The sequence below is a fragment of the Streptomyces sp. SCSIO 30461 genome (assembly GCF_037023745.1).
Classification (GTDB): domain Bacteria; phylum Actinomycetota; class Actinomycetes; order Streptomycetales; family Streptomycetaceae; genus Streptomyces.
Genome location: NZ_CP146101.1, coordinates 4,979,812 through 5,208,586, shown reverse-complemented (window position 1 = coordinate 5,208,586; position 228,775 = coordinate 4,979,812). Strand labels below are relative to the sequence as shown.

The window sequence follows — 228,775 nt, the reverse complement described above, 5'->3', positions numbered from 1 at the left end:
CCAGCTGAGCGCTACGCGGCGGCGCGGATCCGCGCCGCCGACCAGGCCACCGCACTCGCTCCCTTCCGCGAGCTGTACGAATTCGACCTGGACCCGTTCCAGATCGAGGCCTGCCAGGCCCTGGAGGCCGGCAAGGGCGTGCTCGTGGCGGCACCCACAGGGTCGGGCAAGACCATCGTCGGCGAGTTCGCCGTGCACCTCGCCCTCACGCAGGGGCGCAAGTGCTTCTACACCACGCCCATCAAGGCGCTGTCCAACCAGAAGTACTCGGACCTGGTCAGGCGGTACGGCCCGGAGAAGGTCGGCCTGCTCACCGGTGACAACAGCGTCAACTCCGAGGCCCCGATCGTTGTCATGACCACCGAGGTCCTGCGCAACATGCTGTACGCGGGCTCCCAGTCGCTGCTCGGTCTCGGCTATGTGGTCATGGATGAGGTGCACTATCTCTCAGACCGCTTCCGCGGCGCCGTCTGGGAGGAAGTGATCATCCACCTTCCGGAATCCGTCACCCTGGTCTCGCTCTCCGCCACCGTGTCCAACGCGGAGGAGTTCGGCGACTGGCTGGACACGGTCCGCGGTGACACCGAAGTGATCGTCTCCGAGTCCCGCCCCGTGCCGCTGTGGCAGCACGTGCTGGCCGGGCGTCGGATGTACGACCTCTTCGAGGAGGAGACCGACCACGGGGGCCGAGGCGCCTCCCGCCGCGAGGTCAACCCCGATCTGGTCCGCCTGGCCCGGATGGAGAACTCACGCACCTACAACCCCCGCGACCGCAGACGCGGGAAGATGGTCCGCGAGGCCGACCGCGAGCGCGAGCGGCGCCAGCGCAGCCGTATCTGGACGCCGTCCCGGCCCGAGGTCATAGAGCGCCTCGACGCCGAGGGCCTGCTGCCGGCCATCACCTTCATCTTCAGCCGAGCAGCCTGCGAGGCCGCCGTCCAGCAGTGCCTGTACGCGGGGTTGAGACTCAACGACGAGGAGGCGCGCCGGAAGGTGCGCGAGCTCGTGGAGGAGCGCACGGCCGCCATCCCCGGCGAGGACCTGCATGTACTCGGCTACTACGAGTGGCTGGAGGGCCTGGAGCGGGGTATAGCGGCCCATCACGCCGGAATGCTCCCGACATTCAAGGAAGTCGTCGAAGAGCTCTTCGTGCGCGGCCTCGTCAAGGCGGTGTTCGCCACCGAGACCCTCGCACTGGGCATCAACATGCCCGCGCGCTCCGTGGTGCTGGAGAAGCTCGTCAAGTGGAACGGCGAGCAGCACGCGGACATCACCCCCGGTGAGTACACCCAGCTGACCGGCCGTGCGGGCAGGCGTGGTATCGACGTCGAGGGCCACGCCGTGGTCCTTTGGCAGCGCGGTATGGACCCGGGTGCCCTCGCCGGCCTCGCGGGCACTCGTACCTATCCGCTGCGCTCCAGCTTCAAGCCCTCGTACAACATGGCCGTGAACCTGGTGCAGCAGTTCGGCCGGCACCGCTCGCGCGAGCTGCTGGAGACCTCCTTCGCTCAGTTCCAGGCGGACAAGTCGGTCGTCGGGATCTCCCGGCAGGTGCAGCGCAACGAGGAGGGGCTCGAAGGCTACCGGGAGGGCATGACCTGCCACCTCGGTGACTTCGAGGAGTACGCGCGGCTTCGCCGGGACCTCAAGGACCGTGAGACCGAACTGGCCAAGCAGGGCGCCGCACAGCGCCGCGCCGCTGCGGCGGGCTCCCTGGAGAAGCTCAAGCCCGGCGACGTCATCCATGTCCCGACGGGCAAGTTCGCCGGTCTCGCGCTGGTCCTGGACCCCGGGCTGCCCGCGGGGCGGTCCAACGGCCACCGAGGCGGGTTCGAATACCACGACGGGCCGCGACCCCTGGTCCTGACCGCCGAGCGGCAGGTCAAGCGGCTCGCCGCGATGGACTTCCCGGTCCCCGTCGAACCACTGGAGCGCATGCGCATCCCCAAGTCCTTCAACCCCAGGTCGCCTCAGTCCCGCCGTGACCTGGCGTCGGCGCTGCGGACCAAGGCCGGGCACATCGTGCCCGACCGGCACCGCAAGTCTCGGTCCACGGCGGCGGACGACCGCGAGATCGCGCGGCTCCGCAAGGACATCCGCTCGCACCCCTGCCACGGCTGCGACGAGCGCGAGGACCATGCGCGCTGGGCTGAGCGCTACCACCGCCTCCAGCGCGACACCCGGCAGCTGGAGCGCCGTATCGAGGGCCGCACCAACACCATCGCCCGCACCTTCGACCGGATCGTCGGCCTGCTCACCGAGATGGACTACCTCCGCGGCGACGAGGTCACCGAGCATGGCAAGCGCCTGGCGCGGCTCTACGGCGAGTTGGACCTGCTGGCCAGTGAGTGTCTGCGCGAACAGGTCTGGGAGGGCCTGACTCCGGCCGAACTGGCGGCATGCGTGTCGGCGCTGGTCTTCGAGGCACGGCAGGCCGATGACGCGGTGGCGCCCAAGCTGCCCGCGGGGAAGGCGAGGACCGCGTTGGGTGAGATGGTGCGGATCTGGGGCCGGCTCGACGCACTCGAGGAAGATTTCAAGATCAGCCAGACCGAAGGCGTCGGTCAGCGCGAGCCGGATCTGGGCTTCGCCTGGGCGGCCTACCAGTGGGCGTCCGGGAAGAGCCTGGATGAGGTGCTGCGCGAGGCGGAGATGCCCGCGGGGGACTTCGTGCGCTGGTGCAAGCAGGTCATCGACGTCCTGGGCCAGATCGCCGCGGCGGCCCCGGGCGAGGGCGCCACGGTGGCCCGTGCCGCCCGCAAGGCGGTGGACGGGCTGCTCCGGGGCGTCGTGGCGTACAGCTCCGTGGGCTAGGACCTCTTGGCGCCCGTACCTCGTGGGCCCGTTCCGCGTGTCGGGACTCGATCCCCGGCCGGGCCACGAGGCCGGGCTCACGCGGAACCACAGGGGCTTCATCTCGCCCGGTGCGACGGCGTCCGGTGCACCCGACCGTACGAGGTGGGGTGCACCGGACGCTCCGCGTCGCGAGGGGCGAGGCCACTCGGGACGAGCAGCCCACGCCCGGGGGGCGAGCGAGGCGAACCCCGGTGGAGACGGTCTAGCGGAAGTCCAGCAACGCCAAGGGCTGAGACGTCGGTTGAGCCGACCCTCCGGCGGGCTCCACCGTCACCCCCATCCCCGTCGCCGCGGCCACCGCGCCGTCCATCAGGACGGTCTCCGCCGCGCCCGTGGACGCCAGGAGCCCCGCGGACCGCATCGTCGTGCCGTCGGCGAACCAGAGTTGGTAGACCTTGCCCGCGTCCGGACGCGGAAGCCCCGTCGCCAGGAACACCGCGCGGTCCCGTTCACGGGACACGGCCACCGTGCCGGTCGCGGTGGCGCTGCCCAGGCTCGCGGACCTGGTGCGCACATCGCGTGCGGTCAGTACGTTCGCCAGGGCCTGCGACTGGAGCCCGGCCTGCTCACGCGCCTGGCGGGTCGAAGCCTCGGCCTGACGGGTAGCTGCCTCTGCCCGGGTCAGGGCGTCCTGTGCCGCACGCTGCTGCCATGTCGCGTATCCACCGAACGTCGCCGCACCCACGAGGCATGCCGCGAGCACGAATCGCGGCAGCCTGCGCCTGTCCGCGGGCCTGACCCGGTGCACGGGCGGCCGGTCACGGTCCCGCTCCCCACCGAGGCGCATACCAGGGATGGTGGGCGGTTCCTGACGAACCGTCGCTATACGCCGAAGTACCTGGGCCTTCATCGCGGTCGGCGGCGGTTCGCTGACGGCGAGACCCAGCCGCCCCGCTGTCGCGCTCAGTTCCCGCACCTCCTGGGTGCACGCCGTGCAGGCAGCCAAGTGCCGCTCGAAATGGACGCGTTCCCGTTCACCGAGGGCGTTCAGCGCGTAGGCGCCGGTGAGTGTGTGCAGTTCGGCGTCCCGTCCCGAGCCGCCGCGTGCCGACGCGGTCATGCGCTCACCCCCAGGCAGTCGCGCAGGCGGATGAGCCCGTCGCGCATCCGGGTCTTCACCGTACCCAGGGGCACCGACAGCAGTTCCGCGACCTCGCGATAGGCGAGTCCGCGGTAGTAGGCGAGGGTCACCGACTGCCGCTGCAGGTCGGTGAGGGTGCGCAGGCAGCGGCGCACCTGCTCGCGCTCGAGCCGGGCCTCGACCTGCTCGACGACATCGTCGAACGCCGGGGTCGCGCCGAGCCGGGCCGCCTTCTGCTCGCGCTCGGTGGCGGCTTGGGCCGACCGCACCCGGTCCACGGCGCGGCGATGCGCGAGGGTGAGCGTCCAGGTCAGTGCCGAGCCTCGGGACGGCTGGTAGCGCGCTGCCGTACGCCACAACTCGACCAGCACCTCCTGCGTCACCTCGTCCGACTGGGCCGGGTCCCGCAGCACACTGCGGACGACCCCCAGGACGGGCCCGCAGACCGCGTCATACACCCGGGCGAAGGCATTCTGGTCGCCCCGGGCCACTCGTACGAGCAGCTCGTCGAGGCCAGGACCAGCCGGCGGTGCCCCGGTGATGCGTACGGCTTCCTTCACGCGCTCGCTCTCCCCTCTCCCTGTCTTCCTCCAGATATACGGAGCGGGAGCGGGATCTGACTGCCCTTCGGCAGGACTTTTTCAGCTGATTCGGCAGCGGGCCTGCGGGGGAGCGGATCAGGCGGCCCTGTCCTGCTCCTGTTCCCGCTCCACCTGCGCGTTCCAATCGCGCTTGATGGCCCGCCATGCCTCGTCCGACTTGCCGAGACGCCAGTAGCCGGAGATCGACAGCCGGGCCGCGGGGATGCCGCGCTCAAGCCGCAGATGGCGGCGCAACTCCCTCACCGCGCCCGCCTCGCCGTGGACGAAGGCGTGCACGTCGCCCTCCGGGAACTCCAGTCCCCGCACCGCGGCGATGAGCGCCCCGCCGACCGCCCCGTCTCCTCGGTGCAGCCAGGTCACCGTCACGCCGTCCGGGGTCGCGATCTTCTGTTCGTCCTCGGGCCCCGACACCTCCACGAACGCGTGGACGACCGCGTCCGCTGGCAGCTGCTCCAACGCGGCGGCGATCGCCGGCAGCGCGCTCTCGTCCCCCGCCAGCAGATGCCAGTCCGCCGCGGTGTCCGGGGCGTACCCGCCGCCCGGTCCCAGCAGCCGGACCGTTTCACCCGGCTGCGCCCGAGCCGCCCACGGGCCTGCCAGGCCCTCGTCCCCGTGCACCACGAAGTCGATCGTCAGCTCCCGGTGTACGGGGTCCCAGGCACGCACCGTGTAGGTGCGGTTGCTCGGCCACTGCTCGCGGGGGAACTCCTCACGGATGCGGGCCATGTCGAAGGGCTCGGGGTAGCTCACTCCGGGCTGCGGGAAGACCACCTTGACGTACGCGTCCGTCGAGCCGTCCGTGCGGAAGTCTGCGAGCCCCTCACCGCCGAGGACCACGCGCACCATGTGCGGAGTGATCCGCTCCGTGCGCACCACCCGCGCCTCGTGGGTCGTCGGTGCCTTGCGGGCGGGTGTGTCTGCCACGGCGGTCTCCTCGGTTCACAGCGCGTCGGTCACAGCTGGATGCTTGGTTAGGTTAACCTAAGTCGCCATCGCGTGCCGTTGACGCCCGCTGAGATTCCCGCATGTCACGCGCCCAGTTCGGTCAGCAGCCGGTGCACCGCCCGCCCCAGGCCCCAGCGCACCGCGAGCTCTTCGAGGCGCTGAGGATCCCGTGCCCGCTTCGGCAGCGCCGGGTCGAAGCCGGGCAGCGGTACGTCACCGGCGACCCGCACCACCTTCGGGGCCACGGCCACATAGGCCCGGGACTCGTCCAACCGCTTGCGCTGCGACGGGGTGAGCTTCGACGCCGGGTCGTCCACGGCCGCCATGATCCCGGCCAGGTCCCCGAAAGCGTCCAGCAGCTTCGCCGCGGTCTTCTCGCCGATACCGGGCACCCCGGGCAGGCCGTCGCTCGGGTCCCCGCGCAGCAGCGCCAGATCGACGTAGCCGGGACCGTCCACGCCGTACTTCTCGCGCAGCACGGCCTCGTCGGTGGTCTGCATCATGCCGACGCCCTTCAGCGGATACAGCACCCGCACCCCGCGCGCGTCGTCGACCAGCTGATACAGATCGCGGTCACCGGTCACGATGTCCACCGGGCCCGACGCCCGCCCCGCCAGGGTGCCGATGACGTCGTCGGCCTCGTATCCGGCGACACCCACCCGGGCGATACCGAAGGCGTCCAGCACCTCTTCGATGATCGGGACCTGCGGGGACAGCGTGTCCGGGACGACCTCCTCGTCCGGACCCGTCTCGGTCTCCACCGCCACCCGGTGCGCCTTGTACGAGGGGATGAGATCGACCCGCCACTGCGGACGCCAGTCGGCGTCCATGCAGGCCACCAGCTCGTCGGGGCGGTGGTCCTGTACCAGCCGGGTGATGAACTCCAGCAGCCCGCGCAGGGCGTTGACGGGTGTGCCGTCGGGGGCACGCACGGATTCGGGCACCCCGAAGTATGCGCGGAAGTAGAGGGAAGCGGTGTCGAGGAGCATCAGGCGTCGCGTCACAGCCCCGATGATGCCGTACCCCGCCGACAGCTCCCGGTCTCGGCACATCGCGCGGTGCCCTGCGGATGCCTCGACCGTGAGCTGCGTCACTGCCGGGTTTGCGGTGGGTGGTCGGGGGCAGCCGAGGTGCCGGAGGGGACCCCGCGGCACATCCCGACCAGGGAGGACGCGGCTCGAAGTCGCCCGCTCCACGGTCCGCCGCCCGGGGCGCAGGCCGTTCCGGGCCTGACGCGAGAGGTGGCATGTGTCCAGGTCGCGAGCCGAGCAGCTGGACGACGCGTCCCGGGTCGCCCCACGCGCCGTATGCGCGCAGCGCGCCGACCAGGTTGCCGTCGGCACCCGGCTCAGGCACCAGCCGGGCCCCGTCCATCAGGCGGAGCCTCAGTAGACCACCCTCCTCCCCCCACCGGTCGGGGCCCCGTCACATACAGTGGCGGGGCCCTCACCGTTGCGCCGGAGGCGGCGGTGCGGTTGGGTGCCTGGATCTGCGTAAGGTTGCCGATTAGGAGGGAGGGACGACGCGATGGCAGACAAGGAGACGATCCGTGTGGGCTCCGCCGTCCGCAGACGGCGCAGGGCCCTCGCGCTCACACTCGCTGCCGTGGCCGAGCGCAGCGGACTGTCGGTGCCCTTTCTCAGCCAGATCGAGAACGAACGGGCCCGGCCCAGCATGCGTTCCCTCGACAGGGTGGCCGTCGCGCTGGAGACGACAGCCGCCGAACTGCTCGCCGTCGCGGACTCCGCGCGTGTGGTGGACGTGGTCAGGGTCGGGGACCCGGACTGCTCCCCGGACATGGGCATACGGTCTCTCGTACGCGGCCACCACCAGCTGCGCGCCGCCGAGTTCACCGGGGAGCAGGAAGGCGACCGGGAGTACCAGCACCGCGGCGACGAGTTGATGTACGTCGCCGACGGGGCCGCCGAGGTCGAGGCCGAAGGGCGGGTGTACCGCCTTGAGAAGGGCGACACCCTCTATCTGTCCGGGGGTGTGCGCCACCGCTGGCGTGCCACCCTGCCGTGTACCCGGCTGCTTGTCGTCGGTGTCGGCGACCGGCTCGGGACCGGCTCATGAGGCGCGTCGTCTCGCTCGTCCCGTCCCTCACCGAGACGGTCGCCGTGAGCGCGCCGGGACTGCTGGTGGGTGCCACCGACTGGTGCAGCCACCCCGCCGAACTCGACGTGGTGCGCATCGGCGGCACCAAGAACCCCGACCTCGTGTCGATCAAGGCGCTTGCCCCGGACCTCGTCATCGCCAACGAGGAGGAGAACCGGGCCCCCGACATTGCGGCCCTGCGGGCCGCAGGACTCGATGTGCTGGTCACTGAAGTGCGCACGCTGCCGCAGGCGTTCACCGAACTGGAACGTGTCCTGCGGGCCTGCGGCGCCGCCCGGCCGTGCTGGCTCGACGAGGCCCGCGCCGCGTGGGCGGCGGTGCCGCCGCCCACGGGCGGTGGGCCCCGGCGGGCCGTCGTGCCGATCTGGCGGCGGCCCTGGATGGTGCTGGGCCGCGACACCTTCGCGGGTGATCTGCTCGCCCGCGTCGGCGTCGAGAACGTCTACGCGGGCCACGTGGACCGGTATCCGCGCATCCCGCTGGACGAGCTCAACTCGGTCGGCGTGGAGCTGGTCGTGCTGCCGGACGAGCCGTACCGCTTCACCGCCGAGGACGGGCCCGAGGCGTTCCCCGGAGTGCGCTCCGCACTGGTGGACGGGCGGATGCTGACGTGGTACGGGCCGTCGCTGGTAGCGGCGCCCGCCGTACTGCGCGCCGCTCTCGCCTGAGAACCGTGCCCCCGCGCACGCGATGGCCCGAACCGGTGACCACCGGCCGTACCGCTCCGGTCACAACCGGCTCGCCACGGCGACGAGCCCCGACATCACACGCACGTCCTCACCCATCTCGGGGTGCCACTGCACCCCCACCGCCCAGCCGCGCCCCGGAAGTTCCACGGCCTCCACCGTGCCGTCGTCCGCGTGGGCCGAGGCGATGAGACCTGTTCCCAGGCGGTCGACGGACTGGTGGTGGTAGGTGGGTACCGAGCTCACCTCGGGGACCAGGTCCGCGTACCGGGTACCCGGGACCGGGGTGACGGGGTGGTGGCTGAAGACACCGGGAGCCTTGGCGTGGCCCTCCATGTGCTGGACCAGCGTCCCGCCCAGCGCGACGTTGAGCAGCTGCATGCCCCGGCAGATCCCGAGCAGCGGTGTGCCCGATTCAAGCGCCGCGTGGATCAGAGCGAGTTCCCAGCCGTCCCGCTCGCGAGCCGGTGGACCGGTCCGCGGGTCGGGAGCGGCGCCGTAGTGGACGGGCTCCACATCAGGGCCGCCCGCCACCACGAGGCCGTCGAGCCGGGCCACCACGCGTGCCGCGCGCTCCGGGACGTCCGGCGGGAGCATCGCGGCGATGCCCCCGGCCGCCTGGACGAGGCGCGGATAGCCGACGGGCAGCAGCGCGGCCGGCAACTGCCATACGCCCCACGAGGCCGTGTCCAGGTAGGTGCTGACGCCGATGAGCGGCTGGGTCACGGTGAGGTTCCTCCTGTCGTCTCGATGATGTCAGTCGCGTTCGAGTTCGGCCTCGGCCGCCGCCAGCGCCGCGAACTCCTCCTCAGGCGCCTTGGCGACCAGACGGTGCCGACTGTAGAAGGCGAAGTACGCGAGTGCGACGACGTACACCGCGAGGGCGATGAACGCCGCGTCCTTGTCCACCAGGAACGTCGCGACCAGCGCGGAGAGCGCGAGCACGAAGGCCACGGAAGAGGTGAGTACACCACCGGGTGTGCGGTACGGCCGCGGCAGGTCAGGCTCCCGGCGCCGCAGCACGATGTGGGACAGCGCCATCAGCGCGTACGAGATGGTCGCGCCGAAGACCGCGATGTTCAGCATCCGGGCGCCGTCCCCGGTCCCGGCGGCCAGGGCGAAGCCGATGGCGCCGGGGATGAGCAGGCCCAGGTACGGGGACTTGCGGCGGCTGGTGAGGGAGAGGAAGCGGGGCAGATAGCCGGCCCGGGAGAGAGCGAAGAGCTGGCGCGATCCGGCGTAGATCAGCGAGAAGAACGACGCGACCAGGCCTGCGAGGCCCGCGTAGTTGACGAAGCGGCTCAGCGCGGTCGGGTCGCCATCCCCTTGCAGTGCCACCACCAGCGGGTTTCCGGCTTCCTGGATGGCCGCCGAGCCCTTGGCCCCGGTCGCGGCGAAGAAGGTGACCAGCGCGAGCAGAGCCAGTATCCCCATGGACAGGGCGAGCGCCCGCGGCATCGAGCGGACCGGGTCCTTCGCCTCCTCGGCGGCCAGCGGTACGCCTTCGACACCGAGGAAGAACCACATGCCGAAGGGGAAAGCCGCCCAGATCCCCAGCAGGCCGAACGGCAGCCAGGAGTTGGAGCCCAGCGCACCCTTGTCCACCGGGATGTCGTCGAGTCCGCTGACGTGGAAGTCGGTGAGTGCGCCGACCGCGAAGATCAGCAGCGCCGCGACCGCGATCGCGGTGACGACGAGGCTGAAGCGCAGGGCCTCGCCCACGCCCCACAGATGGATTCCGATGAAGATCACAAAACAGGCGAGATAGACCGGCCAGCCCGACTCCAGGCCGAAGAGCCCGAGTGACTCGACGTAGTCGCCGATGAAGATGGAGATGGCGGCGGGGGCGAGGACGTATTCGATGAGGATCGCGGTGCCGGTGAGGAATCCGCCCCAGGTGCCGAGTGCGCGGCGGGCGAAGCCGTAGCCGCCGCCCGCTGTCGGCAGGATCGCCGAGAGCTCGGCGAGTGCGAAGACCAGACAGGCGTACATCACTCCCATCAGCACGGTCGCGATGGCGAGGCCGCCGAAACCGCCCTTGGACAGTCCGATGTTCCAGCCGGAGAAATCACCGGAGACGACATAGGCGACCCCGAGGCCGGTCAGCAGCAGCCAGCCCGCGCTGCCGCGCCTGAGGGTCCGTCGTCGGAGGTAGTCGTCGCCGGATGGGGCGGTTTTGTTCCCTGTGGTGTCTTCGAGCGTCATGGCAGAGCTCCCGCGTAGGGACCAATGGAATGACGCCATACCTTTGCGCTCGAATCAAGGTAACGCAAGACCTGCGGGTTACGTTCGGGTTACGGCGCGTCGGCGGCCGTTGGGGGTCACGCCAGGAAGCCGCGGAGCAGAGCCGCGGTGCCCGCGCAGTGCTCGCGCATCACCTCGCGCGCCGTCTCGGCGTCCCCCTCCAGCACCGACTCCACCAGCGCCACGTGCTGCTGCTGGGAGTGCTCCAGGTTGCGCACGAGCAGCGGGATGCAGTCCAGCAGATCGTTCACGGTCGCCCGCACCGCCGCGTACTGCTTGGTCAGCGTGGGTGAGCCGGACAGCTCGGCGAGCGTGAGGTGCAGCAGCGTGTCGCAGCGCCGGTACCCGTCCAGAGTCGCGTCGTGCGTGGCCGCCAGCGCCCTGCGCAGCCGCTCCGCGGCATCAGGGCCGAGCCCGTGGGCCGCGCAGAGTCCCGCCGCTCCCACCTCGAGCACCTCGCGGAAGCGCAGGGTGTCCTCCAGGTCGACCGCGGCGACCCGGCGCCGCAGCTCGTCCTCGTCCGCGGTGTGCCGGCGCTGCCGGATGAACGTGCCCCCGTAGCGCCCCCGGCGGCTCTCGATCAGGCCCTGCTCCTGCAGGACCTTGAGCACCTCGCGGAGCGTCACACGGCTGATGCCCATGCGGTCGGCCAGCTCACGCTCGGCGGGTAGCCGCTCCCCCCCGGGCACCAATCCGAGCCGTACCACCTGGAGGACCTGCTCCAAGGCTTCCTCGAAGCCGTTGCCGCCGCGCACCGGTCGCAGCACGGATGTCAGCCGGTCGGCCGCCTCGTGCGTCTCACTTGTTTCCGCCACCTTGCGGTTCCCCCTTCCCAATCAATGGTCCTCGGCAATACCTTATGGCTTCCGGCTGACCTTAGGAGGCAGATCCCGTGGCAGACCGCACACCCCCGCTGACCGTCGAGGAGCTCAGGGCCCTTGTCGCGAGCGGTGAGATCGACACCGTAGTCCTGGCCTTCCCCGATATGCAGGGGCGCCTCCAGGGCAAGCGGTTCGCCGCGCCGTTCTTCCTCGACGAGGTGCTCGAGCACGGCACCGAAGGCTGCAACTACCTGCTCGCCGTCGACACCGAGATGAACACGGTGGACGGCTATGAGATGTCCTCCTGGGACCGGGGCTACGGCGACTTCGCCATGCACGCCGATCTCGGCACCCTGCGCCGTGTCCCCTGGAACGAGGGCACGGCCATGCTGATCGCCGACCTCGCCTGGAGCGACGCCTCCCCGGTGGTGGCCGCTCCGCGCCAGATCCTGCGCCGCCAACTGGAGCGCCTCGCCGACCTCGGCTACACCGCGCACGTCGGCACCGAGCTGGAATTCATCGTCTTCAAGGACACCTACGAGCAGGCCTGGGACGCCGCCTACCGCGACCTGACGCCGGCCAACCAGTACAACATCGACTACTCGGTCCTCGGCACCGGCCGCATCGAACCCCTGCTGCGCCGCATCCGCAACGAGATGGCCGCAGCCGGCCTGATCGTCGAGTCCGCCAAGGGCGAGTGCAACCCAGGTCAGCACGAGATCGCCTTCCGCTACGACGAGGCCCTGCTCACCTGCGACCAGCACGCGATCTACAAGACCGGCGCCAAGGAGATCGCCGCGCAGGAAGGCGTCTCGCTCACCTTCATGGCGAAGTACAACGAGCGCGAGGGAAATTCCTGCCACATCCATCTGTCCCTCCAGGACGCGGACGGGCGCAATGTGATGGCGGCGGACCCCCACGAGCGCGTGGAACCCGACGCACACGCGGGACACGGTATGTCGAAGGTGATGCGGCACTTCCTGGCCGGTCAACTCGCGGCGCTGCGCGACTTCTCGCTGCTGTACGCCCCGAACATCAACTCGTACAAGCGCTTCCAGCCGGGTTCGTTCGCTCCCACCGCCGTGGCCTGGGGCTATGACAACCGCACCTGCGCCCTGCGGGTCGTCGGGCACGGCCGCTCCACCCGGTTCGAGAACCGGGTCCCTGGCGGTGACGTCAACCCGTACCTCGCCGTGGCCGGACTGGTCGCCGCCGGGATCCACGGCATCGAGAACGAGCTGGAGCTCCCCGAGGTCTGCGCGGGCAATGCCTACGCCGGCGACTACGAGCACGTCCCCACCACCCTCCGCCAGGCCGCCGAGCTCTGGGAGAACAGCCCCATCGCCAAGGCCGCCTTCGGGGGCGAGGTCGTCGCCCACTACCGCAACATGGCCCGGGTCGAGCTCGCGGCCTTCGATGCCGCGGTGACCGACTGGGAGCTCCGCCGCTCCTTCGAACGCATGTGAGGCACCACTTGTCGCAACCGTACGAACTCGATGTGCTGAACCCGGCCACCGAGGAAGTCATCGCCAGTGTCCCCGGCGCCGTCGAACAGGACGTCGACACCGCCGTCGAGCGGGCCGCCGCGGCCCAGCGCGCCTGGGCCGCAGTCGCCCCGGCCGACCGCGCCCGGCTGCTACGCCGTTTCGCCGGTGTCGTGGACGACCACATCGAGGAACTCGCCCGGATCGAGGTCCGCGAGGCCGGACACACCATCGGCAACGCCCGCTGGGAGGCGGGGAACGTCCGCGATCTGCTCGACTACGCCGCCGGGGGAGTGGAGCGGCTCACCGGCCGCCAGATCCCCGTGCCGGGTGGAATCGACCTGACGATCCTGGAACCGCTCGGAGTCGTCGGAGTCATCGCCCCGTGGAACTTCCCGATGCCCATCGCGGCCTGGGGCACGGCCCCCGCGCTCGCTGCGGGCAACGCCGTCATCCTCAAGCCCGCCGAGACCACCCCGCTCACCGCCCTGCGGCTCGCCGAACTCGCCCTGCAGGCGGGGCTTCCCGAGCATCTCTTCCAGGTGCTGCCGGGGCGTGGCGACATCGCGGGCGACGCCCTCGTACGCCACCCGGGCGTCGCGAAGATCGTGTTCACCGGATCGACCCGGATCGGCAAGCAGATCATGTCGCTCTGCGCGGACCGGGTGAAGCGGGTCACCCTCGAACTCGGCGGCAAGAGCCCCAACATCGTCTTCGCGGACGCGGACGTCGAAGCGGCGGCGGTAGCGGCCCCGATGGCCTTCCTCGACAACAGCGGCCAGGACTGCTGCGCCCGGACCCGCATCCTGGTCCAGTCCGCGGTCTACGACCGCTTCATCGAATCGCTCACCCCGGCGATCGAGTCGGTTGTCGTCGGTGACCCGGCCGACGAGCGCACCCAGATGGGGCCGCTGATCTCCAAGGTCCAGCTGGAACGGGTGCGTTCCCACGTCCCGGACGGCCTCCCGGGCATCCGTGGCACCGCCCCGGCGGGCCCCGGCTTCTGGTTCCCCCCGACCGTACTCACCGGGCTCGCACCCGATGCCCCCGCCGCCGTCGAAGAGGTCTTCGGCCCGGTCGCCGTCGTGCTGCCGTTCGAGGACGAGGACGACGCCGTACGGCTCGCCAACGCCACCGACTACGGGCTCTCCGGCTCCATCTGGACCCGCGACATCGGCCGTGCGCTGCGTATGTCCGGCGCTGTCGCCGCGGGCAACCTGTCCGTCAACTCCCACTCCAGCGTCCGCTACTGGACCCCCTTCGGCGGCTACAAGCAGTCCGGCCTCGGCCGTGAACTCGGCCCCGACGCGCTCACCGCTTTCACCGAGACCAAGAACGTCTTCATCAGCACGGAGGCCTGAACCACCATGACCGACACTTCCCAGTGCCGCCGACTCGTCGGCCGCACCGCAGTCATCACCGGCGCCGGCAGTGGCATCGGCCTCGCCACGGCGCGGCGTCTGGCCGCCGAGGGCGCGAACGTCGTCTGCGGCGACATCGACGAGATCGCCGGCAAGGCCGCCGCCGACGAGGTCGGCGGCACATACGCCAAGGTCGACGTCACCGACGCCGAGCAGGTCGAAGCGCTCTTCAAGACCGCTTTCGACACCTACGGCAGCGTGGACATCGCCTTCAACAACGCGGGCATCTCGCCGCCCGACGACGACTCCATCCTGGACACCGGTCTGGACGCCTGGAGGAGGGTCCAGGAAGTCAACCTGACCTCCGTCTTCCTGTGCTGCAAGGCCGCGATCCCCTACATGCAGCGCCAGGGCAGGGGCTCGATCATCAACACCGCCTCGTTCGTGGCCCGGATGGGCGCGGCGACCTCCCAGATCTCGTACACCGCGTCCAAGGGCGGTGTGCTGGCGATGTCCCGCGAGCTGGGTGTGCAGTTCGCCCGCGAGGGCATCCGGGTCAACGCGCTGTGCCCGGGGCCGGTCAACACCCCTCTGCTCCAGGAGCTGTTCGCCAAGGACCCGGAGCGCGCCGCCCGGCGGCTCGTGCACATTCCGGTGGGCCGCTTCGCGGAGGCCGAGGAGATCGCGGCGGCGGTGGCGTTCCTCGCCAGCGACGACTCCTCCTTCGTCAACGCCACGGACTTCCTGGTCGACGGCGGTATCGCGGGCGCGTACGTCACCCCGCAGTAGCGGTCGCTCCCACCCGGTCGGCCGGTCACCGGTCCCGGCGGACCCGACATCCGCCGGGACCGGACGCGTCAGGAGCAGGCTCAGAGGAACGTACGGCCTTCGCCCCGGTAGGTCGGGACGGACGCCACCACCTGCTCGCCCGACACCAGCCGCAGCTCGTCGAACCGCTCGCACAGCTCACCGGCCTTGGCATGGCGGAACCACACTTTGTCGCCTAGCAGCAGGTCGTCGGCGGCGGCGCCCAGCAGGGGGGTCTGCACCTCGCCAGGGCCCTCCATGGGGTCGTACCCGAGGCCTTCCGGCAGATACGGAACGGGGAGCCTGTCCCGGCCCGCCGCACCGGACGCCGGATAGCCGCCGCCGAGCACCGTCACCACGCCCACCCCTGGCCGGCGTACCACCGGCTGGGCGAACAGCGCCGCTGGACGGCCGTTGAAGGACGTGTAGTTGTCGAACAGCCGCGGCACATAGAGCCCGGAGCCGGCCGCGATCTCGGTGACGGCGTCCTCTGCCGCGGTGTGCTGCACACTGCCCGTGCCGCCGCCGTTCACGAACTCCAGGTCCGCCACCTCGGCGCGGACCGCCGCCACCACGGCCGCCCTGCGCCGCGCCAGCTCGCGACGGGCCGCGGACTGCATCACCCGGATCATCCGCGAACGCACCGGGCTGCCCGCCACCGCGTCCCCGACCCCGGCCACATGGCCCTCGTAGGCCATCAGGCCCACCAGGCGGAAGCCGGGGCGTCGCGAGATATCCCGGGCCAGCGCGCCCAGTTGGGCCGGTTCGCGCAGAGGTGAGCGGCGTGCGCCGATCCGCACTCGCCCGCCCAGCAGTCGCAGCGCGGTGTCCAGCTCCAGACAGACCCGGATCTCCTCGCCGCCGCCGTCACGCGAACGGTCGATCAGATCGAGTTGTGCCGGGTCATCCACCATCACGGTGACCTCGGCGGCGAGTTTGGCGTCTCCCGCCAGCTCGGCGAAGCCCGCCCGGTCGGCGGACGGATAGGCGAGCAGCACATCACCGAAGCCCGCACGTGCCAGCCAGATGGACTCGGCCAGAGTGAACGACATGATCCCCGCGAACCCGTCCATCGCGAGGACACGCTCCAACAGGGCGCGGCAGCGAACGGACTTGCTCGCGACCCTGATCGGCTTTCCACTCGCCCTGCGGATCAGGTCCGCCGCGTTCGCGTCGAAGGCGTCGAGATCCACGATGGCGAGCGGGGCGTCGAGATGGGCCGTGGCCCGGTCGTACCGGGCCCTGTCGGCGGCACGGGGCGTCATGGCCCGAGCTTGCCAGAACCGCCGTACCCGAGGGTAGGGGGACGTTCTGCGCAGATGCCGCGGGCCCGCCGACCTGTTCCCTGAGGCCCCGGGCGAGCCCGTAGAGTGACTGTCACACGGTGACGAACGGGCCTGCCTCGGCGATCCGTCGGCGTGCACGGACACTGGAACGGGGGGCGGATGGGCACCGAGGCACCACACACCTCCCGCGCAGCCGAACCTCTCCTTCCCTTGGTGCCCCCGCGCCCTTCCGTACCTCCGCGGCCTCCGATCCCCGCACAGCCGGGGCACGGGACCGGAGCGATGGGACCGGCTGTCGCGCAGGCAGCGGCACACCCGCAGACACCGGCACAGCCGCTGAGACCCGCACAGGTACCGGTACCGGCGAAGCCGCCGGTACAGCCGCAGGCCCCGCCACCTGTACAGCCGCAGGCACCCGCCGCGTCGGAGGGCGCGGCCACGAGCCGCGTCCGGCGGCCGGGTGACCGACGAACCGAGCCGGTTCCGCCGACCCGCGGGCCCGTGCCCGTGCAGGCGCCGCCGACGGGCAGCGGCGGCACGACGCCCGACGCACCGCCGTCCCCACCACGCCCGCCGCTACCGTTGGGGTGGGCTTCCCACACAGCGCCGCCGGCACCGGCGAGCACGCCCGCCGCCGGCCGCACAGCCTGGCCCTCACCCGCCGTACAGCACGGATATCCGGGCTTCCACCCCGAGCAGCCCACCGAGATCACCACCCGGCTGCGCCCCGTGCGCACCCGGCACCCCGCCAGGACCCCGGCGGCCGTCGCCTGCCTCGTCCTCGGGCTCGGGCTGATCGGGGGCGCGGCCGCGGGAAGCTGGCTCGCGGACCGCCCGACCACCGGCGGAGCGTCCGCCACGGTGGCCGCCGACTACGACCGAGTACGCGCGCTCTGGCACAGCACCCCCGTCGACGAGCTCTTCCCGCGCACCCTCGAAGGCCCCGGGGCCGGGCCCGGCAGCGCCGACCGTGTGTGGAAGCGGGTCGGTGTGGCACCTGATGCGGAATGCGCTGCCGCGCTCGATCCGCTGCTGGCCGAGGCGGTCCGTCCGGTCGGCTGCCTGCGCGCGCTGCGCGCCACCTATGCCGATGCCTCCTCCAGCAGCGTTACCACCGTCGGCATGCTCGTCACCCAGGCGGACCGGGAGGTCATGGCAGCGCTGCGGAGCAGGTTCGCGCAGGAGAACCTCGACCAGCGCGCCGACCTGATGCCCCGGGCGTACGCCGTCCCCGGAACCGTCGCCGCGGACTTCGGCGGCAAGCAGCGGGCCAGCTGGACGATCGACGTCCTCGACGACGCCCCGGTCCTCGTCTACGCGGTCTCCGGATTCGCCGACGGCCGTGCGGTGACCGACCCGCGCCCGGCGGGTGAGGCGACCGTCGCGGGTGCCACTTCCGCCGCCGCGCAGGCGGGTCTCGGTCACGAGGCCAGGGGTTTGGCCAAGGGCGTCGAACGCGCTCTGCGGGCCTGTGTGGCCAGGGACTCGGAGAAGTCCGAATGACCGCGCGCTCCCGTGACCGACTGCCCCGGCGGGGTCGGCTCGGGCACCGGCTCACCGGCGGCGTCGCCGCTGCCATCGCGCTCGTCCTGGTGTCCGTCGAGCCCGCTCACGCGGACAGCATCAGGGCCCGCCAGTGGGCAATCGACACGCTGCACTTGGACCAGGCATGGGGGACCACCAAGGGCGATGGCGTCACGGTCGCCGTCCTCGACACCGGGGTCGACGACAGCCACCCCGATCTCACGGGCCAGGTGCTCCCCACCAAGGACCTCGTCGGTTTCGGCGCCGGGCGCGGCGACCGGGCGTGGGCACGGCATGGGACCGCCATGGCCGGGATCATCGCCGGACGGGGCCATGGGCCGGGGCGTGAGGACGGCGTGCTCGGTGTCGCGCCCCAGGCGAAGATCCAGCCGGTCCGGGTGATCCTGGAAGGCACCGACCCGTCCCGAGCCCAGGCGCGCAAGACCCGTACATCCGCGCTCGCGGACGGAATCCGCTGGGCCGCCGACAACGGGGCCGACGTCATCAACCTCTCGCTCGGCGACGACAGCGAGTCCGCGCACCCCGAGCAGGGCGAGGACGCCGCCGTCCAGTACGCGCTCGCCAAGGGCGCCGTGGTCGTCGCTTCGGCCGGGAACAGCGGTGAGAAGGGCGACCACATCTCGTACCCCGCGGCCTACCCCGGGGTCATCGCCGTCACCGCCGTCGACCGCTTCGGCACCCATGCCTCGTTCTCCACGAGCCGCTGGTACGCGACCGTCAGCGCCCCCGGCGTTGACGTGGTCATCGCCGATCCCGACCGTAAGTACTACGAGGGCTGGGGCACCAGCGCGGCAGCCGCCTTCGTCTCCGGAGTGGTCGCGCTCGTCCGGTCCGCCCACCCGGATCTGACCCCGGCCCAGATCAAGCAGCTCCTCGCGGACACCGCCCGGGACGCGCCCGAAGGCGGTCGCGACGACGCCAGGGGATACGGCACGGTCGACCCGGTCGCCGCGCTCAAGGCGGCGCGAAAGGTCACTCCCGGCGAGCTCTCACCGGGCGAATCGACATCCTCGTCCGCGCCCGGTCACCGCAAGCGCTACTTCGGCAGCGGCCCCGCCCCCGCGCAGGACGGCGCCACCCCGGGCGGGATGCTGGTGCCCCTGGCCGGCGGGACCGGTGTGCTGCTGCTCGTCTGCGCGGCCCTGCTGTGGCGGGGCGGCCGCCGCCGCACCTGAGCAGGAGCCTCCCGGCCGGAGAAGAGCCCCGGCCGGGAGGAGCCCCGCCGCAGTTCCGCGTGCACCGAGGCCGGAGTCGGCGAACAGGATGCCCACAGGCCAGGGCCCGCTGCCGACTGTGCCGTGGCGGACCGTGCTGTCAGCGGCCCGCACCGGTGGCATCGCAGCGGCCGAGAGCGCGGACGGGACGCTGGATCACCGCTGAACCGCGGTCCAGCGGACGGGACGCTGGACCGGGACGGGCGCCCCGCCACCGTGGTGGCGCGGTCGCCGTCGTCCTCCGGGCGGCGGTCGACGAGCACCGTGCGATCGGCCCCGGACCCGCCGTCGACCTGGAGCTCGTGCGCGACCCGGCGGTCCGTGCGAACGAGCTGCGGTTGCGGCAGGTGATCCGGAACCTTCTCGCGAATGTCCGCAACCACACGCCGACCGGTACCCTCACCCGCATCACCGCCGAGCGGGTCGGCCCCGCCGTCGAGATCCGGGTGGCCGACAACGGCCCCGGAATCGGTGCCGCGGATCGCCCCCATGTCTTCGACCGCTTCCACCGACCCGGCGGTCCCGCGCCCGCACACGGGACGGATCGGGCCTCGGACTCGCCATCCTCGCCGCGCTGGTGAGCAACCGCGACGGGACGGTGGCCGCCCTGGAGACCCCCGGCGGCGGGGCCACCTTCCTGGTACGTCTGCCCCGGCGACCGGAATCGGACGGCACGAGTGCCACGGCCGCACCGGCAAGGTGGTCTGGAAACGGCACGGAAACGTCGATCTACCGCTACGGCGCCGCCCTGGAGTTCCCATACACCGTCGGCTGCTTCCGCGGCACACCGGTCGAGGCTCCGGAGCACGATCGCACGGAAACGACCATCGGGGCCGGCAGCGCCCGGGACAGGGCGGCTGGGACCAGGGACAGACAACAGGGTCATGGCGGGCGGCAGCGTCCCGGTCAGACGCAGGGCCAGAACCAGGGCCAGGGCAGCCAGGGGCACCACTGACCCGGCTGATCCCGGCCACCGGTCGCCACGTGACGCGCACGGGCGGGCGCCCGTGCGGCGGGCGGTGGCGAAACCGCCCTGCACTAGGCTCATCGTGTGGCGCTCAAGAACATCCCCGACTCCCCGTTTCCCGACGACGACGGCTCCGCCGACCCCGCCCTCACCACGGCGCTCACCGCCTGGGCCGAGGACAGGAACGCCGAGCAGCCGGTCCTCCAGGCACTCAAAGGCGCCCGGTTGCTCGTCCCGGTCGTCGCGCTGCTCGGCGAGGTCGAGGTGGACGAGCAGGGGCTGCGCCACGAGAAGACCAGCGACATGGCCGTACCCACGCTGACCCTGGGGGGCCGCCGGGCGCTGCCCGCCTTCACCTCCGCCGAGTCGCTCGCCCGGTGGGACCCTCAGGCCAGGCCGGTCGCCGTACCACTGCACCAGGCCCTCGCCGCCGCCGTGCACGAGAAGGCGGACACCCTCCTGCTGGACCTCGCGGGGCCCGTCCCGTACCCGCTGACCGGGCGGGCGCTCCTCGCCCTCGCGGAGGGGCGCACCAGCACCGATCCGCTGACCGATCAGGTCGTGCGTGAGGCGGTACGGTCCGTTGTCGCGGCAGAGCCCGGGCTGCTCCGCGCCCACCTGGGCCCAGGAAGCGCCGACGGCACCCTCGCGCTGGTCCCGGCGCCCGATGCCGTGCCCGCCGACGTCGCCCAGCGTGTTGCCGAGGCGCTCGCGGCGGACGAGACCCTGCGGGCCCGCCTCGTACGCGGTCTCGATCTGGCCGTGCTGCCCCCGGAGGCCGTGCCTCCGGGGGAGCCCCTCTACGTACGTCCGTAGAGAGCACCGCATATCGTGGGGCGCATGAGTGACGCGACCCCCAGCAACGAGACGCCGAGCGCTGACGCCGCAGAGGCTCCCGACTTCGACGCCATGGCCCGGGACATCGCGGAGGTGCCCGCGGTCGAAGTGATCGTCACGGTCGCGGTCAACCTGATGAGTGCCGCCGCTGTGAAGCTCGGGCTGACCGAGGACGGCGACAAGCACAAGGACCTGGACGAGGCGCGCAAGCTGGTGCACGCGCTGGCCGGGCTGCTCGACGCCGGTGCCACCGAGATCAGCTCCTTCCACGCGGCCCCGCTGCGTGACGGGCTCAAGTCCCTCCAATTGGCCTTCCGTGAGGCGTCGATCGTCCCGGACGAGCCGGGGCAGGGTCCCGGTGAGAAGTACACCGGCCCGGTCTACGGCTGATCAGCGCGTGCCCGCGGTCCCTTTCGGTTCGCTCCCGCCGCCGGGAGCTGCTAACCTGTTGTAACGACCGGTCGGTCACCCGTGTGTCCGGCCCACAAGTGGAGGCTCCGAACTCCCACCTACCGCCCTCGAAGGGTGGCGGGTCACCGGTCAGGCGGCGCCCATCGTTCCGTACGGACGATGGAAGCCGCCCGAAGCAGCGCCCCGCGGTTCGCCGTGCGGTGTTCCGGTTTTTCTGGAGCCCCGCCTGTGCCCGTCGGGGCATTTTTCATGAGCCGGCGCGGTTGGTTGAAGAGAACAGACGTTGCGTGGCTGTCCGCCAGACCGCCGCGTGGTGCTACCGAGGAGGATCCATCAGCGCCGAGCCCCGCATCAACGACCGGATTCGCGTTCCCGAGGTGCGACTTGTCGGTCCCAGCGGCGAGCAGGTCGGGATTGTCCCGCTTGCCAAGGCCCTGGAGCTTGCCCAGGAGTACGACCTCGACCTGGTCGAGGTCGCGGCGAACGCCCGTCCGCCTGTGTGCAAGCTCATGGACTACGGGAAGTTCAAGTACGAGTCGGCCATGAAGGCCCGTGAGGCGCGCAAGAACCAGGCGCACACGGTCATCAAGGAGATGAAGCTCCGGCCGAAGATCGACCCGCACGACTATGACACCAAGAAGGGTCACGTCGTCCGGTTCCTCAAGCAGGGCGACAAGGTCAAGATCACGATCATGTTCCGTGGTCGCGAGCAGTCCCGGCCGGAGCTCGGCTACCGACTGCTCCAGCGGCTCGCCGAGGACGTCCAGGAGCTCGGTTTCGTCGAGTCGAACCCGAAGCAGGACGGCCGGAACATGATCATGGTTCTCGGTCCGCACAAGAAGAAGACCGAGGCGATGGCCGAAGCCCGCGAGGCGCAGGCCGCCCGCAAGGCGGAGCGCCAGGCCCAGTCCGCCCAGCCGGACTCCGCTGAGGAGCACGTTCAGGCAGTGGACTCCGCTGAGGAGCCCGCCGAGGCCTGATGCCGGGACAGCCGTCCTGGACATCAACCGATACATCTGACGCTTTCGCCTGCCGGTTTTCGGACCGGCGACGAGAGCGCCACTGACGAGGAGACAACGGCGCGATGCCGAAGAACAAGACGCACAGCGGTGCCAAGAAGCGTTTCAAGATCACCGGCTCCGGCAAGGTGCTCCGCGAGCGCGCCGGCAAGCGCCACCTGCTCGAGCACAAGTCGTCCAAGCTGACGCGTCGCCTCACCGGCAACGCCGAGATGGCCCCGGGTGACGCCGCCAAGATCAAGAAGATGCTGGGCATCTGACCTTGATCTCGTGCCCCCGGGCGACGGGGGCCTCCGGCCAGGACCGGGACCCAATCGTTTCCGGGTCGCGTGAGGACAACCGCGACCCCGCTACAAGGAGTTAACAAGTGGCACGCGTCAAGCGGGCAGTCAACGCCCACAAGAAGCGCCGGGCGATCCTCGAGCAGGCCAGCGGCTACCGCGGCCAGCGCTCGCGCCTGTACCGCAAGGCGAAGGAGCAGGTCACCCACTCCCTCGTCTACAACTACAACGACCGCAAGAAGCGCAAGGGCGACTTCCGTCAGCTGTGGATCCAGCGCATCAACGCCGCTGCCCGCGCCAACGGCATCACCTACAACCGCTTCATCCAGGGTCTGAAGGCCGCCAACGTCGAGGTGGACCGCAAGATCCTGGCCGAGCTCGCGGTCAACGACGCCGCCGCGTTCGCCGCGCTCGTCGAGGTCGCCCAGAAGGCCCTCCCGAGCGACGTCAACGCCCCGAGGGCCGCGTCCGCGGCCTGACGGCCACCCTCGCGTCCCAGGACCGTCACGGACCCGCAGGCCACTGGCCTGCGGGTCCGTGTGCGTCGGGGGCCGGGCCCACCGTGCCGGCCCGGACCCCGCCACCCCGCCCCCTGTGCGCCCGAGCGCAACAAGAGAAGTGAGTGTGCAGCCACCCATGGGCACCTTCGAGCTGATCTCCCCGCGATCCCCGCGCGTCGTCGCCGCGAAGCGGCTGGCCAAGCGGAACTTCCGGTCGAAGGAGCGCCGCTTCATCGCCGAAGGGCCGCAGGCCGTACGGGAGGCTGTGGAGCACCGGGCCGATGACGGGCAACCGACCCTGCTCGAACTCTTCACCACCGTCGAAGCCGCCGAGCGGTACGCGGACATCATCGCCGCCGCGCGGGCCGCGGGGGCGCGTATCCACTACGCCGACGACAGCGTGCTGGCCGAGGTGTCGCAGACCGTCACCCCGCAGGGGCTGCTCGGCGTCTGCCGCTTCCTGGACTCGCCGTTCGACCGGATCCTCGCCTCCCGGCCCAGGCTGGTCGCGGTGCTCGCCCATGTACGCGACCCCGGGAACGCCGGCACGGTGCTGCGCTGCGCTGATGCCGCCGGGGCCGACGCGGTCGTGCTCACCGACGCGTCGGTGGACCTCTACAACCCGAAATCGGTGCGGGCATCGGTCGGCTCCCTGTTCCATCTGCCGGTCGCCGTAGGCGTGCCCGTCGAGCGGGCCGTCAGCGGGCTGAAGACCGCCGGGGTCCGAATCCTCGCCGCCGACGGCGCGGGGGAGGACGACCTGGACGACGAGCTCGACGCCGGCACGATGAGCGGCCCCACCGCGTGGATCTTCGGGAACGAGGCATGGGGTCTGCCCGAGGAGACCCGGGCGTTCGCGGACGCCGTCGTGCGGGTCCCCATCCACGGCAAGGCGGAGAGCCTCAACCTGGCGACCGCCGCTGCCGTCTGCCTCTACGCCTCCGCCCGCGCGCAGCGCACCGCCGGGGGCTGCCGGGCGAGCTGAGCCGGCTCCCGCGCGTCCCGGTGCCGGCTGTGCAGCGGACAGGGCTGTCGCTCCGTCACCGACGCCTAGTAGGGTGGCCAACTCGGGGACCCACTGCACCGGTTCGAGAGGTGGGGTACGGGGATGGCTGTCGGCACCAGCAGGCCGTCGAAGTCCGCTGCGAAGTCGGTCGGCGATTCCGCCGGGAGACCGGTCGCGCAGTCGGCCGCCGCGTCGGCGTACAGCGCCACGGGCTGCCTGCTCCCGGGCCTCGGCGACCTTGGCATCGACCCCGACGACCTGCCCGACGGACTGGTCGTCGCCGACGAGAGCGGCCTGGTGATCTGCTTCAACGCCGCGGCGGTACGCATCACGGCCACCCCGCGGTGTGAGGCGATCGGGCAGTCGCTGGAGCGTGTCCTGCCCCTGGAGGACCTCACGGGGCACCGCTGGTGGCCGCTGACCGATCCCTACGGTGGTCTCGCCACCCGTGCCGGCCAGCCGGAACGCAATCTGCTGCTGCCCGGTGGCCGCGAGGTGCTGGTCTCCGCGCGCTACGTCCGTGCGACCCCGACCGGGCCCGTGCGCCGGGTCGTCGTCACGCTGCGAGGCACCGAGGCCCGGCGCCGTACCGAACGCAGCCATGCCGAGCTGATCGCCACCGTCGCCCATGAGCTGCGCTCGCCGCTGACCTCGGTGAAGGGCTTCACCGCCACCCTGCTGGCCAAGTGGGAGCGCTTCACCGACGACCAGAAGCGGCTGATGCTGGAGACCGTCGACGCCGACGCGGACCGCGTCACCCGGCTGATCGCCGAGCTCCTCGACATCTCCCGGATCGACTCGGGACGGCTGGAGGTCCGGCGTCAGCCGGTCGACATCGCCGCCGCCGTGGGCCGTCACATCCAGGCGCACACTGCACGGGGCCAGTCACCCGACCGTTTCTTCGTACGTGTCGAGTGCGGTCTGCCCGCGCTGTGGGCAGACCCCGACAAGATCGACCAGGTGCTCGGCAACCTGCTGGAAAACGCGGTGCGCCACGGAGAGGGAACCGTCACGATCGAGGTGGCGGCAGCGCCTGCACAACCAGCGGACCACGACGAGAAGGGAACGGTTGTCACCGTGAGCGACGAAGGCCCCGGCATCCCCGAGGAATCGATGGGCCGTGTCTTCACCCGTTTCTGGCGCGGGAGCAAACGCGGTGGCACCGGTCTTGGTCTGTACATCGTCAAGGGCATCGTGGAGGCGCACGGCGGGACGATCACCGTCGGCCGCGGCCCACGCGGCGGCGCCGAGTTCCGATTTACGCTGCCCGTGGGCGCCCCGGCGTATCTCGGCTGACCCCTCGGCCGAGTCCCGACCAGCGGACCACGGGCTCTCTCGTATACCTCACCCCGCTAAACTCGACCTTTGGCACCTTTGCGTCCTCGGTCGTCGAGGTCGTGTCTCATGAATAGCGCCGTCCGCCCGCAGGGCGGGACGAGCCAGGCGGGATTTGTCAGATGCGGCCCAGCGGGGGCCCCAGCCACCCCATCGGAAGCACGGGAAGAAATGTCGGCACCCAATAAGTCGTACGACCCAGTAGAGGTCGAGGCACTGAAACCGGAAGAGATCGAGCGCATGCGGGACGAGGCGCTCGCCGCCTTCGCCGCCGCCGGCGACCTCGACGCGCTCCACGAGGCGAAGATCGCGCACACCGGCCCCGCCTCGCCGCTCGCCCTCGCGAACCGCGAGATCGGCGCCCTGCCGCCGCACGCCAAGGCCGACGCCGGAAAGCGTGTGGGCCAGGCCCGCGGCGCCGTGAACAAGGGCCTGGCCGCACGGCAGGCCGAGCTGGAAGCGGAGCGGGACACCCGAGTGCTGGTCGAGGAGGCGGTGGATGTCACGCTGCCCTACGACCGCACCCCCGCAGGCGCCCGGCACCCGCTCACCACGCTCATGGAGCGCATCGAGGACGTCTTCACAGCCATGGGCTACGAGGTCGCCGAAGGCCCCGAGGTCGAGTCCGAATGGCTGAACTTCGACGCGCTGAACATCGCGGCGGACCATCCCGCCCGCGGTGAGCACGACACCTTCTTCGTCCAGGGCGGCGAAGTCTCGGCGGGAGCCGACGCACCGAACCAGGGCGGCCTCGTCCTGCGCACCCACACCTCCCCCGTACAGGTCCGCTCGATGCTGGACCGCGAGCCGCCGCTGTATGTGATCTGCCCCGGCCGCGTCTACCGCACCGACGACCTCGACGCCACGCACACCCCGGTGTTCCATCAGGTCGAGCTGCTGGCCGTGGACGAGGGCCTCACCATGGCCGACCTCAAGGGGACGCTCGACCACATGGTCCAGGCGCTGTTCGGCGAGGGGATGAAGACCCGGCTGCGGCCGAATTTCTTCCCGTTCACCGAGCCGTCCGCCGAGATGGACATGGTCTGCTACGTGTGCCGCGGCGAGTCCGTCGGCAACCCGGACCGCCCCTGCCGCACCTGCTCGAGCGAGGGCTGGATCGAGCTCGGCGGTTGCGGGATGGTCAACCCGAAGGTGCTGGTCGCCTGCGGTGTCGACCCCGAGAAGTACAGCGGGTTCGCCTTCGGGTTCGGTATCGAGCGGATGCTGATGTTCCGCCACAACGTCGAGGACATGCGAGACATGGTCGAGGGTGACGTCCGGTTCACCCGGCCCTTCGGGATGGAGATCTGATGCGGATCCCGCTTTCATGGCTGCGGGAGTACGTCGACCTGCCGGCGACGGAGGCCGGTCGTGACGTACAGGCCAAACTGATTGCCGCCGGGCTCGAGGTCGAGAGCGTCGAGCAGCTCGGCGCCGGGCTCACGGGCCCCCTCGTCGTGGGGCAGGTGGCCACCATCGAGGAGCTGACCGAGTTCAAGAAGCCGATCCGCTTCTGCACGGTCGATGTGGGCGCGGCCGGTGGCACCTCCCAGGCCGAAGGCTCTGGGGGAGGCACGGGTGAGCCGCAGGAGATCATCTGCGGCGCCCGGAACTTCGCCGTCGGCGACAAGGTCGTCGTGGCCCTGCCCGGCGCCGTCCTGCCGGGTGACTTCCGTATCGCCGAGCGCAAGACCTACGGCCGGGTCTCCCGCGGCATGATCTGCTCCAGCGACGAGCTGGGCATGGGCGAGGACAGCACGCACGGCATCATCGTGCTGCCGCCCGAGGTCGAGGTGGGCACCGACGCCACCGAGCTGCTCGAGCTGTACGACGAGGTCCTCGACATCGCCGTCACCCCGGACCGCGGCTACTGCCTGTCGATGCGCGGTGTCGCCCGCGAGGCCGCCATCGCCTACGGGCTGCCGCTGCGCGACCCGGCGCTGCTCGACGTGCCCGCGCCCAACTCGTTCGGCCACGCGGTGCGGATCAGCGACCCGATGGGCTGCGACCGCTTCACCGCGCGCACCGTCGTCGGCATCGACCCCGAGGCCCGCTCCCCGATCTGGATGCAGCGCAGGCTCCAGAAGGCCGGCATGCGCCCCATCTCGCTGGCCGTCGACATCACGAACTACGTGATGCTGGAGCTCGGCCAGCCTCTGCACGCCTACGACCGGGCCCGCCTCCAGGGGCCCATCGGGGTGCGCCGCGCCGAGGCAGGCGAGAAGTTCACCACCCTCGACGGAGTCAAGCGCGTGCTGGACGCCGGGGATCTGGTCATCACCGACGACCGCGGCCCGATCGGCCTCGCCGGTGTGATGGGCGGAGCCAACAGCGAGATCGCCGACTCCGTCACCACCGAGTCCGATTCCGCCGGCTCGAACGGTGACGTGCACGGCACCACCGAAGTCGTCATCGAGGCCGCTCACTTCGACCCGGTGTCGATCGCCCGAACGGCGCGCCGCCACAAGCTGTCGTCCGAGGCGTCCAGGCGCTTCGAGCGCGGCGTCGACCCGCAGGCCGCGGCCGCTGCCGCGCAGCGCACGGTGGACCTGCTGGTGCTCCTCGCGGGCGGCACGGCGGAGGCCGGGGTCACCGAGATCATCGCCCCGTCCGCGCCGCGCACCATCACGATGCCAGCGGACCACCCCGACCGGGTGGCCGGCGTCGCGTACGGCCGGGAGACCGTCGTCCGCCGCCTCCAGGAGGTCGGCTGCGATGTCTACGGGCAGGACGAGCTCGTGGTCACCGTTCCGTCGTGGCGGCCCGACCTGCACGCGCCGAACGACCTCGCCGAAGAGGTCATCCGGCTGGAGGGCTACGAGAACCTCCCGTCCACCCTGCCCACGCCGCCGTCCGGCCGCGGGCTCACCGCGCGCCAGCGGCTTCACCGCCGGGTCGGCCGGGCGCTCGCAGGGGCGGGCTATGTCGAGGCACTGAACTACCCGTTCATCGGCGAGGCTGTGCTGGACCAGCTCGGATTCGAGGCGGACGACCCGCGGCGCACCGCCGTCACCCTGGTCAACCCGATCTCGGACGAGGAACCGGCAATGCGCACCACGCTGCTGCCGGGACTGCTCACCGCGCTGCGCCGCAACGCCGGCCGCGGCACTCATGATCTGGCCCTGTTCGAGACCGGTCTGGTCTTCCGCCCGACGGGCGATGTGCCGACCGCGCTCCCGGAGACGCTGTCCGTGGACCGCCGTCCCACGGACGAGGAGATCGCCCTGTTGAACGCGGCGCTGCCGCGCCAGCCGCGGCGGGTCGCCACCGTGCTCGCCGGTGCCCGAGAGCAGGCCGGCTGGTGGGGCCAGGGCCGCCCGGCCGATTGGGCGGACGCGGTCGAGTCGGCTCGTACGGTGGCCCGTGAGGCCGGTGTCGAGCTCGTGGTCCGTGCCGACCAGCACGCCCCATGGCACCCGGGGCGCTGTGCGGGTCTTTACGCCACGGTCGACGGTGCTGAGACCCTCGTCGGCCACGCCGGTGAGCTGCACCCGCGCGTCATCAAGGCGTTCGGGCTGCCGGAGCGCAGCTGCGCGATGGAGCTGGAGCTCGACCTGATCGAGCGGGCCGGGGAGGGCACGCTTCAGGCGCCGCGCATCTCCACCTTCCCGGTGGCCACGCAGGACGTCGCCCTGGTCGTCCCGTCCGATGTGCCGTCGGACGAGGTCGAGCGGGTGCTGCGGGAAGGCGCGGGCGGACTGCTGGAGTCCATCCGGCTGTTCGACGTGTTCTCCGGTGAGCAGATCGGTGCGGGCCGGAAGTCGCTGGCGTATGCCCTGCGCTTCCGCGCTCCCGACCGTACGCTGACCGTCGACGAGGCATCGGCGGCGCGCGACGCGGCGGTCGCCCTGGCGTCGGAACGCGTCGGCGCGGTGCTCCGCGGCGCCTGACGGTCGCCTCTCCGTCGCGCGATGGGGCGCACCCGGGTCACCCGGGTGCGCCCCATCGAAGAAGCAGTGCTTCCGCGCCGTGCACCGGCTCCGGTTGTGTATGACCCTGCTATGACCGCCCTGTCACGGGAGGTCCCCCCAGGGAGCAGGGGAGGAGACCCGGGGGTGGACGTTCCGAACACCCCTGGGCTCAGTGCCGTTCACGAGTACGGGTAGAAGCCCGAGCCCGTCTTGCGTCCCAGCCGGCCCGCGTCGACCATCCGCTGGAGCAGGGGCGGCGCCGCGTACAGGGGCTCCTTGAACTCCGCGTACATCGAGTCGGCGACCGATGCGACCGTGTCCAGACCGATCAGGTCCGAGAGCTTCAGCGGTCCCATCGGGTGGGCGCAACCCATCTCCATGCCGTTGTCGATGTCCTCGCGGCTCGCGATGCCCGACTCGAACATCCGGATGGCGGACAGCAGATACGGGATCAGGAGCGCGTTCACGACGAAGCCCGAGCGGTCCTGGGCGCGGATGGCGTGCTTGCCCAGCACCTGCTGGACCACGGCCTCGGCGCGCTTGATCGTCTCCTCGGACGTCGTCAGCGCCGGGATCAGCTCCACCAGCTTCTGCACCGGGGCGGGGTTGAAGAAGTGGATGCCGATGACCTGGTCCGGCCGTGAGGTGGCGACGGCCAGCTTCACCAGCGGGATGGAGGAGGTGTTCGAGGCCAGAATCGCGTCCTGACGGGTCACCACCTGGTCGAGCACCTGGAAGATCTCCGTCTTGACCTGCTCGTTCTCCACGACGGCCTCGATGACCAGATCGCGGTCCGCGAACTCGCCGAGATCTGTGGTGAAGCTCAGCCGGGCCAGCGTCGCATCGCGCTCCTCCTCCGTGATCTTTCCGCGCTCGGCGGCCTTGGAGAGGGAGTTGTACAGACGCGTACGGCCGATCTCAAGGGCCTCGCCGGTGGTCTCGGCGACCTTGACCTCGAGTCCGCTGCGGGCGCACACCTCGGCGATACCGGCGCCCATCTGGCCGCAGCCCACCACTCCGACGCGGGTTACGTCGGCCATAGTCTCGGTCACTTCGTGCCTTTCGCAGGTTTCGTGAACTTTCGCGTGGTAGGTCCTCCGTTTGGTTCCGGTGCCCACCTCGGTTCCACGACGTTACTCCGGGGGTGCGTGTACCAGGGGGGCCGGGGCGGCATGCTGTGCGGAACAAGTAGTGCGATGAGTGACTACTCGGCACAGAGAGGTGCATAGAGGCGCTTATGGGACAGATCACCAGAAGAGGATTCGTCGCGGCGGCCGGTGCGGTGACCGCGCTGTCCGTGGCCGGAGAGGCCCCCGTCGGGGCTGCTCCGTCCGTCCCCGTCGACGTGGCGGCGCCGGCCCGCCAAGGGGCCGCCGCCACTCGGGAGTTCCGCGGGATGTGGCTTGCCACCGTAGCGTGCCGAGACTGGCCGTCCGCCCCAGGGCTCAGCGCCGCCAGGCAGCGTGCCGAGCTGCTGCGCTATCTGGACGCGGCGGTCGCCCGGAAGCTGAACGCCGTGGTCTTCCAGGTCCGGCCCGCCGCCGACGCGCTGTGGCCCTCGCGGTACGAGCCCTGGTCGCAGTGGCTCACCGGGGTCCAGGGGCGGGACCCGGGCTGGGACCCGCTGGGCACCGCGGTCAAGGAGGCCCATGCTCGGGGCCTTGAGTTGCACGCCTGGTTCAACCCGTACCGGGTGGCCAACCACGGCGATCCGTCGAAGCTGACCCCCAGCCATCCCGCGCGACGCAACCCCGGCTGGGTGGTCGCCTACGGCGGCAAGCTGTACTACAATCCCGGCCTCCCCCAGGTCAGGAAGTTCGTCCAGGACGCGATGCTCGACGCCGTGGCGCGTTATCCCGTCGACGCCGTCCACTGGGACGACTATTTCTATCCGTACCCCGTGGCGGGGCAGCAGTTCGCCGACGCTGCGGCCTACCGGCGCTACGGGGCCGGCTTCGCCAGTCGCGCCGCTTGGCGGCGCGACAACATCAACCGCCTGGTACGGGAGACGGCCGCAAGGATCAAGGCGGTGCGGCCGGGAGTGCGCTTCGGTATCAGCCCCTTCGGGGTCTGGCGCAACGCCGCTACCGACCCGCTCGGCTCGAACACCTCGGCGGGTGTGCAGACCTTCGACGACCTGTACGCGGACACCCGTACCTGGGTGCGTCAGGGGTGGATCGACTACATCGTGCCGCAGCTCTACTGGCACATCGGCATGGCCGCCGCGGACTACGCGCGACTCGTGCCGTGGTGGGACGCCCTGGTCAAGGGCACCGGTGTGGATCTCTACATCGGCGAGGCGCTCTACAAGGCGGGCGATCCGGCGCAGCCGGCGGCCTGGGGTGACCGGCGGGAGCTGTCACGCCACCTCACGCTCGCCGACCGGTACGCGAATGTGCGCGGCCACTGCTTCTTCTCGGCGAAGGAAGTGGTGACGGACCGGATCGGTGCGATGGCCACCGTGGTGGCGGATCACTATCCGACCCGGGTCCGGTCACCGCGATGAGCTGCTGATCAGCCCTTCTCGTGGTGGCGTACGACGGTGTCGGGGCCGGGGGACATCAGGCACTCATGGCCGTCGTCCTCGAAGCGGACGCGGTACGGGGGAGTGCCGCGATCGCCCAGGACCTCCATGACTTCGGCGAGCCGGTCGTGCTGGCCGACGACCCGGCCGTGCACGAGCAGCTTGTCGCCCACACTCGCTTCCATCGGGCGTGACCTCCTTGATGGGCGTCGCGATCCGTATCTCGAGTTTACGTCCGGGAGCGTGACGCGCATCACGCCGGAGCGGCGGTGCCGCCGGACGCCGCCGCTCACCGGAGCCGATGCGGGGGAGTTGCGCGTGCGTGACCGGTGAGGGCGCGGCAAGGTCCCCGGTGAACTTCACTAACGGTCAGTTACCTCTCTTGACCTGGGACGCTCGCGGCCTCACGATCCCGCCATGAGTGTTCGGGTCACCCTCGTCACAGCCGCGCGCAGCTGCTCGCGGCTGGCCGAGCGGTTCGACGACGACCGGCCGCTGGACGAGTCCGGCTGGTACGAGGTCCGGCTCGCCGCGCGGCACCTCGAGCCGCTCGGTGCCGCCGAGCTGCGGTACTGCTCGCCGACGGCCCGGAGCAGGGGGACGGCCGACGCGCTCGGCTACGCCACCCTCGCGCAGCCCGCGTTGAGCGACTGCGACATGGGGCGCTGGCGCGGCTACACGTTGACCGAGGTGGCGGCACGGGAGCCCGACGCCGTCGACGTCTGGCTCGCCGATCCGCGTGCCGCCCCGCACGGGGGAGAACCGCTGCTCGGCTTCATCGGCCGGGTAGGGGGCTGGCTGGACAGCCGGCCCGTGGACGACGGCGGCTCGGTGCTGGCCGTCGCCGAACCAGCCGTCGTACGGGCCGCTCTGGTCTACGCGCTGAAGGCCCCGCCGTCGATGTACTGGAACGTCGATGTGCGCCCACTGTCCACCGTCGTCCTGACCGGCAGGTCGGGCCGTTGGAACCTACGCCTGGAGACTGGCGGCTGAGCAGGACCGGGGTGCCCGCTCTCCGGCGATCATCACCACGCTGCCGGGCGCGCCGGACTCCCTCATGCGGGTCAGCAGATGTCGCACGGCCCAGCCCACCGCTCCCGTGGTGAGGCCGAGGCCGCCCTCGCTGCCGTACGCCGCTCCAGTCCGCAGCCACCGCAGACCGTCCTCCGCGGCCTCCTCGCCGACCGGGATCACCAGGTCCAACAGCTCGGGACGGAATGCCGGCTCGGTGCGGGGCCTGCCGAGCCCGGGGATGGCGGAAGGCAGCCCGGTCGTGTAGTCGGCGCATCCGCTTGCCCAGGCTGGGAAGTACGCCGAGTGCTCCGCGTCAACCCCCGCCACCCTCGGCCGGCTGCCGTTCCCTTCGAGGGCGCTGGCGTAGCGTCCGAGCGTCGCCGTGGTCGTGCCCGTGCCCAGGCCCGCGACCAGCCACGCCGGGTCGGCCGCACCCATGTCGGCCAGCTGGCCGAACAGCTCACGGGCCAGGTCCGGCACGGGGCAGCGGGCGATCGCGCGCTCCGAGTCCGAGAAGTGGTCGAGGAAGTGCCCGCCGAGGCGTGCCGCCAGCCCATGTGCTTCCTCCTGGAGGTCGGCGGGCACCGTGGCGATGCGCCAGCGACCGCCATGGCGCTCCACCGACTCACGTACGGCCGGGGGCGTCTTGGCGGGCACCAGGGCGACGAACGGCACGCCGACCCGGCGTGCGCAGTACGCGCCCGCGACCGCGGCGGGCCCGCCCGTCCCCATCACCACGGTCATGCCTTCCCGTACGGAGCCCTCCAGGACCGCCTCGCAGAGCAGCGCGCGCACCAACCGGTGCTTGAGGGTGCCCGACGGGTGGGCGGACTCGTCCTTGACGTAGAGCTCACCGAACTCTCCGGGCGGCTCGGCCGTTCCGTTTGCCCGGAGCAGCGGCGTGGGGCGCGCGTCCGCGCACAGCTCACGTACCGCCTCCGCCGCCCATCCGCTCTCCGCTCGCGCCATGCGCTCATGATCCCCGCTTGCATCCGCAGCCGCCGGTCGGCTGGTCCACACGGCTCTCGACTGTCGTCTTCGCCCCTTCGCCCCGCCCCCTTGTTCAACCTATCGACTATCGATAGTTTCTCATTGTTATTCGATTGACGGTGAGGGAGAGGCCATGGGGAATCCGACCGTGCTCGCGCTGCGCCTCGTGTTGCCGGCGCTGCTCGCCGGCTCGCTGCTCGTGCAGACCGTGATGGCGCCGATGCCGGCCTCAGGCAGGGAGGGGCTCGACCCGGATGTCGCGTATCTGCGCACACCCGCGCTCACGATCACGGTCCTGGGCCTGATGCCGGCTCAGGTGGTCCTGGTCTGCGTGTGGCGCCTGGTGACGATGGTGCGGCGCGGAACGGTGTTCTCCGGTGGCGCCTTCCGCTACGTGGACGTGATGATCGGCGCGATCACCGCCGCCGCACTCCTGGCCTTCGCGCTCGGGGTCGTGCTGGCCCCCGGTGAGGCGGTCCCGTCCGGCGTCGTCCTGCTCATGTGCGGGGCAGGGCTGGCGGTCCTCGGGGTCGCGCTCATCGTGCTCGTCCTGCAGACGCTGCTCGCCCAGGCCGTCGCGCGCGACGTCGATGCGGCACGGATGCGCACCGAGCCGGACGGGGTGATCTGATGCCGATCGCAGTCGACATCGACGTGATGCTGGCCAGGCGGAAGATGTCCGTGGGTGAGCTCGCGCAACGCGTCGGCATCACCCCCGCGAATCTGGCCGTACTCAAGAACGGGCGGGCCAAGGCCGTCCGCTTCGCGACCCTTGCCGCGCTCTGTGAGGCGCTGGAGTGCCAGCCCGGGGATCTGCTGCGCTGGGAGGCGGACGGCGCCGCAGGTGCCGCGGACGCGGCGGGCGCAGGGGAGCCCGAGGGTGCCCGGACCGGCTGACAGGGCTTGCGGGCAAGGTGTCCGCACCCACCGCTCCCGCGCGGACCCTCCCCGCTCCGGATCCTGTCGCGGACGCGGCGCTCTGCCCGGCGGTGACCCCGGGCAGAGCGCCGAGTCCCTTCGTCAGCTCACCCGAACTGGCCGGGCTGGTAGTCGCCCGCCGGCATGGTGAGCATGACATTCGCACGGTTGAAGGCGTTGATGACGGCGATCACGCCCACCAGTGCGCCGAGCTGCTCGTCGTCGTAGTGCTTGGCGGCATTGGCCCAGACCTCGTCCGGGACGCCTCCGGCCGCGTCGGCGATGCGGGTGGCCTCCTCGGTGAGCTCCAGTGCCGCCCGCTCCGCCTCGGTGAACACCGTGGCCTCCCGCCAGGCGGCGACCAGGTTGAGACGCTCCGCGGACTCTCCGGCGTGCACCGCGTCCTTGAAGTGCATGTCGGTGCAGAAGCCGCAGCCGTTGATCTGGCTGGCGCGGAGCTTCACCAACTCCTGCGTCGGGGTGGGCAGGGACGACTCACCGAGCGCCCGGCCCGCGGCGACGATGTGCTTCATGGCCTTGCTCAGGACCGGGTTGGTGAAGGGGTCCAGGCGTGCTTCCATCATCGTGCTCCTTATGCGGTGTCCGGCGCTTACACATCACTGACGGATCGTCCCGGCGGGTTGTGACACGGCTTCCTGTGATGCGCGTCACGCGGGCCGGGTGTCTCGCGTCGCCGATGGAAGGCCGGGCCGGGCGTCGTCGGGAGCTTGTCCGGACCGATGGCGACCTTGTGTGAGAAGCCGAAGGCGATGCGGCGTGGACTGCTTGGTGACGGCCCGGTCGATGGTGCGTCACGCCGGTTCGACGGGGAGCCGCAGCTCACACGTCGCGGTGCTGAAGTCGTCCGCGCGCTCGAGGACCGCGACGACAGTGGGGCTCGGTCGCAGCTGCCAGGGATTGGCGGGGAACCACTCGGTCGCGGTCGCCGCCCAGGTTGTCTGCAGAGCCCGGGGGCGCGGTCCGCTGGTACGGAAGCCGCCCACATTCCGGCTGGTACCTCGATGGCGTCGAGACCGTCCGGCGCAGGTGTGTCCCGACTGAGGACGACGCCGTGCAGGTGTTCGCCACCGTCCTCGCCGAGCCGGTGTCCATCCCGTGGGTGGGGCGGACCTCAGCTCCTGACGGCCGCCGCGATCTGCCGGGCGGCCTGAGCGGGCGTGATGTGCGTGGTGTCGATGACCTCGGCCTCGTCGTGCAACCATGTGCGGGCCGCCTCGGCGTAGGGCTCAAGGTGTTCGAGGCGGAACGGGGAGTCGGGGCCGATGACGGTGTCGCCCGCGATGCGCCCGCGGAGGGTGTCCTGGTCGGCATGCAGGACGAAGTGTCGAACCGGAATCGCATGCCGGGCGAGACCCGTGCTGATCTCGCGCCAGTACTCCTCGACCAAGACGGTCATTGGCATGACCAGAGTGCCACCGGTGTAGTCGAGCACGCGGCGAGCGGTCTCGACCACGAGCGGCCGCCACGGCGGCCAGTGCTGGAAGTTTCCCGTCCAGGGCAACCCCGGCGTGATGTCCATGAGCGTCTCGCCGACCTTCTCGGCATCGAACACTCGTGAATCCGGGATCAGCTGCTGTACAAGTCCACTGGTCGTCGTCTTGCCTGCGCCGTGGGTGCCGTTGAGCCATACGATCATGTGATCCAACGCTAGCGCGTGCGGGTTGCTGGAACGGGTGCGGTGGAAACCGGAGCGGCTTCGGTGATTCCCGGCGTCAGCGATCAAGGCCAAGTGTCACCGTCCCGCAGAGCCGCACATGCAGCGTCACCGAAATCAAGATCCGTTGAGGGGTGAGCTCGTCCGTCGGTCGAAAGGATCGGTCGCATCCGTACCCCCGCCGTCGCAACCGTTCGCCGTTGCATAGATCTGCATTGTTGCGTATAGTCATGCCATCGAGTGCGAGGAGCCGAAGGTGGTACGTACAGCAGTCGCGGGAGCGAGCGGATACGCGGGCGGAGAGCTGCTCCGGCTGCTGCTCACCCATCCCGCTGTCGAGATCGGCGCGCTCACCGGTCACTCCAACGCAGGGCAGAAGCTGGGCACCGTGCAGCCGCATCTGCTGCCGCTGGCCGATCGCGTCCTCGAACCCACCACGGCCGAGGTCCTCGCCGGACATGATGTCGTCTTTCTGGCACTGCCGCATGGCCAGTCCGCAGCCGTTGCCGAACAGCTGGGCGACGATGTGCTCGTCATCGACATGGGCGCCGACTTCCGGCTCAGGGAGGCGGCGGAATGGGAGCGATTCTACGGCTCGCCCCATGCCGGGACCTGGCCGTACGGCCTCCCCGAACTGCCGGGTGCCCGCGCCGCGCTGGAGGGGGCCAAGCGCATCGCGGTGCCCGGCTGCTACCCGACGGCCGTCTCGCTCGCCCTCTTCCCCGCGTATGCGGCCGGACTGGCCGAGCCCGAGGCCGTGATCACCGCGGCGAGCGGCACCTCGGGCGCCGGGAAGGCGCTCAAGCCGCACCTGCTGGGCTCCGAGGTGATGGGCTCGATGAGCCCGTACGGGGTCGGCGGGGGGCACCGCCACACACCCGAGATGATCCAGAACCTCAGCGCGGCCGCCGGTGAAACGGTCACCGTGTCGTTCACCCCGACGCTCGCGCCCATGCCCCGCGGCATCCTGGCCACATGCAGTGCCAAGGCCAGGCCGGGCACCACGGCTGAGGCGCTGCGCGCCGTCTACGAGAAGGCTTTCGCGGAAGAGCCGTTCGTCCGGCTTCTCCCGGAGGGGCAGTGGCCCGCCACGGCGTCCGTCCACGGTTCCAACGCTGTTCAGATCCAGGTCGCCCACGACCCCGCGGCCGGGCGCATCATCGCGATCAGCGCCATCGACAACCTCACCAAGGGCACGGCGGGCGGCGCCGTCCAGAGCATGAACATCGCCCTTGGACTCGACCAGAGCACAGGCCTTTCCACGATCGGAGTCGCGCCATGACGGTGACGGCAGCAAAGGGATTCACCGCCGCGGGCATCGCCGCCGGAATCAAGGAGAACGGCAACCCCGACCTCGCCCTCGTGGTCAACAACGGACCGCGCCGCGCCGCCGCCGGAGTCTTCACCTCCAACCGGGTCAAGGCCGCTCCCGTGCTGTGGTCCGAGCAGGTACTCAAGGGCGGCGAGGTCTCCGCCGTAGTGCTCAACTCGGGCGGCGCCAACGCCTGCACGGGCCCCAAGGGCTTCCAGGACACCCACGCCACCGCCGAGAAGGCCGCCGACGTACTCGAAGGCCACAGCGCAGGCGAGGTCGCCGTCGCCTCCACCGGGCTGATCGGTGTCCTGCTGCCGATGGACAAGCTGCTCCCCGGCATCGAGAAGGCTGCGGCCGAGCTGAGCCCGCACGGCGGCGAGAAGGCCGCCATCGCCATCAAGACCACCGACACCGTGCACAAGACCGCGGTGTACGAGGGCGACGGCTGGACCGTCGGGGGCATGGCCAAGGGCGCCGGAATGCTCGCGCCCGGCCTTGCCACGATGCTCGTCGTCCTCACCACGGACGCCGACCTCGGCAGCGAGGTACTGGACCGCGCACTGCGCGACGCCACCCGCGTCACCTTCGACCGGGTCGACTCCGACGGCTGTATGTCCACCAACGACACCGTGCTGCTGCTGGCTTCCGGCGCTTCCGGTGCCGCCCCCGGGTACGAGGACTTCGCCGCCGGCGTCCGTACCGTCTGCGACGACCTCGCCCGCCGGCTCATCGGTGACGCCGAGGGCGCGTCCAAGGACATCCGCATCGAGGTGGTCAACGCCGCGAGTGAGGACGACGCCGTCGAGGTGGGGCGCTCGATCGCCCGCAACAACCTCCTCAAGTGCGCCATCCACGGTGAGGACCCCAACTGGGGCCGGGTGCTGTCCGCGATCGGCACCACCAGGGCCGCGTTCGAACCCGACCGGCTGAATGTCGCCATCAACGGTGTCTGGGTGTGCAAGGGCGGCTCCGTCGGAGAGGACCGCGAGCTGGTCGACATGCGCTACCGCGAGGTGCGGATCACCGCGGACCTGGCGGCCGGCAGTGAGTCGGCCGTCATCTGGGCCAACGACCTCACCGCCGACTACGTACACGAGAACAGCGCCTACTCATCCTGAGGACCAGGGACAAGGGACCGATGAGCACTCGCAAGCACACCGCACTTCCCAAGGCGCAGACCTTGATCGAGGCGCTGCCCTGGCTCACCCGGCACCACGGCAGGACCGTCGTCATCAAGTTCGGCGGGAACGCCATGGTCGACGACGACCTCAAGGCGGCTTTCGCCCAGGACGTCGTCTTCCTGCGGCACGCCGGGATCAAGCCCGTCGTGGTGCACGGCGGCGGGCCGCAGATCAGTGCCCAGCTCGACCGGCACGGCCTGGTCAGCGAGTTCAAGGCCGGGCTGCGGGTCACCACGTCCGAGGCGATGGACGTCGTACGTATGGTGCTCGCCGGCCAGGTCCAGCGCGAGTTGGTCGGGCTGCTCAACCAGCACGGTCCGCTCGCCGTCGGCCTCACCGGCGAGGACGCCCACACCATCACCGCCACCAAGCACCTCCCGACCATCGACGGTGAGCTCGTTGACATCGGCCGGGTCGGCGAGATCACCGCGATCGACACCGGGGCGATCGAGGCGCTGCTGGAGGACGGCCGTATCCCGGTGATCTCCTCCATCGCCCGGTCCGCCGACGACGCCCATGTCTACAACGTCAACGCGGACACCGCCGCGGCGGCCCTTGCCGCCGCGCTCGGAGCGGAGACCCTGATGGTGCTCACCGATGTCGAGGGGCTCTACGAGGACTGGCCCGACAGCGACGAGGTGATCAGCCGCCTCACCGCGAGCGAGCTGGAGAAGCTGCTGCCCGAGCTGTCCAGCGGCATGGTGCCGAAGATGCAGGGCTGCCTGCATGCCGTACGGAACGGTGTCACCACCGCCCGGGTCATCGACGGCCGGGTACCGCACTCCATCCTGCTGGAGATCTTCACGGACGAGGGCATCGGCACGATGGTCGTGCCCGACGGAACCGGACGCGACGCACCCGACCCGTCCGGGGGGACAGCCGCATGACCGACGCCGATCTCCAGCCCCAGCGGGCAGAGCAAGCCCCGCACGGTCTGACGCAGCGCTGGCGGGGCGCCATGATGGACAACTACGGCACTCCGCAGCTCGCTCTGGTGCGCGGCGAGGGCGCGAAGGTCTGGGACGCCGACGGCACCGAGTACCTCGACTTCGTCGGTGGTATCGCGGTGAACGTGCTGGGACACGCCCACCCCGCCATCGTCGCGGCCGTCTCGCACCAGATCGCCTCGCTCGGCCATGTCTCCAACCTCTACGCGGCCGAACCGCCCATCGCCCTCGCCGAACGGCTGCTCCGGCTCTTCGGCCGTCCCGGACGCGTCCTGTTCTGCAACTCGGGGGCCGAGGCCAACGAGGGCGCGTTCAAAATCGGCAGGCTCACCGGACGCATCCATATGGTCGCCACCGAGGGCGGCTTCCACGGCCGCACCATGGGCGCCCTCGCGCTCACCGGGCAGCCGGGCAAGCAGCAGCCGTTCCTCCCGCTGCCCGGCGATGTGACCCACGTGCCCTACGGCGACACCGAAGCGCTGCGCGCGGCGGTCACCACCGACACCGCTCTGGTGATCATCGAGCCGCTCCAGGGCGAGAACGGCGTCGTCGTCCCGCCCGGCGACTACCTCAAGGACGCCCGCGAGATCACCCGGGCCACCGGCACACTGCTGGTCCTGGACGAAGTGCAGACCGGTATCGGGCGCACCGGCCACTGGTTCGCCCACCAGGCACACGGCATCGAGCCGGACATCGTCACCCTCGCCAAGGGCCTGGGCGGCGGGCTGCCGCTCGGCGCCGTCGTCGCCTTCGGTGAGGCCGCCGACCTGTTCAAGCCCGGTCAGCACGGCACCACCTTCGGCGGCAATCCGGTCGCCTGCGCCGCCGGGCTCGCCGTGCTCAGCACCCTGGACGGCACGCTTGACGAGGTCAAGCGGACCGGGGAGCGCCTCAGGAACGGAATCGAGTCGCTGGGCCACCCTGCGGTCTCCCGCGTCCGCGGTGCCGGACTGCTGCTGGGTATCGTGCTCAACGAGCCGCTCGCGACCCAGGTGCAGCGAGCGGCTCAGGACGCCGGCCTGCTGGTCAACGCGCCCGCCCCCGACGTCGTCAGGATCATGCCGCCGCTGATCATCGGTGACACGGAGGTGGACGCCTTCCTCCAAGCGCTCCCCGGCATCCTCGACACAGTACGGCACGGGGACGGACGATCCGGGGAATGAGACGACGATGACCGAGGCGCAGCACACCGAGAACTGGGAGTCCCCCCAGGCGGAGCCCGGGAGCGGGCCGTCCGTGCCGCAGACCCGCACGGCCCGCCACCGCCGGATCGTGGACATCCTCAACCGGCAGCCGGTGCGCTCGCAGAGCCAGTTGGCGAAGGTCCTCGCCGACGACGGACTCAGCGTCACCCAGGCCACCCTCTCCAGGGACCTGGACGAACTCGGCGCGGTGAAGATCCGCAACACCGGGGGCGAGCTGATCTACGCGGTGCCCAGCGAGGGCGGATTCCGCACCCCGCAGGCACCGCTCGGCGAGTCCGCCAAGGAGGAGCGGATGCGCCGTCTCTCCGGGGAACTGCTGATCTCGGCGGAGGCGTCGGCGAACCTGGTGGTGCTGCGTACCCCGCCGGGCGCGGCCCAGTTCCTGGCATCGGCCATCGACCAGGCCGAACTGCACGCCATTCTGGGCACGATCGCAGGCGACGACACCCTGCTGCTCATCTCCCGAGATCCGGCCGGCGGACAGGCACTCGCCGAGCATCTGTTGAGGCTGGCGCAGAAGGAGCGCTGAGCCGGTTCGTTCGGTCATCGGCGATCGCGTCGATCACCTCGCGAAGTCCGCCCCCGTCGCGCTGCGCTTGAGCGACGGACACCGACTCGACCCGCAGCCGCTCGGTGACGCACTCGCCCGCATCGGCTCTCTCATCGGGGACCACAGCACCGACCTCTGGGCCGACCCCGCCTCGCAGCGGTGTCGCGTTCGACTCGGCCATCGGCATCAGCCGGTCGGCCTCACCCACCACCTGGGCGTGGCCGACCCGGGCCGCCATGGGTGACTGGACGGCGCCTCGGCAGCCACGTCCCGCCGCCGATGGGGAGGACACGAGCGCACAGCAGCCGCGCCGGAGCCGGTTCGGCAGTGGTCAGGCGGCCTTGCCGTCCGGGCGGAGCGGAGCGGTCGCCAGATGGCGGGTGAATCCGCTGGTCTGCCAGATGGTGCCGTCGGCGGTGACGGCGAAACCCTCGGTGTCCGGGAGTCCCTCCAGCCAGTCGCGAGCGCGGTCGCCCATGGCGTACGCGGCCGTCGCCCGGGCGTCGGCCTGGGTGAGCCCGGGGCACACCACGGTCAGGGAGGCCAGAGCCGACTCGGGGCGTTTGCCGGTGTGCGGGTCCACGATATGGCAGCCGCGTTCGGCCGGGCCCGAGGTGGCCACGGCGAGGGTGCGGTGGGCCTCGACCACCGCGACCAGGCCACCGGGGCCCAGCGGATCGGAGATCCCGACCCGCCAGGGACCGCCATGGAGTTGGACGTCGCCGCCACCGTTCAGGCAGACGGCCGCGGCCCCGGCCGACACGAGCATCCGCACGGCGCGCTCCACCGCCCAGCCCTTGACGAGGCCGGTCGGATCGAGCCCCTCGCCGCCGTAGCGCGCGGTGAAGTAGCCTTCGCTGAGCAACTCCTCGGCGACGCAGTGCCGCAGTACCTCGGCGACCTCCTCGGCACAGTCCTCCAGCGCGAGCTCACCCCGGGCGAGCCTGCTGACCTGGCTCCCCGCGCGGTAGGTCGAGAAGACCTCGTCCACCAGGTGCAGGCCCTCCACCGCCGCGGCCAGTCCGGCCCGTACCCGCTCCTCGTCAGCCGCGCCGAAGGTGCGCACATCGAATGAGAACACCGTGCCCATCGCGTGCTCGACATGCCGCAGCCGCCCCTGGCCGCCCGCCGCGGTCACAGGCCTGCCTTGTCGAGCGCGCTCTGCAGCGATGTGATGTAGCCCTGGCTGGTGTAGGTGGCGCCTGAGACGGTGTCGATCCGAGCGCTCTGGGCGGCGACGGCGGCCTTGTTGAGTTGCGGGATGGCGTCGGCGGCGATTTTGCGGCTGTTGGCGTCGCTGTCGGGCGTCTTGACTGCTTCGACGGCGGTGATCCCGCCGCCGCTCATGGTCAGTTCGACCTGTACGGGGCCGTATTGGGTCTGTGCCTCCTCACCGAGCACCGTCTGCCCGCCCGCGGGCTGGACTCCGTTTCCCGCGGGCGTCGAAGCTCCTGGTGCGGGGGTGCCGCCGGCTTGCGACGACGCGCCCGCCAGCGGCTGGCCGGGCTGCTTCATGGCGAGCAGCAGCACCACCGCCGATGTGGTGCCGGCGACGGCGATCATGATCCGGCGCAGGGGATGCTTCCTCTTCACGGAGGACCTCACATCTCGAAGGACTCGTGATGGATACGGCGGGCCGGTACGCCCGCCGCACGCAGTGCGGAATAGGACTCCTCGGCGAGCCCAGGCGGTCCGCAGAGGTAGACGTCGTGCTCATCGATGTCCGGGAGGACCTGCTGGAGCCGCTCGGTGGTGATCTCGGGCCGCTCCCCGTCGGGGCCGTTGACGGCGTACATCAGCTTCGCGCCCCGTACCTGTGCGATCTCCCGCAGCTCGCTCCAAAGCGCCAGGTCCTCGGTGCTTCCGGCCCGGTAGAGCAGGGTGAGATCGCCGGGGTTTCCGGGCAGGGTCTCGAACAGGGCCCGCAGCGGGGTGATTCCGGCGCCGCCGGCGATCAGCAGTACCTTGTTCCGGCTGCGTCGTCCCGCGGTCATCGCGCCGTAGGGCCCCTCTGCCCACACCCTCGTCCCGGGCTCCAGCTCCGAGAGGGCCGTGCTGTGGTTGCCGGCCGCCTTCACGGTGATACGCAGCAGGTCCGGGCGCGGCGGAGCGGAGAGCGAGTACGGGTTGGCGCTCCAGCGCAGGCCCTTGGTGAGGAACCGCCAGCGGAAGAAGTGACCCGCCTCCGCACCGAGCCGGTGCAGCCGCCGCCCGGTGATCAGCACGGACACCACCCCGGGTGCCTCCTCCACGACCGCTTCCACCTCCATGCGGTGCCAGAGGTTGAGGCGGACCGGGGCGAGCACCCGGTACCAGAGCAGCAGCGCCCCGACAGCGCCGTACATCACGTACCAGACGGTGCGGGCGGTCGAGCCGGCCACGAACTCGGCTCCCGTGGCCAGCTGGTGCCAGAACGTCAGGTACACCGCGGCGTAGGTGAGCAGGTGCAGGTAGTACCAGGCCTCGTAGCTGATCCGGCGGCGCACCATCCCGGCCGAGACGAAGCCGATCAGCAGGAACAGCCCGGTGCCGACGGCTGCCTTGATCATCTCGGGGAAGTCGACCACGACGGTGACGGTCTGCTCGACGAATCCGGTACGGGCCTGGACCGCGTAACCCCAGACGGTCAGCACGACATGGGCGACGATCAGACTGATCGCGTACCGTCCGCTCATCGCGTGCCAGCGGGTGGCCCGGTCGGAGCCCACCTGCCGCTCCAGTGCGGGGACACGGGCCATTTGGAGCACCACGAGCGCGATCATGTAGCCGCCGAGCAGCCCGGTGATCCGGCCTCCTCCGATCAGCCACTGGGCTGTGTCCATCCGGACGACCGCGGTGTTGTCCCACCACAGCCACAGCACGGCCAGCGCTCCCGCCCACGCCAGCCCCAGCAGCACCGCTGCCGGATTCCGGCGCGGCTGGATCGCGCGCATGGTCTGGCGTCTGGCCGCCCGACCGCTCTGAATCATTGTCGCCACGGCTGCTCCTCGGCTGCTCCGCTTCGCTCACGTGAATACGGAGCGGGGCGTCGGGCGGTTCAACGGTGGCAGAGGTATGCGGCGGAGCCCGCCGACCGGTCCGCGCGGAGGCTGCGAGCAGGACGTCAGCCGGTGCGGGCCGGGAGGGGGAGCGGCAGTGCGGGCAGCCCGTCGAGGCTGACGCCGACATGCGGTTTCTGCTCGCAGTACGCCGCGAACTCCTCATCCGTCTTGCGCGCCAAGTGCTCCGCGTGCTGGGTGCGCTCTTCGCGGTAGTCCATGAACGGGACGGCGAAACCGCAGGCATCGCCGATCCGCCGCGCACGGACCAGGACGACCGCACGGGCACCGGCGCCATCGGCCTCCCCGAAGTACGGGATCAGCGCGGACCACCGCGGGTCGTCACGGAACACCGCCTCCCCGTCGCCGTGCACCCGCAGGACCTTCGGCGGCCCGCTGAAGGCGCACCACATCAGCGTGATGCGGCCGTTCTCGCGGAGGTGCGCGATGGTCTCGGCGCCGCTGCCGCCGAAGTCCAGGTAGGCCAGGGTCAGTTCGTCGAGCACGACCAGGGTGCCCTTGCGGCCCTTGGGGGAGACATTGATATGCCCGTCACTCGCGAGCGGCGCGGTGGCGGTGAAGAACACCGGCTGCTCTTCGATGAACGTGCGGATGCGGCCTTCTATGCGTTCATACGTTTGTCCCATGTGCTGAAGTATCGGCCCACCGGTCGCCTGCACTGAGATATCGGCCCACCGGCCGTCCGGAGCGCCCCCTTTACCGGGACTCCTGCAGGAAGCCCCGGCGTTCACGCCGGGGCGCGGGCCGGCCTGCGGTCCAAGTCGGCGCGGCATTCCTGATTCGCTCCTTCGGGTGGCACGGTCCGAGGACGATCTCGGGTTCGCCGGGCGTGCGCGGCCTCCCCAGGGGTCGGCGACCCTCTACGCGGGCCGCTGACGGCAACGCTCCGGGCCGGGTGATCGCGACCTCGCGCACCACGCGGTCGAGTCCGCTCCAGGCACGGACGTCGGCCGTGTCCAGTGCCGGCCGGACCGGGACTCCCGCCATCAGTCGCTCCACAGCCGCCCGGGCCGGATGCCTGCCGCCCGTCCCCTGCCCGTGTCCGTCGCGCCACGCCCTCCGTTGTCCACAGCGCGGGGCATAGGCAAGGCGCGAGGTCCGCGGCTGCGCATTTCCGCGGTACCCGCCCATTCCGTTTCCTGCCCATCCACATTGACAAAACATACGGAGCTCTGCATAGTTATACCCATCACGTCATGCACCGTAAGGAGAAACCCGTGACCGAGCGCGTCGTACTCGCCTATTCGGGCGGTCTGGACACCTCCGTCGCCATCGGCTGGATCGCCGAGGAGACGGGCGCCGAGGTCATCGCCGTCGCCGTGGATGTCGGCCAGGGCGGCGAGGACCTGGATGTCATCCGCAAGCGCGCGCTCGCCTGCGGTGCCGTCGAGGCCGAGGTCGCGGACGCCAGGGACGAGTTCGCCGATGAGTACTGCCTCCCGGCGATCAAGGCCAACGCCCTCTACATGGACCGCTACCCGCTGGTCTCCGCCCTCTCCCGGCCGACCATCGTCAAGCACCTCGTCGCCGCTGCCCGGAAGCACGGGGCCTCGATCGTGGCCCACGGCTGCACCGGAAAGGGCAACGACCAGGTGCGTTTCGAGGCCGGCATCGCCTCCCTCGCACCCGACCTGAAGTGCATCGCCCCGGTCCGCGACTACGCCATGACCCGGGACAAGGCGATCGCCTTCTGCGAGGAGAAGCAGCTCCCGATCGCCACCACCAAGAAGTCGCCGTACTCCATCGACCAGAACGTGTTCGGGCGCGCCGTCGAGACCGGCTTCCTGGAGGACATCTGGAACGCGCCGATCGAGGACATCTACGAGTACACTTCCAACCCCGCGGCCCCGCGTGAGCCCGACGAGGTGATCGTCTCCTTCAAGGAGGGCGTCCCGGTCGCCATCGACGGCAAGCCCGTCACCGTCCTGCAGGCCATCCAGCAGCTCAACGAGCGCGCCGGAGCCCAGGGCATCGGCCGGATCGACATGGTCGAGGACCGCCTCGTCGGCATCAAGTCCCGCGAGGTCTACGAGGCCCCGGGCGCGATCGCGCTGATCACCGCCCACCAGGAGCTGGAGAGCGTCACGGTCGAGCGGGAGCTCGCCCGCTACAAGCGGCAGGTCGAGCAGCGCTGGGGTGAGCTCGTCTACGACGGCCTGTGGTTCTCGCCGCTCAAGCGGGCCCTGGACGGCTTCATCAACGAGGCCAACCAGCACGTCACCGGCGACATCCGGATGACCCTGCACGGCGGTCGCGCCGTGGTCACCGGCCGGAGGTCGGACGAGTCGCTGTACGACTTCAACCTCGCCACCTACGACTCGGGCGACACCTTCGACCAGTCCAAGGCGCAGGGCTTCATCGACATCTTCGGGCTGTCGTCGAAGATCGCCGCGAAGCGCGACCTCGCCTGATTCCCTACGTGTACCGCCGCCGCCTCCCCGCCGGTCAGTGGCTGGGAGGCGGTGGCATATCCGGAGCCCGGCACGGGTTCGGCAAGTCTTTGAGGAGCAATAGCTGTGAGCAGCAACAACGGTGACGTCCGGCTCTGGGGCGGCCGGTTCGCCGACGGTCCGTCCGAGGCACTGGCACTGCTGTCCGCGTCGGTCCACTTCGACTGGCGGCTCGCGCCGTACGACATCGCCGGTTCCCGTGCCCATGCGCGCGTCCTGTGCAAGGCGGGCCTGCTCACCACCGACGAACTGGAGCGGATGCTCGACGGGCTCGACCGGCTCGAAGCCGATGTGGCATCGGGGGAGTTCACCGGCACCGTCGCCGACGAGGACGTCCACACCGCACTGGAGCGCGGTCTGCTGGAGAGGCTCGGCCCGGACCTCGGCGGCAAACTGAGGGCCGGGAGGTCCCGCAACGACCAGGTCGCCACGCTCTTCCGGATGTATCTGCGTGACCACGCCCGGATCATCGGCGGACTGCTCGCCGACCTGCAGGACGCACTGATCGGGCTCGCGGAGGCCCACCCCGATGTCGCCATGCCCGGCCGCACCCACCTGCAGCACGCCCAGCCGGTGCTTTTCGCCCACCATGTACTGGCCCATGTCCAGGGGCTCTCCCGGGACGCCGAGCGGCTGCGGCAGTGGGACGATCGCACCGCGGTCTCCCCGTACGGCTCCGGAGCGCTCGCCGGATCCTCCCTCGGGCTCGACCCCGAGGCGGTCGCCCAGGAGCTCGGGTTCGAACACGGCTCGGCCGCCAACTCGATCGACGGCACGGCATCGCGCGACTTCGTCGCCGAGTTCGCCTTCATCGCCGCCATGATCGGCGTCAACCTGTCCCGGATCGCCGAGGAGATCATCATCTGGAACACGAAGGAGTTCTCTTTCGTGACCCTCCACGACGCCTTCTCCACCGGTTCGTCGATCATGCCGCAGAAGAAGAACCCGGACATCGCCGAGCTGGCCCGGGGCAAGTCCGGCCGTCTCATCGGCAATCTGACCGGGCTGCTCGCCACTCTCAAGGCCCTCCCGCTCGCGTACAACCGCGACCTCCAGGAGGACAAGGAGCCCGTCTTCGACTCGTGCGACCAGCTCGAAGTACTCCTCCCCGCCTTCACCGGGATGATGGCGACACTGACCGTCAACCGGGAGCGGATGGAGGAGCTGGCCCCCGCAGGGTTCTCGCTCGCCACCGACATCGCCGAGTGGCTGGTCAGGCAGGGCGTGCCGTTCCGGGTCGCGCACGAGGTCGCCGGCGGGTGCGTCAAGGAGTGCGAGGCACGCGGGATCGAGCTCGACCAGCTCACCGATGAGCAGTTCGCCGGGATCTCCCCGCACCTGACGCCCGAGGTCCGCACGGTGTTGAACGTCCCGGGCGCGCTCGCGTCGCGCAGTGGGCGCGGCGGCACCGCCCCGTCGGCGGTCGCCGCGCAGCTCGCCGAGGTCAAGGGGGACCTGGCCGTTCAGCAGGCCTGGGCCGCGGCCAAGCGGTAGCGAGCCTCGCCTCGCATGCGACGAGCCCGCATCGGGTGACGTGTTCCGGCCGCTTGCGGGGCCCTGCCGGAGGGCCCTGTCGGAGAGCGGTCGGACGCGAGATATCTTGATGTCGAGCAATGTTGCAGACGTGGAGACGTGGAGCGGAGCGCACGGTGACTGACTCGACCATCATCTATACGCACACTGACGAGGCACCGGCCCTCGCGACGTATTCGTTCCTGCCGGTGATCCAGGCGTACGCCCAGGCCGCCGGGGTCACTGTGGAGACTCGTGACATCTCCCTGGCCGGACGGATCATCGCGGCGTTCCCGGAGCACCTCGAAGAGGGGCAGCGGATCGGCGACGCCCTCGCCGAGCTCGGCGAGCTGGCCAAGACGCCCAGCGCGAACATCATCAAGCTGCCGAACATCTCGGCATCGATCCCACAGCTGAAGGCCGCTGTCGCGGAGCTCCAGGAGCAGGGCTACGCGCTGCCGGACTACCCGGACGACCCGAAGTCGGACGAGGAGCGCGACATCCGCGCCCGTTACGACAAGATCAAGGGCAGCGCCGTGAACCCGGTCCTGCGCGAGGGCAACTCGGACCGCCGCGCACCCGCTTCGGTCAAGAACTACGCCAAGGCCCACCCGCACCGCATGGGCGCCTGGACCCCGGAGTCCAAGACCAACGTCGCCACCATGGGCGTGGACGACTTCCGGTCCACCGAGAAGTCCGTGGTCGTCTCCGAGGCCGGCTCGCTGCGTATCGAGCTCAAGGGCGACGACGGCTCCACCACGGTGCTGCGCGAGTCCGTACCGGTCCAGGCGGGCGAGGTCGTGGACGCCTCCGTGATGCGGGTCGCCGCGCTGCGGGAGTTCCTCACCGCCCAGATCGCGCGCGCCAAGGCCGAGGGTGTGCTCTTCTCCGTGCACCTCAAGGCCACGATGATGAAGGTGTCCGACCCGATCGTCTTCGGCCATGTCGTGCGCGCGTTCTTCCCGAAGACCTTCGCGAAGTACGGTGAGGTGTTCGCCACCGCGGGCCTCTCCCCGAACGACGGTCTCGGCGGCATCTTCAAGGGCCTGGACGGTCTGCCGGAGGGCGCCGAGATCAAGGCGTCCTTCGACGCCGAGCTCGCCGAGGGCCCGGAGCTGGCCATGGTCGACTCCGACCGGGGCATCTCCAACCTGCACGTCCCGTCCGACGTGATCGTGGACGCCTCCATGCCGGCCATGATCCGCACCTCCGGCCACATGTGGGGCCCGGACGGCCAGGAGCAGGACACCATCGCCGTCCTCCCGGACAGCAGCTACGCGGGTGTCTACCAGGTGGTCGTCGACGACTGCCGCGCCAACGGCGCCTACGACCCGTCGACCATGGGCTCGGTCCCGAACGTCGGTCTGATGGCGCAGAAGGCCGAGGAGTACGGCAGCCACGACAAGACCTTCGAGATCCCGGTGACCGGCACCGTCCGCCTGGTGGACGAGGCCGGCAACGCCCTCATCGAGCAGGCGGTCTCCGCGGGCGACATCTTCCGCGCCTGCCAGACCAAGGACGCGCCGATCAAGGACTGGGTGAAGCTGGCCGTCACCCGCGCCCGCGCCACCGGCGACCCTGCCGTGTTCTGGCTGGACGAGACTCGTGCGCACGACGCCAACCTGATCGCCAAGGTCAACGAGTACCTGACCGAGCACGACACCGAGGGCCTGGACATCCGGGTGCTGTCCCCGGTCGAGGCGACCAAGCTGTCCGTGGAGCGCATCCGCCGCGGTGAGAACACCATCTCGGTGACCGGGAACGTGCTGCGTGACTACCTCACCGACCTGTTCCCGATCCTGGAGCTGGGCACCAGCGCCAAGATGCTGTCGGTCGTCCCGCTGATGGCGGGCGGCGGCCTCTTCGAGACGGGCGCCGGCGGCTCCGCGCCGAAGCACGTCCAGCAGCTGGTCAAGGAGAACTACCTGCGCTGGGACAGCCTGGGCGAGTTCTTCGCGCTCGTGCCCGCCCTGGAGCAGTACGCGAAGGCCACCGGCAACGCCCGCGCCCAGGTGCTGGCCGACACGCTGGACCGCGCCACCGGCACCTTCCTCAACGAGGACAGGTCGCCGAGCCGCCGCCTCGGTGGCATCGACAACCGCGGCAGCCACTTCTACCTGGCCATGTACTGGGCGCAGGAGCTGGCCAAGCAGACGGACGACGCGGAGCTCGCCAAGGCGTTCGCCCCGCTCGCCCAGACGCTGAGCGAGCAGGAGTCCGCGATCGTCGGCGAGCTGGTCGCCGTCCAGGGCTCCCCGGCCGACATCGGCGGCTACTACCAGCCCGACCCGGCCAAGGCCGCGGCCGTCATGCGTCCGTCGGCGACGTTCAACGAGGCGCTCGCCGCCCTCTGACCTCGTGCGGCCGCGGGGACACCCGCGGCCGCACCCGGACCGCCCCGGCCAGGCTCCGCCCGGCCGGGGCGGTCGCGTCTCTCCGCCGCGGTGCCCCCGCTACAGCTGTCCTGCCGTAGCGCAGCTGACAGATCGTGGGCCGCTGACCTGCTGGGTTGCCATGTCGTCTGAGAACGCCGCGGGTCGGCGTTCTCAAACGACATGGCTTTCACGGAAGCGCGCTGGTGGTGGGCAAGGGCAGCTCAGTCGTCTCGCTCTTCGGGAAGGCTGCCCGCGGCCGTCCGGAGACGGTGCCGGGCCGCCTCCGGACGTTCGGCCTAGTCGGCGGCGAAGATTCCAGGACCGGAATCTGATCAGTCGCGCTTGGGCCAGATCGGGCCCTGGTCGGTCCAGATGACGCCCTTGTTGCGGCACAGGCAGAAGGGGTGGCCGATCGGGTCGGTGTAGACCTGCCAGCCGTAGCCGTTGGGGCCGATGAAGTCCTGCCTCAGCGTCGCGCCGAGGTCGAGGACGCGGCGCTGCTCGGACTCGATCTCGTCCACTTCGAAGTCGAGGTGGAACTGCTTGGGGTGCTCGCTGTCGGGCCACTGCGGAGCGCGATAGTCGGCCACCCGGATGAATGCCAGCTCGATCTCGCCGAACTGGATGCCAGCCCAGTCCTCGGAGCTGCCTTCCTTGATCGGACGGCCCGTCACCTCAGAGTAGAAAGCCGCCAGCTTCATCGTGTCCGGGCAGTCGATAATGAAATCGGTGAGTCGCAGCATCTCGCGATCTTGTCACGAGCTCACATCCGACTTCGAGACAAGCCTCCTCCGAGGTCCGGCTCCCGCGGGCGCGCTGGGCGAGCTGAAGACGACGGCCCGTATTCAGCCGTACCTCGCCGTGTCCATGGTTGAGCCAGATTCGCAGCGGCTTCGGACCGGTCCAGCAGCCGGGTCGTACGCGGTGGGTCGTATAGCCGTCGGGGCGTCGCTCGGGCTTGCCCCCGTAGGGATTCAGCGGCCCGTCCACGTCGATCAGCAGCAGCGGTCTCATATCCGCATGATCCTTTCCAGCCTCCTTTGAGGCATCGAACTATCGCGTGAGACGTTCATGTCTCATTTGGTGTATGCTTGTCTCATGGCCATGGATCGTGAACAGGTGCTGCGCGCTGCCGCCACCGTCCTCGCGCGCAAATCGACCGCGACGATGGACGAGGTCGCACGCGCCGCGGGTATCGGGCGCGCCACCCTGCACCGGCATTTCGCGGGACGGGCGGCCCTGGTCAAGGCGCTCGAAGCGCTGGGCATCCAGGAATTCGAGGCGGCCGTCGACCGGGCCGGGATCGACCGGGGCGACACGGTCGACGGGCTGCGCCGCCTGATCGCCGAGATGGAGCCGGTCGCGGAACTGCTCGCCTTCCTTGTCACCGAGAACGAGCTGTTCGAGGGGAACGAGATCGACGAAGGATGGGCGAGGCTCGACGCGCGAGTGTCCGCGCTCTTCCGGCGAGGCCAGGAGGAGGGTGCCTTCAGGATCGACCTCCCGGCCGCCTGGCTCACGGAGGCGCTCTATGGCCTCATCGGCAGCTGCGCCTGGGCCGCCATGGACGGTCGGGTGGCCAAGAACGACTTTCAATTCATGATCGCCGAGTTGCTGCTCGGCGGAGCACGACGGAGTGTGCAGAAATGACCACCGGTACCGCCCAGCGCACGAGCGGGACGGACAACACCGTATACCGCCCTGGGCGTTGGCTCGCACTGGCGGTCCTGGTGCTGGCCGTGCTGTTGGTCGCCGTCGACGCGACCGTGCTCGGTCTCGCGACGCCCTTCCTCAGTGAGGACCTCCAGCCGTCCGGCACCCAGTTGCTGTGGATCGGCGACGTCTACTCGTTCGTCATCGCCGGACTCCTGGTCTCCATGGGCAGCCTCGGCGACCGAATAGGCCGCAAGAAGCTTCTGCTGACCGGCGCCACCGCATTCGGCGCGATCTCCGTCCTCAACGCGTACGCCGACACCCCCGAGATGATGATCTTCGCCCGGGCGCTGCTCGGTGTCGCCGGTGCGACGCTGATGCCCGCGACCCTCGCCCTGATCCGCAACATCTTCCATGACCCGCGCGAGCGCAGTATCGCCATCGGCATCTGGGGCGCGATGGCATCGGCGGGTGCCGCCGTGGGTCCCGTCGTCGGCGGATTCCTGCTGGAGCACTTCTGGTGGGGATCGGTCTTCCTCATCAACCTCCCCGTGATGGCCGTGCTGGTCCTCGTCGGCATCAAGCTGCTGCCCGAGTCCAGGAACCCGGTCGCCGGGCCCTGGGACCTGGTCAGCGTGGCCCTGTCCCTCATCGGCATCGTGGGTGTCGTGTATGCGATCAAGGAGGCCGCCAGTGAGGGCCTCACCTGGACCGCGGGTGCCGCGCTGCTCATCGGCGCGGGCGCGCTCCACGGCTTCGTCCGCAGGCAGCTCACGCTGCCATCGCCGCTGTTGGACATGCGGTTGTTCCGTCACCGTGGCTTCTCCGCCGCGGTGCTCGCCGACCTGCTGACCATCCTCGGGCTGTCCGGACTGGTGTTCTTCCTGTCCCAGTTCCTTCAGCTGGTCCAGGGCCGGCAGCCACTCGAAGCGGGCCTCGCCGAGCTTCCCGCCGCGATCGGCGCCGTGGTCACCGGTCTGATCGCAGGGCGGTGCGCCAGGCGGTTCTCCGTGCGGTCGGTGGTGGCCGGCGGGCTCGGTGCGGTCGGCCTCGCACTCGGCGTGCTGACCGTGATCGGCCAATCCACCGGCTATCCGGTGCTCGGTGCCGCCCTGCTCGTGGTGGGCGCCGGTGCCGGGTTCTCCTTCACGGTCACGGCTGATGTCATCCTCTCGGCCGTTCCGAAGGAGCAGGCCGGTGCCGCGTCCGCGGTCTCCGAGACGGCGTATGAACTGGGCGCCGCACTCGGTATCGCGCTGCTCGGTTCGATCGTGACGGGCGTCTACCGGGGCTTCGCCGCCCCGGCCGGTGTGCCGTCGGACGCGGTGTCCGCGGCCCATGAATCGCTCGGCGGCGCCGTCGAGGCCGCGGCGCACCTGCCGCAGGAGCAGGGTGCCGCGCTGGTCGGTGCGGCCCAGGAGGCGTTCGTCGAGGGCATGCGGCTCGCGTCCGGTGTGGGCGCGGCGGTTCTGGTGGCCACCGCGGTCGTCGCCTGGTTCCTGCTGCGTGGCCAGAAGCTGGCTGACGGCGTCGAGCACTGACGCCCGGGCCGCCTAGAAGGCTGCTGAAAATCTTGTTGTGGGGGCGGTCCGCCGGTGGCGGGGCCGCCCTCCGTGCTTCACGGTGTGGCCGGGGTCAGGGTCCAGGTGCCGTCGGCGGCCACTTCGAGGCCGAGGTTGACGAGCCGTCGGAGGTTGAGGGCGGCGGCTCGGTTGCGGAGCCAGGTGTCGTTCTTGAGGGTGCCGAGGTAGCGCAGTCTGCGGTTGCCTTTGGTGGTCAGCCAGGCGATGCCGCGTTCGACGGGTGGCCGCCAGCGGCGGTAGGTGTCTTTCCAGGCGGGGTCGGTGGCCTGGGCACGGGCGTCGGCCAGGCGCTGGTGCTGGGGGTGGACTTGCAGGACGCGGCCGGTCTTGGAGGTGGTGCAGCGTTCGCGCAGCGGGCAGCCGGCACACAGCTTCTTGAACTGAGCCTGCCGCAAGCCGGTCTTCCGGGGCTTGCCGAGGGGGACGATGTGCCCGGCAGGGCAGGTGACCTGGCCGTTCTCGGTGTCGATGTGGAAGTCGTCGCTGGTGAAGCCGCCGGGCACGGCCGCGCGAAGCGGGGGTGGTTTGAGGACGGCGTCGTGGCCCTGCTGTTCGAGGTGGTCGCGCAGGTCGGCGGTGCCGTAGGCGGAGTCGCCGAGCACCTCGCACGGCTCGTCCTCGGCGGCGAGGAGGTCCTCGGCGATCTTCGCCTCGTGGTTCTCGGGGCCGCAGCCCGCGGCGAGGGCGACCTCGGTGAATAAGCCGGTCTCCGGCTCGACGGCGACGTGGCCCTTGAAGCCTTCCTGGTGGCGGGTGCGGTTCTTGTGGATGTGCCTGGCCTCGGGATCGACGGTGGACACCACGCGGTCGCGGACGGTCCCCTGGGTGATGCGCCAGCGCCCGTCGCGCCCGTCGGAGCCCTCGGCGGGCTCCACATCCTGGCCCGCGACCAGCGCCAGCAGGCCGACCGCGTTCGCGGCCCGCTCGCCCAGCTCCTGCTCGGGCAGGCGGCCCAACAGGTTGAGCGCGTCCGTGACCAGCGCGTCCACCAACCCGGCGCGGGCCTGCTCGTCGTCCCAGGCGATCTTCGGCTTGCCCGGGTCGGTGTAGTCGTGAGCGGTGCAATGCCCGGCGGCGACGCGGCCGGCGCCGGGGACCTCGCGGATCACCCGGCGGATCGCCGAGATCAGCTGGGTGACCGTGTCCTGGGTGGCCACCGCGTCGTCGAACACCGTGGAGTCCAGCGCGCGGCGCCGCTTCCCGCGCAGGATGCCGGTGGCGGCCACGACCTCCTTGACCCGGGTGAAGATCCGCCCCGGATCCGAGGACCGCTGCAGGCGGCGCCGGAAGTAGGTCAGCAGCGACGGGTCGAACGCCGTGTCGTTCAGCCCCAGTCCGCACGCCGCCTTCCACCGCAGGTCGCACCGCAGCTCCAGCACGGTCTCCACATCCGAGGTCCCGAACAGGCTCTGCAGCACCACCGCCGTCGCCAGCACCTGCGGCGGCAGGCTCGGCCGCCCGTTGGCCGAGGGGTACATGTCCGCGAACATCTCCGGCGGCAGCAGCCGCTCGCGGTGCTCGGCCAGGAACGCGAACACACTCCCTGCCGGGATCAGCTCCCGGCAGGTCTCCCACACATCCGGCCCGACCGTCTCCCCGGCCCATTCCCCCTGCACACACAGCAGTCTGGCCCCGCGGGGCCACCCGCGGGGCCCAAACCCGAGATTTTCAGTGATCTTCTAGGGCGTGTTGCGAAAGTCCCTCCTGACCCGCGACGCCTGGCACGCACGCTCGCTGCGTTGTCGGAGTCATCCACGTACGTCCAGTACGAGGATGATCCTCCGCCTTGCGATCGCACGCATCAGACGCCGCAGGCCCCGCCCTGCGGGCGGACGGAGCCACTTTCGCAACACGCCCTAGGGAACCGCGTCGTATACGTGCCCGCCAGGGCTCTCGGTTCAGGCCGCCTTCGCCTTGGTGGCGTACATGTCCACGTACTCCTGGCCGGACAACTGCATCACCTCGGTCATCACCGAGTCGGTCACCGCCCGCAGCACATAGCGGTCACGGTCCATGCCCTCGTAGCGTGAGAATTCCATCGGTTCGCCGAACCGGATCGTCACCCGGCCGGGGCGCGGAATGCCCTTGCCGCCGGGCTGGAGCTTGTCCGTGCCGATCATCGCGAACGGCACCACCGGCGCACCCGTCATCAGTGTCAGCCGGGCGATGCCGGTACGGCCCCGGTAGAGGCGCCCGTCGGGGGAGCGGGTGCCCTCCGGGTAGATACCGAAGACCCTGCCCTCCTCCAGCACCCGGCGCCCCGTCATCAGAGCCGCGACGCCGCCGTTGGCGCCGTCCCGGTCGACCGGGATCATGCCCACCCCGGTGAAGAACCAGGCCATCAGCCTGCCCTTGAGGCCCTTGCCGGTGACGTACTCGTCCTTGCCGATGAAGTACACCGCCCGGTCGCATACCAGGGGCAGGACCATCGAGTCGATGAACGTCAGATGGTTGCCGGCGAGGATCACGGGACCGTCCGCTGGGATGTGCTGGACGCCTTCCACCCGGGGGCGGAACATCAGGCGCAGGAACGGTCCTAGCACTGCCTTGATGAGCGACAAGCGGGACAACGGGTCCTCCGAAGTCGTGGAGCGGTCTCTGGCAGGACTTGCTTCTCTCTCCCCGGCCTTCGGAGCCGGGAACCGCCGCAGGGGTGCTTTCGGCTCGTGCGCATCCGGCGGGTGCGGCCGACAAAGTCCTTGCAGGTGAGGACGATACTCGCGGGTCAGGGTCCGGCGCACATGGGGTTCACGGACCAGATACACAGTGTTGACCTGAGTTTGGGACGCGTTTGCCCTGGATCTCCCTCGGGTAGCGCCCCGGGACCTAGCGTGGACGGCCACGCACGCGGTTTCCCGATGCCCCGCCGAAGGGGCCCGACGGAGGATCACTCATGGCTCAGGTCGCAGACACGACACCCGGACGCCGGACCTTGCTGGGCGCGGCGGTGGCCGGTACGGCGGCTCTCGGGGCGGTCGGCACGGGCGTGGCCAAGGCCGCCGCCACCCCCGGCGAGGTGCGCCACGGCCGCCGCCTTCCCGTTCCCGCGGTCATCGCCCACCGCGGCGCCAGCGGCTACCGGCCCGAGCACACCCTCGGCTCCTATCAGCTCGCCCTCGACATGGGCGCGCATGTCATCGAGCAGGACCTCGTGCCCACCAAGGACGGCCATCTGGTCTGCCGCCACGAGAACGACATCACCGGCACGACGGACATCGCCACCCGCCCGGAGTTCGCCTCCCGCAGGACCACCAAGTCCATCGACGGCGTCAGCATCACCGGCTGGTTCACCGAGGACCTGACACTCGCCGAGCTCAAGACCCTGCGAGCCGAGGAACGCATCCCGGCCACCCGTCGGGAGAACACCCTCTACGACGGCCGCTGGCAGATCCCCACCTTCGAAGAGGTCCTGCGGTGGGCCGACAAGGAGGGGCGCAGGCGTGGCCACCCGGTGTGGCTGCATGTGGAGACCAAGCACCCCTCGTACTTCCGGGGTGTCGGCCTCGGACTGGAGGAGCGGCTCTCGAAGCTGCTGCGCCGCTACGGGCGCCACCGCGCGGACTCGCCCGTATTCCTCCAGTCCTTCGAGCCCAGCAGCATCCAGCGGCTGGCACGGTCGGTCTCGTCGCCGCGTGTGGTGCTGCTCTCCGGCGCCTCCACCAGGCCGTGGGACTTCGTCCAGTCCGGCGACCCGCGAACAGTCGCGGACCTGGTCAAGCCCGACGGCCTGGAGTGGATCGCCTCGTACGCCCAGGGGATCGGCCCCACGCTCGACCTGATCATCCCCAGGGACGCCGACGGCAGGCTCGGCACGCCGACCACCCTCGTCCGGGACGCGCATGCCAAGGGCCTGATCCTGCACCCGTACACCATGCGGAACGAGAACGCCTTCCTGCCCGCCGACTTCCGGCGCGGCACCGACCCCAACGCCTACGGCGACGCGTTCGGCGCCTTCAAGGTCTACTTCGAGCAGGGCATCGACGGCATATTCACCGACCAGGCGGACACCGGACTGCTGGCACGGGAGGACTTCGTCAGCGGCTGACGCCCTCGCTCATTCGGTCGAGTGAGAAAGGGGCATGACGGAACCCCCCCGACGTCTGAGGACGTCACGCGGGGCATGAGCCCTGATCCCGTCATGTCACCATCCCGGCCGTGCCTGCTGGTGGAGTCGCTGCGGCCGCTAGTCGCCGCGGAGGCCGACGCCGAGGCACAGGACGGGGCCCTGGAGTCGGCGGACCTCGAACAAGACGTGTGGGTACGCCTGCTTGAGCGGCTCGACGCCGGGGGACCGCCCCGGGACGCGGGGGCCTGGGTGCGGGGAGCCGTGCGCGACGCGGCGCGCACGGCCCGCCTGCGAGCCCTGCGGGAGCGGTCCTTCGGCGACGAACAGGTCCCGGAGCCGCTCGGCCGCGAGGACTGCCCCGAGCGGGCGGTACTCGCGGCCGAGCGGCACCGCGCGATCCATGCTGCGGTGGCTCGTACACCCGGACCGTGCCCGCGGCTGCTGACGGCACTGCTGTCCCCGTCGGACCCCACTTACCGGGAAATCGCAGGACAGTTGGGTATCTCACAGGGAAGTCTGGGACCGATGCGTTCCCGTTGCCTGGGATGTCTGCGCAGAATGCTCGCGGCAGAGGTTGCAGCTCCTGGACTCCGGGGAAAGGAGCGGTAGACAACCGGGTGAAGGTGAGCGGAGGCGCGCCACACATGGGCATGAGCGTGAGCATCACAGCGGCGACGGTTCGGGACGCCGAGCACATCCTCAAGCTTCAGTACCTGTGCTATCAGAGCGAGGCGGCACTCTACGGCGACTACGGCATCGAGCCCCTCACCCAGACCCTCGACGACCTCAGGGCCGAATTGGCCCGGAGCCACGCGCTGGTCGCCCGGCTGGGCGACGAGGTGATCGCTTCGGTGCGCGGTGAGGTCGACGAGGCGGGCGTCGCGCGGATCGCCAAGCTCATCGTCCATCCGCGTATGCAGCGCCATGGCCTCGGCGGGCGACTGCTGGGCGCGATCGAGGCGCACTTCGCCGCGGACTCCGCCGCCAAGCGCTTCCAACTCTTCACCGGTCACCGCAGTGACCGCAATCTGTGCCTCTACCGCCGTCATGGCTACGCACCGGTGTCGGAGCTGGCGGCAGGGCCCCGGCTGACCGTGATCACGCTGGAGAAGAGCGTCGGCCGCAGGGAGTACACGACCGGCGCGTGACGCCCGCCGGGCACATGGGACGGTCCAGGTCCCGGCTCAGCGCCGGGACTTGCGCAGCCAGAGCATCCCGGTGACGGGCAGTAGTACCGGGATGAAGAGATAACCCATTCCGTAGTCGGTCCACACCGTGGCATCCGGGAACGCGGCCGGGTCGGCCAGCGTCCACGACCCCACCGTCAGCACGCCCACCAACTCGGCGGCGCAGGAGACCAGTGCTGCTCTGCGGGCCGTCTCACCACCGCGTACCAGGGTGTACGTGATGAACGCGTACACCACGGCGGCCATCGCCGACAGCGAGTAGGCGAGCGGCGCGTGCTCGTACTCGGTGGCGATCTGGTAGGCGGAGCGAGACACGGCACCCACCGACATGACCCCGTAGAGCCACACCACCAGCAGTCCGGGTCCGCTCACCAGCCGGGTCCGCGGCCCCTCGGGCCGCCGCTCCGTGTTGCTGTCCGCGGTGCCGCTGCTCGTGCCCGAACCGGAACTGGTGCTCGCGCCGGAACCGGTGTCTGCAGGGGGGTGCGTGGAGTCCGCCATGCTCAGGCCTTCCAGATGTCGTAGAGCCGCACTTCCAGCACCGCGAGCACCACCGCGCCCGCCGCCACCGTGACCGAGCCCCAGCGGGTCCGCTCGCTCAGCGAGAGGAGACCGGCCGCCGGAACTGCTGCGAAGGCGCCGATCAGATACGCGATGAAGATCACCGAACCCTGATCCGCCCGCTCGCCGCGAGCCAGCTGCACGATGCCCGCCGTCAGTTGCGCCAGCGCCAGGACCGTCACCACGGCCATGCCGATGAAGTGCCAGTCCTTCGTGGGCTGGTTCCGGTACGCGGCGTGGCCGCACCAGGCGGCGAGGGCGAGGGCGGTCGCCGAGAGGGCGACCGTCAGGGCGTCGAGCATGCAGCCGAGAGTATTACGGGCCGCGGAACCGGCAGTGCGCGGCCCCCGGGGCCATGGGGCCCACCGGGCCGGATTCCGTGGTCTTGACCACAGATCACGGGGAGAGCGGTGCTGACCGGATAGATATGTCGCCGGTACTTCCTCTCAGAAAGCCAGGTCAGAGGCCTGGTGTCGAGTGCGGTGCCGTCCTGCACCGTCCGCATTACGAGCAAATCCATTCCGGAATACGGACAGCGGGCTGGAGGTCGGACGCTTGTCTGGTTAACTGGCCCGCATGACCACGACGAGCAGCCGCATCCTTGCGACCGAGGCGAACATGACGCCCGGTGCTCGCTGTATGTGTCGAATGTGCGCCTTCTGAGGGCCCCTGCCTGAGTCTCGCGCCCCGAAGCGAGACCCCCGCCCTGTGCACACATCGCCCACCGGCTGACTGTGCGGTGTCTCCGCGTCCGTCCTTACCGAACCGGCGGACGAAGACGGCACACCACCCATGCCCGGCGCGCCCCGCGCCGGACGCTCGACAGCGACGGAAATCCTGTGATCACCACCAAGGGCCTCACGAAGGTCTACCAGTCGCGAGGCCGCGACGTCACCGCCCTCGACGGAGTCGATCTGCACGTCCGGGAGGGCGAGGTCTTCGGAGTCATCGGCCGCAGCGGCGCCGGAAAGTCCTCCCTCATCCGCTGCGTCAACCTGCTGGAGCGGCCCACATCGGGCACCGTGACCGTCGACGGCACGGACCTCACGGCCCTCGCCGGACGCGGCAACCGCGCGGGCAGGGAACTGCGCCAGGCCCGCAGCCGCATCGGTATGGTCTTCCAGCACTTCAACCTGCTGTCCTCGCGGAGCGTCAAGGACAACATCGAGCTCCCCCTGGAGATCCTCGGCGTCACCGGCGCCGAGCGCTCCCGGCGCGCCCTCGAACTGCTCGACCTCGTCGGACTCTCCGACAAGGACAGGGCATATCCCGGGCAGCTCTCGGGCGGCCAGAAGCAGCGCGTCGGCATCGCCCGTGCGCTGGCGGGGAGCCCGAAGGTGCTGCTCTCCGACGAGGCCACCAGCGCCCTCGACCCGGAGACCACCCGTTCCATCCTCGAGTTGCTGCGCGACCTCAACCGTCAGCTCGGACTCACGGTGCTCCTCATCACCCACGAGATGGACGTGGTGAAGTCCGTCTGCGACTCCGCCGCGCTGATGGAGCGGGGCAGGGTCGTGGAGTCCGGCACGGTCAGCGAGCTGCTCGCCACACCCGGGTCGGAGCTCGCCAGGGAGCTGTTCCCGGTGACCGGTGACGTCACCGGCCCCGACCGCACGGTCGTCGATGTCACCTTCCACGGCGACACCGCCACCCAGCCCGTGATCTCCCAGCTCTCACGCACGTACAACATCGACATCTCGATACTCGGCGCCGCGATGGACACCGTCGGCGGGCGGCAGATCGGCCGAATGCGCATCGAACTGCCCGGCCGCTACGAGGACAACGTCGTGCCGGTCGGCTTCCTGCGCGAACAGGGGCTCCGGATCGAGCATGTCGAGCCGGGCGGCGTCCCGACGCCGCGCCCCGAACCGGTGAGGGAGGCGGCGCTGTGACCTGGCCGGAAATGCAGCCACTGCTGACCCAGGGCACCATCGACACCCTCTACATGGTGCTCTGGTCCACAGTCGTCACCGTCATCGGCGGACTGCCGCTCGGTGTTCTGCTGGTGCTCACGGACAAAGGCGGACTCCTCCAGAACACCGCCGTGAACAAGGTCGTCGGCGTGATCGTGAACATCGGCCGCTCACTGCCGTTCATCATCCTGCTCATCGCGCTGATCCCCGTCACCACCGCAGTGGTCGGCACCTTCATCGGCCCGACGGCCATGATCGTGCCACTCGCCGTCGGCGCCATCCCCTTCTTCGCGCGGCTCGTCGAAACGGCGATCCGCGAGGTCGACCACGGACTGGTCGAAGCGGTCCAGTCCATGGGCGGCTCCATACCGACGATCATCCGCAAGGTGCTGCTTCCGCAGGCCCTGCCCTCGATCGTCGCTGCCGTCACCACCACCGTGATCGTCCTCGTCGGCTACTCGGCGATGGCGGGCGCAGTCGGCGGTGAAGGCCTCGGGTCCAAGGCCGTGACCTACGGCTTCCAGCGATTCGAGACCTCGTTCATGCTCATCACCGTCGCCATCCTGATCGCCATCGTCACGGCCGTTCAGCTCATCGGAGACGGAGCGGTACGGCTGCTGGCCCGCCGAGGTCGCACCGCCTGAGCATCCCACCGCTCCAACCGGCACGCCACAAGCCCGCACTCCTTGTCCGGGCGTCAGTACCGCATCACCCAGAAAGAGGCACTTTTCGTGCGTAACCACCGCAAGTACACCAAGCTCGCTGCCATCGCAGCCGCCACCACCGCGCTGGCCATCGGCCTCACCGCCTGCGGCACCGCTTCCGATCCCGGCGCCACGTCCGGCTCCGGAGACAAGTCCGCGGCGGAGAACGAGCGGCTCGTCGTGGCCGCGTCGCCGACCCCGCACGCGGACATCCTCGAGTACGTCAGGAAGAACCTGGCCGCGAAGGCGGGACTCACCCTTGAGGTAAGGGAGTTCACCGACTACGTGCTGCCGAACAACGCCACGCAGCAGGGTCAGGTCGACGCCAACTTCTTCCAGCACAAGCCGTACCTGGACGACTTCAACAAGAAGAACGGCACCACCATCGTCCCGGTCGTCGACGTGCACCTGGAGCCGCTCGGCCTCTACTCCGGCAAGGCTCGGTCCCTCAAGGACATCAAGGCGGGTCAGACCATCGCCGTGCCCAACGACACCACCAACGAGGGTCGCGCGCTCAAGCTGCTGGCGGACAACGGCCTGATCACCCTCAAGCCGGGCGCCGGCACCGATGCCAAGCTCTCCGATATCGCCGACAAGAAGGGCCTGGAGTTCAAGGAGCTGGAAGCAGCCACGCTGCCCCGTGCCCTGAACGACGTCGACGCCGCCGTCATCAACGGCAACTACGCCATCGAGGCCGATCTCGCGCCTGCCGACGACGCACTCGCACTGGAGAAGCCGGAAGGCAACCCGTACGCCAACTTCCTCGCCGTCAAGAAGGGCAACGAGAAGGACCCGCGGGTGGAGAAGCTGGCGAAACTCCTCAACTCCCCTGAGGTGAAGAAGTACATCGAGGACACGTACAAGGGCTCGGTCATCCCGGCCTTCGGGCCCGCCGCGTAACACCGTACGCCAACCGGCTTCGGCGTAGCGGAACTTGCTGCTCCGTCGAAAGTCGAAGGCCCCGCGAACCCACTGCGGGTTCGCGGGGCCTTCGGTGTGGCCGGGGCGTACGGACCCCGGCCATTCGCATCCGCCAGTCGATGTTGCATGCTGGGCCTTTACGCGTACGGCCTTTACGACGGTCTCGGCATGGAGCTGCGCATGACTACCCCCTTCCCGGACATCTCCATCAGCACGGAGCGGCTGATGCTGCGCGCCCTCGAACCCGCTGACGCCCCGGCTCTGGCCGAGATGATGAACGACGAGCAGGTCGCCGCCTGGACCGCCGTGCCCCAGCCCTACACGGAGGCCGCCGCGAGGGAATGGATCAGCGCGTACGCGCCCACCGAGCGCGCCGCGGGGCGCGGCCTCGATCTGGCCATCACCGAATTCCTCACCCAGCGCCTGGTCGGCGTGATCCAACTGGCCCGTACCGACTGGCGGGTCCGCTCGACCGAGGTCTCGTACATCGTCGCGCCCTGGGCCCGTGGCGAGGGCTACGCCTCCGAAGCCACGCTCGCCACCGCCCACTGGCTCTTCCGCGATCAGGGCTTCGAGCGCCTGGAGCTGCGCACCGCCGCCGACAACACCGCGTCCCAGCAGGTCGCCCAGAGGATCGGCTGCATCAGCGAAGGCGTCCTGCGCGGAGCCTGTATAGCCCGCTCCCGCACCGACGACGGGACCTGGGTCGACCTGCGCACCGACTTCATCATCTGGAGCCTGCTCCCCGAGGACCTCGAAGGCGTCGCCGATCAGGTGAGCGATACCGGATATTCAGCCTTCGCGGACTGGAGCTGAGACCAGGTACGCTCACGGTCTCGACCTGCGCCACCGGCGCGACACGCGGTGAGACCGCGGTGCGGCGAATCGCCTGTGCGGCGACGCGGCGAGAACGGCCAGTACAGCGAGCACAGTGACCTCTGTGAACGCGGTTACCACAGCGAATACCGGGAGACAGACGACGATGGCCGACCGGGTCACGGTGATCGGCTGGGACGGTTCCCCCCTCACCTCGGCTGCCAGGTCCGCACTGTCCGCCGCCACACTCGTCGCCGGAGCCGCCCACCACCTCGCACTGCCCGAGGTGCCTGCGAACGCCGAGCGGATCCGGCTCGGCAGCGTCGACCTCGCCGCGCGCCGGATCGCGGGACACCGCGGCAGCCCCGTCGTCATGGCCGACGGCGATCCCGGGTTCTTCGGCGTGGTACGCGAGCTACGCGCGCCCCACCACGGACTCGAGGTCGAGGTCGTGCCCGCGGTCTCGTCGGTCGCCGCCGCCTTCGCCCGAGCCGGGATGCCCTGGGACGACGCCCAAGTCGTCGTAGCCCAGAGCCGCACGCTGCGGCGGGCCGTCAACGTCTGCCGGGCGCATCCCAAGGTCGCCGTGCTCACCTCTCCCGGCGCCGGGCCGGTCGAGCTGGCCCTGCTGCTGGAAGGCATCCATCGCACCTTCGTGATCTGCGAGGAACTGGGCTCCGAGCGTGAACGGGTCACTGTGCTCACCTCCGACAAGGTCGCCGACCACTCCTGGCGCGACCCGAATGTCGTCATCGTCATCGGCGGCGCAGCGGCGGCTCCGAAGAGCGGCTGGGTGGCCGGTCGCGATCCCGGCTATCCCTCGGCCGCACGCGGCTGGGCACTGGCACCGGCCCCCGGCAAGCCTCCGGCAGGGGAAGGCGAGTCGGTCCAGTTGCGAGCGGCCCAGCTCGCCCGACTCGGCCCACGCCCCGGTGACCTGGTCTGGGACATCGGCTGCGGTAGCGGCGACTTGGCCGTCGACGCGGCGCGCTTCGGCGCCGCGGTGATCGCCGTCGACGCCGATCCGGCCGCGTGCGACCGGACCGCCGCCGCCGCCCGACACCATGGCGTCCAGCTCCAGACCGTGCGGGGTCAGGCGCCGCACGTACTGGAGCGGCTTCCCGAACCGGACGTGGTCCGCATCGGCGGCGGGGGAGTTCCGGTGGTCGGCGCCTGCGTCGATCGCCGTCCCGAACGCATCGTCACCCACGCCTCCACCCGGGACCAGGCCGAGGCCGTCGCAGCCGCCCTCGCGGACGGCGGCTACCGTGTCGAGTGCGTCCTGCTCCAGTCCGTTCAGCTGGATCCCGACGACTGGTCCGAGCGGGAACGCTCCGTCGTCTTCCTGCTCTCGGGCGAACAGGCCCGCCGGGACTGAGACCGGGCGTCGCAGGGAAGGACGACGTGGGCCCCCGATGTCCGAACTCGCCCGGGAGCGCACGCGACGCGATCCCGGCGTACCGCCGACTCGGCCACGGCCACCGTGCGTCGGAGCGATGGCGGACGGGTTCCGCCCCGCGCACCGGGCCGTCCGGCATGCTGCGCGTGCACCGGCCTGATCGAGCCCCCGACCCTTGGCGGCACGCCCCGGCGCGGTAGGCTGGCAGATCGTTGTACCGCGGCAGGTGGGGCATGGATCCCCGCCTCCTGGCTCCTCCCTCCGCCACCGCGGAGGGCCCAGGGGAACCCCCCCCGGCCAAAGTTCGCAGGAGGGGGCCGATTTGGGTCCCGGTGTGGTACGGCGCGACTGGGGGAGGCGCAACGTGGCGCAGTCCACAGGCGACCGTGGCGGATCCTGCTGCCGTGGACGCGAACGGCCAGGACAATGCTGGTGTCTGCGGGCTTTCGTGCCGCGCGGCACACATGCTCGTTCTTGATATGACGGGTGCTTGTGTGCCGCGATCGGGCGCCCCGGGCGAAAGTCTGAAGGAGCACAACCGATGGGCGAGGGGAACGCATGACCGACACCGGCCGGATCCCGGGCGAGGGGCTGCCGGAGAACGCAGGCATGGTGGAGCAGCCGGGCATCCCCGCTCCGGGCGCGTACACCTTCCTGGACCCCTCCGAAGGCGCAGCCGCCACCGAGGAAGACGACCTGCTGTTGATGCCGGGCGCACAGGGCGCCTGGAGCGAGGCACAGACGGCGGCTCCCGTCGGCGGGCACTTCGCCACCGGGGCGCCGGGCGCGCCTGCGGGGCCGCAGCAGGCCCCGACCCCGGTCGCACGGACCGTGGCTCCCGATGCCGCGGCCGCGGCGGTACGGGCGGCGGTACAGCACGCGGCGCCACAGGCCGGCGCGCCTTCCGGGCCGGCGCACCAGACACAGGATCCGGTCGCCGCTCCGGTCACGACCGAGCCGGTGTCGCCCCGGCCCGTGACGTCCGAGCCTCAGGTGCCCGTGGCAGCCGAGCCCGTCATCGCCCCGCAGCCCGCCTCGGCCGAGCAGGTCGTGCCGCAGCAGACGGGGCACCAGCCCGCTGCGGCGACCGCCCCCCCCACACCTCGGCCCGCAGCGCCTCAGCAGGCGGCCGTGGAGCCGAGCGTCGCCGCGGCGGCCGCGGGGCAGCAGGCGCCCGTGGCCCCCGATCCGGTCGCAACCGAGCAGGCCGCTCCTCAGCAAGCCGTTTCCCAGCAGCCGGTTCCCGAGACAGGGGCGCACGAGGCCGGCGGACGTGACTCGGGCTCGCTCGACCTCGGCGGTGTTCGCGTTCCGCCCACGTCGTCCACCCCCACGCCACCGCCCGGACGCCGTCCGTTGCACATGGGCCCACCGGTGCCGGACGCCACCGGTGGTGTGGTGCGCTCGCTCGCGGACCGTGGACCGGCCAATGCCCCGTCAGGGCACACGCCGCCGCACCCCATCGCGGTGCGTCACGCGGGGCCGCCGACCACCGGCCCCGAGTACCTCGATGTCCCCCGCGACGAGCCCATGGACTTCACCGGCGTGCCGCAGTCCGCCGACACGGCACCGCAGGAAGCGACGCCGTGGCCACCCGTCGCCGTGCCGTCGTTCGACGTTCCCGTGGACATGCCGGAAGCACCGCAGGCGTCGGGACCGGCAGAGGTGCTGGAGACGGCGGAACCGCCGCAAGCGTTGGAAACATCCGAAGCGGGAGAAACGGCAGAAACGGCCGTTCCGGGCGCAGCGGAAGTCGCGAATGTGCCCGTCGCCGCAGCTCCCATCGGGACCGCAGCGCATGCCCCGGTCGCCGAGACGGCCGCTGTCGAGACTGCCGCTGTGGAGACCGCCGAGACGGCCGGCGGCGGCGCCGTCGGTCCTGAGGCTGCCGCATCCGAGGTCACGGCGACCGAGCCTGCGGCGCCGCCCACCGCGCCGGAGCACATGGTCCCCGTCGTCCCCGCACCGCGCAACGGCGGTGCGCCTCCTGTCGCCGTGGTACCGGAAGCGCGGCAGGCAACCGAGTCCGTGGCCGCCGAGTCCGTGGCAGCCGAGCCCGCCATGGCGACACCCCAGCAGGTCCCCGAGGCCCTCCCGGAGTCCGCCGCCGAGAGCGCGGTGCACATCCAGACCAGCACGACCAGCACGACCGGCACGAACACAGAGACGAGCGCGAACATCGACACCAGCGCGCACACCGGGGCAAGCACGAACGCGGACAGCGCCGAGGCCGCCCCCGCCCCTGTTGTCGACACGGCCGTAGCCGATACGACCCTCACCGAGGCCACCGTCCCGGCCACCGCCGACACCGCCGATGCGACTCCTGCGTCAGCGGGTGACACTGAGCCCGTCTCCGCCGCCGCACCCGGTTACGGCGACGCCGAGCGCGAAGCGGTCCTGCGGGTGATCCGCGAACGCCGCGACATCCGCAATGGCTTCCGTGGGGATCCCATCCCGCACGAGGTACTGCTGCGGGTGCTCGAAGCCGCGCACACCGCGCCCAGTGTCGGCCACTCCCAGCCCTGGGACTTCGTCGTCATCCGCTCCGCCGAGACCCGGCGCGCCATGCACGAGCTCGCCCAGCGCCAGCGCGAGGCCTACGCGAAGTCGCTGCCCAAGGGCCGGGCGAAGCAGTTCAAGGAACTCAAGATCGAGGCCATCCTCGACACTCCGGTGAACATCGTCGTCACCGCCGATCCGACCCGCGGTGGCCGCCACACCCTCGGTCGGCACACTCAGCCGCAGATGGCCCCGTACTCCTCCGCGCTCGCCGTGGAGAACCTCTGGCTCGCCGCGCGCGCCGAGGGCCTCGGCGTCGGCTGGGTCAGCTTCTTCGACGAGCGCGAGATGGTTCGCGCCCTCGGGCTCCCCGAGCACCTCGAGGTCGTCGCGTACCTCTGTGTGGGATACGTGGACGAGTTCCCCGAGGAACCAGAGCTGATGCAGGCGGGCTGGTCCAAGCGCCGTCCGCTGTCCTGGGTCGTCCACGAGGAGACCTATGGCCGCCGCGCCCTGCCCGGCGAAGAGCCGCACGATCTGCTCCAGGAGACCGTCTCGAACATCCGTCCGCTGGACGCCAAGGCGCTCGGTGAGGCGTGGGAGCGGCAGAAGCGGATGACCAAGCCCTCGGGCGCGCTGGGCATGCTGGAGATCATCTCCGCGCAGCTCGCCGGGTTGTCCCGGATGTGCCCGCCGCCGATCCCCGAGCCCGCGGCGGTCGCCATCTTCGCGGGCGACCACGGAGTGCACGCCCAGGGCGTCACCGCCTGGCCCCAGGAGGTGACCGGCCAGATGGTCGCCAACTTCCTCGGCGGAGGAGCGGTGTGCAATGCCTTCGCCAACCAGGTCGGCGCGGAAGTCTGCGTCATCGACGTCGGCGTGGCCTCCGACCTGCCCGCCACCCCCGGACTGCTGCCGAGGAAGGTCCGTCCTGGTACGGCCGACTTCACGACCGGACCGGCGCTCAGCCGCGAGGATGTCGTCGCCGCGATCGAGGTCGGTATCGAGACGGCCCGCGATCTGGTCGCCGCGGGCAACAAGGCGCTGCTCACGGGTGAGATGGGTATCGCCAACACCACGGCGTCGGCGGCTCTGATCGCCGTCTACACCGGGACCGAACCCGCTGAGGTCACCGGGCGCGGCACCGGTATCAACGACGAGATGCACGCCCGCAAGGTCGATGTCGTCCGGCGGGCCGTTGAGCTCCACCAGCCGGACCCGGCGGACCCGGTCGGAGTCCTCGCGGCGATCGGCGGTCTGGAGCACGCGGCGCTGGTCGGCTTCATCCTCGGTGGTGCCTCGCTGCGTACCCCGGTCATTCTGGACGGTGTCTCGGCGGGCGCCGCGGCGCTGGTCGCCCGGGCGGTCGCGCCCGAGGCGCTCGCCGCGTGCATCGCGGGTCACCGCAGCGCCGAGCCCGGCCATGTGGCGGCCCTCAACAAGCTGGGGCTGAGGCCTCTGGTGGACTTGGACCTCCGGCTCGGTGAGGGCACGGGTGCGTTGCTGGCGCTGCCGTTGGTGCAGAGCGCGGCGCGGGCCATGCACGAGGTGGCGACCTTCGATTCCGCGGGCGTCACGGAGAAGTAGTCCGGCCGGCGGTGCGGCACGGGACCGGTTTCCGGCCCCGTGCCGCACACGGCCGCCCAGGGCACGCGGATCGCCGCCCCCGTAAAGTAATCACCGTCCCCACCAGCCGCTCCACCGTCGCAGCGGCCCGCACCGCTGCACCGAGGAGCCGCACCGCCATGGCCGAGCACGCAGAAGGCACCCCTCAAGCCGAGCACCAGGCCGACCGAGGCGAACACGGCGCGCGTATGGGGCGGGCCGTGAGCACCGGGCAGCCCGCCTACCCCGTGGGGCTCCGGCTGTCCGGGCGCCGAGTCGTCGTCATCGGCGGCGGTCAGGTGGCCCAGCGGCGCCTTCCGGCACTCGTCGCGGCCGGTGCCGACATCACCCTGATCTCCCCGTCCGCCACCCCGTCCGTCGAAGCCATGGCCGATGCGGGCGAGATCAGCTGGACCAAGCGGCGTTACGAGGCCGGGGACCTCGCCGACGCCTGGTACGCGCTCGTCGCCACCAGCGACGCCGTTGCCAACGAGGCCGTGTCGGCCGAGGCCGAGCGCACCAGGACCTGGTGTGTTCGATCCGACGACGCCGAGGCGGCAACCGCCTGGACCCCGGCCACCGGCCGCAGCGAGGGCGTGACCGTCGCCGTGCTGACCGGAACGGACCCCCGGCGCTCCGCCGCCGTACGGGACGCCATCGTGGAAGGCCTGCGGGACGGCTCCCTCGTCGCCCCGCAGCACCGCTCCCGGGCCCCCTTTGTCGCCCTGGTCGGCGGTGGCCCCGGCGACCCGGACCTGATCACGGTCCGCGGACGCAGGCTGCTCGCCGAGGCGGATGTGGTGATCGCAGACCGTCTCGGACCGCGCGATCTGCTGGACGAACTTCCCCCGCACGTCCAGGTGATCGACGCCGCGAAGATCCCGTACGGCCGCTTCATGGCCCAGGAGGCCATCAACAACGCGCTGATCGAGCACGCGAAGGCGGGCAAGTCCGTCGTCCGGCTCAAGGGCGGCGACCCGTTCGTCTTCGGCAGGGGCATGGAGGAGGCCCAGGCCCTGGCGGAGGCAGGCGTCCCGTGCACCGTGGTCCCCGGGATCTCCAGCTCCATCTCCGTTCCGGGCGCCGCGGGCATCCCGGTCACCCATCGGGGTGTCGCGCATGAGTTCACGGTCGTGAGCGGGCATGTCGCGCCCGACGACGAGCGCTCGCTGGTCGACTGGGAGTCGCTCGCCAAGCTACGCGGCACGCTCGTGATCCTCATGGGCGTCGACAAGATCGGCGCGATCGCCGAAGCGCTGATCTCTCACGGCAAGGCCCCAGGGACTCCGCTGGCCCTGATCCAGGAAGGCACCACGGCCGCACAGCGCCGAGTCGACGCCACACTCGCCACCGTCGCCGAAGCCGTCCGTACGCATGACGTCAGGCCGCCGGCCGTCATCGTCGTCGGGGACGTGGTCGGTGTCGGCGCCGGGCACCCCGAGGCGTAGCCAGGCCCCCACCCAATTGCGTAACCATCGGTAACCAATGTCCGTCCGGGCGTTGGCACCATCATCCGGAGAAGGCAGTATCACCCTGTGGCTGAACTCATCACCGTCGAAGACCCGGACGATCCGCGGCTGCGCGACTACACGGGACTGACCGACGTCGAGCTCCGGCGCAGGCGCGAGCCCGCCGAAGGCCTGTTCATCGCCGAGGGCGAGAAGGTCATCCGACGGGCCAAGGACGCCGGTTACGAGATGCGCTCCATGCTGCTCTCGGCCAAGTGGGTGGACGTCATGCGGGATGTCATCGATGAGATCCCGGCGCCCGTGTACGCCGTGACTCCCGAGCTCGCCGAACGTGTCACCGGCTACCACGTCCACCGGGGCGCACTCGCCTCGATGCAGCGCAAGCCGCTGCCAACGGTCGAGGATCTGCTGCAGAGCGCCCGCCGTATCGCGGTCATGGAATCGGTGAACGACCACACGAACACCGGTGCGATCTTCCGTAGTGCCGCCGCACTCGGCATGGATGCCGTGCTGCTCTCGCCCGACTGCGCCGACCCCCTCTACCGGCGTTCGGTGAAGGTCTCCATGGGCGCCGTCTTCTCGGTCCCCTACACCCGGCTCGGCGATTGGCCCAAGGGGCTGGAAACGGTCCGGGAAGCAGGCTTCAAGCTGCTTGCCCTCACCCCTGATGAGAAGGCCTCACGCATCGACGAGGCGGCGCCGCACCGGATGGACAGGGTCGCGCTGATGCTCGGCGCCGAGGGCGACGGTCTGTCCCGGCAGGCCCTGATGGCCGCCGACGAATGGGTGCGCATCCCGATGGCCCACGGTGTGGACTCGCTCAACGTGGGAGCGGCTGCGGCGGTCGCGTTCTACGCGGTCGCGACGGGGTGCCCGGAAAGCTGAGCGGCCCCGCGGGCCCGTTCGCAGTTCAGCCCCGCAGCGCCTGTGCCACGGTGATCCCCAGCGCCACCACGAGCGTCACCACCACGAACACGAAGATCCGCTGCCGCAGCAGGCGGGGGTTGGCGGGCCTGCGGCCCGTCGACGTCGTCCGCACACCCGAGCGCGACGGCGTACGCCCAGCCCCTGTCCCACCTCGGGAAGGAACCGGACGCGAACCACCCGTACGCGAACCACCCGTACGCGACGCGGAAGAACGTGCTCCGCGCTCATGTACGGATGCCGGGCGCCCCTGGCCCTGGAGGTTGCGCCCCTGGCCCTGGGTACTGCTGCGTCCCTGGCCCTGGGTGTTGCGCGCGGTGTACCGGACGGTCGCCTGGCGCCCCGACGACAGTTCCTGCTCGATCCGCTCGCGCTGGGCGGGGGGCCGCAGGGCCGGCAGCCCCTGAGCCTCGCGAGCCGCGATCTCCTTCAGCCGCATCGACAGCTGGAGCGTACTCGGACGGTTCTCGGGGTCCTTCGCCAGGCACGCCCGCAGCAGCGGGGCCAGGGCGTCCGGCACCCCTGCCAGCTGCGGCTCCTCGTGCACGACCCGGTAGAGCATGACCTCGGAACTGCCCTGCCCGAAGGGAGAGTCACCGGTCGCGGCGTACGCGAGCGTCGCGCCCAGCGAGAAGACATCGGTGGCGGGGGTGACCGCCGCGCCCCTGACCTGCTCGGGAGCCAGGAATCCGGGCGAACCCACAGCCGTGCCGACGTGCGTGAGCGTGGACGCCCCGGTCGCCCAGGCGATCCCGAAGTCGATGATCCGCGGACCCTTGGGGGACAGCAGGATGTTCGACGGCTTCAGATCGCGATGCACGACACCGGCCTCGTGGACAGCCACCAGGCCTTCCGACAGCGCCGCCCCGATCGCCGCGGTCTCGGCGGCCGACAGCGTGCCGTCCTCCGCCACCTTGTCGTGCAGCGACGGGCCGGGCACATACTGGGTGGCGAACCACGGGCGATCGGCCTCCAGGTCGGCTGCCACCAGCCGGGCCGTGCAGCCGCCCCGGATACGCCGTGCGGCGGACACCTCACGGGCGAACCGCGACCTGAACTCCTGATCCTCCGCCAGGTCCGGCCGGATCACCTTCAGCGCCACGCGCTGACCGCGGCGATCGGAACCGAGGTAGACGACTCCCATACCGCCGGCGCCGAGCCGCCGATGCAGCCTGAACGAGCCGACGACACGCGGATCCTCGCGCCGGAGCCGCATCAACGCCATGTTCATCCCCGCCGGCTGGTCGTCCGATATCCGTTTGACGTGGCACAGCTTACGTATCCCCGGGCCGGTGTGCTCATAGGCCGCGCCCTCGGGAACCGATCGATCGTCAGTGCCAGGCGGAACAGCTGAAGGGCAGTCAGCGCACCGCCGTGCAGCGGGCTCAGCTGTGCGGTCGATCGCAAGGATGCCTATTGGAAAGGGTGTTGACTCGCCGGAACGGCCCGCGGCGTCAGGTCCGACCGGGGTGGCGCCAGGTTCGCCGCCCTGCGGAACGATGCGCTCCGGTGGGTGCGTGAGTCCCGTGCACTCCGCGGGAGCGGGGCGGGCGTGATCGACGTCACGCGGGGATGGTCCCGTCTGGGCCGGTGGCCCCCCCCGGGGGGCAGCGCCCGCGCCCCCGCAGGTGAGACCCGGGGCGGTGTTCCCCTCAGGGAAGACCCGCAGATCGCGTCCCCCGCCTCCACCCAGGGGAGTACACGGCAGACGCCCGGCTCATCCTCCGGGAGGCCCGTGAATCGGTACGCGGGCATGACGCCCGGGTCCGCCCGCGTCCCTAGTCTTGAGATCGAGCGGCGGATGCAACCACTCGTCCCCCGAGGTCGGACGTCCGCCGCTGCCGACAACGAGAGGAGAGGACCCATGGCGGACACGGCTTCGCGGACCATGATCCGCACACCTGGGCGCAGGGCCTTCGGCGTTCGCCCGGCCGGCCGCCGTCACCCGCTGGTGGCAACGGCGATGGTGCTTCCTCTCGCGACCCTGCTCGTCGTCGTGTTCGGCGGCTGGGAGGCAGTGGTCACACATGCGTCGTCCGTGGGCGTGATGCTGGGGCGCTGAGCGGCGCCCCCGGACTCGGGAGAGCGGCCCGAGTCAGGACATCCCACCCGAAGCCCCGTGGGGACGGGGGTGCGGCGGACGGCACGCGCTGGGCCGGTCAGCTGGGGAGCTGACCGGCCAGCGCCATGCGAGGAGCCTGGTCCTTCGGCCTTCCGGTCTCTCGGTGTCTGCTGGTTCTTCCGCTGCGGGCTCGTTCCCGGTCGTACGGGTCACCGCGTAGTCTCGCCGGATGGACCAGGGCCATGCCCCGCTCGTGCGGGCGCTCTCACTCGCCGCGCGATCGGCGGCGCATCCGTCCGGCCGGGATGTGTCCTGCGGGTCCTGCCGGTCCGGAGGACAGCGTGCCGAGGTGCTTGCTCAGCGCGACGACGCAGTCGTGGTCCGCCACGGCACGGTCGTCGCGAAAGCCCATGCTCCCGGTACCGACTCGGAGGAGCACCGGATTCGGCTCGCCGTCGCGGCGCACCCCGCACTGGACGGGATCCTCCTGGCCCCGGTCCGCGGCCGCCGCCGCGGTGCGGGGGATCGGGTCGACGGGCGGCCCGTCACGATCTGGCCCTATGGCAGCCCCGTGGATCCCGCCGCCCCCGACGCCGCCCCTTGGGAGGATGCCGCCGTCCTCCTCGCCCGTCTGCACCGCGTTGCGGTGGACCGGCTGCCCTGGCCGCTGCCGCCCATGCGCGGGCCGCTGAAGGCCGCGGCGGCCGTCAAGCGCCTTCCGCGCCACCCGGCGGCCCGTCCCGTGCTGGCGGCCTGGCACGGCCTGCCTCCCTGGGCCAGGGCGGAGACACCCGCACCGTACCGCCCGCAGCGTCTCTGCCACGGGGACATGCATCTGGGCCAGCTGGTACGCCACCCCGCCGACCACGGCCCCTGGCTCCTCATCGATGCCGACGACCTCGGGATCGGAGACCCGGCGTGGGACCTCGCACGCCCCGCCGCCTGGTTCGCCGCCGGGCTGCTGCCGCCGGACGACTGGGCCCGCTTCCTGACCGCATACCGTGCGGCGGGCGGTGCCGCCGTATGGCCAGTCCCCGGCGACCCGTGGGCCCAACTCGACGTGCCCGCCCGTGCCCTGACCGTCCAGACCGCCGCGCTCGGTCTGGCCAGGAGCGTCCGGGAAGGCAGGGAACCCGACGAGGTGGAGCTGCTGATGATCGACTCCTGTGCCCGAATCGCTTCCCTCCCGACGGACTTGGACAGCGCCGGCACACCGTAGGGTGAGCGGCAGTCGAGCACACCATCCGACCGGCGAGGAGCTGAGCAGATGATGCAGTGTCCCAAGTGCCATGCGCCCATGCACACGTACAACCGCAACGGCGTCCAGATCGAGCAGTGCAGCGGGTGCCGGGGGATATTCCTCGACTACGGCGAGTTGGAGGCGCTGACCCGTATGGAGTCGCAGTGGGTCCAGCAGGCTCCCCCCGCACCCGGCGGCTATCCCGCGGCGGCGCCCGCTCCCGCCGCCCCGGCGTGGGGTGCTCAGCACCACGGGAACCACGGTGGCGGCCACTACCGGCACAAGAGCTTCGGGCGGATGCTCTTCTCCTCCTGACGTGCCGGTGCCTGGCAGGGGGAACGCCATGAGACCCGACAGGCCGGACAGACGCGACGACGGAGCCCCTGGCCGAATCAACGGCCGGGGGCTCCGGGCTGTGGACGATACTGGGATTGAACCAGTGACCTCTTCCGTGTCAGGGAAGCGCTCTCCCGCTGAGCTAATCGTCCTCGGGGCCACGACCCGAAGGCCGCGGGTGTTGCTGAGTGGACGATACTGGGATTGAACCAGTGACCTCTTCCGTGTCAGGGAAGCGCTCTCCCGCTGAGCTAATCGTCCTCGGGGCCACGACCCGAAGATCGCGGGTGTTGCTGAGTGGACGATACTGGGATTGAACCAGTGACCTCTTCCGTGTCAGGGAAGCGCTCTCCCGCTGAGCTAATCGTCCTTGGAGGTGGAGACGGGATTTGAACCCGTGTAGACGGCTTTGCAGGCCGTTGCCTCGCCTCTCGGCCACTCCACCCCGGAGTGCGGGGGTCGGGAAGATCCCCCTCTTCGAGCGGACGACGAGATTCGAACTCGCGACCCTCACCTTGGCAAGGTGATGCTCTACCAACTGAGCCACGTCCGCTTGTCGTTTCCCGGTCCGCTCTCGCGTCCCGGCGACGTGTTGAACTCTAGCGGATTCCTGGGCCAGTACAAAAACGCGTTTCCGCAGCGTGCTGAGCTGTGGTCACGGCGGGTTCACCGCCGGGTGCCAACGGAAGCGCTGTCCGGACTGCGCCAGGGCATGCCGCGAACCGCACCAGGGTCATCCTGGCCGGTCGCGGCTCCGCCGGTCCGGAGCCGCGACACCTTCCGGACCAGGTCCGGCGCCCGCCCGGAGCAGCGGACCACGTCCCGCCATAGACTCACAGCCGTGCACGACCTCGCTCCCATGGCCCGCTTCGGCACCCTCGTCGCCACCGATCTCAGGGATGTCACCTCCGACCCCGACGCTCTTGAGTCGTCGGGCTTCTGGGCCGTCGCCGCGGACTTCGAAGGCGGCCTCACCTGCGCTCGCTTCGGAGACGTACGCCACGCGCCGGTGCCCGCACCCGAGCCAGGACGCTGGTGCGGCCCCGCCCCTGACGACTGGACCTCGTCCCTCGACCGTGTGACGTACGTCGCCGGTGTGCAACGCATCCGCGAGCACATCGCGACCGGCGAGGTCTATCAGGCGAACCTCTGCCGAGTGCTCTCCGCGCCCTTGCCGGACCCGGGGGCCGCCGACGTCGACGCCCTGACGGCACTGCTCGCACGCGGCAACCCGGCCCCTTACGCAGGAACGATCCGGCTGCCCGCGCACGGGGTGGAGATCGCCACCGCCTCGCCCGAGCTGTATCTGCGCCGCGAGGGTGGGACCGTTGAATCGGGGCCGATCAAGGGGACCGGCCGCACCGCCCTTGACCTGCTGGACAAGGACCACGCGGAGAACGTCATGATCGTCGACCTGGTGCGCAACGACCTCGGCCGGATCTGTGCCACCGGATCGGTCACGGTGCCTGCTCTCTGCGCTGTCGAAGCGCACCCGGGCCTTGTCCATCTCGTCTCGACAGTCCGCGGCGAGCTGGCCGCAGGAGCCGGTTGGCGGGAGTTGCTGGACGCCACGTTCCCGCCCGGATCGGTCACCGGAGCACCCAAGTCCAGCGCATTGCGGATCATCGAGGCGCTGGAGACCGTGCCGCGCGGTCCCTACTGCGGAGGCATCGGCTGGGTGGACGCCGACCATCGAACCGGGCAGCTCGCCGTCGGCATACGCACCTTCTGGATCGACCGGGCCATGGGCGTGCTCCGCTTCGGCACGGGAGCCGGTATCACCTGGGGTTCCGATCCGCAGCGGGAGTGGGACGAAACCGAACTGAAGGCCTCCCGACTGCTCGCTGTAGCGTCGGGACGTCACGCACAGACTGGAAGGACAGCGCCATGAGGATCTGGGTGAACGGCGGACTGAAGGATGCCGGCGCCGCCCTCGTCTCCGTACTCGACCACGGGATGACGGTGGGCGACGGCGTGTTCGAGACCGTCAAGGCGACAGCGGGGCAGCCCTTCGCCCTCACCCAGCACCTCGACCGGCTCACCCGGTCGGCCCGCGGCCTTGGCCTGCCCGATCCGGACCTGGACGAGGTGCGTCATGCCTGCGAGGCCGTGCTGGAGGCCAACCCGATGGCACTGGGCCGACTGCGGATCACCTACACCGGAGGGCTCTCCCCTCTCGGTTCCGACCGCGGTGACACCGGTCCCACCCTCGTCGTCGCACTCGGCGAGTGCGGCCGCCGACCCGACACCACCTCCGTCATCACGGTCCCCTGGGTCCGCAACGAGCGCGGAGCGCTGAGCGGCCTGAAGACCACGTCCTACGCCGAGAACGTCGTCGCCCTCTCCCGCGCCCATGAGCGGGGAGCGTCGGAAGCGCTGTTCGCGAACACGGTGGGACACCTCTGCGAAGGCACCGGGTCCAATGTCTTCGTGGTGGTCGACGGGCGTCTGCACACCCCACCGCTCTCCTCCGGCTGCCTGGCGGGGATCACCCGCGCCCTGACCGTGGAGTGGACCGGGGCTCAGGAAACGCAGCTTCCGCTGGATGTCCTGGAGCGGGCCGATGAGGTCTTCCTGACGTCCACCCTCCGTGATGTGCAGGCCGTCCACCGGATCGACGGACGCGAGCTGTCCGCCACGCCGGGGCCGGTGACGGCCAAGGCCATGCGGGTCTTCGAGGAGAGGGCTGCCGCCGATCCGGATCCCCAGGCGCCCTGATGCCCCGTGCCCGGTCGGAGATCCGGTAAACCCTGCGAAACCTGGTGACTGCGGGCGGCCAGGCAGGTAGAACACCCTTGATGACCACCACCCTGCGGCCGTCCGGGCCGCTCCAGCAGGACGACCGGGGCTCCCGGTCGCGCACCTACGACGTGTGCGTGAACAGCAGACGCGTCGGCAGCGTCGAGCTGGGCACCCACCCCGCGCTCGGGCCGACCGTCGGGGTGCTGCGCTCCCTGGCGATCGACTCCGGCGACCGGCGGCGCGGTCGAGGTACGGTCGCGGCGCTCGCCGCGGAGGAGGTGCTTCGCGACTGGGGCTGCACCCGGGTCAGTACCTCCGTTCCGACGGAGGCAACGGCGGTGGCGCGGCTGGTGGCAGCGCTCGGATACACCGAGGAGAGCCGCCACATGATCAAGGAGCTGACCGGGGCCTCGCTGCCCGAACCGACCGCCGGGGCCGAGGGCCGGCCCATGGGCGAGGCCGAGTTCCTCGACTGGTCGGCAGCGGAGCTGGAGGGCTACACGCAGACCCTGGTCGGCCAGGGGGTTCCGCCCGAGCAGGCTTCGGCACGTGCCGCGGCCGACCAGCGCCGACTGCTCCCCGAAGGGCTCGCCACGCCACGGACCTGGATCAGGACCATGGAGGCCGAGGGTGCCGTGGTGGGGCACTTGTGGGTGGCGGAACGTGAAGTGCGTCCAGGGCGGCAGGGCGCCTACGTGTACGCCGTCGAGGTCGCGGAGCCCTATCGCGGACGAGGCCACGGACGGGCGCTGATGCTCCTCGCGGAGCGGATCGCCCGGTCGGAAGCCGGGGCGGACCTGCTCGGGCTGCGTGTCCGCGCGGGTGCCACCCCGGCGCTGCGCCTCTACGAGTCGCTCGGCTACCGGGTGACTCACATCGAGGTGGGGAAGCAGCTGCTCTAGGTGACTGGTGTTAATCGTGTGAGCTCGCGCTGGGTCTTCGTCCTGTGTCAGGCTGCGGGGTGTTGGTCGCTGGGTGTGGGGAGAGGTTGAGCGATGGCAGTGGGCCGGACTCCGATGCAGCCGGGGTTGCTCTCCTCCACAGTGGGTTTCTGCGAGGGTCGGCTGGCGCCGAACTCGATCTACGCGGTGCTGCACCGCGAGTGCCGGGCGTTGTTCCCCGATGAGATGTTCGCCGATCTGTTCGCCGAGGACGGCCGCAGGTCGGTGCCGCCGATGATCGTGGCGGTCGTGATGGTCCTGCAGCGTCTGGAGGGTTTGTCCGATCGCGAGGCGGTCGAGCGGTTCGCGTTCGATGTGCGCTGGAAGTACGCCGCCGGCGGGCTGGACTTCGACCATCCGGGGTTCGTGCACACCGTGCTGGTCGACATGCGGGCGAGGCTTGCCGCTTCCGCCCGGCCGAACCGGATCTTCGAGCGGACGGTAGAGGTTGCTGCACAGGCCGGACTGGTCGGCCGCAGGAGGGTGCTGGACTCGGCACCGATCTATGACGCGGTGGCCACGCAGGACACCATCACGCTGATCCGTTCGGCCATCCGCGGCCTGCTGCGGGCGGCCGATCACGTGCTGCGGGCCGAGCTGCGGGCGGTGATCTCCAGCGGGGACGCCTACACCAGCACGGACAAGCCGGTCATCGACTGGACGGACGCGGCCGAGCGGGAAGCCCTCATCGATTCGCGGGCCCGTGACGGGTTCGCGCTGCTGACCGTGCTGGACGGCCGGGCCGTGCCCGGGGATGTGGGCCAGGCCGCGCGGTTGCTGGCCACCGTGCTGGGCCAGGACCTGGAGCAGGACGGGGGCGTCTTCAAGATCGCCCGCAAGGTGGCCGCGGACCGGGTCATCTCCACGGTTGATCCCGAGGCCCGGCACGGCCACAAGACCGTCCGCCGGTCCTTCGACGGTTACAAGGGTCATGTGGCCGAGGAACCCGACAGCGAGGTCATCACCGCGACCGAGGTCACGGCGGGCAACGCCGGCGATGCCGAGCCCGCCGCCGACCTGCTCGCCGACGTTCTCCAACCACCTGCCGCCGAGCAGGCAGACCAGGCGCGGGCCGAAGTCTACGGCGACGCCGCTTACGGGACCGGGCCGCTGCTGGCCGAGCTGGACGACGCGGGCGCCCGGGTGATGGTCAAGGTGCAGGCGGCCAACGCGCCCGGTGGGCGGTTCTCCAAGGACGCCTTCACCATCGATCTGGAGGCAGGGCAGGTCACCTGCCCGAACCAGGTGACCGCCGCGATCCGCCCGAAGTCTGATGGCGGTGGGGCGGCCTGCTTCAAGACCGCCTGCGCCGCCTGCCCCCTTGCGGCGCAGTGCACTACCGCCAGGAACGGACGCGTCATCACCATCGGCCCTCACGAAGAACACCTGGCCCGGGGCCGGGCTCGCAGTGCGGACCCCGTCTGGCTGGCCGCCTACCGGGCCACCCGCCCCAAGGTCGAACGCAAGATCGCCCACCTGATGCGGCGGCGACACGGCGGACGCCGCGCCCGGGTGCGGGGCCGGGCCAAGATCGCCGCCGACTTCTCCTTGCTGGCCGCCGCCGTCAACGTCGCGCGGCTCGGCGTGCTCGGAATCATGTCCACAGGCAGTGACAAGTGGGCGGTCGCCGCCGGCTGACCGTCCCGAGGGCGCCCTGGACCATGCAAACGACCCGCACGCGGCCGTGCCAAGCCCTCAACAGCCCCCACGACGGCCACGAACCGCCCACACGCCGCCCGACCACCAGCCAGCAACCACGACCCTGACACCCCCAACGGCGACACCGCACGCCCAGGACGACCCGCTTAACACCAGTCACCTAGGCGTCGCTCTGTTCCGCCAGGATTCGATCGACGACCGCCTCCACACGCTCGCGCAGACCTTCCTGGCTCTTGCCGCCGTCCAGCCTCTCTCCACCCACGAGATACGTCGGGGTGCCGGTGACGCCGATGGCCTTGCCCTCGGCCTGGTCGGCGTCCACGATCAGGATGTGCCGGCCGTCGATCAGGGCGGTGTCGAACTCCTCGGTGTCCAGGCCCAGTTCTCGAGCCACCTCGATGAGCAGCGGCTCACCCTTGCTGTCCAGCTCCTCGACTCGGCCGAGAACGGACTCCACAAACGCCCAGCCCTGGCCCTGGACCGCGGCCTCCTCCGCCGCCTGCGCGGCGGCGAAGGCGTGCTTGTGCTTCTCCAGCGGGAAATGCCGCAGACGCGGCTCAAGCCGGTCGCCGTAGCGCTCCCGGAGCGCGCGGATGTCGGTGAGGGCGGTGCGGCAGTCGGCGCACTGCAGCTCGCACCAGACGTCGAGGACGATCGGCGGTGAGGGGGACTCGCTCATGCGCACAGTCTCCCAGCAGCGCGGGACTCGACCCAACGGGGACTGGGCCTGACCCCGGGCTCGGGCTCAGGGCATCCCGGAGATCTCCCTGACATGCCTCCGGATCATGGCACGCGCCGGGTGCGGAGGTGCAGGATGGGAATGAAAGAAGGGAAAGGGGAGCGCGACATCAGGTGCGCACCGCAGTTTCGTTCGCCTGGAGGACGGGATGCTTGCCGAGACCATTTGCTCCGCGGCTGCCGCGGCCGGGCTGGGCATCGCCGCGGTCACGGCCTATCGCAAGCGGTATCTGACCGCGGCCAGGATCGCCGCGTATGCGTTCGTGCCTCTGGGGCTGGTGCTGACGGGCGCGGTCGGCTGGTTGGCCGGTACGGCGTTCAGCCCCGCGGCCTGGGTGGGCGTCGGCCTCCTCGGTCTGTCGTGGGTGCTGTTCTCGACGACCCGCAGAGCGGAGCGCCGTGCCTTGGGAAAGCAGGCGCGGGAGGACCCGGCGCCGGCAGTGGCGGGGACTGCTGACGGCAGCCAGGCGGGGCAGCTCAAGCCTGGCAAGCGGGGCAAGGCGGGCACGCGGTCCGCGGCAGGTGGCGCGGGCGGGGGTGACGACTTCAGCGATATCGAGGCCATCCTCAAGAAGCACGGCATCTGACCCCGCGGGCCCTCTCGGCGAAATGCCACGGGATCCGGTGAACTCGCAGCACCAAAGGGCGTGTTGCCCGATCATCGCGGCGCGGGCTGCGTCATCATCGCCCCGAGATGCTGGATACCTCCGCGGGGGAGACCCCCGCCGCAACCCCTGCCGAAGAGCCGCGTGGCTGCCTCTTCGCGCTGTCCCAACCGCCGTTGATGATCTTTCTCGCTGTGATCGGAAGTCTTCTGCTGATGGCCGCCGTCCATGACCTGTTCCTACTCTGAGGTGGGTGATCAGGCGGAGCGCGCGAATCGGGTACAGCGACCGGGGGAGCGGGCTGAAGATCAGCCCGCTGCCTCCTTGCGGCGCGCGCGGTACGCGGCGACATGCAGCCGGTTGCCGCAGGTGCGGCTGTCGCAGTAGCGGCGGGATCGGTTGCGGGAGAGATCCACGAACGCGTTTCCGCAGTCCGGCGCCTCGCAGCGGCGGAGCCGCTCCTGCTCGCCCGAGACCACGATGAAGGCGAGCGCCATCCCGCAGTCGGCGGCGAGGTGGTCGGCGACCGATGCTCCTGGCGCGAAGTAGTGGACGTGCCAGTCGTAGCCGTCGTGATTCGTGAGCTGCGGGGTGGTGCCCGCGGCGGCGACGAGCTGGTTGATGAGTTCCGCGGCGGCGCGCGGGTCCGGAGCGGCGAAGACACCGGCGAAGCGGGCTCGAATGGTGTGCACTGCCGCGAGGTCGGCATGGGCCAGCTCGCCCACCCCACTGACTTTGTGGCTTCGTACGAAGTTGTACAGGGAGGGGAGGTCCGCGAGTTCGTCGTTGCCCGCGCGCTCAGGCGCGGTGTTGACCAGATCGACGACGGTGTCGAGGGCACTGTGGGTGTCGTGAGGGATCAGCACGATTCGCTCCCTGGCTGCTGCCGGCGGGATGCCCGCCGAATTGCGCTGACTCTAGCGTCTCTCCGAAACGCACGACGGCGCCGTCACAGCGGGATCGCCCTGCTGTGACGGCGCCATCACGTGCTACGCGGCCTTGGCGCGGCGCCGTCTCCCCGAGTCGGACGGCGCCGCGTGGTTCCCGGCCTGGGTCAGCTCTCGGCCAGGATATGCGACAGTTCGGTGTCAAGATCGAAATGACGGTGCTCGGTGCCCGGTGGCACCGCCGCGTCTGTGCGCTTGAGGAAGGACTCCAGGGCCCGCGCGGGTGCCTCCAGGAGGGCCTCGCCCTCCGGGGAGCTCAGTGCGATGCAGACGACTCCTTGGCCGTGGCTGCGCGACGGCCACACTCGGACGTCACCGGTGCCGGTGGGCCGGTGCAGGCCCTCGGCGAGCAGATCGCGGGCGAACACCCATTCGACCGTCTCTTCGGCGCCGGTATGGAAGGTGGCGTGCACGGCATAGGGGTCGGCCGTGTCATACCGCAGGCCCGCGGGTACAGGCAGTGAGGACTCGCTCGATACAACGAGGCGCAGGTGCAGCTCGCAGCTGACCGTGGTGTTCATAAGCGCCAGGGCCTTTCGCTCAGTGTGCGCTCGGGGATTCGCACGTCGGCGAAATCGACATGCCACCTACGGTGCCGTTGTAAACCCCTCTGTCCGTTTTGTGATCCCCCGGGTACCCCGTACGGAGGAGTGCGATCTCCGACTCGGCGGTCATTCCCGACAGCGTTCCGGTCAGGTACTTTGGGCCTTATGAACGCGGAGAGTGACGAGCGGGTGAAGGGTGGCGCGGCTGTGGTCCCCGAGCCCGTCACGGGGGATGTGACCGGTGGGCCGGGGGATGATCCGTCGGGTGTCGAGAGGGCCGACGAGCAGCCTCTCGGATCCCGTGCCCCGGACTTCGTGAAGGCGCGCCGCACCCTCCATCTGAGCTGGCAGGTCGGCGTGTTCATCATCGGCCTTGCCGTGGTGGTGGCGGGCGTGATCATGCTGCCCCTGCCCGGCCCCGGCTGGCTGGTGATCTTCGCCGGCATGGCGATCTGGGCGACCGAGTTCGTCTGGGCCCAACTGGTGCTGCGCTGGACGAAGCGCAAGGTCACCGAGGCTGCTCAGCGAGCCCTCGACCCCAAGGTGCGTCGGCGGAACATCATCCTCACGACCATCGGCCTGGTGATCATCGGCGTGCTGGCCGGAATCTACTTCTGGAAGTTCGGGTTCGTCATGCCCTGGAAGATCACCGAGTAGTCACGGGCGGTGACGTGCCGGGGCTCCCGAGCCGGGGCATGGCCATCGTCGAGATGGTCATGGAGTGCCGCTGACATGGGGTAATGTTTGCGGTGCGCCCGGGCGATTAGCTCAGTGGGAGAGCGCTTCGTTCACACCGAAGAGGTCACTGGTTCGAACCCAGTATCGCCCACCACCCGGATCGAAGGCCCCGGAGACATCCGTCTCCGGGGCCTTCGAAATTTCACCCGATCGGACCAGTGTTCGGGTCGCCTGGAGAGGCTTCCTCAACGCATCCGGCCCAGCGTCTCGCGCAGCTTGCGCGCATCGTGCAGGCGCCGCTCGTACGTCGCGCCCACAGCGAGCAGCAGCAGCCCGGCGACCGCGGGTGGCAGCCAGCGCGGCAGGGCGTCGACGACCTGGATCACATACGGCGCGAGCTCATGCAGCGCGTCCAGCGCCAGGGTCACCCCGCCGAGCACCAGCAGTGCCTGGAGGCGCAGCCGGGCACCGGCGAGCGTGAGCCCGAGCGCAGCCAGCCCCAGCAGCAGCGGGCGGAGCCAGTGCGCATCGCCCCAGGCCGCGAAGAGGCTCGGCGTCAGGGTCGCGGCCAGTCCGGCACCGTACGCCGTCCACGACGACGCCTCCGGGTCCCGGCGCCGCCGCAGCAGACCCACGGCGAGCGCCGGAACGGTCACCGGGAGCGTGTACGCCTCGGGCGCCGACACCTCAGACGCGGCCAGGCGCACCCAGGCGGCCACCACGAACAGCACCAGGGCCGCGTACCCGGCGAACGGGCGCCGGTCGGGCCGCAGCGCGGTGCCCGCCGCGATCACGCCCGCAAGGGCCAGCACCAGTGCCAGCGTCGGTGCGTGCGGCACCGCGAGACCGAGCGCGACCAGACCGGCCGCGGCCCCCGTGACCTCGACCGGCAGTGCCACCTGCTCGGTGCGCAGACGTGCCGCGAGCAGCGCGGTGACCGCCGGTACGGCCAGCAGCGCGATGCCTGCCTGATGGGCGGGCAGCCCGGCCGTCGCCGCCGTGGCGCCGACCAGACCCGCGCCCCACACCACGGCCGCGCACGCGGTCGCGATCCGGACGATCCCGCGGGCCGACACAGCGGCCGCCGCGGACACCACGCCGAGTGCCATGAGGGCGGCGAAGGTCGCGGGCCGTGTGGCCAGGCCGAGCGCGGCCGTACTCACCGCCCCACCCACGGCGCAGACCAGCGCGGTCAGGGTGAGTGCGCTGCCCGATGCGTGGCGTATACGCGCCCCGGCAGTCGCTGCCGGGGCGACCGGCGGCCCATCGCTGTCTGCCGCCACGCGCTCCGACTCCGCTGCCGGACCACCCGTGCCGGGCACGGCGCGGGTGCCCGGGGACCGGAAGGCGCCGCGGTCGGCCAGGACGGCCACGGTGGTCGCCGCCGCCACCAGCAGCAGCCGGAGCGCCAGTGCCGCCGCATAGGGCAGAGCCGGGTGGGCGCTCGCCGTGAACCCGGCGCAGCAGGCCAGCGCGAACGCGGTGCACAGTGCGGCCGTGCGCGGCAGCGGGGCTGCCGCGGTGAGCAGCCGGGGCGCTGCCGAGAGCACCGCGGCGACCACGACCAGGATCAGCAGCGCGGTGAGCATGCCAGGTACCGGCGTCCCAGGAGCGGGGACGCCGGACCAGACCGAGTCGGTGAGGGACAGCGGCCGCGCCACCGCGAGCAGCGCGAACGGCAGGGCCATGACCAGCGCCATGGTGTGCACCAGAGCCGATGCCACCCACAGACCGGTACGAACCCCACGCGGCATCGGTATCCGCAGCGCGAACAGCACAGCCACCGCACACAGCAGATATCCGGGTGCCACCCATGGCGCGGTGACCGCGGTACGCACCACACCACCCACCGACGCGACCAGGGCGAGGCCCGCCACCGCCGCGGTCGCCGGGGCCGACACCGGCTCCCGCCACGCCGCGCCCAGCGCCAGCCCACCGCCCGCGAGCAGCAGCAGACCGGGTTCCAGCGCGAGCGCCGGGGATTCCGCGAGCAGTGACAGCCAGCCCGCCGCGAGCAGCGACCAGCCGCCCGTCAACACGGCCGCCGTCGCCGCCGTAGCGCGGACGGCGACCGACTTCGCCATGAGGGCGACGGTGATGTCGAACGCCGCCGTGGCCAGGGTCGCCCACACCGTGGCCGACAGGCTCGCGCCGGTCCCCAGCGCCCAGAGCGGCAGCGGGAGTTGCGCGGCCACCACGGCCACCGGCAACGGGGTGCGCAGGCTGCGCCGCAGCCGCCCGTACCCCGCCCACAGCACGGCGAGCACAGCCGCGGCGGCGGCTGTGTACCGGACGGCGCCGATGTCCGACAGCACCGCACGGCGCAGGGCGTACGCGTCGAGCACCGTCAGCACGAGCCCGAGCACCGCCACCGCCTCAGCAGTCGCCGTGAGGCCGTGCCGCAGCAAGAGCAGGGGCGTCGCCAGGGCCGCGGCCGTCACCACACCGAGCACCACGGACCGCCCTCCGATGCCGAGATGGCCCCAGCTGACCACGGTGAAGGCGATCGCCGCGATCGTCAGCAGGATCCCTCCCAGCGTGAGCAGCACATTCTGAGCGCTGGGCGACGAAGCCCGCGACGGCGCCGATGCCGGTGAGGCCGGCGACGGGCCCCAAGCACCCGGGTGCGCGGGCCACATCGGCCCGGAGGCGCCTCCCGGGCCCGTGCCGTGCGCCCCGAGCGCCTGAAGGGTCTTCACCAGCCAGCTCCTGCGCGTCAGCAACTGGGTGCGCCGTGCGTCGAGTAGGGCGAGCTCGCCGTCGATGAGCCGCAGCTCCTCGGCAGGCGGCAAAGGGTTCTCCATGCCGGCAGTGTGGTGCTCGGCACAGCCCGCCGGTATGCGTGCGTGTACTCAGATCGTCCGTGAGTACGTGCGCACAGAGCGGCGTATCGGCGCACACTCGGGCTATGGACTGGCACCACTACCGCTACCGCAGCCTCTGGCGGCTGCCCGCGCCGCCCGCACGCGTCTATGCCGTACTGGAACGGGCCGAGGACTACCCCCTCTGGTGGCCGCAGGTCCGCGAGGTCAGCCTTCTCGGCGACGACTCCACCGCTGCCCGCTTCCGCTCGCTGCTGCCCTACGACCTCGTCGTCACCGCACGCGGTGGTCGGCTGGATCCGGAATCGGGCGTCCTGGAAGTGCGGATGGCCGGAGATCTCGTCGGCTGGGCCCGATGGACCCTCACGCCGAGCGCCGACGGCGGCACCCGGGCGCGCTACGAGCAGGAAGTGGTGGTGCAGCGCCCGCTGATGCGGCGGCTGGCGCTCATCGGACGGCCGGCCTTCCGGGCCAACCACGTGGTGATGATGCGCGCCGGACGCCGCGGGCTCACCGCCTATCTGGAGCGGGGCGCGGAAGGAGTTTGAAGGAATCCCGCCGCTACCTGTATGGTTCAGTGCGTTCCCGGGCGATTAGCTCAGTGGGAGAGCGCTTCGTTCACACCGAAGAGGTCACTGGTTCGAACCCAGTATCGCCCACCGGGAGAGGCCGGTCCGTCGCACGACGGACCGGCCTCTGTGCATGTGCGGATCCTCCGGACTCCGGGTTTCACGCCGCCCGCGCGGGCAGTGCGGGACGCAGCGGCCAGGCCGGATCGACCGCCTCCTCCGATCCGTTGCGCGCGAACCACGCCTGGAGGCCCCGTGCCTGAGCGGCGTGCCACACCGCCTGAAGCGTGTGCAGTTCCGCGGGCGACAGCCGCTCCAGGCGTCCGGCGAACCGACGGCCCACGGCCCGTACGACCTCCAGCGCCGCTGTCGCGTCGGCCGCCGCGTCATGCGCCCCGTTCAGTGCCACCCCGTACTGGGCGCACAGATCGGTGAGCGTGCGCCGGCCCTTGCGGTAGCGGTCCAGATGCTTGTCCAGCACCCGCGGGTCGAGCACGCACATCGGCACATGCTCCAGGTAGTGCGCCAACGACGAGGCGCGGTGGCGCCGCAGTTCGCGGTCCAGCAGCGTCAGGTCGAACGGAGCGTTCATCACGACGAGCGGTCTGCCCGCCGCGCACTGCTCGGCGAGCGCGCGGCCTATCTCCTCCATCACCGGAGCCGGCCAGCGACCGTTGTGCTGGAGGTGCTCCTCGGTGAGACCGTGCACAGCGACGGCCGCATCGGGCACCGGTATGCCCGGATTGACCAGCCAGGCGGTGACGCGCGCGCGTCCACCCGCCGAATCCTGGACGACCAACGCCGCGGAGACGATCCGGTCTCCTTCGACGTCCACGCCCGTCGTCTCGGTGTCAAATGCTGCCAGGGGCCCTTCAAACCATTGTGTCATCCCCGAACTCCTCGCCCAAGCTGGGCAGATGCCGTGATCCCCTGCCCGAACCGGTGATACCCGCCCTGTTTGCGCGGTACGCCGCCGGGTGACAACACAGATGAGAGGACGGAAAACTGACTGTCCGTCGTTTATCAGGGGGAGAACGATCCGATGGGGCGCGCCAAGCGGCCCGGAGGGAAACCGATCCTCGAAGAGTCGGCACAGCCCGGAAGGCAGACGGAGCCATGGCGCTCGCGCAGCCAGAGCCGGGTGCGCTGCCCGAGCGGACCGTACCGCTGCGCGGAGCACTCGCCACAACCGCCTGCATGGAGACCCTTCAGGTGGGGTATCTCCATGCGGTGGCGGCGGCCGCGGGCTGTTCGCTGTCCCAGCCGTTCCCCGACAACGGGATCGACTGGCACCTGAGCCACAGCGCTCCCGGACATACCGTCGACGACGAAGTCACCATCAAGGTCCAGCTCAAGGCGACCTACCAACTCGCGCCGCACCCACCGGGTCCGGCCTTCTCGTTCACGCTCGACAACGAGCACCTGGTCAAGCTGGCCCGGACTCCGGTGTCCGTGCACAAGATCCTCGTCGTGATGATCGTGCCGAGGGCGCGGGAGGAATGGCTGCGGGCCGGCCACGACCGGCTCGACCTCAGGCACTGCTGCTACTGGACCAACCTCGCCGGCCACCCGGTATCCGGCAGGCGCAGGACCACCGTGCGTGTCCCGACCACGCGCATATTCGACGACCGGGCGCTGTGCGAGATCATGACCCGGGTCGGGACGGGAGGGAGACCCTGATGCACCGCCCGATCGGCGAACCGGTACCGCCTCGGACGAATTCCCCACTGCCGCGCCCGCGTTCCCTGCCGCTCCCGCTCCCGGACGACGTACCCCCGCCCTGGTACGGGAGCGGTGAGGAGCCCGATCCGTCGTGTGTCGATCCCGCCGTGCTGTCGGCGCTGCTCGACCGGCACGGCTGGCGCCGGCGCGGGGGGGCAGTGGGGCGCTACACGCGATGGACCCCACCCGGACCTGCGGGCGGCGGCACCAGCCTGCTCGTGCCCGAGAGCCGTGCCTTCCCGGACGCCGACGATCTGCTGGGGGAGGCGTTGACGGCCCTTGCCCGGTCCGCCGTGCCCTCGGCACGTGAGGTGCTCGTCGGGCTGTCCGTGCCGAGTGACGAGATCCGCTGGTGGCGGGACGTCCCGCAGGGGACGTCCGGCGCGGTCGTCTGGACGGTGCAGGAGCAACTGCGGTCGGCGGCGCGGCAACTGCTGCTCGCGGGTGCGCTCGCGGGGCGCGGGCAGGCCGGATACCACGGGGCGAGGCACCGTCGGCAGGCGCTGGCCGTGCTGGAGGGCGTCCTCGTCGGATCGGCACCGGGCGGGCGTGGGCTCACCGCCTTCGTGCCGGTGACGAGCGGCCGGTCGGTGGCCGTCAACCTGCATCACGCGCTGGCCGCCACTCGTGAGGCCGTCGACTACCAGCGGGCCACCGGCGGTATGGACGCCTTCGACACGGCGGTCGGGGCGGGAGTGAGCCGGGAGCTCACGGAGGCCGTCGTCGCGCTGGTGCGTGGCACCGAAGGAGCCCGCGTCGCGCTGGCCTGGTCGCCCGCTGCCGGGGTGCCCGAAGGCTGCGCGGCCCGCCCCGAACCCATCGAGTTCTCCCCCGGGGACCTGCCCGCTCTCCGCGCGGCGGGTGCCCGCTATCTCCGCCAGGAACCGTCCGTCCCCGTGCGGATCACCGGTGCGGTGGTACGGATGCGGCGCTCGGGCACGCGCGGCGCGGGCACCGTGCGGCTGCGCGTCCTGTCGGGAGCCGAGGTCCCCCATGTCCGCGCGGTGCTGGACGAGGAGTCGTACCGGACGGCCGGGCACGCCCATCTGGTGGGCCTGCCCATCCGGGTCGTCGGGCGGCTCGAGAGCCGTGGCGGCTTCCGGCGCCTCAGTGATGCCACGGGCGTTGTCCCGGTCCAGGTCGACGACGCCGAGCGGGACCGCCTGCTGAAGGCGCTCCATGAGAACCTCGACTTCTTCGAGGAGGCCTGCGGCGCGGACGACTGACCGGCGCCGCCCGCTGGGACCTCGCACTCGGGGCAGCCGGTGGGCCGGGGCCCGCCGCCCGTGCGCCGCGACGCCCACCGACCGTTTCGCGGGCGGGCCGCGAGGCTCGGTAGCATGGCGTGACGCGCGTGTGCCGCTTCGGAGCGCGCTTTCCCCATCAGGCAGGAGAGACCGGTGTCAGACGTCCGTGTGATCATCCAACGCGATTCCGAGCGGGAAGAGCGCGTGGTGACCACGGGCACGACGGCGGCGGACCTCTTCGCAGGCGACCGCACCGTCGTCGCCGCGCGGGTGGCCGGGGAGCTGAAGGACCTGGCGTACGAGGTCGCCGGCGGCGAGGAGATCGAGCCGGTCGGGATCTCGTCCCAGGACGGCCTCAACATCCTGCGCCACTCCACCGCGCATGTGATGGCGCAGGCGGTGCAGGAGTTGTTCCCCGAGGCCAAGCTGGGCATCGGGCCGCCGGTCAGGGACGGCTTCTACTACGACTTCGACGTGGCCAAGCCGTTCACGCCCGAGGATCTCAAGGCCATCGAGAAGAAGATGCAGGAGATCCAGAAGCGCGGTCAGCGCTTCTCGCGACGCGTCGTGACCGACGAGGCCGCTCGCGAGGAGCTCGCGGACGAGCCGTACAAGCTGGAGCTCATCGGCCTCAAGGGCTCGGCGTCGAGCGACGACGGCGCCGATGTCGAGGTGGGCGGCGGCGAGCTGACCATCTACGACAATCTGGACGCCAAGACCGGCGAGCTGTGCTGGAAGGACCTCTGCCGCGGCCCCCACCTGCCGACCACCCGCAACATCCCGGCGTTCAAGCTGATGCGCAACGCCGCCGCGTACTGGCGCGGCAGCGAGAAGAACCCGATGCTCCAGCGCATCTACGGCACCGCCTGGCCGTCCAAGGACGAGCTCAAGGCGCACCTCGACTTCCTCGCCGAGGCCGAGAAGCGGGACCACCGCAAGCTGGGCGCGGAGCTGGACCTGTTCTCCATCCCGGACGAGATCGGCTCGGGCCTCGCCGTCTTCCACCCCAAGGGCGGCGTCATCCGCCGGGCCATGGAGGACTACTCGCGACGCCGCCACGAGGAGGCGGGCTATGAGTTCGTCTACACTCCGCACGCCACCAAGGGGAAGCTCTTCGAGAAGAGCGGCCACTTGGACTGGTACGCCGAGGGCATGTACCCCCCCATGCAGCTCGACGAGGGCGTGGACTACTACCTCAAGCCCATGAACTGCCCGATGCACAACCTGATCTTCGATGCCCGGGGCCGGTCCTACCGTGAGCTGCCCCTGCGTCTCTTCGAGTTCGGGACTGTCTACCGGTACGAGAAGTCCGGCGTCGTGCACGGCCTCACCCGGGCCCGCGGCTTCACCCAGGACGACGCGCACATCTACTGCACCAAAGAGCAGATGGCGGACGAGCTCGACTCCCTGCTGACCTTCGTGCTCGACCTGCTGCGCGACTACGGCCTCACCGACTTCTACCTGGAGCTGTCCACCAAGGATCCGGAGAAGTTCGTCGGCTCCGACGAGGTCTGGGAAGAGGCCACCGAGGTGCTGCGCAAGGCCGCGGAAAAGCAGGGGCTGCCGCTGGTCCCGGACCCGGGCGGCGCCGCCTTCTACGGCCCGAAGATCTCGGTGCAGGTCAAGGACGCCATCGGCCGTACCTGGCAGATGTCCACCATCCAGGTCGACTTCAACCTGCCCGAGCGTTTCGACCTGGAGTACACCGGCCCCGACGGTACCAAGCAGCGCCCGGTCATGATCCACCGTGCCCTGTTCGGCTCCATCGAGCGCTTCTTCGCGGTGCTGCTGGAGCACTACGCGGGTGCGTTCCCGGCATGGCTGGCCCCGGTGCAGGCAGCCGGTATCCCGGTCGGGGACAGCCACGTCCCGTACCTCCGGGAGTTCGCGGCGGAGGCCAGGAAACGGGGTCTGCGGGTCGAGGTGGACGCTTCGTCGGACCGGATGCAGAAGAAGATCCGGAACTGGCAGAAGCAGAAGGTGCCGTTCATGATCATCGTTGGTGACGACGACATGAGCGCGGGAACGGTCTCCTTCCGCTACCGCGACGGTTCGCAGGAGAACGGCATCCCCCGGGACGAGGCCCTGGCGAAGCTCGCCGACGTGGTGGAGCGCCGGGTCCAGCTCTGAGCGGCCCGATCACGAGGGTTCGGCCCCCGGAGGACGCCCGTCCTCCGGGGGCCGCTTCTCGTCCTCCCTGGTGAACACCTGCACCAGCCAGGACGAGAACGAACCCGTCACCGCGCCGAGAAGGGCAAGACCGCAGATCATCATCCCGACCGCGATCATCCGCCCCAACGGGGTCACGGGTGTGACATCGCCGTAACCGACCGTCGTCAGCGTCTCGCACGCCCACCACAGGGCGTCACCGAAGGTCCGGATCGTCGCCCCCGGCGCTCGGTGCTCCGCCTGGTACACCGTGAGGGCGCCGGCATAGCCGAGCAGGACGGCTCCCGTGCCGGCGTAGGAGATGACCCGCGCGTGGAGGCTCAGCTTGGGTGTCTCGCGCCGGCTCTGCACCGCCGTGTACACCTTGAGCAGCCGCAGCGGTCGCAGCAGCGGAAGGACCAGGACCACGGTGTCCAGCCAGTGCGTCCGCAGGAAGCCGCGGAGCCGCCGGCCGCTCAACCGGAGCCGCACCAGGTAGTCCGCCGCGAAGACCGCCCACATCACAAGGGCCACCACCACGGCGATGTCGCGCCAGAACCGTTCCCCGTCCGGGGCCAGTGCGATGACCGAGTACGCCGCCAGGAAGACCAGGGAGGCCCAGAACAGCGGCAGCTCAACGCGCCGCTCGTAGTGCTGGAGCGGGGTGACCGTGTCATCGACGTCCATCGGCACAGCATCGCCCGGAGCCTGCCGGGGTCTGCCCCGGCGACACGCCCCGAACGGTCGAAGTCATATGCTGCACCACATGACGAGTGAGCCGGAACAGCAGATCGGGGTCGGGATCCAGGACGCTTTCCAGCGCCTGTGGACCCCCCACCGGATGGCGTACATCCAGGGGGAGAACAAGCCCACCGGACCCGGGGCCGAGGACGGCTGCCCCTTCTGCTCCATTCCCTCGAAGTCCGACGAGGACGGGCTCGTCATCGCGCGCGGTGGCAGCGTGTACGCGGTGCTCAATCTGTACCCGTACAACGGTGGGCATCTGATGGTGGTGCCCTACCGGCATGTCGCCGACTACACGGACCTCGACGAGGCGGAGACCGCCGAGCTCGCGGTGTTCACCAAACGGGCGATGACGGCGCTGCGCACCGCCTCAGGGGCACACGGCTTCAATGTCGGGATGAACCAGGGTTCGGTGGCGGGCGCGGGTATCGCCGCCCACCTGCACCAGCACGTCGTGCCCCGCTGGGGCGGCGACACCAACTTCATGCCGGTGGTCGGGCACACCAAGGTACTGCCCCAACTCCTCGCCGACACCCGGAAGATGCTCGCGGACGTCTGGCCGCAGGACTGACCGGGCGTGGTGCAGCCCCGGCACCTGCGGGCGGCACCACCCACCCCTGGATCGTTCGGAGTTCTTCGGACACGGCCTACGCGTCGTAGGCGTCGGCCTTGCGTGGCATCGGGTCCTGCACCAGGCCGCTGACGATCAGGGAGCGGTTGCTGAAGCGCTCGGTGTCCACCCCGTTCTCCTGCAGCACCCGCATCGCCGCAGCGTGTGTCACCCGCAGCACGGGGGTGGCGGCGCGCATCGCGTCGTCGGCCATGAAACGGTGCCGCCAGGGCTTGTCCGCCCACGCGTGCCGCAGCCCGAAGGGTTCGGGAAGCACCAGCTTGCCGCCGAGGAAGTCCAGCAGCGGGGGGTACCAGGAGAACGGGGCCCTGACCATCTGGCGCACGACCTCGCGGGTCGTCACCAGCGGCAGGGTCCGGGTCTCGGTCTCCCAGAACCGCACGGTCTTGGCGACCTCGACGGTTTTCGGTGCCGGCTTGGTGGTGAACAGCGAGTGCACCGGGCCGAGGGCGTGACCGGTCACTTCGATGCGCAGGGTCTCGTACAGCACCGTCACCGTGATCATCATGGTGATCACCAACTGGCCGTCCCACAGGGTGAACTGCACACCCAGATAGTGCCGGTTTCCGCTACCGAACTGCTGGTGGTCGCATATGCGCTGGATCTCGTGGCGTTTGACCTGGTACCTGTTGTCCACGTCCTGGCCCTCGGGCCGAGCCACCTCCGTCGCGCCCTCGCCGACGGGCACCACGACCCAGTGCTTCACCGAAGGCGCCGGGAAGCCTCCCGTATTCAGCGGACCGCGCTGGAGCAGGGTCAGCTGGTCGTGGATCACCTTGATGACGTCCCAGCTGCGGAACTGATGGAACTCCTTGGCCGGCGCCTTGGCCACCAGCTCCTCCGCGAGCTGCCAGCTGCCCCAGCGGGTCCCCATGCCGAGTATCCCCTTGGGGCCGGCGTAGAACACCGAGTTGGCGTGCTGCTCCGCCGTGAGCACTTCGAGTCCCTGGCGCAGCTGCTCCGCGGCGGTCTCGTTCGGGTTTCCGGGCACAGCCTCGGGGACCTTCGCGCCGATTCCGCCGCCGGACAGCAGACTGTCCCAGCGCGCGCGCATGTCCTCGGCGGAGGCCAGGCAGATCCGCTTGGCCAGCCACCAGCCGATCACCGGAGCGATGATCATGCCGCGCAGGTAGTAGCCCCAGAAGCCGCTGAACGGCAGTTTGAGGAGGAAGATCACCCCCAGCAGGGCGAGCCCGGCCATCAGTGCCCCGCCCAGTGCCCCCATCCGCTTGTCATGCGCCCCGGCGACCATCCGGCGCAGCCCGAACGCGCCTATCCACAGCAGCATTCCCGGCAGGAACAGCAGCCCGAACACCGCCATGATCGTGGTGAGTTTGGCGTCCCGCTGCCTGCGGATCCCGTTCGCCGCCAACGCGTGCTCGACCACGGTCTGCGGCTCGGTGCCGAAGGACTGGATCAGCGGCTTGCGCGCGCCTCCGAGCAGCCGCACCTGGACCGCCCGGGAGAACGCCTCGCCCAGGTTCGGCTCGAACAGCTTGATCTTCGGCTTGACCACCTTGGATTCGTGCCACTCGCTGTTGGCCTTGAGTATCTCGGCGAGTTCGCCGTCCCGGTACGCGGCAGACGCGAGCGCGTGCGTCGCCGCCGTCTGCCCGGCCGCACCCTGGAGCGGGACCTGCGCCCCGGGAGAGAAATCAAATGCCTGCTCCGCCACCCCACCCGCCCCCATCGCCGCATCCGCGGTAGTCGCCGAAATCCTCCGGCACTGCGACCTGTTCCCCACCACCGCGCCCCGCACACCTTCTGAGCTGGGCACCCCAGCGTAGCGAGGACCTGCTGCTTCCGTCTCACCGCCATGAAATGCCGCCCGCCGTACGGTGATACGGCGGACGGCACACGCAACTCCTAAGCTGCCTTGACCTGCTCCCTGACCTTGCCTGCCAACTGCGGTGGCATCGCCTCGTGTCGGGCATACGAGCGGTCGAAGCTCCCCGTACCGTGCGAGATCGACCGCAGATCGACCGCGTACCTCCCGATCTCGATCTCGGGCACCTCCGCTCGTACGAGCGTCCGGCCTTGGCCTGCCTGTTCGGTGCCGACCACCCGGCCACGGCGGCCCGACAGATCACTCATGACCGCGCCCACGTACTCGTCGGGCACCATCACCTGCAACTCGGCCACAGGCTCCAGCAGATGGATCCGCGCTTCGGCGGCCGCCTCACGCAGCGCCAGCGCGCCCGCCGTCTGGAACGCGGCATCGGACGAGTCCACCGAGTGCGCCTTGCCGTCCAGCAGCGTCACCCTCACGTCGACCAGCGGATAACCCGCCGCGACCCCCTTCGCCGCCTGTGCCTTGATGCCCTTCTCCACGGACGGGATGAACTGGCGCGGCACCGCGCCGCCCACGACCTTGTCCACGAACTCGATGCCCGAACCGGCCGGCAGCGGCTCGACCTCGATCTCACAGATCGCGTACTGCCCGTGTCCACCCGACTGCTTCACGTGACGGCCGCGCCCCGCCGACCGCTCGCCGAACGTCTCCCGCAGCGACACCTTGTGCGGCACGACGTCGACCTGCACGCCGTACCGGCTGCGCAGCCGCTCCAGCGCCACATCCATATGGGCCTCACCCAGACACCACAGCACCACTTGGTGCGTGTCCTGGTTCTGCTCCAGCCGCATCGTCGGATCCTCGGCGGCCAGCCGGGACAAGCCCTGCGACAGCCGGTCCTCGTCCGCCTTGCTGTGGGCCTGTATGGCCAGCGGCAGCAGCGGGTCCGGCATCGCCCAGGGCTCCATCAGCAGCGGGTCGTCCTTCGCCGAGAGCGTGTCGCCGGTCTCCGCCCGCGACAGTTTGGCGACACAGGCGAGATCGCCCGCGATACAGGCACTCATGGTGCGTTGATGCTTGCCGAACGGGGAGCTCAACGCCCCCACCCGCTCGTCCACGTCATGGTCCTCATGGCCGCGGTCGGTCAGACCGTGCCCGGAGACATGCACGGTCTCGTCCGCGCGCAGTGTCCCCGAGAACACCCGCACCAGTGACAGCCGCCCCACATAGGGGTCGGACGCGGTCCTGACCACCTCGGCGACCAGCGGCCCGTCGGGATCGCAGCTGATGGCCGGACGGGGCACGCCGTCGGGGGTGGTGACGGCCGGTGCCTCCCGCTCCAGCGGCGTCGGGAATCCGCCCGTGATCAGCTCCAGCAGCTCCACGGTGCCGAGCCCCTGCTTCCCGCCGTCGGCGGCGGGTGCGGCGAACAGCACCGGATGGAAGGCGCCCCGGGCGACGGCCTTCTCCAGGTCGTCGATCAGCGTCTTGAGGTCGATCTCCTCGCCGCCCAGATAGCGGTCCATGAGGGTCTCGTCCTCGCTCTCCGCGATGATGCCCTCGATGAGCCGGTTACGTGACTCCTCGATCAGCGGCACCTGGTCCTGCGAGGGTGCCTGCTCGGCCCGGGCCCCGCCCGAGTAGTCGAACAGCTTCTGTGTCAGCAGCCCGATCAGACCCGTCACCGGTGCGTGCCCGTCCGCGGCCTCGGGGCCGTACAGAGGCAGATAGAGCGGCAGCACGGCGTCGGGGTCGTCGCCGCCGAAGATCTGCCCACAGATCCGGGTGAGGTCGTCATAGCCGGTGCGAGCCGTGTCCAGGTGGGTGACCACGATGGCCCGCGGCATGCCGACGGCGGCGCACTCCTCCCACATCATCCGGGTGGAAGCGGCCACGGCGTCCGCCTCCTGAGCCGCGGAAACCACGAAAAGGGCCGCGTCCGCGGCTCGCAGACCGGCCCTGAGTTCCCCGACGAAGTCGGCGTATCCGGGGGTGTCCAGCAGATTGACCTTGCACCCGCCCCATTCGACCGGGACGAGGCTGAGCTGTACGGAACGCTGCTGGCGGTGCTCGATCTCGTCGTAGTCCGAGACCGTCCCGCCATCCTCGACCCGGCCCGCCCTGTTGACCGCTCCCGCGGTCAGCGCGAGGGCCTCGACCAGCGTCGTCTTGCCCGAGCCGCTGTGGCCGACCAGCACCACATTCCGTACGGATGAGGGCCGGTCGGCCGTCGTAGCCCTGCCGGCGGCTCCGGGGTGTGCGTTTGCCTTGTCGCCCATGATTCGTTCCTCCCGACTGCGTGCACGGTGAGGTGAGGGCGCGGACCCGGGGGCGCCGTGTCGGGGGAACCCCCGGCCGGAACGAACGGACGCTCCGGCACATGCCCGCGGTGGTCTTTCGAGCTTTCCACTCCCTTCACGGTGCGTCCATACGTCGTACGTGACCGGGGGAGTCCGCCTGCCCGGGAACGCCTTGACTACGATGGGCCAGCCGGTGGCCACCAGGGCCGCCCGGCCCACCGAACCCCGGGAAGGCCATGCTGAACAAGTACGCGCGTGCGTTCTTCACGCGTGTCCTCACGCCGTTCGCCGCGTTTCTGCTCCGCCGGGGGGTGAGCCCCGACGCGGTCACGCTCATCGGCACGGCCGGGGTGATGGTCGGGGCGCTGGTGTTCTTCCCGCGCGGAGACTTCTTCTGGGGCACCATCGTCATCACGCTGTTCGTGTTCTCGGACCTCGTCGACGGGAACATGGCGCGTCAGGCCGGGACCTCCAGCCGCTGGGGCGCCTTCCTCGACTCCACTCTGGACCGGGTGGCGGACGGGGCGATCTTCGGCGGATTCGCCCTCTGGTACGCGGGCAAGGGCGCCGACAACATGATGTGCGCGGTGGCCATCTTCTGCCTGGCCAGCGGACAGGTCGTCTCGTACACCAAGGCGCGCGGCGAGTCCATCGGACTGCCGGTGGCCGTGAACGGACTGGTCGAGCGCGCCGAGCGGCTGGTCATCTCGCTGGTCGCGGCAGGTCTCGCCGGGCTGCACGCCTTCGGCGTGCCGGGCGTCCAGATCCTCCTGCCGATCGCGCTCTGGATCGTGGCGGTCGGGTCGCTGGTGACCCTGGGGCAGCGAGTGGTGACGGTACGCCGCGAGGCGGCGGAGGCGGACGCGGGGGCGTCGCCGGAGGGGAACGGGGCTGCTTCATGAAGGAACGTCTGACCGACGCGCTGTACGGACTGGGCTGGTCCGCGGTCAAGAAACTCCCCGAACGCGCCGCGACAGGGCTCGGCAGGACCATCGCCGACACCGTCTGGAAGCGCCGGGGCAAGGGCGTGCTGCGCCTGGAGTCCAACCTCGCCAGGGTCGTCCCCGACGCCGGACCCCAGCGGCTCGCCGAGCTCTCCAAGGCCGGGATGCGCTCTTACATGCGCTACTGGATGGAGTCCTTCCGGCTGCCCGCCTGGGATCGGGAACGAGTCGCACGCAGCGTCCACATCAATGACGTCCACCGGCTCACCGACGGCATCGCGTCGGACCGCGGCGTCGTGCTCGCGCTGCCCCACATGGCCAACTACGACCTCGCCGGGGTCTGGCTCACCCGCGCTCTGGACACCCCGTTCACCACGGTCGCCGAACGTCTCAGGCCCGAGAGCCTGTACGACCGATTCGTCGCCTACCGCGAGTCCCTCGGCATGGAGGTGCTGCCGCACGTCGGCGGCTCCGCCTTCGGCACCCTCGCGCGGCGGCTGCGCGAAGGCGGCCTGGTCTGCCTGGTCGCCGACCGCGATCTGTCCGCATCGGGCATCGAGGTGAAGTTCTTCGGTGAAACGGCCCGCATGCCGGCCGGACCCGCCCTGCTCGCCCAGCAGACCGGCGCCCTGCTCCTGCCGGTCACCCTCTGGTACGACGACACCGGCGTCATGCAGGGGCGCGTGCACCCGCCCGTCGACGTACCCGAGGCGGGTACCCGGGCCGAGAAGACGTCTGTCATGACACAGGCGCTGGCGGATGCCTACGCCACCGGAATCGCCGAACACCCGGAGGACTGGCACATGCTCCAGCGTCTTTGGCTCGCGGACCTCGAGGAGCCGCGGGCATGAGGATCGGCATCGTCTGCCCGTACTCCTGGGATGTGCCGGGAGGCGTGCAGTTCCACATCAGGGACCTGGCGGAGCACCTGATCAGGCTGGGCCACCAGGTGTCCGTGCTCGCCCCCGCCGACGACGACACCCCTCTGCCGCCCTATGTGGTGTCCGCCGGCCGCGCGGTGCCCGTGCCCTACAACGGCTCGGTCGCGCGGCTGAACTTCGGCTTCCTCTCCGCAGCACGCGTACGGCGCTGGCTGCATGAGGGCACCTTCGACGTCATCCACATCCACGAGCCCGCCTCGCCCTCGCTCGGTCTGCTGACCTGCTGGGCGGCCCAGGGCCCGATCGTCGCGACCTTCCACACCTCCAACCCGAGGTCGCGGGCGATGATCGCGGCGTACCCGATCCTCCAGCCCGCGCTGGAGAAGATCAACGCCCGTATCGCGGTCAGCGAGTACGCCCGCCGGACGTTGGTGGAGCACCTGGGCGGAGACGCGGTCGTGATCCCGAACGGCGTCGACGTGGACTTCTTCGCCAAGGCGGAGCCCAAGGCCGAGTGGCAGGGCGGAGACGCCCACGGCGAAGCCGGGGGGAGCACCATCGGCTTCATCGGCCGCATCGACGAGCCCCGCAAAGGCCTGCCGGTGCTGATGAAGGCCTTCCCGGAGATCCTCGCCGAGCGCCCGGAGACCCGGCTGCTGGTCGCTGGGCGCGGCGACGAGGAGGAGGCGGTCGCCTCCCTCCCCGCCGAGATGCGCTCACGCGTCGAGTTCCTCGGCATGGTGAGTGACGAGGACAAGGCGCGGCTGCTGCGCAGTGTCGATGTCTACGTCGCCCCCAATACGGGCGGTGAGAGCTTCGGGATCATCCTGGTCGAAGCCCTCTCGGCGGGCGCGCCGGTGCTCGCCTCCGACCTGGACGCCTTCGCCCAGGTCCTGGACCAGGGCGCGGCCGGCGAGCTCTTCGCCAACGAGGACGCCGACGCCCTCGCCGCCGCGGCGCTGCGGCTGCTGGCGGACCCGGCACGCCGGGAGGAACTCCGCGCGCGAGGCAGCGCGCATGTGCGGCGCTTCGACTGGTCGACGGTCGGCGCGGACATCCTCGCGGTGTACGAGACGGTGACGGACGGCGCGGCGTCGGTGGCGGCAGTGGAACGGCCGGGCCTGATGGCCCGCTTCGGCCTTGCCCGGGACTGACAGGTGAGGGTCCTTCGGTGGGGATCAGGCCGGTTTTCGCGGTGTGCCCGCACCGCTGGGGCCCCCGGTGTGCCCGGCCTGCCGGGGGTGCCCGTCGCCGTGAGCCGGACGTCGGGGTCGTGGTCGGGGACTCCGAACAGTGAGCGGTAGCCTTGCCCGCCGTGACCGCAACCTTGATCTGGATCCTCGTCGCGCTCGTCCTCATCGGGCTCTACCTGAGCTGGACCGCAGGCCGTCTCGACCGTCTGCACGCCAGGATCGACGCCGCCCGGGCCGCGCTCGACGCCCAGTTGCTGCGGCGCGCATCGGTCACACAGGAGCTCGCCACGTCCGGCGTGCTGGATCCCGCGTCCTCGATCGTGCTGTACGAGGCCGCACACGCCGCGCGCCAGGCCGATGAGGAGCACCGTGAGGTCGCGGAGAGCGAGCTCAGCCAGGCCCTGCGCGCCGTGTTCGGCGAACGGGAGCAGGTCGAGGCGGTACGCGAGGCTCCGGGCGGCGACGATGCCGCGAACGAGCTCGGTGCGGCGGTGCGGCGCGTCCCCATGGCCCGCAGGTTCCACAACGATGCCGTACGGGCCGCCCGCGCACTGCGCCGGCACCGCAAGGTCCGCTGGTTCCGGCTCGCCGGACACGCCCCGTTCCCGCTGGCGTTCGAGATGGACGACGAGCCCCCGACCGCACTCGCGGACCGCCCTGCCTGACTCGGCCCCCTTGCCCCCCGCGGGAGGAGTGCGGACGGCCGGAATGCTGCACACCGCGAAGCGCCACCCGCGGGCGCGTGCTCCCGGGAAAACGAGCCACACGGTCACCATTGGCCCTTGCAGTGGCCTGCGTCGTCGCTGTTTCCTCGTGCGGAGCACCATCGCAACAAACCCCGTCTTCACCGAATGAGGTCGATCGTGTCCAGCACGCTTCCCACCACGCCCCAGTCCCCCGAGACCGGCACCGCCCGCGTCAAGCGCGGCATGGCCGAGCAGCTCAAGGGCGGCGTGATCATGGATGTCGTCACCCCTGAGCAGGCGAAGATCGCCGAGGACGCGGGTGCCGTGGCGGTCATGGCCCTGGAGCGGGTGCCGGCGGACATCCGCAAGGACGGCGGCGTGGCCCGGATGTCGGACCCCGACATGATCGAGGGCATCATCGAGGCCGTCTCCATCCCGGTGATGGCCAAGTCCCGGATCGGCCACTTCGTCGAGGCTCAGGTGCTCCAGTCCCTCGGTGTCGACTACATCGACGAGTCCGAGGTCCTCACCCCGGCCGACGAGGTCAACCACTCCGACAAGTGGTCCTTCACCACCCCGTTCGTCTGCGGTGCCACCAACCTGGGCGAGGCCCTGCGCCGTATCGCCGAGGGTGCGGCCATGATCCGTTCCAAGGGCGAGGCCGGCACCGGCAACGTCGTGGAGGCCGTGCGCCACCTGCGTCAGATCAAGAACGAGATCGCCAAGCTGCGCGGCTTCGACAACCACGAGCTGTACGCCGCGGCCAAGGAGCTGCGCGCCCCGTACGAGCTGGTCAAGGAGGTCGCCGAGCTCGGCAAGCTGCCGGTCGTGCTGTTCTCCGCCGGTGGCGTCGCCACCCCTGCCGATGCCGCGCTGATGCGCCAGCTCGGTGCCGAGGGCGTCTTCGTCGGCTCCGGCATCTTCAAGTCGGGCGACCCGGCCAAGCGCGCTGCCGCCATCGTGAAGGCCACCACCTTCTACGACGACCCGAAGATCATCGCGGACGCCTCCCGCAACCTGGGCGAGGCCATGGTCGGCATCAACTGCGACACCCTCCCCGAGACCGAGCGCTACGCCAACCGCGGCTGGTAACCAACCATGAGCGACACTCCCCTCATCGGTGTCCTGGCCCTCCAGGGCGACGTACGGGAGCACCTGATCGCCCTGGCCGCGGCGGATGCCGTGGCCAGGCCGGTCAGGCGTCCCGAGGAACTCTCCGAGGTCGACGGCCTCGTCATCCCCGGCGGTGAATCCACCACCATCTCCAAACTGGCCCACCTCTTCGGGCTGATGGAGCCGCTGCGTGAGCGTGTGCGCGCGGGCATGCCGGTGTACGGCACCTGCGCGGGTCTGATCATTCTCGCCGAGAAGATCCTCGACCCGCGCTCGGGTCAGGAGACCATCGGCGGTATCGACATGATCGTGCGCCGTAACGCCTTCGGGCGCCAGAACGAGTCCTTCGAGGCGGCGGTCGACGTCAAGGGCATCGAGGACGGACCCGTCGAGGGCGTCTTCATCCGCGCGCCGTGGGTGGAGTCCGTCGGCGCGGAGGCCGAGGTGCTCGCCGAACACGGCGGCCACATCGTCGCCGTACGGCAGGGAAACGCGCTGGCCACCTCGTTCCATCCGGAACTGACCGGTGACCACCGGGTCCACGCCCTGTTCGTCGACATGGTGCGCTCCGCGCGGTGACCCGGTCCCGGTAGGATCACAGACGGACACAGCAGGGATGGGTTACGCGAAGGAGACAGGCAGATGTCCGGCCACTCTAAATGGGCCACGACGAAGCACAAGAAGGCCGTGATCGACGCCAAGCGCGGCAAGCTCTTCGCGAAGCTGATCAAGAACATCGAGGTCGCGGCCCGCACCGGTGGTGCGGACGTGGAGGGCAACCCCACGCTCTTCGACGCCATCCAGAAGGCGAAGAAGCAGTCGGTGCCCAACAAGAACATCGACTCCGCGGTCAAGCGCGGTGCCGGTCTCGAGGCGGGCGGCGCCGACTACGAGACGATCATGTACGAGGGCTACGGCCCGAACGGTGTCGCGGTGCTCATCGAGTGCCTCACCGACAACCGGAACCGAGCCGCTTCCGACGTGCGGGTGGCCATGACCCGCAACGGCGGCTCGATGGCCGACCCCGGCTCGGTTTCGTACCTCTTCAACCGGAAGGGCGTCGTCGTCCTCCCGAAGGGGGAGCTGACCGAGGACGACGTGCTCGGCGCGGTGCTCGACGCCGGTGCCGAGGAGGTCAACGACCTCGGCGAGGGCTTCGAGGTCATCAGCGAGGCCACCGACCTGGTCGCGGTGCGCACCGCGCTCCAGGACGCCGGTATCGACTACGACTCCGCCGAGGCCAACTTCGTCCCGACCATGCAGGTCGAGCTGGACGAGGAGGGCGCGCGCAAGATCTTCAAGCTGATCGACGCGCTGGAGGACAGCGACGACGTCCAGAACGTCTTCGCCAACTTCGACGTCTCCGACGACGTCATGGAGAAGGTCGACGCCTGATCCCGCTTCTCGCGACGGGCCGACGGGGACGCATGCCCCGTCGGCCCGTCGCGTTGCGGGGCGTTGTCAGTGCGAGCCGGTAGCCTGCGCGAACAGTTGGCTGAGAGGGGGTGGCGTGTGCGAGTGCTGGGGGTGGACCCGGGGCTGACCCGTTGCGGTGTCGGCGTGGTCGACGGTGTCGCGGGCCGTCCGCTGACCATGATCGGCGCCGGCGTGGTGCGCACCCTTGCGGATGCGGACACCAGCCACCGCCTGGTCGCCATCGAGCGCGGCATGGAGGAGTGGCTGGACACCCACCGGCCCGAAGTGGTCGCGGTGGAGCGGGTGTTCAGTCAGCACAATGTGCGGACGGTGATGGGCACGGCCCAGGCAAGTGCCGTCGCCATGCTGTGTGCGGCCCGCCGCGGACTGCCCGTCGTGCTGCACACCCCCAGTGAGGTGAAGGCCGCCGTCACCGGCAGCGGCCGGGCCGACAAGGCGCAGGTCGGCGCCATGGTGACCCGGCTGTTGCGACTGGACGCGCCGCCGAAACCGGCCGACGCTGCGGACGCGCTCGCGCTCGCCATCTGCCATATCTGGCGCGCACCCGCGCAGAACCGCCTCCGGCAGGCGGTCGCCGCACACCACGCAAGGAGAGGCCGCAGCGAATGATCGCCTTTGTGAGGGGCCCCGTTGCCGCCCTCGCCCCGACGACGGCTGTGATCGAGGTCGGCGGCGTCGGCATGGCCGTGCAGTGCACGCCCGACACCCTGTCCGGCCTGAGGATCGGTCAAGAGGCCACACTGGCCACCTCGTTGGTGGTGCGTGAGGACTCGCTCACCCTCTATGGATTCGCCGACGACGACGAGCGGCAGGTATTCGAACTGCTCCAGACGGCCAGTGGCGTCGGCCCGCGCCTCGCCCAGGCGATGCTCGCCGTACACAGCCCGGACGCTCTGCGCCGTGCGGTGGCCACGGGTGACGAGAAGGCTCTCACCGCGGTACCCGGCATCGGCAAGAAGGGCGCCCAGAAACTGCTGTTGGAGCTGAGGGACCGTCTCGGCGAGCCCATCGGCTCCGCGTCCCGCGCGGTCGGCGCACCCGTCACCCAGTCCTGGGGCGACCAACTCCACGCCGCCCTGATCGGCCTCGGTTACGCCACCCGTGAGGCCGACGAGGCCGTCAGCGCCGTCACCCCGCTCGCCGAGGCCGCCGACGGAGCGCCGCAGATCGGTCAGTTGCTCAAGGCCGCCCTCCAGACCCTGAACCGCACCCGCTGACACTCCACCCGAGGCGATCCACTGTGAACTGGGACGACGACACCGCAGCGCCGACCGAAGAAGGCGCCGAAGCGCGGCTCGTCGGCGCTTCCGCCGACGGCGAGGACCAGGCCGTCGAGGCCGCCTTGCGCCCCAAATCGCTGGACGAGTTCGTGGGGCAGGAGCGGGTGCGAGAGCAGCTCGATCTGGTCCTGAAGGCGGCGCTGGCCCGCGGCGCCACCGCCGACCATGTGCTGCTCTCCGGAGCGCCGGGACTCGGCAAGACCACCCTCTCCATGATCATTGCCGCCGAGATGGGCGCCCCGATCAGGATCACCAGCGGGCCCGCCATCCAGCACGCGGGTGATCTCGCAGCCATCCTCTCGTCCCTTCAGGAGGGCGAGGTGCTCTTCCTGGACGAGATCCACCGGATGTCCAGGCCCGCCGAGGAAATGCTCTACATGGCGATGGAGGACTTCCGGGTCGACGTGATCGTCGGCAAGGGGCCAGGCGCCACCGCGATCCCCCTGGAACTGCCGCCGTTCACCCTGGTCGGCGCCACCACCAGGGCCGGGCTGCTGCCGCCGCCGCTGCGTGACCGCTTCGGCTTCACCGCCCATATGGAGTTCTACGAGCCGACCGAGCTCCAGCGCGTCATCCACCGCTCCGCCCAGCTGCTCGATGTGGCCATCGACACGGACGGGGCCGCGGAGATCGCCGGACGGTCCCGTGGCACGCCCCGAATCGCCAACCGGCTGCTGCGCCGGGTCCGGGACTATGCGCAGGTCAAGGCCGACGGCCGGATCAACAGCGAGATCGCCGGCGCCGCCCTCGCGGTCTACGAGGTCGACAGCCGCGGACTCGACCGGCTCGACCGCGCCGTGCTCCGGGCCTTGCTCAAGCTGTTCGGAGGCGGTCCGGTGGGCCTGTCCACGCTGGCTGTGGCGGTGGGGGAGGAGCGGGAGACGGTCGAGGAGGTCGCCGAACCGTTCCTGGTACGGGAGGGACTGTTGGCCAGAACCCCGCGCGGACGGGTCGCCACCCCCGCGGCATGGGCACATCTGGGGCTCGTTCCTCCGCAGCACGGCGCCGGTGGGCAGCAGGGCCTGTTCGGCGTCTGACGGCGCGGACGGTCGCCCGGTGGGGAACCACGGTGCCATGCTGGGCGTTGTTCCATCGATGCGGACTCGCTTAGACTCCGCCGATGCCGACCTGTCTGTCGCGGTCGGCTGCCCACCCCCGTAGATCAGGCCGCCACTCACCGCGGTCGTGCGAAGGACTCCGTCCCGTGAATAACATCGGCATGCTCCTCCCTTTCATCGTGCTCATCGGGGCCATGTTCCTGATGACCCGCTCTGCCAAGAAGAAGCAGCAGCAGGCGGTGACGATGCGCAACCAGATGCAGCCCGGTAGCGGCGTGCGGACCATCGGGGGGCTCTACGCGACCGTCAAGGACGTCAACGACGACACGGTCCTCCTCGAGGCCGCACCGGGCGTCCACCTGATGTTCGCCAAGAACGCCATCGGGGCCGTCCTCGACGACGACGAGTACAACCGGATCGTGCACGGCGACGGAGACGACGCCCTGAAGGGTGACGCCCCGATCGTTCCGGACGACGCCTCCTCGCTCACCGATGCCCCTGGCGACGATGCCGGCGCCGAGGATGGCAAGATCGACCTGGGCAAGAAGGACGAGGCGGACAACGCCCCCTCCGTGCCCGAGGCCAAGGACGTCGCCGTGGACGACGCGAAGAAGACCGACGGCGACGCCGACGCGAAGTAACGACGACCGGGGGACCGCGGCGCGCCTGGGGCGCAGCCTGCGGTCCCCGGTTCGTGCCGACCACTGCGGGGGCAGGTCCCCACTACACTTCGTGGCCGCTCCGTCGCACCATCGGCGCGCAGCGGTTGGACAGGGAGAATCGAGAAGGTGGCAGCACCGAAGAAGGGCCGAAGGGCGCCCTCCGGTCAGGGAAAGCCAGGGCGCACCCTGGCTTTGCTCCTGATCGTGATGGCCGCTCTGGTCGGTGGGATGTTCTGGTCGGGGGAGACCACCCCGCGCCTCGGCATCGACCTCGCCGGCGGTACGACGATCACGCTCAAGGCCGTGCCGGAAGCCGGCAAGGAGAGCGCGGTCAACCCGACCAACATGAACACCGCGGTCGGGATCATCGAACGCCGTGTCAACGGTCTGGGCGTTTCCGAGGCCGAGGTACAGACCCAGGGCGACCAGAACATCATCGTCAACATCCCCAAGGGTACGAACTCGGAGCAGGCGAAGAAGCAGGTGGGCACGACCGCCCGGCTGTACTTCCGCCCCGTCCTCGCCGTGGCCGCCGGGGCGCCGGTGACGCCTGAGCCTGCCCAGAGCGGTACCCCGGGCACCAAGCCCAGCGCCGCACCGTCCGCGGCGGGCACCAAGCCCAGCGCCGCACCGTCGGCGAAGCCGAGCGACAGCACGCCCAAGGCGAACGCTCCCTCCGGCAAGCCCAGCGCGAGCCCCCAGGGCCGCGCGGTGACCGACGCGCTGAAGGCCCCTTCGCCTGGCCCGAGCAGCTCTCCCTCGGCCAAGGCGTCCACCGCGCCCTCCGGCAAGCCGGGCGCCACTCCCAGCACGCCTCCGACTCCCTCCGCCTCGGAGGCCGCGCTCCAGAAGAAGTTCACCGAGTTGAACTGTCTGGACCCGAAGCAGCGCGCCAACGTCGCCAAGGGCACCAAGCCCGAGGACACCATCGTCGCCTGCGGCAAGAACAGCGCCGACCAGTGGGAGAAGTACCTGCTCGGCCCGGCCGAGGTGGACGGCAAGGACGTCGACTCCGCCGAGGGCGTGCTGGACGCGCAGCGCGGCATCTGGAAGGTCAACATGGACTTCACGAGCTCCGGCTCGAAGAAGTTCGCGGCCATCACCAGCAAGCTGTCGCAGCAGCAGCCTCCGATGAACCAGTTCGCCATCGTCCTCGACGGTGACGTGGTGTCGGCCCCATCGGTCAGCTCCACGCTGAGCGGCTCCGCGGAGATCACCGGAAGCTTCACCCAGCAGTCCGCCCAAGAGCTGGGGAACATCCTGAGCTACGGTGCGCTCCCGCTGACGTTCAAGACCGAGACCGTCACCACCGTCAGCCCCGCGCTCGGCGGGGAGCAGCTCAAGGCCGGCCTCCTCGCGGGCGCCGTCGGCCTCGCGCTGGTCGTGATCTACCTGCTGGCGTACTACCGCGGTCTGTCGATCGTCGCCCTGCTCAGCCTGCTGGTCTCGGCGATCCTGACCTACACCCTGATGTCGCTGCTCGGCCCGGCCATCGGCTTCGCACTGAACCTCCCCGCGGTCTGCGGCGCCATCGTCGCCATCGGCATCACCGCGGACTCGTTCATCGTGTACTTCGAGCGCATCCGTGACGAGATCCGCGAGGGCCGCACGCTGCGTCCGGCCGTCGAGCGTGCCTGGCCTCGTGCCCGGCGCACCATCCTGGTCTCCGACTTCGTGTCGTTCCTGGCCGCCGCGGTGCTCTTCGTCGTCACCGTCGGCAAGGTCCAGGGCTTCGCCTTCACCCTCGGTCTGACCACCGTGCTCGACGTGGTCGTGGTGTTCTTCTTCACGAAGCCGCTGATGACGATCCTGGCGCGCACCAAGTTCTTCGCGAGCGGTCACCCGTGGTCCGGTCTCGACCCGAAGAGGCTCGGTGCCCAGCCCCCGCTGCGCCGTTCCCGGCGCGCATCCGCCCCCGTCGACCCGAAGGAGGCGTGAGATGTCGCGACTCGGCAATCTCGGCGCCCGGCTCTACCGCGGTGAGGTCGGCTACGACTTCGTCGGCAAGCGGAAGATCTGGTACGGCATCTCGATCCTGATCACCATCACGGCCATCGTCGGCTTGGCGGTGCGGGGTCTCAACATGGGTATCGAGTTCAAGGGCGGTGCCGTCTTCACCGTCGAGAAGGCCACCTCGATCTCGGTCTCCCAGGCCCAGGAGGCCGCTCAGGAGGCCTCGGGGCATCCGGCGATCGTGCAGAAGCTCGGCAACGGCAGCATGCGCATCCAGGTCAGCGAGGTGGACGGCGCCCAGGCCGAGAAGGTTCTGGACTCACTCGCTGACGAGCTGAAGGTCCCCCCGAACCAGATCAACGACGAGGTCGTCGGTCCCAGCTGGGGTGAGCAGATCGCCAACAAGGCATGGATCGGCCTTGGCGTGTTCATGTTCCTCGTGGTGATCTATCTGGCCATCGCCTTCGAGTGGCGCATGGCGGTCGCCGCGCTGATCGCCCTGATCCACGACCTCACGATCACGGTCGGTGTGTACGCGCTGGTCGGCTTCGAGGTCACACCGGGCACCGTGATCGGTCTGCTGACCATCCTCGGCTATTCGCTGTACGACACGGTGGTCGTCTTCGACAGCCTCAAGGAAGGCACGAAGGACATCACCAAGCAGACCCGCTGGACCTACGGCGAGATCGCCAACCGCTCGATCAACGGCACCCTGGTGCGGTCGATCAACACCACCGTGGTGGCGCTGCTGCCGGTCGCCGGTCTGCTGTTCATCGGCGGCGGCTTCCTCGGGGCAGGCATGCTCAACGACATCTCGCTGTCGCTGTTCGTCGGTCTCGCCGCAGGTGCCTACTCGTCGATCTTCATCGCGACTCCGCTGGTCGCCGACCTGAAGGAGCGCGAGCCGCAGATGAAGGCCCTGCGCAAGCGGGTCCTCGCCAAGCGCGCGGCTGCCGCGGCCAAGGGCGAGTCCCTTGACGGCGACACCTCAACGGAGGGTGTCCAGGGCGGGCGTCGCGAGCCAACGGCACCCGCCACGGGCGCCGTGGTCGGCCAGCGTGAGCGCGGTCGCGGGCGTCCGTCGCCGGGGAAGCGCCGATGACGGGAGCGACCCGCGAACTGCTGCTCAGCCGCATCCGCGACGTGCGGGACTATCCGAAGCAGGGGGTGCTGTTCAAGGACATCACCCCGCTGCTCGCGGATCCGCAGGCGTTCGCGGTGCTCACCGACACGCTCGCCGAGTTGTGCGTACGCCGGGGCGCGACCAAGATCGTCGGGCTTGAGGCGCGCGGCTTCATCCTGGCCGCCCCTGTCGCGGTCAAGGCGGGCATGGGCTTCATCCCGGTGCGCAAGGCGGGCAAGCTCCCCGGAGCGACCCTGTCGCAGGCGTACGACCTGGAGTACGGCTCAGCCGAGATCGAGGTGCACGCCGAGGACCTGGGTGCCGACGACCGTGTCATGGTCATCGACGACGTGCTTGCCACCGGTGGCACAGCGGAGGCCTCGCTGGAGCTGATCCGCCGTGCGGGCGCGCGGATCGCGGGCATCGCCATACTGCTGGAACTTGGCTTCCTCGGCGGCCGCGCCCGCCTGGAGCCGGCCCTCCGAGGCGCCCCGCTGGAGTGCCTGATCACACTCTGAGCGGCTTCACAGGGCTCAGCGGACGCGTGGAACGGGCACCCGGGAACACCGGGTGCCCGTTCCACGTTGTGGACAGACCCGGTCCCCGGGCGAGGTCGGCGCCCAGGGTCGATACCATGGCCTTTCCGGGCCTGACCGGGGGACCCGGATCAGCCTGAGGAGCGCCCTTGCCAGACGAGGCCAAGCCCGCCACCGCGCAGCCCGGCCAGCAGGTCGAGAAGGCTGCCGCGACTTCCGCCGTGCCCGAGAAGAAGCCCTCGGAGCGATCCGCGGCTGTCACACCCGAGCGGGGCGAGCAGAGCCGCCAGGCAGCGGGCTGGGGCAACGCGAAGGGCCAGGCCCCGGCACCGGTGACCGCCCCCAAGCCCACCCCCGGCGCCCCCGCACGCTCCGGCGGCTCCTCCAATCGCGTCCGCGCCCGGTTGGCCCGGCTCGGAGTACAGCGCTCCAGCGCGTACAACCCGGTCCTCGAACCCCTGCTCCGGATCGTCCGCAGCAACGACCCCAAGATCGAGACCGCGACACTCCGCCAGGTCGAGCGTGCCTACCAGGTGGCAGAGCGCTGGCACCGCGGCCAGAAGCGCAAGAGCGGCGACCCGTACATCACCCACCCGCTGGCCGTCACCACCATCCTCGCTGAGCTTGGCATGGACCCGGCGACGTTGATGGCGGGCCTGCTGCACGACACCGTCGAGGACACCGAATACGGTCTGGACACCCTGCGTCGTGACTTCGGCGACCAGGTGGCTCTGCTGGTCGACGGTGTCACCAAACTGGACAAGGTCAAGTTCGGCGAGGCTGCTCAGGCCGAGACCGTGCGCAAGATGGTCGTCGCCATGGCCAAGGACCCCCGGGTGCTGGTCATCAAACTCGCCGACCGGCTGCACAACATGCGCACGATGCGCTACCTCAAGCGGGAGAAGCAGGAGAAGAAGGCCCGCGAGACTCTGGAGATCTACGCCCCGCTGGCGCACCGCCTGGGCATGAACACCATCAAGTGGGAGCTGGAGGACCTCGCCTTCGCGATCCTCTACCCCAAGATGTACGACGAGATCGTCCGGCTCGTCGCCGAGCGCGCCCCCAAGCGGGACGAGTACCTCGCCATAGTGACCGACGAGGTGCAGACGGATCTGCGGGCCGCCCGCATCAAGGCCACCGTCACCGGCCGCCCCAAGCACTACTACAGCGTCTACCAGAAGATGATCGTCCGCGGCCGGGACTTCGCGGAGATCTACGACCTGGTCGGCATCCGCGTCCTCGTCGACACCGTCCGGGACTGCTACGCGGCACTCGGAACCGTCCACGCCCGGTGGAACCCGGTCCCGGGGCGGTTCAAGGACTACATCGCGATGCCGAAGTTCAACATGTACCAGTCGCTGCACACGACGGTCATCGGACCCAACGGCAAGCCCGTCGAACTCCAGATCCGCACCTTCGACATGCACCGCCGCGCCGAGTACGGCATCGCCGCGCACTGGAAGTACAAGCAGGAGGCCGTGGCCGGCGCATCCAAGGTCCGCACCGATGTCCCCAAGGTCAGCGGCAAGGACAAGGACGCGCTGAATGACATGGCGTGGCTGCGGCAGCTCCTCGACTGGCAGAAGGAGACCGAGGACCCGGGCGAGTTCCTGGAGTCCCTGCGCTTCGACCTGTCGCGCAACGAGGTCTTCGTCTTCACCCCCAAGGGCGATGTCATAGCGTTGCCCGCGGGCGCCACCCCGGTCGACTTCGCCTACGCGGTCCACACCGAGGTCGGCCACCGCACCATAGGAGCCAGGGTCAACGGCCGCTTGGTGCCGCTCGAATCCACCCTGGACAACGGTGACCTGGTCGAGGTCTTCACCTCCAAGGCAACCGGCGCGGGACCGTCCCGGGACTGGCTCGGCTTCGTCAAGTCACCGCGTGCCAGGAACAAGATCCGTGCCTGGTTCTCCAAGGAGCGCCGCGACGAGGCGATCGAGCAGGGCAAGGACGCGATCGCGCGCGCCATGCGCAAGCAGAACCTGCCGATCCAGCGCATCCTCACGGGAGACTCGCTGGTGACGCTGGCGCACGAGATGCGCTACCCCGACATCTCGTCCCTGTACGCGGCGATCGGCGAGGGCCATGTCGCCGCGCAGGGCGTCGTCCAGAAGCTCGTCCAGGCACTCGGCGGCGAGGAGGCGGCCACCGAGGACATCGCGGAGTCCGTTCCGCCGTCGCGCACCCGCGGCCGCAAGCGGCGTGCCAACGCTGATCCGGGTGTGGTGGTGAAGGGCGTCGACGACGTCTGGGTCAAGCTGGCCCGCTGCTGTACGCCGGTACCCGGGGACCCCATCATCGGCTTCGTCACCCGTGGCAGCGGTGTCTCGGTCCATCGTGCGGACTGTGTCAACGTGGACTCGCTCTCCCAGCAGCCCGAACGCATCCTGGACGTCGAGTGGGCGCCCACGCAGTCCTCGGTCTTCCTGGTCGCCATCCAGGTGGAGGCTCTGGACCGCTCCCGGCTCCTGTCGGATGTCACACGTGTCCTGTCCGACCAGCACGTCAACATCCTCTCGGCCGCAGTCCAGACCTCCCGCGACCGGGTCGCCACCTCCCGCTTCACCTTCGAGATGGGCGATCCGAAGCACCTCGGCCACGTCCTGAAGGCCGTCCGCGGTGTGGAGGGCGTCTACGACGTCTATCGCGTCACCTCCGCGAGGCGCCCGTAGCTCCCCGCAGAACTCAGCGCGGCTGGATCGGCGGGCGGGCTGCGACGACGCGGCGGAAGAGGGCCTGAACGGCGGTGGTGACCTCAGCGCCGGAGTGCTGGTGGCAGGGACCGGCGTAGGCGTGGGTGGTTGTTGGCCAACAACCACCCACGCCTACGCCGGCCTCGCCCACCTCGACCCCCGCCACCGGCTCGCCGCCGTCCTCCACCACCGCTCCGGCCACTACCACCTGACCGCCGACGGTCTCGACCGCTATCTGCAGCCCAAACGCCCGCCCCACCCCACCCGCGAACAACTCCACACCGCCGGAAGAGGCACCGTCTACACCCGTCCGGCCACCGCCTACCTCTTCCGCCTCCACCCCACACGCGCGAACGGCAGACAGGACCGGAACCCGGTGGGCCGGCACCGCTGACCGGGGCCGTGCGCGCCGAGCACCGGGTGGGGAGAGCGGCGGCCCCTGACAGGGTGCCCGCGACGACCCGCCATCCCGGCAAACCCCGGAGAGACACCGCACCCCGCGAAGCCCGAAGGCCCGGAGGCATCACAGCCTCCGGGCCTTCGAACTCGCGCTCAGCGCGGAAGATCAGCCGCCGAACTCCTGAAGGCCCTTCAGCGCCTGGTCCAGCAGCGCCTGCCGTCCTTCGAGCTCCTTCGCCAGCTTGTCTGCCTTCGCGTTGTTGCCCGCCGCACGCGCGGTGTCGACCTGGGCACGCAGCTTGTCGACCGCCGACTGGAGCTGACCGGTCAGCCCCTCGGCGCGGGCGCGCGCCTCGGGGTTGGTGCGGCGCCACTCGGCCTCCTCGGCCTCCTGGATCGCACGCTCCACGGTGTGCATCCGGCCCTCCACCTTCGGGCGGGCGTCACGCGGGACGTGGCCGATGGCCTCCCAGCGCTCGTTGATGGAACGGAAGGCGGCGCGGGCGGCCTTCAGGTCCGTCACCGGCATGAGCTTCTCGGCCTCGGCTGCCAGCTCTTCCTTGAGCTTCAGATTCTCGGTCTGCTCCGCGTCACGCTCGGCGAAGACCCCGCTGCGCGCGGCGAAGAAGACGTCCTGCGCACCGCGGAAGCGGTTCCACAGATCGTCCTCGTGCTCCCGCTGGGCGCGCCCCGCCGCCTTCCAGTCCGCCATCAGTTCGCGGTAGCGCGCGGCGGTGGCACCCCAGTCAGTCGAGCCGGACAACGACTCGGCCTCCGCGACCAGTCGCTCCTTCGTCTGCCTGGCCTGCTCCCGCTGCGCGTCCAGCGCCGCGAAGTGCGCCTTGCGGCGCTTGGAGAATGCCGAGCGCGCATGCGAGAAGCGGTGCCACAGCTCGTCGTCGGACTTGCGGTCGAGCCGGGGCAGGCCCTTCCACTTGTCCACGAGTGCGCGCAGCCGCTCACCGGCCGCCCGCCACTGCTCGCTCTGTGCCAGCTCCTCGGCCTCCGCGACCAGTGCCTCCTTGGCGTGCCTGGCCTCGTCGGTCTGCTTGGCCTTCTGTGCCTTGCGCTCCTCACGGCGCGTCTCGACCGTGGCGGCCAGCGCGTCCAGCCGCTTGCGCAAGGCGTCGAGGTCCCCGACGACATGATGCTCGTCGACCTGCTGGCGGATGTGCTCGATCGCCGTCGTCGCGTCCTTCGCGGACAGATCGGTGGTCTTCACCCGCTTCTCGAGGAGGCCGATCTCGACAACCAAGCCCTCGTACTTGCGCTCGAAGTAAGCCAGTGCCTCCTCGGGAGTCCCGGCCTGCCACGATCCGACGACCTGCTCGCCATCGGAAGTCCGCACGTACACGGTGCCCGTCTCGTCGACGCGGCCCCACGGGTCGCTGCTCACAGCGCCTCCTCCACATGATGCCTGCGAAGCGCTCCGGCCCCGGGCATCGTCCACAGTTTCCCGGACGGGCCTCGCCCGTCCCTCACAACGCGGACCGAGTCCGCACTGCACAACGCCAATCTAGGCGACCGGCAGCCTGGCTGTCCGCACTCGGCACCGCCGAATTCGGCTGGGTCATCCCTTGGCGACGGTCACCTTCTCCAGGGTGACGGCCTTCTTCGGCGCACCGTCCGATGCCCCGCCTTCGACGCCCGCGGCTCCGACGGCTTTGACGACTTCCAGGCCTGCCGCGTCCATGGTGCCGAAAGGCGTGTACGCGGGCGGCAGTTTGCTGTCCTTGTACACCAGGAAGAACTGGCTGCCACCGGTGTTGGGCTGGCTGGTGTTCGCCATGGCGACCGTGCCCGCCTTGTAGGTCACCGTGCCGTCCGCGCCGGCCTTGCCGAGCCCGGTCAGGTTCTCGTCCGGGATCGTGTAGCCGGGGCCGCCTGAGCCGGTGCCCTCGGGGTCGCCGCACTGGAGTACGAGGATGCCGGCCGTGGTCAGTCGGTGGCACTTCGTGTCGTCGAAGTAGCCCTTGTCGGCGAGGTGCTTGAACGAGTTGACCGTGTGCGGGGTCTTGGCCGCGTCCATCGTCACCTTGATGTCGCCCTGGCTGGTCTTCAGCGACATCGTGTACGCGGCCTTCTGGTCGATGGCCATCTTGGGCTCGGCCGATTCGCCCTTCCCCGTCTCGGGCGGAGCGGACGAGCTGACGTCCTCGGGAGCCGCCGCGGCGTCGCTGCCGGATCCGTCGTCCGACAGCCCGACCGAGGCGTAGACCGCCGCACCGGCAGCCAGCACCACGGCGAGCGCTGCCGCGATGATCGTATTGCGGCGCCTGGCCTTCTTGCGGGCCTGCTCCCGGCGCTCCTGCTGCCGCTCGAACTTCTCTCTGGCGAGCTGGCGCCGCCGCTGATCGCTGCTGACCACCGGGTCTTCTCCTTGTCGGTCACGTCGCATGGGTCAAGTGGATTGCCGCCCGAATGTCCGGCCGAGCGTGCCCGTACCGTATACGGGTTGGCTGTGGAATGAGCACCGCCGGTAGGCTCTGAACTGCTGCATTCCGCAAACAGCAATCCCGTCGGACGACACCGTGAGGACGATCGTGCTTATTGCCGGGTTCCCCGCAGGGGCCTGGGGGACCAATTGTTATCTGGTCGCCCCGGCCGCAGGCGAGGAGTGCGTGATCATCGACCCGGGCCACCAGGCCGCGCAGGGCGTCGAGGAAACGCTGAAGAAGCATCGGCTCAAGCCCGTCGCTGTCGTGCTCACCCATGGCCACATCGATCATGTCGCCTCCGTCGTCCCGGTGTGCGGAGCCCATGACGTACCGGCGTGGATCCATCCCGACGACAGGTACATGATGAGCGACCCGGGGAAGGCGCTCGGCCGCTCCATCGGGATGCCGCTGATGGGCGAGCTCACCGTGGGGGAGCCGGACGACGTGCGCGAGCTGACGGACGGCGCCACGCTGAAGCTGGCGGGTCTGGAACTGACCGTGAGGCATGCGCCCGGTCATACCAAGGGGTCGGTGACCTTCGGTTCGCCCGAGGCCGCGGACATCCCGCCGGTCTTCTTCTCGGGCGATCTGCTCTTCGCCGGCTCCATCGGACGCACCGACCTGCCCGGCGGTGACATGGCCGAGATGCTCGACTCGCTGGCCCGCGTGTGCCTGCCGCTCGACGACTCGACCGTGGTGCTGTCCGGCCACGGCCCCCAGACGACCATCGGCCGCGAGCGCGCCACCAACCCGTACCTGCGGGAAGTGGCCGCCGGCCAGGGAGACGGCGGCACCGCCGCTCCCCGACGAGGAATGTGACAAGACCTTCCGTGAGTACCTTCCAGGCTCCCAAGGGCACCTACGACCTGATTCCGCCGGACTCCGCGAAATACCTCGCGGTGCGAGAGGCGATCGCCGCGCCGCTGCGCGCCTCGGGCTATGGCTACGTCGAGACCCCCGGCTTCGAGAACGTCGAGCTCTTCGCGCGCGGTGTCGGTGAGTCCACCGACATCGTCACCAAGGAGATGTACGCCTTCGAGACCAAGGGCGGCGACAGGCTGGCCCTGCGTCCCGAGGGCACCGCGTCGGTGCTGCGCGCCGCGCTCGAGGCGAACCTCCACAAGACCGGCAACCTCCCGGTCAAGCTCTGGTACTCGGGCTCCTACTACCGCTACGAGCGCCCGCAGAAAGGCCGCTACAGGCACTTCTCGCAGGTCGGAGCCGAGGCGATCGGCGCTGAGGACCCGGCGCTCGACGCCGAGCTGATCATCCTGGCCGACCAGGCGTACCGCTCGCTCGGGCTCAGCGACTTCCGGATCCTGCTGAACTCGCTCGGCGACAAGGAGTGCCGCCCGGTCTACCGGGACGCCCTCCAGGACTTCCTGCGCGGGCTCGACCTGGACGAGGACACTCGCCGCCGTGTCGACATCAATCCGCTGCGGGTGCTCGACGACAAGCGCGAGTCGGTCCAGAAGCAGCTGGTCGGGGCGCCGCTGCTGCGTGACCACCTGTGCGACGCGTGCAAGGTGTACCACGAGGAGGTGCGCGAGCTGCTGACGGCCGCGGGTGTGGCCTTCGAGGACGACGAGAAGCTGGTGCGCGGTCTCGACTACTACACGCGTACGACCTTCGAGTTCGTGCACGACGGCCTGGGCTCGCAGTCGGCGGTGGGCGGCGGCGGCCGTTACGACGGACTGTCCGAGATGATCGGTGGCCCGGCGCTGCCGTCCGTGGGCTGGGCACTCGGCGTCGACCGTACGGTCCTGGCGCTTGAGGCGGAGGGCATCGAGCTCGAAATTCCCGCGTCCACCAGCGTGTTCGCCGTACCGCTCGGGGACGAGGCGCGCCGTGTGCTGTTCCGCGTGGTCACCGAACTGCGCAAGTCCGGTGTCGCGGCCGACTTCAGCTTCGGCGGCAAGGGACTCAAGGGCGCCATGAAGAACGCGAACCGCAGCGGCGCGCGCTACGCGATCGTCGCCGGTGAGCGGGATCTCGCCGAAGGCCTGGTCCAGCTCAAGGACATGGAGTCCGGCGAGCAGAGCGCGCTCGCGCTGGACGGCGTGGTGGCGGAGATCCGCGCGCGTCTGTCCTGACGTCCGTGGGTGGTCGGGGCGCGCTCGACCGAGCGCGCCCCGACCACCCACTACAGCAGCCCCTGCCGCATCGCGCTGGTCACGGCCGCGGTGCGGTCGTCCACACCCAGCTTGTTGAAGATCCGCAGCATATGGGTCTTCACCGTCGACTCGGCGACATGGAGTCGGCGTCCGGTCTCCGCGTTCGTCGAGCCTTCCGAACGGTGGACACCGGTGTCGGTGCGGCAGAATGACCATGCCAACCAGTGACCCGAACGATGGAACGGCGATATGACGACGAGTGCGGTTGACGGCATGTCCTCCGGCGAGGAGAAGGAGGGCGGGGTGCGCGGCGCGTTCGGGGCCGGTCGTGCGTTCGCCTGGCTCCTGGTGGTCACCGGCGCGGCGGGACTGCTCGCCTCCTGGGTCATCACGATCGACAAGTTCAAGATCCTCGAAGCCAAGATCGCGGGCACCACGTTCACGCCGGGCTGCAGCCTCAACCCGATCGTGTCCTGCGGCAGCGTCATGGAGAGCGACCAGGCCTCCGCCTTCGGTTTCCCCAACCCGATGCTCGGCCTCGTCGCGTACGGCATCGTGATCTGCGTGGGGGTGAGCCTGCTGGCCGGTGCGCGCTTCCCGCGCTGGTACTGGCTGACCTTCAACGCGGGCACGCTCTTCGGCGTCGCCTTCTGCACCTGGCTCCAGTACCAGTCGCTGTACAACATCAACGCCCTGTGCCTGTGGTGCTGCCTGGCCTGGGTCGCCACGATCTTCATGTTCTGGTACCTGACCGCGCACAACGTCAGGACCGGGCTGCTCCCGGCTCCGGCCTGGATCAGGAACTTCCTGGGCGAGTTCACCTGGGTGCCGCCGGTGCTGCACACCGGTGTCATCGGAATGCTGGTGCTGACCCGCTGGTGGGACTTCTGGACCGGCTGAGCCCGGCCCCGCGGTCCGGCAGGGGCCGGTGGCGCCCGGAGTCCCGATACGGGGCGCAGTGCTCCGCGGCCGGCGCGCCGGGATTCCCGTACGGCGCCGGCCGCGCTGACGGCCCTGACCACGCTGACGGTGCTCGCGCACGGCGTTGGCGGCCCTGACCGTGTTGTCAGCGGGGTGACCTAGGCTTCACATCGTGGAGCCCGACCTCTTTACCGCAGCCGCCGACGAGCGCCAGGAGAAGGACCCGTCCGCCAGCCCCCTGGCCGTACGGATGCGTCCGCGCACCCTGGACGAAGTCGTGGGCCAGCAGCATCTGCTGAAGCCCGGGTCACCGCTGCGGCGGCTGGTCGGCGAAGGCGGCACAGGTCCCGCGGGTGTCTCGTCGGTGATCCTCTGGGGACCGCCGGGCACCGGCAAGACGACCCTCGCGTATGTGGTCTCCAAGGCGACCAACAAGCGCTTCGTCGAACTCTCGGCGATCACCGCGGGGGTCAAGGAGGTCCGGGCGGTCATCGACGGCGCCCGCCGGGCCGCCGGAGGCTTCGGCAAGGAGACGGTGCTCTTCCTGGACGAGATCCACCGCTTCAGCAAGGCCCAGCAGGACTCCCTGCTGCCGGCCGTCGAGAACCGCTGGGTCACCCTCATCGCCGCGACCACCGAGAATCCGTACTTCTCGGTGATCTCCCCGTTGCTCTCCCGTTCGCTGCTCCTCACGCTGGAGCCGCTCACCGACGCCGATCTGAGCGCCCTGCTGCGCCGCGCGCTCGCGGAGGAGCGGGGACTCGGCGGAGCGTTGACGCTCCCCGACGACGCCCAGGCGCATCTGCTGCGGATTGCGGGGGGTGACGCGAGACGGGCGCTCACCGCACTGGAAGCCGCGGCGGGCGCGGCGATCGCCAAGGGCGATCAGGAGATCCTGCTGAGCACCGTGGAGGAGACCGTCGACCGTGCCGCGGTCAAGTACGACCGCGACGGCGACCAGCACTACGACGTCGCGAGCGCGCTGATCAAGTCCATCCGCGGATCCGATGTCGATGCGGCGCTGCACTATCTGGCGCGGATGATCGAGGCGGGGGAGGATCCGCGGTTCATCGCCCGCCGACTGATGATCTCGGCGAGCGAGGACATCGGCCTCGCCGACCCGACGGCCCTGCCGACGGCGGTCGCCGCGGCCCAAGCCGTGGCCATGATCGGCTTCCCCGAAGCGGCGCTCACCCTCAGCCACGCCACGATCGCCCTGGCGCTCGCCCCGAAGTCCAACGCGGCGACGACCGCGATAGGAGCCGCGCTCGCCGACGTGCGTGCCGGGCTCGCCGCTCCCGTCCCGGCTCATCTGCGGGACGGCCACTACAAGGGCGCGGCGAAGCTGGGCCATGCCCAGGGCTATGTGTATCCCCACGATGTCCGCGGTGCCATCGCCGCGCAGCAGTACGCCCCGGACGCGGTCCACGGCAAGCGCTACTACGAGCCGACGCGCTATGGAGCGGAGGCGCGCTACGCGGACGTGGTGGAGAAGGTACGCGAGCGATTGCGGGGCGAACAGCAGACCGAGTGAGCCGTCCGGGCCGTGTCGCCGTGCCACCTATCCAGGGACGGCGCTCCAGGGACGGCGCTCCAGGGTCGTGCCGGTGCGGCTGGTGCGCGGGCCCGTCGGTGGCGCGCCGACTCGCCGGTCCGGGGCTATCCCAGCGCCGCCGCGAACAGCGTGTGCATCGCCTGCCGTAGCCCGGCGATGTCCTCGACCGGCTCGGGGAAGTCGAGGCGCGCGTCGAGGAGCCCGCCGTCCGCCCCGGTGAGTCGCACCCGCAGGCCGAAGCGGTCCAGCGCGAGCGGGGCGACGTCACGCAGCTCCGCGGGGTCCGTGCCCGGTCGGCCGCCGAGCAGGGTGCACAGCGTGCGCACCTGGTCGGCGTGCGCGGAGTGCAGATGTTGGAGCAGGTCCGTCTCGTGCCGCGCGATCGGATCGGGCTGGGCCCCCGCCAGCCGCTCGGGATCCACGCAGCCCGCGCCCCAGAGGTCGTCCAGCGAGATCTCGCCGACCTCAAGCCGTACCGGAATCCAGGCCGGCTGCTCGCCGTCGCTTTCCAGCACGGCGCCGACGGGGTGCCGCTCGGCGAGGAGCTCGATGCAGTGGTCCCGGTCCTCGCCCCGTGCGGCGGTCAGCCAGCCGGCCAGCCAGGCGCGGCCCCGCACGCGCTGGCGCACCGCGACCGGGGAGATGTCCGTGATCTCCATCACGCAGGTCAGGTCGTCGTCCTGCGCGTAGGCGGCGGCGCGTGCCGTGGGAGAATCCCACGGCACAAGGAGTACGACATCCCCATCGGGTGCCACCGTGCGGGCGGCGGGCTCCCAGGATCCGGGACCGTGGTCGCGAGCACCCGGCAGGGTGAGGAATACTGAGGCGTTGTATTCAACGAGGGTTCGTACGCGCTCGGCCTTGGTGGGCTGTTGAGCGCCTTCCCTGGGACGCGGCTGACCTTGTTCATCGTCGTCGTAAGCAGTCACCGACTTGTTCGAGTGGTCTGAACTGCGATGCGCACTGGGCAGGGGGATCCCATGCGGTCGAGACATTACGTCCTCCTCGCTAAGGTAAGGCTCACCTAACTTACATGGAGGTAGGTTCCCCGTGAACCAGTCGCGACCCAAGGTCAAGAAGTCGCGTGCACTCGGCATCGCCCTGACGCCGAAGGCCGTCAAGTACTTCGAGGCTCGCCCCTACCCGCCGGGTGAGCACGGCCGTGGCCGCAAGCAGAACTCGGACTACAAGGTCCGTCTGCTCGAGAAGCAGCGTCTCCGCGCTCAGTACGACGTCTCCGAGCGTCAGCTGGTCCGCGCCTACGAGCGCGCCAGCAAGGTCCAGGGCAAGACCGGTGAGGCCCTCATCATCGAACTCGAGCGCCGTCTCGACGCGCTGGTGCTGCGCTCCGGTATCGCCCGTACGATCTACCAGGCCCGTCAGATGGTCGTCCACGGCCACATCGAGGTGAACGGCGGCAAGGTCGACAAGCCGTCCTTCCGTGTTCGCCCCGACGACGTTGTGACGGTCCGCGAGCGCTCGCGCGCCAAGCACCCGTTCCAGGTCGCCCGTGAGGGTGGTTACGCCCCCGACGGCGAGACCCCCCGCTACCTTCAGGTGAACCTGAAGGCGCTGGCGTTCCGCCTGGACCGGGAGCCGAACCGCAAGGAGATCCCGGTGATCTGCGACGAGCAGCTCGTCGTCGAGTACTACGCCCGCTGATCCAGCGGTCGTAGGACCATCGGCATCACGCCTGAGCCCGCCCCTCCGCGCCTTCCCGGCCGGCGGGGCGGGCTCTCGCGTTGACGCCCGGACTCCGGGCCGTGTCACGGGCGTTCCAGCCCTGATCCGGTACGGGACGCGACCTCCGGCGCGATAGGGTCGGATGGGGACTTCGCCGGGCCCACGACAAGCCCGATGCCGAAGCCTCAACGAGGAAAGCCCCAACAACGATCAGGGAGCGGTGCAGCGTGACCGGTGGAGAGGTTGCCGGGATCCTGGTGGCCGTCTTCTGGGCGATCCTGGTCTCCTTCCTCGCCGTGGTGCTGGTGAGGCTGGCCCAGACGCTCAAGGCGACCACCAAGCTGGTGGCGGACGTGACGGAACAGGCGGTGCCGCTGCTCGCGGACGCCTCGGCGACGGTGCGTTCCGCGCAGACCCAGATCGACCGGGTGGACGCCATCGCCTCCGACGTCCAGGAGGTCACCTCCAACGCATCGGCGCTGTCCGGCACCGTCGCCTCCACCTTCGGGGGCCCGTTGGTCAAGGTCGCGGCGTTCGGCTACGGGGTGCGCCGGGCGCTGAGCCGCGACAGGGCCGGGGACCCGGGCTCCGCGGAGCGGATCAGGCGCACCGTCGTCCTCGGGCGCACCGTTCCCGCCGCCCGGCGCGGCAGGCAGAAGGGCTGAGCGAGCGATGTTCCGCCGTACGTTCTGGTTCACCGCGGGCGCCGCGGCCGGTGTGTGGGCCACCACCAAGGTCAACCGGAAGCTCAGGCAGCTCGCCCCGGAGAGCCTTGCCGCGCAGGCTGCCGACAAGGCGATCGAGACCGGGCACCGCCTCAAGGACTTCGCACTCGATGTCAGGGCATCGATGGCCCAGCGCGAGGCCGAACTCGGCGAAGCGCTCGGCATCCAGACACCCACCGACCGCGGCCTCCCCGCACCGCGGCGCCCGGCCGCACTCGGGGACCGCACCGAAAACCACGAGCAGGACACCAAGCACTACGGGATCCTGGACAGCAGGTACCCGTACGACCGGAATGAGGACCACTGATGGAGTCGGCTGAAATCCGCCGCCGCTGGCTGAGCTTCTTCGAGGAGCGCGGGCACACCGTCGTGCCTTCGGCGTCGCTCATCGCGGACGACCCGACTCTGCTGCTGGTCAACGCGGGCATGGTGCCCTTCAAGCCCTACTTCCTCGGCGAGACCAAGCCGCCCGCCCCGCGCGCCACCAGTGTGCAGAAGTGTGTGCGCACGCCCGATATCGAAGAGGTCGGCAAGACCACCCGCCACGGCACGTTCTTCCAGATGTGCGGCAACTTCTCCTTCGGCGACTACTTCAAGGAAGGCGCCATCAAGTACGCCTGGGAGCTGCTCACCGCTTCCGTGCCTGACGGCGGCTATGGGCTGGACCCGGAGAAGCTCTGGATCACCGTCTACCTGGACGACGACGAGGCCGAGCGCATCTGGCGCGAGGTGGTGGGCGTTCCCGCCGAGCGCATCCAGCGCCTCGGCAAGAAGGACAACTTCTGGTCCATGGGTGTCCCCGGCCCGTGCGGGCCGTGCTCGGAGATCAACTACGACCGGGGTCCGGAGTTCGGTGTCGAGGGCGGCCCGGCCGCCAACGACGAGCGCTATGTGGAGATCTGGAACCTGGTCTTCATGCAGTACGAGCGTGGCGAGGGCTCCGGCAAGGAGGACTTCGAGATCCTCGGTGACCTCCCGAGCAAGAACATCGACACCGGTCTCGGCCTCGAACGCCTCGCCATGATCCTGCAGGGCGTGCGGAACATGTACGAGACCGACACCCTGCGCGTCGTGATCGACAAGGCCACCGAGCTCACCGGTGTCCGCTACGGTGCCGCCGACGCCAGCGACGTCTCGCTGCGCGTGGTCGCCGACCACCTCCGTACGTCCGTGATGCTGATCGGCGACGGTGTCACCCCCGGCAACGAGGGCCGCGGTTACGTCCTGCGCCGCATCATGCGCCGAGCCATCCGCAACATGCGCCTCCTCGGTGCCACCGAGCCGGTGGTCGCCGCTCTGGTCGACGTGGTCATCAAGACCATGGGCCAGCAGTACCCGGAGCTGGAGACCGACCGCAAGCGCATCGAGACCGTCGCGCTCGCCGAAGAGGCCGCCTTCCTGAAGGCCCTCAAGGGCGGCACGAACATCCTCGACACCGCCGTCACCGAGACCAAGTCGTCAGGCGGCACCGTGCTCCCCGGCGACAAGGCCTTCCTGCTCCACGACACCTGGGGCTTCCCGATCGACCTCACCCTGGAGATGGCCGCCGAGCAGGGCCTGACCGTGGACGAGGACGGCTTCCGCCGCCTGATGAAGGAGCAGCGGGAGCGCGCCAAGGCCGACGCCAAGGCCAAGAAGACCGGCCACGCCGATCTGTCGGCCTACCGCGAGGTCGCCGACACCTCCGGTGCCACCGAGTTCACCGGCTATGCCAGCACCGAGGGAGAGTCGACCATCGTCGGCCTGCTGGTCGACGGTGTGCCCTCGCCCGCCGCCTCCGAGGGCGACGAGGTCGAGGTCGTCCTCGACCGCACCCCGTTCTACGCCGAGGGCGGCGGCCAGCTCGCCGACCAGGGCCGGATCCGGCTCGACGGCGGCGCCGTCATCGAGGTCCGCGATGTGCAGCAGCCGGTCCCGGGCGTCTCCGTACACAAGGGCTCGGTGCAGGTCGGCGAGGTGACCGTGGGTGCTTCGGCCTACGCCGCCATCGACGTCAAGCGCCGCCGCGCCATCGCTCGCGCCCACAGCGCCACCCACCTCACCCACCAGGCGCTGCGTGACGCCCTCGGCCCCACGGCCGCCCAGGCCGGTTCCGAGAACTCGCCGGGCCGCTTCCGCTTCGACTTCGGCTCGCCGGCCGCCGTGCCCGGCGCGGTCCTGACCGATGTCGAGCAGAAGATCAACGAGGTCCTCGCCCGTGAACTCGACGTCCAGGCCGAGGTCATGAGCATCGACGAGGCCAAGAAGCAGGGCGCCATCGCCGAGTTCGGCGAGAAGTACGGAGAGCGGGTCCGGGTCGTCACCATCGGAGACTTCTCCAAGGAGCTCTGCGGTGGTACGCACGTCCACAACACCTCCCAGCTCGGCCTGGTGAAGCTGCTCGGGGAGTCGTCGATCGGCAGCGGTGTGCGCCGTATCGAGGCTCTCGTCGGCGTGGACGCCTACAACTTCCTGGCCAAGGAGCACACGGTCGTCGCCCAGCTCCAGGAGCTGGTCAAGGGCCGCTCCGAGGAACTGCCGGAAAAGGTCGCCACCATGCTCGGCAAGCTGCGGGACGCCGAGAAGGAGATCGAGAAGTTCCGCGCCGAGAAGGTGCTCCAAGCCGCCGCCGGGCTCGCCCAGGGCGCCAAGGACGTGCGGGGCACCGCCCTGGTCACCGGGCAGGTCCCGGACGGCACTTCCGCCGACGACCTGCGCAAGCTGGTCCTTGATGTCCGCGGCCGGCTGCAGCAGCTGTCGGGGGCGGGGGATCGCCCTGCCGTCGTGGCGCTGTTCACGACGACGGGCGGCCGTCCGCTGACCGTGATCGCCACCAACGAGTCCGCCCGTGAGCGAGGCCTCAAGGCCGGCGACCTGGTCCGTACTGCCGCCAAGACCCTCGGCGGCGGTGGCGGCGGCAAGCCGGACGTCGCCCAGGGCGGCGGCCAGAACCCGGACGCGATCGGCGAGGCCATCGACGCCGTCGAGCGCCTTGTGGCCGAATCGGCGTGACATCCGTCATGCGCCGAGGCCGCCGTCTCGCGATCGATGTCGGGGACGCCCGGATCGGGGTCGCCTCGTGCGACCCCGACGGGGTTCTTGCCACCCCGGTGGAGACCGTGCCGGGACGCGACGTCCCGGCCGCCCACCGGCGGCTGCTCCAGATCGCCGATGAGTACGAACCGATCGAGGTGGTGGTGGGCCTGCCCCGCTCGCTCAGCGGCGGGGAAGGCCCGGCCGCGGCCAAGGTCAGGGCCTTCGCCCGGGAACTGGCCCGCGGTATCGCGCCGGTGCCGGTGCGGCTTGTCGACGAGCGGATGACCACGGTGTCGGCGGCGGCGGGGCTGAGGGCGTCCGGTGTGAAATCCCGGAAGGGCCGCTCGGTCATCGACCAGGCTGCGGCTGTGATCATCCTCCAGAACGCTCTTGAGTCCGAACGGGTATCGGGTAATCCTCCCGGGGAGAGCGTCGAAGTGGTCATCTGATCGCGATACGGTAACGTTCCGCGCGATGCGGCCCGCTATTCGAACAGCTGCCGCACTACGTAGAGGCGAGCCGACCCGGGCGCCTCACGGCCGTTTGGGGACCGATGACTGAATATGGCCGGAGCCCCGGCTCCGAACCGTGGCATCCCGAGGACCCCGCCGCACCTTCCGCCCACGGGCAGCAGGGCCACGGCGGGGACCACGGATGGGCCGGTCATCAGGCACCCCCCGGTCATGAGCAGGGCTACGGCACCCAGCAGTACGGGGACGACCAGTACCAGCAGCACCATCAGCACGGGAACGACCAGCACCAGCAGTACGGGCAGTACCAGCAGCAGCACTCGTACCAGCCTCAGCAGCCCTACGGTGGCTACCAGGAGCAGCCGTACCAGCAGCACACCGACCAGCAGGTCTACGGCACGGGCTCGCACCCGTACGTGGACCGGCAGTACCCCGCACAGGGATACGGCGGCCAGGATTACGGCGGCCAGGGCTACGCCGGGCAGCAGCAGCCGCAGTACCAGTACGGCGCCGGAAGCTGGGACACCGCCCAGCAGGCCGCGATGCCGTACGAGCCCGTCGCCGCCGCACCCTTCGGGGACGAGCGGCCCGACCTCTACGGCACCCCCGACGCCTATCCGCCGCCGCGGCCTCCGGGCCGCCGCGGCGCTTCGGTGGCCGACCCGGAACCGGCGAGCGGCGAGTGGGAAGAGCAGCAGGAGGAGGAGACCCACCCCTTCTTCACCGGCGAGGACTCCGACGAAGGCGACGGCGATGAGCCCGATGCCTCCCGCCGCGGTTCGGGCGGGGACCGCGACACGGGCGGCAGGAACGGCAGAGGCACCAAGAAGCAGAAGAAAGGCCGCAGCGGTATCGCCTGCCTGTTCGTCGCCGTCGTGCTTGCCGGGAGCGTCGGCGGTGTGAGCTATGTCGGGTACCAGTTCTGGCAGGACAAGTTCGGTGCCGCGCCTGACTTCGAGGGCAGTGGCAACGGCTCTGTCCAGGTCGAGATCCAGCCGGGTGCGACCGGCGCCGACATCGGCAACGCTCTCAAGAACGCGGGCGTGGTGAAGAGCGTCGACGCCTTCGTCGCCGCGCAGGGCGCCAACCCCAACGGGGGCAAGATCCAGGACGGTGTGTACACGCTGAAGAAGGGCATGTCGGCGGCGAGCGCCGTTGAGATGATGCTCCGTGCCGACAGCCGCAACGGCTTCAGCATCCCCGAGGGTCAGCGCAACGTCTGGGTCTACGAGCAGATCGACAAACGCCTCGAACTCAAGCCAGGGACGACGGAGACCATCGCCAAGGAGCAGGCCGACAGCCTCGGCCTGCCCGAGTGGGCCAAGGGGCACAAGAACGTCAAGGACCCGCTGGAAGGATTCCTCTTCCCCGCGACCTATCCGGTCGCCAAGGGCGCCAAGCCCGAGGCCATCCTCAAGAAGATGGTCGTCCGAGCAAACCAGGAGTACGACAAGGCCGACCTGGAGGCCAAGGCGAAGAAGGTCGGGCTCGACAGCCCCTGGGAACTGCTCACCGTGGCCAGCCTGGTCCAGGCCGAAGGCAAGACCGAGGTCGACTACCGGAAGATGGCCGAGGTCGTCTACAACCGGCTCAAGCCCACCAACACGGAAACGAATCAGCTGCTCCAGTTCGACTCCGCCTTCAACTACCTGAAGGGCCAGAGCGAGATCGACATCAGCGAATCCGAGATCAACAGCAACCAGGATCCGTACAACACGTACACCCAGAAGGGCCTCACTCCGGGCCCCATCGGCAACCCCGGGCAGAAGGCGCTGCTGGCGTCGACCAACCCGACGGCCGAAGGCTGGATGTACTTCGTCGCCACCGACGGTGAGCACAAGACCGAGTTCGCCAAGACGCACACCGAGTTCCAGAAGCTGAAGGACAAGTTCAATGAGCAGCGCGGCAGCTGACGGCCCCCGCAGGGCCGCAGTCCTGGGGTCTCCGATCGCCCACTCACTGTCTCCCGTGCTGCACCGTGCCGCGTACGCCGCGCTCGGCCTCGGCGACTGGAGCTACGACCGCTTCGAGGTGAACGAGGCGGAGCTGCCGGGCTTCATCCGGCAGCTCGGGTCCGGCTGGGCCGGGCTGTCGCTGACCATGCCGCTCAAGCGCGCGATCATCCCGCTGCTCGACCGGATCAGCGCGACCGCGGCATCCGTGGAGACCGTCAACACCGTGGTGTTCACCGAGGACGGCATGCGTATCGGCGACAACACCGACATCCCCGGCATGGTCGCCGCGCTGCGGGAGCGTGGCGTGGACAAGGTCGATCACGCGGCCGTGCTCGGCGCCGGTGCCACCGCTTCCTCCGCGCTCGCCGCACTCGCCCGGATCTGCAGCGGACCGGTCACCGCCTACGTACGCACCCGCGCCCGCGCGGAGGAGATGCGGGGCCGGGGCGAGCGCCTCGGAGTGGAGGTCCACACCGCCGACTGGGCGGAGGCCGTCCACGCCTTCGACGCGCCGCTGGTCATCGCCACCACCCCGGCCGGCGCCACCGATGTGCTCGCGCCCTATGTCCCGGAGCGCCCCGGCACCCTCTTCGACGTGGTGTACGACCCGTGGCCGACCCCTCTCGCGGACTCCTGGGCGGAGCAGGGCGGAACCGTCGTCGGCGGGCTCGACCTGCTGGTGCACCAGGCCGTCCTCCAGGTCGAGCTGATGACGGGCCGCAGCCCGGGGCCGCTGGACGCGATGCGCGCTGCCGGTGAGCGAGCCCTCGCGGAGCGCTGAGCACACTCCGCGGGACGTGGGGTTGTGAGCCTTCACCCCACGCCGGTTTCGCGGTGTGTCGTGGCGTGCGCCGTCCGCTCCGCGCGCGGTGGCATGCACCCGCGGACCCGCCCGCACCGCAGGCGACCGCGGCGTAGGTGCCCAGAGGCTCCGGACGGCGGCACGGGGGTGGACGCGGGAGTCCGAAAGCTGGACCACGATCAACCTCACATCCCGGACGTGGGAGGATCGAAGGAGGCGGACCAAGGCGCACGCGCCCGAGCCATTGCCGGGAGGCACCCGAAGGTCGCGCCGTCGCATTCCGGGCGTGAGCAAGAGGAGCACCGTTGAGCAGGTTGCGCTGGCTGACCGCGGGGGAGTCGCATGGCCCCGCACTGGTGGCGACGCTGGAGGGCCTTCCCGCCGGCGTCCCGGTCTCCACCGAGATGGTGGCCGATCACCTGGCCAGGCGCCGCCTCGGCTATGGACGCGGTGCGCGGATGAAGTTCGAGCGGGACGAGGTCACCTTCCTCGGGGGCGTACGGCACGGGCTGACGCTCGGCTCCCCGGTCGCGGTCATGGTCGGCAACACCGAGTGGCCCAAGTGGGACAAGGTCATGGCAGCGGACCCGGTGGACCCGGACGAGCTGGCCGCACTGGCGAGGAACGCCCCTCTGACCCGCCCCCGTCCCGGCCACGCCGACCTCGCCGGCATGCAGAAGTACGGCTTCGACGAAGCCCGGCCGATCCTGGAGCGCGCCAGTGCCCGGGAGACCGCTGCCCGAGTCGCCCTCGGTGCCGTGGCCCGCTCCTACCTCAAGGAGGCCGCGGGCATCGAGATCGTCTCCCATGTCGTGGAGCTGGCCGGGGCGAAGGCGCCGTACGGCGTGTACCCGACCCCCGCCGATGTCGAGAAGCTGGACGCCGACCCGGTGCGCTGCCTCGACGCCGAGGCGTCGAAGGCGATGGTCGCCGAGATCGACCAGGCCCACAAGGACGGCGACACCCTCGGCGGAGTGGTCGAGGTGCTCGCCTACGGGGTGCCCGTCGGCCTCGGCTCCCACGTGCACTGGGACCGCCGTCTCGACGCCCGGCTCGCCGCCGCGCTCATGGGCATCCAGGCCATCAAGGGCGTCGAGGTCGGCGACGGCTTCGAACTGGCAAGGGTGCCCGGCTCGCAGGCGCATGACGAGATCGTCGCCACCGACGACGGCATCCGGCGCGCATCCGGCCGCTCGGGTGGCACCGAGGGCGGGCTCACCACCGGCGAACTGCTCCGCGTACGCGCCGCGATGAAGCCCATCGCCACCGTTCCCCGGGCCCTGAAGACCATCGATGTGGTCACCGGGGAGGCCGCTGCCGCGCACCACCAGCGCTCCGACGTGTGCGCCGTGCCGGCCGCCGGGATCGTCGCCGAGGCCATGGTCGCGCTGGTACTCGCCGACGCCGTCGCCGAGAAGTTCGGCGGCGACAGCGTCACCGAAACCCATCGCAACGTGCGGTCGTACCTCGATCACCTGGCCATCCGGTGAGCGGTACGCACCCGGCCGCGGGACCGCGGGTCGTGCTGATCGGGCCGATGGGCGTCGGCAAGTCCACCGTCGGCGCCCTGCTCGCCGAGCGTCTGGGCATCGGGTACCGGGACACCGATGCCGACATCGTCGCCGCCGATGGCCGGGAGATCTCGGACATCTTCATCGAGGACGGCGAACCGCGCTTCCGCGAGCTGGAGCGTGCCGCGGTGCGCGATGCCGTCGCCGAGCACACCGGCGTGCTGTCCCTCGGCGGGGGGGCGATCCTCGACGCCGGCACTCGGGAGCTGCTGGCCCCGCTGCCCGTCGTCTACCTCTCCATGGACGTCGAGGAGGCCGTGCGGCGCGTCGGGCTGAACACCGCCCGCCCACTGCTCGCAGTCAACCCGCGCCGCCAGTGGCGCGAGCTGATGGAAGCCCGGCGCCATCTGTACACGGAAGCCGCGCGCGTCGTCGTCGCCACCGACGAGCGCACCCCAGAAGAGGTCGCGCAGGCGATCCTCGACGCACTCGAAGCGAAGGACACATGACCGATCAGGCCCAGGACCAGGCAGTCACCCGCATCCAGGTCGCCGGGACGGCCGGCACGGACTCTTACGAGGTGCTCGTCGGCCGTCGGCTGCTCGGTGAACTCCCCGGGCTGATCGGCTCCAAAGCGAAGCGTGTCGCCGTCATCCATCCCGAGGCGCTCGCCGAGACCGGCGAAGCGATCCGCCAAGACCTCGCCGACGAGGGGTACGACGCCGTCGCCATTCAGGTACCGAACGCCGAGGAGGCGAAGACCGCCGAGGTCGCCGCGTACTGCTGGAAGGCGCTCGGACAGACCGGGTTCACCCGCACCGACGTCATCGTGGGCGTCGGTGGCGGAGCCACCACCGACCTCGCCGGATTCGTCGCCGCCAGCTGGCTGCGCGGGGTGCGCTGGATCGCCGTGCCGACGACGGTGCTCGGCATGGTCGACGCGGCCGTCGGCGGCAAGACCGGCATCAACACCGCCGAGGGCAAGAACCTGGTCGGTGCCTTCCACCCGCCTGCCGGGGTGCTCTGCGACCTCGGCGCCCTCGACTCGCTGCCGGTGCACGACTACGTCAGCGGGATGGCCGAGATCATCAAGGCCGGATTCATCGCCGACCCCGCGATCCTCGAACTGATCGAGGCCGACCCGCAGGCCGCGCGTACCCCGGCAGGACCGCACACAGCGGAGCTGATCGAACGCTCCATCCGGGTCAAGGCGCAGGTCGTGTCCAGCGACCTCAAGGAGTCCGGACTGCGTGAGATCCTCAACTACGGCCACACACTGGCGCACGCGATCGAGAAGAACGAGCGCTACAAGTGGCGGCACGGCGCCGCGGTCTCCGTCGGCATGGTCTTCGCCGCCGAACTGGGTCGGCTGGCCGGGCGGCTGGACGACGCGACCGCCGAGCGCCACCGCACGGTCCTGGAGTCCGTCGGGCTTCCGCTCACCTACCGCGGCGACCAGTGGCCCAAGCTCCTGGAGACCATGAAGGTCGACAAGAAGTCCCGGGGCGACCTGCTGCGGTTCATCGTCCTGGACGGACTGGCGAAGCCGACCGTGCTGGAGGGCCCCGATCCGGCCGTGCTGCTCGCCGCCTTCGGCGAGGTGTCCGTATGAGCCGCCGGGTGCTCGTCCTCAACGGCCCGAACCTCGGGCGGCTGGGCTCCCGCGAACCGGACGTCTACGGCTCCACCTCGTACGCGGGCCTCGTGGACGCCTGCCGGGACCTCGGCAAGGAACTCGGCTTCGACGTGGACGTACGCGAGACCAACGATGAGGGCGAGATGATCCGCTGGCTGCACGAGGCCGCCGACGGTGCCATCCCGGTCGTGCTGAACCCGGGCGCGTTCACGCACTACTCGTACGGGATGCGCGACGCGGCGGCCCAGCGGACCGCACCGCTCATCGAGGTGCACATCTCCAACCCGTACGCACGGGAGGAATTCCGCCATACGTCGGTGCTCGCCGCGGTCGCGACCGGTACCGTCGCGGGATTCGGGATCGGCTCGTATCGGCTGGCTCTGCGGGCGCTCGCGGACGAACTCGGCGGCTGAGGCGGGCCGCTCCGGGCACTCAGTACCGGTCCCGGGCGTTGCCCCCGTGGAGGCAGGGGAGGGTACGGTTCGATCCGGGCCGGTCAACTGCCGCCCGACCAGCATGAACTCGTACGAGACGGAGTGGCACCGGATGCACGACGCAGGGGGGGCTCCACTGCCGCCAGGCGGATCGGGGCCCGCAGGCGGGCCGACCGCATGGGGGTACCGGCAGCAGGCTCGGCACCCTGCCCCGCCGCCGAGGCCCCCGCACCCGGTCGCCCCGCCTTCGGGCCCGCCGCCCCACGGGGTCTCGGCACCGCCTGCCGGCCCAACGCCCCAGAACCCGCCGACCGGGCACCCGGGTGGGCCGAGCCAGGGTGCCCGGTCGGCGCCGCAGATCCCGCCCGCGCCCGGCTGGACCGCTCCCGCTCAGCCCGGCCATCCGTCGGTCCCCGCGGCGCCGCCGGACAGCACGGGACATCTCCGGCTGCCACCCGGTGGGCCCGTGACCCTGCCCCGGTCCGTGCCGCAGGACAGCGGCACCGGCTCCGCGATGCTCGCCGTGCTGCTCATCGGGCCGGCCGGCGCCGGCAAGACGACGGTGGCCCGCCACTGGGCGTCGAGCCGCCGGGTGCCGACCGCCCACATCAGCCTGGACGACGTCCGCGAATGGGTCTGCTCCGGCTTCGCCGACCCCCAGTCCGGCTGGGACGACCGGTCCGAGGCTCAATACCGCCTCGCCCGCCGCACCTGCGGATTCGCCGCGCGCAACTTCCTGGCCAACGGCATCTCCTGCATACTCGACGACGCCGTGTTCCCGGACCGCCCGGTCGTCGGCCTCGGTGGCTGGAAGCGCCATGTCGGCCCGGGTCTGCTGCCGGTGGTCCTGCTGCCCGGTCTCGACGTGGTACTCGAACGCAATGCGGAGCGCAGCGGGAACCGGCGTCTCTCCGATGAGGAGGTGGCCGGCATCCACGGCCGGATGGCCGGGTGGTACGGCTCGGGCCTGCCGATCATCGACAACTCGAACTACGACGTCGAGACCACGTCCAGAGTGCTGGACGAGGTCCTGGCCCGGGCGCTGGCGAGCCCTCCCGCCTGGTAGGCGGTCGCGGCCGTGGTCCTGGCTGCCGTGCGGGCGGGGGTGCCCCGGGCCGCCCGGCGTAGGGGCTGCGGCCGACGGATAGTTCAGCACCGATGAGCAGGGCGCGGGCGATGCGGCGGATCTCGTCCAGGCCGGCGCGGGTGGTCTCCTGGACCTGGTGCAGCTCGTCGCGCACGGTCGCCGAGGCGTGATCCGCGACCCGCTTGAGCTCCAGGAGCACGGTGGTGAGGGTCTGGCCCACCTGCTGCCGGCCGCCCGGCCGTCTGCGGCCACCACGCCTGCCGCCGCTCCCTAGGTGGAATTCCGGGCCCAGGTGGAACAGGAGCCGGGAAGCACCCGCCACTGGGCCGAAAGGGTGAAAGTGACATGCGACGGAGCGGGACGCCGGGCGCTCGACGCCGGAGGCGCCACCGCACCCCTCACCCCGGGCGGCGGTGCTCGACCCGCGGGTGCCACCGTCGCCGGCACCCCGCACGGCCGCGCTCGACCGGCCGAATCGCGGCAGGGCTCTTACGCTCGTGTCATGTCCGAGGTGTTCGCTGCCCGTCGAGGGCGGCTGCGGGACAGGTTCGCGGCCGCGGGAAGCGCCGCGGCGCTGGTGTCGCGGCCTGCCAATGTCCGGTATCTCGCAGGGGCCGCGCCCCCGGGTGCCGTACTGCTGCTCGGTCCGGAAGGGCCCTGTGACGACACGCTCGTCTGCCCCGGCACCCCTTCGGGTGACGCGTCGGAAGGCAGGCTCGACGAGTCGATGCGGCAGACCGTGCTGTCCGCCGACGACACCGATCCCGCGGTGGCGGCAGCACAGGCCGCCCGCGCCGCCGGTGCCGACTCCCTGGCCGTCGAGGAGCATCACCTCACCGTCGCAAGGCATCGCGCCCTGGGCTCCGTCGCCTCCCAGCTGCACCTGTGCGACCTGGGCGGCGCGGTCGAGCAGCAGCGGATGGTCAAGGACGAGGAAGAGATCGCCTGTATCAGGATCGCCGCCGAGATCGCCGACCAGGCCCTCGGGGAACTCCTGGAATCGATCCTCGTGGGCCGTACCGAGCGGCATCTCGCGCTGGAACTGGAGCGGCGCCTCGTGGACCACGGCGCCGACGGCCCGGCCTTCCCCACTTCCGTCGCCACCGGGCCCAACGCCGGACTGAGCGGGCACCGCCCCTCCGACCGGAGGGTCGAGGAAGGTGATTTCCTGTCCGTCTGCCTCGGCGCCAACTACCGCGGCTACCGTTGTGAGATCGGCCGTACCTTTGTCATCGGAACCACCCCGGCGGACTGGCAGATCGAGCTCTACGACCTCGTTTTCGCCGCTCAACGGGCCGGGCGCGAGGCTCTGACGCCCGGAGCCGCGTTCCGCGACGTGGACCGTGCGGCCCGGCAGGTACTCAACGCCGCGGGCCACGCCGACGGCCTCACACCGTGGATCGGGCACGGCGTCGGACTCGAAATCGACGAGGACCCGCAGCTGGCCCCTGCGGCCATGGGTAAACTGGACGCTTGTGTGCCGGTCACCGTCGAACCGGGGGTCCACCTCCCGGGCCGGGGCGGGGTCCGGATCGATGACACGCTCGTCGTGCGCCAGGAGGCGGACGGCGGACCCGAGCTACTCACCATCACGACCAAGGAGCTGCTCGCGCTCTAGCGCGAAGCTTCGCACTCCTGGGTCGTCCACCAGCGTCAGTCCAGGAGATTCCGCAACCGTGGCCACCACGAACGACCTCAAGAACGGCATGGTGCTCAAGCTCGACAACGACCAGCTCTGGTCCGTCGTCGAGTTCCAGCACGTCAAGCCCGGCAAGGGCCCGGCCTTCGTGCGCACCAAGCTCAAGAACGTGCTGTCCGGCAAGATCGTCGACAAGACCTTCAACGCCGGCATCAAGGTCGAGACGGCCACCGTCGACCGCCGCGACATGCAGTTCTCGTACATGGACGGCGAGTACTTCGTGTTCATGGACATGCAGACGTACGATCAGCTGCACGTCGCCCGCGCCGCCGTCGGCGATGCCGCCAACTTCCTCATCGAGGGCTTCACCGCCACCGTGGCCACGCACGAGGGCGAGGTGCTCTACGTCGAGCTCCCGGCCGCGGTCGAGCTCGTCATCCAGGAGACCGAGCCGGGCGTCCAGGGTGACCGCTCCACCGGTGGCACCAAGCCCGCCACCCTGGAGACCGGTTACACCATCCAGGTGCCGCTCTTCATCACCACCGGCGAGAAGATCAAGGTCGACACCCGTTCCGGCGACTACCTCGGCCGGGTGAACAGCTAACCGTGGCCGCTCGTAACAAGGCCCGCAAGCGCGCCTTCCAGATCCTCTTCGAGGCCGACCAGCGCGGGGCCTCCGTGCAGACCGTCCTCGCCGACTGGATCCGGCACGCGCGGACCGACGATCGTCAGCCGCCGGTCAGTGAGTACACGATGGAACTGGTCGAGGGGTACGCGAAGCACGCGGACCGTATCGACGAGCTCATCGCCACCTACGCCGTCGGCTGGACGCTCGACCGTATGCCGGTGGTCGACCGCAACATCCTGCGGCTCGGTGCCTACGAGCTGGTGTGGGTGGACGAGACTCCCGACGCGGTCGTGATCGACGAGGCGGTCCAGCTGGCCAAGGAGTTCTCCACGGACGAGTCCCCCTCGTTCGTGAACGGCCTCCTCGCCCGTATGAAGGACCTCAAGCCGAGCCTGCGCCGCGAGGCGTAGCAGCTGATGCCGAAGGCCCCCAGTACTCGTACTGGGGGCCTTCGGCATCAGCGCGTTTCAGAGCACGGCGGAACCCGGGCCTGTCCACGGCCGCGGCCCGCCCGCGGAACGCGGGAGCACCGCGGGGCCTCCGGGCACCGTCCCATGGGCACCAGGGACGGTGCTGCCAGTGGAAGCGGAAACGCCACCGGGCCGGTAGGGAACGTCCCCCCGGCCCGGTGTCACGTTTCTGCAGGCGGGCGTCAGCCCTCCTCGTGCGCCACGGCACGCCGCGCGTCTGCGTCCAGCACACCCCAGCTGATGAGCTGCTCGGTCAGGACCGAGGGCGACTGGTCGTAGATCACGGCAAGCGTGCGCAGGTCGTCCTGGCGGATCGACAGCACCTTGCCGTTGTAGTCACCGCGCTGGCTCTGGATGGTGGCGGCATAGCGCTGGAGCGGCCCCGCCTTCTCTGCGGGGACGTGCGCCAGGCGCTCCAGGTCGAGCACGAGCTTCGGCGGAGGCTCGGCGGCCCCGCCGGGCGTGGTACCCGGAAGGAGCTCCTGCACCGGGACACCGTAGAAGTCCGCCAGCTCGGCCAGGCGCTGCACGGTCACAGCGCGGTCGCCCCGCTCGTAGGACCCGACGACAACGGCCTTCCAGCGGCCCTGGGACTTCTCCTCCACCCCGTGGAGCGAGAGCCCCTGCTGGGTGCGGATGGCGCGGAGCTTGGCCCCGAGCTGCTTTGCGTATTCGCTGGACATATAGCTCCCCGGACACTGAATCGACGTGCGGCTCGGCCGCGCGGCTGGTCACTCACTGTGAGGTTACGCAGCGTGATTTGGCTGCGTCAAGCCGAAAGGTCCGTGCGACCCTCCCGAGGGGTGTGACCAGGGCACCCATCGGCCCCTGGTACCGTGGACTACGCACAATCCGACGTCCTTTAAGGTCCGTCCCGTGAGGCGGAGAAGGAGGTCCGTTTCTTATGGACGCACACAGCTCTGATGGCGCGCGCCCCGTTCTCGAGGGCCCCGACATCGCGCGGGTACTGACCCGCATCGCACACGAGATTGTCGAACGCGCCAAGGGCGCCGAAGACGTGGTGCTCCTCGGCATCCCGACGCGCGGGATCCATCTTGCCCGCCGACTCGCCGGCAAGCTCGCCGAGATCACCGGACGTACCGTCCCCGTGGGCTCGCTCGATATCACCATGTACCGCGATGACCTGCGGCTTCGCCCCGCTCGCGCTCTCGCGCGCACGGATATTCCGGCAGCCGGCATCGACGGCCGTCTGGTCGTCCTCGTGGACGACGTCCTCTTCTCCGGGCGCACCATCCGCGCGGCCCTCGACGCGCTGAACGACATCGGCCGGCCGCGCGCGGTCCAGCTCGCCGTGCTCGTCGACCGGGGCCACCGGGAATTGCCCATCCGCGCCGACTACGTCGGGAAGAACCTCCCCACGTCGCTGCGGGAGACGGTCAAGGTACAGCTCGCGGAGGAGGACGGTCGCGACACCGTGCTGCTCGGCACGGGCGAGGCCACCCCTGCCGGTCGGCAGTAGCCCCCGCGCACGGTCCGGGCGCTGAGCGGCAGCCTGCCCGGCCCCGGACGAAGTGCCCCGCGGCGCGCCCGCGCGCCCGCCCCGTATACCGCCACACATCGGAGCACACCCAGATGAAGCGCCACCTCATCTCGGCCGCCGACCTCACCCGTGATGACGCCGTCCTGGTCCTCGACACCGCCGAGGAGATGGCCCGGGTCGCCGACCGGCCGATCAAGAAGCTGCCCACCCTGCGCGGACGTACCGTCGTCAATCTCTTCTTCGAGGACTCGACCCGTACCCGGATCTCCTTCGAGGCCGCCGCCAAGAGGCTGTCCGCCGATGTCATCAACTTCTCCGCCAAGGGTTCCTCGGTCTCCAAGGGCGAGTCGCTCAAGGACACCGCGCTGACCCTGGAGGCGATGGGCGCCGACGCCGTCGTCATCCGTCACCACGCATCAGGCGCCCCCTACCGGCTCGCGAACTCGGGCTGGATCGACGGGGCCGTGGTCAACGCGGGCGACGGCACGCACGAGCACCCCACCCAGGCCCTGCTGGACGCCTTCACGATGCGCCGCCGCCTCGTAGGCCGTGACGCGGGCATGGGGCGCGACCTGGAAGGCCGACGGATCACCATCGTCGGCGATGTGCTCCACAGCCGGGTGGCCCGCTCCAATGTGCACCTGCTGCACACACTCGGCGCCGATGTCACCCTCGTGGCCCCGCCGACGCTGGTCCCCGTCGGTGTCGGGAGCTGGCCGTGCGAGGTCTCGTACGACCTGGACGCCGTGCTGCAGAAGTCCGACGCGGTGATGATGCTGAGGGTGCAGCGCGAGCGGATGAACGCCGCGTTCTTCCCGACCGAGCGCGAGTACTCGCGCCGCTACGGCCTCGACGGCGACCGTATGGCCCGGATGCCCGAGCACGCCATCGTGATGCACCCGGGCCCGATGAACCGGGGCATGGAGATCACCGCCGAGGTGGCCGACTCCGACCGCTGCACCGCGGTCGAGCAGGTGGCCAACGGTGTGTCCATCCGGATGGCCGTCCTCTACCTGCTGCTCGGCGGTTCCGAGCCCGCTGTGTCCGCCCCGAACGCCCGCACCGAGGAGACGAAGTAACCCATGAGCCCCATGCGCAAGACCCTGATCCGTGGTGCGAAGGTACTCGGCGGCGAGGTGCGGGACGTCCTGATCGAAGGCGAGACCATCTCCGCCGTCGCCCCGCAGGGCGAGATCGCCCCGAACGCTGCCGGCCCGGACGCCGAAGGCGCCACCGTCATCGAGGCCGAGGGCAAGATCCTGCTGCCCGGACTGGTCGATCTGCACACACACCTGCGTGAGCCCGGCCGGGAGGACTCCGAGACCGTCCTCACCGGCACCCGTGCCGCCGCCGGCGGCGGCTACACCTCCGTGTTCGCCATGGCCAACACCTTCCCCGTCGCCGACACCGCCGGTGTGGTCGAGCAGGTGTGGCGGCTCGGCCGGGAGCACGGCTACTGCGATGTGCAGCCCATCGGCGCCGTCACCGTAGGCCTGGAGGGCAAGAAGCTCGCCGAGCTGGGCGCGATGCACGAGTCCGCCGCAGGCGTCACCGTGTTCTCCGACGACGGCAAGTGCGTGGACGACGCGGTGATCATGCGCCGGGCCCTGGAGTACGTGAAGGCCTTCGGCGGGGTCGTCGCCCAGCACGCCCAGGAGCCGCGGCTGACCGAGGGCGCCCAGATGAACGAGGGCGTCGTCTCGGCCGAGCTGGGCCTCGGCGGCTGGCCGGCCGTCGCCGAGGAGTCGATCATCGCCCGCGACGTCCTGCTCGCCGAGCACGTCGGCTCCCGCGTGCACATCTGCCACCTCTCGACCGCCGGCTCGGTCGCGATCGTCCGCTGGGCGAAGTCCCGCGGTATCGACGTCACGGCCGAAGTCACTCCGCACCACCTGCTCCTCACCGACGAGCTGGTCCGCACGTACAACCCGATCTACAAGGTCAACCCGCCGCTGCGCACCGAGCGCGATGTCATGGCGCTGCGCGAGGCCCTGGCGGACGGCACGATCGACATCGTCGCCACCGACCACGCCCCGCACCCCCACGAGGACAAGGACTGCGAGTGGGCAGCCGCGGCGATGGGCATGGTGGGCCTGGAGACCGCCCTGTCCGTGGTCCAGCAGACGATGATCGAGACGGGCCTGCTGACCTGGGAAGGCGTCGCGGACCGTATGTCCTTCGCCCCCGCCCGGATCGGACAGGCCGCCGGCCACGGCCGTCCCGTCTCGGAAGGTGAGCCCGCCAACCTCACCCTGGTCGATCCGGCATACCGTGGAACCGTGGACCCCGCGGGCTTCGCCTCCCGCAGCCGCAACACCCCCTATGAGGGCCGTGAGCTGCCGGGTCGCGTCACCCACACGTTCCTGCGGGGCCGGGCGACGCTCATGGACGGGAAGCTGGCGTGACACCTGCACTGATGAATCTGGCGGCCGAAGCGGCCGCGGCGGTCGAACCGAAGTCCGCGGAGGTGACCGACTGGGCCGCCCGCATCGGCTGGGTGCTCGGCCTGCTGCTCTTCGTCGTCCTCGTCTACTGGCTGATGCGCCAGGGCTGGAAATGGCGCGGTGAGCTCCAGTCGGACCTGCCCGAGCTGCCCACGGCGCCCGAGACCACGGAACCCGCCCGGCTGAGCCTCACCGGCCGCTACCACGGCTCCACCAGCGCGGGCCAGTGGCTGGACCGGATCGTGGCCCGCGGCCTCGGCACCCGCAGCCGCGTCGAGCTCGGCCTCGGTGACGCCGGGATCACCGTCGTACGCCCCGGGGCCCCCGACTTCCTGATCCCGGCCGCCGCGCTGCGCGGGGCCCGTCTGGACAAGGGCATCGCCGGCAAGGTCCTCACCGAGGGCGGACTGCTGGTCATCACCTGGGAGCACGGCGAGCGCCAGATCGACTCCGGCTTCCGCTCCGACCGCGCGGCCGACCATGCCGCCTGGGTCGGAGCCGTCAACGCAACCACCACGAAGCACACCACGATCCCGACGGAAGGCGCCGCACGATGACGACCTCCACCAGGGGAACCCGCGTTCCCGCCGTACTCGTCCTGGAGGACGGCCGCACCTTCAGGGGCCGCGCCTACGGGGCCGTGGGGGTGACCTTCGGCGAGGCCGTGTTCTCCACCGGCATGACCGGCTACCAGGAGACCCTCACCGACCCCTCGTACCACCGCCAGGTCGTGGTGATGACCGCCCCGCACATCGGCAACACCGGCGTCAACGACGAGGACCCCGAGTCGTCTCGCATCTGGGTGGCCGGATACGTCGTACGCGACCCCGCCCGCATCCCCTCCAACTGGCGCTCCCGGCGATCCTTGGACGAGGAGCTGGCCCGCCAGGGCGTCGTCGGCATCAGCGGTGTCGATACCCGCGCCCTCACCCGTCATCTGCGGGAGCGGGGCGCCATGCGCGTCGGGATCTTCTCCGGCAACGCGCTCCCCGACGAGGGCACCATGCTCGGCGAGGTGCGCCAGGCGCCCGAGATGAAGGGTGCCGACCTCTCGGCCGAGGTCGCCACCAAGGAGGCCTACGTCGTCCCCGCGATCGGTGAGAAGCGGTTCACCGTCGCCGCCGTCGACCTCGGCATCAAGGGCATGACCCCGCACCGGATGGCCGAGCGCGGCATCGAGGTCCATGTGCTGCCCGCCACGGCGACCGCCGGCGACGTGTACGCCGTCGATCCGGACGGGGTGTTCTTCTCCAACGGCCCGGGCGACCCGGCGACCGCCGATCACGCGGTGTCCGTGATGCGGGCTGTCCTCCAGCGTGGGACGCCGCTGTTCGGCATCTGCTTCGGTAATCAGATCCTGGGCCGGGCCCTCGGCTTCGGTACCTACAAGCTGAAGTACGGCCACCGGGGTATCAACCAGCCCGTGCAGGACCGTACGACCGGCAAGGTCGAGGTCACCGCCCACAACCACGGGTTCGCCGTCGACGCCCCGCTCGACCAGGTCTCACAGACCCCCTACGGCCGCGCCGAGGTCTCCCACGTCTGCCTCAACGACGACGTGGTGGAGGGCCTCCGGCTGCTCGACCAGCCGGCCTTCAGTGTCCAGTACCACCCCGAAGCCGCAGCGGGCCCGCACGACGCCGCGTACCTGTTCGACCGCTTCGTCACCCTGATGGAGGGCCAGCGTGCCTAAGCGCACCGATATCCAGTCCGTCCTGGTCATCGGCTCCGGCCCGATCGTCATCGGTCAGGCCGCCGAGTTCGACTACTCCGGCACCCAGGCCTGCCGGGTTCTCAAGTCCGAGGGCCTGCGGGTCATCCTGGTGAACTCCAACCCGGCGACGATCATGACCGACCCGGAGATCGCCGACGCCACCTACGTCGAGCCGATCACCCCCGAGTTCGTCGAGAAGATCATCGCCAAGGAGCGTCCCGACGCTCTGCTGCCCACCCTCGGCGGCCAGACCGCGCTCAACACCGCGATCTCCCTGCACGAGGCCGGGACCCTGGAGAAGTACGGTGTCGAGCTGATCGGCGCCAATGTCGAGGCGATCAACAAGGGCGAGGACCGCGACCTCTTCAAGGGGGTCGTCGAGGCCGTCAACCGGAAGATCGGCCACGGCGAGTCCGCCCGCTCGGTCATCTGCCACTCCATGGACGACGTCCTCAAGGGCGTCGACACCCTCGGCGGCTACCCGGTGGTCGTCCGCCCGTCCTTCACCATGGGCGGCGCGGGTTCCGGCTTCGCGCACGACGAGGAGGAACTGCGCCGTATCGCGGGCCAGGGCCTCAGCCTGTCTCCGACCACCGAGGTGCTCCTGGAGGAGTCCATCCTCGGCTGGAAGGAGTACGAGTTGGAGCTGATGCGCGACAAGAACGACAACGTCGTGGTCGTCTGCTCCATCGAGAACTTCGATCCCATGGGCGTGCACACCGGCGACTCGATCACCGTCGCCCCGGCGATGACCCTGACCGACCGTGAGTACCAGATCCTGCGGGACATCGGCATCGCCGTGATCCGTGAGGTCGGCGTGGACACCGGCGGTTGCAATATCCAGTTCGCGGTCGACCCGGTGGACGGCCGGGTCATCGTCATCGAGATGAACCCGCGGGTCTCCCGGTCGTCGGCGTTGGCGTCCAAAGCCACCGGATTCCCGATCGCGAAGATTGCCGCACGGCTTGCCGTCGGCTACACACTGGACGAGATTCCCAACGACATCACCGAGCAGACTCCGGCCTCCTTCGAACCGACGCTGGACTATGTGGTGGTGAAGGCTCCGCGCTTCGCGTTCGAGAAGTTCCCGTCCGCCGACAGCGCCCTCACCACCACCATGAAGTCGGTCGGCGAGGCCATGGCGATGGGCCGCAACTTCACCGAGGCCCTCCAGAAGGCCCTGCGCTCTCTGGAGAAGAAGGGCTCGCAGTTCGACTTCACCGGCCCTGTCGGCGACAAGGCCGGGCTGCTGCGGGATGCGGCTCGCCCCACGGACGGCCGGATCAACACCGTGATGCAGGCGATCCGCGCCGGTGCCACCCCTGAGGAGGTCTTCGAGTCGTCGAAGATCGACCCGTGGTTCGTGGACCAGCTGTTCCTGATCAAGGAGATCGCCGACGAGCTGGCCGCCGCCGAAAGGCTCGACCCCGGCCTGCTGGCCGAGGCCAAGCGGCACGGTTTCTCCGACGCCCAGATCGCCGGTATCCGCGGGCTGCGTGAGGACGTGGTGCGCGAGGTGCGGCACGCCCTCGGCATCCGCCCGGTCTACAAGACGGTCGACACCTGCGCCGCCGAGTTCGCCGCGAAGACTCCCTACTTCTACTCCTCCTACGACGAGGAGAGCGAGGTCGCCCCGCGCGAGAAGCCCGCGGTGATCATCCTCGGCTCCGGACCCAACCGCATCGGCCAGGGCATCGAGTTCGACTACTCCTGCGTACACGCCTCCTTCGCGCTCAGCGACGCCGGTTTCGAGACCGTCATGGTCAACTGCAACCCGGAGACCGTCTCCACCGACTACGACACCTCCGACCGGCTCTACTTCGAGCCGCTCACCTTGGAGGACGTGCTGGAGATCGTCCACGCCGAGCAGCAGGCCGGCCCCGTCGCCGGTGTGGTGGTCCAGCTCGGCGGGCAGACCCCGCTCGGTCTGTCGCAGGCCCTCAAGGACAACGGCGTGCCCATCGTGGGCACCTCTCCCGAGGCGATCCACGCCGCCGAGGACCGCGGCGCGTTCGGCCGGGTGCTCGCCGAGGCCGGACTGCCCGCCCCCAAACACGGCACCGCCACCACCTTCGCCGAGGCCAAGGCCATCGCCGACGAGATCGGCTACCCCGTCCTGGTGCGCCCCTCCTACGTGCTCGGCGGACGCGGCATGGAGATCGTCTACGACGAGACCCGCCTCGCCTCCTACATCGCCGAGTCCACCGAGATCAGCGCCGACCGCCCGGTGCTGGTCGACCGGTTCCTCGACGACGCCATCGAGATCGACGTCGACGCCCTCTACGACGGCACCGAGCTGTACCTCGGCGGTGTCATGGAGCACATCGAGGAGGCCGGTATCCACTCCGGCGACTCCGCCTGCGCGTTGCCCCCGATCACTCTCGGCGGCTTCGACATCAAGCGGCTCCGTGCCTCCACCGAGGCGATCGCCAAGGGCGTCGGGGTACGCGGACTGATCAACATCCAGTTCGCGATGGCCGGCGACATCCTCTACGTGCTGGAGGCCAACCCGCGTGCCTCCCGGACCGTTCCTTTCACCTCCAAAGCCACCGCGGTGCCGCTCGCCAAGGCTGCGGCGCGTATCTCGCTGGGCGCCACCATCGCCGAGCTGCGTGCCGAGGGCCTGCTCCCGGCGGACGGCGACGGCGGCACGCTGCCCATGGACGCCCCGATCTCCGTCAAGGAGGCCGTGATGCCCTGGAGCCGCTTCCGCGACATCCACGGCCGTGGCGTCGACACCGTCCTCGGCCCCGAGATGCGCTCCACCGGCGAGGTCATGGGCATCGACTCGGTCTTCGGCACCGCCTATGCCAAGTCGCAGGCGGGTGCCTACGGCCCGCTGCCCACCAAGGGCCGCGCGTTCATCTCCGTCGCCAACCGCGACAAGCGTTCGATGATCTTCCCCGCCAGGGAACTCGTCGCCCACGGCTTCGAACTGCTCGCCACCTCCGGGACGGCCGAGGTGCTCAGGCGCAACGGCCTGCACGCCACCGTCGTGCGCAAGCAGTCCGAGGGCGAGGGCCCGAACGGCGAGCGGACCATCGTGCAGCTGGTCCACGACGGCGAGGTGGACTTGATCGTCAACACCCCGTACGGCACCGGCGGTCGGCTCGACGGCTACGAGATCCGCACCGCGGCCGTGGCGCGCGGCGTCCCGTGCCTGACCACGGTCCAGGCGCTCGCAGCGGCCGTGCAGGGCATCGACGCCCTCAACCACGGGGGCGTGGGAGTGCGCTCACTCCAGGAACACGCGGAACACCTGACCGCGGCCCGCAACACGCCCTAGCAGCCCACGAGGGGGACACCGGCAACGGTGTCCCCCTCTTCATGAAGACACCTGCCTGCACACATGTCTCCGTGAGGACAACAGGACACCGATTCGATGTACGACTTCTTCTTCAACCTGGTCTTCAAGAGGATGGATCCCGAGGACGCCCACCATCTGGCCGTTCGCTGGATCCGCGTCGCGGCACGTGTCCCCGTGCTGCGGACGTTCGTGGCGGCCACCCTGGCCCCTCGCTACAGGGAACTGCGCACCGAGGCGCTCGGCCTGCGCATGCACGGCCCCTTCGGGCTGGCCGCCGGCTTCGACAAGAACGCCGTCGCCATCGACGGCATGAGCATGCTGGGCTTCGATCATGTCGAGATCGGCACCGTCACCGCCGAGCCGCAACCCGGCAACCCCAGGAAGCGTCTCTTCCGGCTGATCCCCGACCGCGCCCTGATCAACCGCATGGGCTTCAACAACGAGGGATCCGCCGCCGTCGCGGCCAGGCTCGAGACCCGCCGAGCGGTGTTCAGGACCGTGGTCGGCGTCAACATCGGCAAGACCAAGGTCGTGCCCGAGGCGGAGGCAGTCGCCGACTACGTCACCTCCACCGAGCGGCTGGCCGCCCACGCCGACTACCTGGTGGTCAATGTCAGCTCGCCCAACACGCCCGGACTGCGCAACCTCCAGGCCACCGAGTCGCTGCGCCCTCTCCTCGCCGCAGTGCGCGAGGCCGCCGACCGCACCGTGACCGGACGCCGAGTGCCGCTGCTCGTCAAGATCGCCCCCGATCTGGCCGACGAGGACATCGACGCCGTCGCCGACCTCGCGGTCGAACTCGGACTGGACGGCATCATCGCCACCAACACCACCATCGCCCGCGACGGCCTCGGTCTGAAGTCGGCCCCGGAGCTGGTGCGGGAGACCGGCGGGCTGTCCGGCGCACCCGTCAAGGAGCGCTCGCTGGCCGTCCTGCGCCGCCTGTACGCCCGTGTGGGCGACCGGATCACCCTGGTCGGGGTCGGAGGCATCGAGAACGCCGAAGACGCCTGGCAGCGCATTCTGGCCGGTGCCACGCTCGTCCAGGGCTACAGCGCCTTCATCTACGAGGGCCCGTTCTACGCCCGCGCGATCCACAAGGGCCTGGCCGCCCGGCTCGCCACCAGCCCGTACGCCACCCTCGCCGAAGCCGTCGGCGCCGACACTCGAAAGGCGGCCACCGCATGAGCCCCCAGGAAACATTCGGCGCCAGGCTGCGCCGAGCCATGGACGCCCGTGGGCCGCTCTGCGTCGGCATCGACCCGCACGCGTCGCTGCTCAGCGCCTGGGGCCTTGGCGATGACGTGGCCGGGCTCGAGCGCTTCACCCGCACCGTCGTCGAGGCGCTCGCGGACCGGGTGGCGGTGCTGAAGCCGCAGTCGGCCTTCTTCGAGCGCTTCGGCTCGCGCGGGGTCGCCGTCCTGGAGAAGGCGGTCGATGAGGCGCGGGCAGCGGGGACCCTGGTGCTGATGGACGCCAAGCGTGGGGACATCGGCTCGACCATGGCCGCGTACGCCGAGACCTATCTGCGCAAGGACTCCCCGCTGTTCTGCGACGCCCTCACGGTCTCGCCGTACCTGGGCTTCGGCTCGCTGCGACCGGCGCTCGACCTGGCCCGGGAGAGTGGCGCGGGCGTGTTCGTGCTGGCCCTCACCTCCAATCCGGAGGGCGCCGAGGTCCAGCGGGCGACAGCGGAAGGCGGAGTCTCGCTGGCCCAGCTGATGCTGAACCACGTGGCCGACGAGAACGCGGGCGCCCGGCCGCTGGGCTCGGTCGGGGCGGTCGTCGGCGCCACGCTGGGCCAGGTGGGCGCCGATCTGGACATCAACGGTCCGCTGCTGGCACCGGGCATCGGAGCCCAGGGCGCGACCCCGGCGGATCTGCCGGGTGTCTTCGGGGCGCAGGTCCGCGATGTCCTCCCGAACGTGAGTCGCGGGGTGCTGACCCACGGCCCCGACATCGCGGCGCTGCGGGAGTCCGCCGCACGCTTCACGGACGAGGTGCGGGCCGCCGTAGCGAGGGCCCTGTGACCGCGAGCCGGGTCGGCAGGGTGGTCTCGATCGCGACCACCCTGCCGACCCGGCAGTGATCGAAATGCCTCCGGGGGCGATCGCGGCCGGAGTCGCCACCTGCGCGTTTGACCGACAGTTTCTTGACAGAATCCCGGTCAGTATGTCTGGAATGTCCTGGTCGGTCGATGCTGACCAGGACTTTTCCGCTGTTCTCGCTGACGGGAGCGGTCCAGGCCGCTAGTCTCCGTCGAGAGCCGACGATGCAGCGCGCGGGATGCGTTGCTCGTTGCTCACCTGGTGTGGAGCCGTTGTGTTCCGCGCCGGTCCGTATCCGACAGTTCGACATCCGAGGTGACGTAGGCGTGGCTCTTCCGCCCCTTACCCCTGAACAGCGCGCAGCCGCGCTCGAAAAGGCCGCCGCGGCTCGCCGGGAGCGGGCCGAGGTCAAGAATCGACTCAAGCACTCCGGCGCCTCGCTCCACGAGGTCATCAAGCAGGGCCAGGAGAACGACGTCATCGGCAAGATGAAGGTCTCCGCCCTGCTCGAGTCCCTTCCCGGCGTCGGCAAGGTCCGCGCCAAGCAGATCATGGAGCGGCTCGGCATCTCCGAAAGCCGTCGTGTCCGGGGTCTCGGCTCCAACCAGATCGCCTCCCTGGAGCGCGAGTTCGGCGGCGGCGCCGCCTGACGTTCCCGGGCACTCCCGAGAACCTGGATAATCGCTGCATGGCAGCAGAGGTACGTCCGCGGCTGACCGTGCTCTCCGGCCCCTCCGGGGTGGGTAAGAGCACGGTCGTCGCCCACATGCGCAAGGTTCACCCCGAGGTCTGGCTCTCGGTGTCGGCCACCACCCGGAAGCCGCGCCCCGGAGAGCGGCATGGTGTTCAGTACTACTTCGTCAGCGATGACGAGTTCGACAAGCTGATCGCCAATGGTGAGCTGCTGGAGTGGGCTGAGTTCGCGGGCAACCGCTACGGCACCCCACGCAAGGCGGTCCAGGAGCGCCTGGAGTCCGGCGAGCCGGTGCTGCTGGAGATCGACCTCCAGGGTGCCCGGCAGGTCAAGGAGTCCATGCCGGACTCGCAGCTGGTGTTCCTGGCCCCGCCGAGCTGGGACGAACTGGTGCGTAGGCTGACCGGCCGAGGCACCGAGGCGCCCGATGTGATCGAGCGCCGACTCCAGGCGGCGAAGGTCGAGCTGGCCGCCGAAGCCGAGTTCGACACCACCCTGGTCAACACCTCCGTCGAGGACGTGGCGCGTGAGCTGCTAGCCTTGGTGGCAGTCGTTTGATCTTCGTCGGATTTCCTGACGTTCTCCGAAGATCTTTTTGAACCCCATCGGAAGGCTAGAGCGTGTCCTCTTCCATCACCGCGCCCGAGGGCATCATCAACCCGCCGATCGACGAGCTCCTCGAGGCCACCGACTCGAAGTACAGCCTCGTGATCTACGCGGCCAAGCGCGCGCGTCAGATCAACGCGTACTACTCGCAGCTCGGTGAGGGTCTGCTCGAGTACGTCGGTCCGCTGGTGGACACCCATGTCCACGAGAAGCCGCTTTCGATCTCCCTGCGTGAGATCAACGCCGGTCTGCTGACCTCCGAGGCCATCGACGGCCCTGCGTAGCAGTTCGTTCGGCACGTCACCACAGGCCCGGCCGGGGCACCATCCCACCCGCCCAGCGAGGGGGAGCGTCCGGTCGGGCCTGCGGTGTGTCAGTAGCCTGTCGTGTGTCAGCTGTCGTGCCTCAGCTGCGTGTGTGATCGAGGATGCCATCGAGAGGCGACGGTGCATCGCCGTCCGTGGGGAGCGGGAGCGCAGTGGACAAGCCCAAGGTCGTACTGGGAGTCAGCGGCGGGATCGCCGCCTACAAGGCGTGCGAGCTGCTGCGCAGACTGACCGAGTCCGGGCACGACGTGCGCGTCGTCCCCACCGCGTCCGCCCTGAACTTCGTCGGTGCGCCCACCTGGTCCGCCCTCTCCGGGCATCCGGTGTCCACCGAGGTCTGGTCGGACGTCCATGAGGTCCCGCACGTACGGATCGGGCAGGAGGCGCAGCTGGTCGTCGTGGCCCCCGCCACCGCCGACCTGCTGGCCAAGGCCGCCCACGGCCTCGCCGACGATCTGCTCACCAACACGCTGCTCACCGCCCGCTGCCCTGTGGTGTTCACCCCGGCGATGCACACCGAGATGTGGGAGCACCCGGCGACTCAGGAGAACGTGGCGACGCTGCGCCGCCGCGGCGCGGTGGTGATCGAGCCCGCCGTCGGGCGGCTCACCGGTGTGGACACCGGCAAGGGGCGGCTGCCCGAGCCGGCCGAGATCTTCGAGGTCTGTCGGAACGTGCTGGCGCGCGGAGTGAGCACCCCTGACCTCGCGGGCCGCCATGCCGTGATCAGCGCGGGCGGCACTCGTGAGCCCCTCGACCCGGTGCGCTACCTGGGCAACCGTTCGTCCGGCAAGCAGGGTTACGCACTCGCACGCACGGCGGCGGCCCGCGGTGCCAAGGTGACCCTGATCGAGGCCAACACCGGATTCGCCGACCCCGCGGGTGTGGACGTACTCCATGTCGGCACGGCGGTGCAGCTCCGCGAGGCCGTCGTCAAGGCGGCTCTTCAGGCCGATGTGGTGGTGATGGCGGCGGCGGTCGCGGACTTCCGCCCGGCGGAGTACGCGGCAGGCAAGATCAAGAAGAAGGACGGCCTGGAGCCCGCCCCGGTCGCCCTGGTGCGCAACCCGGACATCCTCGCCGAGATCTCCGCCGATCGGCCCCGTCAGGGCCAGATCGTCGTGGGCTTCGCCGCCGAGACCGACGACGTGCTCGCCAACGGCCGGGACAAGCTCCGCCGCAAGGGCTGCGACCTGCTGGTCGTCAACGAGGTGGGAGAGCGCAAGACCTTCGGCGCCGAGGAGAACGAGGCAGTGGTCCTCGCCGCCGACGGCGGCGAGACCCCGGTGCCGTACGGGCCCAAGGAAGCCCTCGCGAACACCGTGTGGGACCTGGTGGCGGCCCGGCTGGCCTGACGCCGCCGACCCGCGGCCCGGACTCCTGCCGGCGGCTGGGCCCGGCGACACGCCGAATGTGACACACGCCGCAATCGGCGGGGTCGGCGGTTCCTGAGTGATGCCGAGCGGAATCCGGATGAACGGCGCACATCGCCCCGAGTCACCACGGCATACGGGCGAGGCGTGGCGGAATGCGGGATTCAGATCATCTGGGGCCTCTGGCGCGGTGTGCGGCAACATGCACTTTGTGTGGCCGAACGACTCCCGTGAGGTCGGACACGTGGTCCAATCGCCCGCCTCTCCCGATAAACTGTTCTCGGAACGACGTGGGGCGCAGCCCCCGGCCGGTCCATCAATGATCAGCCAGCAGCCGCTGCAACCCCAGGGAGCGTTGTGTCCCGTCGCCTGTTCACCTCGGAATCCGTCACCGAAGGCCACCCCGACAAGATCGCTGACCAGATCAGCGACACCATTCTCGACGCGCTGCTCCAGGAGGACCCCACCTCCCGTGTCGCCGTCGAGACGCTGATCACCACCGGCCTGGTGCATGTGGCCGGAGAGGTGACCACGAAGGCCTACGCCGACATCCCCACCCTGGTGCGCAACAAGATCCTCGAGATCGGCTACGACTCCTCGAAGAAGGGCTTCGACGGCGCCTCCTGCGGTGTCTCGGTCTCCATCGGAGCGCAGTCCGCCGACATCGCGCAGGGCGTCGACACGGCCTACGAGTCCCGGGTCGAGGGTGACGAGGACGAGCTCGACAAGCAGGGCGCGGGTGACCAGGGGCTGATGTTCGGCTACGCCTGCGACGAGACCCCCGAGCTGATGCCGCTGCCGATCCACCTCGCGCACCGACTCTCGCGCCGCCTGTCCGAGGTCCGCAAGAACGGGACCATTCCCTACCTGCGCCCCGACGGCAAGACCCAGGTCACCATCGAGTACGACGGTGACAAGGCGGTCCGGCTCGACACGGTGGTGGTGTCCTCGCAGCACGCGTCCGACATCGACCTCGACTCCCTGCTCGCGCCCGACATCCGTGAGTTCGTGGTGGAGCACGTACTCAAGGAACTCGTCGAGGACGGCATCAAGCTGGACACCGACGGCTACCGCCTGCTGGTGAACCCGACCGGCCGCTTCGAGATCGGCGGCCCGATGGGCGACGCCGGCCTCACCGGCCGCAAGATCATCATCGACACCTACGGCGGCATGGCCCGGCACGGTGGCGGTGCCTTCTCCGGCAAGGACCCGTCCAAGGTCGACCGTTCCGCCGCCTACGCCATGCGCTGGGTCGCGAAGAACGTCGTGGCCGCAGGTCTCGCCGCTCGCTGCGAGGTGCAGGTCGCGTACGCGATCGGCAAGGCCGAGCCCGTCGGCCTCTTCGTGGAGACCTTCGGGACCGCCACGATCGACACCGAGAAGATCGAGAACGCCATCGGCGAGGTCTTCGACCTCCGCCCGGCCGCGATCATCCGCGACCTCGAACTGCTCCGCCCGATCTACGCCCAGACCGCGGCGTACGGCCACTTCGGCCGTGCGCTCCCCGACTTCACCTGGGAGCGCACGGACCGTGTGGAGGCCCTGCGCGCGGCGGCCGGTCTGTAAGCCCCTTCGGCCCTGACCAGGGCCCTTAGCGAGCGCCGCTGTCAGCGCGGTCTGGTAGGAATATCGCTGTGAGCAGCGGCGACGAAAGTTCCGGGCGGACCGGGGACGGGCCGTCTGAGCAGCTTGCGCTGATACGGGACACCGTCCGCAAGGCCCCGCGCGCCAAGCCGCGCACCTGGCGGGGAGCGGCACTCGCCGACGAACTGCCGGTGGCCAGGGTCGTGGTCAACAAGGGCGTGCTCCACCTCGACCAGTTCTTCGACTACGCCGTGCCCAGGGAACTCGACGCCGCCGCCCAGCCCGGCGTCCGGGTGCGGGTCCGGTTCGGCGCGGGAGCCCACCAGGTGCGAGCCGGGCGGCGCGAGGGCGGCCGGCTGACCGATGGGTTCATCGTGGAGCGCCGAGCCGAGTCGGACTATGCGGGGCCGCTGGCCGCGCTCGCCGACGTCGTATCGCCCGAGCCGGTGCTGAGCCCCGAACTGCTCGCACTGGCCCGTGCGGTGGCCGACCGCTACGCGGGCAGCCTCGCGGACGTGCTGCAGCTCGCCGTGCCACCGCGCAGCGCCCGGGCCGAGGCGAAGCCGTCGCGGCAACCGTTGCCACCCCCGGACACACCCGACCCCGGAACCTGGGCACGCTATCCGCGCGGTCCCGGCTTCCTGGAGGCACTCGCGACCGGGGCGTCGCCTCGGGCCGTGTGGAGCGCGCTACCGGGCCCGCACTGGGCCAGGGAACTCGCCGCCGCCGTCGTGGCGACCCTGGCGTCCGGCCGGGGCGCGTTGGCCGTGCTGCCGGACGGCAAGTCCGTGGCACGGGTCCACGAGGCCCTGACGGGGCTGATCGGGGACGGTCGGCACGCGGTGCTCACCGCCGACGCGGGACCTGAGAAGCGCTATGGCCAGTGGCTCGCCGTGCGCCGTGGATCGGCGCGGGCGGTGATCGGCACGCGCGCCGCCATGTTCGCGCCGGTACGTGATGTCGGCCTGGTGGCGTTGTGGGACGACGGGGACGGCAGCCACAGCGAGCAGCACGCCCCGCTGCCCCACGCACGCGAGGTGCTGCTGCTGCGGGCGGCCCACGAAAGGTGCGGCTTTCTGCTGGGATCGGTGAGCTGCACGGTCGAGGCCGCCCAGCTGATCGAGAGCGGGTGGGCGCAGCCGCTCGCCGCGGACCGTGCCCGGGTACGCGAGGCGGCGCCGTTGATACGCACCGTCGGTGACGGGGAACTCGCCCGAGACGAGGCGGCCAGGGCTGCCCGGCTGCCGACCCTGGCCTGGCAGGCCGTGCGCGAAGGACTGCGCAGCGGACCGGTGCTGGTGCAGGTCCCGCGCAGGGGCTACGTACCGAGGCTGGCCTGTGAGCGCTGCCGTGAGCCCGCTCGGTGCGCGCAGTGCTCGGGCCCCCTGGAAGCTCCCCGCGAGCGCGAGTTGCGTTGCGGCTGGTGCGGAAGGGACACCCAGAGCTGGCACTGCGCGGAGTGCGGCGGAGTGCGGCTGCGCGCCCAGGTGGTGGGTGCCCGGCGCACGGCGGAAGAGCTGGGACGTGCGTTCCCGGCCGTCCCGGTGCGCACATCCGGGCGCGACCATGTCCTCGACGCCGTGCCGGATCGGCCCGCCCTGATCGTCAGCACCCCGGGCGCGGAACCGGTCGCACAAGGCGGCTATGCGGCGGCACTGCTGCTGGACGGCTGGGCGATGCTGGGCAGACCCGATCTGCGATCGGGTGAGGAGGCGCTGCGCCGCTGGCTGAGCGCGGCGGCGCTGGTGCGCGGCCAGGACGAGGGCGGCACCGTGGTCGTCGTCGCCGAACCCACCCTGCGGCCCGTGCAGGCGCTGGTGCGATGGGACCCCTTGGGGCACGCCCGGCGTGAGCTGGCGGAGCGTGCCGAGCTCGGTTTCCCCCCGGTGTCCCGGATGGCGTCCGTGATGGGCCGCGCGGACGCGATCACCGCGTTTCTGGCGACGGCGGACCTGCCGCCCGAAGCGGAGATCCTGGGGCCTGTCCCGCTGCCGCCCGCTGCCGCGGTGCGACCCCGTAAACCCGGGGACCCACCGGCCGGGGAGCAGTGGGAGCGTGTGCTGCTGCGGGTGCCCCCGGGCAGCGGGGCGGCACTCGCGTCCGCACTGAAGTCGGCGCAGTCGTCGCGCCTGGCCCGGGGCGGGGGGGACACGGTGCGGGTCCGCATCGACCCCCCGGACATCGGGTAGCGCCTGATCGACGGGTACGGCGTGGGCGGGCCGTCGGTGTACGCGCACCCGTGGCCGCTCCCGGCGGGTGTCCGGGTCGGCGGGGACATCCCGGACACGACTCCCGCGTGCCCCGGCTGCCCTTCGTGTGGACGCCGGGTCCGCGGTCGCAGGAGCTACCCGTTGCGAGGCGCCGGAACCGCCCGGGCCGCCGGAACCGCGGAAGCGGGAGCCGCTTGCGCCGCCGCCTGTACCGGCTCCGAGCCCGCGCCTGCCGGCTGAGTGGCCCGGCGTGAACCGTAACGCCGGTGCACCGCCTGCTTGGTGACGCCCAGGGCCGAGCCCACCGCGTCCCAGGAGAAGCCCAGTGAGCGGTCGAAGTCCACGGCGGCGGTCACCAATGTCTCGACGCTGTCCCGTAGTTCCTGCGCGAGACGGACGGTGGGGGCGGGAGCACGTCCGTACACGACGAAGCCCGTGGACGGGCCTGAGCGCCGTGGACGGTAGACATTGCCCAACTGGGCCGTGAGCGTGCGCAGTGCGTCCACCTGTCGACGGACCCGCTCGATGTCCCGCACCAACAGATGCAGGCTGGCCCGGGCTTGAGCGTCGTGGGTTGCGTGGTCGGCCATGAACAAGCCTCTCGAACCGGCGTTGAAAGGGGCCGGGCCGCACCGGATGCCACCGGATCAGGATACGGCGGCATGCGGCCCGTTTCGGTCAATCTCTCTTGACCAACGCTCCAGCCTGCGTTGTGGTCACGGTGCGGGAGAGTGAGGCCAGGCGCACAGGGCGCGCGGGCATCCGTGCGCCCCCTGTCGGCGGGGCCAAATAGACTGGTGCGTCGCGCGTCCATTCGGCAAACAGAGCGAGGTAACCCCAGTGAAACTTGTCTTCGCAGGCACCCCCGAGGTCGCCGTACCCGCCCTTGACGCGCTGATCGCCTCCGACCGCCACGAGGTGGCCGCGGTGGTCACACGCCCCGACGCGCCCGCCGGCCGCGGCCGCCGGCTGGTCGCCAGCCCGGTCGCGCAGCGCGCGGAGGAGGCCGGCATCGAGGTCCTCAAGCCCGTCAAGCCGCGTGACGAGGACTTCCTGGCCCGGCTGCGTGAGATCGCGCCCGACTGCTGCCCGGTCGTCGCGTACGGCGCCTTGCTGCCCAAGGCGGCGCTCGACATCCCCTCCAACGGCTGGGTCAATCTCCACTTCTCGCTGCTGCCCGCCTGGCGCGGAGCCGCGCCGGTTCAGCACGCGATCCTCGCCGGTGACGAGATGACCGGGGCATCGACGTTCCAGATCGAGGAGGGACTCGACTCCGGACCCGTCTACGGTGTGATCACCGAGCACGTTCGCCCCACCGACACCAGCGGTGATCTGCTCACCCGGCTCGCGTTCGCCGGTGCGGGGCTGCTCGCCGCGACCATGGACGGCATCGAGGACGGCACCCTCAAGGCGGTCCCGCAGCCCACCGACGGGATCACCCTCGCGCCGAAGATCACCGTCGAGAACGCGCATGTCGACTGGAAGGCGCCCGCTCTCCGGGTCGACCGGGTGGTACGCGGCTGCACCCCCGCACCCGGAGCGTGGACCGTCTTCCGGGGCGAGCGGCTCAAGCTGGTGAACGCGGCACTGGTCCCCGACCGCACGGACCTCGCGCCCGGGGAGCTCTCCGCCGGGAAGAACAGCGTCCACGCCGGTACCGGTTCGCACGCCGTCGAGCTGCTCTGGGTGCAGCCCCAGGGCAAGAAGCCGATGCGCGCCGCGGACTGGGCGCGCGGAGTGCGGATCGGCCCGGGGGAGCGGCTGGGCGAGGCGGGGGCGATCTGACGGCACTCGGGGCGTGCCCGGTGCGGAGGGCCGCCCGGGCGCTGCGGAAGGGTGCCGTGGTGAAGGCCTCCGCACCATCGGACTAGGCTGGGAGAGTTCGACCCTTTCGAAACGCGGAGCACCTTTTGAGCGAGCAGAGCCGTCGCCGTCCCCCCAAGCCGTACCGTCGCCCGGTGAAGGACCCCGTCCGGATCCTCGCCTTCGACGCGCTGCGGGCTGTCGACGAACGGGACGCGTACGCCAACCTCGTGCTGCCTCCGCTGCTCCGCAAGGCCCGCGAGAAGGGCGACTTCGACAGCCGGGACGCTGCGCTGGCGACCGAGCTCGTCTACGGGACGCTGCGCCGCCAGGGCACCTACGACGCGATCATCGCCGCTTGTGTGGACCGCCCGCTGCGCGAGGTCGACCCGCCGGTGCTCGATGTGCTCTCGCTGGGCGCGCACCAACTGCTCGGCACCCGCATCCCCACGCACGCCGCGGTGTCATCGAGCGTGGAGCTGGCGCGTGTGGTGCTCGGCGACGGACGAGCGAAGTTCGTCAACGCCGTGCTGCGGAAGATCGCGCAGCACGATCTGGACGGCTGGCTGGCGCTCGTGGCCCCGCCCTATGACGAGGACGCCGAGGATCATCTGGCCGTGGTGCACTCGCATCCCCGGTGGGTGGTATCGGCGCTCTGGGACGCGCTGGGCGGTGGCCGCGCGGGCATCGAGGACCTGCTGGAGGCCGACAACGAGCGGCCCGAGGTGACGCTGGTGGCCCGCCCCGGCCGGGCGACCACCGAGGAGCTCCTGGCCCAGCTCGGTGAGGGAGCCGGTCTGCCGGGCCGCTGGTCGCCGTATGCCGTACGGCTCGTCGAGGGCGGCGAGCCGGGGGCGCTCGACCCCGTCCGCGATGGCCGGGTCGGGGTCCAGGACGAAGGCAGCCAGCTCGTCGCCATCGCCCTGGCGAACGCCCCGCTCGACGGCTCCGATCGGCGCTGGCTGGACGGTTGCGCGGGACCCGGGGGCAAGGCGGCCCTGCTGGGTGCCCTGGCCGCCGAGCGCGGCGCGGCGCTGCTGGCCGCCGAGAAGCAGCCCCACCGCGCCCGACTCGTGGAGCGCGCCCTGACCGGCAACCCCGGCCCTTACCAGGTCATCGCGACCGACGGCACCCGCCCGCCATGGCGAGCCGGAGCCTTCGACCGGGTCCTGGTCGATGTGCCCTGCTCGGGCCTCGGCGCCCTGCGCCGTCGCCCCGAGGCCCGCTGGCGCCGCCGGCCCGAGGACTTCGAGGGATTCGCCCCGCTCCAGCGCTCGCTGCTGCGGGAAGCGCTGCGCGCGGTCCGGGTCGGCGGTGTGGTCGGCTATGCGACCTGCTCGCCGCATCTCGCCGAGACCCGGGTGGTGGTCGAGGACGTCCTGAAAGGCCGTGGTGGTCCGGCGGCCGAGGCCGAGTGGATCGACGCCCGCCCGCTGATGGCCGGGGTACCGGCCCTCGGTGACGGCCCCGACGTCCAGCTGTGGCCGCATCTGCACGGTACCGACGCGATGTACCTGGCCCTGCTGCGACGTACGGCATAGTCAGCGCCCCGGGTCGCGCCCCGCGCGGCGTCGGCGGGAGCGGCGCCGCGGTGCGGGCGGTGCTGCTCTTCGCACAGGACGGCCGCGGGGCGGTACCGGGGCGGTGGAAGTACACGGGGGCATGGCAGTCTTGGCACATGGCCCAGATCTTTCCCAGCATCCTTTCCGCCGACTTCGCCCGCCTCGCCGATGAGGCCAAGGCGGTCGAGGGCGCCGAATGGCTCCATGTCGATGTCATGGACAACCACTTCGTGCCCAATCTGACGCTGGGTGTGCCGGTGGTCGAGTCGCTCAGCCGCGCCACCGACACCCCGCTCGACTGCCATCTGATGATCGAGGATCCGGACCGCTGGGCTCCGCAGTATGTGGAGGCCGGCGCCGGGTCCGTCACCTTCCACGTGGAGGCGGCGGCGGCGCCTGTCCGGCTGGCGCGGGAGATCCGGGCGAAGGGCGCGCGTGCCTCGATGGCGCTGCGGCCAGCCACCCCCATCGAGCCGTACGAGGACCTGTTGCCCGAGCTCGACATGCTGCTGGTCATGACCGTGGAGCCCGGCTTCGGCGGGCAGGCGTTCCTGGACATCATGCTTCCGAAGATCCGGCGTACCCGGGAGCTGATCAACAAGCACGGACTGGAGCTGTGGCTCCAGGTCGACGGAGGTGTCTCGGAGTCCACCATCGAGCAGTGTGCCGAAGCCGGCGCGGATGTCTTCGTGGCAGGCTCGGCGGTCTACGGGGCCGAGGACCCGGCGCGAGCGGTGCGCGCGCTGCGGGACAAGGCTTCGCGGACCATCGCGGCAGCCCCCTGGGCATGCGACCACTGAGCCACGGATACGTGAACGGGGCCCGATCGGGCTGATCGACAACCTCTGGATCTGACAGGATGACGGTCCCGGAGTGTGAACAGCAGTGAGGAGAGCGCGGTGTCTGCAATGTCGGCGGGACGGCCAGCCCTGCGGATGGGACCCGCGGAGCTGGTGCAGGCGGCGGCCATGGCCCGTCGCTTCTACCTGGAGGGCAAGTCCAAGATCCAGATCGCCGAGGAGTTCGGCGTCAGCCGCTTCAAGGTCGCCCGGGTCCTGGAGACCGCTCTCGAACGCGATCTGGTGCGGATCGAGATCCGCGTGCCTGCCGAACTGGACGCGGAGCGCTCCGACGCGCTGCGCGCCCGCTTCGGTCTGCGCCACGCGGTGGTCGTGGAGTCCCCGGCGGAGGGCGAGGACGAGTCCCCCGACCCCGAGAACCTGGGCGAGGTCGCAGCGGACCTGCTCGGAGAGCTCGTCACCGAGGGCGATGTGCTCGGTCTGGCCTGGGGGCGCTCGACCATCCACATGGCGGCGGCGCTCGACCGGCTCCCGCCGTGCACCGTCGTCCAGCTGACCGGTGTGTACGACGCGGGAACCGCCGAGCGCGGTTCGGTGGAGGCGGTGCGCCGCGCTGCCCAGGTGTCGGGCGGAGAGGCGCACCCGATCTACGCGCCGATGCTGCTGCCCGACCCGGCCACGGCCGCGGCCCTGCGCAACCAGACCGGTATCGCGCGTGCCTTCGAGTACTTCGACAAGGTGACCGTCGCCTGTGTCTCCATCGGGTCCTGGGAGCCGGGCATCTCGACCGTCCACGACATGCTGTCGGACGAGGAGCGGGCCCACTACGCCTCGCTCGGTGTGGCGGCGGAGATGTCCGCCCATCTCTTCGACGCAGACGGCCGCAGAGTCGGCCGGGACCTCGGTGAGCGCTGTATCACGGTCGAGGCGGACCGGCTGCGCCGTATCCCCGAGGTCATCGCGATCGCGGGCGGCCAGCGCAAGGCGGCGGCGATCGGCGCGGTGCTGCGGTCGGGTCTCGTCACCAGCCTGGTGACGGACACCGCCGCCGCGGACTTCCTGCTCACCGAGTCCCAGCCCGGTCCCCGGCCGGCCCTTGAGCGGGCGGACCCGGACAGCTGACGGCTGCGTGCGCCACGGCCTCGGCCGCGCGCTTCGGCCGTTCGCACGGTCACGGCCCCCGGAGGCGTGAGTCCACGGCCCCGCCGTACGGTCACGGTCCCGGGGCGGCTCCTGGTCCGCGGTCTCCGAGGGGTTGAGGCCGTAGAGCAGCTGCGCGTTCTCCGCGGCCAGCAGCCGCGCCAGCCGGGCGAAGGGGATGGTCTTGGCGCGGGTCAGCCCCGCGTTGTCGACCCACGTCAGCGCGATTCCGTGGACGTCCTGCCCGGTCAGCCGGGTGGTCGCGGCCCCCAGCGGATTCGGCGCAGGGCCTCTTCGGGATCGAGACCGTGCCCCGGGCGGTCGTCCGCCAAGCTCGGCGTGTCGACCTCGCGGCCCCGGGAGGCAGCCGCGATGTGGCCCGTACCGTCCGGCGCATGGTCGCCGCGGGGCCGGGTGTCCGGTCACTTGAGTCGTCGATGGGCTGCAGGGGAATTCCCCACCCACCCCGCGCCCGCCTGCATCACCCGGGGCGGCGGACGACGGGGGCCGCGGATGGTCACCGGTTGTCGCCGGCGCGGTCGACGCGGTCTACTACACGCGAGTACCCGCGATCACACACCGAGATCGACCGGCGGACCGGCGGAAGGTGCCCGATGAGCAACGCCTCGAATGGACGCGGCGGCCCCCTCGCGACCCTGTTCGGCGCCGCAGTCGGCCGGAACGTCACCGTGCTGGACCTGCACGGGGTCACGGACAAAGCCGCCTTCATGGAGCGTTGCGCCGGCGACCTGGAGTTGCCCGCCTGGTTCGGGCGGAACTGGGACGCGCTCGCCGACTGCCTCACCGACATCCCCGGAGACGAGGGCACCTTGGTGCTCGTCCGCCGCTGGCAGGAGTACGCCGAGGCCCGGCCGGGTGAGTGGCAGACCGCTCAGGAGGTCTTCGGACAGGCGGTGGACACGATGCCGCGGCGGCTCGCCGTGCTGGTCGCCATGGGTGAGGCGGATTGAGATCCCGGCGCTCCGTGCGCCTGCGAGGGCCCTTGCTGGCCGCTTCGATTCCCGTTCGGGTAGCCTTTCGACGTAAGGCAGGTCTCCACTTCTGCCCGGCACACGAAGCCCCCGTACCTCTTTGGAGGAATATCCGAATGCGGGGGCGATTTGCTGTGTCCTTGCCGGAGTGACCTGCGACGTTTCGCGTGAAAATGTGAGACTTATGCGCTTCCTTGAGCCCGGCACCGGACGGCCTGTCGCCTCGTCTCCGGTCCCCTACGACCTGACCTACGACGATGTCTTCATGGTGCCGAGCCGGTCTGCCGTGGGCTCCCGCCAGGGCGTCGACCTCTCGTCCCCGGATGGCACCGGCACCACCATTCCGCTGGTCGTGGCGAACATGACCGCGATCGCCGGCCGCCGGATGGCCGAGACCGTAGCCCGCCGCGGCGGTCTGGTCGTCATCCCGCAGGACATCCCGATCGAGGTCGTCACCGAGGTCATCTCCTGGGTCAAGACGCGCCACCTGGTGCTCGACACGCCGATCGTGCTCACCCCTCACCAGACCGTCGCCGATGCCTTGTCCCTGCTGCCCAAGCGGGCCCACGGCGCGGGCGTCGTCGTGGATGGGCAGGACCGCCCGGTCGGCATCGTCACCGAGCACGACCTGTCCGGCGTCGACCGCTTCACCCAGCTGTCGGAGGTCATGTCCAAGGACCTGCTGCTCATCGACGCGGACATGGACCCGCGCGAGGCGTTCACCACGCTGGACAACGCCAACCGCAAGATCGCTCCGGCGGTCGACAAGGACGGCAGACTCGTCGGTGTGCTGACCCGCAAGGGCGCCCTGCGCGCCACGCTGTACACCCCGGCCACCGACGCCCAGGGCAGGTTGCGTATCGCCGCCGCCGTCGGCATCAACGGTGATGTGGCGGGCAAGGCGAGGCAGCTCCTGGACGCGGGGGTCGACACGCTGGTCGTGGACACCGCGCACGGGCACCAGGAGTCGATGATCTCCGCGATCAAGGCCGTCCGGGGTCTCGACCCGCAGGTCCCGATCGTCGCGGGAAACATCGTGGCCGCCGAGGGCGTCCGGGACCTCATCGAGGCCGGTGCGGACATCATCAAGGTCGGCGTGGGCCCCGGCGCCATGTGCACCACCCGGATGATGACCGGTGTGGGCCGCCCGCAGTTCTCCGCCGTACTGGAATGTGCCGCGGAAGCCAGGAAGTACGGCAAGCACGTGTGGGCCGACGGTGGTGTCCGCCACCCGCGCGATGTCGCTATGGCGCTGGCCGCCGGTGCCTCCAACGTGATGGTCGGCAGCTGGTTCGCGGGCACCTACGAGTCTCCCGGCGACCTGCAGCAGAGCGCTGACGGCCGGCTCTACAAGGAGTCCTTCGGTATGGCCTCGGCGCGTGCGGTCCGCAACCGCACCAGTGACGAGTCCGCCTACGACCGGGCCCGCAAGTCGCTGTTCGAGGAGGGCATCTCCACCTCGCGGATGTTTCTCGACCCGGCCCGCCCCGGCGTCGAGGACCTGATCGACTCGGTCATCGCGGGTGTGCGCTCGTCCTGCACCTACGCGGGTGCCGGATCGCTCGAGGAGTTCGCCGAGCGGGCGATCGTGGGCATCCAGAGCGCCGCGGGCTACGCCGAGGGCAAGCCGTTGCACGCGAGCTGGAGCTAGGGTCTTTCGTTTGGATCAAGCCGGTTCGTCGAGCGGGATCTGGTGCCTGCGGTCCCCTTCCGGCCCCGCGGGGCCGGAAGGGGACCGCAGGGCGGAGGGGGGAGCCTCGCGCTTGGAAAGCAGGACAAGCCGAGTGCTCCATCCGCTCGGTGCTCGGTGCTCGGTGCTCGGTGCTCGGTGCTCGGCGTTCGCGGGGTGCGCTCCGCCCACCTCCACGGCCGCCCGCCGTCGGCCGGTGCCCGACGGTACTTTCCGCTGTGCGCAGGGAACTTGCCGTAGTACGCATACTGCGAACACAGCTGAAATGACTGCTCTACGCGGAAGTAGCATCACCGAACGTGTTCACAGTCGCGTACCGGAGGGGTGTTTCATGCCAGATCAGTGCCCGATGGCGATAGACCCGGCGGGCCGGGACATCCACGGTGAGGGCTCTCGGATGCGGGACAGAGGGCCGGTTGCGCTGGTCGAACTTCCGGATGCAGTGGGCGCGTTCGCGGTCAGCAGTCCCGAACTCCTCAAGCGGCTGCTCACCGACGCGCGGGTGTCCAAGGATCCGCGCCGGCACTGGCCGCTCTGGATCAACGGACAGATCTCCCCGGACTGGCCGCTGTTCACCTGGGTCGCCGTGCAGAACATGTTCACCGCCTACGGCACTGAGCACAAGCGCTTGCGGACCCTGGTCTCCAGCGCCTTCACCGCGCGGCGCACGGCCGCGTTGAGGCCGCGCATCGAGGAGATCACCGGCAGGCTGCTGGACCGTGTCGCCGAGGTGGGGCGGCGCGGTGAGGTGGTCGATCTGCGCGAGGAGTTCTGCTATCCGCTGCCGATCCAGGTGATCAGCGAGCTGTTCGGTCTGCCCCGCGACAAGGCCGCGGATCTGCGAGAGGTCGTGGACAGCCTCTTCCACACCTCCGCCGAGCCCGACGAGGTCACCGCCAACTACGGGCGTCTCTACGCTGTGATGGGGGAACTCGTCGAGGAGAAGCGGAAGTCGCCGGGAGACGACCTGACCACCAACCTCCTCGCGGCCCGCGACGACGGGAGGGGCGCCCGGCTCAGTGAGCAGGAACTGCTCGACACCCTGGTGCTCATGATCGGTGCCGGTCACGAGACCACGGTCAACCTCATCGACAACGCCGTGCACGCCCTGCTGACCCATCCCGAGCAGCTCGCGCACGTCCGCGAGGGACGGGCCACGTGGGACGATGCCGTCGAAGAGACCCTGCGTGCGGACGCGCCGGTGGCCAGTCTGCCGTTGCGGTACGCCGTGGAGGACATCGAACTCGGTGAACTCGGAGGCCCGGAAGGGACGGTGATCCGCGCGGGAGAGGCCATCCTCGCCGCCTACGCCGCAGCGGGGCGTGACCCCCAGCAGTACGGGAACGACGCCGATCGTTTCGATGTCACCCGCGTGGACAAGGACCACCTGGCGTTCGGCTACGGGGTGCACCACTGCCTCGGCGCCCCGCTCGGCCGTCTGGAGGCCCGCATCGCACTCCCCGCGCTGTTCGGCCGTTTCCCCGAACTCACCCTCGCCGTGCCCTCGGAGGAACTGCTGCCCGTGGAGTCGTTCATCTCCAACGGACACCGGTCCCTGCCCGTACGCCTGACCTGATCACTCTCCCCGCCACCAGGCCAGGAGCCGGGCCCAGCCGCTCTTGGGCGCAGTGGTCACCGGCGCACTCCGGCGTCCTCCGGGCGGCACGGAGATGTGCCTGGCCGGCGCCGTGGACCCGCCGTCACCCGCAGGCCGCTCATCCTCTTCGGAGTGGGTGACGGCGACGGCCTGGAAACGTACGGGCAGAGCGGCGAGCGCGCGGTGGAACGGGCCCTGCCGCCACTCCAGGTCCCGGACGGGAACGGCTAGTTCCATGTCGGGCAGCCGGTCGAGGAGCTTCTCGATCGCCACGGCGGCGATCAGCCGGGCCGCGCCCTGCGCGGGACAGGAATGCGGTCCGGCGCTCCATGCCAGGTGGGCGCGGTTCCCCGTGCGCTGATCGACCACCAGGGCAGGGTCCGTGTTCGCTGCGGCGAAGCTGATGACGACAGGGTGGCCCTCCTTGAGCAGCGTCCCTTCGTACACGACGTCGTGCACGGGGAAGTGGACGGCGTAGTTCGCCATGGGCGGGTCGGTCCACAGCACTTCGTCGAGGGCGTCCTCCACGGGCAGGCTGCCGCCCGACAGACTGCCGGCGAAGCGGTCGTCCGACAGCAGCAGGCGCAGGCTGTTCGCGATCAGATTCTGCTCGGGCTCGGTGCCGGCACCCATGAGCAGGACCAGGGTGTGGACGAGTTCCTCGTCCGTCAGCCGCGCGGGATGGGCGATGAGCCGGGAGGTCACGTCCTTCCCCGGAGTCTCGCGTTTGAGCGCGATCAGCTCGCCGACGGTTCGAGTGAGCAGCTCGTTGGCCTTCTCGGCTTCGACGAGTTCGAAGATGCCGGCCATTCCCTCGACCAGCCGCTCGCCGTACTCGGGCGGACAGCCGAAGAGTTGGTTGAGCACCAGAAGCGGCAGGGGCCGGGCGTACGCGCCGAGCAGATCCGCCTCCCCGTCCGCGGCGATGCGGTCGATGAGCGCGTCGGCGCTCTGCCCGACGTAGCCGCGCAGGGCGCTGGGCTCCACGCCACCCAGGCTGTCCGTGATCGCCTCGCGCAGTCGCCGGTGTTCCGGCCCGTCGGTCAGCAGGGCGTTCGGCCGGTAGGCCATCATCGGCGCGACCGGGCTGTCCGCGGGCACGGTGCCGTCGGCCATGTCGCGCCAGCGGCGGGAGTCCTTCGAGAACGTCTCGGGACTGCGCAGCACGTGGAGTGCGGCGTCGTAGCCGATGACGAGGGTGGCCCGCACCCCGGGTGACAGCTCGACCGGGGCGGCCGGTCCGGCCTGCCGCATACGCCGGTATGCGGCGGCCGGATCCGCTGCGAATCCGGGCCCGTACAGCAGCTCGTGACGTGGACAGCCGGACGCGGGGTCGGATGTCGACTCGGGGTTCATGCGTGCTCCAGTTCGCTCGTGCGGGTCAGCAGGTGCTCGACGAGGGAGACCAGTGCCCGGGTCGAGGAATCGCGGTCGCGGGCGTCACAGCGGACGAGGGGGGTTTCCGGGAGCAGGTCGAGGGCCTCCCGCACCTCGTTCAGCGCGTGCCGGGGCGTGCCGTCGAATTCGTTGAGGGCCACCGCGTAGGGCAGGTCGAGTTCCTCCAGGACGCCCATGACGTCGAACGAGTGTTGAAGGCGGCGGGTGTCCGCCAGGACCAGTGCGCCGAGCGCGCCCCGGGTCATGTCGCGCCAGAGCGCGGTGAACCGCTGCTGCCCTGGGGTGCCGAAGAGGTACAGCACAAGAGCGTCGCTGAGCGTGAGGCGGCCGAAGTCGAGGGCCACCGTGGTGGTCGTCTTGTCGTGGGTGCCCTCCAGGTCGTCGACCAGGGCGCCTGCTTCGGTCATCACCTCCTCGGTACGCAGCGGACGGATCTCGGACAACGTCCCCACGAAGGTGGTCTTGCCGACCGCGAAGTGGCCGACCACCAGGATCTTGACGGCGGTCTGCACGCCCGGTCGGAGATAGACGTCTTCGGACTCAGAGGCGGGCGCGGAGCCCATCGAGCACCTCCTGCAGGATTCGGGCATCGGACGGCAGGGCGACAGGGACCGGTGCGAGCGTGACGATGTGTCCGCTGTCCAGGAGGTCGGCCACCAGGACCTTCGTGACGCTGACCGGCAGCGACAGATGGCCGGCCACCTCCGCCACCGACAGTGCCCCGGGTCCGCAGAGCTCCGTGATACGCCGCTTCTCGAGCCCCAGACCGGCCAGGGACTGCCTCTCGGACGCGATCAGGAGCGTGACGAGGTCCAGGGTGCCGCGGCTCGGGTGAGCGCGGCCCTCCGTGACCACGTAGGGCCGTACCAGCCTTCCGCCGGGGCGGCTCCTGGGTGGCGTCATGCCCGGATGCCGGTTCCGTGCCGAGCCGGACTGGTCATCTCCTTGCCGAGTCGGTCGACCAGTTTGTGCATGCGGTACGTGACCGCCTCCATGTCCACGTTCTCCGTCGTGGAGACCGCGAGGTAGGCGCCCTCGCCGGCGGCGACGAGGAACACGTAGCCGTGGGCGAACTCGATGAGGGTCTGCCGCCACGGGCTGTCGCCGTGTCCGCAGAACTCGGCCGTACTGCGGCTGATGGACTGGAGGCCGGAGAGTCCGGCCGCCAGCCGCTCGGCGTCGTCCCTGCCGATGTCCGCGGAGTGCGCCCGGAGCATGCCGTCCGCCGAGAGCAGGATCGCGTGCCGGGCTTCGGGCACCTTCAGGACCTCATCGAGCATCCAGCCCACATCGCTGTTCCTGGGCTCGATCATCCTCGGTTGTTCCCTTCGTCTTCGTGGTCGGCGGCCTGGGTGGCACGGCCGTGCAGAGTGCCGCGCGCGAACGCACCGATCCGCCTGGCGGTCTCCTCGGCGGAGCGGGTGCCGGCCTCTTCGGCCGGGCCCGGCGCCTGCTGCGCCGTCGCAGGATGCCGGGCGGCGCGGCGGCGGCGCTTCGGCAGTCCTCCCACGGTCGTCGCCGCAGGGGCCGCCGGCTCGGGCGGCCGGGGACCTGACGCACTGCGGGCCGCGGCCGCGGACGCCGCGGGAAGCTCGTCGGAGTCCTCCGGACGCGTGAGCAGGACGCTCGGCAGGAACACGACGGCGCGTACGCCCCCGTACGGGGACTGGGTGTCCACGCGGACGCTGAACCCGTACCGATGGGCGAGGACCCCGATGACGGCGAACCCGAACTGCGGAGGGTCCTCAAGCCGGGTGACGTCCACCGCGCGCCTGCCGGACAGCAGCACCGAGGCCTTCTCCGAGGCCTGCGCGTCCATCCCGACTCCCGCGTCGTCGATCACCACACAGGCGCCGTTGTGGACTGCCTGGACGCCCACCTCGACCTGGGTGGTGGGTTGCGAGTGGCGCGCCGCGTTGTCGAGCAACTCGGCCACGGCCAGGACCACGGGCTCCACGGCCCGGCTCTCGACGGCGATGTCGACCTCGCCGCGGATCCGGATCCGCCGGTAGTCACGGATCCGCGACGTGGCTCCGCGCACCACCTCGACCAGCCCGGATGCCGTCCGTTGCCGACCCGGCCAGGATCCGCACAGCACGGCGATGGCTTGGGCGCGGCGGCCGAACTGGGCGTTCGCGTGGTCGACTTCCAGGAGATCGCGCAGGACGTCGGGGTGGTCGTGGCGGTCCTGCATCTCCGAGATGGCCACCTGCTGTTCGTTGGCCAGGGCCTGGATCGAGCGCATCGAGGACTTCAGCGCCGCCTTGGCCGACCGGTCGGCCCGGGCCTGCGCGTTCTCCACGGCCTGGGCGAAACGTTCGAGCACTCCGTCCAGGCACTTCGCGAAGTCCGTCTCCGCCAGTCGGTCTTCGAGGAGCCCGACGCCGGGTACGGACTGGCCCGCCGACTCCTCGAGTGCCGGCAGCCGTACGGTGAGCAGGTGGCGGAGCTCCTCCTCCCGGGCTCGCAGGCCATCCGCCAGTTCCTCGTTCCGCCTTTGCCGCAGCGCGCTGATCCCGCGCTGCCGTACCAGGAGCACGGCGAGGACGAGGAGGCCGACGGCCAGGCACCACAGCACCGCGTCCGGTATCCGTTCAGTCATGAAGTCCTCAAGACGGCTTGAACCCTGCGGGAGCGCCTGACGTTAGTTCTGGTCGGACGCGCGTACTACATCTCACGCGCAGAGAACTTGCCGTCAGGCGCAGAGGTCCTCCGAGGCTGTCGGTCGGCCACGGTTCGTCCCCGCCGTCCGCAGCATGGTCACCGGGGGGACCCGGTGCGGCCGTCTGCACTACGATGCCCGCGCGGATGGCCGCTGGACCGTCGGATCGGCCTTCGGTACGGCAGGGACGCGTGACGGCGGAGGGGTGCTTTGCGTGGGATTACGTACAGTCTGGTCGAACAGACGACGGCGCATGTCGAGCCGCGGGAGCGGGCCGACTCATGGAGCGAGCAGGTCGGCTTCCACCACACCCGGCTGGATTTCCGCTATGCCCGACCGGACTGCTTCGACGGCGAGATGACGAGCCAGCGCAGCGACACCTATGACCTCATCACCTGGCGAAGCGATCGTGTCGAGTACGTCAGGACGCCTCGGCTGGTACGCCAGGCACCCGCTCCGGACTACCGCTTCGTGTTCCCGGTCGAGGGAGAAATGACGCTTCGGCAGGACGACCGGCAGATCCGGCTGAGCCCGGGCTCGGGAAGACTGATGCCGTTGGACGCCCCCTTCGCGCTGCGGCACGGCTCGATGTTGAGGGGCGTCATCCTGTCCATACCAGCCTGCGAGATCGACGGCCCGCTCAACCGGAAGTCCCCCCTGTCGACCGGAGTGGACTTGTCCACCGGTCTGGGACGCGTCCTGCACGGCATGGTGGTCGGCCTGTACGACGAGCGCACGCACCTCGACGCCGCGCAGTTCAACGCCGTCACGGACCGTGCGGTCGAGCTGCTGTGCATGCTCGTCGCCGGTGACGACCGCCCTGACGTTCCCGGTCACCTGGCCGAGGTCGAGGCTGTGGTCCGTCGCTACGCGCGGGACCATGCCGCCGATCCGGGTCTCACGGGGGCGTCCATGGCGCGAGCGCTCGGCTGGTCGCTCCGCCAGATCCAACTGGCCCTCCAGCGGGCCGGGACCACGCCGCGCGAGGTGATCCGCGAGGAGCGCCTGCGCGGGGTACGCGACCGCCTCCAGCGCGCGGAATACGCGCACATGACGATCAGTGAACTCGCGTGCGCCATGGGCTTCTCCTCGGCGAGCGCGCTGAGCACCGCCTTCCGGCAGCGTTTCGGGACCAGCCCGCGGGAGCTGCGTCGTCGGCACCACCAGGCGTGATCGGTGCCTGACCGGCTCCCCGGGCTGTCGTCGCCCGGGAACCGCGTTTGCCTCCAGGGCGAAAAGACCCGTGCAGTTACCTTGCGGTAGCTGGTGATGCTGTGTCAGATTCCCCGGTGCCACCGGCCGGTGACTTCATCTCCCCCCCCATGCCCGAGGCCCAACGCGGGCCAGGATGGCCAGACATCGGAGTCACACATGAGACGCACCGCAATGCTCGCCGCAGCCACCGCTGCGGTTCTGGCACCACTCGTCGCCGCACCCCCCGCACATGCGGCGACGCGTAACCCGGTCCTGTTCGTGCACGGCCTCAGCAGCTCGGCCAGCACCTGGAACGACTGGGTCGGCAAGTTCAAGGCGGACGGGTACGCGGCATCGGAGTTGCACACCTGGTCCTATGACTGGAAGCAGTCCAACAAGACCACGGCGTCGCAGCTGGCGGTGAAGGTGCAGCAGATACGCGCCGCCACGAATGCCGAGAAGGTCGACATCGTCGTCCATTCGATGGGTGCGCTGAGCTCTCGCTGGTACCTCAAGTTCCACGGCGGAACCTCGTACGTCGACGACTTCGTCTCGGTCGCCGGAGTGAACCACGGGACGGACGTCACGTTCTTCTGCTCCTTCTACACCTCGTGCAAGGAAATGGTCATCGGGAGCAGCTTCCTGAAGAGCCTCAACGCCGACGACGAAACCCCGGGTGCAGTCAACTACGCCACCCTCTGGTCCACATGCGACGCCGCCATCAACCCGGACGAGTCGGCGAAACTGAGCGGCGCGGCCAACACGTCGGTGGGCTGCAAGTCCCACAACAGCATGAACGACGACCACGGGAACTACACGAAGGTGCGGGACTTCATCGCCTGACCGCGCCCGGTCCGGCCCCGCCTCGACGGGGCCGGACCATCCGACGGAACGGTTCAGCGCGCCGGGCCGACGCGAACGTCGTCCACCGCCCAATACCAGTCGTTGCTTCCGCGGTAGCGGAAGCCCACCCGGATGTCGGTGGCGCTCGTGGGCACGTCGATGTGCATAGATTCGCCGGAGGCCAGAGCGGTGCGCGTATGGCTCCTGACCGTCGTCCAGGGCCCCCCGTCGAAGGAGACCCGGACCTCGGCCCGCTGGCCGGGCCAGTGGCGGTAGTGCGACCGGTAGCTCAGGGTGAGCGCTGCCCCGCCGGTCGTGGCCCAACTAGGACTGATGAGGGTGGAGTCGAAGGAGCCTTCCGTGGAACGGTCGGCCCACTCGTCGGAATCGGCGACGGCGAAGACGTCGCGGGAGCGGACGTTCGTCTCCCGGTACTGGCCCCACTGCGTCTGTGACCAGAACTCGTCCGTGGTGAACGTCCATCCGCGCCATTCCGCCACACCGCCCCCGGCCATGGCGGAGTTGTCGACCCGCCAACCGTCGGGGGGAGTATGGGTGAATCCCAGCGTCCCCGCCGGAACACCCCGGTCGTCGACGCGGGTGCGCAACAGGGGGCGCACGGTGTCGAACGCGTCCCAGTCCGCAGTGCCCAGCGGCCGTCCGTCGAGGCCGTCGGCTGCCACGCCCACATGCGAAAGTGCCGTGGCGGCGACGTCGACCTGCCGGACGTCGTGCCGCACCGAGCCCGGGGGGATGCCGGGGCCCGTGGCGATGACGAAGGTGCCTCGCTCCTTGAGGGTGAACCCGCCGTGACCGCCCTTGTCGGTGTGACCGTGATCCGTGGTGACCAGGATCTGCCAGTTCTCCTCGGAGTAATTCGGCCGGGTGGTGACGGCGCCCAGCAGCATCCCGACGTTCCGGTCGGTCCTGGCTATGGCGTCCAGGTACTGCGTGGTTGCGGCTCCGTGGCCGTGGCCGGCCGAGTCGATCTCACCGAAGTAGACGAAAGCGGCGTCGGGATCGCCCCTGTGTAACTCCTCGGCCGCTGCGACGGCGACCTTGCCGTCCTCGGTGCGGTTGCCGTTGGCCGAGCCGTCGAGGCTCAGCCGCTTGTCGACGGCGGAGGAGAACACGGGGCCGCCCTTGCGCGACGAAGCCAGGGGTTCCCAGCCCGCGGCGGCATAGGTGGCGAGGTCGGGACGGGAGCGCTCGATGCGGGTCAGGAAGTCCGGGTGGGTGTCGAAGTCCGCGATGAGGAAGAGGTTGCCCCACACCTTGTGCTTGTCCGGCCATACACCCGTGGCGACCGTGGACCAGCCGGGACCGGAGGACGTGAGGGCCATGGGTACGGTGGGAAGGGTGCTCGGTGCGGTCATCCCCTGTGACATGAGGGAGTGCAGATTGGGGGCGTCGGCGGCCTTGATCCGGTCGAGATTCGCCCCGTCCAGGCCGATCACCAGAACCCTGCCGGTGTCGGTCGCGGGCAGGGCGGCGCTGCTGACCGCGGCGTCGGCCCGGGGCGCGGGAGCGGCGACGGCGGTTGCCCCGACGAGCACTGCGGCGACCCATGCCATGGTGGTGAACCGCCGGGTGCGCGTGAATGGGAGTACGGGTCTCACGCCTACCTCCTGGATGGCGTCGAATGGTTCGGCCCGTCCGAGGGCGACGGCGGATGCCCCGGCGGGATTCGTGACGGGCGGGCTTTCGCCGGCCTCTCCGCTCAGCTGATGACCAGTCCGATGCCTCCGAGCGTGTACACGATGATCGGCATCAGGGGGAAGCCCCCGCGTCGTGACCCTGTGAGCCTGTGCGCCGGGCGGCCCACCCGGTGCCGACGCGGTCGCGAGGCCCAAGCCGACCAGTGTTCGACGTGTCCACGTCATGCACATGCCTGGCAAACTAGAACAGGTTTCGAGTACACGGAAGGCGCCGGACGGAGATGTCCGGCTGACGACCATCCTCGCCCCTGCCGTCGCCGGCCGTGAAGCAGCCCTGATCCGCGTTTCGAGCGTGCGGGTCAGGATCCGGACAGGCCGCGCCCCGGGGCGCCATCGGCCAGTACCTGCTTGCTGTGGGTCGGCCAACGCCTCGCCACCCGCACGACGTTCCGCCGGCCGATGACGGAGGCAGGGAGCCAGGTTCTGCCGGGTTCGACCGGACGTGGCCTCCCCGGCACGCCCGGCCGAAGGCGACCGGCACCGCCTCCACCGAAGGGTACGGGCGATCCTCCTCCTGTCAGGAGGGTACGGGCGACGTCCCCCGGGACGGGAACCGTGTCTTCCGAGCCGTCACCGCTCCGCCGGGTCCGTGCCTGCCTCGCGTCATGCCGCCGGTCTGACCGAGGGGCCGGCGAACCCCGCCGTGCGCAGCGCGCGCCCGACCGCGGCGGCGATCAACGCGTGACCGCTGTCGTTCGGGTGCAGACCGTCGACCAGATGCCGGTCCGTCAGCAGCCGCCTGCCGGGTAGCAGCATGAGGCGCCGGTCGCCCTCCGCCATGAGGTCGTGGACCGCCGACTCCATCGCCGTGCGGAGCTGAGTGAGGGTCGCGCCGACGGCGTTGGGCGTCGACTCGGCCTCCGGGCGCAGCAAGGGGGAGAGCAACAGCAGTGGGGTGTTCGGATGACCCCGGCGTACCAGGGCGACGAAGGCCCTGACCGTCTCGTACATCAGCGCAGCGGTGTGCGGGGTGCGAGACCAGCAGTTGGTGCCGAACGCGAGGGTGAGCAGCTCGGCCGGAAGTCGGGCGAGCTGCTCGGCGGTGGGCAGCTCTCCCCGGGCGCAGCCCGCGTAACCGAGGTTGACGGTGTCGAGGCCGAGAGCCCGCCCGGTGATCGCGGGCCAGGAGTGGGCCGGGCGGGTCGACCACCAGCCCTCCGTGATGGAGTCGCCGTGGACGACCCAGCGGGGCCGTGCGGGTGCAGGCGCCACCACGCCGTCGACTCCCCGCAGCCCCAGGATCACGGGCGCCTGGGACTCCGGCGGATGGATGGTGAACGGCCCTTCTCCCGGGGGGAGTTCCAACGTGAGGGTGGCTTCCTCTGTGGGCTCGGTGAACGATTCGTACAGACAGCGGTCACCGTGCCAGAGCGAGAAGCAGTGGGCCAGTTCGCGCAGCGCGTCCGTCGCGTCCGGCACGCGTGCGCGGTACCGGATGCGTACCGCCCTCGCCCCGCCCGGAGCGGTGAACTCCAGCCGTACTCCGATGGGCAGCGCCGCCCGCTCGCGGGTGTCCCATGGCAGTCGGGCCAGGTCCGCCGGATCGGCGCGCACCGCCCGTGCGCCGTCCCGCCAGGCGACTCCACGCAGGAACGGGCCGGGAGCGAGCCAGTCGCCGTGGGACGTGTCGTCCGGCGGTCGGTCGGCCGCCTGCGCACAGGGCGCCGCCATCGCGGACGTCGGCTCGGGTTGCGGCTCGGGCGGCACAGGGGGCGTCATGGCTGTCTTCGATCCTCGGATGCGTGAGTCGTGAAGTCCGGTTCGGGTAATCCCTGCCCGTGTCTGCCCTTTCGCGCACCTTGGCTGAGCTCTGACGCGGTGTCCATACACACGGAACCGACGCGTTCACGAGGGTTACCGGGAGGAAGCATTGCGTGTCAGGTTCGACATCGCGTAGCTTGACAGCCCCTACCCGTCGGTAATAGCCGCTGGTCAGTGAGTTACGAAACGCAGTTACGAACGCTCTGGGGAGTTCATGCGCCGGCGATTGCGCCGTTCCACGATCCGTGGCCGGATCGTGTCCCTCACCGTGTTGCCGATCATCGCGCTGATGACGCTCTGGACTTTCGCGATGGTGTCCGTGACCGGCGATCTGCGGGCGCTGATCCGCCTCCAGGCGGTCTACGAGAGCTTCGGCACCCCCGTGGACACGGCGGTCGGACAGATCCAGATCGAGCGCAGGCTTGCGGCCGGCTATCTGGGCGCCGCCGAAGACGACGCCGACGAGGCCGGCACCACCGCGTACCTCGCCCAGCAGCAGTCCACCGACCGGGCCGTACGGACGATGCGCGAGGCGATCCGGAATGAGGAGCGCCGCGAGGACCTGTCGGCGCGGCAGCAGGAGTCGCTGGACGCGATGGACAAGGCCACCGAGCAGCTCGACGGGCTGCGCCGGCAGGTGCTGGACCGCTCGCTCTCCTGGAGCGGAGCCGTCGACGCGTACACCGGGATCGTCGAACCGACCTTCGACGTCCAGTCCACGCTCACCGCGCTCCAGGCCGGGCAGCTCGCCCGGGAGGCCCAGGTCGTGGTGGAACTGGTGCGGGTGCGGGAGTTCGTCTCACGTGAGGACGCACTGGTGGCCGGGGCGCGGGCCGCGGGCCGGCTCAGCGACGCCCAGTACGACGTGCTGACTGCCACGATCGAGGACCGCAGGGTCTTCCACCGGACCTATGTCGGGGATCTCCCGGCCGACTCGGCGGCGCTCTTCGGGGAGTTCGAGCGGAGCAGTGAATACCGCTCTCTGGTGGCGGGCGAGAACGCCCTGCTGAGAGCCGGAGCGTCCGGCGTGAGCAAGGCCATCGCCGCGAACTCCTGGCGGACGACGACCGACCGGGCGGTCAAGCGCTACATGCGGACATGCACGGAATCGGCGCTCAACGCGGCGGACCGCGGACGTGACTTCGCCTACCGCGAGATGGTGAAAGCCGGTGTGGTCGGTGGTGTCGGACTCATCGCCGTCGTGATCTCGATCTGGCTCTCGGTGTCCGCCGGCCGGCGTATCGCGGGTCGGCTCGAAGAGCTGCGGGACGCGGCCGATGTGCTGGCGGCACGTCAGCTTCCGGAGGTCATGGAGCGGCTCGCGGCGGGAGACGAGGTGGATGCCGCCGAGGTGGCGCCACCGATTCGCTTCGGGGACGACAAGGACGAGCCGGACGAGATCGCCCAGGTCGGGTACGCGCTCAACACCGCCCGCAGAGCGGCCGTGGAGGCCGCGGTGAAGCAGGCCACGCTCAGGCGCGGGATGTTCGCGGTACTGCTGAACATCGCCCGCCGCAACCAGGCGCTGGTGCACCGGCAGTCGAAGCTGGTCGACACGCTCGAACGGCGTACCACCGACCCGGACACGCTTGAGGACCTGTTCCGCATCGACCACCTGACCACCCGTATGCGGCGGCATGCCGAGGGCCTGATCATCCTCTCGGGTGCGGCTCCGGGCCGACGCTGGCGGCGGCCGGTGCCACTGGCCGACGTGGTGTCTGCGGCGGTGGGGGAGATCGAGGACTACACACGCGTCGTCATACCGCCGATGCCACCGGTGGGGGTCGCGTCGGAGGCCGTGGCCGACGTGGTGCACCTCGTCGCCGAACTGGTCGAGAACGCGACCGTGTTCTCCCCACCGCACACCCAGGTGACGATGCGAACGGGCGAAGCCCGCAACGGATTCGTGCTCGAGATCGACGACCGCGGCCTCGGTATGGACCGCGACGAGTTCGACCAGGCCCACCGTACGTTGGCGCGGCCGGGCGACTTCGATCCCGTGCTGGACGAGCGCCTCGGCCTCTACGTCGTCGGCAGGCTCGCCGCCCGCCACGGCATCACGGTGACCCTCACGCGCTCACCGTACGGTGGCACCACCGCGGTCGTCCTGCTGCCGAACACGATCATGTCCCCGGTCGAGCCCGCGGCGCCGGCGGCACCCCTCACGCCCCCGGAGCCCGAGTCCTCGGCGGGGGCGGTGGTCCGCGCCCTGCCGACACGGGGGCGCCAGGTCCAGGCTGCGGCCGCCGCCACGGACGACACACCCACCGCCGTCCTGCGGGCGGTCACCGACACCGCCCCGTCCCCGGAGCGGCCCGACGCTGAGCACTCGGCACCGGAACGGGACTCGGCCGGTGGTGTGGACGAGCGGACGATCGGCGGGTCGCGCACCCCCGTTGCCGGGCCGCGCACCCCCGTGGATCAGGACACGCACGACCGCGTGGAGCCCCTTGCCTGGCACCCGGGGCAGGAGAGCGGCGTATCGTCCGCTGAATCCGCCGAGGCGCCGGTTCCGGCTGCCCCGGACGGCGTTGACGCCAACGGTCCCCGGCCACTGCCCAAACGGGTGCGGCAGGCGTCGCTCGCCGCTCCCTTGCGGGAGGCACCGGCCGAAGTCGTACGGCGGGAGCCCGCCAAGGAAGTCAGCGCGGAGGAGATGCGGGCCATCTTCGGGGCATTTCAGCGAGGGCTCGACCGGGGCCGCAAGGCCGACCCGGCCGGGCGGAAGAGTACGAGCGACGAAGGGACGGGTCAGGATGATTGACCCCAGGAACGGCGTGGAGCACGAGCCGGGTGCGCAGACCCCTGCGGGCGATCTCGGCTGGCTGCTGGACGAGTTGGTGGCCAGGACCGACCACGTCCGCCAGGCCGTGCTGCTGACCTCGGACGGGCTGGTCACCTGCGCGTCCCGTGGGATGCCCAAGCGTGACATCGAGCATCTGTCCGCCGTCTGCGCCGGCTTCCACAGCCTGGCGAAGGAGACGGGGGACCGTTTCGGGGCGGGCAAGGTGAGGCAGACCATGGTCATGCTCGATGACGCCTATCTGTTCGTCACGCCGGCCGGTGACGGGAGCCGCCTCGCCGTGCTCTCCGACATCGAGACCGACGTCGGCCAGCTGGCCCACGAGATGACCCTGCTGGTCAGGCGGGTGGGCCGGCATATGGCCGTGCCCGCGCGGGCTCTGCCCGAGGCCACCGACGCCTGATCCTGTGAGTGACCACTGGTACGAGGACGAGACCGGGTCGATGGTGCGCCCCTATACCGTCACCCGGGGTCGGACGCGTCCTGCCGCAGAGCACCACATCGACATGATGTCGCAGGTCGCGGCCGTCGAGCAGGATGATGACGGGCCGGTGTCCGCGCTCGACCACGCCCGCACCTCGCTGCTCGATCTGGTGCGCCGGGGGCAGCGCCCGGTCGCCGAGGTCGCTGCCGACGCCGATCTGCCGCTCACCGTCGTGCGGGTGCTGCTCGCCGACCTGGTCGAGGCGGGACTCGTGCGTGTCTCGGCGCCTTCGGTCCCGCGTGACCGGCACGACCCGACACTGCTGCGGGAGATCGTCGACCGGCTGCGGGAGCTCTGAGCCGCTGGTACGTGGTGCCGTGACGGCGTCGTCGGCAGCGCGGTAGGCGGGTCAGCAGGGCCGTCAGCGGTAGGCGGCGAGGAGGCACCGACGCCCGGTGTCGGGCTCCGTTCCACGGCGGGCGCGGACAGGCCGTCGAGCCGACCACTCCGGCGCACACGGCCGCCGCGAGCGGTTTTCGGAAGGCCTTTGCGTGCCCGCGCAACGTTCCTCCGCGAGCCATCCGATCACGCAATGATCATTCGCATATGCGCAAAGCTCGTGCATTTCCGTTCGGAACGCTCACCTCGTAAGGTCGCAGGCTGTACGTGGAGTTTGGCGGGGACCGTCTGCTCGGCGATCCCCCCGATCAGGGCCCCAGCCCTGCCCGCGTTCACCTGAGCGAATCCGGTGAACGACGTGGACTCGCGAGGGCATGCCGTGGTCGCCGCTGCTCGTCAGGCAGCGATAAGGAGCCTCCCCAGTGTTGGACCACGGCACAGCGCCGCCCGTCACCCCTCAGCAGGGCGCGACGGGGCCCAAGCCCGGACTCGGCGCCCGTCTCATGCGGCGCAAGCCCGTGGAGACACTGGTCGCCGAGGGCGGCCAAGGTGAGGGCGGAAGCCTCCGCCGCTCGCTCACCATGTGGCAGCTGACCATGATCAGCATCGGTGCCACGCTCGGTACCGGCATCTTCGTCGTCCTCGGCGAGGCCACCCCGCTGGCCGGGCCCGCCGTCGCGATCTCGTTCGTCCTCGCCGGTCTGACCGCCCTCTTCTCGGCGCTCTCGTACGCCGAGCTCGCCGGCTCCATACCGGTGTCGGGCTCTTCGTACTCGTACGCCTACGCCACCATGGGCGAACTCGTCGCCTGGATCTGTGGCTGGTGCCTGGTCCTGGAGTACGGCGTCTCGGTCGCCGCCGTCGCGGTCGGCTGGGGCGAGTACCTCAACGAGCTGCTCGACGGCACGATGGGCGTCACGATCCCCGGCTCGATCTCCGCGCCCATCGGCGAGGGAGGTTTCGTCAACCTGCCCGCGCTGATCGTGGTGCTGCTCGCCATGGCGTTCCTGATGGGCGGCGCCAAGGAGAGCGCCCGCATCAACTCGATCATGGTCGGCGTGAAGATCGTCACGCTGCTGCTCTTCATCGGCATCGGCTTCATGGGTATCAAGGCGGGCAACTACGCCCCGCTCGCCCCACTGGGCGTCACCGGCATCAGCGCTGCCGCGGCCACCTTGTTCTTCTCGTACATCGGCTTCGACGCCGCCTCCACCGCGGGTGAGGAGGCGAAGAACCCCAAGAGGGACCTGCCACGCGCGATCATGCTCTCGCTGCTGATCGTGACGGTGCTCTACTGCCTCGTCGCCCTGGTCGCCGTCGGCGCCATGCCGTGGCAGGACTTCGAGGGCACCGACGCGGCGCTCGCCCAGATCATGAAGGACGTCACCGGCCAGAGCTTCTGGGGCATCGTGCTCGCCGCGGGCGCGGTCGTGGCCATCGCCAGCGTGGTCTTCGCCGTGCTGTACGGACAGACCCGCATCCTGTTCGCGATGGCCCGCGACGGTCTGGCACCCAAGGTGCTCGCCAAGGTCGACGCCAAGACCGGCGCCCCGCGCGCCAACACCGCGATCGTCTCGGTGTTCTGCGGTGCGCTCGCCGCGTTCATTCCGCTCGGCCAGCTCGCCAATGCCACCAGCATCGGCACGCTCTTCGCTTTCGCCCTGGTCAACGTGGCTGTGATCATCCTGCGCTACACGCGTCCCGAGATGAACCGCACCTTCAAGGTGATGCTCTTCCCGGTCACCCCGATCCTGGGCTTCCTCTTCTGCGCGTACATGATGTACAACCTGCCCGGTATCACCTGGCTGTGGTTCGGTGGCTGGATGGTCGCCGGGCTCGTGTTCTACTTCGTGTACGGCCTTCGCCGATCCCGGTTGGCTACAGCAGAGAAGTGATCCACCCCCCGTGCGACTGAACGATCTCGACGAACGCATCGTCCACGCCCTCGCCGAGGACGCCCGCCGTTCCTACGCCGACATCGGTTCGCTGGTCGGCCTGTCCGCGCCCGCCGTCAAGCGGCGCGTGGACAGGCTCCGGGCCGATGGCGCCATCACCGGATTCACGGTCCGAGTGGACCCGGCAGCGCTCGGCTGGGAGACCGAGGGCTTCATCGAGATCTACGCACGCGGCAACACTTCGCCCGAGACCATCCAGCGCGGTCTCGAGCGCTACCCGGAAGTCGCGTCCGCCTCCACCGTCACCGGCGAGGCGGACGCGATCGTCCAGGTCTTCGCCTCCGACATGCGCCACTTCGAGCGCGTGCTGGAGCGGATCGCGGGCGAGCCGTTCGTCGAGCGAACCAAGTCCGTGCTCGTCCTGTCCCCGCTGCTCAGGCGGTTCTCGTCCGGCTCGCCCGGCTGATCGCACGCCGCCGGGGAAGGCCCAGCTCCGCGGGTTACTCCGGATGCCACGGCACGACCGTGAAGTCACCGGTGCCCCTTCCGACGGTCTCGAACGGTGCCGAGCTGAGGCACCTGGGCACATCCGCGGCATCGCCGTCCCCGATCCAGGAAAAGCCCAGACGGTCGTTCCTCCCCTGGTCGTGGACGGTGACGCCGACCCGCTTGCCCTTGAAGGGGGCGTCGCTGGCGGTGACGACTCCCGTCACCAGCGCCACCTTGCCCCCGGTCACCAGACAGTCCACCTTCACCTTCGCCCGGCCGCCTCCGCCGACCGGCGGGGAGACCGGTACATCCGGCGGATGAGCCCGTGCGCAACGAATCGTCGCGGGACGGGTCATGTGCGCAACGGATCGACACTCGGAACGCAACGGTGGCGCCTTGTCCGGGCAGAGCGCCGGAACGTACCGTTTTGACGTCGCCCCGACAGTCGTCACGACACCCGGTCCAACCGTCTCCGAAGGTCGTCCATGCCGCCGCTGCGCACCGCCCTGCTCCAGAGCTCCGGAACTCCCGGCGACATCGCGAAGAACCTCGAGATCCTCGACGCCCATGCCGCAGCCGCCGCGGCCTCCGGCGCCGGGCTGCTGGTCAGCCCCGAGATGTTCCTCACCGGCTACGCCATCGGCGACGGCATCCACCGCCTCGCGGAGACCGCCGACGGCGCATCCGCCCAGGCGGTCGCCGGGATCGCCCGCCGCCACGGGATCGCCGTCGTCTACGGCTATCCGGAGCGCGACGGCGAGCAGGTCTACAACGCGGCGCAGCTGATCGGCCCCGACGGCGCCCGCCTCGCGAACTACCGCAAGACCCATCTCTTCGGCTGCTTCGAGCAGGAGTGGTTCACGGCCGGTGACGAGCCGGTCGTCCAGGCCGAGCTCGGCGGCCTCCGTGTCGGCCTGCTGATCTGCTACGACGTCGAGTTCCCCGAGAACGTTCGGGCCCACGCGCTCGCCGGGACCGAGCTGCTGCTCGTGCCGACCGCGCTGATGAACCCCTTCCGGTTCGTCGCCGAGAATCTGCTCCCGGTCCGCGCCTTCGAAAGCCAGCTGTACATCGCGTACGCCAACCGCACCGGCCCCGAGGGCGAGTTCGACTTCGCCGGGCTGAGCTGCCTGGCCGGGCCCGACGGAATCGCCCGGACCCGCGCCGGCCACGGCGACGAACTGGTGCTCGCCGACGCCGACCCGGACTTCCTCGCCGCATCCCGGGCGGCCAACCCGTATCTGAGCGACCGCCACCCCGGCCTGTACGGGTCGCTCACCCGCTGAGACCTGCCGCCCCGCCCCCGCCACACCAGGAGCAACACCTCATGACGTCCACGGTGCCCACTGCCGTCCCGCACTCCGAGGCCCGGCCGCCCATCACCATGTTCGGGCCGGACTTCCCCTACGCGTACGACGACTTCCTCGCCCACCCGGCGGGTCTCGGTCAGATACCGGCGACCGAGCACGGCGCCGAGGTCGCGGTCATCGGCGGCGGGCTCTCCGGCATCATCGCCGCGTACGAGCTGATGAAGATGGGGCTCAAGCCGGTCGTCTACGAGGCGGACCAGATCGGCGGACGGCTGCGCACGGTCGGTTTCGACGGTGTCGCCGCCCAGGGCGGCGAGGAGCTCACCGCCGAGATGGGCGCCATGCGCTTCCCGCCCTCCTCCACAGCGCTCCAGCACTACATCGACCTGGTCGGCCTGAAGACCCAGCCGTTCCCCAACCCGCTGGCCGAGGCGACCCCGTCGACCGTCGTCGACCTCAAGGGCGAGTCCCACTACGCGGAGACGATCGACGACCTCCCGCAGGTCTACCGCGACGTCATGAACGCGTGGAACGCCTGCCTGGAGGAGGGCGCCGACTTCTCCGACATGAACCGCGCCATGCGCGAGCGCGATGTGCCGCGCATCCGCGAGATCTGGGCGAAGCTGGTCGAGAAGCTCGACAACCAGACGTTCTACGGCTTCCTCTGCGACTCCGATGCGTTCAAGTCCTTCCGTCACCGTGAGATCTTCGGACAGGTCGGCTTCGGCACCGGCGGCTGGGACACCGACTTCCCCAACTCCATCCTGGAGATCCTGCGGGTCGTCTACACCGAGGCCGACGACCACCACCGCGGCATCGTCGGCGGCTCCCAGCAGCTGCCGCTGCGCCTCTGGGACCGCGAGCCCCGGAAGATCACGCACTGGCCGCTGGGCACCTCCCTGAAGTCGCTGCACGAGGGCGACCCGCGCCCTGCCGTGACCCGACTGCACCGTGTCGCGGGCAACCGGATCGTCGTCACCGACTCCTCCGGCGACATCCGCAGCTACCAGGCGGCGATCTTCACCGCGCAGTCCTGGATGCTGCTGTCAAAGATCGACTGCGATGACTCGCTCTTCCCCATCGACCACTGGACGGCGATGGAGCGGACCCACTACATGGAGTCATCCAAGCTGTTCGTCCCGGTCGACCGGCCGTTCTGGCTGGACAAGGACGAGAGCACCGGCCGCGATGTCATGTCGATGACGCTCACCGACCGGATGACCCGCGGTACCTACCTGCTGGACGACGGCCCCGACAAGCCGGCCGTCATCTGCCTCTCGTACACGTGGTGCGACGACAGCCTCAAGTGGCTGCCGCTCCCCGCGAACGAGCGTATGGAGGTCATGCTCAAGTCGCTCGGCGAGATCTACCCGAACGTCGACATCCGCAAGCACATCATCGGCAATCCGGTGACCGTGTCCTGGGAGAACGAGCCCTACTTCATGGGCGCGTTCAAGGCCAACCTGCCGGGCCACTACCGCTACCAGCGGCGGCTGTTCACCCACTTCATGCAGGACCGGCTGCCCGCCGACAAGCGCGGCATCTTCCTGGCGGGTGACGACATCTCGTGGACGGCCGGCTGGGCCGAGGGCGCGGTGCAGACGGCGCTCAACGCGGTGTGGGGCGTGATGCACCACTTCGGCGGCGCCACGGACGCCACCAACCCCGGACCCGGCGACGTATTCGACGGGATCGCTCCGGTGGAACTGCCGGAGGACTGAACCTTCCACCGCCCGGGGCCGTGCCCCCTGTGGATGAACCCCCGCCGCCGACCGTGACCCGGTCGGCCCCGGGCGGTCCCCCTGAGCCGCCGCCGACCGGACACCCCGGCCGGCGGCGGCCCCGTTTCCACGCCCGCGTGCCGGGTCGCCGTCGCGTCACGGCCACGGAGTCAGCAGGCAGCGACCGACCAGCCCGACAGCCGAGTCCAGCCGTTCGGTGAACTCCTCTGCCAGATCCGGGAGTCCCCTGACACCCCACAGCAGTCGGGCCGCCGACCATGCTCCGTCCCTGGCCCGCTCCAGGCTCCATGAGCCCAGCAGATGAGTCACGGGATCGGCGATCTCCAGCAGATCGGGTCCAGGCATCAGATCTTCACGGATGCGCTCCTCCAGCAGTGTGAGGATCTCGCCCACGCGATCGAACGCCACCTCCAGGCGCTCCGGTTCGCAGCCGAGCGTACGGCAGGTGTCCACCACGGCGAGCGCCAGATCGTGCCCGATATGGGCGTTGATCCCGGCCAGCGCGAACTGCAGCGGTCGTACACCGGGATGGCGCCGGTACTGGAACAGCGGGCGCCAGCAGGCCGGTGGCCGGGCTCCCGTCGCGGCCTTCTCCACGGCATCCAGATAGCGCTCGGCGAAGAGAACGCCCAGCGTGACGGCGGAACGCCGGTCGGGGAACTCCCCGCGGTCGATACGCCGCCCCAGTGCCTCGCTGACCGTCAGATAGACCCGGTTGAACACCGCGACCCCATCCCGCTCCGGCCAGTGGCAGGACAGTGCGCGCATCCGTTCCACCACCGGGCCGATCGAGGGATCACCGGGTCCGCGCGAGAGCTCGGCATGTGCTGCGAACTGTTCCGTCTGCGCCATGCAGGCAGCGTCCCAGTCCTAGGCTCGGCCGGGTGCCGCCAGGACCGGGCTTCCCCAGAACGAGCGAAGGACCGGATGACGGGCGGCTGCCGGAAGAGGTCGAGGGGGGAACGGGCGGTGGCAGGCGTACGCACCCGACGCCGTGCGGAGCGGCGGGAACGCCGTCGCGCGGCGCGCCGGGGGATCATGGTGGGCACCGCGGCCGCGGTGGTAGCCGTCGGCACGGCCATGGGAATGGTGTCCGCGGTGGGAGGGGAGGACCCCGGCCGGGACACGGCCCGCACGGCCGAGACGACACGGCCACCCACCACGGCACCGCTGCCCGCGCGCCCGGCCGTCTCGCCCGCGCCGTCCGCCGCGTCGAAGTCCCCTCCGGCGCCCAGCGCTTCGCCGAGCGCCGTGCCGAAGTCCGCCCCGAAGCGGTCGGCTGCCCCGGCTCCGTTTCCGGAACCCGGCGGCGGAGTGCTCTACCGGCACCCGGATTCGCAGGTCATCGACTGGGTGCGGGCCCATCGCGGCGACCCGCGCAGGGCGCTGATCGAGGCCCGTATCGCCGCTCGGCCCGCCGCCGTCTGGTTCGCCGCCCACAACCCCGGCGAGATCACCGGCGAGGTGCGTGCCGTGACCTCCGGAGCCGCCGCGCTGGGCCGGGTACCGATCCTCGTCCCGTACGCCATCCCCGACCGCGACTGCGGGGGCGCCTCCCAGGGCGGAGCACCCGATCTGGACGCGTACGGGCGCTGGATCGGGGAGTTCGCCGACGGACTGGGCACCGCACCGGTCATCGTCGTGCTCGAACCCGACTCGCTCGCCCTCTCCGACTGCCTGTCCAGCGCGGACAGGGCCGCCCGAAGCGCAGCGCTGGCGAAGGCGAGCCGTATCCTCAAGGCAGCCAACCCACGCGCGAAGGTCTACTTCGACGCGGGGCACTCGGGATGGCACTCCCCGGCCACGATGGCGCGTCTGCTGCGTGCCGCGGGCGCCGCCACCGGCGGGGACGGCATCTTCACCAATGTCTCCAACTTCCACCGCACGGCCGATGAGACGCGCTATGCCAGAGCGGTGCTCGACGCCCTGGGTGGCCCCGCGCGGCTCGGTGCCGTCATCGACACCAGCCGCAACGGCAACGGCGCACCCCGGGCCGGCGCCTGGTGCGACCCGGGCGGCCGGGCTCTCGGGCAGGCGCCGACGACACGGACCGGACAGGCGCGGATCGACGCCTTCCTGTGGATCAAACTGCCCGGTGAGTCCGACGGTTGCCGGGGTGCGGCAGGCAGCTTCACCCCCGACTACGCCTATGACCTCGCGACGGGCTGAGCAGCCACCCCGGCACGGTCGGCGGCGGGGGAGTCAGAGAACCCCGCCCGCCGTGGCGAGCACCCCGCCGATCCGTACCGTACGGACGGCCCCGAAGCGGTCCACGACCCGGTCGCCCATCAGCCGCGCCACCGCCATGGTCAGGGCGAACGCGGTCGTGGAGGCGGCGGCGAGACCGGCTGACGCACCGAGCTCGTCCCGCAGGTGCACCGCCGACCAATCGAGGCTCGCCCCGTCCGCGAACACTCCGCAGAAGCCGATCGCCCCGATGGCCAGCGCGGATCGCGGCGGTAGCGCGAAGCGCGGCGGGGCCTCGTCGCCCGGGGCGCTGGGACTGACGGCTCCGGCGAGTGGCATCGCGAGCGAAGCCCCGATCGCCGGGAACGCGAGGGCCAGCCCCAGCAGCCCGGCGCCCACCCCGGCGTGGTCCTGGACCCAGGGGATACGGGTGGCGAAACTTCCGGTCACGGCGCCGTGCACGCAGAACACGGCGGCCACGGCCCAGCGTGCGCGGCTCAGCCTCAGCCCATCGGACGCGACGCCCTCGCTCGTCATCTGCGCCGTCCTCCCCGAGCCTCGTCCCACCGATGGCCGATGAGCCACGCAGAGGGTAAGAGGACTAGTAGATTGTCGCACCTAAGTATGGCTCTGATTGGTGGAGTTGACGGTCGGGCAGTCTCCCCTCGTCGCTTCACTTCGGCCGGGCGGGGGTGCCATGTCGTCACAAAAGAAGTATCCGGTTGCCTTGAGTGCTGAGGATCGTCAGGCGTTGGTGCGGGTGACCACGACGGGAGTCCGCAGCGCGTCGATGATCAGACGGGCGCGGGTGTTGCTCGCGCTGGATACGTCGGTCGGCGAGGTCGATCCGCGGGCGGTGATCGCGGACCGGGTCGGGGTGTCGTGCGAGTCGGTCCGGCTGGTCTCGAAGCGGTACGCGGAGACCGGCGGCGATGTGTGGGCCACGGTCGGCCGGAAGGAACGCGCCTGCCCCCCGGTGCCCTCCCCGGTGACCGGTGAGGTCGAGGCGAGGCTGATCGCGCTGGCCTGCTCGACACCGCCCAAGGGCCATGCCCGGTGGTCGCTGCGCCTGCTGGAGAGGCACGTGGCGCTGATCGAGGACATCCCGAACCTGGACCACTCCACGATCGGCCGGGTTTTAAAAAAACGGAACTGCGTCCTCACCTGAAGAAGTGCTGGACCATCCCGCCACGAGCGAACGCGCAGTTCGCGGCCCGGATGGAAGACGTGCTGGCCGTCTATGCCCGGCCCTATGACCCGGCGCGTCCGGTGGTGTGCATGGACGAGAAGCCGTACCAGCTGCTCGGCCACGTCCGCGATCCGCTTCCCCCGCGGCCCGGCCGTGACCGCCGCGAGGACAACGAGTACGTCCGCTCGGGGACCTGCTCGATCTTCTGCTGGGTTGAACCGCTGCGCGGATGGCGACGCGTGGATGCCCAGCCCCGCCGGACCAAGGTCGACTGGGCGCACCAGGTCGAACACCTGCTGACCGTGGACTATCCCGACGCCGCCACGGTCGTGCTGGTGATGGACAACCTCAACACCCACACCACCGCCTCGCTCTACGAGGCGTTCGACCCGGGGAAAGCCTTCGCGCTGGCCCAGCGCCTGGAAATCCACCACACCCCCAAACACGGGTCCTGGCTCAACATCGCCGAGATCGAGCTCTCCGCGCTCACCCGCCAGTGCCTGGACCGCCGCATCGACGACCTCACCGTGCTCAACACCGAACTCGCCGCCTGGCAGCAGCACACCAACAGCAACCAGCGCCAAGTCGACTGGCACTTCACCACCGACGACGCACGCGTGAAACTACGCCACCTCTACCCAACCACACAGCAAAACTAAGCCGCGACAATCTACTAGACCAGTACGGTCAACAAGGCCGTACCCGGCGTCCGTGCCCGTCGGACGCATGCTCGCCCGACCGCCCCTGTGAGCCAGGACACAGGGCGTCACCCGCTTGGTCCACTGCCCGGCGTGGCACACTTTCCCTGTATCAGCAGCAGCGCACTCCGGGGTCGGTGTAATTCCGAACCGGCGGTTATAGTCCGCGACCCGTCCGCATCCAGCGGCCGGTTGACCAGGTGAAATTCCTGGACCGACGGTGAAAGTCCGGATGGGAGGCAGTGCGCGGCGGGCGACCCTTGCGGTCCGTCGGCCGTCTGCGGTCGATCGTCCTCAGCGGCGACCGGTACCGCGACCCGGCGTTTCCTCCAGGGCATCGTGCGCTTGCTCTGTCGTTCGATCGACGACAGCCCCCGGAGTCCGTGCCCGAAGAGGCAGGAGGACCGGGTGGCCACCGCAGCCGACATCAGCGCCATGCGCCGAGCCATCGAGCTCGCCGCCCGCGCACTCGGCTCCACCAGCCCCAACCCCGTCGTGGGATGTGTCATCACCGACGCCTCCGGAGCGACCGTGGGCGAGGGCTACCATCAGCGTGCCGGAGGCCCGCACGCCGAGATCCACGCCCTGCGCGCGGCGGGCGAACGCGCCCGGGGCGGCACCGCCTACGTCAGCCTCGAACCCTGCAACCACACCGGCCGCACCGGCCCCTGTGCCCAGGCCCTGGTCGAGGCCGGGATCGCCCGCGTCGTGTACGCGGTGGCCGACCCCAACCCACAGGCGACCGGCGGCGCCGGGACCCTCCGGTCCGCGGGCGTCGGGGTGGAGCAGGGCCTGCTCGGCGACGAGGCCGAGGAAGGCAACGTCGCCTGGCTCACCTCCGCGCGCCTCGGCAGGCCCCATGTCGTGTGGAAGTACGCCGCCACGCTCGACGGCCGGAGCGCCGCCGCCGACGGCACCAGCCGCTGGATCACCTCGCCCGAGTCGCGCGCCGACGTGCACCGGCTGCGTGCCGAGGCCGACGCGGTGGTCGTCGGCTCCGGAACCCTGCGCGCCGACGACCCCCATCTCGCCGTGCGCGGTGTCGAAGGCGCCACCCAGCCGCTGCGCGTGGTGCTCGACACCAACGCGAGTGTCCGGCCGACCGCCCGGGTGCTGGACGACGCCGCGCCCACCCTGATCGTCACCGGCGAGCACGCCGACACCCGGCATCTGCCCGGTGCCGACATCGCCCGGCTGAGCGCGGACGAGGCCGGTATCGGCGTCCGTGCCCTGCTCGACGAGCTGTACGGACGCGGTGTCCGCTCCGTACTCCTCGAAGGCGGACCGACCCTGGCCGGGTCCTTCATCGCCGCGGGAGCGGTCGACCGAGTCATCGGCTACCTCGCGCCCGTATTCCTCGGTGCCGGCCGCCAGGTACTCGCCGAGGCCGGAATCTCCACCATCAGCGAAGCGTTGCGGCTCGACATGACCGAGACCGTCCGTATCGGCCCCGATCTGCGGATCACCGCGACTGTCCCCAAGGGAGCTTGAGTGTTCACCGGAATCGTCGAAGAGCTGGGTGAGGTCACCGACGTCGAGGAACTCGACGACGCCTCCCGCTTCCGCCTCCGCGGCCCCCTGGTCACCGAAGGTGCGAAGCACGGCGACTCCATCGCCGTGAACGGCGTCTGCCTGACGGTCGTGGAGACAGCCGACGGAGAGTTCACCGCCGATGTGATGGCCGAGACGCTGAAGCGCTCCAGTCTGGGTGCGCTTACCGCCGGCGCCCGGGTCAACCTGGAGCGGCCGATGGTGGCCGACGGCAGGTTCGGCGGGCACATCGTGCAGGGACACGTGGACGGCACCGGCACCATCGTGCGGCGCACACTCTCCGAGAACTGGGAGCTCGTGAGGATCTCCCTGCCGCAGGAACTCGCGCGCTATGTCGTGGAGAAGGGCTCCGTCACCGTCGACGGGGTCAGCCTCACCGTGGTCGAGGCCGGTGCCGACTACTTCACCATCAGTCTGATCCCCACCACCCTCGCGCTGACCACGCTCGGCATCAAGCAGCCTGGCGACCCGGTCAATCTCGAAGTGGACGTGATCGCCAAGTACGTCGAGCGACTGCTCGGCACCCGCCCGGACGCGGGTACGAGCCCGGGCACGATCACGGGAGCGGGCCCCGGCACCGGAGAGAGCGCCCGGTGAGCTCCCTGGACTGGCTGAACGCCGAGGCGTTCACCGCCTTCGGCCAGCACATCAAGTGGTCGGACATGACCGGCAACCTCATCGGTCTCACGGCCCTCGCGCTCGGCTGGCGCCGCTCGGTGTGGACCTGGCCCGTCCAGTTCGCCTCCGGACTCATCCTCTTCGCCGCCTTCGCCACCTCCCACCTCACCGGGAGCGCGGGCAAGCAGCTCGTGGTGATGGGCGTCGCCGTCTGGGGCTGGCGGCAGTGGAGCCGGGGCCACAGGCAGGAGCGGGACGGTGCGATCGCCGTCCGCTTCGCGACCTGGGGGGAGCGGGCGGTGATGGCCGGGGCCGCGCTGCTCGGCACCCTCGTCGTCGGCGGACTCTTCACCCTGTATCCCAGTCTGTCCTGGGACCCGTGGCCCGACGCGTACATCTTTGTCGGCACGCTCGTGGCGATGTACGCCCAGGCTCGCGGAATGGTCGAATTCTGGTTCGCCTGGCTGCTGGTCGACCTCGTCGGCGTACCGCTCAACTTCGCGAACGGCTACGTCTTCTCCGGATTCGTTTATGTGATCTACGGCGTGCTGGTCCTGTGGGGCCTGCGCGACTGGTGGCAGCGGTCCCGCACCGCTCCTGCCCTCGAAGGACTGGAAGGAGCGGCAGCATGAGTGTCCTGCCCACCTGGAACCCGGCCGACGGCATGGACGAGGACCTCCGCCTCGACCCCGTCGAACAGGCCATCCGCGACATCGCCGCAGGCCGGCCCGTCGTGGTCGTGGACGACGAGGACCGCGAGAACGAGGGGGACCTCGTCATCGCCGCCGAGAAGGCCACCCCCGAGATCGTCGCCTTCATGATGAGCGAGTGCCGGGGCCTGATCTGCGCCCCCATGGAGAGCGACGAACTGGAGCGGCTCGAACTGCCCCAGATGGTCCAGCACAACACCGAGTCCATGAGCACGGCCTTCACCGTGTCCGTGGACGCCTCCGCCGCCCACGGCGTGAGCACCGGGATCTCCGCCTCCGACCGCGCCACCACGCTCCGGCTGCTGGCCGGCGGCACGGCCGGGCCGGGAGACTTCGTGCGTCCAGGGCATATCTTCCCGCTGCGCGCCAAGCCCGGCGGTGTGCTCGCCCGCAACGGCCACACCGAGGCGGCCGTCGACCTGGCCAGGCTCGCCGGGCTGCGTCCCGCCGGGGCGATCGTGGAGATCGCCGGCGAGGACGGCGCCATGCTGCGGCTGCCCGAGCTGATCCCGTTCGCCCGCAAGCACGGTCTGACGATCATCTCGATCGAGGACCTGATCGCCTACCGTCGCAGCGCGGAGCCGACCGTGCACCGCGAGGCCGAGGTCAATCTGCCCACGGCGCACGGCGCGTTCACGGCCTACGGCTACCGTTCCACCGTCGACGGAGTGGAGCACGTCGCGCTCGTCCACGGTGACATCGGTGACGGTGAGGACGTGCTGGTCCGCGTCCACTCCGAGTGCCTGACCGGCGACATCTTCCACTCGCTGCGCTGCGACTGCGGGCCCCAGCTGGAAGCATCCATGGAGCGGGTCACCGCTGCGGGCCGCGGTGTGGTCGTCTATCTGCGCGGCCACGAGGGACGCGGCATCGGCCTGGTGTCCAAGCTGCGGGCGTACGAACTCCAGGAGCGCGGACGGGACACCCTGGACGCCAACCTGGAACTCGGACTACCCGCCGACGCCCGCGACTACGCGGCGGGTGCCCAGATCCTGGCCGACCTCGGGGTGCGCAGCCTGCGGCTGATGACCAACAACCCCGACAAGATCAGCGCGCTGGTGCGGTACGGCCTCAGGGTCGAGGGCCGTGAGGCCATGCCGGTCCAGGCGGGGGAGCACAACGTCGGCTATCTGCGCACCAAGCGCGACCGCATGGGGCACGACCTCCCCTGGCTGGACGAGCAGCCCAGGGCCGCCGGCGCCGGGACCACATCGGCGACCGCGTCGACCTGCGCCAGCCAGTAGCGGCAGCACAGCGTCGACGCCCCCAGGCACCAACGGCATCAGCCGACACCCCCAAGAACCGACAGCATCAACGGCACCACCTGAGATCCAAGGAGAAACGTGAGCGGCAAGGGCGCACCCGAACTGTCCGTACGCAACTGCGGAGACCTCCGCGTGGCCGTGATCGCGGCCCAGTGGCACGAGAAGATCATGGACGGCCTCGTCGACGGCGCCCTGCGCGCGTTGCACGAGCTCGGCATCGACGAGCCGACCTTGCTGCGGGTCCCCGGCAGCTTCGAACTCCCGGTCGTCGCCAAGGTGCTCGCGGGCCGCGGCTATGACGCGATCGTGGCTCTCGGGGTCGTCATCCGGGGTGGTACGCCCCACTTCGAGTACGTGTGCCAGGGCGTCACCCACGGCCTCACCCAGGTCTCGATCGACACAGGCGTCCCCGTCGGGTTCGGTGTGCTCACCTGCGACACCGAGGCGCAGGCCCTCGACCGCGCGGGTCTGGATGGCTCCAACGAGGACAAGGGGCACGAGGCGGTGACCGCCGCTGTGGCCACGGCGGCGACCCTCCGTTCAGTATCTGAACCCTGGCGTTGAGGAGGACCCACTTCCGCGTAGGGTGGGACCACCATGTCCAAGAAGACGTTCGAGGAGCTCTTCACCGAGCTCCAGCACAAGGCAGCCAACGGCGATCCCGCCACCTCCCGCACCGCCGAGCTCGTGGGCAAGGGCGTCCATGCCATCGGCAAGAAGGTCGTCGAGGAGGCCGCCGAAGTCTGGATGGCCGCCGAGTACGAGGGCAAGGAGGCGGCGGCCGAGGAGATCTCTCAGCTGCTGTACCACGTCCAGGTGATGATGGTTGCCCGCGGGATCTCCCTGGACGACGTCTACGCACACCTCTGAGCAGCCTCGATCCGAACACCGCCGGCACCCACGGCACGACACACGCACCACGCACGTTCCTACGCACCGAAGGAAGCCCGCCCCATGCTGCGCATCGCCGTTCCCAACAAGGGTTCACTCTCCGGACCTGCGGGGGAGATGCTCCATGAGGCGGGTTACCTCCAGCGCAAAGACTCCAAGGAACTCGTCCTGGTCGACCCGGAGAACGAGGTCGAGTTCTTCTACCTGCGCCCGCGCGACATCGCGATCTACGTCAGCTCGGGCCGTCTCGACATCGGCATCACAGGCCGCGACCTGCTTCTCGACTCGGGCGCCGGCGCCGAGGAGATCCTCCAGCTCGGATTCGCCCGCTCCACCTTCCGCTACGCCACCAAGCCCGGCACCGCGAGCGGCGTCGAGGGCTTCGGCGGACTGACGATCGCCACCTCGTACGAGGGCATCGTGGCCAAGCACCTCGCGGACAACGGCATCGACGCCTCCGTCGTCCACCTCGACGGCGCCGTCGAGACCGCGATCGAGCTGGGCGTCGCCCAGATCATCGCCGACGTGGTGGAGACCGGCACCAGCCTGCGCAACGCGGGACTCGCCGTGATCGGTGACCCCATTCTCACCTCGGAGGCGGTGGTCATCCGCCGCACCGGCGCGGAGGCCGGCGACCCGAAGGTCGAGCAGTTCCTGCGCCGCCTCCAGGGGGTCCTGGTCGCCCGCTCCTACGTGATGATGGACTACGACTGCCGGGTCGAGCACCTGGAGCAGGCGGTCGCCCTCACCCCGGGCCTGGAATCGCCGACCGTGTCCCCGCTGCACCACGAGGGCTGGGTCGCGGTGCGCGCCATGGTCCCCGCCAAGGAGGCACAGCGCGTCATGGACGATCTGTACGCGCTGGGTGCACGTGCGATCCTGACCACGGCGATCCACGCCTGCCGCCTCTGAGCGCGTACAGCACACAGCGGACAGCGCGTACAGCACACAGCGCAGAGAGCACAGCGGAATCCGATGTCTTCGTCTTCCTCGTCATCCGTGGACCAGCAGGAACTTCCCACACTCCCGGTCACTTTCCGGCCCACCCGCACCAGGGCGGTCCTGCTGACCGTGGGCGCGGTGATGTTCGCCGTCATCACGGCCGTCGCCCTCGCCCTGGAGAGGCTCAGCACGGGGGAGCGGATCAGTTTCGTCTTCATCGCGCTGCTGTTCTTCGGGGTGCTGGCCCTCCTCAGCCGCCCCAAAGTCGTCGCCGACGAGCAGGGCGTGACCGTGGTGAACCTCACCCGCAGCCGACGGCTCGACTGGGCGGAGATCCTCCGGGTCAACCTCCGTCCGGGTGACCCCTGGGTGTTCCTCGACCTGAGTGACGGCACCAGCCTGCCCGTACTCGGCATCCAGCCCGGAATCGCCCGGCACCATGCCATCCGGGACGCGCGGGCCCTGCGCGCACTCACCGACGCGCGCGGTACCGATACGGAGCACGGCTGAGGCCTGCCCGGCGAGGCAGGGGCATGATTACCCTTGACGCGGAGGTGCCGGGTGCACCTCCGCCTCGTACCCGCGCGGCCGCCGTGGCCCGTGAGGCACCTACGACCCGAGGAGTGACTCCCTCCGGCAATGGACGGATCGTCCGGTAGTACCTGCGCCGCCCCCTCACCTGAGGCGGCGGCATGATCGTCCCGCTACTGCTGCTCTGTGCGGCATTCGTGCTGATCCTCGCGAACGGCTTCTTCGTGGCCGCCGAGTTCGGCCTGGTCACGGTCGAGCGTGCCGACGCGGAGCGCGCCGCGGCGGAAGGCGACCGCCGTGCCGGCGGTGTCGTACGAGCCCTGCGCGAGCTGTCGTTCCAGCTCTCCGGCACCCAGCTCGGCATCACCATCACCTCCCTGGTCGTCGGTATGCTCGCCGAGCCCGCGCTCGCCGAGCTGCTGAGTGGGCCGCTGACCGCGGTGGGGATACCCGACGGGGCTGTGTCCGGGGTCGCCGTGGTCATCGGCATGCTGCTCGCCTCCGCCGTCCAGATGGTGGTCGGGGAACTCGTACCCAAGAACTGGGCGGTGTCCCGGCCGCTCCAGGTCGCCCGGTTCGTGGCCGGTCCGCAGCACCGTTTCTCCGCGCTCTTCCGACCCGTGATCGCCCTGCTCAACGCCGTCGCCAACCGCCTGGTGCGGATGCTCGGCGTGGAACCCGCCGATGAGCTGGCATCGGCCCGCACTCCCGGCGAGCTGGTATCCCTCGCCCATCACTCGGCCCGTGCCGGGGCGCTTGAGCAGGACACGGCCGAACTGTTCGTACGGACCCTGTCACTGGGCCATCTGACCGCCCAGAACGTCATGACCCCGCGGGTGAAGATGAGCGCCCTCCAGTCCGACGCGACTGCGGCGGATGTCCTCAACCTCACCCGGGCCACAGGACTCTCCCGCTTCCCCGTCTACCGTGACCGCATCGACGAGATCGTGGGCATGGTGCACCTGAAGAACGCGCTCGCCGTTCCGGCGCACGCCCGGCTGCGCACCCCGGTCGGCCGTATCGCGGTGCCGCCCCTGCTCGTCCCGGAGACCCTGCCGGTGCGCCAGCTGCTGGAGCGGCTGCGCAGCGAGCAGCCCATCGCCGTCGTCGTCGACGAGTACGGCGGCACGGCCGGAGTCGTCACCCTGGAGGACATCGTCGAGGAGATCGTCGGCGAGGTACGCGACGAACACGACGTCCACGAGGCCGACGGGCGGCCCGAGCTGGCCCCCGTCGCGCCCGAGGACGGCAGGCCCGCCTGGGAGGCGGACGGCAGCTGCCGGGTGCTCACCCTGCGGCGGATAGGACTCGATGTACCCGACGGGCCCTACGAGACCGTCGCCGGCCTGGTCGCCGACCTGCTCGGCCGAATCCCCGCCGCGGGCGACAAAGCGGAGCTGCCGGGCTGGAAGCTCTCCGTACGGCAGGTGGACCGCTATCGCGCCGAGCGCGTCAAGCTGGTGCGCACCACCGAGGTCCCGGACGTCATGGAGGGCGTCCGATGAGCCTGCTCCAACTGCTGTTCGCCCTGCTCCTCGTCCTGGCCAACGGCTTCTTCGTGGGCGCCGAATTCGCCCTGGTGTCGGTGCGGCGCAGCCAGATCGAACCGCTGGCGAGCGGGGGTTCGGCACGGGCCAGGCAGGTACTGCACGGGCTGGAGAACCTGCCTCAGATGATGGCCGCCGCGCAGTTCGGCATCACGGTCTGCTCGCTGACGCTGGGCGCGGTGGCCGAGCCGACCGTGGCGCATCTGCTGGAGCCGGTCTTCCACGCCGTGCATGTACCCGAAGCACTGATCCACCCGCTCGGCTATGTGATCGCGCTGGCGGTCGTGGTCTTCCTGCACCTCGTCATCGGCGAGATGCTCCCGAAGAACCTGGCGATGGCGGCTCCGGAGAAGACCGCGCTGTGGCTCGCACCGGCGCTCGTCGGTTTCGCCCGGCTGTGCCGCCCGGTGACCGTGGGGCTCGGGGCATGTGCCCGCGTCGTGCTGAAGCTGTTCCGGGTCGAGCCGAAGGACGAGGTCGAAGCCGTCTTCACCAGCGACCAGCTGGGGCAGCTGGTCGAGGACGCGGGCCAGGCCGGTCTGCTCGACCCGGAGGAGCAGGAGCGCCTCGAAGACGCACTCGAACTGGGCAGCCGCCCGGTGACGGACGTCCTCATCGCCCGGTCGTCGCTGGTGACGGTGCCACCTTCGGTGACTCCCCGTCAGATCGAGGAGCTGACGGTGCGCACGGGCTACTCGCGCTTCCCGGTCAGGGGCGAGGGCAGCGGCCCCTTCATGGGATATCTGCACGTCAAGGACGTGCTCGACCTCGAAGACGGCGAGCGGGCCGTGCCCCAGCGGGTGTGGCGCCCCATGGCCACGCTCCGCACGGAGCTTCCGCTGGACGACGCGCTGACCGTGATGCGCCGTGCCGCCACCCATCTGGCCCAGGTGGCCGACGGGTCGGGCCGGGTGCTGGGCCTGGTGGCTCTCGAGGACGTGCTGGAGATGCTGGTCGGTGAGGTACGCGACCCGGCGCACCAGGTCGCTCCTGCCCCGCGCCGCCCCGTGACGAGCACGGTCCTGGCTGCCCAGCCTGCGGAGGCCGGGCCGGTGATCCCGGTGGATGCCGTGCTGGGGGCCGTGGGCACTGAGGCCCCGGCTCGCTGAGCCGGTGCAATCGCCGGAGGAGTCGGCTCCTGGTCCCGGGGGCAATCCCCCGGGCCGGGAGCGGGCGCCCCGGCTCTGTCTCATCGAGGGCTCGGCCGCCCGGACGGCGACCGGGCGTGTGCCGGTTCCCGCATGTCCCCGGCCTTCGGCGGCCGATGTCCCCTGCGGATCGTCCGCCCGCCGGGCTCACAGCCCCGAAGCGTCCTGCGGCCCGCGGTCGGCAGGGCCCCGGCCCGACAGCACCTCCCCGTACGCCTGCATCAGATCGGGCAGCCGCAGCGTCGCCAGATCGCCGCGGGTCGGGGTGCCCGGGTAGCCGGTGAGCCGCAGGTCCCGGTACGCGCAGCTCTTCTCGTACAGGGTGCGCAGAAATCGCCCGTTGCCCAGCTCGTCGATCCAGCCCTGATCGACCACATGACCGCTGATGGAGCGCAGCTCGTCGAGCGCCTCCTCGTCCCAGCCGTCCCCGTTGGCGGCGGCGAGCACCTCGCCGATCGCGGTCAGCTCCAGCGGACGGTACGAAGGGAAGTCCACGCGGGAGGTGAACCGCGAGGACAGCCCGGGATTGGCGGTGAGCAGCCGGTCCATTCCCTCCGGATACCCCGCCAGGATGACCACCAGGTGGTCGCGGTTGTCCTCGGCCCGCTTGAGCAGCACCTGGAGCGCCTCGTCGCCGTAGGCGTCCCCCTTGCTGTACCCGCTGTTCGAGAGGGAGTACGCCTCGTCCACGAACAGCACCCCGCCGAGCGCCGAGTCGATCAGCTCGTTGGCCTTGACCGCGGTCTGTCCGAGGAACTCACCGACCAGGTCGGACCGCTGCGCCTCCACCAGATGATCCCCGCCGAGCAGGCCCAGCGCGTAGAACACCCGGCCCAGGATGCGCGCCACGGTGGTCTTGCCGGTTCCGGACGGCCCGGAGAAGACGAAGTGGCGCTTGGGCGGCTGGACCGGCAGCCCCTGCCCCGCCCGCAGCCGGGCCATCTCCAACTGCGCGGACAGCGCCTTCACCTGCCGCTTCACCGGCTCAAGCCCGACCATCCGCTCCAGTTCGGCCAGTGCTTCGGCGAGCAGCACCGGGTCGGTGGGACCGGATGGGTACGACGGCGGTGCCGACTGGGCGGGCACACCCGACTTCTCCCGTACTCCGGGCACGGGTGCCGCCGGGGCCGGTGCGCCGAGCTGAGGCTGCTGCTCCCCGCCGAACCGTGTCTCGGGAGGGAGCGGAACCTCCGGTTCCGGAGGTACGCCGTCGATCGTGTCCTGGCAGTAGCCGGAACCCGCGAGCGACACCGCGGCCAGCCCGGCGGATCCCCCCGGTCCCTCGAAGCCGTTCAACCCGTCGAATCCGCCGCCGTCGTCGTATTCGGCGATGGCGGCCAGCCGTGCCGACGTGTCCATGAAGGCCGGATCGACCCGGTGCACCGCCCGGTACAGCGGCAGCGCGGCGGCGGACCGCCCGGTGCCCTCGTGGGCGCGGGCCAGCCAGTAGCGCAGCTCCTTGCGCTGCGGCTGCTCGCTGCGGCAGCGCATCAGCGCCGCCGACAGAAGCGGCTCGGCCTGCCCGTACATCTCCAGACGCACCCGCGCCATGCCCCCGAAAAGCCCCGCCTCGATGCCCAGCAGGGGGTCGTCGACCAGCGGTGCCGTGTGCCTGACCAGTTGCTCCCAGTCCTTGACGAGATACGCGCGGCAGGCGTGGAGGAACCGCACCTGGGGGTCGGCGTCGATGGGCGGCAGCCCCGCGAGTGCCCGGTCCAGCTCGGGGACATGGCGGCCGTCCAGCCAGTGCGAGGCGTGCGCAAGCAGCAGATCGCGCGGGCTCTCCAGCACCGGCTGCACCCACCAGCCCAGCCAGTACCAGGAGTTCAGGGTGCGCCGGTGCCGGGCACGCTGCTCGCCGAAGCGCTCCCGATGGCGGTACATCCGCAGCAGCGCCGTCGTGGTGTCGACGCGTAAGGCGTGCAGGCCGAGCCAGGCATCCGCCATTTCCGGGTCGAGCCGGACCGCTGCTCTGAACTCCTCTTCCGCCTGCGGGTACGCGCCCATGGTGTAGGCGTCCACACCGCGCACCCAAGCGAGGTCGGCCGGGGCAGTCGAGCCCTGCGTGGCGATGTCCATCCGGTCCCCCACATATGTGCCCCCGTGACCTCCCGCCGGGCGGGCGCCCGTCGGAGCGTGCTGAACCACCGTGCCGCGGACGGGAATTGACCGCACCGAGATGCATCGTACCTGCGCAGGCGCAGGTGAATAAGGGTGCTGTGCCGACGGCCGGGCGGTGACCCAGGGTGACTGCAGGGGTTCGGAAGGTGCGCGAGGGCGCGGAGAGGTGGGCAGAACGAAGCCCCCGATCACGGGGGAACAACCGGGGGCTTCGTGTACGGGCGACTCCGAAAAGCCGCACATTCAGAACGTAAGACCTGTCTGGCCCTTGGGTCAAGCAGAGTTGAGGCACTCGAACGGTCGATTTCCGACTGCTCAGTACGGCGGCGAAAGCCGATCACTTTCCGTGATGAATTGACTCGTGTTCGCTGTTGTCCCTGGCCCCGGCAGCCACGTGTACCCCGTGGAACTCTCCCGCACCACAGTGTCGGCGAAGGGGCGCGAAGGGTCATCGGTGAAGTGACGTGTCTCCGCCACGGTCCACGCGTCCCAGAACTCCCTGAGTGCGGGACCGTCGCGGTGGCGGCCGCGTGCCCAGGAGTCCTCTGCTCCCCGGTCCATCCAGAAAAGCCGCGCGAGATGGGGACGCAACACCTTCCGGCCAGCTCCGACGCCCTCGATGAGTACGACCGGAGCCGGGTCGAGCGGACACGGGGGAGCGAAGCGGCGAGGAGCCCAGTCGTAGGGCCGGTAGAGCGCGGTCCGCCCCCGGGACAGCGGCTCGATGACCTGGGTCTGCAAACGGCCTGTCCAGGCGAAGAGTTCGTCGTGCGTGGCGATGTCGTCGAGATGCAGCACGGGCGCGTCCCCGAGTGCCTCGGCGAGGAGCGCGGTGAAGGTGCTCTTTCCCGAACCGGCATGACCGTCGACCGCGACCAGCCTCACCGGGCCGCAGGACGGTCCGAGAGCGCGCAGTGCCGCTGCGGCACGGCCGAAATCGAGACGGACGCCGGAGTTCACAGCAGCCACCCTACGGCGCGCCCGCGTCCGTCCGGCATTCGGCTCCTCCCGGACTGCGCCGGCGCGCATCCCGTCGTTCGGGTGGCGTCGTGCGCGTCCCGGACACACCCGGACGGAAGCATCCGGATACCGGGGATAGTGGGATCCCGACCACCCCGGCTGTCCTGCCCACGAGACGGAGATCCCATGACCGGAACCGCTTCGCGCAGAACCGTCCTTTCCGCCGCACTCGCGGCCGCGGCCGGAGCGGGCGGGGCGGCCCCGTCGGCCGCGCAGGGAGCCGCTGCCGCCGCCCGCACGGTGGACAACCACTTCTGGGCGACCCAGGGCGACTGGTCCAGGGGAGCCACCGCGGGCGTCCGCCTCGTCACCGGCACCCGCCCCGGGGTGGCCATCGGCTCGTCCGTACGCCGTACGACCTACCGTGACCCGCACACCGGGCGCACCAGCCCCTGGGAGTGCGGGAGCTGGACCTCGCCCTCGCACCGCCCCGGCGCTCCGGCGACCGAGATCGTCGTCTCCTGGAACGCCCACACCCCGGCCGGTACCTGGATGCAGGTGGAGCTGACGGGCATCTATTCGGACGGCGGCGCGATGCCCTGGTACGTCATGGGGCGCTGGGCGTCCGGCGACGGCGACATCCGCCGCACCTCCGTGGACGGCCAGGGCGACGGCAGGACCTCCGTCTCGACCGACACCCTCTCCGTGGACGCCCCTGCGAGCGGTCTGCGGATCGCCTCCTACCGGCTGCGGCTCACCGTCTTCCGTACCCCGGGTACCACCCGCACCCCGACCGTCTGGCGGGTCGGCGCGATGGCGTCGGCCGTCCCGGACCGGTTCACCGTGCCCGCGTCCGCTCCCGGACTCGTGCGCGAGTTGAAGGTGCCGCGCTACTCCCAGAACATCCACATCGGCCGGTATCCCCAGTACGACAACGGCGGCGAGGCCTGGTGCAGCCCCACTTCCTCGCAGATGATCATCGAGTACTGGGGCCGGAGACCCACCGCGCAGGACCTCGCCTGGGTCGATCCCGCCTACACCGACCCGCAGGTCTGCCACGCGGCTCGCCACACCTACGACCACCAGTACGAGGGCTGTGGCAACTGGCCCTTCAACGCCGCATACGCCGCCACTTATCGGGGCATGAACGGAGTGGTCACCCGCCTCCAGTCGCTCACCGAGCTGGAGAGCCTCGTACGTGCGGGCATCCCGGCCATCACCTCGCAGTCGTTCCTCAAGGGGGAGCTGACCGGCGCCGGATACGGCACCGCCGGGCATCTGATGACCGTCATCGGTTTCACCGCCGCGGGCGATGTGATCGCGAACGACCCCGCGTCCCCCAGCAACCCGGCAGTCCGCAGGGTCTACCGGCGGCGCGAATGGGAGAACATCTGGCTGCGCACCAAGCGCCGCAACGCCGCAGGGAAGGTGGTCTCCGGCACGGGCGGCGTCTGCTGCCTCTACTGGCCCGAGTCGCCGACCTCGGCCCAGCGCGGAGCCCTCGCCGCACTGGGGGTCCACTGACGCGGCCTGTCCCGAGCGGGGGCAGTGACAGCGGTCACTGCTCCCCGGCGGCCCGGCTGGCACTCTGGTCGGGTGAAGCCGGGGGGACCGCCACGACCGCGACGACGACCGAGCGAGACACCATGAGCGCGACCACCGCAGCCGGTACCCGTGCCCGTACCGGAGGCCCCGAGGACAACGGACCCAAGATCCTCGAACACATCCTGGGCTGGACCCTCGTGGTCGTCATCGCCATGTTCGTCACCCAGACCGGGCTGCTCTGAACGCTCCACCACTTCGCTCAGCCGCAGGCAGACGGCCTGCCCGCGAGTGACGGACGCCCTCCGATCGGGCATACTCGACCCGCCACAGCCGCTGGTCGGCCCCTTCCGTGATCCGGGAGGGCAGCATCGGCGCATCAGGTGAAACATCCGGCGGCGCCCGTACACCCCGCGGGCGACCGCCGCAGCGCCCGACAGGGAGGAGAGCGCCGCAATGCCCGACCGCGCCCCGCAGCCGGTGGACCGGATACTGCCCACCGAGGAGTCCAGGGATCTCATCGCCCTGGTCCGTGAGCTCGTCCAGCGGGAGATCGCCCCCCGCGCGGCCGAGGAAGAGGAAGCGGGCGTCTTCCCGCGGGACGTCTTCACTCTGCTCTCCGAGTCCGGACTGCTCGGACTGCCGTACGACTCCGAGTTCGGCGGCGGTGACCAGCCGTACGAGGTCTACCTCCAGGTCCTGGAGGAGCTCGCCGCCGCCCGGCTCACCGTCGGGCTCGGTGTGAGCGTGCACTCCTTGTCCTGCCACGCCCTGGCCAACTACGGCACGAAGGAACAGCAGGCCGACCAGCTGCCGGCGATGCTGGGCGGCGGGCTGCTCGGCGCCTACTGCCTCTCCGAGCCGTCGTCCGGCTCGGACGCCGCCTCGTTGCGCACCAAGGCAGTGCGGGACGGGGACGACTGGGTCATCAACGGCACCAAGGCGTGGATCACACACGGCGGCGTCGCCGACTTCTACACCCTTCTCGCCCGCTCCGGAGGCGAAGGGCCGCGCGGGATCACCGCCTACCTCGTGCCCGGAGACGCCGAGGGGCTGAGCGCGGCCGCGCCCGAGAAGAAGATGGGCATGAAGGGCTCCCCGACCGCGCAACTCCACTTCGACGGTGTACGCGTCCCCGACGCGCGCCGTATCGGTGAGGAGGGCCAGGGGTTCGCGATCGCGCTGGCGGCGCTGGACGCCGGGCGTCTCGGCATCGCGGCCTGCGGTATCGGCGTGGCCCAGGCGGCGCTTGACGAGGCCCTCACGTACGCCGCGGGCCGGCAGCAGTTCGGCCGCCCCATCGCGGACTTCCAGGGCCTGCGCTTCATGCTCGCCGACATGGCCACCAAGGTCGAGGCGGGCCGCTCGCTGTACCTGTCCGCCGCCCGGCTTCGGGACGCGGGCAAGCCGTACTCACGGCAGGCGGCCATGGCCAAGCTGTTCTGCACGGACGCGGCCATGCAGGTGACCACCGACGCGGTGCAGATACTGGGCGGCTACGGCTACACCGCCGACTTCCCGGCCGAGCGGCTGATGCGCGAGGCCAAGGTGCTCCAGATCGTCGAGGGCACCAACCAGATCCAGCGGATGGTCATCGCCCGTCACCTCGCTGGGCCAGAGTCCCGCTGACCCATCCGGTCCGCGGCGCCCATGCCGGGGCCGCAGTCAGCCTGTTCCATTCCTGGTCGCGGCGGCCCGGCAGGGTCCGCCCTGCCTGTGCCCAATTGCGCATCAGGTCACGGTAGATGGGCGGGTCCACCGACCGCGGAACCGATTCTTCCGTGTGCGGTGTCATCAGACGCCGACGGCCGGTGCCGCCTGTGGTGTGCTGCGGGTACGGGGTCATGCCCGAAAAACGCCACCGGGCACCGCGGGGTCACCGTCCGGCCGATACGAGAGCCAGTTCGTGCTGTCCCCCGCCACGGGGCGGGGGCGGCCGACGCTGATCCCGTCGCCGTGGCGCAGGAGCAGGGGGACGTACGGGTCGATCAGGCGGCCCGGCGCATCGAAGGAGCCTTGATCGGGTGCGAGCCCGGCCCGCCGACGTGTGAGAAGGGCTGCGTCCGCCAATCGAGGCCCTGGGGGAGCGTCAGCAGCAGCGCGGTGTCCTGTTCCTGGATTTCCAGCGATTCGTCAGCGGGGCTTGCGTCCGCGGCCGACCGGCCCGTGCCCGCGCACACGGACAGCACGAAGGGGTTCCACGGCGTCGGGCACAGGGCGTGCTCGGGGAGGGCCACCTCGTCGGCGAGCAGTGCGATCGGCTGGGCGCAGTCCGGGCAGATCACCCGGTACATCTCGAAGGTGTCGTAGCCACCCCGCTCGTCGTCCGCGATGTCGTCATCGGGGACGGTGGAATCAAGAGGCTCCGGTTCGGTACGTCCGGTGCGCTTCACACTGTGCATGGAGAATCTCCCCCTCGGGTGGGCCGACCAGGCATATGCGGCCTCGACCACACCAAGCACTTCCCTCGCGACTGCCTGGATAACCGCGTGGCGTCGAGGGACACGGCCACGACCTTGTGGTGTTGGTCACATGCCGCGGGTCGCGCGTCCCTGCGGGGCTCCATCTCGCGCCTCCCGTCCCTTGTCCGAGCCTCCACCCGTCCCTTGTCCGAGCCTCCATACGAAGCAGCCCGCTGTGCCCGGGGTGGCCCGGGGCAATAGGTTGATCCTCATGGAGGAGCTGGATCGTCAGATCGTCGAGTTGCTCGTCAAGGACGGGCGCATGAGCTACACCGACCTGGGCAAGGCCACCGGCCTGTCCACATCGGCGGTGCACCAGCGCGTGCGGAGACTCGAACAACGCGGTGTCATCCGCGGATACGCCGCTGTCGTGGACCCGGAGGAGGTCGGCCTGCCGCTGACGGCCTTCATCTCGGTGAAACCGTTCGATCCGAGCGCCCCGGACGACATCGCCGACCGGCTCGCCTGCGTGCCCGAGATCGAGGCGTGCCACAGCGTGGCCGGGGACGAGAACTACATCCTGAAGGTCCGCGTCGGAAGCCCGATCGAGCTGGAGGAACTGCTCAGCCAGATCCGCTCACTGGCAGGTGTCTCCACACGCACCACCGTGGTCCTGTCCACCCCGTACGAGGCACGGCCGCCGCGAATCTAGGCTGGTGCCCATGAGTGAGAGCGTGCCCCCGGGCGAACACCGCACCGTGCTGCTGCGCGGCGGAGACGTACACAGCCCCGCCGATCCGTTCGCCACGGCCATGGTGGTCGAGCGGGGCCATATCGCCTGGGTGGGGTCGGAAGGCGCGGCCGACGCCTTCGCGTCCGGCGTGGACGAGGTCGTGGACCTGGAAGGCGCCCTGGTCACCCCGGCGTTCGTGGACGCCCATGTGCACACCACCGCGACCGGTCTCGCACTCTCCGGACTCGACCTCTCGCACGCCCGCTCGCTCGCCGACGCGGCCGACCGCGTCCGCGCCTACGCCGCAGCGCGTCCCGACGACCGCATCCTGATCGGACACGGCTGGGACGCGGCGCGCTGGCCCGAGCAGCGCCCGCCCCGGCGGGCGGAGCTCGACGAGCTCACCGGTGGCAGGCCGCTCTACCTCACCCGGATCGACGTCCATTCCGCAGTGGTCACCAGCGCCCTTCTCGACTCGGTGCCCGGGATCCGCGCCATGAGCGGTTTCCGCGAAGGCGAACCGCTCACCGGGGACGCCCACCACGCGGTGCGTTCCGCCGCCTACGCCGCCGTGTCCCCCGAGCAGCGCGCCGAGGCCCAGCGTCTGGCGCTGCGGCACGCAGCCTCGCTCGGCATCGGCACCGTCCATGAGTGCGCGGGGCCGGAGATCTCGTCCGAGGACGACTTCACCGCCCTGCTGAAGACGGCGGCCGAGGGGCACGGCCCCCGGGTCGTCGGCTACTGGGCGGACACGGACGTGGAGCGGGCCCGCGCGCTCGGAGCGGCGGGAGCGGCCGGTGACCTGTTCGCCGACGGCTCGCTCGGTTCGCATACGGCCTGCCTCCGCGAGGCATACGCGGACGTGGCGCACTCCGGTGTGGCCCACCTCGACGCGGCTGCCGTCGCGGCCCATGTCGGCGCGTGTACCGAGGCCGGGATCCAGGCTGGATTCCACGCGATCGGCGACCGGGCCGTCGGCAATGTGCTCGAAGGCGTCCGGGCCGCCGCCGACGCGCTCGGTCTCGCCCGGGTGCGTGCTGCCCGGCACCGAGTGGAGCACGCTGAGATGCTCGACCCCGAGACCATCGCCGCCTTCGCCGAACTCGGTCTCACGGCTTCCGTCCAGCCTGCCTTCGACGCGGCGTGGGGAGGCGACACGGGCATGTACGCCCAGCGTCTCGGCGTGGAGCGGGCGCGTGCCCTGAACCCGTACGCCGCACTGCTGCGCGCCGGGGTGCCGCTGGCCTTCGGCTCGGACAGCCCCGTCACTCCACTCGACCCCTGGGGGACGGTCCGTGCTGCCGCCTTCCACCGCACCCCGGAGCACCGGATCTCCGTCCGAGCCGCCTTCACCGCCCACACCCGGGGCGGCTGGCGGGCGATCGGGCGGGACGACGCGGGCATCCTCGTGCCCGGCGCGCCCGCCGACTACGCGATCTGGCGCACGGGTGAACTCGTTGTCCAGGCTCCCGACGACCGGGTCGCCCGTTGGTCCACCGACCCTCGCTCCGGTACGCCTGGCCTGCCGGATCTCACCCCCGGCACGGACCTCCCGGTATGCCTGCGCACGGTGGTATCCGGACAGACGATCCATGTGCGGCCTAACGAGTGAGATCGGAATTAGTCGTACTGCGACCCATCGGCCGGGCGGCTCGGGCACTACCTGCGGGTCTGCCCGCCTGACCTGCGGAATCAAGCAAACGTCGCAGATGACACGCCTGTTGACAGAGTGCGGAGTGAGGCGGGTAGGTTCGGCCGAGTCCACCACAGGACGTCCAACCGGCCGGAACTTCCACGCAGTCGTCGAACGCCGCTGGATCATGGGGGTGGTGCGCCGCAACGGCACGCCGCCACTGGGAGCCAGGTTCAGCGCCCGCGCCTCGGGGGCGAGGGGAGGCCGCGCCCGGTTGGGGTCTCCTCTGTCCGGCCTGTACCGCAGGAGCTCGGGGGAAGGTGCGATCCGGGTGGGACCCGGCGTTCAGTAGACAACGGCATTCGGGCGACCCGCAGCCAGCGGGTCCCAGGCCGGCCCGAAGGACGCCGGGTTCCGATCCGCTGCCGTCCGCCGTGGCAGGCGCTGTGTCTTTCAGCCGTCGGGTGCCGTGCCCTGGTGGGTCCTCCCTTGTCCTTCAGCGGTGGTTGCCGTGCTGTGGTCCGCATATCGGTCATGACGGACCCTGCCGGATTTTTCGGTGCGTCTCGGTGGTCCGAAGGCCCCCACGGCCCCGCCGTGGGGGCCTTCGGACCCGTGCCGAGGTGGCTGTGTCGCCAGTGGTCGCTATGGTGGGGCTCTGCGTAGTGACGTCAAAGGGGCATTAGTGAACGACGGTGGTCAGAGGCGGTACGGCCCGCTCGGCAAAGCCTTGGTGATCATCCCCACCTACAACGAGGCCGAGAACATCGAGCCGATCGTCTCCAGGGTGCGTGCCGCGGTGCCGGATGCGGACATCCTGGTCGCCGACGACAACAGCCCTGACGGGACCGGAAAGATCGCCGACGAGCTCTCCGGCGAGGACGCCCAGGTGCACGTCCTGCATCGCAAGGGCAAGGAGGGCCTCGGCGCCGCCTATCTCGCGGGCTTCCGTTGGGGGATCGAGCACGGCTACGGAGTCCTCGTGGAGATGGACGCCGACGGGTCCCACCAGCCCGAGGAACTGCCCCGGCTGCTCACCGCGCTCAAGGGCGCCGATCTCGTCCTGGGCTCCCGCTGGGTGCCGGGCGGGCGGATCGTCAACTGGCCGAAGTCCCGCGAGTTCATCTCCCGCGGCGGCAGCCTCTACTCGCGCGTTCTGCTCGACGTCCCGATCCGCGACGTCACCGGCGGCTTCCGCGCCTTTCGCACGGAGACTCTTGAGGGCCTCGGCCTGGAGGACGTCGCATCGGCCGGCTACTGCTTCCAGGTCGACCTGGCGCGCCGCGCGGTCGCCGCCGGATTCCATGTGGTGGAGGTCCCGATCACCTTCGTCGAGCGCGAGCGCGGCGACTCCAAGATGAGCCGGGACATCCTCGTCGAGGCGCTCTGGCGGGTCACCGCCTGGGGTGTGAGCGCCCGGGCGAACCGCCTCATCGGCCGCCGCCCGGCGAAGCCCTCCCGGCCGGCTCCCTGACCGGCTGCGTTCCTTACGCCGTCCGAGCGGCCGGCCAGGCACACTGGGGGCATGACGACCGGTGTACGCACTCCGACCGCCCCGCAGCGCTCCCGCGCCCGCACCTTCCTGCCCCTCGCTGTCGCAGCCTGGCTGCTGCTGGAGATCTGGCTGCTCACGCTGGTGGCCGGAGCGGCCGGCGGGTTCACCGTGTTCGCCCTCCTCGTGGCGGGCGCGGTGCTCGGTGGCGTGGTGATCAAGAGGGCGGGTCGTCGGGCCTTCCGCAATCTCACCCAGGCCTTCCAGCAGCAGCCCGGCGCGGCCCCGACGGCGGCGTCGGGCGAACGGCAGACCGAGGGCAATGGCCTGCTGATGCTGGGGGGACTGCTGCTGATGCTACCCGGGCTGATCTCCGACGCGGCCGGTCTGCTGCTGCTTCTGCCGCCGGTACGCCAGGGCGTCGGGCGCTACGCGGGGAAGTCCCTGGAGCGCCGGATGCGGCAGGCCGCGCCCGGTTCACTCGAGGATGCGCTGAGGCAGGCCCGTATCCACCAGCCGGACGGCAAGGTCGTCCAGGGCGAGGTCGTCCGTGAGGACGCCTCTCCCACCCCGCCGCAGCCGGGCACGGGCCAGCACCCGCCGTTGGCGCCGTAAGGCGCCGTATGTGCCCCCAGGGCTCCGGGTGGCCGAAAGCCACCCGGAGCCCTGGAGGCCGCTGCTCCGAGACTCAGGCCGCTGGTGTGACCCCCGCCGTCGGGGCGTGCCGTCACACGTGCGGCCGTCCGTCGTAAGCGGACGCCGCACCCCGAGCGCGCCGGGCCGAGCCGGAGGTGCAGGACAAAAAGCCGCGGGCTGCGGCACACATGTCGTGTGCGGCAGCCCGCGGCTTCGGTTCGTACCTGCCCCGTACGTGGTGATGCGTGACGCGTGCGCCTGGTCCTTACGCGGACTTCCGGCTGTCACGCGGGTGCACCGCGATGTTCATGGCCCCGGAGCGCAGGACGGCCAGCCGCTCGGCCAGTACCTCCTCCAGCTCCTCACGCGTACGCCGCTCCATGAGCATGTCCCAGTGTGTACGCGCGGGCTTGCCCTTCTTCTCTTCGGGGCCTTCCCCGTCCACCAGGAGTGCCTGGGCGCCGCACGCCTTGCACTCCCACTCCGGCGGAATCTCCGCCTCAACCGAGAACGGCATCTCGAAACGATGTCCGTTCTGGCATGCGTACTCCACCGCCTGGCGCGGGGCCAGATCGATGCCGCGGTCGGTCTCGTAGCTGGTCACCACGAGGCGCGTGCCGCGAAGAGCTCGCTCACTCATGAATCGTGCCTCCCGGGCTTGTCGCCCACAGGACAGGTGTCGCTGTCGTCGTCATCCGGTCAACGTCCGGTCGGCGGTAAAGATTCCCGCGCATGTCCGTTCCGGTCCATGCGTCGTTGCCCGTCGTGCCGCCCCTTGTTGTACCCACCAGTGCCCGGTTTGTCACATCTGGCAGAAAGTGTCACCCAGCGTTCTGGGGAATTCAGCGCGCAGTAACGGTCCGCCTGGCAGGCCAAAGGCGTACACTACCGGCCTTTCACTTCAACGTCTAAATCCGCTTCGGAACCGGGTTCCCCGCTTCTGCCACGGCGCGGCGCATCGGCACTCGCGCGAGCACGATGAATCCGAGCGCGAAGAAGATCACCAACGAGATGATCGAGTCCCGGTAGCTCCCCGTCATCTGGAACGTCAGGCCGAACACCAGCGGTCCCAGCCAGCTCAGCCCCCGGTCGCTCATCTCGTACGCCGAGAAGTACTCGGCCTCCTTGCCGCGCGGCACCAGGTGCGAGAACAGCGAGCGCGACAGCGCCTGTGTGCCGCCGAGCACCAAACCGATCGCCGCCCCGAGCACATAGAACCAGCCGGGGGTGCGCGCCGGCAGGAAGTAGCCGAGCCCCAGGATCAGTGCCCAGACCACCAGCGAGGCGAGGATGGTGCGCTTGGCCCCGTGCGTGGCGGCGAGCCGCCCCATGCCCAGTGCCCCGACCACCGCCAGCACCTGCACCAGCAGTACCGCCGTGATCAGCGTCGTCTGGTCCAGGCGCAGTTCCTCGGAACCGTAGATCGACGCCTGGGAGATCACGGTCTGCACACCGTCGTTGTAGAGGAGGTACGCGAGCAGGAAGGCCAGTGTCAGCGGATGCCGGCGCATGTCGCGCAGGGTCGCGATCAGCTGCCGCCATCCGGCTCCCACCGCGCCTTCGGCCGGGGCCTCCCCGTCGGACGGCGCCAGCGCCCGGTCGCGCAGCCGGCGCAGCGGAATGAGGGTGAACGCGCCCCACCACAGTCCCGCCGTGGCGAGGCAGACGCGAACGGCCTCCGACTCGGAGAGGCCGAACGACTCGTGCCCCGTGAACAGAGCCAGGTCGGCGACCAGCACGAGCGCACCGGACGTGTATCCGAAGGCCCAGCCGCGGGATGACACCGCGTCACGCTCATCCGGCTCGGCGATCTGCGGCAGATAGGCGTTGTAGAGCACCATCGAGACCGACAGCGAGGAGTTGGCCACGATCAGCAGGACGGTGCCCAGGAGATAGCGGTCGCCGTCCAGGAAGAACATCGCCGCCGTGGCCGTCGCGCCTATGTACGCGCAGGCGGCGAGCAGCGGCTTCTTGCGTCCCGTGCGGTCGGCGAGCGCGCCGACCAGCGGCATGAGCAGCACCGAGATCACCACGGAAGCCGATATGGCGTAGGCGAAGAGAGACCCGGCCGGGACCGGGACGCCCAGCGGGTGGACACGGCCGTCCGCGTCCGCCGCCGCCTTGGCCACGGCCGTGAGGTAGGGGCCCAGGAAGACCGTCACCACGCTCGTCGAATAGACGGAGCAGGCGAAGTCGTAGAAGTACCACCCGCGCTGCTCGCGCCGACGGTCGCCGTTGCCTCTCCCGGCGGTCGGGTCCTCTGTCTCAAGGGCCACTGGGCGCCTCCATGCTTGTGCCGATGGAGATGCGCCACGGCCCACGGCCGCTCAGTGCCAGACTCCTCGGTCGCTGAGCACCGTACGCAGGGTCTCCAGATCGTCGGTCATGATGCCATCCACTCCTGTGTCCAGAAGGGCGGCCATCCGGTCGGCTTCGTTGACCGTCCAGACGTGCACCTGAAGTCCGCGGGCGTGGGCTTCCGCGACGAAGCGTCGGTCCACGATCCTTATGCCGCTCTGGACTTCGGGCACCTGGACGCAGACCGCGCCCGCACGGACCGCGGCCGGGATCCCCAGGGAGCGCAGCCGCAGGCCGAGCACCCCTCGCACCCCGAACGACGTCGCGAGCTTCGGGCCGGCGAGCCGGTACGCCAGTGCCACGCGGCGCTCCGAGAACGAACCGACGCAGACCCGGCCCCAGAGGTCCCTGCGGCGGATCAGTCCGACCAGCGGTTCCAGGGCCCCCGCGGCTTTGATGTCCACGTTCCAGCGGGCGTCGGGGAACTCGTCCAGCAGCTCCTCGAAGAGCGGCAGCGGCTCCGTGCTCGCGACCCTGGCCCGGCTCACCTCGCTCCAGGGCAGCTCCGCGATCCGGCCCCGGGCGTCCGTGACGCGGTCCAGCGTCGCGTCGTGGAAGGCCACCAGCCTGCCGTCGACGGTCGTGTGCACATCCGTCTCGAAGTAGCGGTAGCCGGTCGCGGCCGCCCGGCGGAACGCGGCGGCGGTGTTCTCGAGCCCGTCGGCGGTTCCACCGCGATGCGCGAACGGAATGGGGGACGGGTGGTCCAGATACGGGTGCCTGGGCTGCTGTACGCGTGTCACCCGGGCAGTATGACCTGCTCAGCGACGTCCGCCGATGTCGTCTTGGCCACTACACGGCCTGCCCGGCCGCCGTCTCCCGCGACCGGTACCGCGAACACCCGCAGGAAGAACTGGGCGAGGGGTCCGATGGCCAGGGCGTAGGCCAGGGTGCCGATGCCGACAGTGCCGCCGAGCAGGAAGCCGGTGGCGACGACCGCGATCTCGATGGCCGTGCGGACGAGGCGGATCGACCGGCCGGTGAGCCGATGCAGACCGGTCATCAGCCCGTCGCGTGGCCCGGGCCCGAAGCGGGCGGAGATGTAGAGCCCGGTCGCCGCACCGTTCAGGACGATCGCGACGGCCATCACCGGGACCCGCACCGCGACCCCGTGCGCGTCGGGGACGACCGCCAGGGTGGCGTCCATGGCGATCCCGACGACGAAGACGTTGGACACCGTGCCGAGTCCGGGCTTCTGCCGCATCGGGATCCACAGCAGCAGCACAACGGCCCCGAGGATGATCGAGACGACCCCGATGGTCAACCCCGTCCGCTCCGCAACGCCTTGGTGCAGCACACCCCAGGGCTCCAGCCCCAAGCCGCTCCGGACCAGGAGCGCGGAGCTCACGCCGAAGAGCGTGAGCCCGGTGTAGAGCTGGAGGAGCCGTCGCGGAACGCGCCGGCCTCCGGGGCGCGCTTGGCCTCCGGTGTTCGTGCTGCTGGTCTGCATCGCTTCCCCCTGGGTGGTGTGAGTGGACTGACCCATGACACTCTGTGGCTGGGAAACGCAGGCCATCCATGGCCAATCGACGGAAGGTGGACTGACTTCCATGGCGCAGTGGACTTCAGCAGTCGGCGTGGCGCAGCTCGCTCGCCAGCTCAACGCACAGCAGTCGCGCCCGGCGGGACCCGGCACCCGCAAGCCCCCCGCGTATCGCGCGCTCGCCGACGGCATCCGGCTGCTGGTCCTCGAAGGCCGGGTGCCGGTGGCGGCCCGGCTCCCCGCCGAACGCGAGCTCGCGCTGTCTCTCGCCGTGAGTCGTACCACGGTGGCGGCGGCGTACGAGGAGCTGCGGACCCAGGGGTTCCTCGAATCCCGCAGGGGCGCGGGCAGCTGGACGGCCGTTCCCGCGGGCAACCCGCTGCCCGCACGAGGCCTGGAGCCACTGCCGCCCGAGGCGCTCGGGTCGATGATCGACCTGGGATGCGCCGCGCTGCCCGCCCCGGAGCCCTGGCTCACCCGGAGCGTCCAGGGGGCGCTGGAGGAACTGCCGCCGTACGCGCACACCCACGGCGACTACCCGGCGGGGCTGCCCGTGCTGCGCCAGACCATCGCGGACCGCTACACCGCACGCGGTATCCCGACGATGCCCGAGCAGATCATGGTCACCACGGGTGCGATGGGCGCCATGGACGCGATCTGCCATCTGTTCGCGGGCCGTGGGGAGCGGGTCGCCGTCGAGTCCCCTTCCTACGCCAACATCCTCCAGCTGATGCGCGAGGCGGGTTCCCGCCTGGTGCCGGTCGCCATGGGTGAAGGTCTTGCGGGCTGGGACATGGCCCGCTGGCGCCAGGTGCTGCGGGACGCGGCGCCGCGACTCGCCTATGTGGTCGCCGACTTCCACAACCCGACGGGGGCCCTGGCCGACGAGGACCAGCGGCGCCGACTCGTGGACGCGGCGCGCTCGGCGGGCACGGTGCTGGTCGTCGACGAGACCATGGCCGAGCTCCGCCTCGACGCCGAGATCGAGCTGCCGAGGCCGGTCTGCGCCTTCGACGCGGCGGGCTCCACGGTGATCACGGTGGGCTCGGCCAGCAAGGCCTTCTGGGCGGGGATGCGTATCGGCTGGGTCAGGGCGGCCCCCGAGGTCATCCGCTCGCTGGTGGCGGCGCGCGCATACGCCGACCTCGGCACCCCGGTCCTGGAGCAGCTCGGGGTCAACTGGCTGATGTGGACCGGCGGCTGGGAGTCGGCGGTGGCGATCCGCCGGGCCCAGGCGAGGCAGAACCGGGACGCGCTGGTCGAAGCGGTACGGCGGGAACTGCCGGACTGGGAGTTCGAGGTCCCCAGGGGCGGACTGACCCTCTGGGCGCGCGCGGGCGGTCTGTCCGGCTCACGGCTCGCCGAGGTGGGTGAACGCGTGGGCATCCGAGTGCCTTCAGGTCCGCGCTTCGGCGTCGACGGCGCGTTCGAGGGCTATGTCCGTCTCCCCTTCACGGTCGCGGGACCCGTGGCCGACGAGGCTGCGGCCCGCCTGGCCGCAGCCGCCCGCCTGGTCGCGACAGGCGCCTCGACCGGAACGGAGACGCCGAGGACGTTCGTGGCCTGACGGGCCATCGAGACGGTCGTCGCGCGGTGAGTCCAGCGGGCGCGGCGCCGGTACCGTTCTTCGCCGGCCGACTCCACTCCTCGCGCTCCGGGACGGAACACCTAGGGCGTGTTGCGAAAGTCCCTTCTGACCCGCGACGCCTGGCACGCACGCACGCTCGCTGCGTTGTCGGAGTCATCCAAGTACGTCCAGTACGAGGGTGATCCTCCGCCTTGCGATCGCACGCACCAGACGCCGCAGGCCCCGCCCTGCGGGCGGACGGAGCTACTTTCGCAACACGCCCTAGCGGTCCGCGGTCTCCACTGCCGGAACGGCAACCCCGGCGGGCTCGGGGACCTCGGACGCGGAGTCCTCGCGCTCCGGCAGCAGCGCGCGCACAGCGTTCCGCTCCGCCTCTCCCGCGGACTCGTCGAACGGATCCGGCGTCGCCGGCACCTGAAGGCGCAGTACTCCGCCCGTGCCCAGCCGGGCGTAGCCCCGACCCGGTGGAACCGAGCCGGTCGGCGTCGTGTGCGGAGGAGCGCCCAGAACGGACTCGATCAGTTCGGGTGCCATGGGGCCCAGGGCCACCCGGGCCCTGGTGTGACCCAGCACCGATTCCGACAGGGCGCCGAGGCCGCCGTCGCACTGCTCGGCCACCACCACCGTCACCGAAGCCGCCCGCCCGTGCCGCAGTGGCACGTCGAGGAGGAGCTGGGGGTCCGGCCGCCCGTCTGCCGCCGCGAGATGCCCGAAGGCGCCCGGTCGGTCGACCAGGATCCACAGCGGCCTGCGGGTGTCATCGGGGGCCGGGTGCCCCGACTGGCGGGCGCGGTTCGCGGAGATGAGCCGGCGCTCCGTCTCGTGAGCGGCCCACTCGAGACTCGCCAGCGCGCCCGCCAGCCCGCATTCGACGGCCAGCACGCCCCTGCGTCCGGCAAGGCAGGTGTACTCGCCGGTGCCGCTGCCGTCGACGATCAGCACATCGCCGCAAGACAGCGCCTGGAGTGCGATGGACCGCAGCAGGGTGGATGTGCCGCTGCCCGGCAGGCCGACAGCCAGGAGGTGGGGTTCCGTCGAGCGCGGGCCGGTACGCCACACCACCGGCGGTGCGTCCCTGCGCCCTTCGCCGTCGGCGCCGGGTTCGGCACCCGCGTCCAGCACCGGCACCGTCCGCGGCACGGCGCCCGGGTCGGTGAAGCCCAGCACCGTCTCGCCCGGGGCGGTGACGAAGGCCTGGGCGGCGATGGTGGTGGGGAGGGGTGGCAGCACGCTCATCACGAGGTGGTTGTTCTCCTCGTCCCAGGCGAAGTGGTACTCGCGACCCCGCCCCGACTTGGCGTGCAGCAGCTGCTCGATGCGCTCGCGCGCCGCCGGTTCGCCATCGGGGAAGTAGGCCGGGTAGCGCACCTTCAGCCTGGTCAGTCGGCCGCTGTCGTCGAAGGAGTGGTCGCCGAAGGCCTTCGACCACTCACCGCCGTGGGCGAACAGTGGGCTGGGATCCTCCGGGACCGCGAAGTACGGCACGAGCGCCTCGTAGAGCGCCTTCAGGCGCCCCAGCTCCGCCTCGTCCGGACCCGTCTTCACCGGGGTGCGCCGACGCCCGGTCCACCCCGCCACGCCCATCACCGTGATCAGACCGAGCAGCAGTCCGTACGGGAGGAGCACCACCACGAGGAGGCAGGCCGCCGCCAGGAACAGGGTGGGACCACGCCGGTCCTTGGGCGTGCCGGCCCACTTGCGCCGCCCGGCGACGGCCAACAGCCGCAGACCACGGCTGATCGTGATGAGGGGGTGGAGCACGTCGGTGGCGTTGTCGGCGGCTGTCCGCGCGAACTCTCGACTGCGGGCGATCCGGTCGGCGCCGCCGAGTGGGATGCGGGGGAGTGGTCGCCGGGCCACGTGGTTCTCCTGCTTCTTGAGCTGTGGGTGCGGTCGTGCGGGGGTGTCAGAACTTGATCCCGCCCAGCAGGCTGGCGAGGCTGGCGCCACCTGCAGTGATGCTCGGCGCGATGGCCGTGCCCGCGAGATAGAAGCCGAAGAGTGCGGAAACCAGCATGTGGGACGCCTTCAGCCCGTCCTTCTTGAAGAAGAGGAAGACGATGATTCCCAGCAGTACGACGCCAGAGATGGACAGGATCATGAGGTGCTCTCCTGGATGAGGGGACGGTCACCATGAGTTCTTCCAGCCTCACAGCAAGTATGTATGTGATAAAAGCTGCAAACGGGTGAAAGGGGGCTTATTTCACCCGAGTGGCGTACGTGGGATCGTTGCCCGAAGCCTGTTGATCTTTGCCGTGCGGCAGTGCAGTCATGCCGCGCCACGGGCAGTACCCTGGCGATTCACCCGTACGAGCCGATCCGGAGGAAGGAACTCCACTCGTCGCGGTTACCGCGCGGAAGTTGGGGAAGAGAGCCTCACCAGAACTGTTCTCCGCCCGGTGAACAGCTACGTAACCCCAGGTGGGAGCGTTGCCGTAAATGTGGTCGCGGTGGCGGAACGGCTGGGTCATCATGACGTCGGGCCCGCGAGGGGCCACCGACGAGAGGCAGAGGAAGATGGACTTCATCAAGCGGAAGACGACGGGTAGCCGATCATGTTGCCGCGCGGCCTAGGCGAACACACCCCCGGTTGCGTCGACAGCTTGATGTGAGGCACTTTCCCATGTTCGAACCAGTCATAGCGCCGAGCGGCACCCTCCTCGGCCTGCTCCAGAGAGGTCGCGGCGACGGCACACTGCACGCCCTCGCCGCGCCCCGCGCCGAGGCCGTCGAGGCCCTCGATCACTGTGTGCTGAGCGACCCCCGCCACGACTGGCAGGTGGAGAACCGCTCTCTCTACTACGCGCGCCTCTATCTGGACCTGGACGGTGGTCTCGAAGCGATCGAGGCCCACCTGTTCCAGGCGGACGACCACCTCGACACGGACGAGACGAGGACCGGGCTGGCGCTCGCGGTGCTCGGGCACCTTGCCTCGTACGGCCGAGACGACGCGCTGCACCTGCTCCGGCGCTACGCCGTGTCGGGTTCCAACTGGGCCTGGGCGCTCGACGAACTGGCCCTGCGCGACGACGACAGCGGACTGCACTCGCTCGCCCTTCCGGTCCTGGCTCGCTTCCCCGCCACTGCCGAGGGTGAGGCCGAACTGGCAGCCGCCGTGCGGGACGCCTTCGAGCCCAGGCCATGGCGGTTGTGGGCGGAGGACACGCGGGAAGCCGTCGGCTCCCGGGTGCGGGCCGCGCGGGAACGTGGCTCCTTCGACCGCTGGCAGCGCCAGCTCAGGCCCACAGGACCGCGCCCCGGCTGGAGCGTGCAAGCCGTCTTCGACTACGCCGAAGAGGGCCTGGAACGCGGCGTCGAGCTGTTCCTGCCCGCGTCCCGCTGTCTCGGTGCGGTCGCCGGCTCCGACGACCGCGATGTGATCATCGAGGCGGCGCGCAGCGGACCCGACGGTGCACGCTGCACCGCACTGCACTACCTGGCCGAGTCACGGGACCCCGTCGTGCTGGACCTGGTCGAGGTCGCGGCCGCCGATCCGTCCCGTACCGTCGCCGACGCCGCCCTGCACGCCTTCGAGCGGATGTGCGGCGATGCGGCGGTCGACCGCGCGCGACGCTGGGTCCAGCGCCCCGATGCCCTCGGCGGCACGGCGGCCGGCGTGCTGGCCTGCCGCGGCGGCGCCCAGGACGCCGGGCTCGTCCTCGGCGCACTCCGTGAAACCGTCCGCGCGCAGGGGCCCGACGCGCGCCTGCTCTGGACGCTCGTCGACGGCGCGGGACGGCTGGGCATCGACGCCGCGGCCCCCGTGCTGCGCCATGTCTACCGCGAGACCGCCTCATCCCACCTGCGCGGCCAGACGGCACGCGCCCTCGCGGCGACCGACCCCTCCTTCGCCACCGGCTTCGCCGTCGAATGCCTCTGGGACTGCGAGGAGACCACCAGGGAGATCGCCGCCTTGCACGCCGAGACCGGCGACGCCCGGGTCGCCGAGCGCCTGCGCCGGCTCGCCGCCGATCCCGCCGAGGAAGCCGAAGTGCAGACCGCGGTCCGCAGCCGGATCGGGGACACCCCACCGCTGTAGCGGCCGCAGGCCACGACGGGCACCGGGCGCGAGGGTCCCGGCCGGGCAGGAGGCCCACCGGACAGGGCCATCGCGGTTCGGTCGGGCGCGGTTCGGTCGCGGCCCATGGACGGCCGGTGTCCCGGGCGTGGCACAAACGCTCACAGGACGTTCCCCGCACGGCCAGATCCACGTTGGCCGCACCACCCCCGGTGCGACGACAACACCCTTATGCGTGTCGTCATCGTGACCGAATCCTTCCCGCCCGACGTCAACGGTGTGGCGCACTGCGCCCTGCAGACCGCACGGCACCTCGCCGACCGCGGTCATGCCCCCCTCGTCATCGCCCCGGCCGTCGCCGGGCCCGACACCGACGCACCGTGCCCCGTGGTGCGTGTGCCCTCCCTGCCCCTGCCCGGCTATCCGCAGGTCCGCGTGGCCCTGCCCAGCCGGCGCCTGGCCGCCGCCCTCACCGCGCATCGGGCCGATGTCGTCCATCTCGCCAGCCCCTTCGTGCTCGGAGTCCGCGGCATGGGCGCGGCGGCGAGGCTCGGACTGCCCGCGGTCGCGGTCTACCAGACCGACCTCGCAGGCTATGCGCGCACCTACATGGGTGCCGGCGAGAACACCGCGTGGCGGCGCATCCGAACCGTCCACACCGCCGCCGACCGGACCCTCGCCCCGTCCACGGCCGCGCTGCGCGACCTGGAAGAGCACGGAGTGCCCCGCGTACGGCTGTGGCCGCGTGGCGTGGACACCGAGCGGTTCAGGCCCGAGCTGCGCGACGAGGCACTGCGCCGGCAAATCGCCCCGAACGGCGAGACCATCGTCGGATACGTCGGCCGTCTCGCCCCCGAGAAGTGCGTCGAACTGCTCGCAGGCGCCTGCGGGCTGCCGGGAGTGCGCGTCGTGGTGGTCGGTGACGGCCCGAGCGGGCCTCCACTGCGCGAAGCGCTCCCGGGAGCCCTGTTCATGGGCCGGCGCACCGGAGCCGACCTGGCGCGCATCTTCGCCTCCCTCGACGTGTTCGCGCACACGGGACCGTACGAGACGTTCTGCCAGACCGTGCAGGAGGCCATGGCCAGCGGGGTGCCGGTGATCGCCCCGGCCGCCGGAGGACCACTCGACCTGGTCGACCACGGCCGCACCGGACTGCTCGTGCCGCCCCGCGACACGGAGGCGATGACCCGGGCGGTGGCGGCACTCGCCACCGAGCCCGCGCGGCGCGAGGCCTACGGGAGCAGCGGCCGGGCCACTGTCGAAGGCCGTACCTGGGCCGCGGTGGGTGACCAGCTCATCGGACACTACGACGAGGTGCTGCGCCTGCGGACGGCGGTGGCGGCATGAGCGGCGGCGGAGTCACAGCCGACGGCCTGCGCATCGTCCGGCTGGCGAACTTCGTCACCCCCGCGTCGGGCGGACTGCGGACCGCGCTCCGTGAGCTCGGCAGGGGCTATCTGGCGGCCGGGCACGAGCCCGTGCTCGTCATACCCGGCGCCGCGCCGAGCGACACCATGACCTCGCAGGGCCGCGTCATCACGCTTCCCGGCCCCGAACTGCCCGGCACCGGCGGCTATCGCGTACTGGCGGGCCGCGCCCGGCTCGGCGCGCTCCTGGAGGAGCTGGCCCCCGACCGGCTCGAGGTCTCCGACCGGACCACCCTGCGGTGGACCGGGGAGTGGGCGCGCCGCCGCCGTATCCCGTCGGTGATGGTCTCGCACGAGACCGCCGACGGTGTGCTGCGCACCTGGGGCGTGCCGCGTGCGTTCGCCTTGCGTGCCGCGGACCGGCTCAACCGCCGCAGCGCCTGGTCGTACGCGCGGATCGTGTGCACGACCGAGTGGGCGGAACGGGAGTTCGTCCGCATCGGTGCGCGCAATGTGGTGCGCGCACCGCTCGGTGTGGACCTGGACCGCTGCCGCCCGGGCCGCCGCAGCAAGGTGCTGCGCGCACGCTACGCGGAGGGCGCCGACGTCCTGCTGCTGATGTGCTCCCGGCTGTCCGTCGAGAAGCGCCCGGGGCTGGCACTGGACACCCTGGCCGTGCTGCGGGGACGCGGAGTGCGGGCGGCACTGGCCGTGGCGGGGGAGGGGCCGTTGCGCGGCAGTCTCACCCGACGGGCCGATGAGTCGCGGCTTCCGGTGAGCTTCCTGGGACATGTCTCCGACCCGGAGGCGCTGGCCGATCTCCAGGCGGCCGCGGACATCTGCCTGGCCCCCGGTCCGGCGGAGACCTTCGGTCTGTCCGCCCTGGAGGCCCTGGCCTGCGGGACACCGGTGGTCGCCGGGGCGTCGTCCGCCCTGCCCGAGGTCATCGGCGACGCGGGCAAGGCGGCGCCCGGCACGGCCCGGGCCTTCGCCGGCGCGGTGGGGGAGCTGCTGTCGCGCCCGGAGCCGGCACGTCGCGAGGCGGCCCGCGCCCGGGCGGAACTCTTCGGCTGGGATCGCGCGGTGGCCGCTTTCCTGGCGGCCCACGGCGCCCGCACCACACGCACACCCGGATTTCCGGAGGCGGCGGTATGACCAGGCAGCCGCCGCGCCCGATCCGGTTCGCCGCCCTCGGGGACTCTCTCACCGAGGGCGTCGGAGACCGGGTCGACGGTGCCTGGCGGGGCTGGGCCGCACTGCTGGCCCAGGGACTCGGGGAGCCCGGCCGATCCGCCGAGTTCCACAACTTCGCCGTCAGCGGTGCCCTGACCAGCGATGTCGACGAACACCAGACACCCGTGGCTCTCGCCTGTGCGCCGGACATCGCCGCCGTCGTCGTCGGAGTCAACGACACCCTGCGCCAGACCTTCGACATCCATGACATCGCCATGCGCTACGACAGGGTGTGCGCCGCGATCAGCGCACACGGCGCCCGGATCCTCACGGCCTGTCTGCCGGATCCCGGAACGATGCTCGCACTGCCGCTGCCCCTCGCTCGCCCGCTCGCCCGGCGCCAGCGTGCGGTGAACGCCGTGGTGCACGCCCTCTCGGACCGCTACGGCGCCGTCCACCTCCATATGGCCGACACCGCCTGGGTCGAGGACCGCACTCTGTGGAGCGCGGACCGGATACACCCCGGCGAACGCGGACACCGGATGATCGCCCGCCGCTTCCACGAACTGCTGACGGCCGAGGGGCTCGTACTCGGCTCCCCGCCGGGAGCCGAGCCCGAGCAGCCCGCCCCCGGCCCTGCCGCCAAGGCCCTGTGGCTCGCCACAGCGGGCACCGCGTGGGTGGCGCGCCGGTGCACCGACCTGCTGCCCCAGCTCCTGGGACTCGCCGGTGCGGAGGTGCGCCACTGGGCCCGTGGCACCAGCGTCCGGCTCGACCAGGTCGCGGAAACGGCCCTGAGCTCGGCTCTCGCCTCCCTCTCCCCGGCCCCGCCGCTTGCCAGAATGGGGGAGTGAGTGGGCGCTGGGAGTTCTGGGTCGACCGCGGCGGGACGTTCACCGACATCGTCGGCAAGCGCCCCGACGGGTGTCTCGTCACACGCAAACTGCTCTCCCACAACCCCGGGCAGTACCGCGACGCCGCCGTGGCGGGCATCCGGATGCTCCTCGGGCTAGCACCCGGCGACCCCGTACCGGCCGACCGCGTCGACGCCGTCAGGATGGGCACCACCGTCGCCACCAACGCCCTGCTGGAGCGGCGCGGTGAGCCGACCGTGCTCCTCATCACCCAGGGCTTCCGGGACGCGCTGCGGATCGCCTACCAGAACCGCCCGCGGATCTTCGACCGCCGCATCCGGCTCCCCGAAGCGGTGTACGACCGTGTCATCGAGGTCCCCGAACGGATCGACGCACACGGCACCGTCGTGGCACCGCTGAGCCTGGCCCCGGTCGTCCGGGAGCTCGAAGCGGCTCGCCGCGACGGATTCACCAGTGCCGCCGTGGTCCTGATGCACGGCTACCGCAACTCCGCCCACGAGTCCGCGGTGGCCGATGCCGCCCACCGTATCGGCTTCACCCAGGTCAGCTGCTCCCACGAGGTGAGCCCGCTCATCAAACTGGTGCCGCGCGGTGACACCACCGTCGTCGACGCCTACCTCTCGCCGATCCTGCGGCGCCATGTCGAGGAGGTCGCCACCGAACTGCGCGATGTCCGCCTGATGTTCATGCAGTCCAACGGCGGACTGCGCCAGGCGGCGCGCTTCCGTGGCAAGGACGCCGTGCTGTCCGGGCCCGCGGGCGGGGTCGTCGGCATGGCGCGTACCTCCGAACAGGCCGGATTCGGGAGGGTCATCGGCTTCGACATGGGCGGTACGTCCACCGATGTGTCGCACTACGCGGGGGAGTTCGAGCGCGAGTTCGGCACCCAGGTCGCCGGGGTGCGGATGCGGTCGCCGATGATGAGCATCCACACGGTGGCGGCGGGCGGCGGCTCGGTCCTCCACTTCGACGGCAGGCGCTACCGCGTCGGCCCCGACTCGGCGGGCGCCGTGCCCGGCCCCGCCTGCTACCGGCGGGGCGGACCGCTCACCATCACCGACGCCAACGTGCTGCTCGGCCGTATCCAGCCCGCCCACTTCCCCGCCGTGTTCGGCCCGGGCGGCGACCTTCCGCTGGACGAGCGGGCGGTACGGGCACGCTTCACCGCCCTCGCGGCGGAGGTGGGCGCGGCCACCGGCACCGAGCGGACCCCCGAGGAGGTCGCCGCCGGTTTCCTGGAGATCGCCGTGCTCAACATGGCGAACGCCGTCAAGAAGATCTCCGTGCAGCGCGGGCACGACATCACCCGCTACGTGCTCACCAGCTTCGGCGGCGCCGGCGGACAGCACGCCTGCGCTGTCGCCGACGCCCTGGGCATGGACACGGTGATCGTGCCCCCGCTCGCCGGGGTGCTGTCCGCGTACGGCATCGGCCTCGCCGACGCGACCGCCATGCGTGAGCAGTCCGTCGAAGCCGCGCTGGACGACCCGACCACCGTCCGAGTCACCCGGCTGTGCGGGGAACTCGCCGACCGGACAAGGGCGGAACTGCGCGCCGACGCCGTCCCGGACGACGCGATCACCACCCGGGCCCGTGTGCTCGTCCGCTACGCCGGAACGGACGCGGCACTGCCGGTGCCGCTCGATACGAGCGACACCATGCGCGAGGCGTTCGAGGCGGAGCACCGGGCGCGTTACGCCTTCACCATGGACAAGCCGCTCGTCGTTGAGGCGGTGTCGGTGGAGGCGGTGGGCACCGTGGGCCCCCCTGGCCGGGTGCTCGCCGGCGAGGCCGCCGGTACCGGAGCGGAACCCCGGGCCACTGTGCGCATGTTCGTGGCCGGCGGACCCACCGGCACCCCCCTGTACCGCAGGGAGGACCTGTCTCCCGGTGACACCGTCGAAGGGCCCGCGATCATCGCGGAATCCGATGCCACCACGGTCGTCGACCCCGGCTGGCAGACGGCCGTGGGAGAGCTGGGGCATCTGCTGCTCACCCGTGTACGGCCCCGGCCTGCCCGCACCGCGGTCGGCACCGATGTGGACCCGGTGCTGCTCGAAGTCTTCAGCAACCTCTTCATGGCCATCGCCGAACAGATGGGTGTCCGACTGGAGAACACCGCCCACTCCGTCAACATCAAGGAGCGCCTCGACTTCTCCTGCGCGCTCTTCGACGCCGATGGCAACCTCATTGCCAACGCCCCGCACATCCCGGTCCATCTGGGCTCGATGGGGGAGTCCATCAAGGAGGTGCTGCGGCGCAACGAGGGCACGCTCGCACCGGGCGACGTATACGCGATCAACGACCCGTATCACGGGGGCACCCATCTGCCTGACGTGACGGTCGTGACACCGGTGTTCTCGGACGGCGGCGCTCTCGGTGGGCAGCGGCCGCCCCGGCTGCTCTTCCTGGTGGCGTCCCGGGGCCACCACGCCGAGATCGGCGGGATCAGCCCCGGCTCCATGCCCGCCTTCAGCCGCACGATCGCCGAAGAGGGCGTCCTCTTCGACAACTGGCTCCTCGTACGCGACGGAAGGCTGCGCGAGACCGAGACCAGGGCACTGCTCACCGGCGCAGCCCATCCTTCCCGTGACCCGGACACCAACCTCGCCGACCTACGGGCCCAGATCGCCGCCAACGAAAAGGGCATCAGCGAACTCGGCCGTATGGTGGCCGAGTTCGGACTCGACGTGGTCCAGGCGTATATGCGGCACGTGCGGGACAACGCCGAGGAGTCGGTGCGCGCCGTCGTCGCCGGGCTGAGCGACGGCTCGTATCGCTACGAGACCGACGGGGGAGCGGTCATCGAGGTCGCGCTGACCGTGGACCGCAGGGCCCGCAGCGCGGTCGTCGACTTCACCGGCACCTCACCGCAGCAGCCAGGGAACTTCAACGCCCCGACGTCCGTGGTGATGGCCGCGGTGCTGTATGTGTTCCGCACCCTCGTCGCCGACGACATCCCGTTGAACAGCGGCTGTCTCGAACCACTCGACGTGCGGGTCCCCGAGGGCTCGATGCTCGCGCCGGTGTTCCCGGCGGCGACCGTGGCGGGCAACGTCGAGACCTCGCAGGCCGTCACCGGAGCGCTCTACGCCGCACTCGGAGTGCAGGCGGAGGGCTCGGGAACCATGAACAACGTCACCTTCGGCAACGACCGCGTGCAGTACTACGAGACCGTCGCGAGTGGTTCAGGGGCGGGCGCCGACTTCGACGGAGCCGACGCCGTGCAGACCCATATGACCAACTCCCGTCTCACCGACCCGGAGGTGCTGGAATGGCGCTACCCGGTGCGAGTCGACGCCTTCGCGGTGCGTGCGGGCAGCGGCGGCGCGGGGCGCCGGCACGGCGGCTGCGGAGTCGTGCGGCGCATCCGCTTCCTTGAGCCGATGACGGTGACGCTACTGACCGGCCATCGCCGTGTCGCGCCGTACGGGATGGCGGGCGGCGAACCGGGCGAGCTGGGCGCGAACGCCGTGGAGCGCGCCGACGGCACCGTGGAAGAGCTGGGCGGAGTCGACTCGGTGGAGGTCGGAGCCGGTGACGTGCTGGTGGTGCGCACACCGGGAGGCGGCGGCTACGGGGAGCCCTGACCGACCGGATACCGGGCGATGGACGCGGCGGGTCCGGCAGGGGCGACGGGCGTGGCAGGCGCGGTGGAGGCGACGAAGCGGACCGGTGTGCCCGGCAGGGCCTGCGCCACCGCGCCCAGATCCGCCTCATGGACCACTGCGACCACCGGATAGCCACCGGTCGTCGGATGATCGGCGAGGAACACCACAGGACGTCCGTCCGGCGGAACCTGCACCGCACCCAGGACCATGCCTTCGCTGGGCAGTTCGCCCGCGCCGGCCCGGTCGAGCGGAGGGCCGTCCGTACGCAGCCCGATCCGGTTGCTCGAGGCCGAAACGCGGTAGACGGAGCTCGTCAGCGTACGCAGCGCAGACGGGGCGAACCAGTCGTCACGGGGCCCGAACCGCACCCGCAGCACCAGCTCCGAAGGCGGGCAGCGCCACGGGGCGGCGTCCACCCGGCCCGGCGGCCCGGCGGGATCTCCCAGAGGCAGCACCACGCCGTCCGCCAGTGGCGCCGGACCAAGGCCCGACAGCAGATCGGTCGCGCGGCTGCCCAGCACCGCAGGCACCGCGACACCCCCGGCGAACGCCACATAGCCGCGCACACCGCGTGCCGCCGAGCCGGCCTCAAGCAGCGCACCCGCCCCGACCCGTACCGGAGTGCCCCAGGCCACCGCCCGTCCGTCGACGCGCACCGGGCAGGGCGCTCCGCCGACGGCCACGGTCACCGCACAGCTCGGACGCACGGTGCACCCTGTGAGCGTGGTCTCCAGGGCCGCCGACTCCTCCGGATTGCCGACCAGACGGTTCACCAGTCGCAGCGTGTCCCGGTCGAGTGCCCCCGAGCGTGGCACCCCGAGATGCGCGTACCCGGGCCGCCCCAGGTCCTGCACGGTGGTCAGGGCGCCGGCCCGTACGACCGTGAGCGCCCTGCCGCTCATCCCGCCGCTCCGCCGGAAACGGGTACGAACCGCACGCGAGCCCCCGGGGACAGCAGCGCCGCGGGCTCACGCTCCGGGTCCCAGAGGGTGAGCCCGGTCGTCCCCACGATCCGCCAGCCACCGGGTGAGGAGCGCGGATACACCCCGGTGTACGTCCCGGCCAACGCCACCGAGCCGGCGGGCACCGACGTCCGGGGCGTCGTCCTGCGCGGCACCGCGAACCGGTCGCCGAGACCGGTCAGATAGCCGAAGCCCGGTGCGAAGCCGCAGAACGCCACGTGGAACTCGGTCCCCGAGTGGATCCCTGCCACCTCGCGCACCCCCACACCCCACGCCGCCGCGACCTCGGCCAGGTCGGGCCCGTCGTAGCGCACCGGGATCTCGACCACGGCGCCGGAGCCAGGTGCGAGCGGTGCGATGGTCCACCGGGGCAGCTCGGCGGCCAGCCGGTCCCGCGCGTCGCCTCCGACACGGGCGGCGCCGTCGCTTGCGCCGATCCCGTCGATGAGCACCGTCCGAGCCGCGGGCACGATCTCCCGTACCGGGGGCAGAGCGCCGTCAGCTCGCCGCCGCAGCAGTTCCGCGTGCAGAGCCGCCGCCTCGGCACCGTCGTCCAACTCCACCAACAGGGCTCGATCGCCCACGGGCAGCAGCCTCATACGAAGGCCTCCACATGGACCCCGGATGCCTCAAGCGCCGCGCGGACCCGCCGGGCCAGGGCGACCGCCCCGGGCGTGTCGCCGTGCAGGCACAGGGACTTGGCGCGGACTCCGACCGTTGCTCCGCACAGCGAGGTGACGACCCCCGACCCGGCGATCGCGACCGATCGCTCCATTACCACGTCCGGGTCGGTCAGCACGGCACCCTCCCGACCTCGTGGCACAAGGGTGCCGTCGGCCGTGTACGCCCTGTCCGCGAACGCCTCGGTGACCACCGGGAGTCCGGACCGTTCGGCCGCGGTGTGCAGGCGGGATCCGGGAAGCCCCAGCACGGGCAGCCGCCCGCCGGTGAGCAGCACACCGGCCACGACCGCCTCGGCCTGGTCCTGGTCGTGCACGACGCGGTTGTAGAGCGCGCCGTGCGGCTTGACGTACGAGACGCACCCGCCGGCCGCCCGTGCGAACACTTGCAATGCGCCTATCTGGTAGGCGATCTCGGCGGTGAGTTCATCGGCGGGTACATCCATCGAGCGGCGGCCGAACCCGGCCAGGTCGCGATAGGAGACCTGGGCGCCGATCCGTACCCCGCGCTCGACGGCCAGCGCGCAGACCCGCCGCATGGTGGCCGCGTCCCCGGCGTGGAAGCCGCAGGCCACGTTGGCGCTGGTGACGACGGAGAGCAGCTGCTCGTCCTCGGTGAGCCGCCAGTGGCCGAAACCCTCGCCCAAGTCGGCGTTCAGATCGATAGCGGCCCGGGTCATGAGCATGCCCGATATATGCCTGATATGCGTATGGTAATCATTCGTTGGTCTTCGTTCCTCGCGGTGGGGAAATGGCGGCGGCGTGGGGATTGTCGAACGAGCCCTGGCCGCTCGTCCACCGCCTCCACCCCCGGGGGGCCTACGACAGCGGGCGGTGGCCTTGTTCCCGGCCTCGGCCGACGGGCGGTTTCCGCGCGGTTTCGACCGTTGTCAGGGTGAGGACCTAGTCTGTGCACCGTGACTTCGCCTGTCTCGTCGGAATTCGTTCCGCCCCAGCTCAGCGCGGGGCCGCGGCCCGCGCAGGGCCCGGCCGCCGACGAAGGGCTGGCGCGGCGTCTCCGTGCGCTCGCGTGCACCGCGCCGCTGCACGACCTGGACGTCCGCAAGGCGAATCTGGCGGGGGAGTACTCGGTCTACGCGATGGCCGAAGTGGCCCTCGCCGCCATCGATCTCGTCACCCTCCACATGGACTTCGACACCGGGGCCGACCACGAGCAGATAGTGGCCAGGCTGCTCCCGCGTATCGCCGCACAGGCCCCGAGGCGCCCGCAGGCGGAGCACGAACGAGTCGCGCGCTGGGTGCTGGAGAACCTGGTCAACGTCGGCAGCGTCGACCGCGGCTTCCGCGCCGTCTACGGCACTTTCGGCCCTGACGGCGTCTATGTCAGGCGGGACTACGACTTCAAGCTCGTCGAGGAAGTCCCCGGGTACGGCGGCAGCGTCTACCTCCGTACGACCGACGAAGCGGTCAACGTGCTCGTCGGTGCCCTGGACACGGACGTGACCAGCGCCCAGATCGCGGCCGAGGTGAAGCTGGAGGTCCTGATCAGCAGGGGCCGTCTCGCCGACGCCCAGCTCGCGGCCGAGCAAGCCCGCTACCGCACGGTGCAGTACGCCGAGACGCTCCGAAGGACACTCGAGGCGACCCGGCGCAATGTGCGCGCGGTCGACTGGCTCAACGACGTCCCGGACATGATCGCCGAGGCGCTCGACCATGTCGCCGACCGGTATCGCCATGAGAACGCGATCCTGACGAACATCCGCAAGGCGCGGGACGAAGCCGAGGATTCCGAGCACAAGCGCCGGGCGGCCGAGCTCGTCGACATCGTCAAGGACTGCATCCGACGCCACACCCAACTCCAGTCCCGGCTGCTGGAAGCGGGGCCGTTGTTCCGCGCCGAGCAGGACCGCCAGGCCTTCGCGGCCCCGGCCGCGCGAGCGGGCGTCGATCTGTACGGACATCTGGTCGCGCCCCTGCTCCCGTTGCCTGTCGAGCAGGCGACCCGGGTCACCGACACGTTCTTCACCCAT

Annotated in this window: 209 protein-coding genes, 7 tRNA genes, 4 pseudogenes and 1 riboswitch (2 of these 221 running past the window's edge); of the genes and pseudogenes, 155 read left to right on the top strand and 65 right to left on the bottom strand. The window is 70.6% G+C overall.

Annotated features, from left to right (window positions below; genetic code table 11):
• Window positions 1–2,814, top strand: partial view of a DEAD/DEAH box helicase gene (locus tag V1460_RS23300; RefSeq protein WP_338675559.1) — the 3' portion only. 18 nt of this gene lie to the left of the window's left edge; 2,814 of the gene's 2,832 nt are visible here — the last part of the coding sequence; its start codon lies off the left edge, out of view; it ends in the stop codon at window positions 2,812–2,814.
• 244 nt (window positions 2,815–3,058) lie between these two features.
• Here V1460_RS23300 and V1460_RS23295 read toward each other — a convergent pair whose 3' ends face one another.
• From V1460_RS23295 to V1460_RS23280, 4 genes are all read right to left on the bottom strand, one after another.
• The gene (locus tag V1460_RS23295) at window positions 3,059–3,916 is read right to left on the bottom strand and encodes an anti-sigma factor (protein ID WP_338675558.1); all 858 of its coding nucleotides are present in this window, start codon (window positions 3,914–3,916) and stop codon (window positions 3,059–3,061) included.
• Window positions 3,913–4,497 (bottom strand): sigma-70 family RNA polymerase sigma factor, encoded by a 585-nt coding sequence (locus tag V1460_RS23290; RefSeq protein WP_338675557.1) that lies wholly within the window; start codon window positions 4,495–4,497, stop codon window positions 3,913–3,915. The genes V1460_RS23295 and V1460_RS23290 overlap by 4 nt, the downstream gene beginning before the upstream one ends.
• 117 nt (window positions 4,498–4,614) lie before the next feature.
• On the bottom strand, window positions 4,615–5,463 hold the full coding sequence (locus tag V1460_RS23285) for a siderophore-interacting protein (RefSeq protein ID WP_338675556.1): 849 nt from the start codon (window positions 5,461–5,463) through the stop codon (window positions 4,615–4,617).
• Between the two features lie 104 nt (window positions 5,464–5,567).
• On the bottom strand, window positions 5,568–6,473 hold the full coding sequence (locus V1460_RS23280; RefSeq protein WP_338678167.1) for a 5'-3' exonuclease: 906 nt from the start codon (window positions 6,471–6,473) through the stop codon (window positions 5,568–5,570).
• A gap of 259 nt (window positions 6,474–6,732) precedes the next feature.
• Here V1460_RS23280 and V1460_RS23275 point away from each other — a divergent pair, with 259 nt between their 5' ends.
• The 3 genes from V1460_RS23275 (at window position 6,733) to V1460_RS23265 (ending at window position 8,270) form a co-directional block, all read left to right on the top strand.
• A complete protein-coding gene (locus V1460_RS23275; RefSeq protein ID WP_338675555.1) occupies window positions 6,733–6,876 on the top strand; it encodes a hypothetical protein in 144 nt (47 codons plus the stop codon).
• A 135-nt stretch (window positions 6,877–7,011) separates the two neighbouring features.
• Complete coding sequence (locus V1460_RS23270) at window positions 7,012–7,560, top strand: cupin domain-containing protein (RefSeq protein ID WP_338675554.1); 549 nt, start codon at window positions 7,012–7,014, stop codon at window positions 7,558–7,560.
• A complete protein-coding gene (locus V1460_RS23265; protein WP_338675553.1) occupies window positions 7,557–8,270 on the top strand; it encodes a helical backbone metal receptor in 714 nt (237 codons plus the stop codon). Before V1460_RS23270 ends, V1460_RS23265 begins: the two co-directional genes overlap by 4 nt.
• A 60-nt stretch (window positions 8,271–8,330) precedes the next feature.
• On the opposite strand, the gene V1460_RS23260 is transcribed toward V1460_RS23265, so the two are convergent.
• From V1460_RS23260 to V1460_RS23250, 3 genes are all read right to left on the bottom strand, one after another.
• Window positions 8,331–9,014: a gamma-glutamyl-gamma-aminobutyrate hydrolase family protein gene (locus V1460_RS23260; protein WP_338675552.1), complete on the bottom strand. Its 684-nt coding sequence runs from the start codon at window positions 9,012–9,014 to the stop codon at window positions 8,331–8,333.
• 30 nt (window positions 9,015–9,044) lie between these two features.
• Window positions 9,045–10,493, bottom strand: a complete 1,449-nt coding sequence (gene eat, locus V1460_RS23255; protein ID WP_338675551.1) for an ethanolamine permease — start codon at window positions 10,491–10,493, stop codon at window positions 9,045–9,047.
• 116 nt (window positions 10,494–10,609) lie between these two features.
• The gene (locus V1460_RS23250; protein ID WP_338675550.1) at window positions 10,610–11,347 is read right to left on the bottom strand and encodes an FCD domain-containing protein; all 738 of its coding nucleotides are present in this window, start codon (window positions 11,345–11,347) and stop codon (window positions 10,610–10,612) included.
• 77 nt (window positions 11,348–11,424) lie between these two features.
• Here V1460_RS23250 and V1460_RS23245 point away from each other — a divergent pair, with 77 nt between their 5' ends.
• From V1460_RS23245 to V1460_RS23235, 3 genes are read left to right on the top strand one after another with little or no spacing between them, the layout of a single operon-like run.
• Window positions 11,425–12,819 (top strand): glutamine synthetase family protein, encoded by a 1,395-nt coding sequence (locus tag V1460_RS23245; RefSeq protein WP_338675549.1) that lies wholly within the window; start codon window positions 11,425–11,427, stop codon window positions 12,817–12,819.
• Window positions 12,820–12,827: 8 nt separating this feature from the next.
• Window positions 12,828–14,198, top strand: a complete 1,371-nt coding sequence (locus V1460_RS23240) for an aldehyde dehydrogenase family protein (protein ID WP_338675548.1) — start codon at window positions 12,828–12,830, stop codon at window positions 14,196–14,198.
• Window positions 14,199–14,204: 6 nt separating this feature from the next.
• The gene (locus V1460_RS23235; protein WP_338675547.1) at window positions 14,205–14,987 is read left to right on the top strand and encodes a 3-oxoacyl-ACP reductase; all 783 of its coding nucleotides are present in this window, start codon (window positions 14,205–14,207) and stop codon (window positions 14,985–14,987) included.
• 80 nt (window positions 14,988–15,067) lie between these two features.
• Here V1460_RS23235 and V1460_RS23230 read toward each other — a convergent pair whose 3' ends face one another.
• The gene (locus V1460_RS23230; protein ID WP_338675546.1) at window positions 15,068–16,270 is read right to left on the bottom strand and encodes an amino acid deaminase/aldolase; all 1,203 of its coding nucleotides are present in this window, start codon (window positions 16,268–16,270) and stop codon (window positions 15,068–15,070) included.
• A 603-nt stretch (window positions 16,271–16,873) separates the two neighbouring features.
• On the opposite strand from V1460_RS23230, the gene V1460_RS23225 reads away from it, so the two are divergent.
• From V1460_RS23225 to pheT, 13 genes are all read left to right on the top strand, one after another.
• Window positions 16,874–17,794, top strand: coding sequence for a hypothetical protein (locus V1460_RS23225; RefSeq protein ID WP_338675545.1), 921 nt, complete (start codon window positions 16,874–16,876; stop codon window positions 17,792–17,794).
• Entirely contained in the window at window positions 17,791–19,011 is a 1,221-nt protein-coding gene (gene mycP / locus V1460_RS23220; RefSeq protein ID WP_338675544.1) for a type VII secretion-associated serine protease mycosin, read from the top strand. The genes V1460_RS23225 and mycP overlap by 4 nt, the downstream gene beginning before the upstream one ends.
• Window positions 19,012–19,166: 155 nt before the next feature.
• A complete protein-coding gene (locus V1460_RS23215) occupies window positions 19,167–19,631 on the top strand; it encodes a HAMP domain-containing sensor histidine kinase (RefSeq protein WP_338675543.1) in 465 nt (154 codons plus the stop codon).
• Window positions 19,628–20,005 carry a hypothetical protein gene (locus tag V1460_RS23210; RefSeq protein ID WP_338675542.1) on the top strand — a complete coding sequence of 126 codons (378 nt, stop codon included), beginning with the start codon at window positions 19,628–19,630 and terminating at the stop codon, window positions 20,003–20,005. The genes V1460_RS23215 and V1460_RS23210 overlap by 4 nt, the downstream gene beginning before the upstream one ends.
• Before the next feature lie 96 nt (window positions 20,006–20,101).
• Window positions 20,102–20,833 (top strand): SseB family protein, encoded by a 732-nt coding sequence (locus V1460_RS23205; RefSeq protein ID WP_338675541.1) that lies wholly within the window; start codon window positions 20,102–20,104, stop codon window positions 20,831–20,833.
• Between the two features lie 24 nt (window positions 20,834–20,857).
• Window positions 20,858–21,244: a DUF1844 domain-containing protein gene (locus V1460_RS23200; RefSeq protein WP_338675540.1), complete on the top strand. Its 387-nt coding sequence runs from the start codon at window positions 20,858–20,860 to the stop codon at window positions 21,242–21,244.
• 308 nt (window positions 21,245–21,552) lie between these two features.
• Entirely contained in the window at window positions 21,553–22,245 is a 693-nt protein-coding gene (infC, locus tag V1460_RS23195; protein WP_338675539.1) for a translation initiation factor IF-3, read from the top strand.
• A gap of 104 nt (window positions 22,246–22,349) precedes the next feature.
• Window positions 22,350–22,544 (top strand): 50S ribosomal protein L35, encoded by a 195-nt coding sequence (gene rpmI, locus V1460_RS23190; RefSeq protein WP_019884943.1) that lies wholly within the window; start codon window positions 22,350–22,352, stop codon window positions 22,542–22,544.
• A gap of 107 nt (window positions 22,545–22,651) precedes the next feature.
• Window positions 22,652–23,044, top strand: coding sequence for a 50S ribosomal protein L20 (gene rplT, locus V1460_RS23185; RefSeq protein WP_338675538.1), 393 nt, complete (start codon window positions 22,652–22,654; stop codon window positions 23,042–23,044).
• Between the two features lie 157 nt (window positions 23,045–23,201).
• Window positions 23,202–24,050, top strand: a complete 849-nt coding sequence (locus V1460_RS23180) for an RNA methyltransferase (protein WP_338678166.1) — start codon at window positions 23,202–23,204, stop codon at window positions 24,048–24,050.
• Between the two features lie 123 nt (window positions 24,051–24,173).
• On the top strand, window positions 24,174–25,367 hold the full coding sequence (locus V1460_RS23175) for an ATP-binding protein (RefSeq protein ID WP_338675537.1): 1,194 nt from the start codon (window positions 24,174–24,176) through the stop codon (window positions 25,365–25,367).
• A 210-nt stretch (window positions 25,368–25,577) separates the two neighbouring features.
• Window positions 25,578–26,717, top strand: coding sequence for a phenylalanine--tRNA ligase subunit alpha (gene pheS, locus V1460_RS23170; protein WP_338675536.1), 1,140 nt, complete (start codon window positions 25,578–25,580; stop codon window positions 26,715–26,717).
• A complete protein-coding gene (gene pheT / locus V1460_RS23165; RefSeq protein ID WP_338675535.1) occupies window positions 26,717–29,296 on the top strand; it encodes a phenylalanine--tRNA ligase subunit beta in 2,580 nt (859 codons plus the stop codon). Before pheS ends, pheT begins: the two co-directional genes overlap by 1 nt.
• Window positions 29,297–29,496: 200 nt before the next feature.
• Here the strand turns inward: pheT and V1460_RS23160 are convergent, their stop codons facing one another.
• On the bottom strand, window positions 29,497–30,357 hold the full coding sequence (locus tag V1460_RS23160; protein WP_338675534.1) for a 3-hydroxybutyryl-CoA dehydrogenase: 861 nt from the start codon (window positions 30,355–30,357) through the stop codon (window positions 29,497–29,499).
• Between the two features lie 197 nt (window positions 30,358–30,554).
• On the opposite strand from V1460_RS23160, the gene V1460_RS23155 reads away from it, so the two are divergent.
• Window positions 30,555–31,823, top strand: coding sequence for a family 10 glycosylhydrolase (locus V1460_RS23155; RefSeq protein WP_338675533.1), 1,269 nt, complete (start codon window positions 30,555–30,557; stop codon window positions 31,821–31,823).
• 8 nt (window positions 31,824–31,831) lie between these two features.
• On the opposite strand, the gene V1460_RS23150 is transcribed toward V1460_RS23155, so the two are convergent.
• Complete coding sequence (locus V1460_RS23150) at window positions 31,832–32,026, bottom strand: DUF1918 domain-containing protein (RefSeq protein ID WP_338675532.1); 195 nt, start codon at window positions 32,024–32,026, stop codon at window positions 31,832–31,834.
• 232 nt (window positions 32,027–32,258) lie between these two features.
• Between V1460_RS23150 and V1460_RS23145 the strand changes: the two genes are divergently transcribed.
• Window positions 32,259–32,834, top strand: a complete 576-nt coding sequence (locus V1460_RS23145) for a histidine phosphatase family protein (protein ID WP_338675531.1) — start codon at window positions 32,259–32,261, stop codon at window positions 32,832–32,834.
• Here V1460_RS23145 and V1460_RS23140 read toward each other — a convergent pair.
• Window positions 32,811–33,824 carry a pyridoxal-phosphate dependent enzyme gene (locus tag V1460_RS23140; RefSeq protein ID WP_338675530.1) on the bottom strand — a complete coding sequence of 338 codons (1,014 nt, stop codon included), beginning with the start codon at window positions 33,822–33,824 and terminating at the stop codon, window positions 32,811–32,813. The genes V1460_RS23145 and V1460_RS23140 overlap by 24 nt on opposite strands.
• 154 nt (window positions 33,825–33,978) lie before the next feature.
• Between V1460_RS23140 and V1460_RS23135 the strand changes: the two genes are divergently transcribed.
• Window positions 33,979–34,476 (top strand): DUF2975 domain-containing protein, encoded by a 498-nt coding sequence (locus tag V1460_RS23135; protein WP_338675529.1) that lies wholly within the window; start codon window positions 33,979–33,981, stop codon window positions 34,474–34,476.
• A complete protein-coding gene (locus V1460_RS23130) occupies window positions 34,476–34,742 on the top strand; it encodes a helix-turn-helix transcriptional regulator (protein ID WP_338675528.1) in 267 nt (88 codons plus the stop codon). Before V1460_RS23135 ends, V1460_RS23130 begins: the two co-directional genes overlap by 1 nt.
• Window positions 34,743–34,870: 128 nt before the next feature.
• On the opposite strand, the gene V1460_RS23125 is transcribed toward V1460_RS23130, so the two are convergent.
• Both V1460_RS23125 and V1460_RS23120 read right to left on the bottom strand, forming a co-directional pair.
• Window positions 34,871–35,344, bottom strand: a complete 474-nt coding sequence (locus tag V1460_RS23125) for a carboxymuconolactone decarboxylase family protein (protein WP_338678165.1) — start codon at window positions 35,342–35,344, stop codon at window positions 34,871–34,873.
• A 551-nt stretch (window positions 35,345–35,895) separates the two neighbouring features.
• Complete coding sequence (locus V1460_RS23120) at window positions 35,896–36,420, bottom strand: ATP-binding protein (protein ID WP_338675527.1); 525 nt, start codon at window positions 36,418–36,420, stop codon at window positions 35,896–35,898.
• A gap of 274 nt (window positions 36,421–36,694) precedes the next feature.
• On the opposite strand from V1460_RS23120, the gene argC reads away from it, so the two are divergent.
• The 6 genes from argC (at window position 36,695) to V1460_RS23090 (ending at window position 41,880) form a co-directional block, all read left to right on the top strand.
• On the top strand, window positions 36,695–37,720 hold the full coding sequence (gene argC / locus V1460_RS23115) for an N-acetyl-gamma-glutamyl-phosphate reductase (protein WP_338675526.1): 1,026 nt from the start codon (window positions 36,695–36,697) through the stop codon (window positions 37,718–37,720).
• Window positions 37,717–38,871: a bifunctional glutamate N-acetyltransferase/amino-acid acetyltransferase ArgJ gene (gene argJ, locus V1460_RS23110; protein WP_338675525.1), complete on the top strand. Its 1,155-nt coding sequence runs from the start codon at window positions 37,717–37,719 to the stop codon at window positions 38,869–38,871. Before argC ends, argJ begins: the two co-directional genes overlap by 4 nt.
• A 20-nt stretch (window positions 38,872–38,891) precedes the next feature.
• A complete protein-coding gene (gene argB / locus V1460_RS23105; protein WP_338675524.1) occupies window positions 38,892–39,821 on the top strand; it encodes an acetylglutamate kinase in 930 nt (309 codons plus the stop codon).
• Window positions 39,818–41,044, top strand: a complete 1,227-nt coding sequence (locus tag V1460_RS23100; protein WP_338675523.1) for an acetylornithine transaminase — start codon at window positions 39,818–39,820, stop codon at window positions 41,042–41,044. The genes argB and V1460_RS23100 overlap by 4 nt, the downstream gene beginning before the upstream one ends.
• A 7-nt stretch (window positions 41,045–41,051) precedes the next feature.
• Complete coding sequence (locus tag V1460_RS23095; protein WP_338675522.1) at window positions 41,052–41,615, top strand: arginine repressor; 564 nt, start codon at window positions 41,052–41,054, stop codon at window positions 41,613–41,615.
• Window positions 41,616–41,682: 67 nt separating this feature from the next.
• Window positions 41,683–41,880: a hypothetical protein gene (locus tag V1460_RS23090; protein ID WP_338675521.1), complete on the top strand. Its 198-nt coding sequence runs from the start codon at window positions 41,683–41,685 to the stop codon at window positions 41,878–41,880.
• A gap of 87 nt (window positions 41,881–41,967) precedes the next feature.
• On the opposite strand, the gene V1460_RS23085 is transcribed toward V1460_RS23090, so the two are convergent.
• The 4 genes from V1460_RS23085 to V1460_RS23070 all read right to left on the bottom strand — a co-directional run bounded on the left by V1460_RS23085 (window position 41,968) and on the right by V1460_RS23070 (window position 45,321).
• Window positions 41,968–42,726, bottom strand: a complete 759-nt coding sequence (locus V1460_RS23085) for an FAD:protein FMN transferase (RefSeq protein ID WP_338678164.1) — start codon at window positions 42,724–42,726, stop codon at window positions 41,968–41,970.
• Between the two features lie 44 nt (window positions 42,727–42,770).
• Window positions 42,771–43,229 carry an FMN-binding protein gene (locus V1460_RS23080; protein ID WP_338675520.1) on the bottom strand — a complete coding sequence of 153 codons (459 nt, stop codon included), beginning with the start codon at window positions 43,227–43,229 and terminating at the stop codon, window positions 42,771–42,773.
• A gap of 8 nt (window positions 43,230–43,237) precedes the next feature.
• The gene (locus tag V1460_RS23075) at window positions 43,238–44,605 is read right to left on the bottom strand and encodes a ferredoxin reductase family protein (protein ID WP_338678163.1); all 1,368 of its coding nucleotides are present in this window, start codon (window positions 44,603–44,605) and stop codon (window positions 43,238–43,240) included.
• Window positions 44,606–44,739: 134 nt separating this feature from the next.
• Complete coding sequence (locus V1460_RS23070; protein WP_338675519.1) at window positions 44,740–45,321, bottom strand: pyridoxamine 5'-phosphate oxidase family protein; 582 nt, start codon at window positions 45,319–45,321, stop codon at window positions 44,740–44,742.
• A 591-nt stretch (window positions 45,322–45,912) separates the two neighbouring features.
• Between V1460_RS23070 and V1460_RS23065 the strand changes: the two genes are divergently transcribed.
• From V1460_RS23065 to V1460_RS23055, 3 genes are all read left to right on the top strand, one after another.
• Window positions 45,913–47,106 (top strand): argininosuccinate synthase, encoded by a 1,194-nt coding sequence (locus tag V1460_RS23065; RefSeq protein ID WP_338675518.1) that lies wholly within the window; start codon window positions 45,913–45,915, stop codon window positions 47,104–47,106.
• A gap of 105 nt (window positions 47,107–47,211) precedes the next feature.
• Window positions 47,212–48,639 (top strand): argininosuccinate lyase, encoded by a 1,428-nt coding sequence (gene argH / locus V1460_RS23060; protein ID WP_338675517.1) that lies wholly within the window; start codon window positions 47,212–47,214, stop codon window positions 48,637–48,639.
• Window positions 48,640–48,794: 155 nt separating this feature from the next.
• A complete protein-coding gene (locus tag V1460_RS23055; protein WP_338675516.1) occupies window positions 48,795–51,011 on the top strand; it encodes an NADP-dependent isocitrate dehydrogenase in 2,217 nt (738 codons plus the stop codon).
• 353 nt (window positions 51,012–51,364) lie between these two features.
• Here V1460_RS23055 and V1460_RS23050 read toward each other — a convergent pair whose 3' ends face one another.
• Window positions 51,365–51,775 (bottom strand): VOC family protein, encoded by a 411-nt coding sequence (locus V1460_RS23050; protein WP_328929976.1) that lies wholly within the window; start codon window positions 51,773–51,775, stop codon window positions 51,365–51,367.
• A gap of 355 nt (window positions 51,776–52,130) precedes the next feature.
• Between V1460_RS23050 and V1460_RS23045 the strand changes: the two genes are divergently transcribed.
• The gene (locus tag V1460_RS23045; RefSeq protein WP_338675515.1) at window positions 52,131–52,682 is read left to right on the top strand and encodes a helix-turn-helix domain-containing protein; all 552 of its coding nucleotides are present in this window, start codon (window positions 52,131–52,133) and stop codon (window positions 52,680–52,682) included.
• Window positions 52,679–54,226, top strand: a complete 1,548-nt coding sequence (locus tag V1460_RS23040) for an MFS transporter (protein ID WP_338675514.1) — start codon at window positions 52,679–52,681, stop codon at window positions 54,224–54,226. The genes V1460_RS23045 and V1460_RS23040 overlap by 4 nt, the downstream gene beginning before the upstream one ends.
• Before the next feature lie 77 nt (window positions 54,227–54,303).
• On the opposite strand, the gene V1460_RS23035 is transcribed toward V1460_RS23040, so the two are convergent.
• On the bottom strand, window positions 54,304–55,884 hold the full coding sequence (locus V1460_RS23035) for an IS1182 family transposase (protein WP_338671414.1): 1,581 nt from the start codon (window positions 55,882–55,884) through the stop codon (window positions 54,304–54,306).
• 282 nt (window positions 55,885–56,166) lie between these two features.
• Entirely contained in the window at window positions 56,167–56,838 is a 672-nt protein-coding gene (locus V1460_RS23030) for a lysophospholipid acyltransferase family protein (protein ID WP_338675513.1), read from the bottom strand.
• A 323-nt stretch (window positions 56,839–57,161) separates the two neighbouring features.
• Between V1460_RS23030 and V1460_RS23025 the strand changes: the two genes are divergently transcribed.
• The 3 genes from V1460_RS23025 to V1460_RS23015 all read left to right on the top strand — a co-directional run bounded on the left by V1460_RS23025 (window position 57,162) and on the right by V1460_RS23015 (window position 59,482).
• Window positions 57,162–58,313 carry a glycerophosphodiester phosphodiesterase gene (locus V1460_RS23025; RefSeq protein WP_338675512.1) on the top strand — a complete coding sequence of 384 codons (1,152 nt, stop codon included), beginning with the start codon at window positions 57,162–57,164 and terminating at the stop codon, window positions 58,311–58,313.
• Between the two features lie 75 nt (window positions 58,314–58,388).
• Window positions 58,389–58,943, top strand: a complete 555-nt coding sequence (locus V1460_RS23020) for a sigma-70 family RNA polymerase sigma factor (RefSeq protein ID WP_338675511.1) — start codon at window positions 58,389–58,391, stop codon at window positions 58,941–58,943.
• Between the two features lie 35 nt (window positions 58,944–58,978).
• On the top strand, window positions 58,979–59,482 hold the full coding sequence (locus V1460_RS23015; protein ID WP_338675510.1) for a GNAT family N-acetyltransferase: 504 nt from the start codon (window positions 58,979–58,981) through the stop codon (window positions 59,480–59,482).
• Window positions 59,483–59,518: 36 nt separating this feature from the next.
• On the opposite strand, the gene V1460_RS23010 is transcribed toward V1460_RS23015, so the two are convergent.
• Together V1460_RS23010 and V1460_RS23005 are read right to left on the bottom strand one after the other, a co-directional pair.
• Window positions 59,519–60,022: a hypothetical protein gene (locus tag V1460_RS23010; protein WP_338675509.1), complete on the bottom strand. Its 504-nt coding sequence runs from the start codon at window positions 60,020–60,022 to the stop codon at window positions 59,519–59,521.
• Window positions 60,023–60,024: 2 nt separating this feature from the next.
• Window positions 60,025–60,384 carry a hypothetical protein gene (locus V1460_RS23005; RefSeq protein ID WP_338675508.1) on the bottom strand — a complete coding sequence of 120 codons (360 nt, stop codon included), beginning with the start codon at window positions 60,382–60,384 and terminating at the stop codon, window positions 60,025–60,027.
• 537 nt (window positions 60,385–60,921) lie between these two features.
• Here V1460_RS23005 and V1460_RS23000 point away from each other — a divergent pair.
• The 8 genes from V1460_RS23000 to V1460_RS22965 all read left to right on the top strand — a co-directional run bounded on the left by V1460_RS23000 (window position 60,922) and on the right by V1460_RS22965 (window position 72,293).
• Window positions 60,922–61,974, top strand: coding sequence for an ATP-binding cassette domain-containing protein (locus tag V1460_RS23000; protein WP_338675507.1), 1,053 nt, complete (start codon window positions 60,922–60,924; stop codon window positions 61,972–61,974).
• A complete protein-coding gene (locus V1460_RS22995; protein ID WP_338675506.1) occupies window positions 61,971–62,639 on the top strand; it encodes a methionine ABC transporter permease in 669 nt (222 codons plus the stop codon). The genes V1460_RS23000 and V1460_RS22995 overlap by 4 nt, the downstream gene beginning before the upstream one ends.
• Before the next feature lie 87 nt (window positions 62,640–62,726).
• Window positions 62,727–63,599 carry a MetQ/NlpA family ABC transporter substrate-binding protein gene (locus V1460_RS22990; protein WP_338675505.1) on the top strand — a complete coding sequence of 291 codons (873 nt, stop codon included), beginning with the start codon at window positions 62,727–62,729 and terminating at the stop codon, window positions 63,597–63,599.
• A gap of 201 nt (window positions 63,600–63,800) precedes the next feature.
• A complete protein-coding gene (locus V1460_RS22985; RefSeq protein WP_338675504.1) occupies window positions 63,801–64,436 on the top strand; it encodes a GNAT family N-acetyltransferase in 636 nt (211 codons plus the stop codon).
• A gap of 166 nt (window positions 64,437–64,602) precedes the next feature.
• A complete protein-coding gene (gene cbiE / locus V1460_RS22980; RefSeq protein WP_338675503.1) occupies window positions 64,603–65,814 on the top strand; it encodes a precorrin-6y C5,15-methyltransferase (decarboxylating) subunit CbiE in 1,212 nt (403 codons plus the stop codon).
• Between the two features lie 579 nt (window positions 65,815–66,393).
• Window positions 66,394–69,921 (top strand): nicotinate-nucleotide--dimethylbenzimidazole phosphoribosyltransferase, encoded by a 3,528-nt coding sequence (gene cobT, locus V1460_RS22975; protein WP_338675502.1) that lies wholly within the window; start codon window positions 66,394–66,396, stop codon window positions 69,919–69,921.
• Window positions 69,922–70,148: 227 nt separating this feature from the next.
• A complete protein-coding gene (gene cobA, locus V1460_RS22970; RefSeq protein WP_338678161.1) occupies window positions 70,149–71,387 on the top strand; it encodes a uroporphyrinogen-III C-methyltransferase in 1,239 nt (412 codons plus the stop codon).
• A gap of 87 nt (window positions 71,388–71,474) precedes the next feature.
• On the top strand, window positions 71,475–72,293 hold the full coding sequence (locus V1460_RS22965; protein ID WP_338675501.1) for an RNA methyltransferase: 819 nt from the start codon (window positions 71,475–71,477) through the stop codon (window positions 72,291–72,293).
• A gap of 25 nt (window positions 72,294–72,318) precedes the next feature.
• On the opposite strand, the gene V1460_RS22960 is transcribed toward V1460_RS22965, so the two are convergent.
• Window positions 72,319–73,563, bottom strand: a complete 1,245-nt coding sequence (locus V1460_RS22960; protein ID WP_338675500.1) for a serine/threonine-protein kinase — start codon at window positions 73,561–73,563, stop codon at window positions 72,319–72,321.
• Window positions 73,564–74,196: 633 nt separating this feature from the next.
• Between V1460_RS22960 and V1460_RS22955 the strand changes: the two genes are divergently transcribed.
• From V1460_RS22955 to V1460_RS22945, 3 genes are all read left to right on the top strand, one after another.
• Window positions 74,197–74,394 (top strand): hypothetical protein, encoded by a 198-nt coding sequence (locus V1460_RS22955; protein ID WP_338675499.1) that lies wholly within the window; start codon window positions 74,197–74,199, stop codon window positions 74,392–74,394.
• A 229-nt stretch (window positions 74,395–74,623) separates the two neighbouring features.
• A complete protein-coding gene (locus V1460_RS22950; protein WP_338675498.1) occupies window positions 74,624–75,613 on the top strand; it encodes an aminoglycoside phosphotransferase family protein in 990 nt (329 codons plus the stop codon).
• Between the two features lie 51 nt (window positions 75,614–75,664).
• A complete protein-coding gene (locus V1460_RS22945; protein ID WP_338678160.1) occupies window positions 75,665–75,949 on the top strand; it encodes a zf-TFIIB domain-containing protein in 285 nt (94 codons plus the stop codon).
• A 101-nt stretch (window positions 75,950–76,050) separates the two neighbouring features.
• Here the strand turns inward: V1460_RS22945 and V1460_RS22940 are convergent.
• The 5 genes from V1460_RS22940 to V1460_RS22920 form a co-directional block, all read right to left on the bottom strand.
• Window positions 76,051–76,122: transfer RNA gene (locus V1460_RS22940), tRNA-Val, on the bottom strand.
• Window positions 76,123–76,159: 37 nt separating this feature from the next.
• A tRNA-Val gene (locus V1460_RS22935) sits at window positions 76,160–76,231 on the bottom strand.
• A 37-nt stretch (window positions 76,232–76,268) separates the two neighbouring features.
• A tRNA-Val gene (locus tag V1460_RS22930) sits at window positions 76,269–76,340 on the bottom strand.
• Between the two features lies 1 nt (window position 76,341).
• Window positions 76,342–76,415 (bottom strand) — tRNA-Cys (locus V1460_RS22925).
• A 35-nt stretch (window positions 76,416–76,450) separates the two neighbouring features.
• Window positions 76,451–76,523 (bottom strand) — tRNA-Gly (locus V1460_RS22920).
• A gap of 288 nt (window positions 76,524–76,811) precedes the next feature.
• Here V1460_RS22920 and V1460_RS22915 point away from each other — a divergent pair.
• The 4 genes from V1460_RS22915 (at window position 76,812) to V1460_RS22900 (ending at window position 81,291) form a co-directional block, all read left to right on the top strand.
• Window positions 76,812–77,861, top strand: a complete 1,050-nt coding sequence (locus V1460_RS22915) for a chorismate-binding protein (RefSeq protein WP_338675497.1) — start codon at window positions 76,812–76,814, stop codon at window positions 77,859–77,861.
• The gene (locus V1460_RS22910; RefSeq protein ID WP_338675496.1) at window positions 77,858–78,688 is read left to right on the top strand and encodes an aminodeoxychorismate lyase; all 831 of its coding nucleotides are present in this window, start codon (window positions 77,858–77,860) and stop codon (window positions 78,686–78,688) included. The genes V1460_RS22915 and V1460_RS22910 overlap by 4 nt, the downstream gene beginning before the upstream one ends.
• An 80-nt stretch (window positions 78,689–78,768) precedes the next feature.
• On the top strand, window positions 78,769–79,614 hold the full coding sequence (locus V1460_RS22905) for a GNAT family N-acetyltransferase (protein ID WP_338675495.1): 846 nt from the start codon (window positions 78,769–78,771) through the stop codon (window positions 79,612–79,614).
• A 93-nt stretch (window positions 79,615–79,707) separates the two neighbouring features.
• Window positions 79,708–81,291 carry an IS1182 family transposase gene (locus V1460_RS22900; RefSeq protein WP_338672703.1) on the top strand — a complete coding sequence of 528 codons (1,584 nt, stop codon included), beginning with the start codon at window positions 79,708–79,710 and terminating at the stop codon, window positions 81,289–81,291.
• Between the two features lie 181 nt (window positions 81,292–81,472).
• Here V1460_RS22900 and V1460_RS22895 read toward each other — a convergent pair whose 3' ends face one another.
• A complete protein-coding gene (locus V1460_RS22895) occupies window positions 81,473–81,991 on the bottom strand; it encodes a DsbA family protein (protein WP_338675494.1) in 519 nt (172 codons plus the stop codon).
• A gap of 208 nt (window positions 81,992–82,199) precedes the next feature.
• Between V1460_RS22895 and V1460_RS22890 the strand changes: the two genes are divergently transcribed.
• Both V1460_RS22890 and V1460_RS22885 read left to right on the top strand, forming a co-directional pair.
• Window positions 82,200–82,637, top strand: coding sequence for a hypothetical protein (locus V1460_RS22890; RefSeq protein WP_338675493.1), 438 nt, complete (start codon window positions 82,200–82,202; stop codon window positions 82,635–82,637).
• 107 nt (window positions 82,638–82,744) lie between these two features.
• Window positions 82,745–82,903 carry a hypothetical protein gene (locus tag V1460_RS22885; protein ID WP_338675492.1) on the top strand — a complete coding sequence of 53 codons (159 nt, stop codon included), beginning with the start codon at window positions 82,745–82,747 and terminating at the stop codon, window positions 82,901–82,903.
• Window positions 82,904–82,963: 60 nt separating this feature from the next.
• On the opposite strand, the gene V1460_RS22880 is transcribed toward V1460_RS22885, so the two are convergent.
• Window positions 82,964–83,521, bottom strand: a complete 558-nt coding sequence (locus tag V1460_RS22880) for a CGNR zinc finger domain-containing protein (protein ID WP_338675491.1) — start codon at window positions 83,519–83,521, stop codon at window positions 82,964–82,966.
• Window positions 83,522–83,709: 188 nt separating this feature from the next.
• On the bottom strand, window positions 83,710–84,123 hold the full coding sequence (locus tag V1460_RS22875) for an SsgA family sporulation/cell division regulator (protein ID WP_003959770.1): 414 nt from the start codon (window positions 84,121–84,123) through the stop codon (window positions 83,710–83,712).
• A gap of 189 nt (window positions 84,124–84,312) precedes the next feature.
• Between V1460_RS22875 and V1460_RS22870 the strand changes: the two genes are divergently transcribed.
• Window positions 84,313–84,804, top strand: coding sequence for a TIGR02611 family protein (locus V1460_RS22870; RefSeq protein ID WP_338675490.1), 492 nt, complete (start codon window positions 84,313–84,315; stop codon window positions 84,802–84,804).
• A 100-nt stretch (window positions 84,805–84,904) separates the two neighbouring features.
• A tRNA-Val gene (locus V1460_RS22865) sits at window positions 84,905–84,979 on the top strand.
• Between the two features lie 91 nt (window positions 84,980–85,070).
• On the opposite strand, the gene V1460_RS22860 is transcribed toward V1460_RS22865, so the two are convergent.
• The gene (locus V1460_RS22860; protein WP_338675489.1) at window positions 85,071–87,629 is read right to left on the bottom strand and encodes an SCO7613 C-terminal domain-containing membrane protein; all 2,559 of its coding nucleotides are present in this window, start codon (window positions 87,627–87,629) and stop codon (window positions 85,071–85,073) included.
• Between the two features lie 104 nt (window positions 87,630–87,733).
• Here V1460_RS22860 and V1460_RS22855 point away from each other — a divergent pair, with 104 nt between their 5' ends.
• Both V1460_RS22855 and V1460_RS22850 read left to right on the top strand, forming a co-directional pair.
• Window positions 87,734–88,195: an SRPBCC family protein gene (locus V1460_RS22855; protein WP_338675488.1), complete on the top strand. Its 462-nt coding sequence runs from the start codon at window positions 87,734–87,736 to the stop codon at window positions 88,193–88,195.
• Between the two features lie 39 nt (window positions 88,196–88,234).
• Window positions 88,235–88,306, top strand: a tRNA-Val gene (locus V1460_RS22850).
• Between the two features lie 70 nt (window positions 88,307–88,376).
• Here the strand turns inward: V1460_RS22850 and V1460_RS22845 are convergent.
• A complete protein-coding gene (locus V1460_RS22845; protein WP_338675487.1) occupies window positions 88,377–89,105 on the bottom strand; it encodes a 3'-5' exonuclease in 729 nt (242 codons plus the stop codon).
• A gap of 227 nt (window positions 89,106–89,332) precedes the next feature.
• Here V1460_RS22845 and V1460_RS22840 point away from each other — a divergent pair, with 227 nt between their 5' ends.
• From V1460_RS22840 to thrS, 3 genes are all read left to right on the top strand, one after another.
• The gene (locus V1460_RS22840; RefSeq protein ID WP_338675486.1) at window positions 89,333–89,896 is read left to right on the top strand and encodes a DUF4365 domain-containing protein; all 564 of its coding nucleotides are present in this window, start codon (window positions 89,333–89,335) and stop codon (window positions 89,894–89,896) included.
• Window positions 89,896–91,164: a hypothetical protein gene (locus V1460_RS22835; protein ID WP_338675485.1), complete on the top strand. Its 1,269-nt coding sequence runs from the start codon at window positions 89,896–89,898 to the stop codon at window positions 91,162–91,164. Before V1460_RS22840 ends, V1460_RS22835 begins: the two co-directional genes overlap by 1 nt.
• A 174-nt stretch (window positions 91,165–91,338) precedes the next feature.
• Window positions 91,339–93,315 (top strand): threonine--tRNA ligase, encoded by a 1,977-nt coding sequence (thrS, locus tag V1460_RS22830; RefSeq protein WP_338675484.1) that lies wholly within the window; start codon window positions 91,339–91,341, stop codon window positions 93,313–93,315.
• Between the two features lie 9 nt (window positions 93,316–93,324).
• Here the strand turns inward: thrS and V1460_RS22825 are convergent, their stop codons facing one another.
• A complete protein-coding gene (locus V1460_RS22825; protein WP_338675483.1) occupies window positions 93,325–94,020 on the bottom strand; it encodes a potassium channel family protein in 696 nt (231 codons plus the stop codon).
• Window positions 94,021–94,087: 67 nt separating this feature from the next.
• Between V1460_RS22825 and V1460_RS22820 the strand changes: the two genes are divergently transcribed.
• Window positions 94,088–94,648, top strand: a complete 561-nt coding sequence (locus V1460_RS22820; RefSeq protein WP_338675482.1) for an HIT domain-containing protein — start codon at window positions 94,088–94,090, stop codon at window positions 94,646–94,648.
• 76 nt (window positions 94,649–94,724) lie between these two features.
• Here V1460_RS22820 and V1460_RS22815 read toward each other — a convergent pair whose 3' ends face one another.
• Window positions 94,725–96,383 (bottom strand): hypothetical protein, encoded by a 1,659-nt coding sequence (locus V1460_RS22815; RefSeq protein WP_338675481.1) that lies wholly within the window; start codon window positions 96,381–96,383, stop codon window positions 94,725–94,727.
• A gap of 191 nt (window positions 96,384–96,574) precedes the next feature.
• Window positions 96,575–98,779, bottom strand: coding sequence for an elongation factor G-like protein EF-G2 (locus V1460_RS22810; RefSeq protein ID WP_338675480.1), 2,205 nt, complete (start codon window positions 98,777–98,779; stop codon window positions 96,575–96,577).
• Window positions 98,780–99,036: 257 nt separating this feature from the next.
• Here V1460_RS22810 and pgsA point away from each other — a divergent pair, with 257 nt between their 5' ends.
• The 16 genes from pgsA (at window position 99,037) to V1460_RS22730 (ending at window position 114,756) form a co-directional block, all read left to right on the top strand.
• Window positions 99,037–99,702 carry a phosphatidylinositol phosphate synthase gene (gene pgsA / locus V1460_RS22805; protein WP_338675479.1) on the top strand — a complete coding sequence of 222 codons (666 nt, stop codon included), beginning with the start codon at window positions 99,037–99,039 and terminating at the stop codon, window positions 99,700–99,702.
• Window positions 99,699–100,595 (top strand): phosphatidylinositol mannoside acyltransferase, encoded by an 897-nt coding sequence (locus V1460_RS22800; protein ID WP_338675478.1) that lies wholly within the window; start codon window positions 99,699–99,701, stop codon window positions 100,593–100,595. The genes pgsA and V1460_RS22800 overlap by 4 nt, the downstream gene beginning before the upstream one ends.
• The gene (locus V1460_RS22795; RefSeq protein ID WP_338675477.1) at window positions 100,592–101,779 is read left to right on the top strand and encodes a glycosyltransferase family 4 protein; all 1,188 of its coding nucleotides are present in this window, start codon (window positions 100,592–100,594) and stop codon (window positions 101,777–101,779) included. The genes V1460_RS22800 and V1460_RS22795 overlap by 4 nt, the downstream gene beginning before the upstream one ends.
• 161 nt (window positions 101,780–101,940) lie before the next feature.
• Complete coding sequence (locus tag V1460_RS22790; protein ID WP_338675476.1) at window positions 101,941–102,483, top strand: hypothetical protein; 543 nt, start codon at window positions 101,941–101,943, stop codon at window positions 102,481–102,483.
• Window positions 102,484–102,669: 186 nt separating this feature from the next.
• Window positions 102,670–103,596 (top strand): pyridoxal 5'-phosphate synthase lyase subunit PdxS, encoded by a 927-nt coding sequence (gene pdxS, locus V1460_RS22785; protein ID WP_338675475.1) that lies wholly within the window; start codon window positions 102,670–102,672, stop codon window positions 103,594–103,596.
• Window positions 103,597–103,602: 6 nt separating this feature from the next.
• Window positions 103,603–104,196: a pyridoxal 5'-phosphate synthase glutaminase subunit PdxT gene (pdxT, locus tag V1460_RS22780; protein ID WP_338675474.1), complete on the top strand. Its 594-nt coding sequence runs from the start codon at window positions 103,603–103,605 to the stop codon at window positions 104,194–104,196.
• A 63-nt stretch (window positions 104,197–104,259) separates the two neighbouring features.
• Window positions 104,260–105,012, top strand: a complete 753-nt coding sequence (locus V1460_RS22775; protein ID WP_338675473.1) for a YebC/PmpR family DNA-binding transcriptional regulator — start codon at window positions 104,260–104,262, stop codon at window positions 105,010–105,012.
• A 117-nt stretch (window positions 105,013–105,129) separates the two neighbouring features.
• Window positions 105,130–105,663 (top strand): crossover junction endodeoxyribonuclease RuvC, encoded by a 534-nt coding sequence (ruvC, locus tag V1460_RS22770; RefSeq protein ID WP_338675472.1) that lies wholly within the window; start codon window positions 105,130–105,132, stop codon window positions 105,661–105,663.
• Entirely contained in the window at window positions 105,660–106,271 is a 612-nt protein-coding gene (gene ruvA, locus V1460_RS22765) for a Holliday junction branch migration protein RuvA (protein WP_338675471.1), read from the top strand. The genes ruvC and ruvA overlap by 4 nt, the downstream gene beginning before the upstream one ends.
• Window positions 106,272–106,294: 23 nt before the next feature.
• Entirely contained in the window at window positions 106,295–107,371 is a 1,077-nt protein-coding gene (ruvB, locus tag V1460_RS22760) for a Holliday junction branch migration DNA helicase RuvB (protein ID WP_338675470.1), read from the top strand.
• Between the two features lie 182 nt (window positions 107,372–107,553).
• On the top strand, window positions 107,554–108,033 hold the full coding sequence (yajC, locus tag V1460_RS22755; RefSeq protein ID WP_338678159.1) for a preprotein translocase subunit YajC: 480 nt from the start codon (window positions 107,554–107,556) through the stop codon (window positions 108,031–108,033).
• A gap of 147 nt (window positions 108,034–108,180) precedes the next feature.
• Window positions 108,181–109,992, top strand: coding sequence for a protein translocase subunit SecD (gene secD, locus V1460_RS22750; protein ID WP_338675469.1), 1,812 nt, complete (start codon window positions 108,181–108,183; stop codon window positions 109,990–109,992).
• A gap of 1 nt (window position 109,993) precedes the next feature.
• Window positions 109,994–111,109 carry a protein translocase subunit SecF gene (gene secF, locus V1460_RS22745; protein ID WP_338675468.1) on the top strand — a complete coding sequence of 372 codons (1,116 nt, stop codon included), beginning with the start codon at window positions 109,994–109,996 and terminating at the stop codon, window positions 111,107–111,109.
• Window positions 111,106–111,648, top strand: a complete 543-nt coding sequence (locus tag V1460_RS22740) for an adenine phosphoribosyltransferase (RefSeq protein ID WP_338675467.1) — start codon at window positions 111,106–111,108, stop codon at window positions 111,646–111,648. The genes secF and V1460_RS22740 overlap by 4 nt, the downstream gene beginning before the upstream one ends.
• Window positions 111,649–111,815: 167 nt before the next feature.
• Window positions 111,816–114,341 (top strand): bifunctional (p)ppGpp synthetase/guanosine-3',5'-bis(diphosphate) 3'-pyrophosphohydrolase, encoded by a 2,526-nt coding sequence (locus V1460_RS22735; RefSeq protein ID WP_338675466.1) that lies wholly within the window; start codon window positions 111,816–111,818, stop codon window positions 114,339–114,341.
• Window positions 114,342–114,462: 121 nt separating this feature from the next.
• Window positions 114,463–114,756: a hypothetical protein gene (locus tag V1460_RS22730; protein ID WP_338675465.1), complete on the top strand. Its 294-nt coding sequence runs from the start codon at window positions 114,463–114,465 to the stop codon at window positions 114,754–114,756.
• A 171-nt stretch (window positions 114,757–114,927) separates the two neighbouring features.
• Here the strand turns inward: V1460_RS22730 and V1460_RS22725 are convergent, their stop codons facing one another.
• Window positions 114,928–116,157 carry a DUF349 domain-containing protein gene (locus tag V1460_RS22725; RefSeq protein WP_338675464.1) on the bottom strand — a complete coding sequence of 410 codons (1,230 nt, stop codon included), beginning with the start codon at window positions 116,155–116,157 and terminating at the stop codon, window positions 114,928–114,930.
• Between the two features lie 174 nt (window positions 116,158–116,331).
• A complete protein-coding gene (locus tag V1460_RS22720) occupies window positions 116,332–117,129 on the bottom strand; it encodes a peptidylprolyl isomerase (RefSeq protein ID WP_338675463.1) in 798 nt (265 codons plus the stop codon).
• Between the two features lie 175 nt (window positions 117,130–117,304).
• Between V1460_RS22720 and V1460_RS22715 the strand changes: the two genes are divergently transcribed.
• Both V1460_RS22715 and hisS read left to right on the top strand, forming a co-directional pair.
• Entirely contained in the window at window positions 117,305–118,018 is a 714-nt protein-coding gene (locus V1460_RS22715; protein WP_338675462.1) for an MBL fold metallo-hydrolase, read from the top strand.
• Between the two features lie 11 nt (window positions 118,019–118,029).
• On the top strand, window positions 118,030–119,292 hold the full coding sequence (hisS, locus tag V1460_RS22710) for a histidine--tRNA ligase (protein ID WP_338675461.1): 1,263 nt from the start codon (window positions 118,030–118,032) through the stop codon (window positions 119,290–119,292).
• 50 nt (window positions 119,293–119,342) lie between these two features.
• Here hisS and V1460_RS22705 read toward each other — a convergent pair.
• Window positions 119,343–119,492: pseudogene (locus V1460_RS22705) on the bottom strand (response regulator transcription factor); the annotation flags it as partial.
• A gap of 94 nt (window positions 119,493–119,586) precedes the next feature.
• On the opposite strand from V1460_RS22705, the gene V1460_RS22700 reads away from it, so the two are divergent.
• Window positions 119,587–120,213 (top strand): vitamin K epoxide reductase family protein, encoded by a 627-nt coding sequence (locus tag V1460_RS22700; protein ID WP_407077633.1) that lies wholly within the window; start codon window positions 119,587–119,589, stop codon window positions 120,211–120,213.
• A gap of 193 nt (window positions 120,214–120,406) precedes the next feature.
• Entirely contained in the window at window positions 120,407–121,768 is a 1,362-nt protein-coding gene (locus V1460_RS22695; RefSeq protein ID WP_338675459.1) for a replication-associated recombination protein A, read from the top strand.
• Window positions 121,769–121,893: 125 nt separating this feature from the next.
• On the opposite strand, the gene V1460_RS22690 is transcribed toward V1460_RS22695, so the two are convergent.
• On the bottom strand, window positions 121,894–122,784 hold the full coding sequence (locus tag V1460_RS22690) for a DUF2470 domain-containing protein (protein ID WP_338675458.1): 891 nt from the start codon (window positions 122,782–122,784) through the stop codon (window positions 121,894–121,896).
• A gap of 55 nt (window positions 122,785–122,839) precedes the next feature.
• Between V1460_RS22690 and rpsD the strand changes: the two genes are divergently transcribed.
• From rpsD to V1460_RS22630, 12 genes are all read left to right on the top strand, one after another.
• Complete coding sequence (rpsD, locus tag V1460_RS22685; protein WP_338675457.1) at window positions 122,840–123,451, top strand: 30S ribosomal protein S4; 612 nt, start codon at window positions 122,840–122,842, stop codon at window positions 123,449–123,451.
• Between the two features lie 248 nt (window positions 123,452–123,699).
• Window positions 123,700–124,137 (top strand): DUF948 domain-containing protein, encoded by a 438-nt coding sequence (locus tag V1460_RS22680; protein WP_338675456.1) that lies wholly within the window; start codon window positions 123,700–123,702, stop codon window positions 124,135–124,137.
• 7 nt (window positions 124,138–124,144) lie between these two features.
• Window positions 124,145–124,504, top strand: coding sequence for a hypothetical protein (locus V1460_RS22675; protein ID WP_338675455.1), 360 nt, complete (start codon window positions 124,145–124,147; stop codon window positions 124,502–124,504).
• Window positions 124,504–127,188, top strand: a complete 2,685-nt coding sequence (alaS, locus tag V1460_RS22670) for an alanine--tRNA ligase (RefSeq protein WP_338675454.1) — start codon at window positions 124,504–124,506, stop codon at window positions 127,186–127,188. The genes V1460_RS22675 and alaS overlap by 1 nt, the downstream gene beginning before the upstream one ends.
• Window positions 127,189–127,196: 8 nt before the next feature.
• The gene (ruvX, locus tag V1460_RS22665; RefSeq protein WP_338678158.1) at window positions 127,197–127,661 is read left to right on the top strand and encodes a Holliday junction resolvase RuvX; all 465 of its coding nucleotides are present in this window, start codon (window positions 127,197–127,199) and stop codon (window positions 127,659–127,661) included.
• Between the two features lie 104 nt (window positions 127,662–127,765).
• On the top strand, window positions 127,766–129,595 hold the full coding sequence (gene mltG, locus V1460_RS22660; protein WP_338675453.1) for an endolytic transglycosylase MltG: 1,830 nt from the start codon (window positions 127,766–127,768) through the stop codon (window positions 129,593–129,595).
• Window positions 129,576–130,418 (top strand): shikimate dehydrogenase, encoded by an 843-nt coding sequence (locus tag V1460_RS22655; protein WP_338675452.1) that lies wholly within the window; start codon window positions 129,576–129,578, stop codon window positions 130,416–130,418. The genes mltG and V1460_RS22655 overlap by 20 nt, the downstream gene beginning before the upstream one ends.
• Window positions 130,419–130,744: 326 nt before the next feature.
• Entirely contained in the window at window positions 130,745–131,929 is a 1,185-nt protein-coding gene (gene aroC, locus V1460_RS22650) for a chorismate synthase (protein WP_338675451.1), read from the top strand.
• Window positions 131,930–131,976: 47 nt separating this feature from the next.
• Entirely contained in the window at window positions 131,977–132,459 is a 483-nt protein-coding gene (locus V1460_RS22645; protein ID WP_338678157.1) for a shikimate kinase, read from the top strand.
• Window positions 132,456–133,562 (top strand): 3-dehydroquinate synthase, encoded by a 1,107-nt coding sequence (aroB, locus tag V1460_RS22640; protein ID WP_338675450.1) that lies wholly within the window; start codon window positions 132,456–132,458, stop codon window positions 133,560–133,562. The genes V1460_RS22645 and aroB overlap by 4 nt, the downstream gene beginning before the upstream one ends.
• On the top strand, window positions 133,559–133,999 hold the full coding sequence (gene aroQ / locus V1460_RS22635) for a type II 3-dehydroquinate dehydratase (protein WP_338675449.1): 441 nt from the start codon (window positions 133,559–133,561) through the stop codon (window positions 133,997–133,999). Before aroB ends, aroQ begins: the two co-directional genes overlap by 4 nt.
• 133 nt (window positions 134,000–134,132) lie before the next feature.
• The gene (locus tag V1460_RS22630) at window positions 134,133–135,086 is read left to right on the top strand and encodes an AAA family ATPase (RefSeq protein ID WP_338675448.1); all 954 of its coding nucleotides are present in this window, start codon (window positions 134,133–134,135) and stop codon (window positions 135,084–135,086) included.
• Between the two features lie 70 nt (window positions 135,087–135,156).
• Here V1460_RS22630 and V1460_RS22625 read toward each other — a convergent pair.
• A pseudogene (locus V1460_RS22625) lies at window positions 135,157–135,330 on the bottom strand (histidine kinase); the annotation flags it as partial.
• 279 nt (window positions 135,331–135,609) lie between these two features.
• Between V1460_RS22625 and V1460_RS22620 the strand changes: the two are divergent.
• Genes V1460_RS22620 through nusB form a run of 3 tightly spaced genes read left to right on the top strand, consistent with a single transcriptional unit; the run spans window position 135,610 to window position 137,784 of the window.
• Window positions 135,610–136,725, top strand: coding sequence for an aminopeptidase P family protein (locus tag V1460_RS22620; protein WP_338675447.1), 1,116 nt, complete (start codon window positions 135,610–135,612; stop codon window positions 136,723–136,725).
• A gap of 58 nt (window positions 136,726–136,783) precedes the next feature.
• A complete protein-coding gene (gene efp / locus V1460_RS22615) occupies window positions 136,784–137,350 on the top strand; it encodes an elongation factor P (protein WP_338675446.1) in 567 nt (188 codons plus the stop codon).
• Window positions 137,351–137,352: 2 nt separating this feature from the next.
• Window positions 137,353–137,784, top strand: a complete 432-nt coding sequence (gene nusB, locus V1460_RS22610) for a transcription antitermination factor NusB (protein ID WP_338675445.1) — start codon at window positions 137,353–137,355, stop codon at window positions 137,782–137,784.
• 242 nt (window positions 137,785–138,026) lie between these two features.
• Here nusB and bldD read toward each other — a convergent pair whose 3' ends face one another.
• Window positions 138,027–138,527, bottom strand: coding sequence for a transcriptional regulator BldD (bldD, locus tag V1460_RS22605; RefSeq protein ID WP_017945577.1), 501 nt, complete (start codon window positions 138,525–138,527; stop codon window positions 138,027–138,029).
• A gap of 221 nt (window positions 138,528–138,748) precedes the next feature.
• Here bldD and pyrR point away from each other — a divergent pair, with 221 nt between their 5' ends.
• From pyrR to V1460_RS22535, 14 genes are all read left to right on the top strand, one after another.
• Window positions 138,749–139,324, top strand: a complete 576-nt coding sequence (gene pyrR, locus V1460_RS22600) for a bifunctional pyr operon transcriptional regulator/uracil phosphoribosyltransferase PyrR (RefSeq protein ID WP_338675444.1) — start codon at window positions 138,749–138,751, stop codon at window positions 139,322–139,324.
• A 113-nt stretch (window positions 139,325–139,437) separates the two neighbouring features.
• Window positions 139,438–140,424 (top strand): aspartate carbamoyltransferase catalytic subunit, encoded by a 987-nt coding sequence (locus V1460_RS22595; RefSeq protein ID WP_338675443.1) that lies wholly within the window; start codon window positions 139,438–139,440, stop codon window positions 140,422–140,424.
• Window positions 140,425–140,436: 12 nt separating this feature from the next.
• A complete protein-coding gene (locus tag V1460_RS22590; RefSeq protein ID WP_338678156.1) occupies window positions 140,437–141,750 on the top strand; it encodes a dihydroorotase in 1,314 nt (437 codons plus the stop codon).
• Window positions 141,747–142,346 carry a hypothetical protein gene (locus V1460_RS22585; protein WP_407077511.1) on the top strand — a complete coding sequence of 200 codons (600 nt, stop codon included), beginning with the start codon at window positions 141,747–141,749 and terminating at the stop codon, window positions 142,344–142,346. The genes V1460_RS22590 and V1460_RS22585 overlap by 4 nt, the downstream gene beginning before the upstream one ends.
• Window positions 142,343–143,482 (top strand): glutamine-hydrolyzing carbamoyl-phosphate synthase small subunit, encoded by a 1,140-nt coding sequence (gene carA, locus V1460_RS22580; RefSeq protein ID WP_338675442.1) that lies wholly within the window; start codon window positions 142,343–142,345, stop codon window positions 143,480–143,482. The genes V1460_RS22585 and carA overlap by 4 nt, the downstream gene beginning before the upstream one ends.
• Window positions 143,475–146,789 (top strand): carbamoyl-phosphate synthase large subunit, encoded by a 3,315-nt coding sequence (gene carB, locus V1460_RS22575; RefSeq protein WP_338675441.1) that lies wholly within the window; start codon window positions 143,475–143,477, stop codon window positions 146,787–146,789. The genes carA and carB overlap by 8 nt, the downstream gene beginning before the upstream one ends.
• A 96-nt stretch (window positions 146,790–146,885) precedes the next feature.
• The gene (locus V1460_RS22570; RefSeq protein ID WP_338675440.1) at window positions 146,886–147,998 is read left to right on the top strand and encodes a quinone-dependent dihydroorotate dehydrogenase; all 1,113 of its coding nucleotides are present in this window, start codon (window positions 146,886–146,888) and stop codon (window positions 147,996–147,998) included.
• Window positions 147,995–148,840 carry an orotidine-5'-phosphate decarboxylase gene (pyrF, locus tag V1460_RS22565; protein ID WP_338675439.1) on the top strand — a complete coding sequence of 282 codons (846 nt, stop codon included), beginning with the start codon at window positions 147,995–147,997 and terminating at the stop codon, window positions 148,838–148,840. The genes V1460_RS22570 and pyrF overlap by 4 nt, the downstream gene beginning before the upstream one ends.
• Before the next feature lie 344 nt (window positions 148,841–149,184).
• On the top strand, window positions 149,185–149,508 hold the full coding sequence (locus tag V1460_RS22560) for an integration host factor (protein WP_005319887.1): 324 nt from the start codon (window positions 149,185–149,187) through the stop codon (window positions 149,506–149,508).
• 38 nt (window positions 149,509–149,546) lie between these two features.
• Window positions 149,547–150,110, top strand: a complete 564-nt coding sequence (gmk, locus tag V1460_RS22555) for a guanylate kinase (RefSeq protein ID WP_338675438.1) — start codon at window positions 149,547–149,549, stop codon at window positions 150,108–150,110.
• A gap of 62 nt (window positions 150,111–150,172) precedes the next feature.
• Window positions 150,173–150,442, top strand: coding sequence for a DNA-directed RNA polymerase subunit omega (rpoZ, locus tag V1460_RS22550; protein ID WP_338675437.1), 270 nt, complete (start codon window positions 150,173–150,175; stop codon window positions 150,440–150,442).
• 194 nt (window positions 150,443–150,636) lie between these two features.
• Entirely contained in the window at window positions 150,637–151,839 is a 1,203-nt protein-coding gene (coaBC, locus tag V1460_RS22545) for a bifunctional phosphopantothenoylcysteine decarboxylase/phosphopantothenate--cysteine ligase CoaBC (RefSeq protein WP_338675436.1), read from the top strand.
• A 375-nt stretch (window positions 151,840–152,214) separates the two neighbouring features.
• Window positions 152,215–153,423, top strand: a complete 1,209-nt coding sequence (metK, locus tag V1460_RS22540) for a methionine adenosyltransferase (RefSeq protein ID WP_338675435.1) — start codon at window positions 152,215–152,217, stop codon at window positions 153,421–153,423.
• A 68-nt stretch (window positions 153,424–153,491) separates the two neighbouring features.
• Window positions 153,492–155,630 (top strand): primosomal protein N', encoded by a 2,139-nt coding sequence (locus V1460_RS22535; protein ID WP_338675434.1) that lies wholly within the window; start codon window positions 153,492–153,494, stop codon window positions 155,628–155,630.
• Window positions 155,631–155,785: 155 nt separating this feature from the next.
• Here V1460_RS22535 and V1460_RS22530 read toward each other — a convergent pair whose 3' ends face one another.
• Complete coding sequence (locus V1460_RS22530) at window positions 155,786–156,241, bottom strand: hypothetical protein (RefSeq protein ID WP_338675433.1); 456 nt, start codon at window positions 156,239–156,241, stop codon at window positions 155,786–155,788.
• Between the two features lie 250 nt (window positions 156,242–156,491).
• On the opposite strand from V1460_RS22530, the gene fmt reads away from it, so the two are divergent.
• From fmt to V1460_RS22495, 7 genes are all read left to right on the top strand, one after another.
• On the top strand, window positions 156,492–157,436 hold the full coding sequence (gene fmt, locus V1460_RS22525) for a methionyl-tRNA formyltransferase (protein WP_338675432.1): 945 nt from the start codon (window positions 156,492–156,494) through the stop codon (window positions 157,434–157,436).
• Window positions 157,437–157,561: 125 nt separating this feature from the next.
• A complete protein-coding gene (locus V1460_RS22520; protein ID WP_338675431.1) occupies window positions 157,562–158,995 on the top strand; it encodes a transcription antitermination factor NusB in 1,434 nt (477 codons plus the stop codon).
• Window positions 158,996–159,132: 137 nt separating this feature from the next.
• Entirely contained in the window at window positions 159,133–159,816 is a 684-nt protein-coding gene (rpe, locus tag V1460_RS22515; protein WP_338675430.1) for a ribulose-phosphate 3-epimerase, read from the top strand.
• Between the two features lie 75 nt (window positions 159,817–159,891).
• The gene (locus tag V1460_RS22510) at window positions 159,892–160,938 is read left to right on the top strand and encodes a sugar-binding domain-containing protein (protein ID WP_338675429.1); all 1,047 of its coding nucleotides are present in this window, start codon (window positions 159,892–159,894) and stop codon (window positions 160,936–160,938) included.
• A 632-nt stretch (window positions 160,939–161,570) separates the two neighbouring features.
• Complete coding sequence (locus V1460_RS22505; protein ID WP_338675428.1) at window positions 161,571–161,927, top strand: barstar family protein; 357 nt, start codon at window positions 161,571–161,573, stop codon at window positions 161,925–161,927.
• A 205-nt stretch (window positions 161,928–162,132) separates the two neighbouring features.
• The gene (locus V1460_RS22500; RefSeq protein WP_338675427.1) at window positions 162,133–163,599 is read left to right on the top strand and encodes a GuaB1 family IMP dehydrogenase-related protein; all 1,467 of its coding nucleotides are present in this window, start codon (window positions 162,133–162,135) and stop codon (window positions 163,597–163,599) included.
• Between the two features lie 370 nt (window positions 163,600–163,969).
• Window positions 163,970–165,214, top strand: a complete 1,245-nt coding sequence (locus V1460_RS22495; protein ID WP_338675426.1) for a cytochrome P450 — start codon at window positions 163,970–163,972, stop codon at window positions 165,212–165,214.
• Here V1460_RS22495 and V1460_RS22490 read toward each other — a convergent pair whose 3' ends face one another.
• Genes V1460_RS22490 through V1460_RS22470 form a run of 5 tightly spaced genes read right to left on the bottom strand, consistent with a single transcriptional unit; the run spans window position 165,215 to window position 169,235 of the window.
• Window positions 165,215–166,591 (bottom strand): cytochrome P450, encoded by a 1,377-nt coding sequence (locus tag V1460_RS22490; RefSeq protein ID WP_338675425.1) that lies wholly within the window; start codon window positions 166,589–166,591, stop codon window positions 165,215–165,217.
• Complete coding sequence (locus tag V1460_RS22485) at window positions 166,588–167,196, bottom strand: ATP/GTP-binding protein (RefSeq protein ID WP_338675424.1); 609 nt, start codon at window positions 167,194–167,196, stop codon at window positions 166,588–166,590. The genes V1460_RS22490 and V1460_RS22485 overlap by 4 nt, the downstream gene beginning before the upstream one ends.
• Window positions 167,174–167,536, bottom strand: coding sequence for a DUF742 domain-containing protein (locus V1460_RS22480; RefSeq protein WP_338675423.1), 363 nt, complete (start codon window positions 167,534–167,536; stop codon window positions 167,174–167,176). The genes V1460_RS22485 and V1460_RS22480 overlap by 23 nt, the downstream gene beginning before the upstream one ends.
• Complete coding sequence (locus tag V1460_RS22475; RefSeq protein WP_338675422.1) at window positions 167,533–167,946, bottom strand: roadblock/LC7 domain-containing protein; 414 nt, start codon at window positions 167,944–167,946, stop codon at window positions 167,533–167,535. Before V1460_RS22475 ends, V1460_RS22480 begins: the two co-directional genes overlap by 4 nt.
• Window positions 167,943–169,235: an ATP-binding protein gene (locus tag V1460_RS22470; protein ID WP_338675421.1), complete on the bottom strand. Its 1,293-nt coding sequence runs from the start codon at window positions 169,233–169,235 to the stop codon at window positions 167,943–167,945. Before V1460_RS22470 ends, V1460_RS22475 begins: the two co-directional genes overlap by 4 nt.
• Before the next feature lie 291 nt (window positions 169,236–169,526).
• On the opposite strand from V1460_RS22470, the gene V1460_RS22465 reads away from it, so the two are divergent.
• Together V1460_RS22465 and V1460_RS22460 are read left to right on the top strand one after the other, a co-directional pair.
• Window positions 169,527–170,468 carry a helix-turn-helix domain-containing protein gene (locus tag V1460_RS22465; protein WP_407077632.1) on the top strand — a complete coding sequence of 314 codons (942 nt, stop codon included), beginning with the start codon at window positions 169,527–169,529 and terminating at the stop codon, window positions 170,466–170,468.
• Between the two features lie 198 nt (window positions 170,469–170,666).
• On the top strand, window positions 170,667–171,332 hold the full coding sequence (locus V1460_RS22460) for an alpha/beta fold hydrolase (protein ID WP_338675419.1): 666 nt from the start codon (window positions 170,667–170,669) through the stop codon (window positions 171,330–171,332).
• Between the two features lie 53 nt (window positions 171,333–171,385).
• On the opposite strand, the gene V1460_RS22455 is transcribed toward V1460_RS22460, so the two are convergent.
• On the bottom strand, window positions 171,386–172,951 hold the full coding sequence (locus V1460_RS22455) for an alkaline phosphatase family protein (RefSeq protein ID WP_338675418.1): 1,566 nt from the start codon (window positions 172,949–172,951) through the stop codon (window positions 171,386–171,388).
• A gap of 702 nt (window positions 172,952–173,653) precedes the next feature.
• On the bottom strand, window positions 173,654–174,769 hold the full coding sequence (locus V1460_RS22450; protein ID WP_407077510.1) for a GDSL-type esterase/lipase family protein: 1,116 nt from the start codon (window positions 174,767–174,769) through the stop codon (window positions 173,654–173,656).
• 256 nt (window positions 174,770–175,025) lie between these two features.
• Between V1460_RS22450 and V1460_RS22445 the strand changes: the two genes are divergently transcribed.
• From V1460_RS22445 to V1460_RS22425, 5 genes are all read left to right on the top strand, one after another.
• Window positions 175,026–177,575, top strand: a complete 2,550-nt coding sequence (locus tag V1460_RS22445; RefSeq protein WP_338675417.1) for an ATP-binding protein — start codon at window positions 175,026–175,028, stop codon at window positions 177,573–177,575.
• Window positions 177,568–178,017, top strand: a complete 450-nt coding sequence (locus V1460_RS22440; RefSeq protein WP_338675416.1) for a roadblock/LC7 domain-containing protein — start codon at window positions 177,568–177,570, stop codon at window positions 178,015–178,017. The genes V1460_RS22445 and V1460_RS22440 overlap by 8 nt, the downstream gene beginning before the upstream one ends.
• 4 nt (window positions 178,018–178,021) lie before the next feature.
• Window positions 178,022–178,396, top strand: a complete 375-nt coding sequence (locus tag V1460_RS22435) for a DUF742 domain-containing protein (protein WP_338675415.1) — start codon at window positions 178,022–178,024, stop codon at window positions 178,394–178,396.
• A gap of 463 nt (window positions 178,397–178,859) precedes the next feature.
• The gene (locus V1460_RS22430; RefSeq protein ID WP_407077509.1) at window positions 178,860–180,332 is read left to right on the top strand and encodes an amino acid permease; all 1,473 of its coding nucleotides are present in this window, start codon (window positions 178,860–178,862) and stop codon (window positions 180,330–180,332) included.
• A 10-nt stretch (window positions 180,333–180,342) separates the two neighbouring features.
• Window positions 180,343–180,798 (top strand): Lrp/AsnC family transcriptional regulator, encoded by a 456-nt coding sequence (locus V1460_RS22425; protein WP_338675413.1) that lies wholly within the window; start codon window positions 180,343–180,345, stop codon window positions 180,796–180,798.
• 34 nt (window positions 180,799–180,832) lie between these two features.
• On the opposite strand, the pseudogene V1460_RS22420 reads toward V1460_RS22425, so the two are convergent.
• Window positions 180,833–181,108 (bottom strand): annotated as a pseudogene (locus V1460_RS22420) (Repetin); the annotation flags it as partial.
• Between the two features lie 198 nt (window positions 181,109–181,306).
• On the opposite strand from V1460_RS22420, the gene V1460_RS22415 reads away from it, so the two are divergent.
• Both V1460_RS22415 and V1460_RS22410 read left to right on the top strand, forming a co-directional pair.
• Complete coding sequence (locus tag V1460_RS22415) at window positions 181,307–182,107, top strand: carbon-nitrogen hydrolase family protein (protein ID WP_338675412.1); 801 nt, start codon at window positions 181,307–181,309, stop codon at window positions 182,105–182,107.
• A gap of 41 nt (window positions 182,108–182,148) precedes the next feature.
• Window positions 182,149–183,852 carry an NAD(P)/FAD-dependent oxidoreductase gene (locus V1460_RS22410; protein ID WP_338675411.1) on the top strand — a complete coding sequence of 568 codons (1,704 nt, stop codon included), beginning with the start codon at window positions 182,149–182,151 and terminating at the stop codon, window positions 183,850–183,852.
• A 156-nt stretch (window positions 183,853–184,008) separates the two neighbouring features.
• Here the strand turns inward: V1460_RS22410 and V1460_RS22405 are convergent, their stop codons facing one another.
• Window positions 184,009–184,725 (bottom strand): DUF5995 family protein, encoded by a 717-nt coding sequence (locus V1460_RS22405; RefSeq protein WP_338675410.1) that lies wholly within the window; start codon window positions 184,723–184,725, stop codon window positions 184,009–184,011.
• A gap of 117 nt (window positions 184,726–184,842) precedes the next feature.
• On the opposite strand from V1460_RS22405, the gene V1460_RS22400 reads away from it, so the two are divergent.
• A complete protein-coding gene (locus V1460_RS22400) occupies window positions 184,843–186,042 on the top strand; it encodes a glycoside hydrolase family 6 protein (protein WP_338675409.1) in 1,200 nt (399 codons plus the stop codon).
• A 36-nt stretch (window positions 186,043–186,078) separates the two neighbouring features.
• On the opposite strand, the pseudogene V1460_RS22395 reads toward V1460_RS22400, so the two are convergent.
• Window positions 186,079–186,597 (bottom strand): annotated as a pseudogene (locus V1460_RS22395) (MFS transporter); the annotation flags it as partial.
• Window positions 186,598–186,787: 190 nt separating this feature from the next.
• Here V1460_RS22395 and V1460_RS22390 point away from each other — a divergent pair.
• The 12 genes from V1460_RS22390 (at window position 186,788) to V1460_RS22335 (ending at window position 197,111) form a co-directional block, all read left to right on the top strand.
• The gene (locus V1460_RS22390; RefSeq protein ID WP_198602818.1) at window positions 186,788–187,228 is read left to right on the top strand and encodes a helix-turn-helix domain-containing protein; all 441 of its coding nucleotides are present in this window, start codon (window positions 186,788–186,790) and stop codon (window positions 187,226–187,228) included.
• Window positions 187,117–187,908: an IS630 family transposase gene (locus V1460_RS22385; protein WP_338672555.1), complete on the top strand. Its 792-nt coding sequence runs from the start codon at window positions 187,117–187,119 to the stop codon at window positions 187,906–187,908. The genes V1460_RS22390 and V1460_RS22385 overlap by 112 nt, the downstream gene beginning before the upstream one ends.
• 158 nt (window positions 187,909–188,066) lie before the next feature.
• Window positions 188,067–188,197: riboswitch (FMN riboswitch) on the top strand.
• A 158-nt stretch (window positions 188,198–188,355) separates the two neighbouring features.
• On the top strand, window positions 188,356–189,438 hold the full coding sequence (gene ribD / locus V1460_RS22380) for a bifunctional diaminohydroxyphosphoribosylaminopyrimidine deaminase/5-amino-6-(5-phosphoribosylamino)uracil reductase RibD (protein WP_338675408.1): 1,083 nt from the start codon (window positions 188,356–188,358) through the stop codon (window positions 189,436–189,438).
• Window positions 189,439–190,095 carry a riboflavin synthase gene (locus tag V1460_RS22375; RefSeq protein WP_338675407.1) on the top strand — a complete coding sequence of 219 codons (657 nt, stop codon included), beginning with the start codon at window positions 189,439–189,441 and terminating at the stop codon, window positions 190,093–190,095.
• 5 nt (window positions 190,096–190,100) lie between these two features.
• On the top strand, window positions 190,101–190,748 hold the full coding sequence (locus V1460_RS22370) for a nicotinamide mononucleotide transporter family protein (RefSeq protein WP_338678152.1): 648 nt from the start codon (window positions 190,101–190,103) through the stop codon (window positions 190,746–190,748).
• Window positions 190,745–192,070, top strand: a complete 1,326-nt coding sequence (locus V1460_RS22365) for a bifunctional 3,4-dihydroxy-2-butanone-4-phosphate synthase/GTP cyclohydrolase II (RefSeq protein ID WP_338675406.1) — start codon at window positions 190,745–190,747, stop codon at window positions 192,068–192,070. The genes V1460_RS22370 and V1460_RS22365 overlap by 4 nt, the downstream gene beginning before the upstream one ends.
• 99 nt (window positions 192,071–192,169) lie before the next feature.
• Complete coding sequence (ribH, locus tag V1460_RS22360) at window positions 192,170–192,655, top strand: 6,7-dimethyl-8-ribityllumazine synthase (protein WP_338675405.1); 486 nt, start codon at window positions 192,170–192,172, stop codon at window positions 192,653–192,655.
• A gap of 33 nt (window positions 192,656–192,688) precedes the next feature.
• The gene (locus V1460_RS22355; RefSeq protein WP_031486114.1) at window positions 192,689–192,961 is read left to right on the top strand and encodes a phosphoribosyl-ATP diphosphatase; all 273 of its coding nucleotides are present in this window, start codon (window positions 192,689–192,691) and stop codon (window positions 192,959–192,961) included.
• A gap of 84 nt (window positions 192,962–193,045) precedes the next feature.
• A complete protein-coding gene (hisG, locus tag V1460_RS22350; RefSeq protein ID WP_338675404.1) occupies window positions 193,046–193,894 on the top strand; it encodes an ATP phosphoribosyltransferase in 849 nt (282 codons plus the stop codon).
• Between the two features lie 63 nt (window positions 193,895–193,957).
• Window positions 193,958–194,434: a PH domain-containing protein gene (locus V1460_RS22345; RefSeq protein ID WP_338675403.1), complete on the top strand. Its 477-nt coding sequence runs from the start codon at window positions 193,958–193,960 to the stop codon at window positions 194,432–194,434.
• A 182-nt stretch (window positions 194,435–194,616) separates the two neighbouring features.
• Window positions 194,617–195,960 (top strand): hemolysin family protein, encoded by a 1,344-nt coding sequence (locus V1460_RS22340; RefSeq protein ID WP_338675402.1) that lies wholly within the window; start codon window positions 194,617–194,619, stop codon window positions 195,958–195,960.
• Window positions 195,957–197,111 carry a hemolysin family protein gene (locus V1460_RS22335; RefSeq protein WP_338675401.1) on the top strand — a complete coding sequence of 385 codons (1,155 nt, stop codon included), beginning with the start codon at window positions 195,957–195,959 and terminating at the stop codon, window positions 197,109–197,111. Before V1460_RS22340 ends, V1460_RS22335 begins: the two co-directional genes overlap by 4 nt.
• Window positions 197,112–197,297: 186 nt before the next feature.
• On the opposite strand, the gene V1460_RS22330 is transcribed toward V1460_RS22335, so the two are convergent.
• Window positions 197,298–199,229, bottom strand: coding sequence for an AAA family ATPase (locus tag V1460_RS22330; protein WP_338675400.1), 1,932 nt, complete (start codon window positions 199,227–199,229; stop codon window positions 197,298–197,300).
• Between the two features lie 357 nt (window positions 199,230–199,586).
• Window positions 199,587–200,231, bottom strand: coding sequence for a hypothetical protein (locus V1460_RS22325; RefSeq protein ID WP_338675399.1), 645 nt, complete (start codon window positions 200,229–200,231; stop codon window positions 199,587–199,589).
• A gap of 186 nt (window positions 200,232–200,417) precedes the next feature.
• Between V1460_RS22325 and V1460_RS22320 the strand changes: the two genes are divergently transcribed.
• The 3 genes from V1460_RS22320 (at window position 200,418) to V1460_RS22310 (ending at window position 203,402) form a co-directional block, all read left to right on the top strand.
• A complete protein-coding gene (locus V1460_RS22320; protein ID WP_338675398.1) occupies window positions 200,418–201,755 on the top strand; it encodes a peptidase C39 family protein in 1,338 nt (445 codons plus the stop codon).
• Window positions 201,756–201,877: 122 nt separating this feature from the next.
• The gene (locus tag V1460_RS22315; RefSeq protein ID WP_338675397.1) at window positions 201,878–202,018 is read left to right on the top strand and encodes an SCO1431 family membrane protein; all 141 of its coding nucleotides are present in this window, start codon (window positions 201,878–201,880) and stop codon (window positions 202,016–202,018) included.
• A gap of 211 nt (window positions 202,019–202,229) precedes the next feature.
• Window positions 202,230–203,402: an acyl-CoA dehydrogenase family protein gene (locus V1460_RS22310; RefSeq protein ID WP_338675396.1), complete on the top strand. Its 1,173-nt coding sequence runs from the start codon at window positions 202,230–202,232 to the stop codon at window positions 203,400–203,402.
• Window positions 203,403–203,761: 359 nt separating this feature from the next.
• On the opposite strand, the gene V1460_RS22305 is transcribed toward V1460_RS22310, so the two are convergent.
• On the bottom strand, window positions 203,762–204,175 hold the full coding sequence (locus V1460_RS22305; protein WP_338675395.1) for a hypothetical protein: 414 nt from the start codon (window positions 204,173–204,175) through the stop codon (window positions 203,762–203,764).
• 271 nt (window positions 204,176–204,446) lie between these two features.
• Here V1460_RS22305 and V1460_RS22300 point away from each other — a divergent pair, with 271 nt between their 5' ends.
• From V1460_RS22300 to fxsA, 4 genes are all read left to right on the top strand, one after another.
• Window positions 204,447–204,887, top strand: a complete 441-nt coding sequence (locus tag V1460_RS22300; RefSeq protein ID WP_338675394.1) for an Lrp/AsnC family transcriptional regulator — start codon at window positions 204,447–204,449, stop codon at window positions 204,885–204,887.
• Between the two features lie 10 nt (window positions 204,888–204,897).
• A complete protein-coding gene (locus V1460_RS22295; RefSeq protein WP_338675393.1) occupies window positions 204,898–206,520 on the top strand; it encodes an amidohydrolase in 1,623 nt (540 codons plus the stop codon).
• Window positions 206,521–207,226: 706 nt separating this feature from the next.
• A complete protein-coding gene (locus tag V1460_RS22290) occupies window positions 207,227–208,015 on the top strand; it encodes a polyprenol monophosphomannose synthase (RefSeq protein ID WP_338675392.1) in 789 nt (262 codons plus the stop codon).
• Between the two features lie 51 nt (window positions 208,016–208,066).
• Window positions 208,067–208,648 (top strand): FxsA family membrane protein, encoded by a 582-nt coding sequence (gene fxsA, locus V1460_RS22285; protein ID WP_338675391.1) that lies wholly within the window; start codon window positions 208,067–208,069, stop codon window positions 208,646–208,648.
• Window positions 208,649–208,934: 286 nt separating this feature from the next.
• Here fxsA and V1460_RS22280 read toward each other — a convergent pair whose 3' ends face one another.
• From V1460_RS22280 to V1460_RS22265, 4 genes are all read right to left on the bottom strand, one after another.
• Window positions 208,935–209,309, bottom strand: a complete 375-nt coding sequence (locus V1460_RS22280; RefSeq protein WP_030757047.1) for an RNA polymerase-binding protein RbpA — start codon at window positions 209,307–209,309, stop codon at window positions 208,935–208,937.
• A gap of 268 nt (window positions 209,310–209,577) precedes the next feature.
• Window positions 209,578–210,945 (bottom strand): MFS transporter, encoded by a 1,368-nt coding sequence (locus tag V1460_RS22275; RefSeq protein ID WP_338675390.1) that lies wholly within the window; start codon window positions 210,943–210,945, stop codon window positions 209,578–209,580.
• Between the two features lie 51 nt (window positions 210,946–210,996).
• Window positions 210,997–211,770, bottom strand: a complete 774-nt coding sequence (locus V1460_RS22270; protein ID WP_338675389.1) for a glycerophosphodiester phosphodiesterase — start codon at window positions 211,768–211,770, stop codon at window positions 210,997–210,999.
• Window positions 211,767–212,477: a hypothetical protein gene (locus tag V1460_RS22265; protein WP_338675388.1), complete on the bottom strand. Its 711-nt coding sequence runs from the start codon at window positions 212,475–212,477 to the stop codon at window positions 211,767–211,769. Before V1460_RS22265 ends, V1460_RS22270 begins: the two co-directional genes overlap by 4 nt.
• Before the next feature lie 100 nt (window positions 212,478–212,577).
• Between V1460_RS22265 and V1460_RS22260 the strand changes: the two genes are divergently transcribed.
• A complete protein-coding gene (locus V1460_RS22260) occupies window positions 212,578–214,077 on the top strand; it encodes a PLP-dependent aminotransferase family protein (protein ID WP_338675387.1) in 1,500 nt (499 codons plus the stop codon).
• Between the two features lie 282 nt (window positions 214,078–214,359).
• On the opposite strand, the gene V1460_RS22255 is transcribed toward V1460_RS22260, so the two are convergent.
• Window positions 214,360–215,958, bottom strand: a complete 1,599-nt coding sequence (locus tag V1460_RS22255; protein ID WP_338675386.1) for a hypothetical protein — start codon at window positions 215,956–215,958, stop codon at window positions 214,360–214,362.
• Window positions 215,959–216,004: 46 nt separating this feature from the next.
• Entirely contained in the window at window positions 216,005–216,199 is a 195-nt protein-coding gene (locus tag V1460_RS22250; protein WP_338675385.1) for a hypothetical protein, read from the bottom strand.
• Window positions 216,200–216,721: 522 nt separating this feature from the next.
• On the opposite strand from V1460_RS22250, the gene V1460_RS22245 reads away from it, so the two are divergent.
• From V1460_RS22245 to V1460_RS22225, 5 genes are all read left to right on the top strand, one after another.
• A complete protein-coding gene (locus V1460_RS22245) occupies window positions 216,722–218,137 on the top strand; it encodes a HEAT repeat domain-containing protein (RefSeq protein ID WP_338675384.1) in 1,416 nt (471 codons plus the stop codon).
• Between the two features lie 210 nt (window positions 218,138–218,347).
• Window positions 218,348–219,463 carry a glycosyltransferase family 1 protein gene (locus V1460_RS22240; RefSeq protein ID WP_338675383.1) on the top strand — a complete coding sequence of 372 codons (1,116 nt, stop codon included), beginning with the start codon at window positions 218,348–218,350 and terminating at the stop codon, window positions 219,461–219,463.
• Window positions 219,460–220,638, top strand: a complete 1,179-nt coding sequence (locus V1460_RS22235) for a glycosyltransferase (protein WP_338675382.1) — start codon at window positions 219,460–219,462, stop codon at window positions 220,636–220,638. The genes V1460_RS22240 and V1460_RS22235 overlap by 4 nt, the downstream gene beginning before the upstream one ends.
• Window positions 220,635–221,510, top strand: coding sequence for an SGNH/GDSL hydrolase family protein (locus V1460_RS22230; protein WP_338675381.1), 876 nt, complete (start codon window positions 220,635–220,637; stop codon window positions 221,508–221,510). Before V1460_RS22235 ends, V1460_RS22230 begins: the two co-directional genes overlap by 4 nt.
• A complete protein-coding gene (locus V1460_RS22225) occupies window positions 221,507–225,121 on the top strand; it encodes a hydantoinase B/oxoprolinase family protein (protein ID WP_338675380.1) in 3,615 nt (1,204 codons plus the stop codon). The genes V1460_RS22230 and V1460_RS22225 overlap by 4 nt, the downstream gene beginning before the upstream one ends.
• On the opposite strand, the gene V1460_RS22220 is transcribed toward V1460_RS22225, so the two are convergent.
• Genes V1460_RS22220 through V1460_RS22210 form a run of 3 tightly spaced genes read right to left on the bottom strand, consistent with a single transcriptional unit; the run spans window position 225,106 to window position 227,464 of the window.
• A complete protein-coding gene (locus tag V1460_RS22220; RefSeq protein WP_338675379.1) occupies window positions 225,106–226,044 on the bottom strand; it encodes a biotin-dependent carboxyltransferase family protein in 939 nt (312 codons plus the stop codon). The two genes, V1460_RS22225 and V1460_RS22220, sit on opposite strands and share 16 nt — an antisense overlap.
• Window positions 226,041–226,703: an allophanate hydrolase subunit 1 gene (locus tag V1460_RS22215; protein ID WP_338675378.1), complete on the bottom strand. Its 663-nt coding sequence runs from the start codon at window positions 226,701–226,703 to the stop codon at window positions 226,041–226,043. The genes V1460_RS22220 and V1460_RS22215 overlap by 4 nt, the downstream gene beginning before the upstream one ends.
• A complete protein-coding gene (locus tag V1460_RS22210; RefSeq protein ID WP_338678151.1) occupies window positions 226,700–227,464 on the bottom strand; it encodes a 5-oxoprolinase subunit PxpA in 765 nt (254 codons plus the stop codon). Before V1460_RS22210 ends, V1460_RS22215 begins: the two co-directional genes overlap by 4 nt.
• A gap of 237 nt (window positions 227,465–227,701) precedes the next feature.
• On the opposite strand from V1460_RS22210, the gene V1460_RS22205 reads away from it, so the two are divergent.
• Window positions 227,702–228,775, top strand: the 5' portion of a protein-coding gene (locus V1460_RS22205; protein ID WP_338675377.1) for a hypothetical protein. It continues 453 nt past the right edge of the window; 1,074 of the gene's 1,527 nt are visible here — the first part of the coding sequence; its start codon is at window positions 227,702–227,704; the stop codon falls past the right edge of the window.

What these genes read in the sequence shown, in the direction of transcription:
- V1460_RS23295 (WP_338675558.1), bottom strand. Translation starts at nt 3,916, where the DNA reads ATGACCGCGTCGGCACGCGGCGGCTCGGGACGGGACGCCGAACTGCAC.
- V1460_RS23280 (WP_338678167.1), bottom strand. Translation starts at nt 6,473, where the DNA reads ATGCTCCTCGACACCGCTTCCCTCTACTTCCGCGCATACTTCGGGGTG.
- V1460_RS23270 (WP_338675554.1), top strand. Translation starts at nt 7,012, where the DNA reads ATGGCAGACAAGGAGACGATCCGTGTGGGCTCCGCCGTCCGCAGACGG.
- V1460_RS23265 (WP_338675553.1), top strand. Translation starts at nt 7,557, where the DNA reads ATGAGGCGCGTCGTCTCGCTCGTCCCGTCCCTCACCGAGACGGTCGCC.
- eat (WP_338675551.1), bottom strand. Translation starts at nt 10,493, where the DNA reads ATGACGCTCGAAGACACCACAGGGAACAAAACCGCCCCATCCGGCGAC.
- V1460_RS23235 (WP_338675547.1), top strand. Translation starts at nt 14,205, where the DNA reads ATGACCGACACTTCCCAGTGCCGCCGACTCGTCGGCCGCACCGCAGTC.
- V1460_RS23230 (WP_338675546.1), bottom strand. Translation starts at nt 16,270, where the DNA reads ATGACGCCCCGTGCCGCCGACAGGGCCCGGTACGACCGGGCCACGGCC.
- mycP (WP_338675544.1), top strand. Translation starts at nt 17,791, where the DNA reads ATGACCGCGCGCTCCCGTGACCGACTGCCCCGGCGGGGTCGGCTCGGG.
- V1460_RS23200 (WP_338675540.1), top strand. Translation starts at nt 20,858, where the DNA reads ATGAGTGACGCGACCCCCAGCAACGAGACGCCGAGCGCTGACGCCGCA.
- rpmI (WP_019884943.1), top strand. Translation starts at nt 22,350, where the DNA reads ATGCCGAAGAACAAGACGCACAGCGGTGCCAAGAAGCGTTTCAAGATC.
- V1460_RS23180 (WP_338678166.1), top strand. Translation starts at nt 23,202, where the DNA reads ATGGGCACCTTCGAGCTGATCTCCCCGCGATCCCCGCGCGTCGTCGCC.
- V1460_RS23175 (WP_338675537.1), top strand. Translation starts at nt 24,174, where the DNA reads ATGGCTGTCGGCACCAGCAGGCCGTCGAAGTCCGCTGCGAAGTCGGTC.
- pheS (WP_338675536.1), top strand. Translation starts at nt 25,578, where the DNA reads ATGTCGGCACCCAATAAGTCGTACGACCCAGTAGAGGTCGAGGCACTG.
- pheT (WP_338675535.1), top strand. Translation starts at nt 26,717, where the DNA reads ATGCGGATCCCGCTTTCATGGCTGCGGGAGTACGTCGACCTGCCGGCG.
- V1460_RS23160 (WP_338675534.1), bottom strand. Translation starts at nt 30,357, where the DNA reads ATGGCCGACGTAACCCGCGTCGGAGTGGTGGGCTGCGGCCAGATGGGC.
- V1460_RS23155 (WP_338675533.1), top strand. Translation starts at nt 30,555, where the DNA reads ATGGGACAGATCACCAGAAGAGGATTCGTCGCGGCGGCCGGTGCGGTG.
- V1460_RS23150 (WP_338675532.1), bottom strand. Translation starts at nt 32,026, where the DNA reads ATGGAAGCGAGTGTGGGCGACAAGCTGCTCGTGCACGGCCGGGTCGTC.
- V1460_RS23145 (WP_338675531.1), top strand. Translation starts at nt 32,259, where the DNA reads ATGAGTGTTCGGGTCACCCTCGTCACAGCCGCGCGCAGCTGCTCGCGG.
- V1460_RS23140 (WP_338675530.1), bottom strand. Translation starts at nt 33,824, where the DNA reads ATGGCGCGAGCGGAGAGCGGATGGGCGGCGGAGGCGGTACGTGAGCTG.
- V1460_RS23135 (WP_338675529.1), top strand. Translation starts at nt 33,979, where the DNA reads ATGGGGAATCCGACCGTGCTCGCGCTGCGCCTCGTGTTGCCGGCGCTG.
- V1460_RS23130 (WP_338675528.1), top strand. Translation starts at nt 34,476, where the DNA reads ATGCCGATCGCAGTCGACATCGACGTGATGCTGGCCAGGCGGAAGATG.
- V1460_RS23125 (WP_338678165.1), bottom strand. Translation starts at nt 35,344, where the DNA reads ATGGAAGCACGCCTGGACCCCTTCACCAACCCGGTCCTGAGCAAGGCC.
- V1460_RS23120 (WP_338675527.1), bottom strand. Translation starts at nt 36,420, where the DNA reads ATGATCGTATGGCTCAACGGCACCCACGGCGCAGGCAAGACGACGACC.
- argJ (WP_338675525.1), top strand. Translation starts at nt 37,717, where the DNA reads ATGACGGTGACGGCAGCAAAGGGATTCACCGCCGCGGGCATCGCCGCC.
- argB (WP_338675524.1), top strand. Translation starts at nt 38,892, where the DNA reads ATGAGCACTCGCAAGCACACCGCACTTCCCAAGGCGCAGACCTTGATC.
- V1460_RS23100 (WP_338675523.1), top strand. Translation starts at nt 39,818, where the DNA reads ATGACCGACGCCGATCTCCAGCCCCAGCGGGCAGAGCAAGCCCCGCAC.
- V1460_RS23095 (WP_338675522.1), top strand. Translation starts at nt 41,052, where the DNA reads ATGACCGAGGCGCAGCACACCGAGAACTGGGAGTCCCCCCAGGCGGAG.
- V1460_RS23085 (WP_338678164.1), bottom strand. Translation starts at nt 42,726, where the DNA reads ATGGGCACGGTGTTCTCATTCGATGTGCGCACCTTCGGCGCGGCTGAC.
- V1460_RS23075 (WP_338678163.1), bottom strand. Translation starts at nt 44,605, where the DNA reads ATGATTCAGAGCGGTCGGGCGGCCAGACGCCAGACCATGCGCGCGATC.
- V1460_RS23070 (WP_338675519.1), bottom strand. Translation starts at nt 45,321, where the DNA reads ATGGGACAAACGTATGAACGCATAGAAGGCCGCATCCGCACGTTCATC.
- V1460_RS23050 (WP_328929976.1), bottom strand. Translation starts at nt 51,775, where the DNA reads ATGCTGCGACTCACCGATTTCATTATCGACTGCCCGGACACGATGAAG.
- V1460_RS23045 (WP_338675515.1), top strand. Translation starts at nt 52,131, where the DNA reads ATGGCCATGGATCGTGAACAGGTGCTGCGCGCTGCCGCCACCGTCCTC.
- V1460_RS23040 (WP_338675514.1), top strand. Translation starts at nt 52,679, where the DNA reads ATGACCACCGGTACCGCCCAGCGCACGAGCGGGACGGACAACACCGTA.
- V1460_RS23025 (WP_338675512.1), top strand. Translation starts at nt 57,162, where the DNA reads ATGGCTCAGGTCGCAGACACGACACCCGGACGCCGGACCTTGCTGGGC.
- V1460_RS23020 (WP_338675511.1), top strand. Translation starts at nt 58,389, where the DNA reads ATGAGCCCTGATCCCGTCATGTCACCATCCCGGCCGTGCCTGCTGGTG.
- V1460_RS23015 (WP_338675510.1), top strand. Translation starts at nt 58,979, where the DNA reads ATGGGCATGAGCGTGAGCATCACAGCGGCGACGGTTCGGGACGCCGAG.
- V1460_RS23010 (WP_338675509.1), bottom strand. Translation starts at nt 60,022, where the DNA reads ATGGCGGACTCCACGCACCCCCCTGCAGACACCGGTTCCGGCGCGAGC.
- V1460_RS23005 (WP_338675508.1), bottom strand. Translation starts at nt 60,384, where the DNA reads ATGCTCGACGCCCTGACGGTCGCCCTCTCGGCGACCGCCCTCGCCCTC.
- V1460_RS22985 (WP_338675504.1), top strand. Translation starts at nt 63,801, where the DNA reads ATGACTACCCCCTTCCCGGACATCTCCATCAGCACGGAGCGGCTGATG.
- cbiE (WP_338675503.1), top strand. Translation starts at nt 64,603, where the DNA reads ATGGCCGACCGGGTCACGGTGATCGGCTGGGACGGTTCCCCCCTCACC.
- cobT (WP_338675502.1), top strand. Translation starts at nt 66,394, where the DNA reads ATGACCGACACCGGCCGGATCCCGGGCGAGGGGCTGCCGGAGAACGCA.
- cobA (WP_338678161.1), top strand. Translation starts at nt 70,149, where the DNA reads ATGGGGCGGGCCGTGAGCACCGGGCAGCCCGCCTACCCCGTGGGGCTC.
- V1460_RS22960 (WP_338675500.1), bottom strand. Translation starts at nt 73,563, where the DNA reads ATGAACATGGCGTTGATGCGGCTCCGGCGCGAGGATCCGCGTGTCGTC.
- V1460_RS22955 (WP_338675499.1), top strand. Translation starts at nt 74,197, where the DNA reads ATGGCGGACACGGCTTCGCGGACCATGATCCGCACACCTGGGCGCAGG.
- V1460_RS22950 (WP_338675498.1), top strand. Translation starts at nt 74,624, where the DNA reads ATGGACCAGGGCCATGCCCCGCTCGTGCGGGCGCTCTCACTCGCCGCG.
- V1460_RS22945 (WP_338678160.1), top strand. Translation starts at nt 75,665, where the DNA reads ATGCAGTGTCCCAAGTGCCATGCGCCCATGCACACGTACAACCGCAAC.
- V1460_RS22910 (WP_338675496.1), top strand. Translation starts at nt 77,858, where the DNA reads ATGAGGATCTGGGTGAACGGCGGACTGAAGGATGCCGGCGCCGCCCTC.
- V1460_RS22905 (WP_338675495.1), top strand. Translation starts at nt 78,769, where the DNA reads ATGACCACCACCCTGCGGCCGTCCGGGCCGCTCCAGCAGGACGACCGG.
- V1460_RS22900 (WP_338672703.1), top strand. Translation starts at nt 79,708, where the DNA reads ATGGCAGTGGGCCGGACTCCGATGCAGCCGGGGTTGCTCTCCTCCACA.
- V1460_RS22895 (WP_338675494.1), bottom strand. Translation starts at nt 81,991, where the DNA reads ATGAGCGAGTCCCCCTCACCGCCGATCGTCCTCGACGTCTGGTGCGAG.
- V1460_RS22890 (WP_338675493.1), top strand. Translation starts at nt 82,200, where the DNA reads ATGCTTGCCGAGACCATTTGCTCCGCGGCTGCCGCGGCCGGGCTGGGC.
- V1460_RS22885 (WP_338675492.1), top strand. Translation starts at nt 82,745, where the DNA reads ATGCTGGATACCTCCGCGGGGGAGACCCCCGCCGCAACCCCTGCCGAA.
- V1460_RS22875 (WP_003959770.1), bottom strand. Translation starts at nt 84,123, where the DNA reads ATGAACACCACGGTCAGCTGCGAGCTGCACCTGCGCCTCGTTGTATCG.
- V1460_RS22870 (WP_338675490.1), top strand. Translation starts at nt 84,313, where the DNA reads ATGAACGCGGAGAGTGACGAGCGGGTGAAGGGTGGCGCGGCTGTGGTC.
- V1460_RS22860 (WP_338675489.1), bottom strand. Translation starts at nt 87,629, where the DNA reads ATGGAGAACCCTTTGCCGCCTGCCGAGGAGCTGCGGCTCATCGACGGC.
- V1460_RS22855 (WP_338675488.1), top strand. Translation starts at nt 87,734, where the DNA reads ATGGACTGGCACCACTACCGCTACCGCAGCCTCTGGCGGCTGCCCGCG.
- V1460_RS22845 (WP_338675487.1), bottom strand. Translation starts at nt 89,105, where the DNA reads ATGACACAATGGTTTGAAGGGCCCCTGGCAGCATTTGACACCGAGACG.
- V1460_RS22840 (WP_338675486.1), top strand. Translation starts at nt 89,333, where the DNA reads ATGGCGCTCGCGCAGCCAGAGCCGGGTGCGCTGCCCGAGCGGACCGTA.
- V1460_RS22835 (WP_338675485.1), top strand. Translation starts at nt 89,896, where the DNA reads ATGCACCGCCCGATCGGCGAACCGGTACCGCCTCGGACGAATTCCCCA.
- V1460_RS22825 (WP_338675483.1), bottom strand. Translation starts at nt 94,020, where the DNA reads ATGGACGTCGATGACACGGTCACCCCGCTCCAGCACTACGAGCGGCGC.
- V1460_RS22820 (WP_338675482.1), top strand. Translation starts at nt 94,088, where the DNA reads ATGCTGCACCACATGACGAGTGAGCCGGAACAGCAGATCGGGGTCGGG.
- V1460_RS22810 (WP_338675480.1), bottom strand. Translation starts at nt 98,779, where the DNA reads ATGGGCGACAAGGCAAACGCACACCCCGGAGCCGCCGGCAGGGCTACG.
- pgsA (WP_338675479.1), top strand. Translation starts at nt 99,037, where the DNA reads ATGCTGAACAAGTACGCGCGTGCGTTCTTCACGCGTGTCCTCACGCCG.
- V1460_RS22800 (WP_338675478.1), top strand. Translation starts at nt 99,699, where the DNA reads ATGAAGGAACGTCTGACCGACGCGCTGTACGGACTGGGCTGGTCCGCG.
- V1460_RS22795 (WP_338675477.1), top strand. Translation starts at nt 100,592, where the DNA reads ATGAGGATCGGCATCGTCTGCCCGTACTCCTGGGATGTGCCGGGAGGC.
- pdxS (WP_338675475.1), top strand. Translation starts at nt 102,670, where the DNA reads ATGAGGTCGATCGTGTCCAGCACGCTTCCCACCACGCCCCAGTCCCCC.
- pdxT (WP_338675474.1), top strand. Translation starts at nt 103,603, where the DNA reads ATGAGCGACACTCCCCTCATCGGTGTCCTGGCCCTCCAGGGCGACGTA.
- V1460_RS22775 (WP_338675473.1), top strand. Translation starts at nt 104,260, where the DNA reads ATGTCCGGCCACTCTAAATGGGCCACGACGAAGCACAAGAAGGCCGTG.
- ruvA (WP_338675471.1), top strand. Translation starts at nt 105,660, where the DNA reads ATGATCGCCTTTGTGAGGGGCCCCGTTGCCGCCCTCGCCCCGACGACG.
- yajC (WP_338678159.1), top strand. Translation starts at nt 107,554, where the DNA reads ATGCTCCTCCCTTTCATCGTGCTCATCGGGGCCATGTTCCTGATGACC.
- secF (WP_338675468.1), top strand. Translation starts at nt 109,994, where the DNA reads ATGTCGCGACTCGGCAATCTCGGCGCCCGGCTCTACCGCGGTGAGGTC.
- V1460_RS22740 (WP_338675467.1), top strand. Translation starts at nt 111,106, where the DNA reads ATGACGGGAGCGACCCGCGAACTGCTGCTCAGCCGCATCCGCGACGTG.
- V1460_RS22700 (WP_407077633.1), top strand. Translation starts at nt 119,587, where the DNA reads ATGTCCTCCGGCGAGGAGAAGGAGGGCGGGGTGCGCGGCGCGTTCGGG.
- V1460_RS22690 (WP_338675458.1), bottom strand. Translation starts at nt 122,784, where the DNA reads ATGTCTCGACCGCATGGGATCCCCCTGCCCAGTGCGCATCGCAGTTCA.
- V1460_RS22675 (WP_338675455.1), top strand. Translation starts at nt 124,145, where the DNA reads ATGTTCCGCCGTACGTTCTGGTTCACCGCGGGCGCCGCGGCCGGTGTG.
- alaS (WP_338675454.1), top strand. Translation starts at nt 124,504, where the DNA reads ATGGAGTCGGCTGAAATCCGCCGCCGCTGGCTGAGCTTCTTCGAGGAG.
- ruvX (WP_338678158.1), top strand. Translation starts at nt 127,197, where the DNA reads ATGCGCCGAGGCCGCCGTCTCGCGATCGATGTCGGGGACGCCCGGATC.
- mltG (WP_338675453.1), top strand. Translation starts at nt 127,766, where the DNA reads ATGACTGAATATGGCCGGAGCCCCGGCTCCGAACCGTGGCATCCCGAG.
- V1460_RS22655 (WP_338675452.1), top strand. Translation starts at nt 129,576, where the DNA reads ATGAGCAGCGCGGCAGCTGACGGCCCCCGCAGGGCCGCAGTCCTGGGG.
- V1460_RS22645 (WP_338678157.1), top strand. Translation starts at nt 131,977, where the DNA reads ATGGGCGTCGGCAAGTCCACCGTCGGCGCCCTGCTCGCCGAGCGTCTG.
- aroB (WP_338675450.1), top strand. Translation starts at nt 132,456, where the DNA reads ATGACCGATCAGGCCCAGGACCAGGCAGTCACCCGCATCCAGGTCGCC.
- aroQ (WP_338675449.1), top strand. Translation starts at nt 133,559, where the DNA reads ATGAGCCGCCGGGTGCTCGTCCTCAACGGCCCGAACCTCGGGCGGCTG.
- V1460_RS22630 (WP_338675448.1), top strand. Translation starts at nt 134,133, where the DNA reads ATGCACGACGCAGGGGGGGCTCCACTGCCGCCAGGCGGATCGGGGCCC.
- V1460_RS22620 (WP_338675447.1), top strand. Translation starts at nt 135,610, where the DNA reads ATGTCCGAGGTGTTCGCTGCCCGTCGAGGGCGGCTGCGGGACAGGTTC.
- bldD (WP_017945577.1), bottom strand. Translation starts at nt 138,527, where the DNA reads ATGTCCAGCGAATACGCAAAGCAGCTCGGGGCCAAGCTCCGCGCCATC.
- pyrR (WP_338675444.1), top strand. Translation starts at nt 138,749, where the DNA reads ATGGACGCACACAGCTCTGATGGCGCGCGCCCCGTTCTCGAGGGCCCC.
- V1460_RS22595 (WP_338675443.1), top strand. Translation starts at nt 139,438, where the DNA reads ATGAAGCGCCACCTCATCTCGGCCGCCGACCTCACCCGTGATGACGCC.
- V1460_RS22590 (WP_338678156.1), top strand. Translation starts at nt 140,437, where the DNA reads ATGCGCAAGACCCTGATCCGTGGTGCGAAGGTACTCGGCGGCGAGGTG.
- carA (WP_338675442.1), top strand. Translation starts at nt 142,343, where the DNA reads ATGACGACCTCCACCAGGGGAACCCGCGTTCCCGCCGTACTCGTCCTG.
- V1460_RS22570 (WP_338675440.1), top strand. Translation starts at nt 146,886, where the DNA reads ATGTACGACTTCTTCTTCAACCTGGTCTTCAAGAGGATGGATCCCGAG.
- pyrF (WP_338675439.1), top strand. Translation starts at nt 147,995, where the DNA reads ATGAGCCCCCAGGAAACATTCGGCGCCAGGCTGCGCCGAGCCATGGAC.
- gmk (WP_338675438.1), top strand. Translation starts at nt 149,547, where the DNA reads ATGGCAGCAGAGGTACGTCCGCGGCTGACCGTGCTCTCCGGCCCCTCC.
- V1460_RS22530 (WP_338675433.1), bottom strand. Translation starts at nt 156,241, where the DNA reads ATGGCCGACCACGCAACCCACGACGCTCAAGCCCGGGCCAGCCTGCAT.
- rpe (WP_338675430.1), top strand. Translation starts at nt 159,133, where the DNA reads ATGGCCCAGATCTTTCCCAGCATCCTTTCCGCCGACTTCGCCCGCCTC.
- V1460_RS22505 (WP_338675428.1), top strand. Translation starts at nt 161,571, where the DNA reads ATGAGCAACGCCTCGAATGGACGCGGCGGCCCCCTCGCGACCCTGTTC.
- V1460_RS22500 (WP_338675427.1), top strand. Translation starts at nt 162,133, where the DNA reads ATGCGCTTCCTTGAGCCCGGCACCGGACGGCCTGTCGCCTCGTCTCCG.
- V1460_RS22495 (WP_338675426.1), top strand. Translation starts at nt 163,970, where the DNA reads ATGCCAGATCAGTGCCCGATGGCGATAGACCCGGCGGGCCGGGACATC.
- V1460_RS22490 (WP_338675425.1), bottom strand. Translation starts at nt 166,591, where the DNA reads ATGAACCCCGAGTCGACATCCGACCCCGCGTCCGGCTGTCCACGTCAC.
- V1460_RS22485 (WP_338675424.1), bottom strand. Translation starts at nt 167,196, where the DNA reads ATGGGCTCCGCGCCCGCCTCTGAGTCCGAAGACGTCTATCTCCGACCG.
- V1460_RS22480 (WP_338675423.1), bottom strand. Translation starts at nt 167,536, where the DNA reads ATGACGCCACCCAGGAGCCGCCCCGGCGGAAGGCTGGTACGGCCCTAC.
- V1460_RS22475 (WP_338675422.1), bottom strand. Translation starts at nt 167,946, where the DNA reads ATGATCGAGCCCAGGAACAGCGATGTGGGCTGGATGCTCGATGAGGTC.
- V1460_RS22470 (WP_338675421.1), bottom strand. Translation starts at nt 169,235, where the DNA reads ATGACTGAACGGATACCGGACGCGGTGCTGTGGTGCCTGGCCGTCGGC.
- V1460_RS22460 (WP_338675419.1), top strand. Translation starts at nt 170,667, where the DNA reads ATGAGACGCACCGCAATGCTCGCCGCAGCCACCGCTGCGGTTCTGGCA.
- V1460_RS22450 (WP_407077510.1), bottom strand. Translation starts at nt 174,769, where the DNA reads ATGACGCCCCCTGTGCCGCCCGAGCCGCAACCCGAGCCGACGTCCGCG.
- V1460_RS22445 (WP_338675417.1), top strand. Translation starts at nt 175,026, where the DNA reads ATGCGCCGGCGATTGCGCCGTTCCACGATCCGTGGCCGGATCGTGTCC.
- V1460_RS22440 (WP_338675416.1), top strand. Translation starts at nt 177,568, where the DNA reads ATGATTGACCCCAGGAACGGCGTGGAGCACGAGCCGGGTGCGCAGACC.
- V1460_RS22415 (WP_338675412.1), top strand. Translation starts at nt 181,307, where the DNA reads ATGCCGCCGCTGCGCACCGCCCTGCTCCAGAGCTCCGGAACTCCCGGC.
- V1460_RS22410 (WP_338675411.1), top strand. Translation starts at nt 182,149, where the DNA reads ATGACGTCCACGGTGCCCACTGCCGTCCCGCACTCCGAGGCCCGGCCG.
- V1460_RS22405 (WP_338675410.1), bottom strand. Translation starts at nt 184,725, where the DNA reads ATGGCGCAGACGGAACAGTTCGCAGCACATGCCGAGCTCTCGCGCGGA.
- V1460_RS22365 (WP_338675406.1), top strand. Translation starts at nt 190,745, where the DNA reads ATGAGTGTCCTGCCCACCTGGAACCCGGCCGACGGCATGGACGAGGAC.
- V1460_RS22355 (WP_031486114.1), top strand. Translation starts at nt 192,689, where the DNA reads ATGTCCAAGAAGACGTTCGAGGAGCTCTTCACCGAGCTCCAGCACAAG.
- hisG (WP_338675404.1), top strand. Translation starts at nt 193,046, where the DNA reads ATGCTGCGCATCGCCGTTCCCAACAAGGGTTCACTCTCCGGACCTGCG.
- V1460_RS22345 (WP_338675403.1), top strand. Translation starts at nt 193,958, where the DNA reads ATGTCTTCGTCTTCCTCGTCATCCGTGGACCAGCAGGAACTTCCCACA.
- V1460_RS22340 (WP_338675402.1), top strand. Translation starts at nt 194,617, where the DNA reads ATGATCGTCCCGCTACTGCTGCTCTGTGCGGCATTCGTGCTGATCCTC.
- V1460_RS22335 (WP_338675401.1), top strand. Translation starts at nt 195,957, where the DNA reads ATGAGCCTGCTCCAACTGCTGTTCGCCCTGCTCCTCGTCCTGGCCAAC.
- V1460_RS22330 (WP_338675400.1), bottom strand. Translation starts at nt 199,229, where the DNA reads ATGGACATCGCCACGCAGGGCTCGACTGCCCCGGCCGACCTCGCTTGG.
- V1460_RS22320 (WP_338675398.1), top strand. Translation starts at nt 200,418, where the DNA reads ATGACCGGAACCGCTTCGCGCAGAACCGTCCTTTCCGCCGCACTCGCG.
- V1460_RS22315 (WP_338675397.1), top strand. Translation starts at nt 201,878, where the DNA reads ATGAGCGCGACCACCGCAGCCGGTACCCGTGCCCGTACCGGAGGCCCC.
- V1460_RS22310 (WP_338675396.1), top strand. Translation starts at nt 202,230, where the DNA reads ATGCCCGACCGCGCCCCGCAGCCGGTGGACCGGATACTGCCCACCGAG.
- V1460_RS22305 (WP_338675395.1), bottom strand. Translation starts at nt 204,175, where the DNA reads ATGCACAGTGTGAAGCGCACCGGACGTACCGAACCGGAGCCTCTTGAT.
- V1460_RS22300 (WP_338675394.1), top strand. Translation starts at nt 204,447, where the DNA reads ATGGAGGAGCTGGATCGTCAGATCGTCGAGTTGCTCGTCAAGGACGGG.
- V1460_RS22295 (WP_338675393.1), top strand. Translation starts at nt 204,898, where the DNA reads ATGAGTGAGAGCGTGCCCCCGGGCGAACACCGCACCGTGCTGCTGCGC.
- fxsA (WP_338675391.1), top strand. Translation starts at nt 208,067, where the DNA reads ATGACGACCGGTGTACGCACTCCGACCGCCCCGCAGCGCTCCCGCGCC.
- V1460_RS22280 (WP_030757047.1), bottom strand. Translation starts at nt 209,309, where the DNA reads ATGAGTGAGCGAGCTCTTCGCGGCACGCGCCTCGTGGTGACCAGCTAC.
- V1460_RS22265 (WP_338675388.1), bottom strand. Translation starts at nt 212,477, where the DNA reads ATGCAGACCAGCAGCACGAACACCGGAGGCCAAGCGCGCCCCGGAGGC.
- V1460_RS22260 (WP_338675387.1), top strand. Translation starts at nt 212,578, where the DNA reads ATGGCGCAGTGGACTTCAGCAGTCGGCGTGGCGCAGCTCGCTCGCCAG.
- V1460_RS22250 (WP_338675385.1), bottom strand. Translation starts at nt 216,199, where the DNA reads ATGATCCTGTCCATCTCTGGCGTCGTACTGCTGGGAATCATCGTCTTC.
- V1460_RS22245 (WP_338675384.1), top strand. Translation starts at nt 216,722, where the DNA reads ATGTTCGAACCAGTCATAGCGCCGAGCGGCACCCTCCTCGGCCTGCTC.
- V1460_RS22240 (WP_338675383.1), top strand. Translation starts at nt 218,348, where the DNA reads ATGCGTGTCGTCATCGTGACCGAATCCTTCCCGCCCGACGTCAACGGT.
- V1460_RS22235 (WP_338675382.1), top strand. Translation starts at nt 219,460, where the DNA reads ATGAGCGGCGGCGGAGTCACAGCCGACGGCCTGCGCATCGTCCGGCTG.
- V1460_RS22230 (WP_338675381.1), top strand. Translation starts at nt 220,635, where the DNA reads ATGACCAGGCAGCCGCCGCGCCCGATCCGGTTCGCCGCCCTCGGGGAC.
- V1460_RS22220 (WP_338675379.1), bottom strand. Translation starts at nt 226,044, where the DNA reads ATGAGCGGCAGGGCGCTCACGGTCGTACGGGCCGGCGCCCTGACCACC.
- V1460_RS22215 (WP_338675378.1), bottom strand. Translation starts at nt 226,703, where the DNA reads ATGAGGCTGCTGCCCGTGGGCGATCGAGCCCTGTTGGTGGAGTTGGAC.
- V1460_RS22210 (WP_338678151.1), bottom strand. Translation starts at nt 227,464, where the DNA reads ATGACCCGGGCCGCTATCGATCTGAACGCCGACTTGGGCGAGGGTTTC.